The sequence below is a fragment of the Streptomyces sp. NPDC029164 genome (assembly GCF_055563995.1).
Genome location: NZ_JBVHWW010000004.1, coordinates 115,344 through 280,891, shown reverse-complemented (window position 1 = coordinate 280,891; position 165,548 = coordinate 115,344). Strand labels below are relative to the sequence as shown.

General features: G+C 72.1%; 149 protein-coding genes, 1 tRNA gene, 1 pseudogene and 1 riboswitch (1 of these 152 only partly in view). Of the genes and pseudogenes, 62 read left to right on the top strand and 89 right to left on the bottom strand.

From position 1 onward, the window contains the following. Window positions 1-90: 90 nt before the first annotated feature. Window positions 91-1,290 carry an acetyl-CoA C-acetyltransferase gene (locus tag ACZ4VT_RS06635; RefSeq protein WP_467947182.1) on the bottom strand — a complete coding sequence of 400 codons (1,200 nt, stop codon included), beginning with the start codon at window positions 1,288-1,290 and terminating at the stop codon, window positions 91-93. A 135-nt stretch (window positions 1,291-1,425) separates the two neighbouring features. On the opposite strand from ACZ4VT_RS06635, the gene mce reads away from it, so the two are divergent. From mce to ACZ4VT_RS06600, 7 genes are all read left to right on the top strand, one after another. Continuing rightward, window positions 1,426-1,854 carry a methylmalonyl-CoA epimerase gene (mce, locus tag ACZ4VT_RS06630; RefSeq protein WP_467947181.1) on the top strand — a complete coding sequence of 143 codons (429 nt, stop codon included), beginning with the start codon at window positions 1,426-1,428 and terminating at the stop codon, window positions 1,852-1,854. A gap of 193 nt (window positions 1,855-2,047) precedes the next feature. Further along, window positions 2,048-6,604, top strand: coding sequence for a polarized growth protein Scy (scy, locus tag ACZ4VT_RS06625; protein ID WP_467947179.1), 4,557 nt, complete (start codon window positions 2,048-2,050; stop codon window positions 6,602-6,604). A 196-nt stretch (window positions 6,605-6,800) separates the two neighbouring features. Next, entirely contained in the window at window positions 6,801-7,739 is a 939-nt protein-coding gene (locus ACZ4VT_RS06620; RefSeq protein ID WP_030708181.1) for a coiled-coil domain-containing protein, read from the top strand. A gap of 103 nt (window positions 7,740-7,842) precedes the next feature. Beyond that, entirely contained in the window at window positions 7,843-8,865 is a 1,023-nt protein-coding gene (locus ACZ4VT_RS06615) for an ABC transporter ATP-binding protein (RefSeq protein ID WP_467947176.1), read from the top strand. Window positions 8,866-8,867: 2 nt separating this feature from the next. Then, on the top strand, window positions 8,868-9,638 hold the full coding sequence (locus ACZ4VT_RS06610; protein ID WP_467947210.1) for an ABC transporter permease: 771 nt from the start codon (window positions 8,868-8,870) through the stop codon (window positions 9,636-9,638). A gap of 146 nt (window positions 9,639-9,784) precedes the next feature. Next, on the top strand, window positions 9,785-10,900 hold the full coding sequence (locus ACZ4VT_RS06605; protein WP_467947174.1) for an ABC transporter ATP-binding protein: 1,116 nt from the start codon (window positions 9,785-9,787) through the stop codon (window positions 10,898-10,900). Then, window positions 10,897-11,733, top strand: coding sequence for an ABC transporter permease (locus ACZ4VT_RS06600; protein ID WP_467947172.1), 837 nt, complete (start codon window positions 10,897-10,899; stop codon window positions 11,731-11,733). Before ACZ4VT_RS06605 ends, ACZ4VT_RS06600 begins: the two co-directional genes overlap by 4 nt. A gap of 23 nt (window positions 11,734-11,756) precedes the next feature. Here ACZ4VT_RS06600 and ACZ4VT_RS06595 read toward each other — a convergent pair whose 3' ends face one another. Then, window positions 11,757-12,083, bottom strand: a complete 327-nt coding sequence (locus ACZ4VT_RS06595; RefSeq protein ID WP_150259404.1) for an ATP/GTP-binding protein — start codon at window positions 12,081-12,083, stop codon at window positions 11,757-11,759. 230 nt (window positions 12,084-12,313) lie between these two features. Here ACZ4VT_RS06595 and ACZ4VT_RS06590 point away from each other — a divergent pair, with 230 nt between their 5' ends. Then, entirely contained in the window at window positions 12,314-13,345 is a 1,032-nt protein-coding gene (locus tag ACZ4VT_RS06590) for an LLM class flavin-dependent oxidoreductase (protein ID WP_467947170.1), read from the top strand. Between the two features lie 15 nt (window positions 13,346-13,360). On the opposite strand, the gene ACZ4VT_RS06585 is transcribed toward ACZ4VT_RS06590, so the two are convergent. Beyond that, a complete protein-coding gene (locus ACZ4VT_RS06585; protein ID WP_030660337.1) occupies window positions 13,361-13,753 on the bottom strand; it encodes an SCO5389 family protein in 393 nt (130 codons plus the stop codon). A 220-nt stretch (window positions 13,754-13,973) separates the two neighbouring features. Between ACZ4VT_RS06585 and nucS the strand changes: the two genes are divergently transcribed. After that, a complete protein-coding gene (gene nucS / locus ACZ4VT_RS06580; protein ID WP_467947168.1) occupies window positions 13,974-14,645 on the top strand; it encodes an endonuclease NucS in 672 nt (223 codons plus the stop codon). A gap of 95 nt (window positions 14,646-14,740) precedes the next feature. On the opposite strand, the gene ACZ4VT_RS06575 is transcribed toward nucS, so the two are convergent. The 3 genes from ACZ4VT_RS06575 to ACZ4VT_RS06565 all read right to left on the bottom strand — a co-directional run bounded on the left by ACZ4VT_RS06575 (window position 14,741) and on the right by ACZ4VT_RS06565 (window position 18,805). Continuing rightward, window positions 14,741-17,263 carry an ATP-binding protein gene (locus ACZ4VT_RS06575; RefSeq protein ID WP_467947167.1) on the bottom strand — a complete coding sequence of 841 codons (2,523 nt, stop codon included), beginning with the start codon at window positions 17,261-17,263 and terminating at the stop codon, window positions 14,741-14,743. Window positions 17,264-17,455: 192 nt separating this feature from the next. Beyond that, window positions 17,456-17,779, bottom strand: coding sequence for an STAS domain-containing protein (locus tag ACZ4VT_RS06570; protein WP_467947165.1), 324 nt, complete (start codon window positions 17,777-17,779; stop codon window positions 17,456-17,458). A 177-nt stretch (window positions 17,780-17,956) separates the two neighbouring features. Beyond that, window positions 17,957-18,805 (bottom strand): 3-hydroxyacyl-CoA dehydrogenase family protein, encoded by an 849-nt coding sequence (locus ACZ4VT_RS06565; protein WP_030708166.1) that lies wholly within the window; start codon window positions 18,803-18,805, stop codon window positions 17,957-17,959. A gap of 226 nt (window positions 18,806-19,031) precedes the next feature. Here ACZ4VT_RS06565 and ACZ4VT_RS06560 point away from each other — a divergent pair, with 226 nt between their 5' ends. Continuing rightward, on the top strand, window positions 19,032-19,604 hold the full coding sequence (locus ACZ4VT_RS06560; RefSeq protein WP_467947163.1) for a cob(I)yrinic acid a,c-diamide adenosyltransferase: 573 nt from the start codon (window positions 19,032-19,034) through the stop codon (window positions 19,602-19,604). Between the two features lie 4 nt (window positions 19,605-19,608). Here ACZ4VT_RS06560 and ACZ4VT_RS06555 read toward each other — a convergent pair whose 3' ends face one another. Next, the gene (locus ACZ4VT_RS06555) at window positions 19,609-20,181 is read right to left on the bottom strand and encodes a hypothetical protein (protein WP_467947161.1); all 573 of its coding nucleotides are present in this window, start codon (window positions 20,179-20,181) and stop codon (window positions 19,609-19,611) included. A gap of 161 nt (window positions 20,182-20,342) precedes the next feature. On the opposite strand from ACZ4VT_RS06555, the gene ACZ4VT_RS06550 reads away from it, so the two are divergent. From ACZ4VT_RS06550 to ACZ4VT_RS06540, 3 genes are all read left to right on the top strand, one after another. Continuing rightward, a complete protein-coding gene (locus tag ACZ4VT_RS06550; RefSeq protein ID WP_467947159.1) occupies window positions 20,343-21,527 on the top strand; it encodes a sensor histidine kinase in 1,185 nt (394 codons plus the stop codon). Next, the gene (locus tag ACZ4VT_RS06545; RefSeq protein WP_351293219.1) at window positions 21,524-22,177 is read left to right on the top strand and encodes a response regulator transcription factor; all 654 of its coding nucleotides are present in this window, start codon (window positions 21,524-21,526) and stop codon (window positions 22,175-22,177) included. The genes ACZ4VT_RS06550 and ACZ4VT_RS06545 overlap by 4 nt, the downstream gene beginning before the upstream one ends. A 182-nt stretch (window positions 22,178-22,359) precedes the next feature. After that, window positions 22,360-24,213: a glycosyl hydrolase family 18 protein gene (locus tag ACZ4VT_RS06540; protein WP_467947157.1), complete on the top strand. Its 1,854-nt coding sequence runs from the start codon at window positions 22,360-22,362 to the stop codon at window positions 24,211-24,213. A gap of 63 nt (window positions 24,214-24,276) precedes the next feature. Here the strand turns inward: ACZ4VT_RS06540 and ACZ4VT_RS06535 are convergent, their stop codons facing one another. From ACZ4VT_RS06535 to ACZ4VT_RS06415, 25 genes are all read right to left on the bottom strand, one after another. Continuing rightward, on the bottom strand, window positions 24,277-24,723 hold the full coding sequence (locus tag ACZ4VT_RS06535; RefSeq protein WP_362800894.1) for a DUF2550 domain-containing protein: 447 nt from the start codon (window positions 24,721-24,723) through the stop codon (window positions 24,277-24,279). Window positions 24,724-24,887: 164 nt separating this feature from the next. Continuing rightward, entirely contained in the window at window positions 24,888-25,259 is a 372-nt protein-coding gene (locus ACZ4VT_RS06530) for a F0F1 ATP synthase subunit epsilon (RefSeq protein ID WP_030708154.1), read from the bottom strand. Between the two features lie 165 nt (window positions 25,260-25,424). Continuing rightward, window positions 25,425-26,867, bottom strand: coding sequence for a F0F1 ATP synthase subunit beta (gene atpD, locus ACZ4VT_RS06525; RefSeq protein WP_467947155.1), 1,443 nt, complete (start codon window positions 26,865-26,867; stop codon window positions 25,425-25,427). Next, the gene (locus ACZ4VT_RS06520; protein ID WP_467947153.1) at window positions 26,867-27,784 is read right to left on the bottom strand and encodes a F0F1 ATP synthase subunit gamma; all 918 of its coding nucleotides are present in this window, start codon (window positions 27,782-27,784) and stop codon (window positions 26,867-26,869) included. The genes atpD and ACZ4VT_RS06520 overlap by 1 nt, the downstream gene beginning before the upstream one ends. A 20-nt stretch (window positions 27,785-27,804) precedes the next feature. Then, window positions 27,805-29,400 (bottom strand): F0F1 ATP synthase subunit alpha, encoded by a 1,596-nt coding sequence (atpA, locus tag ACZ4VT_RS06515; RefSeq protein ID WP_467947151.1) that lies wholly within the window; start codon window positions 29,398-29,400, stop codon window positions 27,805-27,807. 129 nt (window positions 29,401-29,529) lie between these two features. Further along, on the bottom strand, window positions 29,530-30,345 hold the full coding sequence (locus tag ACZ4VT_RS06510) for a F0F1 ATP synthase subunit delta (protein ID WP_327264467.1): 816 nt from the start codon (window positions 30,343-30,345) through the stop codon (window positions 29,530-29,532). Continuing rightward, window positions 30,342-30,884 carry a F0F1 ATP synthase subunit B gene (locus ACZ4VT_RS06505; RefSeq protein ID WP_053705305.1) on the bottom strand — a complete coding sequence of 181 codons (543 nt, stop codon included), beginning with the start codon at window positions 30,882-30,884 and terminating at the stop codon, window positions 30,342-30,344. Before ACZ4VT_RS06505 ends, ACZ4VT_RS06510 begins: the two co-directional genes overlap by 4 nt. Before the next feature lie 40 nt (window positions 30,885-30,924). Beyond that, on the bottom strand, window positions 30,925-31,152 hold the full coding sequence (gene atpE / locus ACZ4VT_RS06500; RefSeq protein ID WP_030386954.1) for an ATP synthase F0 subunit C: 228 nt from the start codon (window positions 31,150-31,152) through the stop codon (window positions 30,925-30,927). 80 nt (window positions 31,153-31,232) lie between these two features. Next, the gene (atpB, locus tag ACZ4VT_RS06495; RefSeq protein WP_467947208.1) at window positions 31,233-32,039 is read right to left on the bottom strand and encodes a F0F1 ATP synthase subunit A; all 807 of its coding nucleotides are present in this window, start codon (window positions 32,037-32,039) and stop codon (window positions 31,233-31,235) included. Between the two features lie 241 nt (window positions 32,040-32,280). Continuing rightward, window positions 32,281-32,718 (bottom strand): hypothetical protein, encoded by a 438-nt coding sequence (locus ACZ4VT_RS06490; protein WP_467947149.1) that lies wholly within the window; start codon window positions 32,716-32,718, stop codon window positions 32,281-32,283. Window positions 32,719-32,990: 272 nt separating this feature from the next. Then, complete coding sequence (locus ACZ4VT_RS06485; RefSeq protein ID WP_467947206.1) at window positions 32,991-34,337, bottom strand: MraY family glycosyltransferase; 1,347 nt, start codon at window positions 34,335-34,337, stop codon at window positions 32,991-32,993. A gap of 104 nt (window positions 34,338-34,441) precedes the next feature. Beyond that, window positions 34,442-35,671, bottom strand: a complete 1,230-nt coding sequence (locus ACZ4VT_RS06480; RefSeq protein ID WP_467947147.1) for a serine hydroxymethyltransferase — start codon at window positions 35,669-35,671, stop codon at window positions 34,442-34,444. A gap of 222 nt (window positions 35,672-35,893) precedes the next feature. After that, window positions 35,894-36,526, bottom strand: a complete 633-nt coding sequence (locus ACZ4VT_RS06475; RefSeq protein ID WP_351293191.1) for an arsenate reductase/protein-tyrosine-phosphatase family protein — start codon at window positions 36,524-36,526, stop codon at window positions 35,894-35,896. After that, window positions 36,523-37,170, bottom strand: a complete 648-nt coding sequence (locus tag ACZ4VT_RS06470; RefSeq protein ID WP_351293187.1) for an L-threonylcarbamoyladenylate synthase — start codon at window positions 37,168-37,170, stop codon at window positions 36,523-36,525. Before ACZ4VT_RS06470 ends, ACZ4VT_RS06475 begins: the two co-directional genes overlap by 4 nt. 49 nt (window positions 37,171-37,219) lie before the next feature. Then, window positions 37,220-38,065 (bottom strand): peptide chain release factor N(5)-glutamine methyltransferase, encoded by an 846-nt coding sequence (gene prmC / locus ACZ4VT_RS06465; protein ID WP_030295285.1) that lies wholly within the window; start codon window positions 38,063-38,065, stop codon window positions 37,220-37,222. A gap of 49 nt (window positions 38,066-38,114) precedes the next feature. Further along, window positions 38,115-39,194 carry a peptide chain release factor 1 gene (prfA, locus tag ACZ4VT_RS06460; RefSeq protein WP_467947145.1) on the bottom strand — a complete coding sequence of 360 codons (1,080 nt, stop codon included), beginning with the start codon at window positions 39,192-39,194 and terminating at the stop codon, window positions 38,115-38,117. 117 nt (window positions 39,195-39,311) lie between these two features. Continuing rightward, entirely contained in the window at window positions 39,312-39,530 is a 219-nt protein-coding gene (rpmE, locus tag ACZ4VT_RS06455; protein ID WP_030708126.1) for a 50S ribosomal protein L31, read from the bottom strand. Between the two features lie 196 nt (window positions 39,531-39,726). Beyond that, window positions 39,727-40,827: an LCP family protein gene (locus tag ACZ4VT_RS06450; protein ID WP_467947143.1), complete on the bottom strand. Its 1,101-nt coding sequence runs from the start codon at window positions 40,825-40,827 to the stop codon at window positions 39,727-39,729. A gap of 264 nt (window positions 40,828-41,091) precedes the next feature. Next, window positions 41,092-43,194, bottom strand: a complete 2,103-nt coding sequence (rho, locus tag ACZ4VT_RS06445; RefSeq protein WP_467947142.1) for a transcription termination factor Rho — start codon at window positions 43,192-43,194, stop codon at window positions 41,092-41,094. A 434-nt stretch (window positions 43,195-43,628) separates the two neighbouring features. Then, window positions 43,629-44,555, bottom strand: a complete 927-nt coding sequence (gene thrB / locus ACZ4VT_RS06440; protein WP_030708122.1) for a homoserine kinase — start codon at window positions 44,553-44,555, stop codon at window positions 43,629-43,631. A 361-nt stretch (window positions 44,556-44,916) separates the two neighbouring features. Continuing rightward, window positions 44,917-45,987, bottom strand: coding sequence for a threonine synthase (thrC, locus tag ACZ4VT_RS06435; RefSeq protein ID WP_467947140.1), 1,071 nt, complete (start codon window positions 45,985-45,987; stop codon window positions 44,917-44,919). A 6-nt stretch (window positions 45,988-45,993) separates the two neighbouring features. Continuing rightward, window positions 45,994-47,283, bottom strand: coding sequence for a homoserine dehydrogenase (locus ACZ4VT_RS06430; RefSeq protein WP_467947204.1), 1,290 nt, complete (start codon window positions 47,281-47,283; stop codon window positions 45,994-45,996). 126 nt (window positions 47,284-47,409) lie between these two features. Beyond that, window positions 47,410-48,801 (bottom strand): diaminopimelate decarboxylase, encoded by a 1,392-nt coding sequence (lysA, locus tag ACZ4VT_RS06425; RefSeq protein ID WP_467947138.1) that lies wholly within the window; start codon window positions 48,799-48,801, stop codon window positions 47,410-47,412. 19 nt (window positions 48,802-48,820) lie between these two features. Beyond that, a complete protein-coding gene (gene nrtL, locus ACZ4VT_RS06420; protein WP_467947136.1) occupies window positions 48,821-49,855 on the bottom strand; it encodes an ArgS-related anticodon-binding protein NrtL in 1,035 nt (344 codons plus the stop codon). Between the two features lie 70 nt (window positions 49,856-49,925). Next, on the bottom strand, window positions 49,926-50,423 hold the full coding sequence (locus tag ACZ4VT_RS06415) for a response regulator (protein WP_467947202.1): 498 nt from the start codon (window positions 50,421-50,423) through the stop codon (window positions 49,926-49,928). Window positions 50,424-50,506: 83 nt separating this feature from the next. Between ACZ4VT_RS06415 and ACZ4VT_RS06410 the strand changes: the two genes are divergently transcribed. Further along, a tRNA-Arg gene (locus tag ACZ4VT_RS06410) sits at window positions 50,507-50,578 on the top strand. Between the two features lie 741 nt (window positions 50,579-51,319). On the opposite strand, the gene ACZ4VT_RS06405 is transcribed toward ACZ4VT_RS06410, so the two are convergent. After that, the gene (locus tag ACZ4VT_RS06405) at window positions 51,320-51,757 is read right to left on the bottom strand and encodes a winged helix-turn-helix transcriptional regulator (RefSeq protein ID WP_467947200.1); all 438 of its coding nucleotides are present in this window, start codon (window positions 51,755-51,757) and stop codon (window positions 51,320-51,322) included. Between the two features lie 140 nt (window positions 51,758-51,897). Here ACZ4VT_RS06405 and ACZ4VT_RS06400 point away from each other — a divergent pair, with 140 nt between their 5' ends. Continuing rightward, window positions 51,898-52,770 (top strand): aldo/keto reductase family oxidoreductase, encoded by an 873-nt coding sequence (locus ACZ4VT_RS06400; protein WP_467947134.1) that lies wholly within the window; start codon window positions 51,898-51,900, stop codon window positions 52,768-52,770. 168 nt (window positions 52,771-52,938) lie between these two features. Here the strand turns inward: ACZ4VT_RS06400 and ACZ4VT_RS06395 are convergent, their stop codons facing one another. Continuing rightward, the gene (locus ACZ4VT_RS06395) at window positions 52,939-55,422 is read right to left on the bottom strand and encodes a helicase-associated domain-containing protein (RefSeq protein ID WP_467947132.1); all 2,484 of its coding nucleotides are present in this window, start codon (window positions 55,420-55,422) and stop codon (window positions 52,939-52,941) included. A 255-nt stretch (window positions 55,423-55,677) separates the two neighbouring features. Between ACZ4VT_RS06395 and ACZ4VT_RS06390 the strand changes: the two genes are divergently transcribed. Then, window positions 55,678-55,845 carry a hypothetical protein gene (locus ACZ4VT_RS06390; RefSeq protein ID WP_467947131.1) on the top strand — a complete coding sequence of 56 codons (168 nt, stop codon included), beginning with the start codon at window positions 55,678-55,680 and terminating at the stop codon, window positions 55,843-55,845. Window positions 55,846-55,863: 18 nt separating this feature from the next. Here ACZ4VT_RS06390 and ACZ4VT_RS06385 read toward each other — a convergent pair whose 3' ends face one another. The 3 genes from ACZ4VT_RS06385 to ACZ4VT_RS06375 all read right to left on the bottom strand — a co-directional run bounded on the left by ACZ4VT_RS06385 (window position 55,864) and on the right by ACZ4VT_RS06375 (window position 58,706). Further along, window positions 55,864-56,733, bottom strand: coding sequence for a nuclease-related domain-containing protein (locus ACZ4VT_RS06385; protein WP_467947129.1), 870 nt, complete (start codon window positions 56,731-56,733; stop codon window positions 55,864-55,866). Between the two features lie 76 nt (window positions 56,734-56,809). Continuing rightward, complete coding sequence (locus tag ACZ4VT_RS06380) at window positions 56,810-58,447, bottom strand: hypothetical protein (RefSeq protein ID WP_467947127.1); 1,638 nt, start codon at window positions 58,445-58,447, stop codon at window positions 56,810-56,812. Window positions 58,448-58,556: 109 nt separating this feature from the next. Continuing rightward, complete coding sequence (locus ACZ4VT_RS06375; protein WP_467947126.1) at window positions 58,557-58,706, bottom strand: hypothetical protein; 150 nt, start codon at window positions 58,704-58,706, stop codon at window positions 58,557-58,559. Window positions 58,707-59,224: 518 nt separating this feature from the next. On the opposite strand from ACZ4VT_RS06375, the gene ACZ4VT_RS06370 reads away from it, so the two are divergent. Both ACZ4VT_RS06370 and ACZ4VT_RS06365 read left to right on the top strand, forming a co-directional pair. Further along, window positions 59,225-60,208: an XdhC family protein gene (locus tag ACZ4VT_RS06370; RefSeq protein ID WP_467947124.1), complete on the top strand. Its 984-nt coding sequence runs from the start codon at window positions 59,225-59,227 to the stop codon at window positions 60,206-60,208. Window positions 60,209-60,310: 102 nt separating this feature from the next. Next, entirely contained in the window at window positions 60,311-60,706 is a 396-nt protein-coding gene (locus ACZ4VT_RS06365; RefSeq protein WP_467947122.1) for a DUF6479 family protein, read from the top strand. Between the two features lie 49 nt (window positions 60,707-60,755). Here the strand turns inward: ACZ4VT_RS06365 and ACZ4VT_RS06360 are convergent, their stop codons facing one another. Beyond that, window positions 60,756-61,658, bottom strand: a complete 903-nt coding sequence (locus ACZ4VT_RS06360; RefSeq protein WP_467947198.1) for an ATP-dependent DNA ligase — start codon at window positions 61,656-61,658, stop codon at window positions 60,756-60,758. Then, window positions 61,658-62,554, bottom strand: coding sequence for a non-homologous end-joining DNA ligase (gene ligD / locus ACZ4VT_RS06355; protein WP_467947120.1), 897 nt, complete (start codon window positions 62,552-62,554; stop codon window positions 61,658-61,660). Before ligD ends, ACZ4VT_RS06360 begins: the two co-directional genes overlap by 1 nt. A gap of 31 nt (window positions 62,555-62,585) precedes the next feature. Between ligD and ku the strand changes: the two genes are divergently transcribed. After that, the gene (gene ku / locus ACZ4VT_RS06350) at window positions 62,586-63,662 is read left to right on the top strand and encodes a non-homologous end joining protein Ku (protein ID WP_467947118.1); all 1,077 of its coding nucleotides are present in this window, start codon (window positions 62,586-62,588) and stop codon (window positions 63,660-63,662) included. Between the two features lie 86 nt (window positions 63,663-63,748). On the opposite strand, the gene ACZ4VT_RS06345 is transcribed toward ku, so the two are convergent. Next, a complete protein-coding gene (locus ACZ4VT_RS06345; RefSeq protein ID WP_467947116.1) occupies window positions 63,749-64,552 on the bottom strand; it encodes a nuclease-related domain-containing protein in 804 nt (267 codons plus the stop codon). 191 nt (window positions 64,553-64,743) lie between these two features. On the opposite strand from ACZ4VT_RS06345, the gene ACZ4VT_RS06340 reads away from it, so the two are divergent. Both ACZ4VT_RS06340 and ACZ4VT_RS06335 read left to right on the top strand, forming a co-directional pair. Then, entirely contained in the window at window positions 64,744-65,379 is a 636-nt protein-coding gene (locus ACZ4VT_RS06340; RefSeq protein WP_467947115.1) for a hypothetical protein, read from the top strand. A gap of 85 nt (window positions 65,380-65,464) precedes the next feature. Next, window positions 65,465-66,208 carry a hypothetical protein gene (locus ACZ4VT_RS06335; RefSeq protein WP_467947114.1) on the top strand — a complete coding sequence of 248 codons (744 nt, stop codon included), beginning with the start codon at window positions 65,465-65,467 and terminating at the stop codon, window positions 66,206-66,208. Window positions 66,209-66,542: 334 nt separating this feature from the next. On the opposite strand, the gene ACZ4VT_RS06330 is transcribed toward ACZ4VT_RS06335, so the two are convergent. The 3 genes from ACZ4VT_RS06330 to ACZ4VT_RS06320 all read right to left on the bottom strand — a co-directional run bounded on the left by ACZ4VT_RS06330 (window position 66,543) and on the right by ACZ4VT_RS06320 (window position 68,714). Then, window positions 66,543-66,809 carry a hypothetical protein gene (locus ACZ4VT_RS06330; RefSeq protein WP_467947112.1) on the bottom strand — a complete coding sequence of 89 codons (267 nt, stop codon included), beginning with the start codon at window positions 66,807-66,809 and terminating at the stop codon, window positions 66,543-66,545. 10 nt (window positions 66,810-66,819) lie between these two features. Beyond that, window positions 66,820-67,533 (bottom strand): TetR/AcrR family transcriptional regulator, encoded by a 714-nt coding sequence (locus ACZ4VT_RS06325; protein WP_351583520.1) that lies wholly within the window; start codon window positions 67,531-67,533, stop codon window positions 66,820-66,822. Between the two features lie 251 nt (window positions 67,534-67,784). After that, on the bottom strand, window positions 67,785-68,714 hold the full coding sequence (locus tag ACZ4VT_RS06320; protein WP_351303779.1) for an AurF N-oxygenase family protein: 930 nt from the start codon (window positions 68,712-68,714) through the stop codon (window positions 67,785-67,787). A gap of 168 nt (window positions 68,715-68,882) precedes the next feature. On the opposite strand from ACZ4VT_RS06320, the gene ACZ4VT_RS06315 reads away from it, so the two are divergent. Beyond that, window positions 68,883-70,001: a ferritin-like domain-containing protein gene (locus ACZ4VT_RS06315; protein WP_467947110.1), complete on the top strand. Its 1,119-nt coding sequence runs from the start codon at window positions 68,883-68,885 to the stop codon at window positions 69,999-70,001. A 756-nt stretch (window positions 70,002-70,757) separates the two neighbouring features. Here ACZ4VT_RS06315 and ACZ4VT_RS06310 read toward each other — a convergent pair. Both ACZ4VT_RS06310 and ACZ4VT_RS06305 read right to left on the bottom strand, forming a co-directional pair. Next, entirely contained in the window at window positions 70,758-72,215 is a 1,458-nt protein-coding gene (locus ACZ4VT_RS06310; protein ID WP_467947109.1) for a penicillin-binding transpeptidase domain-containing protein, read from the bottom strand. Beyond that, window positions 72,212-73,579 carry an FtsW/RodA/SpoVE family cell cycle protein gene (locus tag ACZ4VT_RS06305; RefSeq protein WP_467947108.1) on the bottom strand — a complete coding sequence of 456 codons (1,368 nt, stop codon included), beginning with the start codon at window positions 73,577-73,579 and terminating at the stop codon, window positions 72,212-72,214. The genes ACZ4VT_RS06310 and ACZ4VT_RS06305 overlap by 4 nt, the downstream gene beginning before the upstream one ends. 96 nt (window positions 73,580-73,675) lie before the next feature. Between ACZ4VT_RS06305 and ACZ4VT_RS06300 the strand changes: the two genes are divergently transcribed. After that, entirely contained in the window at window positions 73,676-74,083 is a 408-nt protein-coding gene (locus ACZ4VT_RS06300) for a DUF6325 family protein (protein ID WP_467947107.1), read from the top strand. Beyond that, the gene (locus tag ACZ4VT_RS06295; RefSeq protein WP_467947106.1) at window positions 74,083-74,508 is read left to right on the top strand and encodes an SHOCT domain-containing protein; all 426 of its coding nucleotides are present in this window, start codon (window positions 74,083-74,085) and stop codon (window positions 74,506-74,508) included. Before ACZ4VT_RS06300 ends, ACZ4VT_RS06295 begins: the two co-directional genes overlap by 1 nt. A gap of 13 nt (window positions 74,509-74,521) precedes the next feature. On the opposite strand, the gene ACZ4VT_RS06290 is transcribed toward ACZ4VT_RS06295, so the two are convergent. The 3 genes from ACZ4VT_RS06290 to ACZ4VT_RS06280 form a co-directional block, all read right to left on the bottom strand. After that, complete coding sequence (locus ACZ4VT_RS06290; protein ID WP_467947105.1) at window positions 74,522-74,974, bottom strand: hypothetical protein; 453 nt, start codon at window positions 74,972-74,974, stop codon at window positions 74,522-74,524. Between the two features lie 69 nt (window positions 74,975-75,043). Next, window positions 75,044-75,790: a hypothetical protein gene (locus ACZ4VT_RS06285; RefSeq protein ID WP_467947104.1), complete on the bottom strand. Its 747-nt coding sequence runs from the start codon at window positions 75,788-75,790 to the stop codon at window positions 75,044-75,046. Between the two features lie 101 nt (window positions 75,791-75,891). Beyond that, window positions 75,892-76,125 (bottom strand): RICIN domain-containing protein, encoded by a 234-nt coding sequence (locus ACZ4VT_RS06280; protein ID WP_467947103.1) that lies wholly within the window; start codon window positions 76,123-76,125, stop codon window positions 75,892-75,894. Between the two features lie 608 nt (window positions 76,126-76,733). Here ACZ4VT_RS06280 and ACZ4VT_RS06275 point away from each other — a divergent pair. The 5 genes and pseudogenes from ACZ4VT_RS06275 to ACZ4VT_RS06255 form a co-directional block, all read left to right on the top strand. Next, a complete protein-coding gene (locus ACZ4VT_RS06275; RefSeq protein WP_467947101.1) occupies window positions 76,734-77,672 on the top strand; it encodes a hypothetical protein in 939 nt (312 codons plus the stop codon). 100 nt (window positions 77,673-77,772) lie between these two features. Beyond that, window positions 77,773-79,434 carry a peptidoglycan-binding protein gene (locus ACZ4VT_RS06270; protein WP_467947099.1) on the top strand — a complete coding sequence of 554 codons (1,662 nt, stop codon included), beginning with the start codon at window positions 77,773-77,775 and terminating at the stop codon, window positions 79,432-79,434. Window positions 79,435-79,553: 119 nt separating this feature from the next. Further along, window positions 79,554-80,228 carry an ABC transporter ATP-binding protein gene (locus ACZ4VT_RS06265; protein WP_467947196.1) on the top strand — a complete coding sequence of 225 codons (675 nt, stop codon included), beginning with the start codon at window positions 79,554-79,556 and terminating at the stop codon, window positions 80,226-80,228. A gap of 11 nt (window positions 80,229-80,239) precedes the next feature. Continuing rightward, on the top strand, window positions 80,240-81,487 hold the full coding sequence (locus ACZ4VT_RS06260) for an ABC transporter permease (protein ID WP_467947097.1): 1,248 nt from the start codon (window positions 80,240-80,242) through the stop codon (window positions 81,485-81,487). Between the two features lie 149 nt (window positions 81,488-81,636). Then, window positions 81,637-82,779, top strand: a pseudogene (locus ACZ4VT_RS06255) (C40 family peptidase); the annotation flags it as partial. Here the strand turns inward: ACZ4VT_RS06255 and ACZ4VT_RS06250 are convergent. From ACZ4VT_RS06250 to ACZ4VT_RS06230, 5 genes are read right to left on the bottom strand one after another with little or no spacing between them, the layout of a single operon-like run. Then, on the bottom strand, window positions 82,752-84,086 hold the full coding sequence (locus ACZ4VT_RS06250) for a styrene monooxygenase/indole monooxygenase family protein (RefSeq protein WP_467947095.1): 1,335 nt from the start codon (window positions 84,084-84,086) through the stop codon (window positions 82,752-82,754). The pseudogene ACZ4VT_RS06255 and the gene ACZ4VT_RS06250 overlap by 28 nt on opposite strands. Before the next feature lie 51 nt (window positions 84,087-84,137). Continuing rightward, window positions 84,138-84,767: a GTP-binding protein gene (locus ACZ4VT_RS06245; protein ID WP_467947093.1), complete on the bottom strand. Its 630-nt coding sequence runs from the start codon at window positions 84,765-84,767 to the stop codon at window positions 84,138-84,140. Continuing rightward, window positions 84,748-85,137: a DUF742 domain-containing protein gene (locus ACZ4VT_RS06240; protein WP_467947091.1), complete on the bottom strand. Its 390-nt coding sequence runs from the start codon at window positions 85,135-85,137 to the stop codon at window positions 84,748-84,750. The genes ACZ4VT_RS06245 and ACZ4VT_RS06240 overlap by 20 nt, the downstream gene beginning before the upstream one ends. Continuing rightward, window positions 85,134-85,622, bottom strand: coding sequence for a roadblock/LC7 domain-containing protein (locus ACZ4VT_RS06235; protein WP_467947090.1), 489 nt, complete (start codon window positions 85,620-85,622; stop codon window positions 85,134-85,136). Before ACZ4VT_RS06235 ends, ACZ4VT_RS06240 begins: the two co-directional genes overlap by 4 nt. Beyond that, on the bottom strand, window positions 85,619-88,654 hold the full coding sequence (locus tag ACZ4VT_RS06230) for a sensor histidine kinase (protein ID WP_467947088.1): 3,036 nt from the start codon (window positions 88,652-88,654) through the stop codon (window positions 85,619-85,621). The genes ACZ4VT_RS06235 and ACZ4VT_RS06230 overlap by 4 nt, the downstream gene beginning before the upstream one ends. A 506-nt stretch (window positions 88,655-89,160) precedes the next feature. Here ACZ4VT_RS06230 and ACZ4VT_RS06225 point away from each other — a divergent pair. Beyond that, window positions 89,161-89,934 (top strand): hypothetical protein, encoded by a 774-nt coding sequence (locus tag ACZ4VT_RS06225; protein WP_467947086.1) that lies wholly within the window; start codon window positions 89,161-89,163, stop codon window positions 89,932-89,934. A gap of 876 nt (window positions 89,935-90,810) precedes the next feature. Here ACZ4VT_RS06225 and ACZ4VT_RS06220 read toward each other — a convergent pair. Both ACZ4VT_RS06220 and lon read right to left on the bottom strand, forming a co-directional pair. Next, entirely contained in the window at window positions 90,811-91,251 is a 441-nt protein-coding gene (locus tag ACZ4VT_RS06220) for a MarR family winged helix-turn-helix transcriptional regulator (RefSeq protein WP_234323486.1), read from the bottom strand. A gap of 163 nt (window positions 91,252-91,414) precedes the next feature. Further along, complete coding sequence (gene lon / locus ACZ4VT_RS06215; protein ID WP_467947084.1) at window positions 91,415-93,811, bottom strand: endopeptidase La; 2,397 nt, start codon at window positions 93,809-93,811, stop codon at window positions 91,415-91,417. Between the two features lie 274 nt (window positions 93,812-94,085). Here lon and ACZ4VT_RS06210 point away from each other — a divergent pair, with 274 nt between their 5' ends. Then, entirely contained in the window at window positions 94,086-94,250 is a 165-nt protein-coding gene (locus ACZ4VT_RS06210; protein ID WP_467947083.1) for a hypothetical protein, read from the top strand. Between the two features lie 17 nt (window positions 94,251-94,267). Here ACZ4VT_RS06210 and ACZ4VT_RS06205 read toward each other — a convergent pair whose 3' ends face one another. The 3 genes from ACZ4VT_RS06205 to ACZ4VT_RS06195 form a co-directional block, all read right to left on the bottom strand. Beyond that, window positions 94,268-95,020, bottom strand: a complete 753-nt coding sequence (locus ACZ4VT_RS06205; protein WP_467947081.1) for a DUF4097 family beta strand repeat-containing protein — start codon at window positions 95,018-95,020, stop codon at window positions 94,268-94,270. A 595-nt stretch (window positions 95,021-95,615) separates the two neighbouring features. Continuing rightward, window positions 95,616-96,446: a sulfurtransferase gene (locus tag ACZ4VT_RS06200; protein ID WP_467947194.1), complete on the bottom strand. Its 831-nt coding sequence runs from the start codon at window positions 96,444-96,446 to the stop codon at window positions 95,616-95,618. Window positions 96,447-96,655: 209 nt separating this feature from the next. Beyond that, window positions 96,656-98,038: a glycosyltransferase family 39 protein gene (locus ACZ4VT_RS06195; protein ID WP_467947079.1), complete on the bottom strand. Its 1,383-nt coding sequence runs from the start codon at window positions 98,036-98,038 to the stop codon at window positions 96,656-96,658. A 36-nt stretch (window positions 98,039-98,074) separates the two neighbouring features. Here ACZ4VT_RS06195 and ACZ4VT_RS06190 point away from each other — a divergent pair, with 36 nt between their 5' ends. Continuing rightward, window positions 98,075-98,623 (top strand): hypothetical protein, encoded by a 549-nt coding sequence (locus ACZ4VT_RS06190; protein ID WP_467947077.1) that lies wholly within the window; start codon window positions 98,075-98,077, stop codon window positions 98,621-98,623. On the opposite strand, the gene ACZ4VT_RS06185 is transcribed toward ACZ4VT_RS06190, so the two are convergent. Further along, the gene (locus tag ACZ4VT_RS06185) at window positions 98,620-99,276 is read right to left on the bottom strand and encodes a TetR/AcrR family transcriptional regulator (protein WP_467947075.1); all 657 of its coding nucleotides are present in this window, start codon (window positions 99,274-99,276) and stop codon (window positions 98,620-98,622) included. The two genes, ACZ4VT_RS06190 and ACZ4VT_RS06185, sit on opposite strands and share 4 nt — an antisense overlap. A gap of 146 nt (window positions 99,277-99,422) precedes the next feature. On the opposite strand from ACZ4VT_RS06185, the gene ACZ4VT_RS06180 reads away from it, so the two are divergent. The 5 genes from ACZ4VT_RS06180 to ACZ4VT_RS06160 all read left to right on the top strand — a co-directional run bounded on the left by ACZ4VT_RS06180 (window position 99,423) and on the right by ACZ4VT_RS06160 (window position 108,029). Further along, window positions 99,423-101,180, top strand: coding sequence for a glycoside hydrolase family 3 protein (locus ACZ4VT_RS06180; protein WP_467947073.1), 1,758 nt, complete (start codon window positions 99,423-99,425; stop codon window positions 101,178-101,180). 192 nt (window positions 101,181-101,372) lie between these two features. Then, window positions 101,373-102,113: a response regulator transcription factor gene (locus tag ACZ4VT_RS06175; protein ID WP_362797126.1), complete on the top strand. Its 741-nt coding sequence runs from the start codon at window positions 101,373-101,375 to the stop codon at window positions 102,111-102,113. Then, window positions 102,110-103,219: a HAMP domain-containing sensor histidine kinase gene (locus tag ACZ4VT_RS06170; RefSeq protein ID WP_467947071.1), complete on the top strand. Its 1,110-nt coding sequence runs from the start codon at window positions 102,110-102,112 to the stop codon at window positions 103,217-103,219. Before ACZ4VT_RS06175 ends, ACZ4VT_RS06170 begins: the two co-directional genes overlap by 4 nt. A 259-nt stretch (window positions 103,220-103,478) precedes the next feature. Next, complete coding sequence (locus ACZ4VT_RS06165) at window positions 103,479-107,354, top strand: multifunctional oxoglutarate decarboxylase/oxoglutarate dehydrogenase thiamine pyrophosphate-binding subunit/dihydrolipoyllysine-residue succinyltransferase subunit (RefSeq protein WP_467947070.1); 3,876 nt, start codon at window positions 103,479-103,481, stop codon at window positions 107,352-107,354. A gap of 195 nt (window positions 107,355-107,549) precedes the next feature. Further along, the gene (locus ACZ4VT_RS06160; protein ID WP_467947068.1) at window positions 107,550-108,029 is read left to right on the top strand and encodes a hypothetical protein; all 480 of its coding nucleotides are present in this window, start codon (window positions 107,550-107,552) and stop codon (window positions 108,027-108,029) included. Window positions 108,030-108,056: 27 nt separating this feature from the next. Here the strand turns inward: ACZ4VT_RS06160 and fxsT are convergent, their stop codons facing one another. The 7 genes from fxsT to ACZ4VT_RS06125 form a co-directional block, all read right to left on the bottom strand. After that, window positions 108,057-111,086: an FxSxx-COOH system tetratricopeptide repeat protein gene (fxsT, locus tag ACZ4VT_RS06155; protein ID WP_467947066.1), complete on the bottom strand. Its 3,030-nt coding sequence runs from the start codon at window positions 111,084-111,086 to the stop codon at window positions 108,057-108,059. Between the two features lie 74 nt (window positions 111,087-111,160). Next, complete coding sequence (locus ACZ4VT_RS06150; RefSeq protein ID WP_467947064.1) at window positions 111,161-112,417, bottom strand: HEXXH motif domain-containing protein; 1,257 nt, start codon at window positions 112,415-112,417, stop codon at window positions 111,161-111,163. Continuing rightward, complete coding sequence (locus ACZ4VT_RS06145) at window positions 112,414-113,907, bottom strand: FxsB family cyclophane-forming radical SAM/SPASM peptide maturase (protein ID WP_467947062.1); 1,494 nt, start codon at window positions 113,905-113,907, stop codon at window positions 112,414-112,416. The genes ACZ4VT_RS06150 and ACZ4VT_RS06145 overlap by 4 nt, the downstream gene beginning before the upstream one ends. Before the next feature lie 135 nt (window positions 113,908-114,042). Further along, a complete protein-coding gene (gene fxsA / locus ACZ4VT_RS06140; RefSeq protein ID WP_467947061.1) occupies window positions 114,043-114,237 on the bottom strand; it encodes an FxSxx-COOH cyclophane-containing RiPP peptide in 195 nt (64 codons plus the stop codon). Between the two features lie 100 nt (window positions 114,238-114,337). Beyond that, window positions 114,338-117,805 (bottom strand): SAV_2336 N-terminal domain-related protein, encoded by a 3,468-nt coding sequence (locus ACZ4VT_RS06135; protein WP_467947059.1) that lies wholly within the window; start codon window positions 117,803-117,805, stop codon window positions 114,338-114,340. 6 nt (window positions 117,806-117,811) lie between these two features. Then, window positions 117,812-118,897, bottom strand: a complete 1,086-nt coding sequence (locus ACZ4VT_RS06130; RefSeq protein ID WP_467947057.1) for an AAA family ATPase — start codon at window positions 118,895-118,897, stop codon at window positions 117,812-117,814. A 38-nt stretch (window positions 118,898-118,935) separates the two neighbouring features. After that, complete coding sequence (locus ACZ4VT_RS06125) at window positions 118,936-121,128, bottom strand: VMAP-C domain-containing protein (protein ID WP_467947055.1); 2,193 nt, start codon at window positions 121,126-121,128, stop codon at window positions 118,936-118,938. A gap of 106 nt (window positions 121,129-121,234) precedes the next feature. Here ACZ4VT_RS06125 and ACZ4VT_RS06120 point away from each other — a divergent pair, with 106 nt between their 5' ends. Beyond that, entirely contained in the window at window positions 121,235-121,423 is a 189-nt protein-coding gene (locus tag ACZ4VT_RS06120; RefSeq protein ID WP_030709801.1) for a DUF6104 family protein, read from the top strand. Window positions 121,424-121,512: 89 nt separating this feature from the next. Continuing rightward, on the top strand, window positions 121,513-122,688 hold the full coding sequence (locus ACZ4VT_RS06115; RefSeq protein ID WP_467947053.1) for an acyltransferase family protein: 1,176 nt from the start codon (window positions 121,513-121,515) through the stop codon (window positions 122,686-122,688). 128 nt (window positions 122,689-122,816) lie between these two features. Here ACZ4VT_RS06115 and sodN read toward each other — a convergent pair whose 3' ends face one another. Beyond that, entirely contained in the window at window positions 122,817-123,212 is a 396-nt protein-coding gene (sodN, locus tag ACZ4VT_RS06110; protein ID WP_030009413.1) for a superoxide dismutase, Ni, read from the bottom strand. Between the two features lie 171 nt (window positions 123,213-123,383). Here sodN and sodX point away from each other — a divergent pair, with 171 nt between their 5' ends. Beyond that, the gene (gene sodX / locus ACZ4VT_RS06105) at window positions 123,384-123,803 is read left to right on the top strand and encodes a nickel-type superoxide dismutase maturation protease (RefSeq protein WP_467947051.1); all 420 of its coding nucleotides are present in this window, start codon (window positions 123,384-123,386) and stop codon (window positions 123,801-123,803) included. Here the strand turns inward: sodX and ACZ4VT_RS06100 are convergent. Continuing rightward, window positions 123,707-124,336 carry a CGNR zinc finger domain-containing protein gene (locus ACZ4VT_RS06100; RefSeq protein ID WP_467947049.1) on the bottom strand — a complete coding sequence of 210 codons (630 nt, stop codon included), beginning with the start codon at window positions 124,334-124,336 and terminating at the stop codon, window positions 123,707-123,709. The genes sodX and ACZ4VT_RS06100 overlap by 97 nt on opposite strands. Before the next feature lie 79 nt (window positions 124,337-124,415). Between ACZ4VT_RS06100 and ACZ4VT_RS06095 the strand changes: the two genes are divergently transcribed. Continuing rightward, window positions 124,416-125,207, top strand: a complete 792-nt coding sequence (locus ACZ4VT_RS06095; RefSeq protein ID WP_467947047.1) for a class I SAM-dependent methyltransferase — start codon at window positions 124,416-124,418, stop codon at window positions 125,205-125,207. 104 nt (window positions 125,208-125,311) lie between these two features. Here ACZ4VT_RS06095 and ACZ4VT_RS06090 read toward each other — a convergent pair whose 3' ends face one another. From ACZ4VT_RS06090 to ACZ4VT_RS06080, 3 genes are read right to left on the bottom strand one after another with little or no spacing between them, the layout of a single operon-like run. Further along, complete coding sequence (locus ACZ4VT_RS06090) at window positions 125,312-126,076, bottom strand: amino acid ABC transporter ATP-binding protein (RefSeq protein ID WP_351583417.1); 765 nt, start codon at window positions 126,074-126,076, stop codon at window positions 125,312-125,314. Beyond that, entirely contained in the window at window positions 126,076-127,017 is a 942-nt protein-coding gene (locus tag ACZ4VT_RS06085) for an amino acid ABC transporter permease (RefSeq protein WP_467947045.1), read from the bottom strand. The genes ACZ4VT_RS06090 and ACZ4VT_RS06085 overlap by 1 nt, the downstream gene beginning before the upstream one ends. Before the next feature lie 39 nt (window positions 127,018-127,056). Beyond that, window positions 127,057-128,019, bottom strand: coding sequence for an ABC transporter substrate-binding protein (locus ACZ4VT_RS06080; protein WP_467947043.1), 963 nt, complete (start codon window positions 128,017-128,019; stop codon window positions 127,057-127,059). Window positions 128,020-128,545: 526 nt separating this feature from the next. Here ACZ4VT_RS06080 and ACZ4VT_RS06075 point away from each other — a divergent pair. The 4 genes from ACZ4VT_RS06075 to ACZ4VT_RS06060 all read left to right on the top strand — a co-directional run bounded on the left by ACZ4VT_RS06075 (window position 128,546) and on the right by ACZ4VT_RS06060 (window position 131,721). Continuing rightward, window positions 128,546-129,748, top strand: a complete 1,203-nt coding sequence (locus tag ACZ4VT_RS06075; RefSeq protein WP_467947041.1) for an NAD(P)-dependent malic enzyme — start codon at window positions 128,546-128,548, stop codon at window positions 129,746-129,748. Window positions 129,749-129,914: 166 nt separating this feature from the next. Continuing rightward, the gene (locus ACZ4VT_RS06070; protein WP_467947039.1) at window positions 129,915-130,877 is read left to right on the top strand and encodes a zinc-binding dehydrogenase; all 963 of its coding nucleotides are present in this window, start codon (window positions 129,915-129,917) and stop codon (window positions 130,875-130,877) included. 62 nt (window positions 130,878-130,939) lie between these two features. Then, complete coding sequence (locus ACZ4VT_RS06065) at window positions 130,940-131,149, top strand: helix-turn-helix domain-containing protein (RefSeq protein ID WP_030013034.1); 210 nt, start codon at window positions 130,940-130,942, stop codon at window positions 131,147-131,149. After that, window positions 131,149-131,721, top strand: a complete 573-nt coding sequence (locus tag ACZ4VT_RS06060; RefSeq protein ID WP_467947037.1) for a Clp protease N-terminal domain-containing protein — start codon at window positions 131,149-131,151, stop codon at window positions 131,719-131,721. The genes ACZ4VT_RS06065 and ACZ4VT_RS06060 overlap by 1 nt, the downstream gene beginning before the upstream one ends. 260 nt (window positions 131,722-131,981) lie before the next feature. On the opposite strand, the gene ACZ4VT_RS06055 is transcribed toward ACZ4VT_RS06060, so the two are convergent. From ACZ4VT_RS06055 to ACZ4VT_RS06045, 3 genes are all read right to left on the bottom strand, one after another. Beyond that, on the bottom strand, window positions 131,982-132,914 hold the full coding sequence (locus ACZ4VT_RS06055) for a PadR family transcriptional regulator (RefSeq protein ID WP_467947035.1): 933 nt from the start codon (window positions 132,912-132,914) through the stop codon (window positions 131,982-131,984). A 1-nt stretch (window position 132,915) separates the two neighbouring features. Next, window positions 132,916-133,905 (bottom strand): DUF4097 family beta strand repeat-containing protein, encoded by a 990-nt coding sequence (locus ACZ4VT_RS06050; protein WP_467947033.1) that lies wholly within the window; start codon window positions 133,903-133,905, stop codon window positions 132,916-132,918. A gap of 190 nt (window positions 133,906-134,095) precedes the next feature. Next, a complete protein-coding gene (locus ACZ4VT_RS06045; protein WP_467947031.1) occupies window positions 134,096-135,028 on the bottom strand; it encodes a LysR family transcriptional regulator in 933 nt (310 codons plus the stop codon). Window positions 135,029-135,238: 210 nt separating this feature from the next. On the opposite strand from ACZ4VT_RS06045, the gene snpA reads away from it, so the two are divergent. After that, the gene (gene snpA / locus ACZ4VT_RS06040) at window positions 135,239-135,907 is read left to right on the top strand and encodes a snapalysin (RefSeq protein ID WP_467947029.1); all 669 of its coding nucleotides are present in this window, start codon (window positions 135,239-135,241) and stop codon (window positions 135,905-135,907) included. Window position 135,908: 1 nt separating this feature from the next. On the opposite strand, the gene ACZ4VT_RS06035 is transcribed toward snpA, so the two are convergent. From ACZ4VT_RS06035 to ACZ4VT_RS06015, 5 genes are all read right to left on the bottom strand, one after another. Beyond that, window positions 135,909-136,112 (bottom strand): hypothetical protein, encoded by a 204-nt coding sequence (locus ACZ4VT_RS06035; protein WP_467947027.1) that lies wholly within the window; start codon window positions 136,110-136,112, stop codon window positions 135,909-135,911. Between the two features lie 52 nt (window positions 136,113-136,164). Next, entirely contained in the window at window positions 136,165-136,749 is a 585-nt protein-coding gene (locus ACZ4VT_RS06030; protein WP_467947025.1) for a dihydrofolate reductase family protein, read from the bottom strand. Window positions 136,750-136,872: 123 nt separating this feature from the next. Then, window positions 136,873-137,466: a GNAT family N-acetyltransferase gene (locus ACZ4VT_RS06025; RefSeq protein WP_362797169.1), complete on the bottom strand. Its 594-nt coding sequence runs from the start codon at window positions 137,464-137,466 to the stop codon at window positions 136,873-136,875. 116 nt (window positions 137,467-137,582) lie between these two features. Continuing rightward, window positions 137,583-138,626 carry a family 2 encapsulin nanocompartment cargo protein polyprenyl transferase gene (locus ACZ4VT_RS06020; RefSeq protein ID WP_467947023.1) on the bottom strand — a complete coding sequence of 348 codons (1,044 nt, stop codon included), beginning with the start codon at window positions 138,624-138,626 and terminating at the stop codon, window positions 137,583-137,585. Window positions 138,627-138,631: 5 nt separating this feature from the next. Then, window positions 138,632-140,038, bottom strand: coding sequence for a family 2B encapsulin nanocompartment shell protein (locus tag ACZ4VT_RS06015; RefSeq protein WP_467947021.1), 1,407 nt, complete (start codon window positions 140,036-140,038; stop codon window positions 138,632-138,634). Window positions 140,039-140,273: 235 nt separating this feature from the next. On the opposite strand from ACZ4VT_RS06015, the gene ACZ4VT_RS06010 reads away from it, so the two are divergent. The 3 genes from ACZ4VT_RS06010 (at window position 140,274) to ACZ4VT_RS06000 (ending at window position 142,817) form a co-directional block, all read left to right on the top strand. Continuing rightward, window positions 140,274-140,729 carry an RrF2 family transcriptional regulator gene (locus ACZ4VT_RS06010; RefSeq protein ID WP_351583385.1) on the top strand — a complete coding sequence of 152 codons (456 nt, stop codon included), beginning with the start codon at window positions 140,274-140,276 and terminating at the stop codon, window positions 140,727-140,729. A gap of 172 nt (window positions 140,730-140,901) precedes the next feature. Continuing rightward, window positions 140,902-142,098 carry a globin domain-containing protein gene (locus ACZ4VT_RS06005; RefSeq protein WP_467947192.1) on the top strand — a complete coding sequence of 399 codons (1,197 nt, stop codon included), beginning with the start codon at window positions 140,902-140,904 and terminating at the stop codon, window positions 142,096-142,098. A 128-nt stretch (window positions 142,099-142,226) separates the two neighbouring features. Then, window positions 142,227-142,817, top strand: coding sequence for an N-acetylmuramoyl-L-alanine amidase (locus tag ACZ4VT_RS06000; RefSeq protein ID WP_467947019.1), 591 nt, complete (start codon window positions 142,227-142,229; stop codon window positions 142,815-142,817). A gap of 48 nt (window positions 142,818-142,865) precedes the next feature. On the opposite strand, the gene ACZ4VT_RS05995 is transcribed toward ACZ4VT_RS06000, so the two are convergent. Further along, complete coding sequence (locus ACZ4VT_RS05995; RefSeq protein ID WP_467947018.1) at window positions 142,866-143,060, bottom strand: superinfection immunity protein; 195 nt, start codon at window positions 143,058-143,060, stop codon at window positions 142,866-142,868. A 130-nt stretch (window positions 143,061-143,190) separates the two neighbouring features. Here ACZ4VT_RS05995 and ACZ4VT_RS05990 point away from each other — a divergent pair, with 130 nt between their 5' ends. Next, entirely contained in the window at window positions 143,191-144,099 is a 909-nt protein-coding gene (locus ACZ4VT_RS05990; protein WP_467947016.1) for a 1-aminocyclopropane-1-carboxylate deaminase/D-cysteine desulfhydrase, read from the top strand. Between the two features lie 127 nt (window positions 144,100-144,226). On the opposite strand, the gene ACZ4VT_RS05985 is transcribed toward ACZ4VT_RS05990, so the two are convergent. Then, window positions 144,227-145,807 (bottom strand): Na+/H+ antiporter, encoded by a 1,581-nt coding sequence (locus ACZ4VT_RS05985; RefSeq protein ID WP_467947014.1) that lies wholly within the window; start codon window positions 145,805-145,807, stop codon window positions 144,227-144,229. Window positions 145,808-145,862: 55 nt separating this feature from the next. Here ACZ4VT_RS05985 and ACZ4VT_RS05980 point away from each other — a divergent pair, with 55 nt between their 5' ends. From ACZ4VT_RS05980 to ACZ4VT_RS05970, 3 genes are all read left to right on the top strand, one after another. Next, window positions 145,863-146,123: a UBP-type zinc finger domain-containing protein gene (locus ACZ4VT_RS05980; protein ID WP_467947012.1), complete on the top strand. Its 261-nt coding sequence runs from the start codon at window positions 145,863-145,865 to the stop codon at window positions 146,121-146,123. A 202-nt stretch (window positions 146,124-146,325) separates the two neighbouring features. Then, window positions 146,326-146,739 carry an ATP-binding protein gene (locus ACZ4VT_RS05975; protein ID WP_030012703.1) on the top strand — a complete coding sequence of 138 codons (414 nt, stop codon included), beginning with the start codon at window positions 146,326-146,328 and terminating at the stop codon, window positions 146,737-146,739. A gap of 17 nt (window positions 146,740-146,756) precedes the next feature. Beyond that, window positions 146,757-147,758 carry an RNA polymerase sigma factor SigF gene (locus ACZ4VT_RS05970; protein ID WP_384345305.1) on the top strand — a complete coding sequence of 334 codons (1,002 nt, stop codon included), beginning with the start codon at window positions 146,757-146,759 and terminating at the stop codon, window positions 147,756-147,758. A 21-nt stretch (window positions 147,759-147,779) separates the two neighbouring features. Here the strand turns inward: ACZ4VT_RS05970 and ACZ4VT_RS05965 are convergent, their stop codons facing one another. Continuing rightward, a complete protein-coding gene (locus tag ACZ4VT_RS05965; protein WP_030709865.1) occupies window positions 147,780-148,229 on the bottom strand; it encodes a hypothetical protein in 450 nt (149 codons plus the stop codon). An 84-nt stretch (window positions 148,230-148,313) separates the two neighbouring features. Here ACZ4VT_RS05965 and ACZ4VT_RS05960 point away from each other — a divergent pair, with 84 nt between their 5' ends. Then, the gene (locus tag ACZ4VT_RS05960; protein ID WP_467947010.1) at window positions 148,314-149,279 is read left to right on the top strand and encodes a diacylglycerol/lipid kinase family protein; all 966 of its coding nucleotides are present in this window, start codon (window positions 148,314-148,316) and stop codon (window positions 149,277-149,279) included. Window positions 149,280-149,603: 324 nt separating this feature from the next. Next, a complete protein-coding gene (locus ACZ4VT_RS05955) occupies window positions 149,604-149,861 on the top strand; it encodes a WhiB family transcriptional regulator (protein ID WP_003953983.1) in 258 nt (85 codons plus the stop codon). Window positions 149,862-150,041: 180 nt separating this feature from the next. Here the strand turns inward: ACZ4VT_RS05955 and ACZ4VT_RS05950 are convergent, their stop codons facing one another. Both ACZ4VT_RS05950 and ACZ4VT_RS05945 read right to left on the bottom strand, forming a co-directional pair. Further along, window positions 150,042-151,511, bottom strand: a complete 1,470-nt coding sequence (locus ACZ4VT_RS05950; RefSeq protein ID WP_467947190.1) for a sensor histidine kinase — start codon at window positions 151,509-151,511, stop codon at window positions 150,042-150,044. 392 nt (window positions 151,512-151,903) lie between these two features. After that, window positions 151,904-152,500, bottom strand: a complete 597-nt coding sequence (locus tag ACZ4VT_RS05945) for a TetR/AcrR family transcriptional regulator (protein ID WP_467947008.1) — start codon at window positions 152,498-152,500, stop codon at window positions 151,904-151,906. An 83-nt stretch (window positions 152,501-152,583) separates the two neighbouring features. Here ACZ4VT_RS05945 and ACZ4VT_RS05940 point away from each other — a divergent pair, with 83 nt between their 5' ends. Together ACZ4VT_RS05940 and nagB are read left to right on the top strand one after the other, a co-directional pair. After that, window positions 152,584-153,345 (top strand): SDR family oxidoreductase, encoded by a 762-nt coding sequence (locus tag ACZ4VT_RS05940; RefSeq protein ID WP_467947006.1) that lies wholly within the window; start codon window positions 152,584-152,586, stop codon window positions 153,343-153,345. Between the two features lie 150 nt (window positions 153,346-153,495). Further along, on the top strand, window positions 153,496-154,281 hold the full coding sequence (gene nagB / locus ACZ4VT_RS05935; RefSeq protein WP_351291635.1) for a glucosamine-6-phosphate deaminase: 786 nt from the start codon (window positions 153,496-153,498) through the stop codon (window positions 154,279-154,281). A 125-nt stretch (window positions 154,282-154,406) separates the two neighbouring features. Here nagB and ACZ4VT_RS05930 read toward each other — a convergent pair whose 3' ends face one another. From ACZ4VT_RS05930 to ACZ4VT_RS05915, 4 genes are all read right to left on the bottom strand, one after another. After that, entirely contained in the window at window positions 154,407-155,888 is a 1,482-nt protein-coding gene (locus ACZ4VT_RS05930; RefSeq protein WP_467947004.1) for a glycoside hydrolase family 3 protein, read from the bottom strand. 8 nt (window positions 155,889-155,896) lie between these two features. Next, window positions 155,897-156,775 (bottom strand): carbohydrate ABC transporter permease, encoded by an 879-nt coding sequence (locus ACZ4VT_RS05925; protein WP_467947002.1) that lies wholly within the window; start codon window positions 156,773-156,775, stop codon window positions 155,897-155,899. Further along, window positions 156,772-157,791 carry a carbohydrate ABC transporter permease gene (locus tag ACZ4VT_RS05920; RefSeq protein WP_351583352.1) on the bottom strand — a complete coding sequence of 340 codons (1,020 nt, stop codon included), beginning with the start codon at window positions 157,789-157,791 and terminating at the stop codon, window positions 156,772-156,774. Before ACZ4VT_RS05920 ends, ACZ4VT_RS05925 begins: the two co-directional genes overlap by 4 nt. A gap of 125 nt (window positions 157,792-157,916) precedes the next feature. Continuing rightward, on the bottom strand, window positions 157,917-159,197 hold the full coding sequence (locus ACZ4VT_RS05915; RefSeq protein ID WP_467946999.1) for an extracellular solute-binding protein: 1,281 nt from the start codon (window positions 159,195-159,197) through the stop codon (window positions 157,917-157,919). Window positions 159,198-159,486: 289 nt separating this feature from the next. Between ACZ4VT_RS05915 and ACZ4VT_RS05910 the strand changes: the two genes are divergently transcribed. From ACZ4VT_RS05910 to ACZ4VT_RS05900, 3 genes are all read left to right on the top strand, one after another. Continuing rightward, window positions 159,487-160,251 (top strand): GntR family transcriptional regulator, encoded by a 765-nt coding sequence (locus ACZ4VT_RS05910; RefSeq protein WP_030709888.1) that lies wholly within the window; start codon window positions 159,487-159,489, stop codon window positions 160,249-160,251. A gap of 199 nt (window positions 160,252-160,450) precedes the next feature. After that, entirely contained in the window at window positions 160,451-162,637 is a 2,187-nt protein-coding gene (locus ACZ4VT_RS05905; protein WP_467946997.1) for a carbon starvation CstA family protein, read from the top strand. Further along, window positions 162,634-162,831: a CstA-like transporter-associated (seleno)protein gene (locus tag ACZ4VT_RS05900; RefSeq protein ID WP_467946995.1), complete on the top strand. Its 198-nt coding sequence runs from the start codon at window positions 162,634-162,636 to the stop codon at window positions 162,829-162,831. The genes ACZ4VT_RS05905 and ACZ4VT_RS05900 overlap by 4 nt, the downstream gene beginning before the upstream one ends. Before the next feature lie 48 nt (window positions 162,832-162,879). Here ACZ4VT_RS05900 and ACZ4VT_RS05895 read toward each other — a convergent pair whose 3' ends face one another. After that, window positions 162,880-163,464, bottom strand: a complete 585-nt coding sequence (locus ACZ4VT_RS05895; RefSeq protein ID WP_467946993.1) for a Uma2 family endonuclease — start codon at window positions 163,462-163,464, stop codon at window positions 162,880-162,882. A gap of 78 nt (window positions 163,465-163,542) precedes the next feature. Here ACZ4VT_RS05895 and ACZ4VT_RS05890 point away from each other — a divergent pair, with 78 nt between their 5' ends. Both ACZ4VT_RS05890 and ACZ4VT_RS05885 read left to right on the top strand, forming a co-directional pair. Continuing rightward, complete coding sequence (locus ACZ4VT_RS05890) at window positions 163,543-164,037, top strand: GNAT family N-acetyltransferase (RefSeq protein WP_467946991.1); 495 nt, start codon at window positions 163,543-163,545, stop codon at window positions 164,035-164,037. 41 nt (window positions 164,038-164,078) lie between these two features. Further along, window positions 164,079-164,210: riboswitch (cobalamin riboswitch) on the top strand. A 145-nt stretch (window positions 164,211-164,355) separates the two neighbouring features. Beyond that, a protein-coding gene (locus ACZ4VT_RS05885) for a ribonucleoside-diphosphate reductase subunit alpha (RefSeq protein ID WP_467946989.1) crosses the window boundary here: on the top strand, window positions 164,356-165,548 show its 5' end (the start). 1,225 nt of this gene lie beyond the right edge of the window; the window shows 1,193 of its 2,418 coding nt (coding positions 1-1,193); the start codon lies at window positions 164,356-164,358; the stop codon falls past the right edge of the window.

The following is a 165,548-nucleotide window of genomic DNA, read 5'->3' as shown; positions in this document are numbered from 1 at the left end:
TTCTCTCTCTTTTTTTCCCGGCGGGCAGAGTGTCCCCCCCCCCCCACCCCCCCCTCCCCCCCCCCCCCCCCCCCCCCCCCCCGGCGGTGCCTACTTGGCGACGCGGAGGATCAGGGCGTCGCCCTGGCCACCGCCACCGCACAGCGCGGCCGCGCCGGTCCCGCCGCCGCGGCGCTTCAGCTCCAGCGCCAGGTGCAGCACCACACGGGCACCGGACATGCCGATCGGGTGGCCCAGGGCGATGGCGCCACCGTTGACGTTCACCTTTTCCGGGGTCACGCCGAGGTCCTTCATTGACTGCACGGCGACCGCGGCGAAGGCCTCGTTGATCTCGATGAGGTCCAGGTCGGAGACCTCCAGGCCCTCCTTCTTCAGGGCGTGCAGGATCGCGTTGGACGGCTGCGACTGGAGAGAGTTGTCGGGACCGGCCACGTTGCCGTGGGCGCCGATCTCGGCGATCCACTCCAGGCCGAGCTCCTCGGCCTTCGCCTTGCTCATCACGACCACGGCGGCCGCGCCGTCGCTGATCTGGGAGGAGGTGCCGGCGGTGATCGTGCCGTCCTTGGCGAAGGCCGGACGCAGCTTGCCGAGGGACTCCACGGTGGTCTCGGGGCGGATGCCCTCGTCCGCCGAGAAGATCACCGGGTCGCCCTTGCGCTGCGGGATCTCCACGGGGACGATCTCGGCCTCGAAGACGCCGTTCTTCTGCGCGGCCGCGGCCCGCTGGTGCGAGGCGGCGGCGAACTCGTCCTGCGGGGCGCGCTCGATGCCGAGGCGGGTGTTGTGCTTCTCCGTCGACTCGCCCATCGCGATGTTCTCGAAGGCGTCGGTGAGGCCGTCGTAGGCCATCGCGTCGAGCATCTCGATGGCGCCGTACTTGAAGCCCTCACGGGACTTGGGCAGCAGGTGCGGGGCGTTGGTCATGGACTCCTGACCGCCCGCGACCACGATGTCGAACTCACCGGCGCGGATCAGCTGGTCGGCCAGCGCGATCGCGTCGAGGCCCGAGAGGCACACCTTGTTGATGGTGAGGGCGGGGACGTTCATCGGGATGCCGGCCTTGACCGCCGCCTGGCGGGCGGGGATCTGGCCCGCGCCGGCCTGCAGCACCTGGCCCATGATCACGTACTGCACCTGGTCGCCGGAGATGCCGGCCCGGTCCAGCGCGGACTTGATGGCGAAGCCGCCGAGGTCGGCACCCGAGAAGGACTTGAGCGAGCCGAGCAGCCGCCCCATGGGCGTGCGGGCCCCGGCGACGATCACAGAAGTGGTGTTGTTCGATCCGGACATGAGGCACAGCCCCTTGGATGAGGAGTGAACGAGGGTTTACGTGAATGTACTGGGCGGTACCGCAGCGGTCACCGGGCTGCCGGTGTGATCGCGCGCACGTTGCGTGACCACCCCCTTCGGCGGTGCACTGTCACCATGCTGACAAGAATCGACCACATCGGGATCGCCTGCTTCGACCTGGACAAAACCGTCGAGTTCTACCGTGCCACGTACGGCTTCGAGGTGTTCCACTCCGAGGTCAACGAGGAGCAGGGTGTCCGCGAGGCCATGCTGAAGATCAACGAGACGTCCGACGGCGGCGCCTCCTACCTCCAGCTCCTGGAGCCCACCCGCGAGGACTCCGCGGTGGGCAAGTGGCTGGCCAAGAACGGCGAGGGGGTCCACCACATCGCCTTCGGCACCGATGACGTCCAGGGCGACTCGGAGGCCATCCGCGGCAAGGGCGTCCGCGTCCTCTACGACCAGCCCCGCACCGGCTCGATGGGCTCCTCGATCACCTTCCTGCACCCCAAGGACTGCCACGGCGTCCTCACCGAACTGGTCACCTCCAACCCCGAGCACTGATGGACCACTGATGGCCCGATTCCCCGGCCGGTAGAGTGGCCATGGCTCGGCCGGGGTTCGGTGCGGAGACGGGGTCGGGGCCTGTGACCCCTGCCCCGGTATCTGACACCATTCCCCCGGGGGCGTCGTTCAGCGGGCGAGCGATGCTCATTTGGGAGTGAGCTTGCGACCAGGGGACGGATGGGACCGCGCTGTGCGGGGCTACGAAAGCCAGGAGAGCCATCAGGCCGGGGCCGACCATCTCTCGCGCTTCGAAGCCGAGATGGAGCGGCTGAAGAAGGAGCGCGGGAAGGCCGTCCAGCACGCTGAGGACCTGGGATACCAGGTCGAGGTGCTGCGCGCCAAGCTCCACGAGGTACGCCGATCTCTGGCGTCCCGCCCCGCCTACGACGGCGCGGACATGGGCTACCAGGCGGAGCAGCTGCTCCGCAATGCCCAGATCCAGGCCGACCAGATGCGCTCCGACGCCGAGCGCGAGCTGCGCGACGCCCGGGCGCAGACCCAGCGCATCCTCCAGGAGCACGCCGAGCACCAGGCGCGCCTGCAGGCCGAGCTGCACGCCGAGGCCGTCAACCGCCGCCAGCGGCTGGACCAGGAGCTCAACGAGCGCCGCCAGACCGTCGAGGCGCACGTCAACGAGAACGTGGCGTGGGCCGAGCAGCTGCGCGCCCGTACGGAGTCCCAGGCGCGCCGGCTCATGGAGGAGTCCCGCGCCGAGGCCGAGCAGTCCCTGAACGCCGCCCGCGCCGAGGCCGCCCGGGTCGCCGAGGAGACCCGGCGCCGGATGGCCGCCGACGCGGAGGCCGCCCGTTCGGAGACCGAGGCGACCCTGCTGCGCGCCCGCAAGGAGGCCGAGCGGCTGCTGACCGCCGCCTCCGCGCAGGCCCAGGAGGCCACCGACCACGCGGAGCGGCTGCGCTCCACCACCTCCGCCGAGGCCGAGCAGACCCGGCAGCAGACCATGGACCTCGGCCGGGTGGCCGAGTCCCGCGCGCAGGAGGCCGAGTCCGCGCTGCGCGAGGCCCGGGCCGAGGCCGAACGGGTCCTCGCCGAGGCCAAGGAGAGCGCGGCCCGCCAGCTCGCGTCGGCGGAATCCGTCAACGAGCAGCGCACCCGCACCGCCAAGGAGCAGGTCGCCCGGCTGGTCGGCGAGGCCACCAAGGAGGCCGAGGCCCTCAAGACGGAGGCCGAGCAGGCCCTGGCGGACGCCCGCGCGGACGCCGAGCGGCAGCGCACCGAGGCCGGCGAGCAGGCCCGTACGGCCGCGGCCGAGGACATGGCGGCGCAGCTGGCGAAGGCCGCCCGCACCGCCGAGGACGTACTGAACAAGGCCTCGGAGGACGCCCGGGCCACCACCCGGGCCGCGTCCGAGGAGGCCGAGCGGATCCGCCGCGAGGCCGAGTCGGAGGCCGACCGGCTGCGCCTGCAGGCCGCGGCCACCGCGGACGAGCTCAAGGGCGCCGCGAAGGACGACACCGAGGAGTACCGGGCCCGCACGGTCGAACTCCAGGAAGAGGCCCGGCGGCTGCGCGGCGAGGCCGAGCAGCTGCGCGCCGAGGCCGTCGCCGAGGGCGAGCGGATCCGCGGCGAGGCGCGCCGCGAGGCCGTCCAGCAGATCGAGGAGGCGGCCCGGACCGCCGAGGAGCTGCTCGGCAAGGCCAAGGCGGACGCGGACGAGCTGCGCGGCGGGGCGACCGCCGAGAGCGAGCGGGTCCGCGCCGAGGCCGTCGAGCGCGCCGGCGCCCTGCGCAAGCAGGCCGAGGAGACCCTGGAGCGGACCCGCGCCGAGGCCGAGCGGCTGCGCGCCGAGGCCGAGGAGCGGGCCGAGGCCGTACGCGCCGAGGCGGACGCGGCCGCCCTCGCGCGGCGCGAGGAGACCGAGCAGGCGGTGGCCGCCCGGCGGGCGGAGGCCGACGAGGAGCTCGTACGGCTGCACACCGACGCCGAAGGCCGGCTGACGACGGCCGAGCAGACGCTGCGCGACGCCCGCGGGGCGGCGGAGAACATCCGCCGGGAGACCGCGGAGGAGCTGGACCGGCTGCGCGCCGAGTCGGCCGAGCGGATCCGCACCCTGCAGTCGCAGTCCGAGGCGGAGGCAGACCAGCTGCGCACCGACGCGGCGCAGGACGCCGGGCGGGTGCGCGCGGAGGCCGAGCAGGTCGCCGTACGGCTGCGCGGCGAGGCCGAGGCCGAGGCGGAGCGGGTGCGCTCGGAGGCACAGGAGACCGCGGACCGGCTGCGCGCCGAGGCGAAGGCGGCGGCCGAGCGGGTCGCCGCGGAGGCCGCGGAGGCCCTCTCCGCCGCGCAGGAGGAGGCCGCCCGGCGCCGCCGGGAGTCCGAGGAGACCCTGGCGTCGGCCCGGACCGACGCGGAGCAGGAGCGGGCGCAGGCCCGCGAGCAGAGCGAGGAGCTGCTGGCCGCGGCCCGCCGCCGCTCGGAGGAGGCGCAGGCCGAGGCGGCCCGCCTGACCGAGGAGGCCGAGCGCCGCGCGTCGGAGCTGGTGTCGGCGGCGGAGGCCACCGCCCAGCAGGTACGGGACTCCGTGGCCGGGCTGCACGAGCAGGCCGAGGAGGAGATCGCCGGGCTGCGCAACGCCGCCGAGCACGCGGCGGAGCGTACGAAGGCGGAGGCCGAGGAAGAGGCCGGCCGGGTCCGTTCCGACGCCTACGCGGAGCGGGAGCGGGCCACCGAGGACGCCAACCGGATCCGCAGCGAGGCGCGCGCCGAGACGGACGCGGCGAAGGCGCTGGCCGAGCGGACGGTCGGCGAGGCGATCGCCGAGGCGGAGCAACTGCGCGGCGACACCGCCGAGTACGCGCAGCGGGTGCGTACGGAGGCCACGGACGCGCTGGCCGCGTCCGAGCGGGACGCGGCGCGCACCCGGGCCGATGCCCGGGACGACGCGAACCGCATCCGCGGCGAGGCGGCGGAGTCCCTGGAGGCCGCGCGCGCCGAGGGCGCCCGGATCACGGCCGAGGCGACGGCGGAGGCCGAGCGGCTCACCGCGGAGACCCTCGCGGCGAACGCGGCCACGGTCACCGAGGCCGAGGCGGAGGCCTCGCGGATCACGACCGAGGCGGCGCGGGCGGCGGAGGCCACCCGCGTCGAGGCCGCGGCGATCCTGGACGAGGCCCGCGCCGAGGGCAACCGGCTGCGGACCGAGGCGGCGGAGCAGGTCGACCGGCTCATCACCGAGGCCTCCGCGGAAGCGGACCGGCTCATCGAGGAGACCCGGGCGGCCAACGAGGTCACCGTGGGCGAGGCGACGGCTCGGGCCGAGCGGCTCGGCAAGGACGCGGCACGGTTCAAGGCGCAGGCGGCCGAGACCCTGGCGAGCGCCGAACGCGACGCCGCGAGGATCATTCTCGACTCGCGTGCCGAGGGCGACCGGCTCATCGAAGAGACCCGTGTGGCCAACGAGGCCACGGTCGGCGAGGCGGCGGCGGAGGCCGAGCGGCTGCGCGCCGAGGCGGCCCGGGTCCTGGACGACGCCCGCGCGGACGGCGGCCGGATCATCGGCGAGGCCACCGCGGAGGCGGACCGCGTCACCGTCGCGGCCAACGAGACGCTGGCGAGCGCGGAGCGGGAGTCCGAGCAGACGCTCGACGAGGCGCGCGCCGAGGCGAACCGGTTGCGCACCGAGGCGGCCGGGCAGGCGGACCGGCTCATCGCCGAGGCCGCGTCCGAGGCGGAGAAGCTCACCGAGCGGACCCGCAAGGACAACGAGCGCACCGTCGGCGAGGCGGCCGGCGAGGCCGAGCGGCTGCGTGCGGACGCGTCGGAGGCGCTGTCGTCGGCGCAGGAGCACGCGACCCGTACCCGCTCGGAGGCCGAGCGGGTCAAGGCGGAGGCGGCGGCCGCGGCGGAGCGCATCCGCACGGAGGCCCGTACGGAGTCGGAGCGGCTGCTCGACGAGGCCCGTGAGGCGGCCAACAAGCGCCGCAGTGAGGCGGCGGAGCAGGTCGACCGGCTCATCACGGAGGCTTCCGCGGAGGCCGACAAGCTCACGGGCGACGCGCGGCAGCAGGCCCTCGCCGCCACCACGGCGGCCGAGGAGCAGGCGGACGCGATGGTCGACGCGGCGCGCAAGGAGGCGGCGCGGATCACCTCGGAGGCGACCGTCGAGGGCAACTCCATGGTGGAGAAGGCCCGGACGGACGCGGACGAGCTGCTGGTCGGCGCGCGCACGGACGCCGCTGCCATAAGGGAGCGGGCGGAGGAGCTGCGCGGCCGCGTCGAGGGCGAGGTCGAGGAGCTGCACGAGCGGGCCCGCCGGGAATCGGCCGAGCAGATGAAGTCGGCCGGCGAGCGCGTGGACAAGCTGGTGCGGGCGGCGACCGAGCAGAGCGTCGAGGCCGAGGCGAAGGCCAAGGCCCTGGTGTCGGACGCGAGCAGCGAGGCGGGCAAGGTGCGCATCGCGGCGGTGCGCAAGGCGGAGGCGCTGCTCAAGGAGGCCGAGCAGAAGAAGGCGGAGTTGACGCGGCAGGCCGAGAGCGCCCTCGCGGAGGCCAAGGCGGAGGCCGAACGCCTCGTCGACGAGGGCCGCCGTGAGCTGGAGGTCCTGGTGCGCCGGCGCGAGGACATTCAGGCGGAGATCTCCCGTGTCCAGGACGTTCTTGAGGCGTTGGAATCATTCGAGGCGCCTTCGGGCGGCGGGAAGCCGACGGTCGGCGGCCAGGGCGCGGGGGGCGTGAAGGCCGGAGTGACCGCAGGATCCACTCGTTCGGGTGGCAAGACGTCAGAGGGCTAGCAAACGGGACGGGGATGTGTCCACCTGATGGAGGTTCAGGCGAACGAGTGACAAGCATTCTGTCGCCTTGCCACTCAAAAGGGGTGTCATTGTCCAGATCAAACGCGGATTGACTCGATGACACGCCGCTTGGGCGCCTAGGATTCCCCTTAACACCTCACGTAGCACCTCATCGGTCTCATTCGACAGGAACCCCATGAGCGACACTTCCTCCCCCTTCGGCTTCGAGCTCGTGCGGCGTGGTTACGACCGTGGTCAGGTGGACGACCGCATTACCAAGCTGGTCTCCGACCGCGACAGCGCCCTTGGACGTATCAACTCTCTGGAAAAGCGGATCGAGGAGTTGCACCTCGAGACGCAGAACGCCCAGGCCCAGGTGAACGACGCCGAGCCGTCGTACGCCGGTCTCGGCGCCCGGGTCGAGAAGATCCTGCGGCTGGCCGAGGAAGAGGCGAAGGACCTGCGCGAGGAGGCCCGTCGCGCGGCCGAGCAGCACCGCGAGCTCGCCGAGTCGGCCGCCCAGCAGGTGCGCAACGACGCCGAGTCGTTCGCCGCCGACCGCAAGTCGAAGGCGGAGGACGAGGGCGTCCGCATCGTCGAGAAGGCGAAGGGCGACGCGTCGACCCTGCGCGCGGAGGCCCAGAAGGACGCGGCCTCCAAGCGCGAGGAGGCCGACGCGCTGTTCGAGGAGACCCGCGCCAAGGCCGCCCAGGCCGCGGCGGACTTCGAGACCAACCTGGCCAAGCGCCGCGAGCAGTCCGAGCGCGACCTGGCCTCGCGTCAGGCCAAGGCCGAGAAGCGCCTCGCCGAGATCGAGCACCGCGCGGAGCAGCTGCGCCTGGAGGCCGAGAAGCTGCGTACGGACGCGGAGCGCCGCGCCCGGCAGACGGTGGAGACCGCGCAGCGCCAGGCCGAGGACATCGTGGCCGACGCCAACGCCAAGGCGGACCGTATCCGCAGCGAGTCCGAGCGCGAGCTGGCGGCGCTCACCAACCGCCGCGACTCGATCAACGCGCAGCTCACCAACGTCCGCGAGATGCTGGCGACGCTCACCGGTGCGGCCGTCGCCGCGGCCAACCCGATCGTGGACGACGAGCCGGTCAGCCGCGGCGTCCCGGCGCAGCAGAGCCGCTGAGGACCGGCGGGTCGAAACCCGTCACACGTGCTTGGCCCGACCGAGGGCCCTGTGTCACCTTTTCGAGGTGGCGTAGGGCCCTCGGGCGTTCTAGCGTGGCCGCATGATCGAGCTAGAGGGACTTACCAAACGATTCGGCGCGAAGACCGCCGTGGACAACCTCAGCTTCCAGGTCCGACCGGGGGTGGTGACCGGCTTCCTCGGCCCCAACGGGGCAGGGAAGTCCACGACCATGCGCATGATGCTCGACCTCGACAATCCGACCAGCGGGACGGTCCGGATCGACGGGAAGCACTACCGCGAGCTGCCGGAACCGCTGAAGCACATCGGGGCGCTGCTGGACGCGAAGGCCATGCACGGCGGCCGCAGCGCGTACAACAACCTTCTCTGTCTGGCCCAGTCGAACGAGATCCCGCAGAACCGGGTCGACGAGGTACTGGACCTGGTCGGACTGACGGCCGTGGCGAAGAAGAAGTCCAAAGGATTTTCGCTGGGCATGGGCCAGCGGCTGGGAATCGCCTCCGCACTGCTGGGCGATCCGGAAATCCTGATGTTCGACGAACCCGTCAATGGTCTGGACCCGGAGGGAATTCTCTGGATCCGCAATCTGATGAAGGGCCTGGCGGCAGAGGGACGGACGATCTTCGTGTCCTCCCATCTGATGAGTGAAATGGCGCTGACCGCAGACCATTTGGTCGTCATCGGTCAAGGGAGGCTTCTGGCCGATCTGTCGATGGCCGAATTCATTCAGCAGAACTCCCGCAGTTACGTCCGGCTGCGCTCCCCGCAGCAGGAACGGCTCAAGGACGTCCTGCACGACGCCGGGATCAACGCCGTCAGCGTCCCCGCCACCGGCACGCTGGAGATCGACGGAGCGAGCGCGGAACAGCTCGGCGAGCTCGCCGCCCGGCACCAGATCGTGCTGCACGAGCTCAGCCCGCAACGGGCCTCACTGGAAGAAGCGTTCATGCGCATGACGGCCGACTCCGTCGAATACCACGCCCACGCACCGGGCGCACCCGGCGCCCCGGTCCCCCCGGGCATGGCCGCCGACAACCCCGCCCGGCCGGCCGACGTCCCCGCCTGGGGCGCCGCCTACGAGGCGACGCGCAAGGGCGGCGAGTGACCATGGCCTTCAACGCCGTCCTCAAGTCCGAGTGGACCAAGATCCGCACGGTCGCCTCCACCAGCTGGACCCTCGCCCTCGTCTTCCTCGTCACCGCGGGTTTCGCCGCGCTGTTCAGCGCCACGTTCGACCAGAACAATCTGGATCCGGCCCAGCAGGCCACCTTCGATCCCACCGCGATGAGCTTCGCCTCGATGCAGTTCGGTCAGCTGGCGATGATCGTCTTCGGTGTGATGGTCGTGAGCACCGAGTACAGCACGGGCATGATCCGCACCTCACTGGCCGCCGTACCGCGCCGCGGGCACTTCCTGCTCGGCAAGATGGCGGTGGCGACGACGCTGGCCCTGGCCGTGGGGCTGCTGACCAGCTTCGTGTCGTTCTTCCTCACCCAGGCGCTCCTCGGTGACCTCGGCATCGGCCTCGGCGAGGAGAACGTGCTGCGCGCCCTGATCGGCGCCGCGCTGTACCTGGCGCTGCTCGCCCTGTTCTGCATGGGCGTGGCGACCATGCTGCGCAGCTCGGTCGCCGCCATCAGCATCCTGATCCCGTTCTTCCTGATCGTCTCGAACCTCCTGAACGGTTTCGAGGCGACCCGTACGGTCGGCCAGTACCTGCCGAGCAACGCCGGGGCGCGGATCATGCAGGTCGTACCCAACGCCTTCGGGTCTCCCGAGACCCCGTACGGCCCGTGGGGCGGCTTCGGGATCATGGTCCTCTGGACGCTGGCCGCGGTACTCGGGGGCTACGCCGTCCTCCGCAAGAGGGATGCCTGACCTCCTGCCGACGTACTACGGGGGATCCCCGGGTCGGTCTCAGGGGCAGCTCAGGGATCCGGCCCGGGACGGAACCAGAGGAAGCTCGTTATCCTCTTAACCCTTACGCGGGCGAAAGTCGTCCCGGCCTGGTAAGGGGCAGCAAGATGATCGAGGCAGTCGGCCTGACCAAGCGCTACGGCGCCAAGACCGCCGTCGACCAGTTGTCCTTCCAGGTCAAGCCGGGTCACGTCACGGGATTCCTGGGGCCCAACGGCTCCGGGAAGTCCACCACCATGCGCATGATCGTGGGCCTGGACCGGCCGACCTCCGGTCATGTCACGATCAACGGCCGGCCCTTCCGGGACCTCCCGAACGCCCAGCGGCACGTCGGGGCCCTGCTCGACGCCAAGGCCGTGCACGGCGGCCGCCGGGCCCGTACGCACCTGCTCTCCATCGCCCAGCTCTCCGGGATCCCGGAGAAGCGGGTGGACGAGGTGCTGGCCGTGGTCGGGCTCCAGGACGCCGCCCGGCAGCGCACGAAGGGCTTCTCGCTCGGCATGGGCCAGCGGCTCGGCATCGCCACCGCCCTGCTCGGCGACCCGCAGGTGCTGCTGTTCGACGAGCCGGTCAACGGGCTCGACCCCGAGGGCATCCTCTGGGTCCGCAACCTCATGCGCCGGCTCGCCTCCGAGGGCCGCACCGTCTTCGTCTCCTCGCACCTGATGAGCGAGATGGCGCTGACCGCCGACCACCTGATCGTGATCGGGCGGGGGCGGCTGCTGGCCGATATGGGCACCCAGGAGTTCATCGCGCACAACTCGGCCGGATTCGCTCGGGTGCGCGCGGCCGACACTGATCCAAATGGCCGGGAGACGCTGGGTACGGCCCTCACCAAGGCGGGCGGCCGGGTGCTCCAGGAGCCCGGCGGAGCACTGCGCGTGACCGGTCTGGAGCTGTCCCGCATCTCGGACCTCGCGCACCGGGCCGGCGTACGGCTGTGGGAGCTGTCACCGCACCACGCCTCGCTGGAGGAGGCGTACATGCGGATGACCCAGTCCGCTGTCGAGTACACCTCCACCGAGGACCCGCGGGCCGAGCTCTGGGAGCCCGAACCGCTGACCCTCCCGGCGTGGGAGGAGGAACCGGCGGCACCGGAGGTACCGCGGACGGGCTTCTTCGCGCCGCCGCCGCCCGGAGCGGGCGGGCAGCCCTTCCTCATGCCCGGCAATCCCGGCGAGCTCGCGAGCACCGCCAAGAAATCCCCCGAGGACACACGATGACCCCGCCGACCACGACGCCGGAGCGGCCGCGGAGCTACAGCTCTTCCCTTCCCACGCCGCGGCCGCACCTGGGGCACGCGGTGGCCTCGGAGTGGACCAAGCTGATCTCCATCCGCTCCACCCTGTGGACGCTGGGCTCGCTCGTGCTCATCGTCGTGGGCGTCGGGCTGCTCTTCGTCTCGCAGACCTCGGACGAGGACTACGCGGGGATCACCTTCACCACGCCCGCCCTCTTCGGCCTCCTGGTCGGCGAGATCGCGGTGATGGTCCTCGGCGTGCTGACCATCACCTCGGAGCACGGCACCGGGCTGGCGCGGACCACGTTCACCGCCGCCCCGGACCGCTACCGGGTGCTCACCGCGAAGTACCTCGTCTTCAGCGCCACGGCCCTCGTCACCACCATGCTGTCCGTCTTCGTGGTCGGGATCGCCGCGTCGCTCGTCCACGACGGTGCCGCGGCCGGCTCCCACGCCGCCCACGAGTGGTTCGGCGCGCTGCTCGGCTGCCTGTACGTCACCCTGCTCGGCGTGCTCGCGCTCGCGATCGGCGCACTGGTGCGGCACTCCGCCGGGGCGATCGCCGTCATGCTCGGCCTGGTCACGCTGCCGCCGGTGATAGGGGCCATGCTCAGCGGCTGGGAAGCCGTGGCGCCCGTCGGGCGGGCCATCCTCCAGCGCAACGTGCCGGTGGCGCTGAGCCAGCTCTTCGGCTTGGAGGAGGGCGGCGACCTGGGCGCGGCGCCCAGCGTCCTGTCGCACGTGCTGCTCATCGTGCTGGTGACGGGCGCGGCGGTGACCGCCTCGTACCTGTCGGTCGGCCGCCGGGACGTCTAGGACGTCCAGGACGTCCGGGGGTTCTAGTACCTCGGCGCGTTACGGGACCGCTGCACCTTCGAGGTGCGGCGGTCCTTCGCGTTCCAGCAGGCCTTGTGCCAGTGCCGCCGGTCGTCCACGCCGCCGTACTCCGGCCAGGCCACCAGGTGCGGGGTGCCGGAGGGGATCTCCTGGTCGCAGCCGGGGCAGCGGTAGCGCTTGCCGGCCGCGCTGGCGCCGGCGACGTGCCGCACCTTCCAGTCCTCGCCCTGATACTCCTCGGTGCGCTCCAGCCCGTAGCGGTCGAGGCCGGTGCCGGGGCGTTCGTCCGGGGTCTCGCCGCCCCTGGGGCGGTTGTTGCGCGGTGACACGTATACCTCACGGAAGGGCGGACGGCAGTGACTTTCTCCCAGACTACGCGCAGCGAGGCCGGGTACCCGCAGGGTGGCTGAGGAAGGCTGCGGTCCGAAGAGGAATGGCCCGACAATCCCAATAACTTTCCTGTCAGCCCGTGCCTTTGGCACGTGTCAGACGTTGTTGCCATAGGAAGAACCGGTCCACCTGGGGGGAGGCCGCGTCAGCCGCGAGGAGGGTAAAGGCGATGCGCGTAGGAGCGTTTGTACTGGCGGCCCAGTTCCCGGGCCAGGGACAGGGAGAGGCACTGCACCGGGCGGTGCGGACCGCCGAGGTGGCCGAGGAGGCCGGGCTCGACTCGGTCTGGCTCGCCGAGCACCACTTCGTCCCGTACGGGGTCTGCCCCTCGGCGGTGACCCTGGCGGCCCTGCTGCTCGGCCGGACCCGGCGGCTTCGGGTGGGCACGGCGGTGAGCGTGCTGCCGAGCACGCACCCGGTGGCCCTCGGCGAGCAGGCGGCGCTGCTGCACGTGACCTCGGGCGGCCGCTTCACCCTGGGGGTCGGCCGCGGCGGGCCGTGGGTCGACCTGGAGGTGTTCGGGGGCGGCCTGGACTCGTACGAGAACGGTTTCCCGGAGGCCCTGGACCTGCTGCGGCGCTGGCTGACGGAGGCGCGGGTGGGAGCCGCCGGCGAGCGGTACGGCTTCCGCGAGGTGGCCGTCGTACCGCGGCCGTCGGAGGCCCTGGACGGGGACGGCCAGGGACCCGAGGTCATCGTGGCGTGCACCTCTCCCGCCTCCGTACGGCTGGCCGCGCAGCGGGGGCTGCCGATGCTCCTCGGCATGCACTGCGGGGACGAGACCAAGGCGGAGATGGTCGCGCTGTGGCGCGCCACGGCGCTGGCGGCGGGCCACTCGCGGGAGCACGTGGCCGGCGCGGGACACGTCTCCGCCGGGGTGTGCCAGCTCGCGGACCGCACGGCGGACGCCCGCGAGACCCTGCTCAAGGCGATGCCGGGCTGGCTCAAGCAGGGCCTGGACGCGCACGTGACCGTGGACGGACGGGTGCGCGCGATGCGGGATCCGGTCGCGTACACGGAACTGCTGTGCGACCTGCACCCGGTGGGCACCGCGGAGGTGGCGGCGGACCGGCTGGCGGCCACGTCCGCACGGACGGGGATCACGCGCTTCGCCCTCCTGACGGAGGGCTCCGGCGATCTCGCCGCGACGGAGGAGAACGTACGACGACTCGGCGTCGAGGTCCTGCCCCGCCTCGGCTGAGATCGACCGGACTGCTTAGCAGTCCCGCAGTTCGGGAGACTGGTTGAGCAGCTGACCGCGGATCGAAGTGAACTTGGCCAGCCGGTCGTCCACCGAGGGGTCGAGCGGGAACACCGCAACCCGGTGACAGTTCTGGAATGCCAGGCGCACTCCGAAGTGCCGCTGCAGGGCACCCCGTATCGCGTCACTCGCGAGGGCACGCAACAGCTGCCCCCGCGCCTGCTCGTCGGGCGGCGGCGTCTGGTTGTCGGCGAACTGTCCGCCGTCCACCTTCAGCTGGGCCACCAGAGAGCTGATCATCTCCCATGCGTAGGGCAGGGAGGTCCGGACGCAGTCGACGAAAGCGGCTTCGTCGACCTCGCCTCGCTCGGCCTGTTCGAGTAGGGCCGGTGAGACGTCGAGCGACATGGGTTCTCCTCTCGCGACCCCGGCTGATTGGGTTGCCGGAGTCTTACGGGCAGGGAAGGAGGTCGCGACGCAGAGTGCACGCTCCGCCACCTCCCGCTCACCACGGTAGGCGCCCCATGGGTGGCGCACCAGGAGAATGCGCATACAACGCGCCATCCGCGAAGGGGGCTTTCAGGGGCGAATCGCGTGGAGGCCTTCTCGTCGAGTAGCGTTGCCGACCATGCGTCTCGTCATTGCCCGCTGCTCCGTCGACTACGCGGGCCGGCTCACCGCCCATCTGCCCTCGGCACCCCGTCTGATCCTCGTGAAGGCCGACGGCAGTGTCTCGATCCACGCGGACGACAGGGCGTACAAACCGCTCAACTGGATGTCGCCCCCGTGCACCCTCAAGGAGGGGAGCGGTGATGACGCCGGGGTGTGGACGGTCATCAACAAGGCGGGCGAGAAGCTCATCATCACCATGGAGGAAGTCCTGCACGACTCCTCCCACGAGCTCGGCACCGACCCGGGACTCATCAAGGACGGCGTCGAGGCACACCTCCAGGAACTCCTGGCGGACCGCATCGAAACGCTGGGCGAGGGCTACAGCCTGATCCGGCGCGAGTACATGACGGCCATCGGTCCGGTGGACATCCTGTGCCGGGACGCCTCCGGCGCGACGGTGGCCGTGGAGATCAAGCGGCGCGGTGAGATCGACGGCGTCGAGCAGCTGACCCGCTACCTGGAGCTGCTCAACCGCGACCCGCACCTGGCGCCGGTCCGGGGCATCTTCGCCGCCCAGGAGATCAAGCCGCAGGCCAAGGTGCTGGCGACGGACCGCGGAATGGACTGCGTGGTGCTGGACTACAACGCGCTGCGCGGCATCGAGGACGACAAGCTCCGCCTGTTCTGATCCCCGGCCGCGCCCGGCTGCCCCACCGACCGACCGCCCACCGACCGACCGCTGACGCAACGGCTCCGTCCCTTCGGGGACGGAGCCGTCGGCGTTCACGGGCCCGCGGGGGGCGAGGCGGCGGTGGCCGTGACCACCTGGGTCGCCGTCGGCGACGGCTCGGTGGTCTCGGTGGGCGTCGGGGACGGCCCCGCGGTGGTCGGCGGGGGCGAAACGGACGACGGCGGCGGGGAGTTCGGCGGCGTCGCGGACGGGCGGCGCGACGGGGTCCGGCCCGGCGTGCGGCCCGGGGTCGGGGCGGCGGCGCTCTGTCCCGGCTGCGCGGCCTCCGACGCGGGGGCCGAGGCCGCCGGCGGCTCTGGAGCAGGATCGTTCCCGCTGGTGCCCCGGGCGGTCGACGGGGCCACGGCCGACGGGGTCGAGGAGACCGCCGGGCCCTGCTCCGCCGGGGTGTCGTCCGAGGAGCCCAGCGCCAGGGCCACGACCGTGCCCAGCGCCACCACCGTCAGGGCTCCCGCCCCGGCCAGCAGCACCAGCCGGCGCCGGTCCGGGCGCCGGTCCGGCGCGGGCGCGGCCTTCGGGGCGGCGGGCGCCTCCGGCTTGGGCGACAGCGGGAAGGCGTCCTCGAACACCTCCGACAGCGTCGTGGGCGGCTCCCCGCTCCGGTTCACCGGCACCACCGGGGTCATCCGCGTCACCGCCTCGGCGGAGACCGGGACCACGGGGGCGACGCGGGTCGAGAGGGCCGGCCGGTTCGCGGCCGGGGCGGCCTTGGCGAGCGGCCCGGTCGGTGCGGACGAGGCCGCCGAGGTTGAGGGGGTGGCGGAGATGGCCGGGGTGGCGGGGGTGGCCGGGGTGGCGGGGGTCGCCACCGTCAGCGCCTCCGAAGCCGCCGCCGGCGCGGCTGGTGCCTCCAGCCTCAGTGGCGGCGACGCCGCCTCCGTCTCCCGGTCCACGACCAGCGCCAGCGCGCGCCGCCCGGCCACCGTGCCCCGCTTGTCGGCCAGCGCGCCGCGCAGCCCGATCGAGGTCTCCAGCTCGGCCCGGGCCCGGTCCAGGCGCCCCTCGCACAGGGCCAGCACGCCGAGCTCGTGGTGGAAGTACGCCTGCTCGGCGACCTCTCCCGCCTTGCGCGCGGCCTCCGCTCCGGAGCGCAGCACCCGTTCCCACGCCTCCCAGTGCAGCGAGCCCGCGAAGGCCGGAGCCGCCGTCCGCGCCAGCAGCACCGCCGCCACCACGTCGGCGCCGGCCAGCGCCGCGAGCACCGCGTCCGCCTCGGCCGCGACCCGCTCCGGGGTCACCGAGGCGTGCCCGGTCCACCAGGCGTAGTGCCGGGCGGCCGTACGGGCCTCCTCCGCGGCGGTGTCCCCGTACGCGGCCTCCTCCAGCTGTCGTGCGACGCCGGCGGCCAGCCGGTAGCGCGTCCCGACGGGCGTCAGCAGCCCGCAGGCCAGCAGCTCCGCCACCGCCGTGTCGGCGTGGGTGTCCCCCACCAGAGCCGGCAGGTGCGCGTGGTGCGGCAGCTCCCCGCCGAGCGCGCAGGCGATCCGCAGGGCCGCCCGCGCCGACTCGCTGACCCGCGAGGCCAGCAGTTCGGCCGGGGCCGCGCCCTCGGCGAGCGTCGGCAGCGGCACCTGCGTGCGGTCGCGGGGGCGCTCGTCGAAGACGCCGGGCTCCTCCTCGTCGTCGTCCTCGGCGGTGTGGTTGAGCTCGTCCCGCTGCCGCAGCAGCGCGGCGGCCTGTACGAAGCGCAGCGGCAGCCCCTCGGAGGCGAACCGCAGGTCCCCCGCCCAGGCGGTCTCCTCGTCCGTCAGCGGCCGTCCGACGCCCGCTTCGAGCAGTTCCACGCAGTCGGCCTTGCCGAGCCCGGTGAGGAAGACCTCCTCGATGTGCGAGTCGTCGGAGGGGGAGCGGGTGTCGGGGGACGTGGCGAGGAGGTAGGCGCATTCGGGGGTGGCGCGCAGCAGTTCGTCGAGGGCGGGACCGCCCATCTCCAGGTCGTCGAGGAGGACGATGGCGCCGATGTCCCGCACGCGGGCGAGGAGCTCGTCCCGCTCGGGCCGCTCCCCCGGGGCCTCGTACACGGTCGCGTAGAGCGTCTGGAGGAGTTCCGAGGGCTGCTGGTGCCCGTACCCGGAGAGCCGTACGACGCCGTCGGGCGCGAGGCCCGCGCACCGGGCGGCGACCGCGTCGAGCAGCACGCTGCGGCCGGATCCGGAAGGCCCGGTCAGCCGTACGGACCGGCCCCGTGCCAGCAGCCGGACGAGGCGCTCCTGCTCCTCTTCGCGGCCGAGCAGGGAGGGTATGAGGCCGCCGGGGCCCGGCAGGGCGGGTACCCGGGCCGCGCTCTCCCGGGCCGCAAGGGCGGCCGCGTCGCGCTTGGCGGGGCGGCCCCGCTCGGTGCCGGGGCGGAGCGGCTCGATCTCACTGCCGTCGACCGGGTTGACGGTGAGGGTGAAATCGCCCGCGGTGAGGGTGACGACCCGCGCGGGTCCGTGGGGCGTGGGCGCGGCGGTCGTGGCGGGCGCGGCCGGAGCCTGCCCGGATCCGGGCACGGGCGGCGCGGAGCCGCCTGCGGACTGCCCGTCCTGTTCGGTCTGCCCCTGTGTACGGTCCATGACCCAGTCCCCCGATCGCGGGCCGCGCGCCTCGCCGTCGTACCGCCCGGCCTCGGCGCACCCGCGGTCGCTCCTGGTCCGGTTTCCGCCCGAACCCTAGACCGTGGCCGGTGGTCCGGGAAACCGCAGGGGGGCGATCACCACCGGACCGTTACGTTTCCGCAGGAAATGCAAAGGTCAGAGGCCTGCCGTTCAGGCGCGGGGCAGGGACTCCGCCTCCAGGCCGCCCTCGATGGCGAGGATCCGGTGCAGGCGCGTCGCGACGAGCAGCCGCTGCATCTGGGGCGGCACCCCGCGCAGGACGAGGCGCCGGCCGGTCCGGCCGGCCCTCCGGTGCGCGCCCATGATCACGCCGAGGCCGGTCGCGTCCCAGGAGTCGAGCCCGGTGAGGTCGAGCACGAGGTCGCCGTGGCCGTCGTCGAGCGCGGTGTGGAGGGCCGTACGGGCGTCCGCCGCGCTGCGCACGTCGAGGCGGCCCCCGACAGCGAGTTCGGCGTGGTCGCCCCTGATGTGCATGTGTACTCCCGGCAGTACTGCGTACGTATGGTCCGACTGGTCCGTGGTCGGCAACTCTCACTTCAACTGACTGCCCCACGGGCAGGGAAGTTGCCGACCGTGAGCGAACCGATACCTAATTCACCCTGAGGGGTGAAGGAGACATTCGAACGGTGGTGCTCAGTGGCTGGCCCGGCCTCAGTGCTTGTAGAAGCCCTGGCCGCTCTTGCGGCCGATGTCGCCCGCGTCCACCATCCGGCGCATGAGCTCCGGCGGCGCGAACTTCTCGTCCTGCGACTCGGTGTAGATGTTGCTGGTGGCGTGCAGCAGGATGTCGACGCCCGTGAGGTCGGCGGTGGCCAGCGGTCCCATCGCGTGGCCGAAGCCCAGCTTGCACGCGATGTCGATGTCCTCGGCGGACGCCACGCCCGATTCGTACAGCTTGGCGGCCTCGACGACCAGCGCGGAGATCAGACGGGTCGTCACGAAGCCGGCGACGTCGCGGTTGACGACGATGCAGGTCTTGCCGACGGACTCGGCGAACGCCCGCGTGGTGGCGAGGGTTTCGTCGCTCGTCTTGTAGCCGCGCACGAGCTCGCACAGCTGCATCATCGGGACGGGCGAGAAGAAGTGCGCGCCGACGACCCGCTCCGGACGCTCCGTCACGGCCGCGATCTTGGTGATCGGGATGGCGGAGGTGTTGGAGGCGAGGATCGCGTCCTCACGGACGATCTTGTCGAGGGCCCGGAAGATCTCGTGCTTGATCTCGATCTTCTCGAAGGCGGCCTCCACGACGATGTCCACGTCGGCCACCGCGTCGAGGTCGGTGGTCGTCGTGATGCGCGCGAGCGCCGCCTCGGCGTCCTCGGCCGTCAGCTTGCCCTTGGAGACGAACTTGTCGTACGAGGCCTTGATCCCGTCCGTGCCACGGGTCAGCGCGGCGTCGGTGACGTCGCGCAACACGACGTCCCAACCCGCCTGAGCGGAGACCTGAGCGATCCCGGAACCCATCAGTCCGGCACCGATGACGGCGAGCTTCCCAGCCACTGCACACCCCACGTTCTTCACATGACCAGTCTCGAATACGGCACGGCCTCGTAGCCACTCCGGCGGAGACTAGCGCCCGGGCGGTGCGGTGTGACCGCGAAGTAACACGCGTCACGTCTCAGATGACGGACATCACACCGGTACGGCCCAGCACCCCTGCCCGGCCCTCCAGTTCACCCGTCCTCCGGCTCGCCGCGGCCGGGGGCGGTCCGTCTACGCTGGCCGCATGGTGAACCTCACGCGCATCTACACCCGTACCGGCGACTCGGGCACGACCGCCCTCGGCGACATGAGCCGCACGGCCAAGACCGACCTGCGGATCTCCGCGTACGCCGACGCCAACGAGGCCAACGCGGCCATCGGGACGGCCATCGCGCTCGGCGGGCTGCCGGCGGAGGTCGTGAAGGTCCTGGTCCGCGTGCAGAACGACCTGTTCGACGTGGGCGCCGACCTGTGCACGCCGGTGGTCGAGAAGCCGGAGTACCCGCCGCTGCGGGTGGAGCAGTTCTACATCGACAAGCTGGAGGCGGACTGCGACCTCTTCCTGGAGCAGGTGGAGAAGCTGCGCAGCTTCATCCTGCCCGGCGGCGCGCCCGGCGCGGCCCTGCTCCACCAGGCCTGCACGGTGGTCCGGCGCGCCGAGCGCTCGACGTGGGCGGCCCTGGAGGTGCACGGCGAGGTGATGAACCCGCTGACCGCCACCTACCTGAACCGCCTCTCCGACCTCCTGTTCATCCTGGCCCGGGTGGCCAACAAGGAGGTCGGCGACGTGCTGTGGGTGCCGGGCGGCGAGCGGTAGGACGCTATCGGCCGGCCTTCGCCAGCGCGGGCCGCTCCTCGACGCCTGCGGGGGCCTTTTTCGGCCAGATCGTGTACGCGACGGCGACCAGGGCGTGGATGCCGGCCGCGCGCAGGGCGCCGAACTGCCACGCCTTGAGCGAGCTGACGTCGCCCGCGTCGCCGACGTACCAGATGGCCACCTGGAGCAGGCCGAGGGCGACGGCGGCCGCGACGACGGTACGGACCCACAGCTTCCACTCGTGCACGGCCCGCGCCTTCCCGTACCCGGCGCCGGCCGGCTTGGGCCCCCCGGCCAGCCGGTGGGCGGCGTGCCCGTCGAGCCACTTGATCGTGTAGTGGCCGTACCCGACGGTGTAGCCGATGTAGAGCGCGGCCAGACCGTGCTTCCAGTCCGGCTCGGCGCCGTTCTTGAGGTCGAGCGTGGTCACCACCAGCAGGACCAGCTCCATCAGCGGCTCGCACAGCAGGACCGCCGCCCCCAGCCGGGGCATCCGCGCGAGGTAGCGCAGGGCCAGTCCGGCCGCCAGCAGCACCCAGAAGCCGACCTCACACGCGATGATCAGGGCGACGATCACGGGACTCTCCGTCCGCTCGGTTCTCCGTTCCCTCCAGACTCCCGTCCGGCCGGGCCCGTTTCGTCGTCGCCATTGACCATGTGGGCCTGCATCCTTCGATGTAGCCGCACCTCGGCCCCTCCGCCGACGTGCGCGGCCCGCGCACCCTGTTGGATGGGACCGTGACCGAGAAGAGCCTGCGCCCCCACCGTGACGACGTCTTCCTCGCGGTGGTCAGCACGGTCGCGGGCCTGGCCTTCTGGTCGCTCGGCGTCTACAGCAGCCCCGGCCGCGACTTCCTGCCGGCCTGGGCGGCCCTGGTCCCGCTCGTGGCCCTCGGCTCGATGGAGCTGCTGCGCCGCACCAAGCCGAATCTGACCCTGGCCGTCGGCACCCTCGGGGTGGTCGCCGACCAGTTCACGGTCGGCAGCCTCGCCACCGTCGTGATCTTCACCGACCTGATGTACGCCGCCGTCGTGTACGGAAAGCCGGCCATGGCCCGGCGGCTCCCGGTCACCACCGGCCTGATCACCATCGTGGTCACCATCGCCTCGGTGGCCTGGCTGCGCACCCCGCAGGCCCTGCTGATCGGCGTGATCACCGGCATCGTGAGCTTCGGCCCGGCCCTGACCGGCGCCACCCTGCGCAACCACCGCGAGGCCGCCGTGGCCGCCCGGCTGCGGGCCGAGCAGACCGCGCTGCTGGCCGAGATGGACCGTAGTCAGGCCGTGGCCGCCGAGCGTGCCCGGATGGCCCGGGAGCTCCACGACATGGTGGCCAACCACCTTTCCGCCATCGCCATCCACTCCACCGCCGCGCTCTCCATCGACACGGCCGCGACCAGCCGCGACGCGCTCGGCGTGATCCGCGAGAACAGCGTGCAGGGGCTGGCCGAAATGCGGCGTCTGATCGGGCTCCTGCGGGATGCCGGCGGTGACCAGGCGCCGGTCGCCGTGCCCTCGCTGCACGGCCTGGACGCCCTGATCGCGCAGGCCCGGACCAACGGCTCGGCGAGCGGGCTGACCTTCGTACTCCACGACGAGCGGCCGTCCGGGGAGTCCGCGGCGGCCCCCGTGGAGCTGGCGGCGTACCGGATCGTGCAGGAATCGCTCACCAACGCGCTCAAGCACGCCGCCCCGGGCACGGTCACGATCCGCGTGGCGCACACGGACGGGCTGCTGACCGTGGGGGTGGACTCTCCCTACGGGGACCGGCCGGGCCCCCGCGCGCCCGGCTCCGGCGCGGGGCTGATCGGCATGCGGGAGCGGACGGAGCTGCTGGGCGGAGCGTTCACGGCGGGCCGGTCCGGCGCGGTGTGGCAGGTGCGGGCGACCTTGCCCGCGGAGGAGAAGGCGGTGGAGGCATGACCATCCGGGTGGTGGTGGCGGAGGACCAGAGCGCGGTGCGGGCCGGGCTGGTGCTCATCCTGCGCAGCGCGGGGGACGTCGAGGTGGTGGGCGAGGCCGGCGACGGGGAGGAGGCGGTGCGCCTGGCCCGGGAGCTGCGGCCGGACCTCGTGCTCATGGACGTGCAGATGCCCCGGCTGGACGGGGTGTCCGCGACGCGTCAGGTGGTCGCGGAGGGGCTGGCCGATGTGCTGGTGCTGACCACCTTCGACCTCGACGAGTACGTCTTCGGGGCGCTGCGGGCGGGAGCCGCGGGCTTCCTCCTGAAGAACGCGGACGCGGCGGAGCTGATCGAGGCGGTACGGACGGTCGCGCGCGGGGAGGGGCTGATCGCCCCGGCGGTGACGAGGCGGCTGATCGCCGAGTTCGCGGCGCCCCGGCCGGCCCGGGCCACCCCGGCGCCGGAGACGGCCGCGGCGGTGGCCTCGCTGACCCCGCGGGAGCGGGAGGTGCTGAGCGCGCTGGGCGAGGGCCTGTCGAACGCGGAGATCGCCCAGCGGCTGGAGATGGCGGAAGCGACGGCGAAGACGCACGTCAGTCGCCTGCTCGGCAAGCTGGAACTGCGCAGCCGACTCCAAGCCGCGGTGCTGGCGCAGGAGTTGGGGATATAGCCCGGGCTCCGGGCGGCCATGCGCGGACCGGTCTGGACCTCTTGACGGTTGGTCCAGACCTTTCTACGCTCGCCGCAACACTGTGGTGAGCGTGCCATGACAAAGCGTGCTCACGGGCGGCGCAGGTCCCACCCCCATGTCGAGGTCCCCCACGACCGAGACGGACCTACGGAGGATCACCCTTGAGCACAGCATCCCCACCCCGCACCAGGCGCACCCGGTTCTTCACCCGCGTCGCGGCGATCGTGGCCGCGCTCGCCCTGCCCGTCACCGGGCTCGTCGTACTCGCCGCCCCGGCCCAGGCGGCCGCCGCGGCGACCGCGACGTACACCAAGGTCTCCGACTGGGGCACCGGCTTCGAGGGCAAGTGGGTGGTGAAGAACACCGGCACCACCACCCTCACCAGCTGGACCGTGGAGTGGGACTACCCGGCCGGCACCTCGGTCACCTCGGCCTGGGACGCCACCGTCACCAGCTCGGGCACCCACTGGACGGCCAAGAACGTCGGCTGGAACGGCACCCTCGCCCCCGGCGCGAGCGCCAGCTTCGGCTTCAACGGCGCCGGCGGCGGCTCCCCCACCGGCTGCAAGATCAACGGCGCCTCCTGTGACGGCTCCACCCAGCCCGGCGACGCTCCCCCCTCGTCCCCGGGCGCCCCGTCCGCCTCCAACATCACCGAGACCTCGCTGACGCTGAGCTGGGGCGCCGCCACCGACGACAAGGGCATCAAGAACTACGACGTCTACCGCGACGGCGCCAAGATCGCCACGGTCACCGGCACCACCTACGCCCAGACGGGCCTGACCAAGGGCACCACGTACGGCTACCACGTGGTCGCGCGCGACACGATCGACCAGACCGGCGCCCCGTCGGTGACCGGGTCGTTCACGACGGCCGGCGGCACCCAGCCCCCGGACGCGGGCGGCAAGGTCAAGCTCGGCTACTTCACCGAGTGGGGCGTCTACGGGCGCAACTACCACGTGAAGAACCTGGTCACCTCGGGTACCGCGAGCAAGATCACCCACATCAACTACGCCTTCGGCAACGTCCAGAACGGCCAGTGCACCATCGGTGACGCCTACGCCGACTACGACAAGGCCTACACCGCCGACCAGAGCGTCGACGGCGTCGCCGACACCTGGGACCAGCCGCTGCGCGGCAACTTCAACCAGCTGCGCAAGCTGAAGAAGGCCTACCCGAACATCAAGATCCTGTGGTCCTTCGGCGGCTGGACCTGGTCCGGCGGATTCCCGCAGGCCGCGGCCAACCCGACCGCCTTCGCCCAGTCCTGCCACAACCTCGTCGAGGACCCGCGCTGGGCCGACGTCTTCGACGGGATCGACCTGGACTGGGAGTACCCGAACGCCTGCGGACTGTCCTGTGACACCAGCGGCGCGGCCGCCTTCAAGAACCTGATGCAGGCGACGCGCGCCAAGTTCGGCGCGAACAACCTGGTCACCGCCGCCATCACCGCCGACGCCTCCAGCGGCGGCAAGATCGACGCGGCCGACTACGGCGGCGCCGCGCAGTACGTCGACTTCTACAACGTCATGACGTACGACTTCTTCGGTGCCTGGGCGGCGCAGGGCCCGACGGCCCCGCACTCCCCGCTCACCTCGTACGCGGGCATCCCGCAGGCCGGCTTCAACTCGGCCGACGCCATCGCCAAGCTGAAGGCCAAGGGCGTCCCCGGCGCCAAGCTCAACCTCGGCATCGGCTTCTACGGCCGCGGCTGGACCGGCGTCACCCAGGCCGCCCCCGGCGGCACCGCCACCGGCCCCGCCCCTGGCACGTACGAGCAGGGCATCGAGGACTACAAGGTGCTCAAGACCAGCTGCCCGGCCACCGGCACGATCGCCGGCACGGCGTACGCGAAGTGCGGCAGCAACTGGTGGAGCTACGACACCCCCGCCACCATCGCCGGGAAGATGACCTGGGCCAAGCAGCAGGGCCTCAAGGGAGCCTTCTTCTGGGAGTTCAGCGGGGACACCACGAACGGTGAGCTCGCGAACGCCATCCACACCGGGCTGCAGTAAAAGACGGAAGCCGGGGAGACGGGTCCGCCCCCGTCTCCCCGGCTTCTTCACGTCCTGAAGGCCTCAGGCCACGTTCACCCTCTGCCCCGGAGGCGCGGCCTCCAGCCAGGCCAGGAACCCGGTCAGCGCGTCCTCGCTCATCGCCAGCTCCAGGCGGGTCCCGCGGTGGACACAGCCGAGCACGACGGCGTCGGAGAGCAGGGCCAGCTCCTCCTCGCCCTCCGGGGCGCGGCGGGCGACGACCTCGATGGAGGACCGCTCCAGCAGCCGGCGCGGCCGGTGCGCGTACGAGAACACCCGGAACCATTCGATCCGGTCACCGCTGTAGCGCGCGACCCCGTACACCCAGCCCTTGCCGGAGACGTCGGGCTTGTCGGCCACGCCCCAGCGCATGCTGCAGTCGAAGGTCCCGCCGGACCGCTGGATGAGCCTGCGGCGCAGCCCGAAGACAAACAGCCCGATCACCACCAGGGCTACAACCAGGCCGCTCACAAGCAGAGCGAGGAGCATCTTCACCGACCTCCTCGCTCATCGAATACCGCATGAGAAAAAACAGACCTGCATCGCCTCAGCCGCGACCCGGTCTGGAAAATTCCAGAACGGACCGCGGCTGAGGTCTGCCGAGTCCCGGCGGTCGCCCCCCGGTACTCAGCGGTTCAAACTCCGACGGGCGTTCAGCCCGTTACGGCGCGCAGCCGGACATCAGCGCGACGCTCGGCGGCGGCGTCCGCCTCCGCCTTCGCGCGCTCCAGTGCCCGCTCCGCACGCTGGACGTCAATCTCGTCCGCGAGCTCGGCGATCTCGGCCAGCAGGGACAGCTTGTTGTCCGCGAACGAGATGAAACCGCCGTGCACCGCGGCGACGACAGTGCCGCCCTCGCTGGTGCGGATGGTCACAGGGCCCGATTCCAGCACACCGAGAAGCGGCTGGTGACCGGGCATGACGCCGATGTCGCCGGACGTGGTGCGGGCGACAACAAGGGTGGCCTCGCCGGACCAGACATTGCGGTCCGCCGCGACCAGCTCGACGTGCAGCTCAGCAGCCAAGGTGGCTCCTCGGGTCACCACCCGGCGGGTCAGCCGGGTGTTGGGTCAAATTCTAATGGGCGTGAGGAGAGGGACGGGACACACCCGCCCCTCTCCGTCTGCAGACACTGTCAGCCTTCGCTGGTGGCCTGCGAACCGGATGCGCCCCTCGCGGAGCGCGCCGGATCAGGAGACGCCCAGCTCCTTGGCGTTGGCCTTCAGGTCCTCGATGCCACCGCACAGGAAGAACGCCTGCTCGGGGAAGTGGTCGTAGTCACCGTCGCAGATCGCGTTGAACGCGGTGATCGACTCCTCGAGCGGAACGTCCGAACCGTCCACGCCGGTGAACTGCTTCGCCACGTGGGTGTTCTGCGACAGGAAGCGCTCGACGCGACGGGCACGGTGGACAACGAGCTTGTCCTCCTCGCCCAGCTCGTCGATACCGAGGATCGCGATGATGTCCTGGAGGTCCTTGTACTTCTGCAGGATCCCCTTGACGCGCATCGCCGTGGCGTAGTGGTCCGCCGCGATGTACCGCGGGTCGAGGATGCGGGACGTCGAGTCCAGCGGGTCCACGGCCGGGTAGATGCCCTTCTCGGAGATCGGACGGGAGAGAACCGTCGTCGCGTCGAGGTGGGCGAAGGTGGTCGCCGGCGCCGGGTCGGTCAGGTCGTCCGCGGGGACGTAGATCGCCTGCATCGAGGTGATCGAGTGACCACGGGTCGAGGTGATGCGCTCCTGGAGGAGACCCATCTCGTCGGCCAGGTTCGGCTGGTAACCCACCGCGGAGGGCATACGGCCGAGCAGGGTCGACACCTCGGAACCCGCCTGGGTGTACCGGAAGATGTTGTCGATGAAGAACAGCACGTCCTGCTTCTGCACATCGCGGAAGTACTCCGCCATGGTCAGACCGGCCAGCGCGACGCGAAGACGCGTGCCCGGGGGCTCGTCCATCTGACCGAAGACAAGCGCCGTCTTGTCGATGACGCCGGACTCGGCCATCTCCTCGATGAGGTCGTTGCCCTCACGGGTACGCTCACCGACACCCGCGAAGACCGACACACCGTCGTGGTTGTTGGCGACGCGGTAGATCATTTCCTGGATCAGAACGGTCTTGCCGACACCGGCACCACCGAACAGACCGATCTTTCCACCCTTGACGTACGGGGTGAGAAGGTCGATGACCTTGACGCCGGTCTCGAACATCTCGGTCTTCGACTCGAGCTCGTCGAAGCGGGGCGCCTTGCGGTGGATCGGCCAGCGCTCGGTGACCTCGGCGTTCGTCTCCGGGTAGTTGAGCACCTCACCCAGGGTGTTGAACACCTTGCCCTTGGTGAAGTCACCGACGGGGACGGTGATGCCCTCGCCCGTGTCGGTCACCGCGGCCTGGCGGACCAGACCGTCGGTCGGCTGCATCGAGATGGTACGGACGAGGCCGTCACCCAGGTGCTGCGCGACCTCGAGGGTCAGGGTCTTCAGCGCGCCGTCCTGGGCCGGGTCGGCGACCTGGACCTTGAGGGCGTTGTAGATCTCGGGCATGGCGTCGACGGGGAACTCCACGTCGACGACCGGGCCGATGACCCGGGCGACGCGGCCCGTGGCGGCGGCCGTCTCAACAGTGGTCGTCATTACTTGTCACTCCCCGCGGTCGCGTCAGCCATGGCGCTCGCGCCACCGACGATCTCGCTGATTTCCTGGGTGATTTCGGCCTGGCGGGCCGCGTTGGCAAGCCGGGAGAGGCTCTTGATGAGGTCTCCGGCGTTGTCGGTCGCCGACTTCATCGCGCGGCGGCGGGCGGCGTGCTCGGAAGCGGCCGACTGCAGCAGTGCGTTGTAGATGCGGCTCTCGACGTAGCGCGGCAGAAGGGCGTCGAGGACGTCCTCCGCCGACGGCTCGAAGTCGAACAGCGGAAGGATCTCGCCCTTCGCGCCGTCCTCCTCCTCTGCCTTGTCGAGGCTGAGCGGCAGCATCCGGCCGTCGACCGCGTTCTGCGTCATCATCGACACGAATTCCGTGTAGACGACGTGCAGCTCGTCGACGCCGCCCTCGGCCGTGTCCAGCTGGATGGCCTCGATCAGCGGTCCGGCGACGCGCTTGGCGTCGGCGTAGGCCGGGCTGTCGGTGAAGCCGGTCCACGAATCCGCGACCTTGCGCTCGCGGAACCCGAAGTAGGCGACACCCTTGCGGCCGACGATGTACGTGTCGACCTCCTTGCCCTCAGCGCGCAGCCGCTCGGTGAGCCGCTCCGCCTGCTTGATGGCGTTCGAGGAGTAGCCGCCGGCCAGACCGCGGTCGCTCGTGACGAGCAGGATCGCGGCACGGGTCGGCTGCTCGACCTCGGTCGTCAGGGCGTGCTTGGTGTTCGAACCGGTTGCCACCGCGGTCACCGCACGGGTGAGCTCGGTCGCGTACGGCATCGACGCCGCCACCTTGCGCTGCGCCTTGACGATGCGCGAGGCGGCGATCATCTCCATCGCCTTGGTGATCTTCTTGGTCGCCGTGATGGCACGGATGCGACGCTTGTAGACCCGGAGCTGCGCTCCCATGAGTCAGGTCCCTTCCGTCGTCACTTGGAGACGTTGACGGCCGGTGCGTCCTCGCCCAGGAGCTTGCCGTCCGAGGTCTCGAACTGCCGCTTGAAGCCGGTGATGGCGTCCGCGATGGAGGACAGGGTGTCGTCCGACATCTTGCCGCCGTCGGCGATGGAGGTGAGGAGGTCCTTGCGCTCGCGGCGCAGGTGCTCCAGCAGCTCCGACTCGAAGCGACGGATGTCGCCCACCGGGACGTCGTCCATCTTGCCGGTGGTGCCGGCCCAGACGGAGACGACCTGCTCCTCGACGGGCATCGGCTGGTACTGGCCCTGCTTCAGCAGCTCGACCAGGCGCTTGCCGCGCTCCAGCGAAGCCTTCGAAGCGGCGTCCAGGTCGGAACCGAAGGCGGCGAACGCCTCCAGCTCGCGGTACTGGGCGAGGTCCAGGCGCAGACGGCCGGAAACCTGCTTCATGGCCTTGTGCTGGGCGGAGCCACCGACGCGGGAGACCGAGATACCGACGTTCAGCGCCGGGCGCTGGCCCGCGTTGAACAGGTCGGACTCAAGGAAGCACTGGCCGTCGGTGATGGAGATGACGTTGGTCGGGATGAACGCCGACACGTCGTTCGCCTTGGTCTCGACGATCGGCAGACCGGTCATCGAACCGGCACCCATGTCGTCGGACAGCTTCGCGCAGCGCTCCAGCAGACGGGAGTGCAAGTAGAAGACGTCACCCGGGTAGGCCTCACGGCCCGGCGGGCGGCGCAGCAGCAGCGACACGGCGCGGTAGGCGTCGGCCTGCTTCGACAGGTCGTCGAAGATGATCAGGACGTGCTTGCCGGCGTACATCCAGTGCTGGCCGATGGCGGAACCGGTGTACGGCGCCAGGTACTTGAAGCCGGCCGGGTCGGACGCCGGGGCGGCGACGATCGTCGTGTACTCGAGCGCGCCGGCGTCTTCCAGGGCGCCGCGAACGGACGCGATGGTCGAGCCCTTCTGGCCGATGGCGACGTAGATGCAGCGAACCTGCTTGTTCACGTCGCCGGAGCGCCAGTTGTCGCGCTGGTTGATGATCGTGTCGACGGCCAGGGCGGTCTTACCCGTCTGACGGTCACCGATGATCAGCTGACGCTGGCCGCGGCCGACGGGGACCATCGCGTCGATGGCCTTGTAGCCGGTCTGCATCGGCTCGTGGACCGACTTGCGGACCATGACGCCGGGGGCCTGCAGCTCGAGGGCGCGGCGGCCTTCGGTCGCGATCTCGCCGAGACCGTCGATCGGGTTGCCGAGCGGGTCGACGACGCGGCCGAGGTAGCCCTCGCCGACGCCGACGGAGAGCACCTCACCGGTGCGCTGCACCGGCTGGCCCTCCTCGATACCGCTGAACTCGCCGAGGACGACCGCACCGATCTCGCGCTCCTCGAGGTTGAGGGCGAGACCGAGGGTGCCGTCCTCGAACTTCAGCAGCTCGTTCGCCATGGCGGAGGGCAGGCCCTCCACCTTCGCGATGCCGTCGCCGGCAACGCTGACCGTTCCGACCTCCTCGCGCGAGGCCGCGTCCGGCTGGTACGACTGGACAAAGTTCTCCAGTGCGTCCCGGATCTCCTCCGGCCGGATCGTGAGCTCCGCCATCTGGGTTCCCTGCTCTCCTTGTTGGGCCTGAAGCTTCTTAGGGGTCTGGGGGCGACCCCCAGGAATCTTCTGCAAGTTCTGCACGGCCCAACCGGGCCGCTAGGAATGCTTTGTTCTTTTGGTGGCTGGTCAGCCGGCCATGCGGCGGGACGCCTCTGCGAGGCGGTCCGCGATGGTGCCGTCGATGACCTCGTCGCCGACTCGCACCGAGATCCCGCCGAGGACCTCGGGGTCCACGTCGAGGTTCAGGTGCATCTGGCGGCCGTACAGCTTGGCCAGCACCGCGCCGAGGCGCGCCTTCTGCACGTCGCTGAGCGGAACCGCGCTGGTCACGGTGGCGACCATGCGGTCACGGCGCTCGGCGGCGAGCTTGGAAAGGGACTCGAGTCCCGCTTCCAGGCTACGTCCACGCGGGTGCGTGACAAGACGGATCACCAGGCGCTCGGTGACGGCGTTCACCTTGCCGCCGAGCAGGCTGCGCAGCAGCTCGCTCTTGGCGGAGGCGGTGGCCGCGCGGTCGGTCAGCGCGGAACGCAGCTCGGTGCTCGAGGAGACGATCCGGCCGAACCGGAACACCTCGTCCTCGACGTTGTCGAGCGCGTCGCCCTGCTGGGCCGCCGTGAGGTCGGCGGTGGCCGCCAGCTCCTCAAGCGAGTCCACCAGGTCGCGGGACTGCGACCAGCGGGACCGGACCATGCCGGACACCAGGTCGAGGGTCTCCCCGCCGACCTGGCCGCCGAGCAGCCGACCGGCCAGCTCGGCCTTGGCCTCGCCGGACTGCGCCGGGTCGGTGAGGACCCGACGCAGCGAGACCTCACGGTCGAGCAGCGCGGTGACGGCAGCCAGCTCACCGGCGAGCTTCGCCGCGTCGACGGACGTGTTGTCCGTCAGCGCGTCGAGACGCTCACGCGCGGAGGCCAGCGCCTCGCGGCTCGCTCCGTTCATCGGGCCGCCTCGGCCTTCTCCTCGAGCTCGCTGAGGAAACGGTCGATGGTGCGGCTCTGCCGGGCGTGGTCCTCAAGGGACTCGCCGACGAGCTTTCCGGCCAGGTCGGTGGCGAGCTTGCCCACGTCCTGACGCAGCGCCTGAGAGGCGGCCTTACGGTCGGCCGCGATCTGGGCGTGGCCGGCAGCGATGATCTCCTCACGCTGCCGCTGGCCCTCTGCGCGCAGTTCTTCCTTGAGCGCAGTGCCCTGCTCCAGCGCTTCCTGGCGCAGGCGCGCGGCCTCGTGCCGGGCTTCGGCGAGCTGGGCCTTGTACTGCTCCAGGACGCTCTGGGCCTCGGTCTGGGCGGATTCCGCCTTCTCGATACCGCCCTCGATGGCCTCGCGGCGCTCTTCCAGAACCTTGTTGATGTTCGGGAGGAGCTTCTTCGCGAGGAAACCGAAGACGATGACGAAGGCGAGCAGACCGATGACGAGCTCGGGGATCGGCGGGACGAGGGGGTTACCCGGCTCCTCGGCCGCGAGAACCAGGAGGTTCACATCAGTGCCTTTCGTCGATTCGGACTAGTCGTGGGGTTCGTCAGCTGTAGACGAACGGCATGACCAGACCGATGAGGGCGAGCGCCTCACAGAAGGCGAAGCCGAGGATCTGGTTGGCGCGGATCAGACCGGCAGCTTCGGGCTGACGGGCGAGCGCCTGGGTGCCGTTACCGAAGATGATGCCGACGCCGACGCCGGGGCCGATGGCCGCGAGGCCGTAGCCCACGGAGCTGAGGGAACCGGTGACGGCAGCAAGGGTCTGGGACATGCCAGTTCTTCCTTCTCTTTCACGGACCGGTGGGGGTTGGCCACCGGACGACTGGGGGGATTGCTTGGAGCGGGTCGCGCTCAGTGGTGCTCGGCGAGCGCGCCCTGCAGGAAGCTGCAAGCCAGGAGCACGAAGACGTAGGCCTGGACAGCCTGGATGAAGAGCTCGAACGCGGTCATCACGATGACCATGACGAACGAGACGCCCGCGTAGGCGATGCCGATCCCGTTCAGCAGGTACCAGCTGGCGATGGTGAACAGCAGCAGCAGGGTGTGACCGGCGAACATGTTCGCGAACAGTCGGACCGCGTGGGTGAAGGGCCGGACCAGGACGTTCGAGAAGAACTCGATCACCATGACCAGCGGCAGGATCCCGCCGAGCGACTTGTCGTAACCGGTGATGTTCTTGAAGCCGCCGACGAAGCCGTGGCGCTTGAAGGTCACCGACATCCACATGACGTAGATGACGGCGGCGAGACCGGCCGGGTACGCGATGACCGCGGTCACCGGGAACTGGGCGAGCGGGACGATCGACCAGAGGTTCATCATCCAGACGAAGAAGAACGTCGCGACCATGAAGGGCACGTACTTCTCGCCCTCCTTCTTGCCCATCGTCTCGTAGACGATGCCGCGGCGCACGAAGTCGTAGCCGGCCTCGGCGACCATCTGCAGCTTGCCCGGGACGACCTTCGGCTTCCGGAACGCGGCCCAGAAGAAGCCGACGATGATGACCGAGCCCAGCAGGGCCAGCAGCATCGTCTTGTTGAAGTACAGGCCGCTGTCGTCACCGAAGATCGGCTTGAACAGGAACGAGTACAGGGTCGGGCCCGGGAAGCCGCAGCCAGTGCCGTCTTCGAAATGACAATTGATCTCGAAGGCGAGCGTCATGTCAGCAGCACTCACCGCAGGGCTCCTTCAGCGTGGCGCATAGGTACGGCAACCTCGTTGTGTCGGCGCGGCGCGCAGCCGCGGTTCGGCACTGGACTGGTGTAACGGATGGTGGGGCGGCAGTCAGGCATCGAGCCTCGCGATGGAACAGGCGTCAGCTCAGATGCCCGCGCCCGCAGTGCCGCAGTTGGCACCGGACGATAGCAGGATCTCGAACGCCCACTTATCCCGGCCCTACCCTTCACGACTTCGGCCCCGGATTTTCGGGCTTGTCGCCCTTCACCGAGTCCGGTTCGACGTAAAGAATCTTGGCCTTCATATGAGCACGGGTCTGCGCGCCGATCCACACCAGGGTGGTGGCGACGAGCGTGATCGCGAACGCCTTGGGGTTGAACAGGGTGGTGTTCTTGAACGCCGCGACAAAGACGAAAAGCAGCAGGATCTGGGCCGTGTAGAGCATGAGCCCCATGGCCTGGAAAAGATGCGGGAGTGACCTCGCCGTGCGCTGCAGAACGACGAATCCGATGCCCATGAAAAGAATCACGACCAGCGTCGCGACGACGGCTCCGACCGCGCCCTTGCCGCCGACGACCAACGCGCTGATCACGGCGGCGATAGCGCCGGCTACAGCGGTGGGTACAGCGGCTTGCAGGAGGAGTCGGACGTCATCTGACCGCATGGCGGTTTGCTCCGCGTGGTGGTGGGGGCACTGGACTCGTACAGGACGAGCGTAAGCCCGGTCCGAGAGAGAACCTCGGGCCAAGGGGCCGTCGCACTACGGTCCTTCGGCTCTGTCGCCGGGTTTAGTGAACGGTATCACAAACTATTTGATGAGAGCTTTACCTGCCCGGTGTGCTGACTGTCACACATGAGAGGGACCCTGCGCGTGTGTGCGACAGACATGCGGGTTGTCTGGTAAAGGGCATCCATGTCCGACATGCGATGCGGCCGTCAGCGGGTGGATTCGGCCTTACGCCGGTCGGGGAAGCGCGAACGGGGGCCCACGGCGGTCGCTCCGTTGACGCCGGAGACGCCCGCCGCGATCGGCCTGGCGGGCTGCGGCTCCGTGCCCGAGGCATCCAGCGCGGCCGCTTCCGCGGCCGCCTCGGCCGCCCGTGCGGCGTGCCGGTAGCGCGGCGGAACCAGACCCTCCGCCCACCGCGGGGTGCGCGGGGTGAAGCGCGGCAGGAGCAGCAGGATCAGACCCACGGCGCTCAGCGCGGCGATCGCCAGCACGATCCACATGGTGGCGGAGTGCACCGAGTACGCCACCGTGCCGAAGGCGATCAGCCCCGACCAGAAGTACATGATCAGGACCGCGCGGCTGTGCGAATGCCCGAGCTCCAGCAGCCGGTGGTGGAGGTGCCCGCGGTCGGCCGTGAAGGGCGACTGGCCATTCCACGTACGCCGCACGATGGCCAGGACCAGGTCCGCCATCGGGATCGCGATGATCGTCAGGGGCAGGATCAGCGGGATGTACGCGGGGAGCATCGCGTGCGTCGCGTTGCGCTCACCGCCCGCGAAGAGGGCCAGGGTGTCCGGGTCCACCTGGCCGGTCAGGGAGATCGCGGAGGCGGCCAGCACCAGCCCGATGAGCATGGAGCCGGAGTCGCCCATGAAGATCCGCGCGGGGTGCATGTTGTGCGGCAGGAAGCCCAGGCACATGCCCATCAGGATGGCGGCGAAGAGGGTCGCGGGCGCGGCCGACTCGATGCCGTAGCCGAACCAGATCCGGTACGCGTAGAGGAAGAGCGCCGCGGCGGCGATGCAGACCATCCCGGCGGCCAGGCCGTCGAGGCCGTCGACGAAGTTCACCGCGTTGATGGTGATCACGACGAGGGCCACGGTGAGCAGGTTGCCCTGCCACTGGGTGAGCGGGACCGTGCCGATGCCCGGGACCGGGATCCACAGGATCGTCAGGCCCTGCATGACCATCACGCCGGCGGAGATCATCTGGGCGCCGAGCTTGATGAGGGCGTCGATCTCGAACTTGTCGTCGAGGACGCCGACGAGCCAGATCAGGGCCGCGCCGGAGAGCAGCGCGCGCGGTTCGTTCGACAGCTCGAAGACGCCGTTGAGGTTCCGCAGGTGGTCGGCGACCAGCAGGCCCGCACACAGACCGCCGAACATGGCGATGCCGCCCAGCCGTGGCGTGGGCTCTCGGTGCACGTCGCGGGCACGGATCTCCGGCATGGCCCCGGCCGCGATCGCGAACTTCCGCACGGGCCCGGTCAGCAGGTAGGTCACCGCGACCGTGACGCAAAGCGTCAGCAGATATTCACGCACGGGCTGCCCCAGATGTATCGCCGGCCATCTCAGCCCCACACATTAGCTGCGATGTCCCCTCCCCCGAGGACGCGAGGGGGCCGTATCCCGGTTGCACTACGCCCCTCTTGTCCCGCTTACTCCCCGTAAGGGGGAAATTCGAGTGCCAGCTCATTGACCTCCGTACGTGTCTTCGCGCCGTCCACGCGCAGCCCCGCGGCGAACAGCGCCGCGATCCGGCGCATCTGCGCCTCCCCCATCCCCTGGGTGGTCACCGCGGCCGTTCCCAGCCGGACGCCGCGCTGGTCCCCGTACGGGAGGGCGCAGGTGTCGAGGACGATCCCGGCGGCGGCCAGCCGGCCGCGGGCGGTCGGGCCGTCCATGCCCAGCGGCGCCGGGTCGGCGGTGATCAGATGCGTGTCGGTGCCGCCGGTGGTGATGGTGAAACCGTGCTCTTCGAGGGCGCCCGCCAGCACCCGGGCATTGGCGACGACCCGGTGGGCGTAGGTGGTGAAGGCCGGCCTGGCCGCCTCGCCGAAGCCCACGGCCTTGGCGGCGATGGTGTGCATCTGGGCGCCGCCCTGGGTGAACGGGAACACCGCCCGGTCGATGCGCTCGGCGAACTCGGCGCCGCACAGGACCATCCCGCCGCGCGGGCCGCGCAGCACCTTGTGCGTGGTCGCGCAGACGACGTCGGCGTAGGGCACGGGACTGGGCGCGGCCCCGCCGGCCACCAGCCCGATCGGATGGGCCGCGTCGGCGATCAGATAGGCCCCGACCTCGTCGGCGATCTCCCGGAAGGCCGAGTACTCGGGGTGGCGGGGGTAGGAGATGGACCCGCACACGATCGCCTTGGGGCGGTGCGCGCGGGCGAGGTCCTGCACCTGCTCGTAGTCGATGAGACCCGTCTCGGCGTCGACCCCGTACCCGACGAAGTCGAACCAGCGCCCGGAGAAGTTGGCGGGCGATCCGTGGGTGAGGTGCCCCCCGTACGGGAGCCCCATCGCCAGCACCGTGTCCCCGGGCCGCAGCAGCGCGGCGTACGCGGCCAGGACGGCGGAGGAGCCGGAGTGCGGCTGCACGTTCGCGTGCTCGGCTCCGAACAGCGCCTTGGCCCGCTCCACGGCGATCTGCTCGGCCAGGTCGGCGTACTCGCAGCCGCCGTGGTACCGGTGGCCGGGGTATCCCTCGGCGTACTTGTTGGCGAGCGGCGACCCGAGCGCGGCGAGCACCGCGGGGGAGGTGAAGTTCTCGGCGGCGATCAGCTGCAGGCTCCCGGCCTGCCGCTGCCGCTCCCCGTCGAGCACGTCGGCCATCTGCGGATCCTGCTGCCGCAGCAGGTCCGTGGGCTGGGTGATGACGCTCATGGCACGACTCCAGGTGGTACCGGGTACCAGCCACTTTAGGCCCGCGCCCCGCACCGCGCCCTGCGGCGACGCCGACCATCCTGGCCGCACCGGATCCAGCCCGCCGCCGTTTGAGGCACTGGGGGTCCCCCCGGACGGAGTCGGGGGACGGTCCGGGGCGGAGCCCGATCTTTCAGCCCGGCCGGCGTTCGAGGCGCGGGGGCTGGGGCGGAGCCCGCAGGGTCAGCGCGAGGCCGTGACGCCCGTCAGGGCCGTGACCACGGGGTCCAGCGCCTGGTTGATCTCGTCGCCGATCGAGCGGAAGAAGGTGATCGGCGCCCCGTACGGGTCGTACACCTCGTCCGCGTCCGGCGAGGGCGCCAGCAGCCATCCCCGCAGCGCCGCGGCGGCCCGCACCAGCGCCCGCGCCCGCTCCGCCATGCCGTCGTCCAGCGGCGGCAGCGTGGCCGGATCTATCGCCCGCACCAGCCGGGTGAACTCCTTCAGCGTGAAGGTCCGCAGCCCGGCGGAGTGGCCCATCGAGATGACCTGCGCCCGGTGGTCACGGGTGGCGGTCAGGACCAGGTCGGCACGTATGACGTGCTCGTCCAGCAGCTCGCGCCCGGTGAAACCGGAGGCGTCGGCCCCGAAGTCCGCCAGCACGGCGGCCGCGTTGGCCTCCATCGGGGCGCCCTCGTGGCCCCAGGTGCCGGCGCTCTCCACGATGAGGTCGCCCGTCACGATCCCGCCCAGCCGGTGCGACAGGGCGTGCCGCGTCAGCCGCTCGGTGATCGGCGAGCGGCACACGTTGCCGGTGCTGACGTGGAGTATGCGGAAAGCGTTTCCCCCAGCTATGCCACGCCCCTCAGGGCTCACGGGGCGACCTCGAGGTCGGGTACGACCTCCCGCAGCTGCTCGGCGCTGAGCGCGCCCTCCCGCAGCAGGACGGGAACCTTCCCGGTGACGTCGACGATCGACGACGGCTGGATGCCGGGCGTCGGGCCGCCGTCCAGGTACACGGACACGGAGTCCCCGAGCATCTCGCGCGCCGCGTCGCAGTCCTCGGGCGCCGGCTGACCGGACAGGTTGGCCGAGGACACCGCCATCGGGCCGACCTCGGTCAGCAGCTCGATCGCGACGGGGTGCAGGGGCATGCGGACGGCGACCGTGCCGTCGGTGTCCCCCAGGTCCCACGCCAGGGACGGCTGGTGCTTGGCGACCAGCGTCAGCGCACCCGGCCAGAACGCGTCGACGAGCTCCCACGCCTGCTCGGAGAAGTCCGTGACGAGGCCGTGCAGGGTGTTCGGGGAGCCGATGAGCACCGGGGTGGGCATACCGCGCCCCCGCCCCTTGGCGGCGAGCAGGTCGTGGACGGCCTCCGGGCTGAAGGCGTCCGCGCCGATCCCGTACAGGGTGTCGGTGGGCAGCACGACGAGCTCGCCGCGGCGCACGGCGGACGCGGCTTCACGCAGACCCGTCTTACGGTCCGTCGCGTCGTTGCAGTCGTATCGCCGGGCCATCAGCGGGCCTCCTCGTGCAGCAGGGGGGTGGCGGGAATCGTCGCGCCGGTCACGGCAGTGCCTTGCGCGCGGTCGCGAAGCGGGGACGGTTGTTGAGGTCCGGATGGTCGGCCGCGTCGGCCCAGCCCCGTTCCTCGGCGAAGATCCACGGGACCTGGCCGCCCTGGGTGTCGGCGTGCTCGATGACGACGATGCCGCCGGGCCGCAGCAGCCGGTGGGCGGTGCGCTCGATGCCGCGGATGGTGTCGAGGCCGTCCTCGCCGGAGAAGAGCGCCATCTCCGGATCGTGGTCGCGGGCCTCGGGGGCGACGTACTCCCACTCGGTGAGCGGGATGTACGGCGGGTTGGAGATGACCAGGTCGACCTGGCCGTCGAGCTCCGGCAGGGCGCTCAGGGCGTCGCCCTGGTGGACGGTGACCCTGGACCCCTCGGCGTTCTTGCGGGTCCACCGCAGGGCGTCCTCGGACAGCTCGACCGCGTGCACGCGCGAGCGCGGCACCTCCTGCGCCATGGCGAGCGCGATGGCGCCGGAGCCGGTGCACAGGTCCACGATCATGGGCTCGACCACGTCCATCGCCCGGACGGCGTGTATGGCCCAGTCGACGACCGACTCGGTCTCGGGCCGGGGCACGAACACCCCGGGCCCGACCTGGAGCTCCAGGTACCGGAAGAAGGCGCGGCCGGTGATGTGCTGGAGCGGCTCGCGCGCCTCGCGGCGGGCGACGGCCTCCCAGTAGCGGGCGTCGAAGTCCGCGTCCTTGACGTGGTGCAGTTCCCCCCGTTTGACGCCGTGCACGAAGGCCGCGAGCTCCTCCGCGTCGAAACGCGGTGAGGGCACGCCGGCGGCGGCCAGCCGCTGGGTGGCCTGGGCCACCTCGGCAAGCAGCAAGTTCACGCTGGTCCTCCGGGCTGCTGTCGAACGGGGGGTGAAGCAGGGATCAGGGTCAGTGCGCGGCCGCGAGCTTGGCTGCGGAGTCGGTGTCCACGCAGGCCTGGATGACCGGGTCGAGGTCACCGTCGAGCACCTGGTCCAAGTTGTACGCCTTGAAACCGGTCCGGTGGTCCGAGATCCGGTTTTCCGGGTAGTTGTACGTACGGATCTTCTCGGACCGGTCCACGCTGCGCACCTGGCTGCGGCGCACGTCGGAGGCCTCCTGCTCGGCGGCTTCCTGGGCGGCGGCCAGCAGGCGCGACCGCAGGATGCGCATGGCCTGCTCCTTGTTCTGGAGCTGGCTCTTCTCGTTCTGGCAGGAGGCGACCACACCGGTCGGGAGGTGCGTGATGCGCACGGCCGAGTCGGTGGTGTTGACGGACTGGCCGCCGGGGCCGGAGGAGCGGTACACGTCGATGCGGAGGTCGTTCATGTTGACCTCGACCTCGACCTCCTCGGCCTCCGGGGTGACGAGCACGCCGGCGGCGGAGGTGTGGATGCGGCCCTGGGACTCGGTGGCCGGAACCCGCTGGACGCGGTGCACGCCGCCCTCGTACTTCAGGCGGGCCCACACGCCCTGGCCGGGCTCGGTGGCGCCGTTGCCGCCCTTGGTGCGGACGGAGACCTGGACGTCCTTGTAGCCGCCGAGCTCGGACTCGGTGGCGTCGATGATCTCGGTCTTCCAGCCCACCCGCTCGGCGTAGCGCAGGTACATGCGCAGCAGGTCGCCGGCGAACAGCGCCGACTCGTCGCCGCCCGCGCCCGCCTTGACCTCCAGGAGCACGTCCTTGTCGTCGCTGGGGTCACGCGGGACCAGCAGCAGGCGGAGCTTCTCGGTGAGCTCCTCGCGCTGCTGGGTCAGCTCCTTGACCTCGGCGGCGAAGTCCGGGTCGTCGGCCGCGAACTCCTTGGCCGTCTCGATGTCCTCGGCCGACTGCTTCCAGGCACGGAAGGTCGCGATGATCGGGGTCAGCTCCGCGTAGCGCTTGTTCAGCTTGCGCGCGTTGGCCTGATCCGAGTGGACCGAAGGGTCGGCGAGCTTCTTCTCAAGATCGGCGTGTTCGCCGACCAATTCCTCGACCGCCTCGAACATCGGGGGCTCCTGTGGTGAAAGTACGAACGGGGTGACTTGGCGAGACGACGACAAAGGCGCCGGTCCGGCCGCCCCCGAGTGGACAGGGGGCGGCCGGTGACCGGCGCCTGGGTCGCGCTACTTCTTGGCCGCACCCTTGCCGAAGCGCGCCTCGAAGCGGGCCACGCGGCCACCGGTGTCGAGGATCTTCTGCTTGCCCGTGTAGAACGGGTGGCACTCGGAGCAGACCTCGGCTCGGATGGAGCCCTCGGTCAGGGTGCTACGGGTGGTGAACGACGCGCCACAGGTGCAGCTGACCTGGGTCTCGACGTACTCGGGGTGAACATCGCGCTTCAAGGTGTCTCCTAGATTCGGGAGGGCGCCGGGTCGCAGGAGCCGAATTGCGCACTGCGTGAACCGGGGCCGACAGACCAGTCTGCCAGGACCGGGCTGCCTGTCAAAATTCTGAGGACGCATCCCTCAACGGAGGGGGGCCGGCATCTATTCCGCGCCCCCGCGGAATCCGTACGGAAGCCGCCTGAGCAGGGGCTCCCTACTGGACGATGCCGCCGACGGTGCCCTTGTCCCCCATGGACTTCTCGGTGGCCTCGGCCGGGATCGGCCGGTCCGCGAGCAGCGCTTCCCAGACGAGCTTCGACTCCTTCGTCAGCGGGGCGACGCGATCGGCGTCACGCGGGTCCACCGTCACCGGCAGGGTGATCATGTGCATGTTCTGGGCCTCGATGCCCTGCAGGCCTTGGGCGAAGCCCATGAGGGACTTCACGTCGCCGAGCGCCTTGTCGGTGGTGATCGCCTTGGTCGCGGAGTCGGCGAGGTCGACCAGCCGCTTGGGGTTGTCGAACACCCCGATGCTCTTGACCTGCTTGATCAGTGCCTTGATGAAGGCCTGCTGGAGCTGTATTCGGCCCAGGTCGCTGCCGTCGCCGACGCTCTTGCGGGTGCGGACGAGGCCGAGGGCCTGTTCGCCGTTGAGGTGGTTCGGGCCGGCCGCGAGTTCGAGGTGGCTGGCGCCGTCCTTGATCGGCTTGGTGGTGGTCACGTCGACGCCGCCGAGGTTGTCGATGATCTTCTTGAAGCCCGTGAAGTCGACCTCGATGTAGTGGTCCATCCGGATCCCCGACATCTTCTCGACGGTCTTGACCGCGCAGGCGGCCCCGCCGATGGTGTACGCCTCGTTGAACTGCTTGCGCGGGCCGCCCGGGTCGCTCTTGCCCTTGCCGGTGGGGCATTCGGGACGGGCCGTCATGGTGTCGCGCGGGATCGATACGACGCTGGCCTGCTTGTGGCCCTCGTAGAGGTGGACGATCATCGCGGTGTCGGAGCGGGCCGAGCCGCCGTCGTCCTGGCCGTACTCGCCGTTGGCGCCGCCGCGGGAGTCGGAGCCGAGCACCAGGATGTCCATCGAGCCGTTGTCGACGTTCTGCGGGCGGTCGGTGCCGAGGGCCTGGTCGATGTCGACGGTCTTCAGATTGCCGTTGAGCTTGAAGTAGAAGTAGCCGAGGCCCGCGCCCCCCAGCAGGACCACCCCCGCCGCGCTCCACGCGGCGATGACGAGAGCCCTGCGGCGCTTCGGCGGTTTGCGCCGGCGCCGGCCCGCGGCACGTCGGCCGCGGCCCATGCTGTCCTCGGTCATGTCTCCTCAGTCCCTGAGTCTGGTCCCCTGGTCCGTTCCGGCCCGCCGTCCACTCCGCGGGCCCCTCTCACACAGACGGGTGAACGTCCCGCAGGGTTCCAGGGGCGGGGTGTGGTGAAGCCCGCACCGGTGCCCGTGGAGCCGTGTGGAGCCCCCTGGAGCCCCCTGGAGCCGCTTAAACGCCCGGCAGCCCCCGCCGCTGGTGCGACGGGGGCTGCTCGGGTCGATGCCACGTGTCAGGCGTCATGCGCCCGACGCCGGACCTCAGTCGTCGTTCTTGCCCGACGGGGTCGTCTTCGCGATCTGCATCAGGAACTCGGCGTTCGACTTCGTCTGCTTCATCTTGTCGAGCAGCAGCTCGATCGCCTGCTGCGAGTCGAGCGCGTGCAGCACCCGGCGCAGCTTCCAGACGATGGCGAGCTCCTCCGCGTTGAGGAGGATCTCCTCCTTGCGGGTGCCCGACGGGTCGACGTCGACGGCCGGGAAGATGCGCTTGTCGGCGAGCTTCCGGTCGAGCTTGAGCTCCATGTTGCCGGTGCCCTTGAACTCCTCGAAGATCACCTCGTCCATGCGCGAGCCGGTGTCGACGAGCGCGGTGGCCAGGATGGTCAGCGAGCCGCCGTCCTCGATGTTGCGCGCGGCACCGAAGAAGCGCTTCGGCGGGTACAGCGCGGTCGAGTCGACACCACCGGACAGGATGCGGCCGGAGGCGGGCGCCGCGAGGTTGTACGCGCGGCCCAGACGGGTGATGGAGTCCAGCAGGACGACCACGTCGTGACCCAGCTCGACGAGACGCTTGGCGCGCTCGATGGCCAGCTCGGCGACGGTGGTGTGGTCCTCGGCCGGGCGGTCGAAGGTCGAGGAGATGACCTCGCCCTTGACCGACCGCTGCATGTCGGTGACCTCTTCCGGACGCTCGTCGACCAGGACGACCATCAGGTGGCACTCGGGGTTGTTCGTGGTGATCGCGTTGGCGATCGCCTGCATGATCATGGTCTTGCCGGTCTTCGGCGGGGCCACGATCAGACCGCGCTGGCCCTTACCGATCGGCGACACGAGGTCGATGATGCGGGTGGTCAGCACGCCCGGGTCGGTCTCCAGACGGAGCCGGTCCTGCGGGTAGAGCGGGGTCAGCTTCTGGAACTCCGGGCGGCCGCGGCCGGATTCGGGCGCCATGCCGTTCACCGAGTCCAGACGCACGAGGGCGTTGAACTTCTCGCGGCGCTCGCCGTCCTTGGGCTGACGGACCGCACCGGTGGTGTGGTCACCCTTGCGCAGGCCGGCCTTGCGGACCTGGGCGAGGGACACGTACACGTCGTTGGGACCGGGCAGGTAGCCCGAGGTCCGGATGAACGCGTAGTTGTCGAGGATGTCGAGGATGCCCGCGACGGGGATCAGCACGTCGTCGTCGGCGACCTGCGGCTCGCTCGGGGCGAACTCGTCACGGCCACGACGGCCACGACGGTCGCGGTAGCGGCCGCGACGGCCACGGCGGCCGTCCTCACCGTCGAAGTCGTCCTGCGGACCGTTGTCCTGGCGGTCCTGACGGCCCTGCTGAGCCTGGCCCTGGCCCTGGCCGCGGCCGCCCTGCTGCTGGCGGTCCTGACGGTCGGCGCGGTCCTGACGGTCGGCGCGGTCCTGACGGCCGCCGCCCTGTCCGCCCTGACCACCCTGCGGGGCCTGACCCTGGCCGCCCTGGCCCTGGTCGTCGCCCTTGGCACCGCGGTCACGGCGGTCGCGCTGGCGGTCGCCGCGCTCGGCGCGGTCACGGCGGTCGCGACGGCCGCGGCCCTCGCCGTCCTGACCCGGCGCCTGGCCGGCGGAGACCGCCGTGGCGTCGGCCTTGACCTCGGACTGCGCCGGGGCGGCCGTCACGGTCTCGGTCTTCTGCTCGACCTGCACGGCGACGGGCGCCGAGCCCTCGGGGCTGCCGGAGGGGGCCGTGGCCCGACGGCGGCGGCGCTCGCCGGCCGGCGCGTCGTCGCTGGCCGGCTGGCCCGGGATCTCGATCTGCGCCTGCGCGGCAGGCTTCTCGGCGGGCGCCTCGGCGGCGGCCTCGCCCGTTCGGGCCTTGCTGGTGGCGCGGCGCTTCGGCTTGGCCTCGGCGGTGTCCCCGGCGGCGGAGGCCGCGGCCTTGGGAGCACCGCTGCCCGCCTGCGCCTCCTTGATGACCTCGATCAGCTGGCTCTTGCGCATCCGCGCGGTGCCCCTGATCCCGAGGCCCGACGCGACCTGCTGCAGCTCGGCGAGGACCATGCCGTCAAGGCCGGTGCCGGTGCGTCGGCGCTTGGGTGCGGCGCCCGCGGCGGGGGCACTGGCGTCGACAGAGGTGTCGGCAGCGCCCATCAGATCGGTGGTGTCGCTCACGAAGGGTCCTTCCCTGGAGCGGACGTCGGCCTGTCTGGCTCGGCGACCGGTTGTGCTGTCCGACAACAGTCCTAGGTGTGGACCGTGCCGGGGCGGTGGTCCGCCGATAGAGATACGGCGGGAGAGAAACGTGCATGGGTGGTTCCGGCGAGAAGCCCCCGAGCTGAAAGCGTGGGAATGTCACGCCGATTCCGGAGCGTGCTCGAAACTGCTGGAAGTGATCAAAGCAGTCGGGGAGGCTCCCGGAAGAAATGTGGTCCCGGATGGGGACACTGAGCACCGAGCCATGGCGGCTTCCGATGCGCACTTGAGACTAACACTACCGGATCCAATAGATATTCCCCCTCTCAATCACCGGCAATCGCGCCCTTCCGCGCGGGCGGCCTGCCCTGGCCGCCCGCCCCTGACCGGCTGCGCATCCCACAAGAACGGCCTTAGCCGCCCTGGGTGCCCAGCGGAAGTACGCTCGCGCCCGCGGCGTCGAGGGCGAGCCGGTTGGCCGCCCATCCCTCGCCCGCGAGCTGCGCGACCTTGTCGGCCGCGCCGTTGTCGACCAGCGCGAGGACCGTGGGGCCCGCGCCGGAGATGACCGCGGGGATCCCGTCCGCCCGCAGTCGGTTCACAAGTGCGACGCTCTCGGGCATCGCCGGGGACCGGTACTCCTGGTGGAGCCGGTCTTCGGTGGCGGGCAGCAGCAGCTCGGGACGCCTGGTCAGGGCTTCCACGAGCAGGCCCGCGCGGCCCGCGTTGACGGCCGCGTCCACGTGCGGGACGCTGCGCGGCAGCAGGCCGCGCGCGGTCTCCGTCAGGACCGGCTTGGACGGCACGAAGACCACCGGAACGATGGATTCGGCAGGCTCCATTCGGATCGCCTTGGCACTGCCGCCGTCCATCCACGCCAGGGTGAATCCGCCGAGCAGACAGGCGGCGACGTTGTCGGGGTGTCCCTCGATCTCGGTGGCGAGCTCCAGCAGCGCCGCGTCGTCGAGCCTGGCCTCGCCGCCTATGGTCACGGCGCGGGCGGCGACGATGCCGGCGCAGATCGCGGCGGAGGAGGAACCGAGGCCGCGGCCGTGCGGGATCCGGTTGGCGCAGACGACCTCAAGGCCGCGCGGCTGTCCGCCCAGCAGGTCGAAGGCGGTGCGCATGGAGCGTACGAGCAGGTGGCTCTCGTCCCGCGGGAGGGTGTCGGCGCCCTCGCCCGCGATGTCGATGTTCAGGCCGGAGTCGGCCACCCGGACGACTACGTCGTCGTAGAGCCCCAGGGCCAGGCCCAGGGCGTCGAAGCCCGGGCCGAGGTTGGCACTGCTGGCGGGGACGCGCACCCGTACGGCGGCGGCGCGGAACGCTGGACCGGCCATCGTCCGATGACACTCCTTGTGACTGTGCGAGATCTTCGCTCTTCGCTGGCTCGCTGCGAATGTACTGGAGAACGTACGACACCCGAAGGCCCTCGGGGCAGCACCGCAGTCATATGCGCGGTGGCGGATGTAAGTACAGCGTATCGAAGGAAGGTTCTCTCGCGACATAGGGCGCACAGGAGGCGCACGATGCGTGTCGCGGACTTCGACGGCTTCAGCCGCACTTTTGTCGTCGTACGGGGTGAGTTGCCGGGTTCCGGAGGGCCTCGGAAGCCCTCCGGAACCGGCTCACACGTGGTGTGCGTTACCACCGGGATCACGCGGGGACCGGCCATCACCGGGTCCCCGCACCGGATCCGGCCTAGACCAGCCCCAGACGGACGGCGGCGGCCTCGGCGTCCACCGGAACGGTGACCGGCTGCGGAGCGCCGGCGATCGCCCAGTCGGGGTCCTTCAGGCCGTTGCCGGTGACGGTGCACACGATCTTCTGACCGGGGTCCACCAAGCCCAGCTCGGCGGCCTTGAGCAGGCCGGCCACCGATGCGGCCGAGGCGGGCTCGACGAAGACGCCCTCCTGCGCGGCCAACAGCCGGTAGGCGGCGAGGATCTGGCGGTCGGTCACCTCGTCGATGAAGCCGCCCGACTCGTCGCGCGCCTGCAGGGCGTAGTCCCAGGAGGCCGGGTTGCCGATGCGGATCGCGGTGGCGATGGTGTGCGGCTCCTTGACGACCTCGCCGCGCACGATCGGCGCGGAGCCGGAGGCCTGGAAACCCCACACGCGGGGCGTACGGGAGGACAGGCCGTCGGCCATGTACTCCTTGAAGCCCTTCCAGTACGCGGTGATGTTGCCGGCGTTGCCGACGGGCAGCACGTGGATGTCGGGGGCGTCGCCGAGCGCGTCGACGATCTCGAACGCGGCCGTCTTCTGACCCTCGATGCGCACCGGGTTGACCGAATTGACCAGCGCGACCGGGTAGTTGTCGGAGAGCGCGCGGGCCAGGTTCAGGCAGTCGTCGAAGTTGCCGTCCACCTGCAGGATCTTGGCGCCGTGCACGAGGGCCTGGCCCATCTTGCCGAGCGCGATCTTGCCGCGCGGCACGAGCACGGCGGAGACCATCCCGGCGCGCACCGCGTACGCGGCGGCGGAGGCCGAAGTGTTGCCGGTGGAGGCGCAGATGACCGCCTTGGCGCCCTCCTCCTTGGCCTTGCTGATCGCCATGGTCATGCCGCGGTCCTTGAAGGACCCGGTGGGGTTGGCCCCCTCGACCTTCAGGTGGACCTCACAGCCGGTGCGCTCGGAGAGCACCTGCGCGGGGACGAGGGGAGTGCCACCCTCGCGGAGCGTCACCACGGGAGTGGCGTCCGTCACCGGCAGGCGGTCCCGGTACTCCTCGATGATGCCGCGCCACTGGTGGGTGCGATTGCTGCTCATGGGTCCTTACTCCCCTTCAACACGCATGATGCTGGCCACACCGCGCACGGTGTCCAGCTTCCGCAGTGCCTCGACGGTCCCGGAGAGGGCGGCGTCGGGCGCGCGGTGAGTGACGACGACGAGGGAGGCCTCGCCGTCCTTGCCCTGCTGGCGGACCGTGTCGATGGAGACACCGTGCTCCGCGAAGGTGGTCGCCACCTGGGCGAGGACGCCCGGCTTGTCCGCCACATCGAGGCTGATGTGGTAGCGCGTGACGACGTCCCCCATGGGGCTGACCGGCAGCTGGGTGTACGCGGACTCGCCGGGCCCCGTTGCCTCGGCGAGCTTGTTGCGGGCGACGGCGACGAGGTCGCCGAGGACCGCGGAGGCGGTCGGCGCGCCGCCCGCGCCGGGCCCGTAGAACATGAGCCGCCCGGCGGCCTCCGCCTCGACGAAGACGGCGTTGTACGCCTCGCGGACGGAGGCGAGCGGGTGGGTGAGCGGGATCATCGCCGGGTGGACGCGGGCGGTGACGGACTCGCCGTCCGCGGCGCGCTCCAGGATGGCGAGGAGCTTGATGGTGCAGCCCATCCGCTTGGCGGAGGCGAAGTCGGCGGCGCTGACCTCGGTCATGCCCTCGCGGGACACGTCGTCCAGGCGGACGCGGGTGTGGAAGGCGATGCCGGCCAGGATCGCGGCCTTGGCGGCGGCGTCGTAGCCCTCGACGTCGGCGGTCGGGTCGGCCTCGGCGTACCCGAGGGCCGTGGCCTCGTCGAGCGCCTCCTGATAGCCGGCGCCTGTCGAGTCCATCTTGTCGAGGATGAAGTTCGTCGTGCCGTTGACGATGCCCATCACCCGGTTGATCTTGTCGCCGGCGAGGGACTCGCGCATCGGGCGCACCAGCGGGATGGCGCCGGCGACGGCGGCCTCGTAGTAGAGGTCCAGCCCGGCAGCCTCGGCCGCGGCGTGCAGCGCGGCGCCGTCCTGGGCGAGCAGCGCCTTGTTCGCGGAGACCACGGAGATGCCGTGCTCGAAGGCGGTGGTGATCAGGCCGCGGGCGGGCTCGATGCCGCCGATGACCTCGATGGCGATGTCGATGTCACCGCGTTTGAGGAGGGCGGTCGCATCGGTGGTGATCAACGCGGGGTCGATGCCCTCGCGCACCTTCGAGGGGCGGCGCACCGCCACGCCGGCAAGCTCCACGGGCGCGCCGATCCTCTGCGTGAGGTCGTCGGCGTGCGTCGTCATGATGCGAGCCACCTCTGAGCCGACCACTCCACAGCCCAGCAGCGCCACCTTCAGCGGACGCGTACGCATCATTCGACCTACGCCTTTCGATCTTCCATCAGTAGCCCGCGCGCGGGTTGCGCGCCGGGTGGAACCAGTCTCACTCAATGGACAGCAGTTTCCATCCTCGGTCCATTGAGTGAGACACCAATTTCATTATCCGAGGTCGAGACGCAGGAGATCTTCCTCCGTCTCGCGGCGGACGATCACTCGGGCCTGTCCGTCACGCACGGCGACGACGGGCGGGCGCAGCGCGTGGTTGTAGTTGCTGGCCATGGAGCGGCAGTACGCACCGGTGGCCGGAACGGCGAGGAGGTCGCCGGGGGCCAGGTCGGCGGGCAGGAAGGCGTCCTTCACGACGATGTCGCCGCTCTCGCAGTGCTTGCCGACGACGCGTACGAGCATGGGCTCGGCGGTGGAGGTGCGGGAGACGAGGGAAATGGAGTACTCGGCGTCGTACAGGGCGGTGCGGATGTTGTCGGACATCCCGCCGTCGACGCTCACGTACGTACGGAGTCCTTCGAGGGGCTTGATCGTCCCGACCTCGTAGAGCGTGAAGGCGGTCGGGCCGACGATGGCGCGGCCGGGCTCGACCGAGATCCGGGGGGCGCGCAGCCCGGCGCTCTCGCACTCCCGGGCCACGATCTCGTGCAGGGCCTTGGCGATCTCGTGGGGCTCGCGCGGGTCGTCGTTCGAGGTGTAGGCGATGCCGAGCCCGCCGCCGAGGTCGATCTCGGGCAGCTCCACGCCGTGCTCGTCGCGCACGGCGGCGAGCAGCCGCACGACGCGCTTGGCGGAGACCTCGAAGCCGGCCATGTCGAAGATCTGCGACCCGATGTGGGAGTGGACGCCGAGCAGCTCCAGGCTGTCGTGCCCGAGCGCGCGCCGCACGGCCTCGGCGGCGGACCCGTCCGCGACGGCGATCCCGAACTTCTGGTCCTCGTGGGCGGTGGCGATGAACTCGTGCGTGTGCGCCTCGACGCCGACCGTCACGCGGATCTGCACGGGCTGGCGCACGCCCAGTTCACGGGCGATGTGCGCGACGCGGGCGATCTCCTGGAAGGAGTCGAGCACGATCCGTCCGACCCCGGCCCCGACGGCCCTGCGGATCTCGCCCTCGGACTTGTTGTTGCCGTGGAAGGCGATGCGGGAGGCGGGCATCCCCGCGGCGAGGGCGGTGGCCAGCTCCCCGCCGGAGCAGACGTCGACGTTCAGCCCCTCCTCCTTCAGCCACTTCACGACGGCCTTGGAGAGGAACGCCTTCCCGGCGTAGAAGACGTCGGCGTCGGCACCGAAGGCGTGCGCCCAGGCCCGGCACCGCGCCCGGAAGTCCTCTTCGTCCAGGAAGTACGCGGGCGTGCCGAACTCCTCGGCGAGCCGGGTCACTTCGATGCCGCCGACGGACACGACACCGTCGCCGTCGCGCGTGACGGTCCGCGCCCAGACCTTCTCGTCCAGCGCGTTCAGGTCGGCGGGCGGCGGCGAGTAGTGCCCCTCGGGCAGGACGTCGGCGTGGCGGGGTCCGGCGGGGTGCGCGGAACGGCTCATCGGTATCTCTCTTCGCGGTTCACAGTCGTGTCGGTGCGTCTATGCCGAGCAGGGCCAGGCCGCCGGCCAGCACCGTCCCGGCGGCTTCGGCAAGAGCCAGCCGGGCGCGGTGGGCGGCCGAGGGTTTCTCGTCGCCCTGGGGCAGGACGCGGTACTGGAAGTCGAGCAGCGCGTCCGCCAGCTCGACGAGGTCGCGGGTGAGCCGCTCGGGCGCACGGTGGTGCGCGGCGGCTTCGAGGGCGAGGGGGTGGTCGGCGAGGGCGCGCAGCAGCGCGGGCGCGTCGGAGACCTCCCCGGTCTCGGGGTGGAAGCCCAGCTGTTCGGCGTTCCTGAGCAGCGCCCGGCTGCGGGCGTGGGCGTAGCGCACCCGGAAGAACTCGTTGCCCTCGCCCTGGAGGAGCAGCAGCTCGGAGAAGGCGGGGGTCTCCCGGGCCGGCACGGAGAGCATCCGCCAGTGCGCGGCCCCGGCCCCGTACCGGGCGACGACGTCGGAGTCCCGCTTGGCGAGGGGGGCGACGGGCAGGCTCGCGGGCAGGTCGCGCTCGGTACCGCCCTGGGCGCACACGAGCCGCAGGACGGCGCGGCGCACGACGCGCTCGCGCAGCCCGAGCCCGGTCTCGTGGGAGGGGGCGGTCTCGCCGGTGAGCCCGGTCTCGTGGGCGGGGGCGGTCCCGTGGGCGGGGGCGGCGAACATGGCCCCGCCGCGCACGTCCCGGATGACGATGTCGCGGATGAGGGCGTCGCGGACGACATCGGGGGCGGAGGGCGCGGTCAGCACGAAATTGAGGAACCCGGCTCCCGTGACCTCGACGCGCTCGACGCCGGGCTCCGCGCCGAGCCGGCGGGCCAGTACGTCCGCCACGGCACGGGGCGGACGGCCGGCCGCCTTGGCGACGTGGAAGGCGACGGGGGTGGCGTACTCCCCCACCCCACCGGGCCGGGTCCGCTCGATCACGACCCGCTCGGGCGCGGCCGCACCGGCGGCCAGCTCCCCGTCCGCGACGGCGCAGCGCACGGCGCGTACGACGCAAGGGGAGAGGTCTGCGGGGGTCACGGGACCAGCCTAGGGGAGACGCCGTGTCATCCCGCGAAGGGTTTCGCCATGTGAACAGGAGGCCGGGGGCTCAGCCCCTCCCGCGCCCGGCGGGCGCTCCTTTCCTCCCGTCGCGCCGGTCCTTGCGCTCGACCAGCCTGCGTACGACGCGCACGAGCTCGGCGGGCTCGAAGGGCTTCGCGAGGAAGGCGTCCACCCCGGCCGCGATCCCGGCCTCCACCTCCTGCTGCGTGCAGGCGCTCACGATGGCCACGGGCACGTCCCGGGTCCGCGGATCGGCCCGCAACTGCGCGGCCGCCCCGAACCCGTCCAGCCGCGGCATGACCACGTCGAGCGTGATCACATCGGGGCACACGCGATGGACCACGTCCAGACACTCGACACCATCGTTCGCGGTCACGACCTCGAAGCCCTCCAGCTCGAGATTGACCTTGATCAGCTGCCGGATGACCTTGTTGTCGTCGACAACAAGCACCCGGCCTGAGACGCCTGGCACAACTCGAGAGTAGGTCGAGCCGAGCCCCCGCGTCCGGGTTTTTGCCACTTCCACCCCCTGCGGGCGACCCACCCCCTCCTCCCCCGGAAACCCGTTCCTGATCACCCCGCGGAAGCTGGTAGTGTTCAACCCGTCGCCGCAACACCAGCGACCGCGCCCCCGTAGCTCAGGGGATAGAGCAACGGCCTCCGGAGCCGTGTGCGCAGGTTCGAATCCTGCCGGGGGCACTCCAGCTGCCAGTGTGTAAGTGTCGCTGACCAGCTGAAGTGCCAAGCATGAAGGCCCGAACTCAGTCCCACTGAGTCCGGGCCTTTGTCGTTGCTCCGCGCTGGTCCCGTGTGAGGGGCGTGGGGGCCGCGCGTCAGCCTGATGCATCGCTGATCACCCGTCGGGCCCGCTCGTACAACTGCTCGCGCGTCCCGTCCAGCCCAGCGGCACCGGGTCGTCTCGTGAGATTCGACAGCGCTTCAGCAGTGCCGGCCACTTAGAAGTGGCGACCACCTGCTCGCGGATGCGCTGCTCGTGCGTCAGCTTGGCCTCGCGCTCGCGCTTCGCAGCCTCCTGGACGTCGGCGTGCTGCTGCCTCCGCTGCTCGGTCCGCCCAGTGAAGTAGTGGGTGATCCAGGCCGCGGCGGCCGAGCTGATGAGAACAGTGCCGGCCGAGATCGCGGCAGTGACTCATTGGCTGTCCTGCACGACCGTTGTGGTGACACCACCGGTCGTGGTGGTGGTTTGCTTCCCACCGCACCCAGCCATGAAGAGCAGAGGCGCGAACAGACCTATGGCTCTTGACACTTGTCGCATGAGCGCAAGGACTAAGGGCTGCCCCGTAGAGACCTCCGTCGGGCCGGTGCGGACGTGCCCGTTCGGTCACTCGCGCCTGCTCACGCGGTCGCCTTTGAGGGCTCTTCGCAGTTGAGGGTGTAGCGCCGAGAATGTAGAGCTGTTGGACGGTTGGATGTGAGTCTTCAGGAGGTGCGAGCGTTGTAGTTCTCGCGGTTTGCGAGGACCTCGGCCATGTGTGTCTGCGCCCAGTTTCTGAGCCCGCGCGTCATGTGGTGGAGCGAGAGGCCGAGGTCGGTCAGCTCGTAGGAGACGGTGACAGGGACGGTTGGCGTCACGGTACGGGTGAGCAGACCATCGTGCTCCAGCGACCGTAGTGTCTGGGTCAGCATCTTCTGGCTGACTCCGGCCAGAAGTCGAGAGATCTCGGAGTAACGCATCGCCTTCGGGGCGTCTGCGTGTGCTGCACCGGGCTGGCCAGGGCTGTTGTCGCCGCCCAGCGCACACAAAATCAGGACGACCCACTTGTCCGAGATTCGGTCGAGCAGTTGCCGGCTGGGGCACCCTGCCAGGAACGCGTTGTACTCCACCTTGGCCTGAGCCCTCTTCTGGGCCGCCTTCATCGTCGTCACTGATCGCACCTCTCACCGATGGGTGGGTTACGCACTCCCAAGTGCCTACTTCCCGACAGGAAGTTTCTCTCCAATGCTGATGCAGGGAGGCAGCAGGCGCCACCCCCAAGTGCACGACGAAAGGCAACAGGATGAGCACACCCTCCCTCTCCCTTCCCGGCGGCACCTGGACTCTGGGTGACTTGACCGTCACCCGGTTCGGCTACGGCGCCATGCAACTGGCCGGCCCGTGGGTCATGGGGCCGCCCGCCGATCGCGAGGGTGCCCTGGCCGTTCTGCGTGAAGCGGTCGACCTCGGTATCACCCACATCGACACCAGCGACGCCTACGGGCCGCGCGTCACCAACGAGTTGATCCGCGAGGCACTGCACCCCTATCCCGAGTCGCTGCACATCGTGACCAAGGTGGGTGCGACCCGCGACGAACAGGGTGGCTGGCCCACGGCCTGGCGACCCGAAGATCTGCGCCGCCAGATCCACGACAACCTCAAGCCCCTCCGGCTCGACGTACTCGACCTGGTCAACCTCCGACTCGGCAACGCCGAAGGTCCCCAGCCCGGCTCGCTCGCCGAGGCGTTCGAGACGCTCGTGGAACTCCAGCAGCAGGGCCTGATCCGCCACCTCGGGGTCAGCAACGCCACCGAGGAGCAGGTCATCGAGGCACAGAGCATCGCACCGATCGTGTGCGTGCAGAACATGTACAACCTCGCCCACCGCCACGACGACAAGCTCATCGACCGGCTCGCCACCGACGGCGTCGCGTACGTGCCCTTCTTCCCCCTCGGGGGCTTTAGCCCGCTTCAGTCCTCGGTGCTCTCGGCGGTCGCCGCTCGACTGGAGGCGACATCGATGTCCGTGGCACTGGCCTGGCTGCTGCAGCGATCACCGAACATCCTGCTCATCCCCGGCACGTCATCGACGGCACACCTGCGCGAGAACATCGCCGGCGCGGGACTCTCCCTTTCTCATGAGGACTTGACCGAGCTGGACGACATCGGCCGCTGAATGCCCTGTAGCTGAACGGCTCACAAGCCACGACCGAAGCCACCGTTCAAGTGTCGGCCCCGGGCACCTTCGCGTGACCGGGGCCGAAGCAGGGCGATTCGCCCTACCTCCAGGCTCACACGCCCCGCTCGCAGCGCCGCCGAGCAACGGGGCCGGCCGGCGGGCCCCTTAGCCGACCGCGGTGATCATCACTGCCAGGTTCCGGGCACTGGAGGGGACGCCCGGAGCGTGTTCGCCGTACGTCCGGTGGGCCTCGTCCAGGGACGGAAGGAGGCTCGGTGCGCGGTCCGCTGGGGCGCGGTCCAGGACCGTGGTGCCGGTCTCGGCTTCCTGGGTGGGGGCGTAGCCGGCCGTGCGGAGGGCTGACAGCGTCTCCTCCGGCGGGGCTGTGGAGATCAGGACCGTGGGGGCGATCCGGCGCAGGCGGAGTTTGGTCAGGCCGCGGGACTGGGCCACCTCGGCGATCAGGGCGGTGTCGTCCGAGCGGATGCAGCAGGCCGAGCGGACGACCTTGAGTTGTCCGTGGGTGCGGGCGGTGTCCTTGATCGTGTAGGCGAGTGGCTGGGGTAGCGGGGTGCCGCGCTCGCTTGCCGCCGTGAGGCGGTCGAGGAGTTCGTCCGCGCTCCAGCCGGCGTCCAGGGCCCAGCGGATGGAGGTTGCCGTGATGCGCCAGACCACCGCGTGGCCCTCGGACTCGATGTCGCCGACCGCGGAGAGCAGGTCGGCGAGGGCGGGCGCGGGCGCGCCGGTGACGGTGGCGGTCAGGTCGCTCTGGAACCGGGCCGTGTCGCTGGCCCGGGGCAGCGCCGCGTACAGCTCCTCGCGAAGGGTGGTCACCGCTTTCGCCAAGGCGGGGCGGAGGGAGAGGTCTTCGCCCAGGCCCTCCGGGCCGCGGGCGGACGGGTCCGCGCCCGCGCCGGGAACTGCCGGGTAGTGGTGGGCGGCTCCCGCCTCCAGCAGTCGGCACAGGGCGCGCCCGACGGGGGTGAGCGCGCCGTGGGCGACCACGCCGAGCAGGGCCGCCTCGGACAGGGTGGCCGCCATGCGGTCGAGCACTCCGTCCAGGCCGGTCAGCTCCCCGGCGCCGTCTGCGGCCAAGTGGCCGCGCAGTGCGGGCTGGAACCACGTGGCCAGGGACAGCAGTTCGGTGTATCCCCGCGCGTTCCCGGTCAGCTCGTGTCCGTCGGGGAGGACGGCGAGCGCTCGTAGGACCCCGGTGCGGAGGGTCACGGCGTCCTCGTCCTGCGGGCTGATGAGCGCGACCGGGGTCTCGTCGGGGTCCGGCCAGTGGCTGAGAATGGCGGGTACCACAGCCCAGGCGGCCAGCAGCGGTAGCAGCTTGCCCGCTGCGGGGGCGGCCGCCCAAGCGTCATAGCGGTCACTCGGCAGCAGCCGGGCGGAGGGCTTGGGGCCCGGGCCCTTGGAGTTCCGGCGGCCGCGGGGAGCGGGGGCCGGTTCGTCGTCCCGGGGCGCGGCCAGTCCGGCGTTCACCGCGAGGTCCAGCCACACCCGGGTGCCGGCCTCATCGGCCCCGGCCGCCTTGGCCAGCCGCCGGGTGTCCCGTACGGCGATCCCGCCCGCCTTGCGGATCGCGACCGGCTCGGCGGCCAGCGCCCGCAGGACCAGTTCGGCGCGCCAGGCGGCCGCCGCGGCGGCCGTGCCACCCTCGCCCTCCCAGCCGGACGGCAGCGGCCCGGTGGCGGTGAACGGCTCCGGTTCCAGCCGGGGGCTGGGAGCCGCGCCGCCATCGCGGAGCGCGCGGGCGACCTCGTAGGGAAGCTCCACCAGGTCGAGTCCGATGGGGACCAGCAGCCCGCGCCCGGCCAGCCAGTCGGTGCCCTCGTCGCCGCTGCCGCCCTCCCGGAAGACGTACTTCGCGTCCGGGCCTGCGTGCTGCTCCCCGTATCGGCCGGCGAAGCAGTGGGTTCGCAGCAGCGGCGGACCGGGTACCAGGTGGTCCAGCAGTTCCAGCGCCCGGACCGGCGCGTCCGCCACCAGTGCCCGCACCCGGGCGGGATCGGCGAGCAGAGCGGTGATCAGCTCCTGGGCTTGGTCGCGGGTACGGGCCGCGCCCTCGCCGAAGAGGTTTGCGGCGATCCGCTTGACCTCCGGGGCGTTGTAGGCGGTGGTCAGCAGCCGGTCGGCCGTACGCCCGTAACCGTCGAACCCGGCGGCCCGGACGTGCAGCAGCGGTGGGAGCGCCAGTTGGCCCTTGGGCGCGGGGAGCAACAGCGCGCGCTCCCGGAGCCGGGCGAGTGTGTGCTCAGCCCGCCGCCGCTTCTCCCCCGGCTCGAACCAGGACAGTACGTCCCGCTCAGGCACCAATCGGTCCGCGGGTTCCACCGGGGGAAGGGGCGTCCGCTGTTGCCAGGGATACCGGGGCCCGTCCTCGGCCTCGCCACCGGCTACGGGGCCGTGCCGCTCCAGAGCAAGGGCGGCGATGGAAGCGAGCAATTCCAGTTCTCCGGCGGTGCCCGCCATCAGGCCCTGGCCCACCGACTCGTCGGTGAGCAGGTGTTCGGCGAGCTCGCGGAGGGTGGTGATCCGTCGGTACCCGGCGGCAAGCGGCAGATCCCGCTCCTCCAGTAACGCGGTGAGCCGCTGCGGATCCAGGGTCCCCAGCCATTTCACAAGGGAGGTACGCGCATTCACCCGGCCAGGCTAGCGCCGTCCGGTCACCCCGCGGGGGTGAACCGGCCCCCCCCACCTCGCCGCCGCGCAATCGGTCTTCGCCGTCCGGAAGGTTCCGGAATGCGGTCGATGTCTCCCGCCGCTGGGCGCCCGAGGCAGGTACATCACCATGACCACCCCGGTGGTTTCCCCTGTCTACCGCCAGGCACGAGAGCGTCGATCCGGCCCTTCTCGACGCCGCGAAGGGGGCCTGGGCCGAGCCGTACTCCCAGGGACGTGGGCCGGTCCCCGGCTCGACGCGGCGTGCCGGCGGGCGGGCCGCTGTCCGACGGCGTGTATCTCCTGCGGCACGACCTCGGCGTCGAGGACGAGGACGAGGACGAGGACGACTTCGGGCAGTCCCGGACGGGGAGGGTCGCCGCGGAGTGGGACCGGGGCGCCTGAGGGGCGCGTCCGGCCCGGTCAGGCGGCGAGCCATGCCCGGCGGTCTCGGGCGACGCCGTAGATCTGCTCGACCTGAGGTGCGCTGAACACCCCCGAGAGGGGGGCCAGAGCGGAGACCTCCCGTTCCCGGTAGACGCGGATCGTGAGCTGTGTGGCGACGACGTCGAGCGTGAGGACGTCGACGAAGACCAGGACCGGTTCGACGGGTACGGGGAAGTCGCAGTGCTCCTCCAGCACCTTCCGCGCGCGTCGGGCCTCGGACCGGCTCTTGATCCCGTACGGCTGGGCCCTGCCGCCGTTGATCTTCACCATGTCGTCCCCGACCCAGACGGTCTTGCGGGGATGCCGCTTCGTATTGACGGTGAAGACCCCGCCGGGGCCGATGAGCAGGTGGTCGATGTCGACCTGGCGCGGCAGGGGCACGGAGTGGAGGACGTGCCACCCCTGACGGGTCAGCCGATCCAGTTCCTCCCCGACCCGGCGCTCGCCGGCCAGACCGGTGCGCCACGCGTCCCCCTCGGTCCCGTGCCGCAGCACCCGGGCGACCGCACGCCCCAGGAAGCCGGGCCCGGGCCGGGACCCGGGCCCCGTCTCGCCGAGCCGCTTCCGCACCTGCTCACCGGGGCGGTTCGGGGCGAGGTCGTACTCCGGTGTCAGCGGAGGCAGGGCCGGCCCGGGGCCGGCATCCGCGGAATCCCGGGCATCCGACGGAACGTAGGCCGCCCGGCGGGCCAGCGCGTCCAGGACGGCGTCGCCGTACCCCGTGCGCAAGAACGTGATCCCTCCGGTCGTGCGGTCCACCCACGCCACCGCCGTCCCGTCCGGCAGGTTCACGTACAGCCGATCGTGCCCGTACCGCTTCCACGAAGTGACCCGCAGCTCGTTCACCCGTCCCCCTGACGCTCACGGCGACCCTCAAGCCATGGCACCAGCGGCCCCCCACCCCCACAAGAGCGCCCGCGTGTCAGGTGAGGGTGTTGGTGAGGTGGGGGCCGATGTAGCCGACGAAGATGCCGTGGGTGGCGCAGGAGGCGTCGTGGTAGTGGAGGCGGGGGGCCACGGTGTTGCCGCCGCCGATTCTGATGTGCGCGCCCATGAAGACCCTGCGGGTGGGATCGACGTGGTCCGGTACGGGGAAGGTGCGTTCCTTGCGCCAGTCGGGCTTGCTCTTCACCGACTTCGACTCGTCCCGGATGATCTTCCGGGGGGAGATGGCGTGCATGCCCTCGGGCACGTCCTCGCACCACTGCTTGAAGTCGCGGGAGGTGTCGCCGCCGGCCGCGGCGTCGGCGTAGTCGCGGAGTGCCAGCAGGGCGTCCCAGGTCATGCGGCCCCAGGAAGAGCCGTACGCCTGGTCGTCGAGTTCGAGGGTGATCTTGCGGGAGCCGGTGAAATGGACGCGGGGCATCTCGGCGATCCGGGCGAGGATCTCCGAGAAGGACGCCGGCTCGGCGGGTCCGGGCTCGACCGGCATGTACGCGGCCTCGCCGGCGTTGAGTACGAGGAGCCGTTTCTGGAGCGCCCGTACCTGGGCCTTGGCGCGCTGCAGGTCCCGGTACTGCTCGTCGTACTCGACCGTCAGCAGCGATTCGCCCTGCCGTGCGCTCTGCAGTTCCTGCTTCAGGTCCCGGATCTCGTCGGCCCGGATCCGCTGCTCGCGCCCCGCCTCCTCCAGGATCTCGAAGAGGGCGTGGTTCTCGTCCCTGAGCCGCTCCAGGTCGGACGTCCCGACGGCTTCCTTGGTGCGGGCGCGCAGGAGGGGAACGGAGTCGAGGGCCGGCGGCAGCGGGGCGTGGGTCGCCAGGCTCTGCGGCAGCTGGGCGAGGAGGCGGCGGGCCCGCACCGGGCTCTCGGTGACGGCCTTGCGGGACATCACCCGGTGGCGCTGCCCGTCGGCCGCCCAGGCCGGGTCCACTCCCGGGAGGTAGGTGCGGATCCCGCCGGCGAAGACCTGGTGGTGCTCCAGGGCCCGGTTGAAGCGCGGCTCGGCCTCGGGCGCGAGGACGTAGAGGACGGCGAGGCCGGCCAGCGGGCGGACCAGCGGGTCCACGGTGCCTTCCAGCCACGCTTCGAAGTCCACGCCGTACGGGGTGCTGGCCACGACGACGGGCAGGCGCCGCCGCTCGTCGCACAGCTCGTCGATGACGGAGTCCACGTCGTCGGCCTCGATGACCTGCGGCATCCGCGTCACGTCGGCGAGCCCGTCGCGCGCCTGGAGTACGTCGAGCAGGTTTCCGGCGAGCCGCGGGGTCTTGGCCGGTACGGGAAGGGCGTGCGGGTCGTCGGGAAGGTGCTCCACGTCGAGCTGGACCCAGGTCGGTCCGGCCCCGGCCTGCCGGATCACGACGGTCGTCTGCCAGGTCCCGTCCGGGGTGGTCTCCCGGAGCCGCCAGCGGCCGTACGTTCCCGACGCACCGGTGGCGGAGTCGTGGTCGAGGGTCACGCCCCGGGCTATCTCGTTGCGCCCCTCGGCGAAGGCGTCGATGTCGTACTGCTTGGGCGGCTCCTTCAGCCAGTTCCGCAGCCGGTCGTCGACCTGGGCTCCGGTTCCGACGTAGTCGAGTCCGCTGGTGACGACCATGCGGTATCGGCGGGTGTCCACGTGGTGCGTTCCTTCCTTCCGTACTGACCGTGTGCTGACTGCCGTCAGGGCCCTGTGGTGGCGGACGGCATGGCGCGCAGGAGTTCCGTGACGTCGGCGTGCCGGGCCTTCACCTCGGCCGGGTGGGGCGCAGTTCGCAGGTGTGGTGGGGGCAGGCGGCGCTGAGCGCGGACCAGACGACGTACCACCGGCGGGCCACCGAGGGGCTCACGTACCAGTCCAGGAAGAGCGCCTTGGTCCGGCCCCTGCTGTGGATCATGCGGGGGCTGACGCTCCGCCAGAAGTCGTCAGCCAGGCGCGCCCGGCCGGGGCCGGCCACGAGGTCGAGCGTCGCGGGGGCCAGCCCGGACCCGCGAGGCGGCCGAGTCCCAGGTCGCGGAGGGAGAGGTGGGGCTGGTCACGCACGGCGGCTCCTTGCGGTGGCACGGGTCCTTGCGGTGGTACGGGTCCCTGCGGTGGCACGGGTCCCTGCGGTGGCACGGGGCGGCCCTGGCGAGCTGTTCGCCCATGGTGCCCGAGTCCACCGCCCCCGCGAGGCGGAACCGTCCAGCGCGCACGCGAAGCCTCCGGCCGGCTCCCGCGTGCCCGGCGCCGCCGTTGCGTGCGGCGGTCGCGTGTCGCGGTTCCGGTGGTCTGTACGAGGGAGGTGGGGCGGGGTCTGTGGGTTTGGGGGGTGGGTAGGGATGGAGGGCGTGCTTAGGGTGGTTCTGAGGCCGCATCGTGCCGTTGACCTGGCGCTTTGCGGGGAGCGAGCTCGAAGTGAATGGGGCGGCACAGATGCGTGAGCTGGTGGACACGGCACGGCAGTGGGTGGCCGAGGGGCGGGCGGGGTATCTGGCCCGGCCCGTGACCGAGCAGGGGTTCGGGCCGCGGGATCCGGCCGGGGCCGTGCTCGTCGACGCGCGGGGGGAGTGCGTCGGCGCCCTGTACCGGGGGGTCTTCGACGCCGAGCTGATCGCCGAGGCCGGGGCCATGCGGCCCGGGGACACCGCGCGGGTGTGCGAGGTGTCGGTGCGGCTGGCCGAGGCCGTGGAGGCGAAGCTGACCTGTGGCGGGCAGGCCGAGGTACTGCTCCAGCCGCTGTCGGCGATCCCGGCCGATTGGTGGGAGCTGCTCGGCGAGGGGGTCGGCGTGGCGTTGGTGACCCGGCTGAACGAGGCCGCCGACCAGGCCTCCAGTGAGGTCGTACGGGCCACGGACGTTCCGCGTGACGACGCCGGGCGGCGGGCCGGCGAGCTGCTGGCCGTCCGACGGCCCGGACGGGACGCGCTCTACGGGGAGTCCGGGCTGGTGCTGGTCGAGGCGCACCCGTCCGCCCCGTACGTGGTCATCGGCGGCAACGGCGAGCTGGCCGAGATCATCGAGCGGCAGGCGCTGCTGCTGGGCTGGGAGGCCGCGCTGGTCACCGGCCGGGAGGAGGCCGCCAAGCTGATCGAGGCGCGCCGGGACGCGGCGTGCGTGGTCATGCTGAGCCACGACGAGGAGTTCGACGTGCCGACGCTACGGGTGGCGCTGGAGGCGGAGGTTCCGTACATCGGGGCGCTCGGGTCGCGGCGCACGACGGCGCGGCGGCGGCAGGGGCTGGTCGCCGCGGGGGTGAGCGAGGCCCGGCTGGCCCTCGTTCACGGCCCGATCGGCCTGGACCTCGGGGCCCGTACGCCGGCGGAGACCGCGCTGGCGATCTGCGCGGAGATCCTGGGGGTGCTGGGGGCCCGCACGGCGGGAGCGCTGCGCGATTCCGAGGGGCCCATCAACTCCTAGGCCCTGTCGTACACCGTCCTCGTCGGCGTTCCGCCCCGGGTGCCGCACGGCCCCCGGGGCGGAAGTGCGCATATCTGGGCGATGTGAGCGAAACTTGGCAGCATGGACACGATCCTGAGCGTGGACGCGATCCTCAGCCACATCGCGTGGTTCCTGTTCGTCGGACTGGTCGTCGTCGCCATGCTGCTCGGCGGATTCAAGCTGGGTCAGCGGGTGCGGGCCAAGGAACCGCCGCCGCCCACCACAGCGGAACAGCCGAACCTGCCGAACGGCGGGGCGGTCCACGAGGTCCGCGAGGAGCGGGATCCGGTGGAGATCCCCGAGGGCGGCCTGAGGCCGCACGAGATGCAGGGCTACGGAAACTTCGGCTCCACGACCTCCACCCATCCGGACGAGGTCAGGAAGGAGCGCGAGTCCGGATACGAGCTGCCCGAAGGCCCGGGCCCGCACCCGCAGCCGGGATCTCCCCCGGACTCGGGACGCGGTGCACACTCCTGACCCGTGGCCGGCACCATCGGCGCCCCCTCTGCCCCGCGCGCCCCGCGGGTCAGAGGTCTGAGCGCAGCCGCAGCACTTCCGGGGGCGGGTGCCGGGTCGAGGTGTGCCGGACCTCCGCCGTGAGCGGCGGGTCGAGCGGCCGGAAGGGGACGTCCCCGAGCCCGATCGCCGTCACCGTGGCCGCGGATGCGGACGTGGCGGTGGGCGTGGCCTTCGTCGTGCGCGAGGTCAGTTCCGCGGCCAACTCCGCGCGCAGCGCCGCCGTCAGCGGGCTCGACACCAGCGGGGTCTCGTCCCCGACCGGCAGGACGAGCACCAGGGCGAGCGGCCGGCGCGGGGTCCCGGTGTAGCCGACCACCGCCGCGTCCCGGACGTCCGTGTGCCGGAGCTTCTGCCAGCCGCGCCGCCCGGCCGGGTAGGCCTGGTCCAGCCGCTTGACGACCAGTCCCTCGATACCGCTGGCGGGCAGGGTCTCGTACCAGGTGGCGGCCAGTTCCGGGTCGGTCGTCATGGGTACGGGCTGCAGCGGCGGCCCGAGCGGCAGGAGCAGGTCGACGAGGAGCGCCCGGCGGCGCTCGTACGGGCGTGCGCGCAGGTCGAGCCCGGCCAGTTCCAGCACGTCGAAGGCGGCGTACGAGGCCGGCAGGCTCTGGGCGAGCACGGCGGCCCGCGCGGCCGTGGCCGCCGCCCGCCGCTGGACGAGGGCGAACTCCGTACGGCCGGCGTGCCAGACCACCACCTCCCCGTCGAGGACCGTCCCGGCGGGCAGGTGCAGCGCGGCCGCGGCCAGGTCGGGGAAGGCGCTGGTCACGATGCGGCCGGACCGCGCCTGGAGGACCACGTCCCCGGCCGTGCGCACGATCACCAGCCGGTGGCCGTCGAACTTCGGCTCGTACGCCAGCCCCGCCGCGCGCGGCAGGGTGCGTACGGCCGCGGCCAGCGCGACGCGGATCACGGCCGGCCCCCGGGCAGTCTGCCGGCCCGGTCCGGGTCGGTCACCGGGGCGAAGAGGTCCCCGTCGCGCTCCAGCCGCGGCACGATGTCGTCGGCGAGGAAGACCAGGGCGGCGGGGGTCCGGCAGGCCTCGACCTCCTCCCAGGACACCGGCGCGGACACGGTCGGCCGGGCCCGCGCACGCAGGGTGTACGGGGCGGCGGTGGTCTTGGCGGCGGCGTTCTGGCTGTGGTCGACGAAGACCTTGCCGGGGCGCAGGGCCTTGGCCATGCGGTGCACCACCAGGTCGGGCAGCTCGCGCTCGGCCTCCTGGGCGAGCTTCTTCGCGTACGCCGACACCTGCGCGGACGGGGTCGGCTCCAGCGGCACGGCCAGGTGCATGCCCTTGGAGCCGGAGGTCTTGGCGTAGGCGTGCAGGCCGTCGGCGGCGAGCCGCTCGCGCAGCCAGAGCGCGGCGGCGCAGCACTCGACGACGGTGGCGGGCGCGCCGGGGTCGAGGTCGAGGACCATCCGGTCGGCGACGGCGGGGCTGCCGGCGGGCCACTGGGGGGTGTGGAGCTCCACGACGAGGTTGGCGGCCCACATCAGGGAGGCCATGTCGGCGATGACCACCTGCTCGGCGGACAGGTCGTCGGAGCGGGGCACGGGGGTGGTCTTCACCCAGTCGGGTGTGCCGGGCGGCGGATTCTTGGTGAAGAAGAGCTGGCCGTCCGGTCCGTCGGGATAGCGCAGGAAGGACACCGGCCGGTCGTGGACGTGGGCGAGGAGCGGGCCCGCGACGGTGGCGTAGTAGTGGAGCACCTCGCCCTTGGTGAAGCCGGTCTCCGGATAGAGAACCTTGTCGAGATTGCTGAGCGCGATGCGACGGCCCTCCACCATGGTGATCGGCGTCATACGATGAGACTGCCACGAAACAGGAGGAACCGTGCGATCCATATGGAACGGGGCGATCTCCTTCGGCCTGGTCAGCATTCCGATCAAGCTCGTGAACGCCACCGAGAGCCACTCGATCTCCTTCCGCCAGATCCACCTCGCCGACGGCGGGCGGATCCGCTACCGCAAGGTGTGCGAGCTGGACGGCGAGGAGGTGCCGAGCGCCGAGATCGGCAAGGGGTACGAGGAGGCCGACGGGTCGGTCATCCCGATCACGGACGAGGACCTGGCGCAGCTGCCGCTGGCGACCGCGAAGACGATCGAGATCATGTCGTTCGTACCCGCCGACGAGATCGATCCGCTGCAGATGGACGCGGCGTACTACCTCGCGGCGAACGGGGCGACGGCGGCCAAGCCGTACACGCTCCTGCGGGAGGCGCTGAAGCGGAGCCGGAAGGTCGCGATCGCCAAGTACGCGCTGCGCGGGCGCGAGCGGCTGGGCATGCTGCGGGTCGTCGACGACGTGATCGCGATGCACGGGCTGTTGTGGCCGGACGAGATCCGGGCGCCGGAAGGGGTGGCGCCGGAGGTCACGGTGTCGGTACGGGAGGCCGAACTCGACCTGGCTGACGCGCTGATGGCGACGCTGGGCGAGGTGGACATGGCCTCGCTGCACGACGACTACCGGGAGGCCGTGGAGGCGATGATCGCGGCGAAGGCGGGGGGCGGGTTCGAGCCGGCGGAGGCCGTGCGGGAGCCGGCCGGGGGCCAGGTGATCGACCTGATGGCGGCGTTGGAGAAGAGCGTGCGGGCGGCGAAGGCGTCTCGCGGGGAGGGGGATGCGGGTGCCGGCGCGAGTGCCGGGGGTGAGGTGACTCCGCTACGGCGCAAGGCGCGGGGTACGGGTACGCGTACGGGTACGGCTGCGCCGAAGGCGGTGGGCGGGAAGAAGTCGACGGCGGCTTCGGCGAAGAAGACGGCGGCGTCGGCGTCGGCCGCGACGAAGAAGAAGTCGACCACGGGCAAGTCGGCGGCCACGAAGTCCACTTCGGCTGCGGCCGCGAAGAAGTCGGGGACGGGGGCGGCTGCGAAGAAGACGGCGACGCCTCGGAAGCGGTCCTCCGCCTGAGGGATCGGGGCGCGGGTGGGGGGCCTGCGGCGCTCTCCCCTACCCGCCGATGTGCGCGGCCGGGTGGGTGGGGCGCGGCCGGCGGCCTACGGGGAGGGGAGCCAGGTTCGCGTGTCGCGGGCCTGGGCGAAGAGGGTTTCTATTTCCGGGGGTTTGAGGGTGGCGGGGGATCCCGTGAGGTCCGAAGTGGCCGTCGGGGGATGGAGGACGCGGATGTCGCGGACCGTGGGGGCCTTGTCGATGCGGGAGGCGTCGACCAGCGCCAGCGCCGGGGTGACGCGGGCGGCGAGGGCCAGGGAAGCCCAGGCTGCCACGCGGCGGAGCCGGCGGGGCTCCGGGCGGGGCTCCGTACGGCCCACCGTGAGCAGGAGGTCGCCGACCACCGCACGCTGACGGCGGCCCGGCACCGTACGCACGCAGAAGATCCCGGCCGGGCCGATGAGCAGGTGGTCGATACGACCCAGACCCGGCAGCGGAACGCAGTGCAGCGTCCGCCAGCCGTCCGGCTCCAGGGCGTCGAAGGCGTCGCCCATCCGCTGCTGCGCGGTGAGGTCCTGGCGCAGCCGGTGCCGGGCACGGGTGCCCGCCGAGCCGTGTTCGAGCTCGCCCAGCAAGGTCTCGCCGGGGCGGTTCGGGGCCAGGTCCGCGTCCGGCGCGAGGGCGAGGCGCCGCAGGTCGGCCGCGGTGGGGACCGGGGGCGGGCCGATCGAGACCGTCCCGCTCAAGTAGGGGCGCAGCACCGCCAGGATCGCCTCGCGGTGGTCGTCCGCGAGGACGCTGATCCGGTTGGCCTGCCGGTCGTACCAGGCGACCGCCTGCCCGTCGGGCAGGTTGACGTACAGCCGGCCGCGGCCGGGCCGGCCGCTCGGCAGTACCTTGAGTCCGCGCATCGCCCTCACCCCCGCCGTCCATGGGAGCAGCCGGAACGCCGCACCACAATCCCTCGGTTGTGTAACGACCCCGACGGGACGTTGCGGCTTCGCTGTTACACGTCCGGGGCTCGGCCGCAACGGCCGGCCCCTAGGTTGGTCCCACCTGGACACGCCAGGGCCTGACCAGCACCAGCACCGAAGGGCTTCCCGTGAGCACCGTCAGCCGCCGCCGCACCCTCGTTCGCGCCGCCGCCGTGACCGCATGTGCCGCGAGCCTGCTGGCGCTGCCCGCCGCCGCCGCGCTGGCCGAAGGGGTGCCGGCGGCCTCGTCCGCGCACTCCGCGGCCCCGCACCGGACCCTGGTCAAGAGCCTCTCCCTCGCGGACGGCGCGTCCACGGCGAAGGTCTACCGCACCGCCCAGGGCGCGTACCAGGCCGAGATCCTCACCGCCGACGGCTCCAAGGCGACCACCCTGACCAGCCGCGACGGCGTCACCGACTTCGGCACGGCCGGGGAACTGCACGCCGCGCTGGACTCCACCGGACAACTGACCTCCTGGGTCGGTGACACCACCGCGCAGGGCGGCGGGCACGTCGTCGCGGGCGACGGGCACAAGACCGGGACCCGCAGCGGCCACGTGGTCCCCGCCTCGGCTCCGCAGCGGCCGGTCGCGGGCGGCCTCCGGGACCTCGCCTCCGGGCCGGCCGACGCGCGGCGCCTGAGCACGCTGGCCGACGGACCGGGCGAGGGCGTCCTGCTGCTCGCGGCCGGCGGCGGGATCGCTGCCATCGGCGCCGCCGGGCTCGGCTTCGCGATGCTGCGCCGGGGGCGCACGGACACCTGACACCCCAAAGGGGACGTACCTCCACATATGGTTTACATCATCCGTCGGCAGTCGTCATGGTGCGGAGAGGGGGACGCGGGGAGCTGTGAACAGGCTTCGCACCTTGGGGCCCTGGCTCTACGCCCTGCCGGTCCTGGCTCTGCTTCCCCTGCTGTCCGGCTGCGGTGACACCGGCGAGCTGGTCGCGGCCGGCGCCACGCCGACCGCGAGCGGGCCCGTCCACCTGTGGCCCGACCGTACGGGGGCGTCCGTACCGCCCGCCGATCCGGGCGGCGCCCCGCCCGAGTACGTCGCGGGGATCCCGCCCGTCCGCGACCAGGACGTGCACGGTGTCGATCCGGTGGCCCTCGTCCAGGCGGAACTGCGGGCCCACCCGAACACCGACGTCGGCGCCGACGGGATGCCGGCCGAGACCGCGGCCGCGATCAGGGCCTGCGCGAAGGACGGGGACGCGGAAGCCGAGGCGTGCCCGGTGCTGACGCCGTACTACCGGGACCTCACGGGCAACGGCGAGGACGAGCTGATCGTCGGCATCGAGTTCCCCGATCAGATGATGTCCGTACGGGTGTACACGGCGGACCCGGACGGACGGCTCAACCGGATCATGGCGACCACACAGACCGTCATCTCGGTGGAACTGGCCGGGCGGGACGTGGTCCTGCGGGTGCCCAGCGGGAACCGCGGCTACGAGCTGATCACCGCCTGGTCCTGGGACGAGAAGCAGCTCACCATGCTGCCGACGCGCGAGCAGATCGTACGGGTGTCCGCGGGGGCGCGGGGCCCGGCGAACCGCGGCCCCGGATCCGATCCCGAGCCGGTCCGGCCCTGAGACCGAGGCCGCCCGCCTTAACTCGACTCCCCTGCCGGGGGCTTGGCGGGGCCGTTCCGTTGCCGGTTCCCGATGCGCCGGAGGGGCACGGGCGGGGTCGGGTGTGTGTCGGGGTGATCCCCGCAGGGCGCCGAACGCACTTCCGCCCAGCACTCCGACCCCCCGACACGTTCGGCGCCCGAGGAGACGCCCCGGCGCGCGCCCGACCCCGACCGTGCCCCGACCCTTGCCCAGCCCGGCCTACACGGCACGCGGCACGCGACCCGCGCCCGACCCCGACCGTGACCCGACCCGCTGCTGACCGGCAGGGCCGGGAAAGGCTCGTCGGGCGGGGTCAGGGGCGCGGGGCCTTGGTCCAGGGCCAGCGGGGTTTCGGCTTTTGGCCCGACGGGCGGAACTCGTACTTCCAGCCCTTCTGGAGGCCCAGCCGCTTCGAGTACCCCGACGGAACGCGTTCGTACAGCAGCACCGTCGCCGGCCCGTCCGGCACCGGGACGGGGATCTCGTACCACTTCGGCGGGTGTCCGGTCAGGCCGAGGATGATCGGGAGGACCCGGCCGTCCATCGGGCCGCCCTCGAACGGGGTCGGTTGGCTTCTCACCCCACCAGTGTCACAGCAGGTGGGCGGCCTCGGAGACCACCGGGATCACGCGCCGGGCCAGCACCCCGACCGGCCCGTCGGCCGATTCCAGCGCGAGCGCGGCCCGCGCGGCCGCCGCGGTCTCCGGGTCGGTGGCCGCGGTGGCCGTCAGCAGGGCGATGAACTGGTCCAGCAGCCAGTCCCGCAGGCGCTCGACCTCCGGCTGCTTGCCCTCGTCGATCCAGATCAGGGAGGCCGCCTCGACCGCCGTGATCCACGTACGGACCATCATGCGCAGCCGGGGACCGGGCGCCGGGACACCCAGGTGGACGAGGATCTGGTCCGCCGCGGCCCGGCGGATGCCGTCCACCGTCGCCGTCGTACGGGAGGTCTCCACGACGCTGCCGCCCTGGAGGAGCGCGGCGAAGCCGGCGTCGTGTTCGTCGACGAAGGCGAGGTAGCGGTCCAGGGCCCGGGCCAGGCGCTGGGTCAGCGGCCCCTGCTGGGGTTCGGCGAAGCAGAGTTCGAGGAGGTCCGCCGCCGAGCGGAGCGCGGCCTCGTAGAGCTGCTGCTTGCCGCCCGGGAAGTAGCGGTAGACGAGCGGGCGCGAGACCCCGGCGGCCTCCGCGACGTCGTCCAGCGAGACCTCCTCCGGCGCCCGGTGCGCGAACAGCGAGAGGGCCGCGTCGAGGAGTTGGGCTCGCCGCTCCTCGACGCTGAGCCTGCGGTAGGCGCGTACGGTCATGACCGCAGGGTAGCCCCACGGGCGCCGCCCGGGCCCGGTCCGACCGATCTCCCCAGGCCGGCCCGCGCCCGATCCGGCCGATCTCCGCAGGCCGGCCCGGATCGGCCTGGGCCCGGCCCAAGTCGCCCCAGGCCCGGCCCAGGCCGGGCCCAGGTCGGCCCAGGCCGGGCCCAGGTCGGCCCAGGCCGGGCCCAGGCCCCGCCAACGCCCGCGCCGCGCCGCGCCCGCCCGCCCGCCCGCCCGGACAGGGCCTACGCCAGCAGCCCCGAGCTCTTCCACAGCCTCCGGCCGACCCCGCGCAGTACGCCGATGTCGTCGAGGAAGTCGGTGAGCCGCTTCGCGCCGGTCTGCATGACCTCACGCCGGTGGCCGCTCGCCCTGACCTGGGCGACGGCCTCGCGGCGGTCCAGGCCGACGTTGTCGTAGACGGCCGGGTTCACGAAGGCCAGCGAGAAGACGCGGGCGGCCTCGCCGCAGCTGATCCGGGTGAGCTCCTGCTCCCAGCGCGGGGCCGTCAGCATCTGGCGGCGCAGCTCCTCGCGCGCGTACCGGACGTGCCGGGCCTCCTCGATGACGTGGATCCGGGTGACCCCCCGGACCAGCGGCTGGACGCGCTCGTCCGGGAAGGTCAGGCGCTGCATCCAGTCGAGTATCTCCTCGCCGAGGAGGGTGCAGGCGAAGGAGCCGGGGGTGGTGGAGACCGTCTTCAGGATCCGCGCGAGGTTGTGGTTGACGCGGGAGACCGGGTACTCGGGGCTGCCGCTCTGCTTGATCATGCGGGCGAACATCATCGAGTGGCGGCACTCGTCGGCGATCTCGGTGAGTGCGTAGCGCACGTGATTGCTGGTCAGCGACTTGTCGTAGATGTGCCGCACCATCAGCTGCATCAGGATGATCTCGAACCAGATGCCGAGCGAGCCGAGCGCCGCCGCCTCGTGGCGGGACAGGTCGATGCGCTGCTCCTCCCCCATCTTCTTCCACAGCGGGGTGTCGTAGAGGGAGAGCAGTTCGGGCGGCCAGTAGTACTTGCCCTCGATGGCGGGGGCGTCCCAGTCGAGTTCCTTGTCGGGGTCGAAGGAGTGCTTGGCCGAGGATTCGAGCAGTCGCTCGGCGATCTGCTCCCGGTCCTTCAGCAGGCCGAGGGCGTCCCTGAGCGCGGCTCGTTCGGTCACGGTCGTCATGGTTTCGGACACCTCGTGGTCGAGTTACCGGCGGTCACTGCTTATGAGACTGCCTGTCAGCAAGGTCGTCAATCCCCCGCGCACGACTTGTTGACCCCGTGTCTACCAACGTGTGACCCTGCCAACTGTCCGGTCCCGCACGGCAGTACGTGAGACGAGGGGGCGTCAGTGTCGACGCACGAGCTCTACACCGAGGACCCGCGCGAGGCCGTCTGGCAGATCCCCGCCTCCGGCTCCGCCCGCTTCAGCTGGGAGTACGAGGACGGCCGCGAGCGGCTCCTCGCGCTCTACCAGAAGGGCAAGGACAAGCAGTGGGACGGCGCCAAGCGCATCGACTGGGGCATCGAGGTGGACCCGTACGATCCGCTCGGCACGCCGGACGAGGCCCTGCCGCTGTACGGGACGCGGCACTGGGCCAAGCTCACCGCGAAGGACAAGGGCGAGCTGCGCCGGCACTTCACCGCCTGGAACTTCAGCCAGTTCCTGCACGGCGAGCAGGGCGCGATGGTGTGCGCGGCGCGGATCGTGGAGTCGGTGCCGGACCTCGACGCGAAGTTCTACTCCGCCACGCAGACCATGGACGAGGCCCGGCACGCCGAGGTGTTCGGGCGCTTCCTGCACGAGAAGGTCGGGATGCTGTACCCGATCAACGACAGCCTCCAGGGACTGCTGGGCGACACCCTGCGCGACTCCCGCTGGGACATGCCGTACCTGGGCATGCAGGTGCTCATCGAGGGGCTGGCGCTGGCCGCCTTCGGCATGATCCGCGACACGACCGCGAAGCCGCTGCCGAAGCAGCTGCTGGCGTACGTGATGCAGGACGAGGCCCGGCACGTGGCCTTCGGGCGGATGGCACTGCGGGACTACTACCGGCAGCTCACGGACGCCGAGCTGCGCGAGCGCGAGGAGTTCGTGATCGAGGGCTGTCATCTGATGCGGGACCGGCTGCTCGGGGTGGAGGTGCTGGAGAACTTCGGCATCCCGGCGAAGGAGGCGGAGCGGCTCAGCGAGCGGTCGGAGTTCGTGCACCTGTTCCGGAGGCTGCTGTTCAGCCGGATCGTGCCGTGCGTGAAGGACATCGGGCTGTGGGGGGAACGGCTCCAGCGGGCCTATCTGGACATGGGGGTCTTCGAGATGGGCGACTCCAACCTGGACCTGCTGATGAGCCAGGACGAGGAGATCGCGGAGATCCTGGACCGGGAGCGGTTCGCGGAGGAGGAGGCCCTGCGGGTGGCGGAGGTCGCGGAGGCGGTACGCGAAGGCGCGGCCGCGGACACCTCCGACTAGGCCTACGAATCCACGGCAAAGCCGGGGCCGACGCCGGGCCGGACTGGGCGGGAGCCGAAGCCGAGGCCCGGGCTGGGCCGGAGCCGGGGCCGGAGCCGAGGCCAGGCCGGAGCCGAGGCTGAGGTCAGGGCCGAGCCGAGGCCAAGGCTGGGCTGGGCTGGGCTGGGTTGAGCCGAGCCAAGGGCTGGGCCGGGGCCCGAGTCGGGCACGAGGTGGGGGCCGGTTGTGCCGGGGCCGGGCGCGCGCCGGGGCGTCTCCTCGGACGCCGAACGTGTCGAGGGGTCGGAGAGCGGAGCCTTGTTGTGTTCGGCGCCCTGCGGGGATCACCCCGACACACACCCGACCCCGGCCCAACCGGCCCGGCTGCTACTCCAGGCCCTGAGACCTTTCGGCTTCGTTGCACCATCCAGCCTGGCCGCACAATTTCCAGCCTCGCCGCACCATATTCAGCCTCCGCCGCACCATTCAGCCCCTCCGGCGTTTGAGGAGCGGGGTTCGGGGCGGAGCCCCGGTCTTTGAGGCGCGCCGTCCAACCCCACCGCACCATATTCAGCCTCCGCCGCACCATTCAGCCCCTCCGGCGTTTGAGGAGCGGGGTTCGGGGCGGAGCACCGGTCGCGCCATCCAACCCCGCTGCACCCATCCAGCCTCCGCCGCACTACTTCAGCCCCGCCGGCGTTTGAGGCGCGGGGTCCCGGTCTTCGAGCCGCACCGGCTGCGGCCTCGCCGGTGTTTGAGGGGCGGAGGCCCGGCGGGTCAGGGGGCCAGTGCGGCCTCCATCACCGCGCGGGCGATCGGCGCGGCCGCGCTGTTGCCGCTGATGTCGCCCCGGTCCGCCGCCGCGTCCTCGACCACCACCGCCACCGCGACCGCCGGCAGCGGCGCGCCCTCCGCCTTGGCCCAGGAGATGAACCAGGCGTACGGGGTCCCCGCGTTGCCGACGCCGTGCTGCGCGGTGCCCGTCTTGCCGCCGACCACCGCGCCCGGGATCGCCGCGTTCCGGCCCGTCCCGTTCTCCACGACCTTCACCATCAGGTCCTGCATCCGCAGCGCGGTGGCCGGGTTCATCGCCCGGCCCAGGCTGCGCTGGTCCCCGCGCCGGACCGGGGAGCCGTCGTCCTGGGTGGTGCGTTCCACCAGGTAGGGCGACTTGAGCTCGCCGCCGTGGGCGACCGCCGCCGCCACCATCGCCATCTGCAGCGGCGTGGCCTTGGTGTTGAACTGGCCGATGGAGGAGAGGGCCAGCTGGTCCTGGCTCATGTCGGTGTCGAAGTTCGACCGGGACACCCACGAGGGCACCCGCAGGCCCTCGCTGTTGAACCCGAAGCGCCGCGCCGCGTCCACCATCGCGCGCAGCCCGACCTGGACGCCGATCTTCGCCATCACCGTGTTGCAGGACCACTGCACCGCGTCCGCCATCGAGGCGTCCTCGCAGCCCGTGGCCGCGTTCGGCAGCAGGGTGCTGGTTCCGGGCAGCGGGTAGGGGTCGGGAGTGCGGGTCGGCGCGTCCACGTCGGTGACCACGCCCGCGTCGAGGGCGGCCGCCGCCGTCACGATCTTGAAGGTGGATCCGGGCGGGTACGTCTCGCGCAGCGCCCGGTTGAGCATCGGCCGGGCGGGGTCCGTGTTCAGCGCCGCCCAGGCCTCCTTGACCTTCGTACCCGTCCCGGAGAACACGGCCGGGTCGTACGAGGGGCTGCTGACCAGCGCGAGGATCCTCCCGGTGGCCGGTTCGACGGCGGCCACCGCCCCGCGCTTGCCCGCGAGCCCGGCGTACGCGGCCAGCTGCATGCCGGAGCGGACGGTGGTGGCGGCGTTCCCGCCGGCCGGGCGGCCGCGGGCCAGGTCGTACCAGAGCGGGAAGGCCGAGAGGCCGGGGTCCGTGCCGGACAGGACCGCGTCCTCGGCGCGCTCCACGAAGCTGGTCCCGTACGTCTGGGAGGAGAAGCCGGTGACGGGCGCGTAGAGCGGGCCGTTCGCGTAGGTCCGCTCGTAGCGCAGCAGCTGGCCGCTGTCGCGGGAGCCGGTGACGGGGCGCCCGTCGACCAGGATGTCGCCGCGCGGCTTCGCGTAGCGCTCGATGGCGGGGCGTTTGTTGGCCGGGTTGGCGCCGTAGGCGGCGGACTCCCAGACCTGCACGCGGGCGAGGTTGACCAGCAGGGCGACGAGGAGCAGCGCGCAGAAGTACGCGCACCAGCGGATGTAGCGGATCACGGGGCCGCCTCCTCGGTGGGGCGTGGCCTGCGGGCGCTGTCGCTCAGCCGGACCAGCAGCGCGACGATGATCCAGTTGGTGACGACGGAGGAGCCGCCCTGGGCGAGGAAGGGCATGGCCATGCCGGTGAGGGGGATCAGCCCGGTGACGCCGCCCGCGATGACGAACACCTGGAGGGCGACGATCGAGGCGAGCCCGGTGGCGAGCAGCCGGCCGAAGGGGTCGCGCAGGGCGAGCCCGGCGCGGAAGCCGCGGGCCACGAGGAGTCCGTAGAGGAGCAGGATCGCGGCGAGGCCGACGAGGCCGAGTTCCTCGCCGGCGGTGGCGAGGACGAAGTCCGACTTGGCGGCGAAGCCGATGAGGAAGGAGTGGCCGTCGCCGAGCCCGGCGCCGAGCAGGCCGCCGGCGGCGAAGGCGAAGAGGGACTGGGCGAGCTGGCCGGGGCCTTCGCCGCGCTCGATGGAGGCGAAAGGATTCAGCCAGTCGTTCACGCGGCTGTGCACGTGCGGTTCGAAGGTCCCGACGGCGTACGCGCCGAGGGCGGCGAGCAGCAGCCCGATCGCGATCCAGCCGATCCGCCCGGTGGCGGTGAACAGCATGATCACGAACAGTCCGAAGAACAGCAGCGAGGTCCCCAGGTCCCGCTCCAGGACGAGCAGACCGACGCTGAGCAGCCAGATCGCGAGGATCGGGCCGAGGACGCGGCCGGGGAGCAGGCGCAGCTTCCAGAAGAGCCGGCGGCCGGTGAGGGCGAGCGCGGTGCGGTTCGCGGCGAGGTAGGAGGCGAAGAACACGGCGAGCAGGATCTTGGCGAACTCCCCCGGCTGGAAGGAGAGTCCGGCGAACCGGATCCAGATGTGCGCGCCGTTGACCGCCGGGAAGAAGACGGGGATCAGCATCAGCACGAGGGCGGCGGTGACCGACAGGTACGCGTAGCGCTGGAGCACGCGGTGGTCGCGCAGCAGCACGACGACGAGGACGAACAGCGCCAGGCCGAGGGCGGACCAGCGGAGCTGGTCCCCGGCGGTGAGGTGGCCTGGGGTGGTCGCGTCGAGGCGCTGGATGAGGACGAGCCCGAGCCCGTTGAGCAGGACGGCGATCGGCAGGACGAGCGGGTCGGCGTACGGGGCCCTGAAGCGGACGGCGAGGTGCGCGAGGAGCGCGGCGGCGGCGAGCCCGCCGGCGTACCGGGCGGCGAGGCGGGGGGCGTGGCCGGTGGTGGCGAGGCCGACGTAGAGGTGGCCGAGGACGGAGACCAGGACGGCGCCGGCGAGGAGCGTCAGCTCGACGCCGCGGCGCTTGGGGGCGCGGGCGTCGGGGGGCGGGGGCGCGGGCTCCGTCACCTTCGCCGTCAGAGCGGTCATACGCGAAACGTAGCAAGCAGACGGATGGTATGTCCGCTTATGTCATAGTGTGCCGAAGAGTCGTCAAAAACGGTCACACGTGAGGAGCCGAGGCGTATGGGACCCGTGGAATTCATCGTCCTCGCCTTCCCGGAGGAGCAGCTGCGGGTCCCGGCGATCGAGGCCGTGATGGGGCTGCGCAAGACCGGGGTGGTCCGGCTGATCGACGGGCTCGTGGCGACGAGGACCGCCTCCGGCGACGTGCTCGCGGCGGAGTTCGACGAGTTCGTGGAACTGCACGGGCTGCTGACGGGGCGGGACGTGGCACGCCTGATCGGACCGGAGGACGTGCAGGAGGCGGCGGGCCTGCTGGAGCGCGGGAGCTGCGCGCTGCTGCTCGTGGTCGAGCACGTGTGGGCCGAGGACGCGGCGGTCGCCGTACGGGCGGCGGGCGGGCGGATCGTCGGCTCGGTCCGCATCCCGCCGGACCGGGTCCCCGCGGATCCCCGGGCCGGGGTGGCCTGATGTTCATCCGGCCGATGGGTGTGAAGGTCCGGCCGGCGCAGCGGCCGGCGGGGCACCCGCTGCTACGGGGCCTGCTGGCGCGGGCGGCCGGGGCGGTGGAGGACACGACGGGCGCGGTCGGCCCGGCCGAAGCGGCGCGCCGGGACCCGTCGGGGCGGGCGGTCTGGGCCGCGGAGGCCCCGGGCGGGGAGGACCCGGGCGGAGAGGCCCCGGGCGAGCGGGAGCCGGGACCGGCGCCCGAGCCCGAGCCCGAGCCGGCGGACGTGACGGAGGAGGCGGAGGGCACCCGGACGGGCTCGCCGCCGGCCGCGCCCCCGCAGACCCCGCTCGTGGCGGAGCTCCGGCAACTGGCCGACCTGGCCCGCGAGGGCCTGCTCACCCCGGAGGAGTTCACGAAGGCCAAGGCCCGCCTGCTGCGCGGCTGATGCCGCGGCCGCGTCAGACGGCGGGGCTCTTCGCCGTGCGGCACCCGGACACCAGGGCGGGGACGACCGCGCAGCCGGCGGCGGCGAGCACGAGGCCCGCCACGGCCGGGTTGACGTAGCCGGGGACGGACTCGGCGGCGTAACTCCCGCCGCCTGTCGTCTCGCAGACGAACCGGAGGGGCAGGTAGTCCACCGAGTAGTCGACAACCCTCGCGGCCCGCTCCTCCTGACCCGGTGTCCGGCAGGGCGGCAGCGGCGACGACGAGGCTCCGCCGTCCTCCGCCTCGACCACCGCACCGGCGACGTGGAGCAGCCCCCACGTGTAGAGCGCGGCCGCGGCGGCACCCAGCAGCGCGGCCGCGTTCCGGTGCCGGCCGCGGCGGCCCAGGGTGCCGAGGCCGTAGCCGAGCAGCCCGAGGGCCACGACCGGTGTGGCCGGGATGAGCAGCAGAAGCAGGAGCGCCATCCGCGGAGTCCATCAGAACAGCCGCGCGAGCACCAGGGTGGACTCCACGGCCGGTCAGCCGCCGGCCGGTCAGCCGCCGGCCGGCGCCGCGAAGGTCTCGAGGGGCCCGAATTCGACGAAGGTGGCCTTGTTGGCGGCCGGTACGCCCCGTACGTCCATGCGCTGCTCGAAGCGCAGGGTGCGGCCCTGGTTGTCGATCCACTGGTCGATGTCGAAGCCGGTGACGCCCTTGGCCTTCATCGAACGATGGGTGCGCGGGTCGACGGAGGCCACCTGGTCGATGCCGAGGTGCCCGCTGAGGTGGTAGGCGGGAGTCCCGGCCTGGTCCTCCATGCCCTTGCGCGCCGCGGGTCCGGTGGCGAGCAGCAGCTTGGCGTAAGCCGCGTAGTCGGCCTCGTTGGCGCCATCCGCACGGGGCGTCTTCACCCAGCCGCTGCCGCTGTGGGTCCGGTTGCGGACGTAGTTGGCGTCCGTCGTCGTGACGGTTTCCATCCAGATGGCCTGGGCGGCCGGGATCGTGCCCGCGGAGCGGACCTCCGCCCGGCCGGTGAACCGGGTGCCGAGGTTGGAACGACCTGTCATGGTCGAGATCTCCCGGCCCGCGGCCTCGGTGACGACCTTCACTGAGGCCGCGTACGGCGTCTTCTCGGCCTGCGCGAGGGCGGCCTCCGGGTCGAACGCCCCCGCGACGGGCGCGGCGGAAGTGGCCGCGGGCGCCGCCGGAGCGGCCGCCCCGCTCGACGCGTCCTTGCATCCGGACAGTGCGGTGAGGGCGACCGCCACGACGGCGGTGGAGATTGCGGTGCTGCGGCGCATGGCAAATGTCATCATCGCCGGTCAGCTTCCCACGACAGCCTCCCCGACCTCGAATCGATTTTCGAGGTCGGGCTCCGGAGGCCGACGTGGGCCGGATTCAACTACTTCCAGCGCTGGTAGTTTCCGCCGTTGCAACCGAGGGTGTAGACGTCGCCCCCGCTGTTGCTGTCGAGGCAGCGCCCGGTCGCCTTGTTCTTCAGGTACCAGCCGCTGGAGTCCTTGAGCTCGTACCAGCGCTGCCAGTTGTTGCGGTTCGGCGCCAGCTCGTACACGTCGCCACTCGCGTTGCTGTCGAGGTTCTTGCCCTGGGTGGCGTTCAATTCATTCCAGGTCACGCCGTCATCGGTGCGCGTGTCAATCCACAGGTGATTGCTCCAGCACTGCCCCGTGTAAGGGTTGTCTCCATTGTGGAGGAGACACTTTCCGGTGGCCACGTTCTCCCACGTTACCTGCCCGACCTCGACAGCCGTAGCGGAGCTTGCCGCTCCGATTATGAGCGTCGACGCGGCCGCCATTGTGCCGACAGCCGACAGAACTCGCTTCGCAATCACCCTAGATACCCCCGCTTGATGTGAATCGATTCGGCCCTCGAAAGAAAGGGCCCTGGAACGCTCCGGGAATTTAGCACGACAACCTCGCGCCAGCAAGATCGTTTTGACGAGGGAGAACGCGCTGCGGACGATATGAATCCGCTTTCCCGGCCTCACGATTGAGGGTGATTTGTCCAGCATCGGCAGCCCTATCCCGCCTGGCATCTTTTTCGCCGGTCTGACGCATTAGCGGCACCGGGGGCCCACCCAACTGCCGCCACCAGCTGGGGAGTCGACATGGCCGCCGAAGGCGCAAACCGCCGCGACGCCCAAGATCACGAGTGCTATCCTCTGGACTCCGGGTGGAAATGGATGTAATTCACGAATGAACTCCCAATGAAAGGCGCTCGACAATGAGGGCGAAGTCCCGTCGTTACGCAATTCCCCTCCTTGTCGCCTCCATCGCAATCGCTGGATGCGGCGGGACCGGGAAGACAAAGAAGGACGAGATCGAGGAGCCCTCCATCCCGTCGGGCGTTGTCGGAGCACCGGGAGATCCCTCCAAGCCGATCAGCTTCGATATCGGAGGAGCCGCCCTTCGTCCCGGCGGAACCCTGTCCATGCCCTTGGACGCATACATTCCGCAGGCCGACCGAGTACAGCTGTTCCGCGCCCTCGATATTTTGGATCGGGAATGCATGAAGGAGCAGGGCGTGGATTGGCCCGGTCAGCCGCGAGAGCAGGGCATCAACCTTCCGGTCGAGGCCGAGTACGGCGTGATCGACCTTGAGTGGGCCAAGCTCCACGGATACGAGGTGCCCCCGTCGGCGGACTCGGCCGGCCAGGCGAACACCCCGCCTCCGGCAGAGCTGTCCAGCGCTGCCGTTGCCGCGTATTTCGGCAACCCGCAGAAAAAGGAACCCGGTTGCGAGGGAAAGAGCCAGCAGCGGCTTTCCACGACGAAGTCCGAGGCGGCCTACCAGTACGTTCTCGGGCTCCAGGACAAGGCCCACAGCAGGTCGATGAACGACAGCCGCGTACGGGCGGTGAATGCTGAGTGGAGCAAGTGCATGAAGGATGCGGGGTTCTCGTATCCCGACCCCATGGCCGCGGCCACCGACAAGGTCCTCCTGGGCAAGGGTGGCGTGCCCTCCTCGACCCAGGAGAAGACCGCGGCGGCGGCGGATGCCACCTGTAAGCGCGTGACGCAGTACGTCCAGATCAGGGCGGTCGTGACGGCCGCCTACCAGAAGGGCCTCATCGAGAGCAACGCCGAGAAGCTCCGCGAAGGCCAGGGAGAGTGGACTCAGGTGCTCGAAAGGGCGAACGAGGTCCTGCGGGGCAAGCAGTAGGCATCCGGCGAGCCGGACCGTGCAACGCGGGCCCTGTCTCCCCTTGCGGGCGGCCAGTCGCCCGACGCGGAAATGAACACTGGTCAGGGAGGGGATCTTGATGGGGCCTGACGACGCCGATGACGTGACGCGACACCGGGCGGACGAGCAGCCGGACGCGATGCCGGAACCGATGCCGATGCCGATGCCCACGGTGGAACGAGCGGATCCGCCGGCCTCGGGGATCGGCCGCCGCCGCAGGGTGCTCGGGGCCGTGGTGGTCGCCGCCGCCCTGTTCTCCGTGGCCGGTGTCGGTGTGGGTTCGTTCATCAAGTCCCCGGCACAGGCCGCCGCGGACAAGGCGGCACCCCCTCCGTCGGTGCTTTCCGCGGCCCTGGAGAAGCGGGTGCTCAAGGACACGGTGACGATCAGGGGGATGGTCACCGCGGACCAGTCGGTGCAGGTGACCGGGGCGGCAGCGGGCGCGGCCGGTGGCGGCGCCAAGCCCGTGGTGACCAAGGTGAACGTGAAGGCCGGGGAGACCGTCGCCCCGGGCAAGGTCCTCGTGGAGACCTCCGGGCGTCCCGTGTTCGCCCTCCAGGGCGCCCTGCCGGTCTACCGGGACCTGAAGCCGGGAGCGACCGGGCAGGACGTGGCGCAGTTGCAGCAGGCGCTGGCCGTGCTCCGGCACAAGACGGGCGCGGACGCCAAGGGCACGTTCGGGCCCGGTACGAAGGCGGCGGTGCAGGCCTTCTACGCCGCGATCGGCTACGACGTCGTTCCCGCCAGCCCCCAGGACAAAGAGCAGGTGGAGGGCGCGCAGACCGCCGTCACGCAGGCGGACCGGGCGTTCACCACGGCGAGGGAATCCTGGGAACGGGCGAAGAGCGGGGCGGCCGGGCAGGCCACCCCCGCGCCGGGCGCCACGGAGGGCTCGGCCGCCGGGCCCGCGGCCGGCAAGTCCCCCGACCCGAAGACCGGTTCGGCCACGGGCGGCACCGCCTCCGGTGGCGGCGGTGCAGGTGGCGGTGGCGCGGATCCGGTGAAGGAGGCCAAGCGGGCGATGGACTACGCGGCGGAGGACCTGACGAAGGCCAGGACCAAGCTGGGCGAAGTACAGGCGGCGGCCGGGCCGATGGTTCCCGCCGGTGAGGTGGTCTTCCTCAAGGGCTTCCCGGCGAGGGTGGACGCGGTGACCGCGGCCGTGGGAGCCACGGTGGGGGAAAAACTGCTCACCGTCTCCGCCGGCGATCTGGTGGTACGCGGCATGCTGGCCCAGCACGAGAAGGGCATGGTCCGGCCGGGCCAGAAGGTGCAGGTCCTGTCCGAGTTGAGCGGTGTGACGGCGACCGGCACGGTGTTGTCGGTGGCGGACGCCCCGGCCCCGCCGCCGGCTCCGGGCGGCGCGCAGGACGGCGCGCAGGGTGGTGCGGCCGCCGGCTCCGCCCAGGGGTACCTGATGATCGTCAAGCCCGACGGCATGCTGGACGTCGCACTGGCGGGCCAGGACGTGCGCGTGACGGTGGAGGCCGCGGCCTCCTCGGGTCCGGTCCTCGCGGCGCCGGTCTCGGCGATATCCGCGGGAGCCGACGGCCGCACGTCGGTGACCGTGCTGGCCGGCGACGGCACGCGGCGCCGGGTGGAGGTCACCCCGGGGATGTCCGCCGACGGGTTCGTGGAGGTCACGGCGGCCGCGGGCGGGCAGTTGGCCGAGGGCGAGAAGGTCCTCGTGGGCGAGAAGTCGGGCGCCGGCGCGGGTGCGGGTGCGAGGTCGAGCCGGTGAGCTTCCTTTCCAAGACCGGCACGGATGCGCCGGCCGGCTCCGAGGAGACCGACGGCACGGAGCCCGGTACGGAGCCCGGCAGGGAGCCCGGTACGGAGCCCGGTGCGGCCCCACCCGTCATCCGTCTGCGGCACGTGGGGCTGACGTACCCGGGGCCGCCCCCGGTCGCCGCGCTCAAGGACTGCGAACTGACGCTCGCCAGGGGCGAGTACGCCACCGTCGTCGGCCCGTCCGGTTCCGGGAAGTCGACCTTCCTGAACGTGGTCGGGATGATCGACGCACCCACCTCGGGCCGCTACCTGCTCGACGGCATCGACACCGGGACCCTGCGGGACGCGGACCGCACCGCGCTGCGCGGGCAGCGGATCGGGTTCGTCTTCCAGGCGTTCCACCTGCTGCCGCACCGCTCGGCGCTGGAGAACGTGATGCTGGCGATGGTCTACAACGGCACCCCGCGCAAGGAGCGCGGCCGCCGCGCCCGTGCGGCCCTGGTCCGCGTGGGCCTGGAGCACCGCATCGACGCGCTGCCCACACGGCTGTCCGGCGGCGAGAGGCAACGGGTCGCGATCGCCCGCGCGCTGGTGGCCGCCCCCTCCCTGCTGCTGTGCGACGAGCCGACGGGGAACCTGGACACCGTCACCGCGGGCTCGATCCTGGAACTCCTGGACGAGCTGCACGCGGACGGGATGACCATCCTCGTCATCACCCATGACCTTCAGGTGGCGCGGCGGGGGCAGCGGACCGTCTCCATTCGCGACGGTGTGCTGAGCGAGACGGTGCGGGTGGGCACATGAGAGGGAGAGCGATGCCCCGCCGCCGCGACCGTCTGGTCCCCCCGTCCCGATTCGCCGCAGCCGACCTGCTGTCCGAGTCCCTCGCCGGGGTGTTGCAGCGACCGGCCCGATCGGCGCTGACCGCTCTGGGCACGATCCTCGGCGTGGGCACCTTCGTGGCCATCCTCGGGCTGACCGCGACCACGTCCTCGCAGATCGACGCCCGGTTCAACGAGCTGACGGCCACCGAGGTCAACGTCGAGGACACCGCGGGAGCGGGCGACGCCACCTCGGGTGTCATCACCCCGAACGCCTTCCCGCCCGATGCCGACCTCCGCGTCGGCGCCCTCAACGGGGTCAAGGCGGCGGGGGTGTACTGGACCGTCTCCCTGCACGGGGCCTCGGTCCGCTCCGCACCCCCGGGGGTCGACGCGCCCGCCCAGCAGATGCAGGTGGTGGCCGCCTCCCCCGGCGTCCTGGAGGCGGCGGGGACCCGGCTGAAGTCCGGCCGCACCTTCGACCGCTTCGCCGGAGACCGCGGTGAACAGGTCGCCGTCATCGGCTCCGGCATGGCCTCCCGTCTCGGCATCACCACCCTGGAGACCGCCCCCGCCGTGTTCATCGAGGGGCAGCCCTTCACCGTCATCGGCATCGTCGACGACGTGGACCGGAAGGCCGACCTCCTGCTTTCCGTGGTCATCCCCTCCAAGGCGGCGGAGAAGATCTGGGGAGGGCCCGGCGCCGGCAACCGCGCCAGGATGCTGGTCTCCACCGAGCTGGGAGCGGCCACCCAGGTCGCCGGAGAAGCGGCCCTCGCCCTGCGCCCCGACCACCCCGAGTACCTCAAGGCGATCCCGCCGCCCGACCCCAGGACACTGCGCGGCAGCGTCACCTCCGACCTCAATCAGCTGTTCCTGCTGCTGGCCACCATCTGTCTGGTGATCGGAGCGGTCGGCATCGCCAACACCACGTTGGTCGCCGTCCTGGAGCGCACGGGCGAGATCGGTCTGCGCCGTGCGCTGGGCGCGCGGGGCCGGCACGTCACGGTCCAGTTCCTCGCCGAGTCCGGCGCCCTGGGCACGCTCGGCGGCCTGGTCGGCACCTCCCTGGGCACCATGACCGTCGTGGGTGTCGCCGTCGCCCGCGACTGGACCCCGGTCATCCACCTGGGAACGGTCGCCGCGGCCCCGGCGATCGGCCTGGTCACGGGTCTCCTCGCCGGGCTCTATCCGGCATGGCGCGCCGCGAGCATCCAGCCGGCCGAGGCGCTCCGCCGTTGACCCCGGGCGGGTGACCCCGCGACGGGAGACCCGCGTGGGCGCGACCGCGGCCGGCTCCCCCAACCGGGTGGCCGGCCCGCGACCGGCCGCTCCGTTGGGCGATTTGTCATACCGGGCGTGGCAGCATCGGCCGCCTCGGAGGTGATCCCATGTCACATCGGCCGTTTCGCGCCGCCTGCATCGCCGCGGTGCTCCTCGTCGCCGGTCCGCTCCCACGGGCCGGCGCCGAGCCCGCCCAGCCCGGGGCGGAGTCCGTCGGGGTCCTGCTCACCCGCCTGCAGGGGCTCTACCAGAAGGCCGAGGAGGCCACCGAGGCGTACAACGCCACCGAAGTCGCCCTCAAGGCGGGCCAGGAGGAGGAGCGGCAGCGCGCCGACGACCTCGGCCGGGCCCGTACCGCCCTCGACTCCGAGCGGAGCCTGGTCGGGAAACTGGCCCGGGAGCAGTACCAGGGCACCCGGGGCCTGTCCCCCTACGCCCGGATGCTGCTCGCCGGCACCCCCCAGGCCGCCCTGGACCAGCGTCGGCTCACCGCCCGCGAGGGCACGCGGCGGGCCGGCGTACTGAACCGGCTCGCGCGGGGCGAGAAGAAGGCCGACGAGCTCGCCGTACGGGCTCGCAAGGCGCTGGACACCCGGCAGGCCCTGGCGGCGCGGCAGAAGCTCCACAAGGACGAGGTCGCGGCGCGGCTCAAGGAGGTCGAGCGGGTGCTCGCCGCACTGACCCCCGAGCAGCTGACCCGGCTCGGGGCGCAGGAGGACAAGAACACCGCGGCCGCGCAGCGCGATCTGCTGGACTCGGGCCGGCTCCCCACGCGTACGGGCACCCCCACGGCGGCCGGCGGGGCCGCCCTCACCTACGCGGCGGCCCAGATCGGCAAACCGTACGTCTGGGGCGCCGAGGGCCCCGCGTCCTTCGACTGCTCCGGGCTCACCTCGCAGGCCTGGGCGCACGCAGGCCGCACCATCCCGCGGACCAGCCAGGAGCAGTGGGCGCAGTTGCCGAAGGTGCCGCTGGACCAGCTCCGCCCGGGGGACCTGGTGGTGTACTTCCCCAAGGCCACGCACGTGGCCCTGTACGTGGGCGGGGGCAAGGTGATCCAGGCGCCGCGGCCGGGGGCGAAGGTGAAGGTCTCGCCCCTCGCCGCGAATCCGCTCCTCGGCGCGGTGCGCCCGGACCCCGGCGGCACCCCGCTCGCGGAGTTCACTCCCCCGGCCCTGCCCGGGGCGGGTGCGACGGGCACGGCGGGGGACGACGACACCGGCTACTCGTCGGAGGAGGCACCCGCGGCTGCGCCCGCGGAGGAGGCCTCGGAGGCGGCCTCGGAGGCGGCCTCGGAGGCGGCCGCCGAAGAGGACGCCACCGACGAGGCGACCTCCGCCAGGTAGTCCGCCGCGTCCTCGGGGTCGTAGAAGTACGCGTCGAAGTCGGCAGGGTTGTCGAAGCCGTTGGCGAATCGATCCGCCACCGGCTGCAGCTGCCCGGCCGCGCCGATCAGGTTGAGCACGTGCTCCGGCGGGACGCCCAGCATGGCGTTGGTCCACTGGGTCACCGGCTTGCCCGTGGTGAACCAGAACTTGTCGAAGGTCGCCTTCATCCACGCCTCGTCGAACGGGTTGTCCCCGTGCATCAGGATCGAGGAGAGGTACGAGGCCGCGCACTTGGCGGCGGAGTTCGAGCCCTGCCCGGTGATCGGATCGTTGGCGACGACCACGTCCGCGACGCCCAGCACCAGCCCGCCGCCGGGCAGCCGCCCGATCGGATTGCGGACCATCGGCGCGTAACGCCCGGCCAGCGTCCCGCCCGCGTCCGTCAGCTCCACCTTCGTCGCCCGCGCGTACTCCCACGGCGTGAACTTCTCCATCAGCTCCAGCGTGAGCGCCAGGTGATCCGCAGGGTCCTTGATGCCGTTGAAGACGTCCAGCGGGCCCCCCGGGAGGCCCTCCCAGAACAGGATGTCCGCCCGGCCCGAGGTGGTCAGGGTCGGCATCACGAACAGCTCGCCCACGCCCGGGACCAGGTTGCAGCGCACGGCCTCCGTCTCCGGGTGCTCGGCGCGCGGCCCGAGCCCGTGCACGTACGAGACGGCCAGCGCGCGCTGCGGGGCGTCGTACGGGGAGCGCGCCGCGTCCCGCCCGAACATCGACACCAGCTCGCCCTTGCCGGCGGCGACCAGCACCAGGTCGTACGTACGGGAGAAGTAGTCGAGGTCGGCGACGGACGCGCCGTGGATGACCAGCTGCCCGCCGCGCTGCGCGAACGTGTCCAGCCAGCCGGCCATCTTCACGCGCTGGTCGACGGACTGCGCGTACCCCTTGAGGCGGCCCAGCCAGTCGACGGCGCGGCCGGCGTCGGGGGCGGCGACGGAGACGCCGAGGCCCTCGATCCTCGGGGCCTGCTGCTCCCAGAAGTTGATCTGGAGGTCGCGTTCGTGCTGGAGCGCGGTGTCGAACATGCACTGCGTCGACATCACCCGGCCGGTGCGGATCTCGTCCGCCGTCCGGTTGGACATGAGGGTGACCTCGTACCCCTTCGACTGGAGGCCGAGGGCGAGCTGGAGACCGGACTGGCCGGCTCCGACGACGAGTATCTTGCGCATCTCACGTTCTCGATTCGGGGTACGGGGCTACGGGCGTGCGGGCCCGCGGGGCTATTCGGGAGTGGTGTCGAGCGCGTGGCCCACCAGGGCCAGCAGGGATTCGACCACGGTGTGCCGGCGCCTCGCGTCCATGATCACGACGGGCACGTGGGGCGGGACGCTCAGCGCCTCGCGCACGTCCTCGGGCTCGTACGACGGCGAGCCCTCGAAGTGGTTGACGGCGACGGCGTACGGGAGCCCGCAGGTCTCGAAGTAGTCGAGGGCCGGGAAGCAGTCGCGCAGCCGGCGGGTGTCGGCGAGCACGAGCCCGCCGATGGCCCCGCGCACCAGGTCGTCCCACATGAACCAGAACCGCTTCTGGCCCGGGGTCCCGTACACGTAGAGGACGAGGTCGTCGTCGAGGGTGACGCGGCCGAAGTCCATCGCGACGGTGGTGGTGTTCTTGTCCGGGGTGCCGGACAGGTCGTCGGTGGCGACGCCGGCCTGGGTCATCACCGCCTCGGTGCGCAGCGGGGTGATCTCGGAGACGGAGGAGACGAAGGTGGTCTTGCCGACACCGAAGCCACCTGCGACCAGCACCTTGACGGCGACGGGGGCGCGGGAACGGTCGTACTGCCAGGGCTGGACGGGCTCGTCGTCCACGGCCGGCGGCAGCGGCTGATCAGAGACGGCGAAGACCACTGAGCACCCTTTCGAGCAGCGCGCGTTCGGGGCGGCCCGTGCCGTGGCCGGTCCCGTAGACCCGGATCCGGCCCTGGTCCGCGAGGTCGCTGACGAGCACGCGGACCACGCCGAGCGGCAGCTTCAGCAGCGCGGCTATCTCGGCGATCGTGCGCATGCGGCGGCAGACCTCGACGATGGCGGGCATCTCGGGCATGCGGTCGGGCTTCTGCGGCTCCGAGGCCTTGGTCTCCAGGGTGGCGACGAAGGTCTCGACGTTCAGGACCTGCGTGAAGCGGGTGCGGCCGCCCGTGAGGGAGTACGGGCGGACGCGGGCGGGGCGGCGGTCGGCGCCGCGTATCGGCAGCCGGTCGGAGGCCGTACTCCTCACGGGGTGTTCTCCATCGACTGGCGCAGCTCACTGCGGACTTCGGGGGTCAGGACGTGGCCGGCGCGGCCGACGAACAGCGCCATGTGGTAGGCGACGACGCTCATGTCGCAGTCGGGGGTGGCGTGCACGCCCAGCAGTGAGCCGTCGCTGATGGACATGACGAAGACGGAGCCGTGCTCCATCGCCACCATGGTCTGCTTGACGGAGCCGCTCTCCATGAGGTCCGCGGCGCCGGAGGTGAGGCTGCCGAGGCCGGACACGATGGTGGCGAGGTCGGCGGACGCGCCGCGCGGGCCCTTCGGCCCGGCTTTGGTCTGTGCATCGGCCGCGCCGCCCGTTGCGGGGTCGGAGGACAGGAGCAGCAGCCCGTCCGAGGAGACGACGGCGACGGAGTTGACGCCGGGGACCTCCTCGACCAGGTTGGTCAGCAGCCATTGCAGATTGCGGGCCTGGGTGCTCGGTCCGTACGTACTGGGCGCGGTCATGTGCGTGCCTCCTGTGCGGTGTCCCCCTGGTCGGTCTTGCTGTGCCCCTGCCCCTGGTCCTGCGCGTTGTCCTGGGCGAGCTCGGCGGCGACGACGCGTCGCCCGTCCTGGGCTCCCTGGTAGAAACCGCCGAGCCGGCGCCGGAGTTCGTCGGCGTCGATCCGGCGTGGTGGCTCGGGCGGCCGTACGTCGTCCGCGCGCCCGGCGGTGACGGTGCGCGGGGTCCGCTTCGGCAGGCCCTTGTCGGTGACGGCGTCGGCGGGGCCGGGGCCGGGGTCGGGGTCGGCGGGGTGACTGCCCTGCCGGGGAACCCAGTTGCCTTCGGCGGGGGCGTGGGAGTGGGAGTGGGGGTCGGAGACGGCCTCGGGCGCCGGGTCCCCTGCCGAATCCCCTGCGGGGGGCTCGGCGGTGACGACCTGGTCCGCGGGCACGTGCCCTGCCGGGTCCGCGGCGGGGAGCTCGGCCGTGAAGACCTGGTCCGCGGGCACCTGCCCTGCCGGGTCCCTCGCGGGGGGCTCGGCCGTGAAGTCCGGCTCCGCGGAGGCATCCCCTGCCGGGGGCTCGGCGGTGAAGACCTGGTCCGCGGGCACCTGCTCTGCCGGGGGCTCGGCCGTGAAGTCCGGCTCCGCGGAGGCATCCCCTGCCGGGGGCTCGGCGGTGAAGACCTGGTCCGCGGGCACCTGGTCCGCGGGCACCTGGCCCGCGGGGGGCTCCTCCGTGAGGTCCGGCTCCGCGGAGGTGTCGCCTGACGGGGGTGCGGCCGTGAAGATCTGGTCGGCGGGGGGCAGGTCAGCCTCGGCCGTGGCCGGGAGGGCGGGGCCCGCGAGGGCCTCGGCCAGGGTCACCGGGGCCACCGTGGTGGCGGGCACGCGGAAGGCCGGCTCCGGCTCCGTGTCGGCCGAGGCCACGGCGGCGTCGGAAGCGTCGACTTCCGGCTCCGCGGCAGCGGTGGTGGCGTCGGCGGTGGGGTCCGGGGCGGCGTGGGTGCCTCGGCGGCGGGGCGGGAGGGTGTTCTCGTTGGCCTCCGCGATCACGCCCGGAAGGCGCAGCGCGGGTGCGCCCGGCGTGGCCAGGGTGTGGACCGGGGAGACCGGCGGGGTGGCGGGCAGCAGCGCCGCCGGGACGACCACCAGGGCCTCGGTCCCGCCGTGCCGCCCGGCGCGCAGTTCCGCGGTGACCCCGTGCCGCGCCGCGAGGCGTCCGGCCACGTACAGGCCGAGGCCCAGGCCGTGTTCGGCCTCGGGCTCCTCGTCGTACGCCTCGGGCGTGGACAGCCGGGAGTTCAGCGATTCCAGCCGGTCCCCCGTGACCCCGATGCCCTCGTCCACGACGGACAGCACCACGTCACCGGAGTCCAGCGTCCAGCCGGACACCTTCACCTTGACGTCCGGCGGCGAGAACGTCGTCGCGTTCTCCAGCAGCTCGGCCAGCACGTGCGAGAGGTCGTCGGCCGCGTGCCCCGCGACCTGGGTGTACGAGGGCAGCGCGGCGAGGTCGACCCGCTCGTAGCGCTCGATCTCGCTGACGGCGGCCCGCATCACGTCGACCAGCGGTACCGGCAGCACCTGCCCGTGGCCGTGCTCCTGGCCCGCGAGGACCAGCAGGTTCTCGTTGTGGCGGCGCATCACGGTCGCCAGGTGGTCGAGCTTGAACAGGGTCGCGAGCCGGTCCGGGTCCTGTTCCTTGGACTCCAGTTCCTCGATGACCACGAGCTGGCGCTCGACCAGGCCCAGGGTCCGCAGCGACAGCGAGACGGAGGTCGTCGACATGACGCGGCGGTGCTCCTCCAGCCCCGCCCGCAGCTTCCCGAGCTCCTCCTCCAGCACGTCCCGGCCGGCGGTCAGCGCCTCGTTGCGGCCGATGATCCGGCGGCGGTCGGCGTCGAGCCCGGCGATCCGGGTGTGCAGGGAGACCGTCTGGTCGCGGACCGCGTTCAGGTGCCGTACGACCTCGGCGAACTCGTCGTTGCGGCCGGTGAAGCGCACCGGTTCCACCGAGCCCTCCGGCGTCGCCAGGCGTGCCGCGCCGCGCCGCAGCACGGACAGCGGCCGGGTCAGCGAGCGCGCGACGGCGGTCGAGACGCCGACGGCGACCAGGAACAGCAGGCCCAGCAGGGCGACCAGGGTTTCCAGCCGGGTCACGTCGTCGTCGCGCAGGGAGGTCAGGGCGGAGGCCCGCTGGCCCGCGAGGGTCGCCTCGACGGTCCGCATCCGGTCGATGCGTGCGGTGAGCGCGCTGCCGACGGCGGCCCCGTCGGTCTTGCGGTCGGCCGGGGTCAGGGTGGGCCGGTCGGTGAGCCGCTTGAGGAAGTCGTCGGCCGTCTTGACCTCGGGGCCGGTGACGGTGGCGGTGAGGGTCTGGCGCACGTCGGGCCGCGCGGCCCGCGCGAAGTCGTCCAGTGCGGCCAGTTCCCGTACGCGCGAACGCTGGGCGGCGGTGGTGAGTTCGTCGACCGCGGCCGAGCCCGGGGGCTGGTCGCCGCGGGGGACGGCCAGCGCGGCGAGCAGCAGTCCACGGGTGGCCGAGGCCTGTTCGACGGCCTGCCCCAGCGGGGCGAGCGGGCGGGTGGTGGTGAGGGCGGCCTCGGCGCGCGGCGGCGTCTGCTCGGCGAGCCGGTCGCCCGGGGCGAGGAGTTCCGTGAGGACGCCGGTGTAGGCCTGGTGGGCGGCGAGGGCGGTGCCCTTGCCGTCGATGGCCTCGGTGCGGACGGCCGCGACGCGGGCGAGGGCCGTGCCGAGGGTCTCGTCGACCTCGGTCGCGGCCTCGGCGATCTGCCGGTCGGTGCGCAGGATGCGTTCCTGGAGGGCGCCCTTGGCGGCGCCGGGGCGGCCCTTGGCGGCGTACTCGACCACGGCGTCACGCTCGTCGGCGAGGACGTGCGCGACGGTGAGGATCTGCCCGGTCTGCTCCGCGAGGGTGACCAGCCGCTGGGAGTCGTTCAGCTCCCTCGCGGCGGTGACGACGGAGGGTGTGCCTGCCGCGAGGACGGTGAGGCCGGCGACGGCGACGCCGATGACCAGCCTGCGGCGCACGCGGACGCGGCGTCCTGCGGGGGCCGGGCCGTCGGCGGCGGTGCCTCCCCCGGCTACCGCCGGGAGGTGCCCCCATTTTCGAGACCGCTTCTTCTGCACCGGTGCTCGCAATCCTGTACGTGTGCTTGTGCTCGTCTACTCGTGTGGCCGAGGTAACGGCCGGTCAACAAGTAAACGCCCCCTGCCCCCTCGTACCGCCTCAGACCTTTGCAGCGTGTTGGGGAGAGAGCCGCACATCGCCCACCCGGCCACTCGAACGAGTGAACATCACGGATGAGTTGGCAACCAACTCGGGCAGCCTGCCCCAGAGCGCTGCCGTGGACAGGTGGTTGAAAGATCGATACGGCCTTTGGCAGGATGCCCGCCCACATGTCCGCCCGCGTGCCGGCGCCCCGCCCGGGCCCTTGCGGCCCGCCGCCGGAGGGCCGCGTACGGGCCCGCCCGCCCCGTTCCGTTTTGGTACGGACCTGCGCGTGCGCGGGGCTGTCGCGCGGCAGAATGGTGGCATGCGCATCGATCTCGCCTCGGTCCCCGGCAACGAAGAACGCCCCAATGAGGACTGGGTGTCGGCCGCGATCCCCGCCTCGGGCGGCGGTGTCCTGGTGGCCCTGGACGGGGTCACGCCGCCGAGCGGAGAGGACGGTTGCGTGCACGGGGTTCCGTGGTTCGCGGCCCGGCTCGGCGGCCGATTGACCGAACTGTCCGGATCGCGGCGGGACATGCCGCTGGACCGGATCCTGGCCGAGTCCGTCCGCGCCACGGCCGACGCCCACCGCGACACGTGTGACCTTTCTCACGTGCGGACGCCGCAGGCGGCGGTCGTCGTGGTCCGCTGGGACGAGGCGTACGTGGAACACCTCGTGCTCTCGGATTCCGTACTGCTCCTCCAGGCGCCCGGGGGCGGGGTGACGGCGGTGCTCGACGACCGGCTGGACCGGGTGCCGCGGGAGGTGCTGCGCTCGGTGGCGTCGACGGACGGGCTGCGCAACGCGGAGGGCGGCTTCTTCACCGCCGCCGCGGACCCCGCGGTGGCGGCCCGGGCGGTGACCGGGCGCACCCCGCGCGGGCAGGTGCGGGCGGTGGCCGCGCTCACGGACGGGGCGAGCCGGTGGACGGACACGTTCGGGGAGGGCGACTGGGCCGAGTGCCTGGCGGTGCTGCGCAAGGAGGGCGCGGAGGGCCTGATCGGCCGGGTCCGCGCCATCGAGTCCGACCCGTCCCGGCCGCCGGCCCGCTACAAGCGGCACGACGACGCCTCGGCGGTGTACGCGGAGCTCTAGGCCTGTCGCCTGCGGGTTGGCTGCGCCGCTTGGGCCGGTTGTGCAGGGGCCGGACGCCGGTCGGCTGCGCCGCTTGGGCGGGGGCCGGGGTGGGGTGGGGTGGGGTGGGGTGGGGTGGGGGCCGGTTGTGCCGGGGCCGGGCGCCGGGTGGCTGCGCCGCTCGGGCCGGGTGCGGTGGGGGCCGGTTGTGCCGGGGCCGGGCGCGCGCCGGGGTGTCTCCTCGGACGCCGAACGTGACGAGGGGTCGGAGAGATCGGCCTTGTTGCGTTCGGCGCCCTGCGGGGACACCCCGACACACACCCGACCCCGTCCCAACCGGCCCGGCTGCTACCCCAACCCCTGCGACCCTCGGCACCATCCAGCTCGCCGCACCAAACTCAGCCTCCGCCGCACAAATTCAGCCCCTCCGGCGTTTGAGGAGCGGGGTCCGGGGCGGAGCCCCGATCTTTGAGCCGCACCCTTCGGCCTTGCCGCACCACCCAGCCTCGCCGCACCAAAATTCAGCCTCGCCGGCGATTGAGGCGCGGGGTCCGGGGCGGAGCCCCGATCTTTGAGCCGCACCCTTCGGCCTTGCCGCACCACCCAGCCTCGCCGCACCACCCAGCCTCGCCGCACCAAAATTCAGCCTCGCCGGCGATTGAGGCGCGGGGTGCGGGGCTGAGCCCCGGCGGCGGAGCCGCACCATCCAAGGCCCCGCGCACCACTCCAGGCCCGCCGCACCACTCCAGCCCCGCCGGCGATTGAGGCGCGGGGTGCGGGGCGGAGCCCCGGCGGGCATCGGCTCCGGGGCCGCTGCGTTCCGGCCGGCCAGGCCAAGGGCGTCCTGCGGGGTCGCCCCGGCACGGCCCCGTCCCAATCGGCGGGGCGGAGCCCGTTTTACTCGGCGCCCGCGTTCAACTGGTTGAGCAGCCGGGCCAGTTCCGCCACCTCGCCGCGGTCCCAGTCGGCGAGCTTGCGCATGTACTGCTCGCGCCGTGCGCCCCGTACCCGCAGGAACCGCTCGCGGCCCTCCTCGGTGAGCCCGACCAGGAAGGCCCGGCCGTCGGCGGGGTCCGGCTCGCGTGCCACCAGGCCCAGGACCTCCAGGGCCCGCAGCTGCCGGCTCATGGTGGCCTTGCCGACGCCGAAGTAGGCGGCGAGCTCGGTGGCCCGCTGCCGGCCGGCTGCCTCCAGGCGTACGAGGAGTCCGTACGCGGCGGGCTCCAGCTCGGGGTGGAGCTCGCGGGCCATCTCGCCTGAGGAGGCGCGGGCGCGCCGGAGGAAGACGGACAGCTCCCGCTCCAGGGCAAGGAACTCCTGGTCTTCGCTCCCGTGCACGTCCCGCTCCTTCGATGGTGTGTGGCACCCCGGTGGGTGAGGGGCCAGTATTTCGCAGCGGGTGTGCCGACGGCCCGGGACCCCGCCGGAGCGGGGAGCCGGGCCGTGCGAGGGCATGAGACAGGCGGGCGGTGGGGTGGCCGGCGGGCCGTGCGGCCCCCGGTCAGGCCGCGGCGGTGACCTCCAGCTCCGCCTGTGCCAGAGCGAGCTCCAGCACCTGGCGCACGTCCGTCACCGGGTGCACCTCCAGCCCCTCCAGCACCTCCGCCGGGACGTCGTCCAGGTCGGCCTCGTTCCGCTTCGGGATGATCACGGTGGTCAGCCCGGCCCGGTGCGCGGCCAGCAGCTTCTGCTTGACCCCGCCGATCGGCAGGACCCGCCCGGTCAGCGAGACCTCGCCGGTCATGGCCACGTCGGTGCGCACCTGCCGTCCGGAGAGCAGCGAGGCGAGCGCGGTCGTCATCGTGATGCCGGCGCTCGGGCCGTCCTTGGGCACGGCGCCCGCCGGGAAGTGGATGTGCACGCTCCTGTCCTTCAGGTCGGCGACCGGGAGTTCCAGTTCCGCGCCGTGCGAGCGCAGGAAGCTCAGCGCGATCTGCGCCGACTCCTTCATGACGTCGCCGAGCTGGCCGGTGAGGGTCAGGCCGGCCGCGCCCGTCTCAGGGTCGGCCAGCGAGGCCTCGACGAACAGCACGTCGCCGCCCGCACCGGTCACCGCGAGGCCGGTGGCCACGCCGGGGACGGCGGTGCGCCGCTCGGCCGGGTCCTGGGCGGACTCCGGCACGTGGTGCGGGCGACCGATCAGCCCCCGCAGGTCGTCCGCGCCGATGCTGAAGGGCAGTTCCCGCTCCCCCAGCTCGTGCTGGGAGGCCACCTTGCGCAGCAGGCGGGCGAGGGACCGCTCCAGGGTGCGGACGCCCGCCTCGCGGGTGTACTCCCCGGCCAGCCTGCGCAGGGCGTCCTCCTCCAGGACCACCTCGTCGGCGCCGAGGCCGGCGCGCTCCAGCTGACGGGGCAGCAGGTGGTCGCGGGCGATGACGACCTTCTCGTCCTCGGTGTAGCCGTCGAGGCGGACGAGCTCCATCCGGTCGGCGAGTGCCTCCGGGATGGCCTCCAGGACGTTGGCGGTGGCCAGGAAGACGACGTCGCTCAGGTCGAGCTCCACCTCCAGGTAGTGGTCCCGGAAGGTGTGGTTCTGCGCCGGGTCCAGGACCTCCAGGAGGGCGGCCGCCGGGTCGCCGCGGAAGTCGGAGCCCACCTTGTCGATCTCGTCGAGGAGGACCACCGGGTTCATCGAACCGGCTTCCTTGATGGCCCGGACGATGCGGCCGGGCAGGGCGCCGACGTAGGTCCGGCGGTGGCCGCGGACCTCGGCCTCGTCCCGTACGCCGCCGAGGGCGACGCGCACGAACTTGCGGCCCATGGCGTGGGCGACGGACTCCCCGAGGGAGGTCTTGCCGACGCCGGGCGGCCCGACGAGCGCGAGCACGGCCCCGCCGCGGCGGCCGCCGATGACGCCCATGCCGCGCTCGGAACGCCGCTTGCGCACGGCGAGGTACTCGGTGATGCGGTCCTTCACGTCGCTCAGGCCGGCGTGCTCGGCGTCCAGCACCGCCCGGGCGCCCCGGATGTCGTACCGGTCCTCGGTGCGCTCGTTCCAGGGAAGTTCCAGCACGGTGTCCAGCCAGGTGCGGATCCAGGAGCCCTCGGGGCTCTGGTCGCTGGCCCGCTCCAGCTTCTCGACCTCCTTGAGGGCGGCCTCCCGTACCTTCTCGGGCAGGTCGGCGGCCTCGACGCGGGCCCGGTAGTCGTCGGACTCCTCGCCGTCCTTCTCCCCGTTCAGCTCGCGCAGTTCCTTGCGCACGGCCTCCAGCTGCCGCCGGAGCAGGAACTCCCGCTGCTGCTTGTCGACGCCGTCCTGGACGTCCTTGGCGATGGACTCGGCCACGTCCTGCTCGGCGAGGTGGCCGCTGAGTGCCTTGATCGCGAGCCTGAGGCGGGCGACGGGATCGGCGGTCTCCAGCAGTTCGACCTTCTGGTCGAGGGTCAGGAACGGCGAGTACCCGGAGTTGTCCGCGAGCGCGGACACGCCCTCGATCTGCTGGACCCGGTCCACGACCTGCCAGGCGCCGCGCTTCTTGAGCCAGCTGGTGGCGAGGGCCTTGTACTCCTTGACGAGCTCGGCCACGGATCCCGGCAGCGGGTCCGGCACGTGCTCGTCCACGGTCTCGCCCTCGACCCAGAGCGCGGCCCCGGGTCCGGTGGTCCCGGCGCCGATACGGACCCGCCCGCGGCCGCGGATGAGCGCCCCGGGGTCCCCGTCGGAGAGCCGCCCCACCTGCTCGACCGTCCCGAGCACACCCGTCGCGGCGTACTTCCCGTCGATCCTCGGCACGAGCAGCACCCGCGGCTTCCCGGTGCCCGCCGCGGCCTGGGCCGCCTCCACGGCACCGCGCACCTCGGCGTCGGACAGGTCCAGCGGCACGACCATTCCGGGCAGCACGACCTCGTCGTCGAGCGGCAGCACGGGCAGAGTGAGTGTGGCGGACGTCGAAGCCATGATCTTCCCTCCGGCAGTGAAGTTGAGCTATGCCGACTCAATGCATGTGCGCCGCCCAATGTTCCCCAACCCTCGTTCGCCGACGGCGAACAGACGCGGGGTCGCCCGCGAAGGCGAGCCCGGCCTGCGACCGGGCGGGTGTCAAAGCCACCCGCTTGGATGAACGTGCATGACGGTCCACGACGTTGCCCAGAGGCTTCCCGATGTCCCCGTCGTCGGGATGCCCCTATGTCGACGACGGTCCTTGGCCGGGCGTCGTGGACTCGTCCCCGCAGTGTTCGGGCATACGTCGAGGCACGCCATCCGCCACGTCTACGCACGGCAGCCGCTCACCAGCGGGCTCATCACCAGCTTGAACTCCGGAGCGGACATGGCGCAGGTCGCCCGGGAGGCAGCAGCCATCGGCTACGCCGACGCAACGGACCTGACGCCCGGCTGAAGCCCTCGCGGCCCGCGTCACACGGCGGAGATGCGGACGTCGCCCGAGGTGGTCTTCGCGGAGAGGCGGGAGGTGGCGGTGGGGTCCTCGGTCATGCCGATGTCGCGGGCGCCGGAGGTGCTGGAGACCGCGAACCGGTACGGGGCGTGCGGGACCTTCAGCGTGACGTCGCCCGATGAGGTCTCGGCGAGCACCGAGGAGGGGGCCGCCGTGAAGTCCACGCGGGCGTCGCCGGAGTCCGAGCGGACGTCCGCGCTCGGGCCGGACAGGCCGGCCGCGGTGATGTCGCCCGAGGAGGTACGGATCTTCAGCGGGCCCGCGATGCGCTCGGCCCGGACGTCGCCGGAGTCAGCCTCGACCTCGGCGGCGGCCACGCCCGTGACGGTGATGCGGCCGCTGCTGCTCTCCAGCTTGACCTTGGCGGAGGCCGGGACCTCCAGGCGGTAGTCGACGTAGCAGCTGCCGGAGCAGCCGTGGGAGAAGGTGAGCACGCCCGCGCTGACCCGCTGGCCGGGGGTGGGGGCGGTGTCGCCCCGGTAGTGGACGGTACGGCGGACCGTGACGCCGGGCCCTGTCCCCGGGGTGACCTCGATCGAGCCGGCCCGGGTGTCCGTGACCTCGACCGCCGCGACCGCCTCGGTGACCGTGGTGTCGGCGGTCGCCGTCTTCTTCGGTCCGTCCGAGAAGGAGCAGCCGGCCAGCAGGAATCCGGTTCCGAGGACGGCAACCGCGCTGCGGGCGAGACGGCGTGACGTGGCGTGAGAAGTCATGGAACGATCCTGGCGCGCCGGCGCCGCCGGGCCGATGGTGCCGGTACCCGGACCCGGGTGGGGTTAACCCCCGCCCCGGGACCAGCCGTGCGGCCCCACTGCCGGGGCTCCGCCCCGCCCCCCGCTCCTCAAACGCCGGAGGGGCTGGATGGTGCGGCGAGGCTGGAGAGGGTGCGGCGGAGTTGGACGGTGCGGCTCAAAGACCGGGCTCCGCCCCGGGCCCCGCGCCTCAAACGCCGGCGGGGCTGGAGTAGTGCGGCGGGGCTGGATGGTGCAACAGGGCGGAAGGGTCGCAGGTGTTGGGGTAGCAGCCGGGCCGGTTGGGCCGGGGTCGGGTGTGTGTCGGGGTGATCCCCGCAGGGCGCCGAACGCTACGGGGCTCCGCTCTCCGACCCCTCGTCACGTTCGGCGCCCGAGGAGACGCCCCGGCGCGCGCCCGGCCCCGGCACAACCAGCCCCCCTCGTACCTCCCGGCCCGAGCGGCGCAGCCACCCGGCGCCCGGCCCCGCACAACCGGCCAACCCGAAGCCCACCCGAGCGGCGCAGCCAACCGGCGGCGCAGCCACCCGGCCCCCGCCCGAAGCCCGGCCAGGGCCTAGGCCGGGCCGGTGGCGACCGGGCGCAGGGGCGACGGCACGCCCCACTCGCTCCAGGAGCCGTCGTACACGGCCGTGTCCTCGTACCCGGCGAGCTCGGCGGCGAGGGCCAGTACGCATGCGGTCACCCCCGAGCCGCAGCTGAAGTAGAGGCGCCGGCGTCCGCCCGCGACCTCCTCGAAGGCCGTGCGGAGCTCCCCGGCCGACCGCATCAGGCCGTCGGGGTCTTGCAGTTCGCCGAACGGGAGGTTGACCGCGCCGGGCATGTGCCCGCCGCGCAGGCCCGGGCGGGGCTCGGGGGCGGTACCGGCGAAGCGGCCGCGGGTGCGGGCGTCGACGACGGCCGCGGCCGGGTCGGCCAGGGCCGCGGCGACGGCCCCGTTGCCGACCAGCAGTCCGGGGCGGGGCCGGGCGGTGAAGGAGCCGCGCGGGCCGTCGTACGCCGGGCCGGCGGCCTCGACGGGCAGGCCGGCGGCGGTCCAGGCGGGCAGTCCCCCGTCGAGGACGGCCACCCGGTCGAAGCCCATGGCGCGCAGCATCCACCAGGCGCGGGCGCTGGAGTAGATCCCGGCGCCGTCGTAGACGACGACGGTGTCCGCGTCGTCCACGCCGAGCTCCCGCACGGCCTCGGTGAACGCCCGCGCCCCGGGCATGGTGTGCGGGGCGGGCGCGTCGTGGTCGGACAGGGCCCCGTCGAGGTCGAAGGGACGCGCCCCCGGAATCCGACGCTCCGCACCCCGGTGGGCGCCGACGGAAGCGTCGAGGACCACGAGCCCTCCCCTCCCCAGCCGCGCGCCCAGCCACTCCGCCCCGACGAGCGGCCCAGGCAGCGGCCCAGGCAGCGCCCCGGGCAGCGGCCCAGGCAGCGGCCCGGCCTCCGGCCCGGACGGCGCTCCAAGCCCGGGCTCGTGGGGCACGGGCCCTTGGGGCGCGGCGTTCTGGGGCGCGGCGTTCTGGGGCGTGGGCATTCGGCACCTCCGGCTGTGCGACGCGGGTCGCCCCATCCTCCTCGACCGGCCCCGGCGCCCGGCCGGGCGGGTCAGGGGCAGGTGCCCGGCCGGGCGTACACCGCGATCCGGGCGCCGCGGACTCCGGTCAGCGAGCACAGTTCGAAGCGGGCGGCCAGCGCGTCCCGCTTGGCCGCCTCCCGCGGGTACGGGTCCAGCGGCTGCCCGGCCGGGTCCAGCAGGGCGATCACCCGCGGCGAGGCGAGCAGCGCCGCCCGGATCCGGTCCGGGGGCAGCTCGGTGCCCTGGAGGCTGTGCGAGGCCGCCGGGCTCCGTTCCAGGGCCACGTCGCGCAGGGGCGCGTAGACCTCGGGCGAGGAGAGCAGCCACTCGCGCCGGCGCGCGGGCATGAACACCACCGCGTCCCCCGGCCGGGCCCGTTCCCGGACCGCGGCGGCCACCGCGAGGACGTCGTCCTTGCGGCTCTCCGGCGTACGCAGCCACACCGACCAGATGCCGAACGGCACGAGCAGCGCCCCGGCCAGCACCCACGGCCACCACCCACGGGCCGCCGCCAGCCGGGCCCCGGCCAGCAGGGCGGGTCCGGCCAGCGCGTAGAGCACGTACCGGTCGACGTACCAGGGGTGCACGAGGGAGATCACCATCAGCAGCCCGGGCGGCAGCAGGGTGAGCGGAAGCGCCACCCGTACGAGGTCCTTCGCGGCTCCCCGGGCGAGCAGCAGGGCCGCGCCGCCCACCGCCCCGTACGCCGCCCAGTCCTGCCAGCTCGGCCGGCCGAGCCAGCCGAGCTGCTGTTCGGCCTGCCGGGCGCTCACCAGGGCCAGCGGCAGCAGCAGGGCCGCCACGATCCCGGCGCTCCACCGCCAGCCGCGCGAACGCCACGCGGTGAAGGCGTGGGCGAGCAGGGCCAGCACGGCGAACTCGTGCAGCCAGCAGCCGAGCAGCAGCACCACCGTGTACGCGGTCCACCGCTCGCGCAGCATCAGGTACGTCGCCCAGACCACGGCGGCCGCGACCAGGGCGTACGAGCGCCCCTCCTGGGCGTACATCTGCACGGGCGGCAGGACGGCGTACACGCATCCGGCGATCAGCGCGGCCCGTTCCCCCGCGAGCCGGTGGGCGACGGCGGCCACCCCGGCGGCCGCGAGCGCGGTGGCGGCGACGGAGGGCAGCCGCAGCGCCCACAGGCCGCCGTCCCAGAGCTGGAAAACCCCGTGCGTGAGCAGGTAGTACAGGCCGTGCACGGCGTCGACACCGTGCAGCAGTTCCCGGATCCCGCCGAGCGGCCGGTGGGCCACCTGCCAGGTGACGGACTCGTCGCGCCACATGCTGCCGCTCCGCTCCAGGCCCCAGAGGCCGAGGACCACGGCGAGCAGCGGCGGCAGCAGTCGCCAGGGGGCGATCCGGCTGATGTCGGCCTCCGGGAGCTGTCGGAACGGGTGTGCGGACTCCATACTCGGGGTTGGACCGGAGTGACTGCGGAGGTGGGTGTGCGCGCGTTACGAGCGGTGGCGGGCCTGGCGCTGAGTGCGGCGTTGCTCGCGGGGTGCGGACCGGCGGCCTCCACAGGCGGCGACGACGCGCCACCGAAGACCTCGACGGCGGCCGCCCCGAGCCCGGCCGGGACCACCTCCGGCTCCGATACGGGCCCCGCCGCCAGCCCCACGGCGAGCCCCGCCGCGAGCCGCGTGCCCGCCCCCGGCGAGACCCTGGTCCGCGTCACCCGCAGCGGCGGTTTCGCCGGCCAGACCCACACCCTCGTCGTCAAGGGCGACGGCTCCTGGACCCGGCTGGACGCCAAGGCGAAGACGGAAAGCACCGGCACGATGCCGGAGGCCGGGCTCGCCGCGCTGCGCACCGCCCTCCAGGAGGCGGACTTCGCCCACCTGCCCAGGATCGCCACGGGCGGCCCCACGGTCTACGACGGGTACTTCTACGCCTTCGTGTACGGCGGCTACGAGGTGGCGGGCGACCAGGGCTCGCTGCCGCCGGCCCTGAACAAGGTGGTGGACGCGCTGCCCTCCTTCACGGCGGGCTAGACCGGCCCGCCGCCGGCCGGGGCGGCCGAGAGCTCCCGCAGCAGCCGGTCCAGGAACCCGCGCAGCCGGGCCGGCATGTCCACGTTGGCGGGCGCCAGGACCCACTGGATCTGCAGGCCGTCCATGACGGCGAGGATCTCCCGCCCGGCGGCCTCGCAGTCGGCGTCCGGGCGCAGTTCGCCGCGCGCGACGCCCGCCTCCAGCACGTCGAGGGTGTGGCCGAGCACCCGGGCGTAGCGCTGCTCGAAGTACTCGTGTGCGGGATGGCCGGGGTCGGCGGCCTCGCCGACCAGGGTGTTGAACATCCGGACGATCCCGGGCCGCCGTTCGTTGTCGGCGGCGAGGTCCACGAGGGTGGTGAAGTACGCGGCGACCGATGCGGCGGGTTCGCCGAACCGCCGCTCCACGTCGTGCCGCTCGCTCTGGGCGAGCACCGACAGCAGCAGGTCCTCCTTGCCCCGGAAGTGGTGCAGCAGCCCGCCCTGGGTGATCCCGCAGCCGGCTGAGATCCGGGCCAGCGAGGAGGCGTGGAAGCCCCACTGCGCGAAGTGTTCGACGGCGGTGTCGAGGATCTTCTGCCGGCGGGCGTCGCCCACCGCGTAGGTCCCGCGTCCGGCGCCCGCCGAAGCCGCCCGCCCCGTGTCCCGTGCCATGCGCACCACCCTAGACGCCGCCTTTCCCCACCCTCGCCAAGGGTGATCCAGGTCACTTTTCAAAAACCTAGCGGGTACAAGGTTTTCACCTCTACCGTGACGCCACGCCGTCGATCCGCCCGGTCACGCAGTCCAGGAGCCCCACCGTGAACGCAATCCCCGAGTACCAGGACGCCTCCCTCCCCGTCGAGCGGCGCGTGGCCGACCTGCTCTCCCGGATGACACTGGAGGAGAAGGCCGGCCAGCTCTTCCACTCGATGCTGATGATGAACGCGGACGGCAGCCCGGTCACCGAGACCGACGGCTCGATGCTCCCGTTCACCACGCCCGAGCTGGTCGAGGACCGCTTCCTGTCGCACTTCAACCTGCTCGGCACCTACGGGGCCCGCGAGATGGCCCGGTGGCAGAACGGCGTCCAGGAGATGGCCGCGGCCACCCGCCTCGGCATTCCGGTCACCCTCTCGACCGACCCGCGCCACGCCTTCACCGACAACGTCGGCGCCTCCTTCAACGCCGGCGCCTTCTCCGCCTGGCCGGAGGCCCTGGGCCTGGCCGCGATCGGCGATCCCGAGCTCGTCCACCGGTTCGCCGACACCGTCCGCCGCGAGTACCTCGCCGTCGGCTTCCGCGTCGCCCTGCACCCGCAGATCGACCTGGCGACCGAGCCGCGCTGGGCCCGCCAGACCGGAACCTTCGGTTCCGACGCCGATCTGACCGGCCGGCTCGTCCAGGCGTACGTACGCGGCCTCCAGGGCCCGGCCCTCGGCCCCGGGTCGGTGTCCGCCATGGTCAAGCACTTCCCCGGCGGCGGCCCGCAGAAGGACGGCGAGGACCCGCACTTCGCGCACGGCAAGGAGCAGGTCTACCCGGGCGGCATGCGCGAGCACCACCTGGAGCCGTTCAAGGCCGCGATAGCCGCCGGGTGCGCGCAGATGATGCCGTACTACGGCCAGCCGACGGGCACGGACTGGGAGGAGGTCGGCTTCGGCTTCAGCAAGGGCGTGGTCACCGGGCTGCTCCGGGAGGAGCTCGGCTTCGACGGCATCGTCTGCACCGACTGGGGGCTGCTCAACGACGCGACGATCTTCGGGCAGGTGCATCCGGCGCGCGCCTGGGGCCTGGAGCACCTGGGCGTGGCCGAGCGGGCGGCCCGCGCCCTGGACGCCGGCTGCGACCAGTTCGGCGGCGAGCAGTGCCCCGAGGTCATCGTGGAGCTGGTCCGCTCGGGCCGTGTCGCCGAGTCCCGGATCGACGCGTCCGTACGCCGGCTGCTGCGCGAGAAGTTCACGCTCGGCCTGTTCGAGAACCCGTACGTGGACCCGGACGTGGCGGCGGAGACCGTGGGCCGGGCCGACTTCACGGCGCTGGGCGCCGCCGCCCAGCGCCGCTCCCTGACCGTGCTGACCAATCCGGACGGGCTGCTGCCGCTGGGCGGGCGGCCGAGGCTGTACGTGCGGGGCGTGGACGAGACGGTCGCCGCCGGGTACGGCGAGGTGGTCGCCGGAGCGGCCGACGCGGACCTGGCCGTCCTGCGGCTGCGGACCCCGTACGAGCCCCGGGAGAACACCTTCGAGTCGTTCTTCCACTCGGGCTCGCTGGCCTTCCCCGAGCCGGAGCTGGCCGGGATCCTGGCCCTCCTGGACCGGGTCCCGACCCTGGTCTGCATCAACCTGGAGCGGGCCGCCGTCATCCCGGAGATCGCCGAGCGCGCGGCCGCCCTGATCGCCGACTACGGCGCCTCCGACGCCGCCCTGCTGGACGTGGCCTTCGGCCGCGCGGTGCCCGAGGGCCGCCTCCCCTTCGAGCTCCCGCGCTCGATGGAAGCGGTCGCCGCCTCCCGCCCCGATGTGCCGAACGACACCCACGACCCGGTCTTCCCGCACGGGCACGGACTGGCCCTCTGAAGGGCCGCGGACGGCGGGGCACCTGACCGGTCCCGCCCGCCGGGTGCCGGTCCCGTGGGGGGTCCGGCACCCGGTACATACCATTCCGCTTACGCCGCTCCAGCACATATGCCATGTCCGAACCCCACGTAGCCGCAGGCCGGTGCCTCCTCTACGCTGCACCCCATTCACGCGGGATCTTCAGGGGCGGACATGGAACAGACACACACCACACACAACGGCGCCGCGGCGACACCCGGCGCCCAGCGGCGTGTGCTCGTCGTCGAGGACGACCACACCATCGCCGAGGCCATCGCGGCCCGCCTGCGCGCCGAGGGCTTCCAGGTGCAGACGGCGGCTGACGGCCCTGCCGCCGTCGCCGCGGCCGAGAGCTGGCTGCCGGAGCTGCTGGTCCTGGACGTCATGCTGCCCGGCTTCGACGGGCTGGAGGTCTGCCGCCGGGTCCAGGCACAGCGGCCGGTCCCGGTGCTGATGCTCACCGCGCGGGACGACGAGACCGACCTGCTGGTGGGGCTCGGGGTCGGCGCGGACGACTACATGACGAAGCCGTTCTCGATGCGCGAGCTGGCCGCACGGGTCCACGTGCTGCTGCGGCGCGTGGAGCGGGCCACGATCGCCGCGCACACCCCGCGCGGGGCCACCCTGCGCCTGGGCGATCTGGAGATCGACCACGCGCAGCGCCGGGTCCGGGTCCAGACCGAGGACGTGCACCTGACGCCGACCGAGTTCGACCTGCTGGTGTGCCTGGCCGGGACCCCGCGGGCGGTGCTCTCGCGGGAGCAGCTGCTGGCCGAGGTGTGGGACTGGGCCGACGCGTCCGGGACCCGTACGGTCGACAGCCACATCAAGGCCCTGCGGCGCAAGATCGGCGCGGAGCGGATCCGTACGGTCCACGGCGTCGGGTACGCCCTGGAGACCCCGGCCCAGGCATGAGCGGCCCGCCGAGCGGACAGTGGCAGCGGCCCGGGCAGCGGCCCACCGCGAGCCTGCGGCCCTTCTCGCCGTTCTCGATCAAGACCAAGCTGGGCACGCTCGTGGTGGTCTCGGTCTTCATCACGACCGGCCTGCTGCTGGTGGCCCTGCGCACCGACACCGAGCTGCGCTTCATCACGGTCTTCTCGGTGATCGCCTCGATGCTGATCACGCAGTTCGTGGCGCACAGTCTGACGGCCCCGCTCGACGACATGACGACGGTGGCCCGGGCGATATCCCACGGTGACTACACCCGGCGGGTGCGCGGGGCCGGGCGCCGCGACGAGCTGGGCGACCTGGCCTCCACCATCAACCTGATGGCGGACGACCTGGAGGCCGTGGACCGGCACCGCAAGGAGCTGGTCGCCAACGTCTCGCACGAGCTGCGCACGCCGATCGCCGCGCTGCGGGCGGTGCTGGAGAACGTGGTGGACGGGGTGTCGGCGGCCGATCCCGAGACCATGCGCACGATGCTGAAGCAGACCGAGCGCCTCGGCGGGCTCGTGGAGACCCTGCTGGACCTGTCCCGGGTGGACAACGGCGTGGTCCCGCTGCGCGCCCGCCGCTTCGAGGTGTGGCCGTACCTGTCGGGGGTGCTGAAGGAGTCGCGGCTGGCGGCCGCCGGCCGGCCGGGCCTGCTCTCCGGTTCGGGCGGGCACGCCCGCAACGACGTGCACCTGCACCTGGACGTCTTCCCGCCCGAGCTGTGGGCGTACGCGGACAACGAGCGCCTGCACCAGGTGGTCGCGAACCTGATCGACAACGCGGTCAAGCACAGTCCCCCGCACGGCCGGGTCACGGTCCGCGCCCGGGGCGGCGACGCGCCCGGCGCCCTGGTGCTTGAGGTACGGGACGAGGGTCCCGGCATCCCGGAGGCGGAGCGCCACCGGGTCTTCGAGCGGTTCAACCGGGGCAGCGCCCGCGGGGGCGACGGCGGCACCGGACTGGGGCTGGCGATCGCCCGCTGGGCCGTGGAGCTGCACGGCGGGCGGATCGGAGTGGCCGAATCGTCACGCGGCTGCCGCATCCTCGTCACGCTTCCGGGCAGCTCGCAGGCTCCGGGTTGACGTAGGGTTCGAGTGGGAAGGACATGATCTCGGCCACACGTACCCGGGGTCCGTCAGGGGTGCGAAGCCATGGGGGCCGCAACCTCGGTGCCCCCTACCCGAACCACACTTGTTTCCCGCCATTCCAGGCGGTGAAACCCGCCGTTCGATGTGACCTGCGCGACGGAAGTCCCGCCCGGCCTGCGTGCAGCGGCCGAGGAGGCGTAGCCTTTATTCCCGCTGTCCATACCTTGTGAAGCGGAAGAGGGCGGTTGCCGCCGTGTCGCCACAGTCCCCCAGTAACTCGAGCACCACGACCGAAGCAGCAGAGGGCGGGAAGAACCCTGCCTCAGGCTTCGGTGCCAATGAGTGGCTCGTCGACGAGATCTATCAGCAGTACCTCCAGGACCCGAACTCGGTCGACCGGGCCTGGTGGGACTTCTTCGCCGACTACAAGCCGGGGGGCGTCGCCGCTCCGGTGAAGTCCGCCGGTACGGAGAAGCCCACGACGACGACGGACGGCGCCTCCGCACAGGCCGCCACCACCGTCGCCCAGGCCCCGCGGGTCGCCGACGCCGCCACGGGGGCGGCGAGCGCCGCGCCCGCGCCCGCCACGGCTCCCGCGCCCACGCCTGTGTCAGCTCCTGCCCCTGCTCCTGCCACCCCCTCTGGTGCCCCTGCTGTGACTGTCACCTCCCAGGCCCCGGCCGCCGCACCGGCCGCGCCCGCCCCCTCCGCCGTAGCCCCCCAGAAGGCCGCGCCCGCCACCGAGGCCCCCGCGGGCCCCGAGCTGGTGACGCTCCGCGGCCCGGCGGCTGCCGTAGCCAAGAACATGAACGCCTCCCTCGAGGTGCCGACGGCCACGTCCGTCCGCGCCGTCCCGGTGAAGCTGCTGTTCGACAACCGCATCGTCATCAACAACCACCTCAAGCGCGCCCGGGGCGGGAAGATCTCCTTCACGCACCTGATCGGCTACGCGATGGTGCAGGCGATCAAGGCCATGCCGGCCATGAACTACTCCTTCGCGGAGAAGGACGGCAAGCCGACCCTGGTCAAGCCGGAGCACATCAACTTCGGCCTCGCGATCGACCTGGTGAAGCCCAACGGCGACCGCCAGCTCGTCGTCGCCGGCATCAAGAAGGCCGAGACCCTCAACTTCTTCGAGTTCTGGCAGGCCTACGAGGACATCGTCCGCCGCGCCCGCGTCGGCAAGCTGACGATGGACGACTTCACCGGTGTGACGGTCTCCCTCACCAACCCCGGCGGCCTGGGCACCGTCCACTCCGTGCCCCGCCTGATGCCCGGACAGTCGGTCATCATGGGCGTCGGCTCCATGGACTACCCCGCCGAGTTCCAGGGCACCTCGCAGGACACCCTGAACAAGCTGGGCATCTCCAAGGTCATGACCCTGACCTCGACCTACGACCACCGGGTCATCCAGGGCGCGGCCTCCGGCGAGTTCCTGCGCATCGTCGCGAACCTGCTGCTCGGCGAGGACGGCTTCTACGACGCCGTCTTCGAGTCGCTGCGCATCCCGTACGAGCCCGTCCGCTGGAACCGGGACATCGACGCCTCGCACGACGACGACGTCACGAAGGCCGCCCGCGTCTTCGAGCTGATCCACTCCTACCGGGTCCGCGGCCACGTCATGGCCGACACCGACCCGCTGGAGTACAAGCAGCGCAAGCACCCCGACCTCGACATCACCGAGCACGGCCTCACCCTGTGGGACCTGGAGCGCGAGTTCGCGGTCGGCGGCTTCTCCGGCAAGTCGATGATGAAGCTCCGCGACATCCTCGGCGTGCTGCGCGACTCGTACTGCCGCACCACCGGCGTCGAGTTCATGCACATCCAGGACCCGAAGCAGCGCCGCTGGATCCAGGACCGCATCGAGCGCCCGCACTCCAAGCCGGAGCGCGAGGAGCAGCTGCGCATCCTGCGCCGCCTGAACGCGGCGGAGGCCTTCGAGACCTTCCTGCAGACGAAGTACGTCGGGCAGAAGCGGTTCTCCCTGGAGGGCGGCGAGTCCGTCATCCCGCTGCTCGACGCCGTCATCGACTCGGCCGCCGAGGCCCGCCTCGAAGAGGTCGTCATCGGCATGGCCCACCGCGGCCGCCTGAACGTCCTGGCGAACATCGTCGGCAAGTCGTACGCGCAGATCTTCCGCGAGTTCGAGGGCAACCTCGACCCGAAGTCCATGCACGGCTCCGGCGACGTCAAGTACCACCTGGGCGCCGAGGGCACCTTCACCGGCCTGGACGGCGAGCAGATCAAGGTCTCGCTCGTCGCGAACCCCTCGCACCTGGAGGCGGTCGACCCGGTCCTGGAGGGTGTCGCCCGCGCCAAGCAGGACGTCATCAACAAGGGCGGCACGGACTTCACGGTCCTCCCGCTCGCGCTCCACGGCGACGCGGCCTTCGCGGGCCAGGGCGTCGTCGCCGAGACGCTGAACATGTCGCAGCTGCGCGGCTACCGCACCGGCGGCACCGTGCACGTGGTCATCAACAACCAGGTCGGCTTCACCGCCGCCCCGGAGTCCTCGCGTTCGTCCATGTACGCGACCGACGTGGCCCGCATGATCGAGGCGCCGATCTTCCACGTGAACGGCGACGACCCGGAGGCCGTCGTCCGCATCGCGCGCCTCGCCTTCGAGTTCCGCCAGGCGTTCAACAAGGACGTGGTCATCGACCTCATCTGCTACCGCCGCCGCGGCCACAACGAGTCCGACAACCCGGCGTTCACCCAGCCGCTGATGTACGACCTGATCGACAAGAAGCGCTCGGTGCGCAAGCTGTACACCGAGTCCCTCATCGGTCGCGGCGACATCACCCTGGAAGAGGCCGAGCAGGCGCTCCAGGACTTCCAGGGCCAGCTGGAGAAGGTCTTCGCGGAGGTCCGCGAGGCCTCGGCGGCTCCGGCCGCCGGCGCCCCGGTGACGCCCGCGCAGACCGCGCAGGAGTTCCCGGTCGCCGTGAACACCGCGATCTCGCAGGACGTCGTCAAGCGGATCGCCGAGTCCCAGGTCACCATCCCCGAGGGCGTCACCGTCCACCCGCGTCTGCTGCCGCAGCTGCAGCGCCGCGCGGCGATGATCGACGAGGGCACCATCGACTGGGGCATGGGCGAGACCCTGGCCTTCGGTTCGCTGCTGATGGAGGGCACCCCGGTCCGGCTGTCCGGCCAGGACTCCCGCCGCGGCACGTTCGGCCAGCGCCACGCGGTCCTCATCGACCGGGAGACGGGCGAGGACTACACCCCGCTGCTCTACCTGTCGGACGACCAGGCCCGCTACAACGTCTACGACTCGCTGCTCTCCGAGTACGCGGCCATGGGCTTCGAGTACGGCTACTCGCTGGCCCGCCCGGACGCGCTGGTCCTCTGGGAGGCCCAGTTCGGTGACTTCGTCAACGGCGCGCAGACCGTCGTCGACGAGTTCATCTCCTCGGCCGAGCAGAAGTGGGGCCAGACCTCCGGCGTCACGCTGCTCCTCCCGCACGGCTACGAGGGCCAGGGCCCGGACCACTCGTCCGCGCGTCCCGAGCGCTTCCTCCAGATGTGCGCGCAGGACAACATGACGGTGGCCATGCCGACCCTGCCGTCGAACTACTTCCACCTGCTGCGCTGGCAGGTCCACAACCCGCACCACAAGCCGCTCATCGTCTTCACCCCGAAGTCGATGCTGCGTCTGAAGGCGGCGGCGTCGAAGGCGGAGGAGTTCACGACCGGCTCGTTCCGTCCGGTCATCGGTGACACCACGGTGGACGCGAACGCGGTCCGCAAGGTCGTCTTCTGCGCCGGCAAGGTCTACTACGACCTGGAGGCCGAGCGCGAGAAGCGCGGCATCACCGACACCGCCATCATCCGCATCGAGCGGCTGTACCCGCTGGCGGGTGCGGAGCTCCAGGCGGAGATCGCCAAGTTCCCGAACGCGGCGAAGTACATCTGGGCCCAGGAGGAGCCGGCGAACCAGGGTGCGTGGCCGTTCATCGCGCTGAACCTGATCGACCACCTCGACCTGGCGGTCGGCGCGGACGTCCCGGCCGGCGAGCGCCTGCGCCGGATCTCCCGCCCGCACGGCTCGTCGCCGGCGGTCGGTTCCGCGAAGCGCCACCAGGCGGAGCAGCAGCTCCTGCTGAACGAGGTCTTCGAGGCGTAGTCGCCGCGCGGCCCGGCAGTGGAAGGCCCGGCTCCCCCACGGGGGCCGGGCCTTCCGGCGTGCCGGGCCCGGTCTCCGGCCGTCCCGTCAAGTCACGTCCTTCCGGGACATGACCGGGACCGCTGCCGCGGCGCGTACTGGAGGCAGATCCGGCGGCGGCCCTCGCCGCCTGCCCCACGCCTTCGAGGAGCCACCATGTCCCACGTCGTCCCCACCCCGACCGCCACCCCGCCCCGGCGCCGGACCGCCCGCTTCCTGCTGCCCGTCGCCTCGGCCGCCGTCATCTGCGGAGCCGTCGCGCTGCCGGCGTCGGCGGCGGTCGCCCAGCCGCCGCAGTCGGCGGCCGGCGTCCGCTCCGACGTCTACCCGAACCCCCACCAGGAGCCCGACGGCGGCGCCTACGGGCCGTACACCTGTCTGCCCGGCTACGTCTGGCGTGACAGCTTCGACGGGGACTCCCTCTGCGTCACGCCGCAGATCCGCGACCGGGCCCACGCGCAGAACCCCCACCGCCAGCCCGGCGGCGGCGCCTACGGGCCGTCCACCTGCATGCCCGGCTACGTATGGCGGGAGATGTGGGACGGCGACGTCAAGTGCGTCACGCCGGAGGAACGCGCCAGGTTCAAGGACCAGGTGTTCGACAACGGCCCCAACCTCATCCCGGTGCCGGACTAGTGGGCCCCGGAGGCGTTACCGGACCCGCTACGGCTGTGGTTCGAAGTCCCAGTACGGGCGGGTCTGTTGTTTGGCCGAGACCGTGTGGACGTGTTGCGCGCCCAGGGTGCGGGTCAGGCCCTTGATGCCCGCGTCCTCGTGCTTCGCCGCCTCAGCGTGTTCCCGTACGGAGCGGAGGTCGGCCGCGAGCGCGATCTGCGCGCTCAGCGTCATCGGGTGGTCCGGGCCCAGCACCTGTTCCGCGGTGCGCAGGGTGACCCGGCTCAGGTCCAGCGCGTCCTCCAGCCGGCCGGTGATGTTGCGGTGGCCGGTGGCGTTCAGGGCGCAGCCCAGGGTCCACGGGTGGCGGTCGCCGAGCGCGCCCCGCATGCCGACGAGGGCCTGCTCCGCCAGGGAGAGGGCCTCCGCGCGTTCGCCCTGGGCGCGGAGCACCAGCCCGAGGTTGCCGACGGTGCCGATGCTGTACGGGTGGGCGAGGCCGAGCTGCGTCTGGTAGCCGCGGACCACGTCCTCGGAGATCCGGCGGGCCTCGCCGATGTCCCCGTACTCCCTGAGGTAGGTGGCGTAGTCGGAGGCGACCATCAGGGTCCACGGGTAGTCGACCCCGAAGACCCGCGTCGCGCGCTCCCACACGGTCCGCAGCCGCAGGCCCGCGCCGGGGATGTCCCCGGAACGGCGCAGGCACATCCCGAGGTTGTGCTCGGCGCGCAGGGTCTGCGGGTGGCCCAGCCCCAGCACCTGCGTGTTCAGTTTGACCCCCTGTTCCTGCCGGGTCTGCGCCTCCCGGTAGCGGCCCATCAGCCGCAGTCCCATCGCGCAGGCGATGCCGGAGGCGAGGGTGGAGATGTGCAGGGGCTTCAGGACCCGCTCGCGGCGGCGCAGGGTGTCCAGGTCGAGGTCGTAGGCGTCCTGGTAGCGGCCGAGCAGCCGGTAGGTGGCGGCGAGGTTGTTCTGGGCGTCCAGGGTGACGGAGTCGTCCTCGCCGAGCAGCTCCCGGTAGGTGCTCAGGCAGTGCTCGAAGATCTCCCGGGCCGGTTCGAACTTCGCGATGCACAGCAGGACGCCGCCGTACGCGCTGGTGGCGCGCAGGGTTTCCAGGTCCCGGTCGCCGCGCTCCGCGGTGAGCCGGCCGGACACGGCCTTGGTGAGGGTCTCGGCGCGCCGGAACAGGCCGAGGTTGCGCAGGGCGTTGCCGTACTGGTAGCTGAGCTCGCGCACCTTGGGGTGGTCCTCGCCGAGCACGGCCCGCCAGATCAGGTCGGTCTCCTCGCAGAGCCGCAGGCAGGTGCGGTACTCCCCGGCGAGGATCAGGTAGCGCAGGCAGCGCAGCAGGAAGTTCTGGATGCGCGGGTTGCCGCTGGTGAGCACCCCGGAGGTGGCCAGGTGCGGGACGAGTTCGGCGTAGCGGGGCCACAGCCGGGAGTCGGAGGGCCCGCCCGGGTCGGCGGCCGCGAGGACCTGCCGTACGGCGCGGGCGAGGGGTTCGGCCTCCTCCTCGGAGAGGTTCTCGCGGACGATGCCGTGGACCATGCGGTGCAGTTGTACGGTCTCCAGCCCGCCGCCGCCCTCCTCCAGGGGCAGGTCGGAGTACTCCAGCCGGACGACGGAGAACTGGACGAGTTTGTTGAGGGCGGCGTTCCACCGGATCTGGTCGTTGATCAGCCCGGCGAGCTGTTCGGGGACGTCATCGGCGGGGAATTCGCGGAGCAGCCGCAGCGGTACCGGTCCGGGGGCGAAGAAGACGAACAGCCGCAGGAGGGCGAGGGCGTCGGGGAAGTTCTCCCGGACGTTGTTGAGGAGTATGGCGAGGGCCGTGGGGAAGGGCAGCGGGTAGTCGTCGGAGACGGTGACGGCTTCGTGGGAGTCCATCCGGCGCTGGAGCAGGGCGAGGTAGTCGCCGACCGCGAGCGGGGAGTCGGCGAGCCAGCCGGCGGTCTGGTCGAGGGCGAGCGGGTAGTCCTCCAGGGCCTCGGCGAGCTGGTCGGCCTCTCCGGCGGTGAGGCGCAGGGCGCGGCGGCGGATGAAGGTGATCGACTCGGGGCGGGCGTAGAGCGGGACTTCGACGAGGCTGGTGTGCCGGGTGGCCCATTCGCGGTTGCGGGAGGTGATGATCACGTCGCCGGCGCCGGAGGGCAGCAGGTCGATGAGGTCGTCGGGGTTGTCGCAGCCGTCGAAGACCATCAGCCAGCGGCCGTACGGGGATCCGCGCCGCAGCGCTTCGAGGACGGCCCGGATCTGCTCGCCGTAGCTGCCCGCGCCGCGGGGCAGGCCGAGGGCGGGGGCCAGGTCGGCGAGGCGTTCGCGCAGGGTGGGCCGGTCCTCGGCGGGCACCCACCACACCACGTCGTACTCGGAGGCGAAACGGTAGGCGTACTCGGTGGCGACCTGGGTCTTGCCGACGCCGGAGAGGCCGAGCAGGGTGACGGTGGAGGCGCCGGCCGGTGCCTCGGTCAGGGCTTCGCGCAGGGTGCCGATGACGTCGTTGCGGCCGGTGAAGCGCGGGTTGCGGCGCGGGACCCGGCCCCAGATCTCGGGCGGGTCGTTGGGGAAGCGGGGGCCGCGCCGGCCGGTCTCGGTGCCGATCCGGTCGGTGGGCAGCTCCAGGCGGCGCAGCACGCGGTACTCCGCCTCGTACGCGTCCAGGCCCCACAGGTCGGTCTTCTCCAGTACGGCGACGGCGCTGGGCAGCGGGGCGTCGGTGAGGCAGACGGCGGCGAACCGGTCGGGGTGGCGGTCGGTGACGGCGCGCAGGGCGGTGTTCCACTCCTCGTCCTGCAAGTCGGCCCGGGTGCCCGCGGAGAAGTAGCGCTCGCTGAGGACGAGGAGGACCCGGCTGCCGGAGCGGGCGAGGTCGTCGAGGGCCTGCGCGATGCCGGGGCTGTTCTGCGGGTCCCAGCGCTGGAGGGCGACGCGGTGGCCGTGTTCCTCCAGGCGGTGGCCGATCCACACGGCCCAGGGGCGGTTGAACCCGGCGAAGCTGATGACGAAGCGCTGCGGCTGGGCGTGCGGGTACGGGTGCGCGGTGTTGCCCTGGTCCTGCCGACTACCGGTGGTCATGCGCCGTCTCCCTGGGCTCCGGGCAGTGGACGGGACTGAAAAGGTACCGCAGGGGTGCCGGTGGGCACGGCCCCTCAACCGTGGGCGAACGGGGCGAGTTCGGGGTGTGCCTCGCACCAGGCGCGGCGCTCCCTGTCGACGGCCCGGCGGGCCGCGGCGTGCTGGTCGCCGGGCGGCGGCAGCTCGTCCATGGCCCGTTCGGCGGCGGCCATCGCCTCGGTGAACTCCCGCCCCGCCGCGGTCAGTCGGTCGTGGGCCAGCAGGGCGGGCAGGACGGCGGCCACCTGGGCGCGGATGCGGGCGTGCTGGGCCCAGGCGCCGCGGGCCCCGTAGAGGGCGGCCCGCTGCCAGTACCCGGCCAGGGCCAGGTGGGCGTAGGCGCCGTGCAGGAGTCCCTCCAGCGGGCGGGGGTCGCCGCGCCAGGGGGCCCAGTGGCGGGGCGTGCGGTCCGCGGTGTGCAGGGTCAGGACGTCGGCGAGGGCGGCGAGTTTGCCGTGCTGGACCTCGTGGACGAGGGTGGCGGCCAGGGCGGGCGGGGCCTGGGCGCGGGCCAGGACGGAGCCGGCGGCCGCGGGCAGGGTGGCGCCGTTGGAGCGGGAGCCGCCGGACAGCGGTACGACGGAGCGCAGCAGTTGCGCGGTCTCCTCGGCGCGGACGGTGTCGTAGCGCAGGAGCAGGGTGAGCGCGCCGGACCACTGGGTGTCCCAGCGCTTGTGCCCCTTCGGCGTGAGCCGGCGGGCGGGGCGGACGGGCGCGGGCTGCGCGGGTCCGGGCGCCCGGTAGGGGTCGAGGTCGTCGAGGGCGGTCCGGCCCCCGGGGAGGGCGTGCAGGGGCAGGGTGGCGGGGTCGTCGGGGTCCCAGGAGCGTTCGGTGAGGGCGAGGGGGCCGGGGCGCTCCGGGCGCAGCAGTCCGAGGGTGGGCAGGACGAGCCGGCCGTGCTGGGGCCGCAGGGTGTGGGTGAAGGCGATCCCGGCGCGCAGGGCGGCGGCGACGGCGAGGGCCCCGAGGTGGCCGAGGTCGGGCGGGGGTCCGCAGGAGGCGTGCAGCCGGCGCAGGGTCTCCTCGGCCCAGACCCCGGTGGCCGGGTAGTGCAGTACGTCGCGCACGGCGCCCGCGTCGCGGCGCTCGGCCTCCTCCAGCAGGGCCCAGTGGTCGGCGGCCTCCCCGGACGCGCCGCCGGGGGCGGCGTCGAGGACCGCGCGGAGCAGGACCAGGCGTTTGGAGCGGCGCACGTCGCGGACCAGGCGGGTGCCGTCCGGGGAGGGTTCGGTGGAGGCGAGCTCGCGCAGGGTGCGGGAGGAGACGGTGAAGGCGGTGAGCGCGGTGGTCATGAGGCGACCGCCGGCGGGTGGGCGGCGGCGGCACGGGCGGCTCGCGGGGGCACGGCCTGGGCGGCCTGCCCCGCCGGGGCGGTGCGCCGGCCGGCGCCCGGTGCGGTTCGCTCGGTGACGGGCTGGGCCGTGCGTCGGGCGGCCGTCCCGGGGGCCTGCGCGGCCCGGTGGACGGCGGCGGCGATGTGCCGGATGAGCACCTGGAGGTCGGCGCAGTACACCGACGGCTGTCGGAAGCCCTCGCCGGCGCGGTAGCGGTGCGGGTAGTGCCCGCCGCCGCAGACCTCGACCAGCTCGCAGGCGCGGCAGCCGGCGGCGAGCGCGTCCCGTCCGAGCTGGCGGGCGGCGAGGCCGGGGTGGTCGAGGAGCTGGTCGAAGCTGTGGCTGTCCAGGCTCATGCCGGTCGCGGCGGCGCCCTCGTACGCGGATTTCAGTGAATCGGCCTGTTCGATGGAGCCGTCGGTCTCGATCACGGCGGTGGCGGCGGGCGCGAGCCCGAGGGTCTCGGTGGCGGCGGGCAGGCCGAGCAGCAGCGCGATGATCTCCTCGAAGAGCCGGATCCGGGTGCGCCGGACCCCGTCGTGCCACCAGCGCTCGAAGACGGCGAGCAGCCAGTCGGCGTACGGGGTCAGGCCCGGGTGGTGGCCGGGGGGCGGGGCGCTCCAGTTGGCGAGCGGCAGCAGCAGCCCGACGCTGGGCGGGGCGAAGGCGAGCAGGGACTCGTAGGTCTCCACCGGGTCCTGGTCGAGGTCGACGACGCACAGCACCCCGGCGTAGCTGTCCGGGTGCCGGGCCAGCAGCCGTAAGCCCCGGGCGGCCGCGCCGAAGCCGGGCCGCCCGGCGTGGTCCACGCGCCGGGCGTTGTGCGCGGGCAGGCCGCCGTCGAGGCTGACGCCGACGCGGATCCCGGCGGTGGCGAGCGCGGCGAGGCGGCCGCGGGTGAGCAGGGTGCCGTTGGTCTGGACGGTGGCGGTGACCCGGGTGCGCGGGGCGGCCCGGGCCACGGCGCCCCGAACGGCGTCGACCGGCCCGGCCAGCGCGGCGGGGGCGGTGAGCAGCGGTTCGCCGCCGTGCAGCACCAGGTCGACGCGGGGCAGGCCGTGGGCGGCGGCGTGCTCGGCGATCCGTTCGGCGGCGCGGGCGGCGGTGGCGGGGGTCATCGCGGGCGGCTGGCCGCGCCAGCCCTGGTCGGCCATCTCGTAGACGTAGCAGTAGGTGCAGGCGAGGTTGCAGCGGCTGCGCGTCTTGAGGACGAACTGGCGTATCGGGTGCGGCCGGTGTCCGGCGGCGCGCGCGGCGGCCACGTCGAGCCGGGCGTAGGGCCAGGGCGCGTACCGGGCGTGGTGCAGCCGGTGCCCCGCCGCGGGGTCCTGTGGGGGCCGGGCGGTGTCCTGTAGGGGCCGGGCGGGGTCCTGGTGCGGGGCGGAGCCGGCGCCGCCGGGCGCGGGCGGCGCGGGCAGCACGGAGTCGCTCGTGACCGCTCGCCTCATCGCCCCACCTCCCTCCCCCTCGCCTCCGGGGGGCGACCCCCGGCGGACGGTCCATCCCTGCCCTTCGGACGGACCCGGCTAACGGCGGAAAGTGGTCAACTCGCTTTCAGGTGGGGCGGATCAGGCACGCGCCGGTCAGGCCACTCCGGAGTCGAAGGCGTTGAGGATCTCGGCCGGATGCGTCACCCGCTCGACCATGCCCTCGATCACCTGGGCCAGCACGGGATGGTCGATCCCGCGCAGCGCGGCCAGGTCCAGCCCGGAGAGATCCGGCAGGCGCCCGGGGCACGCCGAGGTCACCGCCTCCACTTCCTGCCGCTTCGTCACCATGTGCCGCTGCTCCCCTTGTCACGTAGCGGACCGGACGGTCCACTGCCCTTTCCCTCCGGCCGGTCCCCGGAAACAGCGCGCTCCGCTCGCCGCTCCGCGTTCAGAGCCCGGCTTCCAGGACCCGCACGCGGGCGCGGATCGCCTCCGTCCGGCCTTCGGCCTCGGCGTCGGTGCCCGCGTCGGGCCGCGTCCACAGCTCCAGCGCGGAGCGGTAGGCGTCCAGGGCGGCCCGGGGGCGGGCGAGGCGCTCCAGCACCTCCCCGCGCGACTCCTGTACGCGGGCGGCCAGGCGGACGGCGGAACCCGCCGTGCCCGCCGTGCCCGCCGTGCCCGCCGTGCCCGCCGTGCCCGCCGTGCCCGCCGTGCCCGCCGTGCCGGCGGGGGCCTCGCGGCCTGCGCGGCGGTCGAGGTCCGCGCGGGTCTCGGGCCCGGAGTGCCCGTCCGGCCCGGCGTGGCCTTCACGGCCTTCGCGGCCTTCGCGGCCTTCGCGGCCTCCGCGGACCTCGCGGCCTTCGTCGCCTTCGCGGTCGGCCTCCAGCGCGGCCCGCCAGGCCCGCCGGTAGGAGTCCGCCGCCCGGTCGAGGCGTTCCACCGCCCGGGTGTGACCGTGGATCTCCTGCTGCACGTCGCCGTGGTCCCGCCAGGCCCGGGCCCGCTCCAGCGGGCTGCGGCTGTGCCGGACGGCCAGTTCCAGCAGGTACTCCGCCTCCCGCAGGTCCACCGGGTCGCCCTCGTACGCGTGCCGCAGCCGTAGCCCGGTGGCCAGCCGCATCAGCCGGTGCGCGGCTCCCGGGTCCGACTGCGGGACCGCCGCCCGGCTGTCGCGCAGGACGCGTACGGCGGCCCCGGTGAACCGCCGTCCGTCGGCGGCCCGGGCCCGCTCCAGGAGCACCTCGCCCCACTCGGGCAGCAGCTCCCCGAAGGCCTCCCCGTCACGGGGGATCAGCCGCCGGGCCCGGCCGTACGCCTCGGCCGCGTCCTCCAGTGCCGCGGGGTCGGCGTCGCGCGCGTACCGCTCGCGGTGCACCCGGGCCAGGCACACCAGGGCGGCCACCCGCAGCTCCGGGTCCCCGCCGGCCTCCTCCAGGGCCGTGGTGAGCTGGCCGGCCGCCTCCTCCAGCCGCGCGGGCAGGTAGCGCAGTGCGCCGGCCAGGTCCACCCGCACGCGGGCCTCGGCGGCCGTGGCCCGGGCCGCGCCCGCGGCCGGCACGGCCAGCCGGGCGGCGGCCTGTTCGGCCAGGGCCGTCCGCTCGGCCGGGTCCGGGGTGCGGGGCAGGAGGGCCAGGAGCACCCGGCCCAGGGCCCGTTGCAGTGCCGGGTCCGGCCCGGGCTCCGCGTCGGGGTGCGCGTCCGGGTCCCCGTCGAGGGGCCCGTCGGAGGCCCGGCCGGGGGCGGCCGGGGGTCCCGCCAGGGGTTCCAGCGCCGCGCGGGCCGCGCGGAGCGCGTCCGCGTCCGGGCGCAGCCCGCTCAGCCGGATCAGGGTCTCGGCCCGCCGCACCGCGCAGTCCCGCCGCAGCTCCGGGTCGGCCGCGGCGCCCGCCGCCGCGAACTCCCGGTCCGCCTCGGCCAGCAGCTCCGCGTCGGGGCCGTGGGCCAGCGCCCGCTCGTACAGCACCCGGCCGAGGACCGCCCGCGCCGGCGGGGTCCGCAGCCCGGTCACGGCCCGTTCCGCCTCGGCCAGGAGTTCCGGGTCCCGCTGGGCCGCCCACAGCCGCAGCAGCGCTCCCGCCAGTTCGGTCTCCGCCTCCTCCGGCGGGTCGCCGGGTACCACCGGGGCCGCCACCGCCCGCCGCAGGACCGCGACGGCCTCGTGCAGGGCCCGCGCGCCGCCGTCCGCGGCCGCGTCCGCGAGCCGGGCCCGCGCGGCGCGCACCGCTCCGGCCCGCCCGAGCGGGCGGACGGCGGGAGGCTCGCGGCGGGCCGGGCCCTCCTCCGGCATGCCGGGTACGTAGCGCCGTACGACTTTGGCCGAAACGTGCGCGAAGGCCTGCGGGAGCCGCCCCTCGGGCACCCGCTCGGCGTCCTGCGGCCCAGGGCCGGCCGGCGCGGGCGGCACCCCGGTGAGCTGCGAGACCGCGAGCGCGGGGAAGTTCCGTGCGCCCCGCCCGAAGTGCGCGAGCACGTACTCCGAGCAGTGCTTGAGCACCAGCGCGGCCTCGTCCCGCCCCAGTGGCCCCAGCAGCACGTCCTGCACCCCGGGGGCGAACTCGTACCAGTGCCCCGGCCCGGGCCCGCTGCGCCGCAGCAGCCCGCTCAGCAGCACCTCCGCGAGGTCGGAGGGCTCCGAGTCCGGCAGCATCGTGCGCTGCACCAGCCGCATCACGGGCAGCGTCAGCGGCGCCGCCGACAGGTACACCGCCAGCTGTACGGCCCGGGGCGCGGCCGAGGACCGGAACCGGGCCACCAGCTCGCGCGGCGGCCGGACGGCGCGCGGCGGCGGTACGGGCACGGCCGGATGGTCGGCCAGCACCCGGCCGACCTCGGCCGGTACCGGCCCGGTGCCGAGTCCGGCGACGAGCCGGGCCCAGGCCCCGAGGGCGGTCGGGCTCGGCGGCAGTACGGGCACGGTCAGCCCGCCCGTGGGCCGTCCGGGCAGCGGCGGCCGGTCCGGGCGGAACCTCAGCTGCTGCCCGCCGCCCTCCAGCCGGGTGAGCGTGCCCCGTTCGGTCGGCAGCCAGCTGCGGCCCCACAGCCGCTGCGGCAGCGGCTGGACGACCATGCACGGGGTGCATTCGGCCCACCGGTACAGCAGCCGCTGCGCGGCGCCCTCGCGCCACAGCGGCCCGGCGCAGTCGGAGACCACCATGGTCAGGGCCCGGCCGGTGGGGTCCCGCAACTGGTCGCCGGAGCGCAGCCCGGAGCCGGGTACGGGGCTGCGGCCGAGGACCGCCCTACCGTCCCCGAGGCGGTGCAGGTAGTGCACCTGGACGTCCCGGAAGGCGCCCAACCGCTCGCACACGGACCGCAGTTCGTCGAACATGTCCTGCCAGACGGCCATCGAGGGGGAGGCGTCCATCACCAGCCGTACGGTCGCCTCGCGCCGGCTCTCCGGCCGGAGCACCGGGATGACCAGCCCGAGGGCCCGGGCGCTGGCCTCGGCGGTGGCCGGTTCGTCGATCACCAGCCGGGTGGGCGGGACGGGCGGGCGGTGCCGCTGGAGGGCGCGCAGAGCCCGCTGGACGTCCAGGATGCGCGGCAGTGCGGCGGCCCGGGGCACCCGTACGGGCACTCCGTACTCCTCGGGCGACTCCTCGGGCCGGTCGCCCTCGGCCCCGCCGGCGCGGCGCGCGCCGGGTGCGTAGAGCCTGACCGGATCGTCGGCGTCCGGCTGGGCCCGTTCGGCCTCGACGGGTTTGCCGGCCGGATCCTCGGCGTCCTCCTCGGGGTCCGGCCCCGGCGGCCCGGGCGCGGCCGGCCCCGGCCCGCGGATGTGCCCGGCGAGCCAGAGGGCGTCGGCGAGCTCCTCGGCGCTCGGGTCGAGCCCGGCGGCGCGCAGCAGCCCGGCCAGTTCGCGGACGCCGTGCCGGGGCTCGGGAGCGGTGGGAGGCACGGCGGGAGTCGGCGGCACGGCCCGTCACCTCGGGCGGTCGAGGCGCTGGATGAGCAGGTCCGCGAGGTCCTCCCGGGTGGGCGGGGCGGCGTAGTGGGTCAGGTACACGGCGTTGAGCAGCTGGTCGGCGGCGACCAGTTCGGTCTGGGAGCGGCTGAGGAACTCCCGGATCAGGTCCGCCCCGAGCCGGGCGGCCTCCTCGCCGAGGTGGGCGCGGACCATGGTGGCGAGCCGCTTCTCGCCGGGCTGGCCGAGCTTGAGCTGGATGCAGCGCCGCAGCAGGGCGGCCGGGAAGTCCCGCTCGCCGTTGCTGGTCAGGATGATGAAGGGGAACTCCCGGCAGCGGATCCGGCCGCCGCGGACGGTGACCTTGGTCCCGTCGTCGGTGAGCACCTGCACCTCGGGCTCGGTGTCGGCGACCCGCTCCAGCTCGGGAAGGGCGAACTCCCCTTCCTCCAGCACGTTCAGCAGGTCGTTGGGCAGGTCGATGTCGCTCTTGTCGAGCTCGTCGATGAGGAGCACCCGGGGCCGCGCGGTGGGCAGCAGGGCGGTGCCGAGCGGCCCGAGCCGGATGTACTTCCCGATGCCGGGGGCCGTTGCGGCGCCGTGCCCCCGGGCCTCGCCCCCGCCCGCGCCCGCTCCCCCGCCCCTGCCTCCGCATCCGCCCCCGCCTGCGCCTGCGCCTCCGCTCGCCGCGAGCTGTACGTCCTGCAGCCGGGCGAGCGCGTCGTAGCGGTACAGCCCGTCCTGCAGCACGGTCCGCGAGACCACCGGCCAGCGCAGCACCCGCCCGAGCTTCAACTCGTGGGCGACCGCGTGCGCGAGGGTGGACTTCCCCGTGCCGGGGAAGCCGGTCACGAGCAGCGGCCGGCGCAGGTACAGCGCCGCGTTGACGGCCTCCAGCTCCTCGCGCTCCGGCCGGTGCAGCTCGGCGGCCTGCCGGTGCGCCCCGAGCCGCCGGGCGACGTTGCCGTCGGCGGCCGCGGCCGGCCCGCCCGGCTCCGCCACGGGTCCGCCGTCGAAGTCCCGCCAGGGCGGCGGGTCGGGCAGGGCGTCGATCCCGTCATGGGGCTCGCCGACCCCCCGGTATATGAGCCACTCGTCGTTCATTGCCCCTCCCTCACTCGAATCCGCCGGGCCCGGCGCCGTCACAGGTCGCCCTGGAGCGGTTCGTCGTCCGGGAGCGGCCGTGCCGGGTCCTCCCACACGAGCCCGGTCCCGGCCGCCCAGTACGCGTCGGGGTCCGCCCCGTACGCCCTCCCCCGCAGCGTCTGCAGGCGCACCGGCAGCACCTCGGCCCGCCCGGCGTCCGCCAGTTCCTCCCGCAGCCCGCGGTGGAACGGCGCGCACGACTCCCTCGGATCCGGCGGCGGCCGCCGGGTCACCACCACCCCGTACCCGGCGTCCCGCACCGCGTGCAACGACCCCAGCGTGGGCTCCGCGTCCGCGGCCCGGCAGTGCACCGGCACGGTGTTGTCCGGCAGTCCCGACAGCCACTCGGCCGCCGGGCTGCGCGGGCGTCCCCGTACGCAGTCGGCCCGTTCGTCCTGCACGGGGCCCGCCTGCACCCGCGCCCACCGGGCGGCGGCCTCGGGGTGCCCGCGGCCCGCGGGGCTCCCCGGATCGGCGGGGTGCGCGCGGCCCGACGGGTCCCCGGGATTCGCTGGGTGACCGGGGTCCGCCGGGTGCCCGGCCCCGGTCCGGCCGCCGGGGTGGCGCAGCACCACCGGCCGCTGGACCCCGAGCGGTACGCCGCCCGTCACCACCCACTCGTCCACGGGCAGCCCGAACAGCTCCGGGGCCACGGCCACTTCGAGCAGGGCCGCCGCCTCGTGGGTGTCGCAGCGCCGGAAGGCCTCGGCGAGCGGGGCCCGTAACACCTCCCGCAGACCCGCCGGGGTGGCCCGTACGCCCGAGTCCACGGGGGTCACCCGTCCGGGCTGCGCCGGGCCCGCCAGGACGGAGACCCGCCAGTCGTAGACGTCCTCCCAGCCGTGCGCCCACACCTCCAGCAGCGCCGAGGCCCCGGGCGGCAGCCCGCCGGCCCGCCGGGCCGGGCCGTTCACCGCGCGCCCCGCCGAAGCCCGCCGGCGCCGTTCGCGCTCCGCGAGACCCCGCTCGTGGCGCTCGCCGAGCTCGCGCCGCAGCGGGCGCCACAACCGCTCGGCCGTGGCCCGGATCCAGTCCCAGAGCTCCTCGTCCGCGCCGGGGGTCGGCGGCTCCCGGTAGTCGGCCACGCTCACGTCCGTCGCGTACCGGAGCATGGCCGCGGCCTCCCCCGCCCCGCCGGGCGGGTCGTGCAGCAGCCCCAGCCCGTCGCGCCAGCTGAGCGGGGCCGGCGGCTGCGGGTCGGGCTCCTCGCCGCGGGCCGCCTCGACGAGGGCCCGTACGACCTCGGAGGAGCCCGGCGGGGGCAGTTCGGCCAGCAGCCCGCACAGGGTGGTGCGCTCCCCGGGGGTGAGCCGGCCGCGGCCGCCGTACGGGGCCCCCTCCTCCGCCGGGAGCTCGCCGTGCACGTCGGTCCAGGTGCGGCGGTTGTCGAGGTCGCTGAGGTGCTGGTCGTAGTGGTGCAGGTCGTGGGCCTGCATGACGCGGCGGTAGAGCCCGACCTGGCCGCGCGCGGGCATCGGCAGCGTGCGCAGTTGCACGACGGAGACGGCGAGCCCGCCGCCCGCCCCGTGCCGCCGGGCCTTGACCACTCCGACGACCTCCCCGCGGGCCAGGTCCACCACGGGGCCGCCGGACATTCCGGGGTCGATCTCGTCGTCGCCGCCGAGCCGGATGGCCGCGCCGTTCCCGGCGCTGCCGCGCAGCCGGGTGGTGCGGCCGGTGATCTCGGGCGTGCCGAGGTCTTCGGTGCAGCCGAAGTAGGCGACCTCGTCGAAACGGGGTCTGGACCGGTCCGTCAGCCAGACGCAGGCGTGCGACACGGGGGCCAGGACCCTGAGCAGCGCCAGGTCGGGCAGGTCCCACAGGGCGCCCCGGCGCGGGCGCCGCTCCTCCAGCCGCTCGGGCAGTACGCACTCCACGCGCCCGGTGACCGTCCCGGTCGCCCCGTGGGTCCCGGAGGAGAAGGTGATGCCGACCTCGCGTCCCGTCAGACGCACCGCAGCACCCCCTTCGCCGACCACGTGCGCGCACGTCAGGACCCAGCCGGGGGCGATGAAGAAGCCGCTCCCCCACGTGGGACCGGTCCGATGGCTGCCGGGGTTGTCATACCCGCCCAGCGGGGCGTGAACGCGTACGGTCGCGGCCTGGACGAGGGGCTCGAGGAGCTCGAAGGCGCGCGCCGAGCCGGTCGTGCGCCCGTCCGTCATCCGCACCCCCCGCTCGTTGGGCATCCAGGCTAGCCCCGGGGGCACCACGGGCGGGAGGCCTCTTCACCCGCGCGGATTATCCTGGCGGGAAACACCCCCTGCACACCCCCATCACGGCACGGAGCCCGACTTGTACTTCACCGATCGCGGCATCGAGGAGCTGGAGAAGCGGCGCGGCGAGGAGGAGGTCACCTTCGAGTGGCTCGCCGAGCAGCTGCGCACCTTCGTCGACCTGAACCCGGACTTCGAGGTCCCGGTGGAACGCCTGGCCACCTGGCTGGCCCGCCTGGACGACGAGGACGACGACGCCGACGAGTGAGCGGCCTGGTGAAACCCGTGGCAGCGGGCCACGGGCTCACCGCTCATCTCATTAACTGCATGGGGCACGGTCCTAGTAGCATCCGCCCAATGCTGAACGACCTCGCGCCGAGACCGAGCAAAGAGGCTGCCCCGGCTCGCATCACGGCCGGCCGGCCCCGCCCCAGGCTGGCGGCTCTCGACGGGCTGCGTCTCGTCGCCGCGCTCATGGTGGTCTTCCACCATTACGTCGGCTATGGCGGCAACGCGGACGCGTCCAAGAACGCCTGGACCAAGCCCGTCGACGTGGTCTTTCCCACGGCCTCCTGGCTGGCCTCCTACACCTGGACCGGCGTGGAGCTCTTCTTCATCATCAGCGGCTTCGTCATCTGCATGAGCAGCTGGGGCCGCAGCCTGGGGGACTTCTTCACGTCCCGGGTGGTCCGGCTCTACCCTGCCTACTGGCTCGGGGTCCTGCTCACCACCGTCGTGATCACGCTCTGGCCGCTGGTGGTGCAGCCACTTGGCCTGAAGGACGTGCTCCTCAACCTCACCATGCTGCAGGAGCCGTTCCGGGTGGGATCGGTCGACGCCGTCTACTGGACTCTCTGGGTCGAGCTGCGCTTCTACCTGCTGTTCGCCCTGGTCGTCTGGAAGGGCGTGACCTACCGCCGCGTCATTCTCTTCTGCGCGTTGTGGACCGTCGCCTCGGTCCTGGTGACCGCCGGGCGGGCGCCCTTCCTCAACTACATCGTCATGCCGGAGTACTCGCCGTACTTCATCGCCGGTGTGGCCATGTACTTGATGCACCGGTTCGGACCGACCCTCCTGCTGTGGGGCATCGTCCTGGTCTCGTGGGTCTTCTCGGTCCGACAGGTCACCCTCTACAGCGACGGCCTGGCCGTGAGCCTCGGCCGAGCACTCGACGCGAAGCCGGCGATCGCGCTGATGACCCTCGGATATCTGGTGATGATCGTCCTCGCGCTCGGCGGGCTCTCCTGGGTCCGGGGCAAGTGGCTGACCGTGGCCGGCGCGACCACGTACCCGCTCTACCTGCTCCACGAGCACATCGGCTGGACGGGCATCCGGCTGCTGCGCTTCCACCTCTCGCCGTGGGCGCTGGTGGCCGTGATGACGCTCGGCATGCTCGCCGCGGCGTGGCTGATCCACCGCTTCGTCGAACGGCCGCTCTCCGCCCTCCTGAAACGCGGCGTCACACGCGCCCTCGAACCCGTGCGCAGGCGCTCCGAACCGGCCCCGACGGTGCCGCCCGCCGCGTCCTCTTGACGCCGCACAGGCTGCCGCGGGCTTCCGCGGCGGAGAACGAGAACGGCCCGGCTGCCACGAGGCAGTCGGGCCGTTCTCGTGTTCGTGCCGGCCGCTCGGGCAGGCGCGAGCCGGGGCAGGGCGCCGGATCAGGCGGCCTTGGTCTCCCAGAAGATGCGGTCGATCTCGGCGATGAGCTCGAGGGCCTTGGCGCCGGTCGCCGGGTCGTTGGACGCCTTGGCGGCCGAGAGGGCCTTCAGGGTGTCGTTGACCAGGGTGTGCAGCTGGGGGTACTTCTCGAAGTGCGGCGGCTTGAAGTAGTCGCTCCACAGCACCGAGACGTGGTGCTTGGCGAGCTCGGCGCGCTGCTCCTTGATGGTGATGGCGCGCGCGCGGAAGTCGGCGTCTTCGTTGGCCTGGTACTTCTCCTGCACGGCCTTGACGGACTCGGCCTCGATGCGGGCCTGGGCAGGGTCGTACACGCCGCACGGAAGATCGCAGTGGGCGGAGACCTTCGCCTTGGGGGCGAAGAGGCGGGAAAGCATGGAGTGGGTCCTCCTCGTGATCGTCTTCTCAAGGGGGAGATTACTCGCTGAACAACCGGATTTCGCGGGCGCCCCCATGGGCTTAGGACAAAAGTCCAGGGGCGCGGCGGGACCGGTGAGCGAATGTACGGACCCGTGCGGCAGCATGCGGGGGTGACGAGGAGGACACGCATGGTGGAGAACGGGCGCCCGCGGAAGCGGTTCGGGGTGGTGGAGGTGACGGGGGCGTCGATGGTGCCCACGTTGACCAACGGGGACCAGGTGGTGGTCCGCTACGGGGCGGCCGTCCGCCCGGGTGACGTGGTGGTGCTGCGCCATCCCTTCCAGCAGGACCTGCTGGTGATCAAGCGGGCGGTGGAGCGGCGGCCGGGCGGCTGGTGGGTGCTGGGCGACAACCCGTACAACGAGACCGGCGACAGCACCGTCTACGGGCCGGTGCCCGCAGAGCTGGTGCTGGCGACGGCGGTGCTGCGCTTGCGGCCGCGCGAGGAGGATCAGCGCTCGCTGAGGGCCCGGCTGTCCTGGGCGGTCTCGGCGGTGCGCCCGCTGCTGGCGGACGCCTCGGCCTCCAGGCGCTTGCGGGCGCGGTAGGCGGCCACGTTGGCCCGGGTCGCGCAGCGGTCGGAGCAGTAGCGCCGGGAGCGGTTGGTGGAGGTGTCGAGGTAGGCGTTGCGGCAGGGCGCGGCCTGGCACAGGCCGAGGCGGTCGGGGCCGTGCTCGGTGAGGGCGAAGGCCAGCCCCATGGCCGCCATGGCGGCGTAGCCCGCCGATGCGTTCGAGGGGTGCTCGGCGAGGTGGATGTGCCAGTCGGGGCGGCCGTCGTCGCCGATGGTCTTGTGCCCGGAGACCTGGGGGCTGACCGGGAACTCCATGAGCAGCGAGTTCAGCAGGTCGACCGCGAGGACGTCGTCGCCGCTGTCGGCCGCCTCGAAGACGGCGCGCAGCCGGGCCCGTACGTTGCGGAAGCGGGTGACGTCGGTGTCGGTGACGCGGCGGGCCATCTGCACGCTTGCGCCGAACAGGGCACGGACGGCGTCCACGGAGGTGAGCTCGTCCTTGTTGCGGGCCGGCTCCTCGGTGTTGACCAGGCGCACGGCGAAGTCCGAGTAATGGGCCAGTTCCACTTGTAGTCCTTACGGCTGCGGATTAGTGTCTCCGGTAACGGCTGAGGCGTCTTCGAGGGTATTACGTACGGAGGGGTTCGTGGTGGCGAATACGACGAATGCGACAGATACAGATACGGCTACCGGCACGGGGTACTGGCAGGCCTGGCAGGACAGCTGGGACCGGCAGCAGGAGTGGTACATGCCCGACCGCGAGGAGCGGTTCCGGGTGATGCTGGACATGGTCGAGGCCCTGGTCGGACCCACCCCCCGGGTGCTGGATCTCGCGTGCGGTACGGGAAGTATCACGGACCGCGTCCTCAAGAGGTTCCCGGGAGCCACCAGTACGGGCGTCGACCTCGACCCCGCGCTGCTGACCATCGCCGGGGGCCACTTCGCCGGGGACCCGCGGGTCACCTTCGTGACCGCCGACCTCAAGGACCCGGACTGGCGGGCCGCCCTCCCCCACGACTCGTACGACGCGGTCCTGACCGCCACCGCCCTGCACTGGCTGCACAGCGACGATCTGTCCGTCCTGTACGGGCAGCTCGCGCCGCTGGTCGCCCCGGGCGGGGTGTTCATGAACGCCGACCACATGCCCGACCCGGCCACCCCGCGCATCGACGCCGCCGAGCACGCCCACCGGCACGCCGGCATGGACCGGGCGAGGAGGGCCGGCGCGGTGGACTGGCGCGAGTGGTGGGAGCTGGCCGCCGCGGACCCGCTCCTCGCGGAGCCGGTGAAGGAGCGCTTCGCGATCTACGGGGAGCACGCTGACGGCGACACCCCGCCCGAGGCCTGGCACACCGCCGCCCTGCTGGGAGCGGGCTTCGCGGAGGCCCGTACCGTCTGGCGCTCCCCCTCGGACGCGCTGGTCCTGGGTCTGAAGTAGGGACGTGACCGGGCACGTGTGAGGGGCGGTACGGGAATCCCGTACCGCCCCTCACCTGTCCGCCGGTGCCGGCCGGGCCACCAGAGCGCCGGAGCGCCGGAGCCCTAGAGCACCTTGGACAGGAACGCCTTCGTGCGGTCGTGCTGCGGGTTGCCCAGCACGTCGCGCGGGTTGCCCGACTCCACGACCACGCCGCCGTCCATGAAGACGAGGTTGTCGCCGACCTCGCGGGCGAAGCCCATCTCGTGGGTGACCACGATCATGGTCATGCCCGATTCGGCGAGGTCGCGCATGACGTCGAGGACGTCGCCGACCAGCTCCGGGTCGAGGGCCGAGGTGGGCTCGTCGAAGAGCATCAGCTTCGGCTCCATGGCGAGCGCGCGGGCGATCGCGACGCGCTGCTGCTGACCGCCGGAGAGCTGGCTGGGGTAGTTCCCGCCCTTGTCGCCGAGGCCCACGCGGTCCAGCAGCTTGATGGCGCGCTCGCGCGCCACCGCCTTGGACTCGCCCTTGACCATGACCGGGGCTTCCATGACGTTCTCTATGGCCGTCATGTGCGGGAACAGGTTGAAGCGCTGGAAGACCATGCCGATGTCCCGGCGCTGGGCCGCGACCTCGCTGTCCTTCAGCTCGTAGAGCTTGTCGCCCTTCTGGCGGTAGCCGACGAGCTGCCCGTCGACGTACAGCCGTCCGGCGTTGACCTGCTCCAGGTGGTTGATGCACCGCAGGAAGGTCGACTTGCCGGAGCCGGACGGGCCGACCAGACAGAAGACCTCACGCGGGGCGACCTCCAGGTCGATGCCCTTGAGGATGTGCGCCGCACCGTAGGACTTGTGGACGCCCTCGGCCTTCACCATGGCAGTCGTCATCAGGCCACCGCCTTGCGGTTCGAGAAGCTGGAGAGTTTCGCCTTGATCTTCTGCAGCGGCGTGGGCGGCAGCGAGCGGAGCGCACCGCGGGCGTAGCGGCGTTCCAGGTAGTACTGGCCGACGCTGAACACGCTGGTCAGGGCGAGGTACCAGATCGAGGCGACGAAGAACATCTCCATCACCGCGAACGACGTGGACGCGATGTCCTGGGCCGCGCGCAGCAGGTCGAAGTACTGCACGGCGACGACGAGCGACGAGGTCTTGAGCATGTTGATGAACTCGTTGCCCGACGGCGGCACGATCACCCGCATGGCCTGCGGCAGAACGACGCGGCGCATGGTCTGCAGGCGGGTCATGCCGAGCGCGTGCGAGGCCTCGGTCTGGCCCTCGTCGACCGACTGGATGCCGGCCCGGACGATCTCCGCCATGTACGCGCCCTCGTTGAGGCCGAGGCCCAGCAGGGCGGCCAGGAAGGGCGTCATGACCTGGGTCATCTCGTCCTTGTAGAACCCGAGGTTCAGGATCGGGAAGATCAGGGCGAGGTTGAACCAGATGAGGAGCTGGACGTAGACCGGGGTGCCGCGGAACAGCCAGATGTAGAACCAGGCGATGGTGCTCGTCACCGGGTTCTTCGAGAGGCGCATGACGGCGAAGAGGACACCGAGCACCAGGCCCAGGGCCATCGAGGCGACGCTGATCCAGATCGTGTTGCCGACGCCACGGAGGATGGTGGGGTCGAACAGCTTCTCCGGCACGGTCGCCCAGCGCACGTTGCCCTGCGAGAAGGCCATCGCGAGCGCCACGACCAGGCCGATGACGACCACGGCGCTGATCCAGCGGCCGTAGTGGCGAACCGGAATGGCGCGGATCGCCTCGGGGGGTACGGCCCCGGCCGGCGGGGTGTCCGCCGGGTCCGGGACCTTGTCGAGCTTGTCAGTCACAGTGACTGCCCTTCAGTGTGCTGCGGTGGTACGCGGAGGTCAGGAACCGGCGTTGATCTTGGCCTCGGTCACGGCGCCGGAGCCCGCGTTCCACTTGTCGAGGGCGGCCTTGTACGTGCCGTCCTTGATGACCGCGTCGAGGGCTTCCTTGAGCGCGTCGCGCAGCTCGGTGTTCTTCTTGTCCACCGCGATGCCGAAGAGGCCCGCGTCGGTCGGGTTGGCGATGGCCTCGAAGTCGTTGCCGCCGCCCGCGGTCTGCGCGATGTACGCGGCGACCGGGGAGTCGTTCAGGTCCGCGGCGGCGCCGCCGGCCTTCACTCGGGTCTGGGCCTCGGCGTCGGTCGGGAAGGACTCGATCTTGAGCTCGCCCTTGCCGTCCGTCTTGCACTTCTCGGCCTGGGTCTTGGCCGACTCCTCGTACGTGGTGCCGCGCTGCACGGCGACCGTCTTGCCGCACAGGTCGTCGAGGGTCTTGATGCCCTGCGGGTTGCCCTTCTTGACCAGGATGCCGGTCGAGGCGGAGAAGTAGTCGACGAAGTCGACACCGGCACCGGTCTTGGCGCCCTTGTCGTCCAGGCCCTCCTGACGGGCCTTGGTGTCGGTCAGCGAGGACATGACCAGATCGCTGCGACCCGTCTGCATGCTGCCGATCAGGGTGTCGAAGGTGCCGGACTCGAACTTGAACTGCACGCCGAGCTGCTTGCTCAGGGCCGCCGCGATGTCGGGGTCGACACCGACGATCTTGCCGCCCTCGGTGAACTCCATCGGCGCGTAGGTGGCGTCCGTGCCGACCTTGATGACACCGGCGTCCTGGATCTTCTTCGGGAGCTTGGAGAAGAGCGGGGCGCTGGTGTTGTTCGCCGCACCCGACGGGCTGGTGGAGGCCTTGTCGGTCTGGTCACCACAGCCGGTGAGGATCAGGGCGCCCGCGACCGCGATCGCGCCGACCGCGGCGATCCGGGACCGTGCGGCGGTCGTACGACGGGTGGTGCTAGCGGTCATGGCTTGGTTCCTCCGGCAGTGGTGGAAAAGCATCGAAAAACGGTCGGGCACGCACCATCGAGTGTCGCGACCTCGTGTGATTACGGCATCTTGCCATTCGGACTGAGACATTCAGGGTGCCCGTCAGGTCAAAATCGCATAACGGGCGGTGGGGGTAGCCCAACAGGACTGCGGACAACGGCGCTCGAGACCGCAGAACCTGCCGTGACCTGGCCTTTTCACCGCAGTTTCTACGGAGCGTCTCGCCTGCCGGACAACAAGGTTTGGACTTTTCGCCAAAAGTGGGGCAACCGACCTACGATTGAGCGGGAATCGACTCGTCTGGGCGAGCGTTCTTCGGGTAGAACAGATCCTTACACCCCTCATCCGGGGCTCAGGGCGCGCGTGCGGCGCGCCCGCGCGTACGAACCTCCCCTCCGCGGAGACGGGCCAACCGTCGATGCGGAGTACGGACGCGGTGCCCGCCCACCCCTTAACCAGGAGTGGTCACCCTCAACGATTCAAAGGACTTAAGGGGTCACACACAGTGGCAGCGGAGATCATCAACCCTCGCAGCGACAGCGTCACGGACAACAACCCGGACGCGGTGTTCGCGCTGCACCGGGGCGGCAAGATGGCCATCCAGGCCACGGTGCCGGTCAACGACAAGGACGACCTGTCCCTCGCGTACACGCCCGGCGTGGCGAAGGTGTGCAGCGCCATCGCCGAGCAGCCGGAGCTGGTGAACGAGTACACCTGGAAGTCCAACGTGGTCGCCGTCGTCACCGACGGCACGGCCGTGCTCGGACTCGGTGACATCGGCCCCGAGGCCTCCCTCCCCGTCATGGAGGGCAAAGCCATTCTCTTCAAGCAGTTCGGTGGTGTGGACGCGGTTCCGATCGCGCTCGCCACCAAGGACACGGACGAGATCATCGAGACGGTCATCCGCCTCGCTCCGTCCTTCGGCGGGGTCAACCTGGAGGACATCTCGGCCCCCCGCTGCTTCGAGATCGAGCGGCGCCTCCAGGAGGCGCTGGACATCCCGATCTTCCACGACGACCAGCACGGCACGGCCATCGTGACGCTGGCCGCGCTGCGCAACGCCGCCAAGCTCACGGGTCGCACCCTCGGCGACCTGCGCGCCGTCATCTCGGGCGCGGGCGCGGCGGGCATCGCCATCGCCAAGATCCTGGTGGACGCGGGCATCGGCGACGTCTGCGTCACCGACCGCAAGGGCGTCGTGTCGGCGGACCGCTCCGACCTGACGGACGTCAAGGCGGAGATCGCGGGCCTGACCAACACGACCGGCCAGACCGGTTCGCTGGAGCAGGCCCTCGCCGGCGCGGACGTCTTCATCGGCGTCTCCGGCGGTACGGTCCCGGAGGAGGCGGTGGCCTCGATGGCGAAGGACGCCTTCGTCTTCGCCATGGCCAACCCGAACCCGGAGGTCCACCCGGACGTCGCGCACAAGTACGCGGCGGTCGTGGCCACGGGCCGCTCGGACTTCCCGAACCAGATCAACAACGTGCTGGCGTTCCCGGGCATCTTCGCGGGCGCCCTCAAGGTGCGCGCCACCCGGATCACCGAGGGCATGAAGATCGCCGCCGCCGACGCCATCGCCGGTGTCGTGGGTGACGAGCTCGCCGCCGACTACGTGATCCCGTCGCCGTTCGACGAGCGCGTCGCGGAGGCCGTCGCCACGGCGGTGGCCGCCGCCGCGAAGGCCGACGGCGTGGCCCGCCTGGCCTGACCGCCGCGCGAGCAGTTGTACGGGCAGAGGCCCGGCCGGATCCCTCCGGCCGGGCCTTCGCTTTTCTGACGCGGCACTCGCGTGGCGGGGCGGCTGAGACGAAGACCTCAGGCGGGCGGTTCCCGAGGGGCTGGAACCCGGCCCTACCGAGCGGTAGCGTCGCGGCATGTTCGCTGCCTACGCCGCCCGAATCGACCGTGACCAGCCGCTGAACGGCCTTGTGCTGGGCGACCGCCCGGCACCGGAGGCCCGGCCCGGCTGGGTGACCGTGAACGTCAAGGCCGCCTCCCTCAACCACCACGACCTGTGGTCGCTGCGCGGGGTGGGTCTCGGCGAGGAAAGACTGCCGATGATCCTCGGCTGCGACGCCGCCGGGATCGACCAGGACGGCAACGAGGTCGTCCTGCACTCCGTGATCGGCCAGAGCGGCCACGGGGTCGGCCCCGACGAGCCGCGCTCGATCCTGACCGAGCGCTACCAGGGGACCTTCGCCGAGCAGGTGACCGTCCCCGCGTGGAACGTCCTGCGCAAGCCCGCCGAGCTGACCTTCGAGGAGGCCGCCTGCCTGCCGACGGCCTGGCTGACGGCGTACCGGATGCTGTTCACCAACGCCGGGGTCCGCCCCGGGGACTCCGTACTCGTCCAGGGCGCCGGCGGCGGGGTCGCGACCGCCGCGATCGCCCTCGGCAAGGCGGCGGGCCTGCGGGTCTTCGCCACCAGCCGGGACGAGGCCAAGCGCAAGCGGGCCGTGAAGCTGGGCGCGGTGGAGGCGTACGAGCCGGGCGCGCGGCTGCCGCAGCGGGTGGACGCGGTGATCGAGACGGTGGGCGCGGCCACCTGGTCCCACTCGGTGAAGTCCCTGCGCCCCGGCGGCACCCTGGTGATCTCCGGCGCCACGAGCGGCGACCGCCCGGCGCACGCCGAGCTGACCCGGATCTTCTTCCTGGAGCTGAAGGTGGTCGGCTCGACGATGGGCTCGAAGGACGAGCTGGAGGACCTGCTGTCCTTCTGCGCGACGACCGGGCTCCGGCCGGTCATCGACGAGGTGCTGCCGCTGGACCGGGCGCGCGAGGGCTTCGAGAAGCTGGAGGCGGGCGACCTCTTCGGGAAGATCGTCCTCAAGCCGTAGGCACGGCACCGATCCGTCAATGAAGGTTGACAACACCTCCCGCGTCAACCTAAATTGACACCATGACGGAAGCAACCGATCTCGCCGAGCGGGCCGGTGACCGCGATCCGCGTGTGGGCCTGCGTGCCGTGGCCGCCCTCCGCAGGCTGCTGGAGCAGCTGGAGGCCGTACAGGTACGCAGTGCCCGCGCGCAGGGGTGGTCCTGGCAGGAGATCGCGGCCGAGCTGGGCGTCAGCCGGCAGGCCGTGCACAAGAAGTACGGGAGGCTTTGATGTTCGAACGCTTCACGACCGACGCCCGGAACACGGTGACGGGGGCGGTGACCGAGGCCCGGCGGGCCGGGGCCGCCACCGTCACCGAGGAGCACCTGCTGCTCTCCCTGCTGGAGCTGGGGGCCCTGGACCGGCTGGGAGTGGACCGCGCGGCGGTGGCCGCCGATCTGACGGCGGCCCGCCGCCGGGGCGGCATGTCCCGGGCGGACGAGGAGGCACTGGCCGGGCTCGGCATCGACCTCACGGAGATCGTCTCCCGCATCGAGGAGACCCACGGCGAGGGCGCGCTCGCGGCCCCCGCACCGCGCAGGCGCACCCTGCGCGCCTCGCTCCGCTCGGCCCTGGGCCGCGCCGAGCCGGACGACCGCGCCGGCAGCTACCACGTCCCCTTCACCGAGGGGTCGAAGAAGGTCCTGGAACAGTCCCTGCGCATCGCCCTGGGCCGCAAGGACAACCACATCGGCGCCCTGCACCTCCTGTTGGCCCTGCTCTCCCGCCCCGGCACCGTGTCCGAGGTCCTGACGGACCACGGCATCACCTACACCACAGCCGAAACAACCCTGGCCGCCTGACCCTCCAGCCCCGCCACATCCAGCCCCACCGGCATTTGAGCGCGGGCCCAGGGCGGGGCCCCGACCTTCCACCTCCGCCGCACCATCCAGCCCCGCCGGCGTTTGAGGCGCGGGGCCCGGGGCGGAGCCCCGATCATTCAGCCCCGCCGGCGTTTGAACCGCGGCGCCCGGGGCCGAGCCCCGATCATTCAGCCCCGCCGGCGTTTGAGGCGCGGGGGCTCGGGGGCGGAGCCCCCGCAGCCGCGCGGCAGCCGAGCCTCCTACCCCGCCCGCAGCGTCGCCCGCAGCCGGGCCACCGCCGCCGCGAGCCCCGCACGGACCTCGGCCACCTGCGCCGCACTCACCCCGTGGTCCCGCGCAGCATCCCGCACCTCGTCGCGGAAGCGGTCCAGCAGCCGGTCCAGATCCCGCGCCGGGTCAGCGCCGGGCGCCAGATCCTCGGCCCAGCCCGCATCGGCTTCGGCTTCGGCCTCGGCCTCGGCCGCCGAAGCCGGAGCCGGAGCAGTCGGCGCGGCCGCAGGCCCCGGCCCCGGCGCCGGCCCCGCACCGCCACCGAGCCACGCCCCCGCCAGGCTGCCCAGCACGCCACCGGACCTGGCGAACTGTTCCTGCAGCTGGACCGCTATGCGCTGGACCTCCTCGCGGGCCCGCTCCTGCGCCTCCTTGGCCTGGCGGCGGGCCTGCTGCGCCTCCTCGCGGGCCCGCCGGCTCTCGTCCTTCGCCCGGCGCGCCTGTTCCTTCCACTCCTGCCTCGCCTTGCGCAGTTCCTCCTTGGCAGCCTTCCACGACTCGTCCTCGACCTGGGTCGCGGACGCGGAGGCCGCTTCCCGCAGCTCGCGCCGCAGGTCACCCGCCGCACCGCGGACGTCGTTGCGGATCTCCGCGGCCAGTTCGGTGACCGAGTCGCGGATCTCCAGCTCCAGGTCGGCGAGTTCACCGCTGCGGTCGGCCAGCTCGGCGCGCCCCGCCTCGGTGATGGAGTACACCTTGCGCCCGCCCTCGGTGGCGTACGTGACGAGGCCCTCGGCCTCCAGCTTGGCCAGCCGCGGGTACACGGTGCCCGCGGAGGGGGCGTACAGGCCCTGGAAGCGCTCCTCCAGCAGGCGGATCACCTCGTACCCGTGGCGCGGGGCCTCGTCCAGCAGCTTGAGGAGGTAGAGGCGGAGGCGGCCGTGGGCGAAGACGGGCGGCATGTCAGAGCACCTTCTTGTCGAGCGCGAGCGGAGCGGCGGCGGCGGCGGGCGCGGGGCCATCGGTGGCGTCGGTGGCATTGGCGGCATCGACGTCGGACGGCGGGCGGCGCAGCAGCGCGATGCCGCCGGAGACGGTGGTGGCCCGCAGGGTGCCGGTGCCGGAACCGAGCGTGCCGGTGATCCGCTTGGCTCCGAGCTGGCCGGAGACCCGCAGGTCCTCGAAGGCGTTGGAGACGCCGCCGGTGGCGGTGTTGGCCTCCACACGGGCGTCGGCGGGGTGCGGGAGGCGGATCGCGACCTGTCCGGAGACGGAGTTCAACGCGATGTCCACGGGGCGCGCGGACGCCGGGCCGAGGTCCAGGTCGAGGAGCATGTCGCCGCTGACCGAGTCGGCCCGCACGCTCACGCCCTCGCCGTCGACGACGGTCAGGCCGCCGGACACCGAGTGGAAGCGGAGGTCGCCGGTGACCGACTGGGCCTCGACGCTGCCGGAGACGGTGTGCGCCTTGACCCGTCCGGCGAGCCCGACGAGCGTGGCGTCGCCGGAGACCTCGTTGACCTCGGTGCCGCCGGAGATGCCGGAGACGAAGGCGGTGGCGTCGACCGCGGCCACCTGGACGCGGGTCGCGGCGGGGACGGTGAGGGTGATCGCGGCGCTGCGCTCCCAGGCCTTGCGGCCGGCGGCGGAACCGGACCACGCCTTCCACGGCTTGGACTCGAACCACTGCTTCAGGCCCTGGGCACCGTTCCAGGGCACGTCCTCGTAGGAGACGGTGAGGGTGCCGCCGTCCTGCACCACGTACAGCGGCGGTCCGTCGACCTCGGTGACCTCCAGGCGGGCCGGGCCCTCCTCGGCGGCGACCACGTTCACCGTGCCGCTCACGACGCGTACGCGGAGGTCGGTCACCGGCGCCTCGAAGGTGACTTTCTGCGGTTCGGCGACGTGCCAGGTCGACTGCGAAGGCGACGGCCGGGACGACTGCTCTGCCATGGTGCTGATCCTCCTCGTGCGTTCACGGACCGGACTCGACGCACGCAACATATCGCGTCTTCTGAGTAACACGATATATCGCGGTTGGGGGAAGTCAAGCCTGTGCGCAGGCATGCCGAAAACGCCGGCGAGGCCGGGAAATCCGGTCTCGCCGGCGTTCGGCGCGGGTCAGGTCGCGGGCCCGGGCGCGTCAGGCCGCCAGCAGGGGGCTCGCGTGGTGGTGGAGCCAGGCGCGGTACGGGGGCGTGCGCAGGGCCGCCTCGCGATAGGCGGCGCGGAGGTCCTCGTAGACCTCCGCGTGCGCGCCGGGCCGGGTCGCCAGCAGCAGGCGTACGGCGAGGGGGTCCCCCGACAGCGGCCGGATCGCCATGTCGTCGCGCGGCCCGGACGTCGGCTGGCAGGGCGCGACCGCCTCGCCGGAGATGATCAGCGAGGTCGCCGTGTGGTAGTCGGCGTGCAGCACCGGCGGGTCGAGTCCGGCCCCGGCGAAGACCCGCCGCAGCCCGTCCCACTCGCCGTCGACCGACGGGTCGACCATCCAGCGGTCGGCCGCCAGGTCATGTAAGGAGACCACCGCCTGCCCGGCGGCCGGATGGTCCCGGGACATCGACACGAACTGCGGCTCCCGCTCCATCAGCACGTGCAGCTGCAGCCCGGCCGGCACCCGCAGCGGGCTGCCCTCCACCTCGTGGACGAACGCCACGTCCAGCCGGCCCGAGGCCACCATCCGCAGCAGCGCGTTGGCGGAGACGTCCACGACGAGGGAGGTCTCGGTGTCCGGCATCCGCCGGTGCAGCCGCCGCAGCCATCCCGGCAGCGCCCGGCTGGCCGTGGAGCCGATGCTCAGCCGCGGACCGCGGGCCTGCGCCCGGGCCTCGGCGACCAGCGCGGCCATCTCGGCGAGCAGCGGGCGGGCCCGGCCCAGTACGGTCCGGCCGAAGGGGGTGGGCCGGCAGCCGGTCCGCTCGCGCAGGAACAGCTCGCCGTCCAGGGCCCGTTCGATGCGGCGCAGCTGGGTCGTCAACGAGGGCTGGCTCACGCCGAGTTGCCGGGCGGCCTTGTGCAGGCTGCCGGCGTCGGCGATGGCGCACAGTGCGCGCAGGTGCCTGACCTCAAGCTCCATGACCCGAGAGTAGGCCGGTCCCGGTGGACCGCACCAGCCACTGATAGCCCCCCGAATCCCGCCATTCTCACGCTAGTTGGGCTGTCGAAATCTTCCCGATAGGCCGGCGCTATCGGGCAGTGACATCATCCGCCGGACCACGGCGCTCCCGCAGACTCCGGTACCGAACGACCCACCCCCCACGCACCGGACGAGTAGGAGCTCCCCCACATGCGCCACTCCCGTAAGGCCGTTCTGGCCACGACCGTCGGCCTCGGCCTCGCCGCCGCCCTCGGCGTCACCCCCACCGCCAGCGCCGCGCCCGCCCCCGTAGGCAATGCCGCCGGTTACGCCGCGTACGCGGGCTCGCAGGAGAACGAGGCCGCCAACCGCGCCTTCTTCGAGGCCGTGCAGCGCTCGGTCGCCGAGCAGCGTGCCGCGAACCCCGGCGTCCTGGCCGTGACCGTCACGTACAACACGCGCAGCGCGCCCAGCTTCCGCAGCCAGATAGCCCGCTCCACGCAGATCTGGAACAGCTCGGTGAGCAACGTCAGGCTGCAGGAGGTGTCCTCCGGCGGGAACTTCTCGTACCGCGAGGGCAACGACTCACGCGGCTCGTACGCGAGCACGGACGGGCACGGCCGCGGCTACATCTTCCTGGACTACCGGCAGAACCAGCAGTACAACTCCACCCGCGTGACCGCGCACGAGACCGGCCACGTGCTGGGTCTTCCGGACCACTACTCGGGTCCGTGCTCCGAGCTGATGTCGGGCGGCGGACCGGGCACCTCGTGCCAGAACGCCAACCCGAACTCCGCCGAGCGGGCGCGCGTCAACCAGCTCTGGGCCAACGGCTTCGCCTCCGGCCTGGGCGCGAAGGAACTCGCGGTCAAGGGCTGAGTCACCGTCCCTCGGGGTCCAGGTACTCGGGGCATCCCGGGTTCCGGCAGGGGCCCCGGCCCCACACCGGAATGAAGATCCCGAGGGACTTGCGCCGTCTGACCACCGTGTCGACGAGGCTCCCGCACGCCGGGCACGTCTGCTGTTCGTGCCCGGCCTGCGGGGCGACCGTCTCGTGTGCGCGCTGCTGCTGTTCACCGGCCATACCTCCACGGTAGGCCGGTTCGGCGCGTTACGGGGCCCTGGGGCCGGCCGGGTCAGCGCTTGACGGCGTACGAGGCGACCGTCTGGCCGCCGCCGAGGATCTTGACCCCGGTCAGCTCCAGGGGGCGCACCCCGAATCCGGCCCGCGACATCGGCATGCCGGCCCCCAGGAAGAGGGGGTAGGTCTTGACGATGAACTCGTCGATCTCGTCGATCAGCTGGGTGGCGAGGTCGGCCCCGCCACAGAGCCAGATGTCGAGCCCGTCCCGGGCCTTGAGCTCGCGGACCCTGGCCACGACGTCTCCGGAGATCAGCTCGACCTCGGGGTCCGGCGAGGTGGCCAGGGAGCGCGAGACGACGTACTGCCCGGGCAGGTGGCCGTAGGGGCTGGTCATGCCCGCCTTGAGGCCCGGCTCGTACGTGTTCCGGCCCATGAGCACCGCGTCGAAGCGCTTCGGCTCGGCGTCGGCGATTCCGAGGGCGGCGCGTCCCTGGGAGGCGATGGTCTCCGGGTACTCGGCCTTGAGGAATTCGGTGAACTCCGCGTCGAGGTGGGCGTAGAAGAAATCGCCGTCGCCGTCCGGGGCCCCGATGAAGCCGTCGACCGACGTGGCGATGAAGTACGTGAGCTTGCGCAAGCGATTCTCTTCCGTTCGACCGTGCCACCGCATCGGAGGCACGTCGGAGAAAGTACTTCACCTGAAGTGGTTACGCAAGCCCTCATTCGCCCCCGTGCGTCCGCCCGCTCCGCCCCGGCCCGCCTACCCGCGCGGCTTGCGCCACATCGGCCACATCAGCGGGCCCTCCGGCAGTCGCACCGCCTCACCCGTGAAATCCCACCCGAGCCGCTCGTACAGCCCCTTGCTGCGCTCGCTGCTCGCCTCCAGGTACGCCGGCACGCCCTCGCGGTCGCAGCGCTCCAGCACCGGCCGGATCAGCTCGCTGCCGAGCCCCTGCCCCTGCCGGTCCGGGGCGACCGCGATCATCAGCAGGTACTCGTGCTCCTCCGCCGTCGGGTGCACCGCGCCCGTCAGCCGGCCCACCAGTTCGCACCGCTCGTTGTCCGGATCGGCCACCGCGCGCATCCGCGCCGGGATCTCGTCCTCCCCCTCGGGCTCGCCCGCCGGGATCCGCAGCCACAGCGCCGCCGCCGAGCCGTCCACCGCGTAGTCGATCCGGCCTTCGGCCAGCGCCACGTCCACGAAGACGCCGAGGAACTTCCCGTGCACCGCGGCCCGGTGCTCCGGGTCGGGGAAGACCCAGCTGCTCACCGGGTCCGTGCGGAAGGCCTCGTCGAGCAGCCGCGCCACCGCGTCCCGGTCCGACTGATCCGCCTGACGTATCTCCAGCACCACTGGTCACACCCTTCGCTCACGCGTCAACAACCGTGAGCGATCCTAGAGTTGGCGCGGACCCGCGGTAAGGCCCGTTCCGGCACCGTGCCGTGCCGGAACAGGCCTCGGTCGTGCCCTCACCGCGTGCGGCGCGTCACGAACTCCGCGAGTGCCAGCAGCCCGCCCGCCGCCGCGAGGTCCGGCACGGCGCGCGACAGCTGCTGGACCGCCCGCCCCATCCGGTCCGCGGCATGGGCCTGCGCCCAGTCGCGTCCGCCCGCCCGGTCGACCGCGTCCGCCGCGTCGCGCACGTCGTCCCCGGTCATGGGGCCCGCGTACAGCGCGGCCAGTTCCTCCCCCGCCGCGGTGCCCGAGGTGAGGGCGGCCACGACCGGAAGGGACTTCTTGCGGGCGATCAGATCGGCGCCCGCGGGCTTGCCGGTGTGCCCCGGGTCCCCCCAGATGCCGATCAGGTCGTCGATCAGCTGGAAGGCCAGCCCGGCCTCCCGCCCGAAGGCGTCCATGGCGTCCACCTCGTCCGGCCCGGCCCCCGCGTACAGCGCGCCGAGCGCGCACGCACAGCCCAGCAGGGCCCCGGTCTTGGCCGTCGCCATGGTCAGGCACTCGTCGAGGGATACGTTCGGACGCTGCTCGAAGGCGCAGTCCGCCTGCTGGCCGGCGCACAGCTCGATGACGCACGCGGCGAGCCGGGACGAGGCCGCCGCCGAGGCCGGATGCGGATCCTCCGCGAGCAGGCGCAGCGCGAGCGCCATCATGGCGTCCCCGGTGATGATCGCGTCCGGTATCCCGAAGACGGTCCAGGCGGTGGCGCGGCCGCGCCGCCGGACGTCCTTGTCGATGACGTCGTCGTGCAGCAGCGTGAAGTTGTGCGCCAGCTCCACGGCCACCGCCGCCCGTACGGCCTCGTCGGCCCGGCTCGTCCCCGGCCCCGCGAGGGCCTGGGCCGCGGCCAGGACCAGGGCCGGCCGGATGGCCTTGCCGGCGTTGCCCGCGGCCGGGGTGCCGTCCTCGTGCTCCCAGCCGAAGTGGTACATCGCCACGCGGCGCATCCCGCCGGGCAGGCTCTCGACGGTCCGGCGCAGCTCCGGGTTGACCGTGTGCCTCGTCCGTTCCAGGAGGGCGGCGGCCTCCTGGCCCTCACCGGTCGCGGTGGCGTTCACCGTACTCAGCGCCAGCGGCCGATCTCGACGTTCTCCAGCACGCCGAGCGCGTCCGGCACCAGGACGGCGGCGGAGAAGTAGGCGGTGACCAGGTACGAGATGATCGCCTGCTCACTGATCCCCATGAAGCGGACCGACAGGCTCGGCTCGATCTCGTCCGGGATGCCCGGCTGGTGCAGGCCGATGACGCCCTGCTCGTCCTCGCCGGTGCGCATGCACAGGATGGACGTGGTCCGGGCGTCGCTGATCGGGATCTTGTTGCTGGGGAAGATCGGCACGCCGCGCCAGGACGGCACCCGGTTGCCGTTGATCTCCACCGACTCCGGGTAGAGCCCGCGCTTGTTGCACTCGCGGCCGAAGGCGGCGATCGCCTTGGGGTGGGCCAGGAAGAGCTTGGAGCCGCGCCGCATGCTGAGCAGCTGGTCCATGTCGTCCGGGCTGGGCGCGCCGTCGTGCGGCTGGATGCGCTGGTCGTAGTCGGCGTTGTGGAGCAGGCCGAACTCGCGGTTGTTGAGCATCTCGTGCTCCTGGCGCTCGCGCAGCGCCTCGACCGTGAGCCGCAACTGCTGCTCGGTCTGGTTCATCGGGTGGTTGTAGAGGTCCGCGACGCGGCTGTGCACCCGCAGGACCGTTTGTGCAATGGACAGTTCGTACTCGCGCGGGCGCGCCTCGTAGTCCACGAAGGTGCCGGGGAGGACGGCCTCGCCCTGGTGGCCGGCGGAGAGGTCGATCGCGGCCTCGCCGTACTTGTTGGTGCGCTGGGCGGGCAGCGTCCGTACGGTGTCCAGGTGCTCGCGCAGCGAGTCGACCCGGTCGGCGAGCAGCTGGAAGTCCTGGCGGGTCAGGACCAGGGCGGTGCCGGCGGTGGCGGCGCGGGCCGTGTACTCCCAAATCGATTCTTCATCGACCAGGGAGTCCTCGCCGAAGTACGCGCCGTCGGCGACGGTCTGCAGGACCGCGTCGTCCCCGTACGGGCCCGGGCCGATCTGGTCGACGCGGCCGTGGGCGAGCAGGAACACCTGGTCGGCGGGGCTGCCGAAGGCGGTCAGTTCCTGGCCGGCCTCGAAGTCGATCTGCCGGCACCGCTGGGCCAGCTCGCCGAGGACGTCGAGGTCCTCGTAGTCGCGCAGCAGCGGGAGCTCGCCGAGCTCGGCGGGGATCACCTGGACCTGGGTGCCGGTCTTGATGAACTCGACGACGCCGTTGCCGACCGAGTAGCTCAGCCGGCGGTTGACGCGGTACGTGCCGCCCTGAACCGAGACCCACGGCAGCATCCTCAGGAGCCACCGGGAGGTGATCTCCTGCATCTGCGGCGCGGACTTGGTCGTGGTTGCCAAGTTCCGCGCGGCCGTCGTCCCAAGACTGCGCTGCGGCGCCTGGGCCTCGGGTTCGGAACCTGCCTGGACCGACATGTATTTCCCTTTCGATCACTCCATGGATCTGCGGGATCAGCCTTTCAGTACAGAACGTGATGGGACCATTACACAAAAGGGTGGGACTACTCCGTCCGGGTGCGGGGCACCCTTTCGGCCCCCCTCCTCCCCCAGGCGCCTCGCGAGCCCCTCGCATCCCACCGTTTTCGGCCAAGCCGCTCCCGCTCACTCGGCTTAATTTGCAGACAAGATGCAAGTTTTCTACGGTGGGCCCATGCGGCTGACCCGATTCACCGACCTGGCACTGCGCGTCCTCATGCGCCTGGCGGTCGAGGAGAGCGAACTCCCGACCACCCGCGACGTGGCGGCGACGATGGAGGTCCCGTACACCCATACGGCCAAGGTGGTCGCCAGGCTGCAGCACCTCGGGCTGGTCGAGGCCCGGCGCGGCCGCGGCGGCGGGCTGACCCTGACCTCCGCCGGGCGGGCCGCCTCGGTGGGCGGGGTGGTGCGCGAGCTGGAGGGCGCGGGCGACGTCGTGGACTGCGACGGCACCACCCCCTGCCCGCTGCGCGGCGCCTGCCTGCTGCGCGGGGCCCTGCGCAGGGCCCAGGAGGCCTTTTTCGCCACACTGGACCCGCTGACGGTGAACGACTTGGTGGCGGCCCCCACGGGACCGCTCCTGCTGGGCATTTCCGGCCGGGCGCCGACGGGGGCCGACGGGCCCTGACCACCCCGGCCGGATGGCCGGTTCCCGCCGTCCGGCCGCCCGCGAGGACCGGCCCCGCCGGGATCTCGAACAGAAGTCCGCACGGCCGACACCCCCCACCGGCCCCCATCTTTCCGTCACCATAAATGCGCATCTCACATACCAATTCATGCAGCGCACGCGAGGAGTCACGATGCTGTCCGAGAAGTCGGCCGCGACCGTACGAGCCACCCTGCCCGCCGTGGGGGCGGCCCTCGGCGAGATCACCGAGCTCTTCTACTCGAAGCTCTTCGCGGCCCATCCCGAGCTGATCCGGGACCTCTTCAACCGGGGCAACCAGAACGCCGGCCTCCAGAAGCAGGCGCTCGCCGGGTCCATCGCCGCCTTCGCGGTCCACCTCGTCGAGCACCCGGACACCCGCCCCGACGTGATGCTCGGCCGCATCGCCCACAAGCACGCCAGCCTGGGCGTCACCCGGGAGCAGTACGCGGTCGTCCACGAGCACCTCTTCGCGGCCATCGCGGAGACCCTCGGCGAGGCGGTCACCCCCGAGGTCGCCCAGGCCTGGGACGAGGTCTACTGGCTGATGGCCGGCGCCCTCCTCGCCATCGAGGAGCGCCTGTACGCCGAGCGGCAGGTGACCGCCGGGGACGTGTGGCGGGAGTGGACGGTCGCCGACCGGACGCAGGAGACGGCCGACTGCGTCACCTTCCGGCTGGCCCCCGCGGACGGCGCCCCCGCGCCCGCGTTCAAGCCCGGCCAGTACGTCTCGGTCCAGGTCGAACTCCCGGACGGCGCCCGCCAGATCCGCCAGTACAGCCTGTCCACCTCGCCGGGCTCGCCGGTCCGCGCGATCACCGTCAAGCGGGTCCACGGCCCGGCCGCCGCGGGCCCCGACGGCGAGGTCTCCCACCACCTGCACGCCCGCGTCCGCACCGGCGACACCCTGCGCGTCTCGGCCCCGTACGGCGACCTCGTCCTGCGGGACTCCACGGCCCCGGTCCTGCTCGCCTCGGCCGGGATCGGATGCACCCCGATGCTCTCGATGCTGGAGCACCTGGCCGACACCGGGCACGCCGCCCCGGTGACGGTGCTGCACGCCGACCGCTCCCCCGCCGACCACGCGCTGCGCGCCGACCACCGGGCCCTGACGCACAAGCTGGCCGAGGCCTCGGCCCGGTTCTGGTACGAGGAGGCGGCGGAGCCGGGTGACGGCGAGGGCCGCATGGACCTGTCCGCCGTCCCCGTCGCCCCCGGCACCCACGCCTACCTGTGCGGGCCGCTGCCCTTCATGCGGGCCGTGCGCGAACAGCTGATCGCCCAGGGCGTGCCGGCCCGCGACATCCACTACGAGGTGTTCGGCCCGGACCTCTGGCTCGCTTACCCGTGAGCCGTGTCCGGATCGGCTCGCTCGCCGTACGAAAACACTAGCCGCGGAAGGCCTGCCTCCACTAAACCGTAGCGTGATGAGACGAACACACAGGGTGTCCGTCCCGCACCGCAACGAAGGAGGCGGCCATGGCCGCACCCATGTCCGCGGACCGGTTCATCGACGCACTCCGGCACGAAGGCCTGACCGTCGTCGAGGTCGGCGCCTGGCGCACCCACAACCGCAACCACAAGGGGCCGTGGGGCCCGGTGCACGGGGTGATGATCCACCACACCGTCACCCGTGGCACCCCGTACACCGTCCAGCTCTGCCGGGAGGGCCACAGCGCCCTGCCGGGCCCGCTCTGCCACGGCGTGATCGCCAAGGACGGCCGGGTCCACCTGGTCGGCTACGGCCGCGCCAACCACGCCGGCCTCGGCGACTCCGACGTCCTCGCGGCGGTGATCGCGGAGAAGCGGCTCCCCGCGGACCACCAGGCCGACACCGACGGCAACCGCCACTTCTACGGCTTCGAGTGCGAGAACCTCGGCGACGGCGAGGACCCCTGGCCCGCCGTCCAGCTCGACGCCGTCACCCGCGCGGCGGCGGCCCTCTGCCGGGTCCACGGCTGGACCGCCCGCTCGGTGATCGGCCACCTCGAATGGCAGCCGGGCAAGGTCGACCCCCGGGGCTTCACGATGGACTCGCTGCGCGCACGCGTCGGCGAGCGCCTGAAGTAGCCGGGCCGCCGTCCCCGGCGCCGCGCCGGGGACGACGGCGCAGCCTCGCTACCTGCTGCGCGCCGCCATGGCGAGCGCGATCACCCAGCCCACGACGGACCACCCGAAGAACAGGTTGACCACCAGCACGGAGCCCTTGTTCGGCACTCCCCGGCCGAAGGCGACAGCAGTCGGAATGAAATAGGCGAGGACGATGAACAACAGCCCCACCACGCCGAACGGAATCGCATCACTGCTGCCCATGAATCCCCCACCGACAACGGAATATGACGCCTCATCATCACCGATTCCCCCCGGCACGTGAAGAACCTCTCGTCCCCCGACGGGCTCCTCTCCTCCCGCGCCACGGAGCCGACCGGCCCACAATGGACGGGTGAACCAGCCCGCGCACCGTGATGTGCTCCTGCAGCCGCGACCGCCGTCCCCGCTCGTCGAGGCGCCGGACGAGCGGTTCGGGGCGTACGGCGTACGGCTGGTGCTGAAGCGGGACGACCTCGTCCATCCGGAGCTGCCGGGCAACAAGTGGCGCAAGCTCGCGCCGAACCTGCGGGCCGCGGTGGAGGCGGGGCACGACACGCTCGTCACCTTCGGCGGGGCGTACTCGAACCACCTGCGGGCCACCGCGGCCGCCGGGCGGCTGCTGGGCCTGCGGACGGTGGGCATCGTGCGCGGCGACGAGCTCGCCCGGCGGCCCCTGAACGACTCCCTCGCCCGCTGCGCGGCCGACGGCATGCGGCTGCACTTCGTCTCCCGTGCGGAGTACCGCGGCAAGGCGGAGCCGCGGGCACTGGCGCGGCTGGTGGACGGGGCGGGCGCGGGCGACGCGTACGTGGTCCCCGAGGGCGGCAGCAACGCCCTGGCCCTGCACGGCTGCGCCGGGCTCGGCCGCGAGCTGCGGGGCGCGGCCGACGTGGTGGCCGTGGCCTGCGGCACCGGCGGGACCCTGGCGGGCCTGGCGGCCGGTCTGGCCCCGGGGCAGCGGGCGCTCGGCGTACCGGTCCTGGCGGGCGGCTTCCTGGACGCGGAGATACGTTCCCTCCAGCGGGCCGCCTTCGGTGGCCGGGCCGGCGACTGGTCCCTGGCCGAAGGGTTCCACCACGGCGGCTACGCCCGTGTCCCGGCCGCCCTGGAGTCCTTCGCCGCCGACTTCGAGTCCCGTCACGGGCTCGCGGTGGAGCGGACCTACGTGGCCAAGCTGCTCTGGGCCCTGGCCGGCCTCACGGCCTCCGGCGCCTTCCCCCGCGGCACCACCCTCGCCGCGGTGATCACCGGCCGGCCGTAGCCGCTCCGCCGTACCGGCGGCGCCTGACCCGCAGGCGGGGCCGGAGGGGCTCCCGCCCCGCCTGGCTCCGGTTCGGCCGCCCCCTGGCCTCGCCGGGCAATCCGGCACGGGAGCGGCACGGGGCACGTCACGTCGCCTCGCGGTACGCCGCCGCCTCCTCCAGGTCCAGCCGGCGCAGCAGGACCCGCAGCATCTCGTCGTCGATCCGCCGCTGGTCCCGCAGCGTGACGAAGACCTCCCGCTCCGCCTCGATCATCTCCCGCGCGAGCCGCCGGTAGATGTCGTCCGCGGATTCCCCCGTCAGCGGGTTGACCTCGCCCAGCCGTTCCCACACCGCGTTGCGCCGACGCTCCAGCACCGTCCGCAGCCGCTCCGCCAGCGGCGGCGGCAGGGTGCTGTTCTCCGGCTCCTCCAGCAGCTCCGCCAGCCGCTCCTCCGCCGCGCGCGAGGCCTCGCTCTGCGCCTGCGCCTCCGCGAGCGTCTCGGCCTGCACGTCTCTCGGCGGCAGCTTCAGCGCCCTGATCAGCGGCGGCAGCGTCAGCCCCTGCACCACCAGCGTCCCGATGACCGTCGTGAAGGTCAGGAAGAGGATGAGGTTCCGGTGCGGCACCGAGTTCGGCACCGAGAAGGCGATGGCCAGCGAGACCACTCCGCGCATCCCGGCCCAGCCCACGATCACCGGGGACTTCCAGTCGGTGTCCGTCTCCCTCGCCCGGATCCGGTCGGAGACCCAGCGCGGCACGAAGGTCGCCGGGAACACCCACAGGAACCGGGCCACCACCACCACGAGGAACACGGCGATCGCGTACCAGGCCGCGTGCAGGCCCTCGTACTCGTCCAGCCCCTTCAGGACCACCGGCAGCTGGAGACCGATCAGCGCGAAGACCACCGACTCCAGCACGAAGGCGACCACCTTCCACACCGCCTCCTCCTGGAGCCGGGTGGCGAAGTCGACCTGCCAGTTCCGGTGCCCGAGGTACAGCGCGACCACGACCACCGCCAGCACTCCGGAGGCGTGCACGCGTTCGGCCGCCGCGTAGGCCACGAAGGGGATCAGCAGCGAGAGCGTGTTCTGGAGCAGCGGCTCCTTGAGCCGCTTGCGCAGGTGGTGGATCGGCACCATCAGCACCAGGCCGACGCCCACGCCGCCCACCGAGGCGAGCAGGAACTCCGCGATCCCGCCCGCCCAGCCGGCGCTCACCCCGACCGCGGCGGCCAGCGCCACCTTGTAGGCGGTGATCGCGGTGGCGTCGTTGACGAGGGACTCGCCCTGCAGGATGGTCGTCATCCGGTTCGGCAGCCCGAGCTTGCGGGCGATCGCGGTGGCGGCGACCGCGTCGGGCGGCGCGATCACCGCGCCCAGCACCAGGGCCACCGGCACGGACAGGCCCGGCACCAGCAGGTACGCCGCGTACCCGACGGCGAGCGTCGCGAAGAGCACGTAGCCCACCGACAGCAGCGCGATCGGCCGGATGTTGGCCCGCAGGTCCAGGTACGAGCTGTCCACGGCGGCCGTGTAGAGCAGGGGCGGCAGCAGCAGCGGCAGCACGATGTGCGGGTCGAGGGTGTACGAGGGCACGCCCGGGAGGTATCCGGCCAGCAGGCCCACGGCGACGAGCATCAGCGGCGCGGGCACGGGCGTCCGGCGGGCCAGCCCCGCGACGGCCGCGCTGCCCGCGACGAGCCCGACCAGCGGCAATACCTCCATCGAAGATCCACCCTCATTCGTCGCGTGTCCGCACCGCGGCCCTACGCTGGTCATCATGAGCGAGTGCACCCACGTTGCCGAACTGCCGCGCCCCGAGCCGATCCCGTCTGCACAGACCTGTCCCGAATGTCTGGCCCTCGGCAGTCATCCCGTGCAACTGCGGATGTGCCTCGGGTGCGGGTACGTGGCCTGCTGCGACTCCTCCCCCTACCGGCACGCCACCGCACACCACCGGGAGACCGGTCATCCGGTCATGCGGAGCTTCGAACCGGGCGAGACCTGGCGATGGTGTTTTGTCGACGGTTCGATCGTCTGAGGCGGGGTAGGTCAACCCTCCGCCGGTTCCCCCGATTTGAGCCCCGCAGACCCCTAGCCACTGTGCGTACCCATGGGCTTACCATCAGTCACTGGCCGCAGGCGGGTGTCCAAGCGGGCGCCACGAGGGGTGCCGCGACACGATCACCCGGATCGCGATAGCGTCACCGGCGAACAGAGCTCGTACCACCTTGGAGGTGAGGGTGTCCCAGATCGCAGGCGAGCCCGGGACTCAGGACTTCGTGGAAGTCCGGCTGCCCGCTGCGGGTGCCTACCTGTCGGTGTTGCGCACGGCCACGGCCGGTCTCGCAGCACGTTTGGACTTCACCCTCGACGAGATCGAGGACCTCCGCATCGCGGTGGACGAGGCCTGCGCGATCCTGCTCCAGCAGGCCGTGCCCGGCTCCGTCCTCAGTTGCGTGTTCCGGCTGATCGACGATTCGCTGGAGGTGACCGTCTCGGCGCCCACCACCGACGGACGCGCACCGGAGCGTGACACGTTCGCGTGGACGGTCCTGTCGGCACTGGCCGGCAAGGTCGAGGCCACGGTCGAGGAGAACCGGACGGTGAGCATCAGCCTCTACAAACAGCGCGGCGCGGGACCAGGCCCGGCGTGAGCGGCGGGGAGATCCCGGTGCGGGGCGGGGATCGGCCCCGGGTACGGCACGAGGTCGACGGCGGCATCCCGGAGCAGCAGCACGCCCGGCCGCACCCGGCTGACGCGGATGCGGAAGACGGCTTTTTGGACTCGGCGGAGCGACGGGCGGGCCCTATGAGCGAGAACCAGCACGACCAACCACAGCCACCGGAGGCCGCGGCCCCCGTGGCGCCGGCGGCGCCGGCGGCGCCGGTGTTCCCGGTGACCCCGGCGCTGCCGGATCCGCGCGACCGCAGCGGCGCGCGGGCCCTCTTCATCGAGCTGCGGGCGCTGCCCGACGGGTCGGCGGAGAAGGCAGAGCTGCGCAACCGGCTCGTACGGATGCACCTGCCGCTGGTCGAGCACCTGGCCAGGCGCTTTCGCAACCGGGGTGAGCCGCTGGACGACCTGACCCAGGTCGCCACCATCGGCCTCATCAAATCGGTGGACCGGTTCGACCCCGACCGCGGGGTCGAGTTCTCCACGTACGCCACGCCCACGGTGGTCGGCGAGATCAAGCGCCACTTCCGCGACAAGGGCTGGGCGGTTCGGGTGCCCCGGCGGCTGCAGGAGCTGCGGCTCTCGCTGACGACGGCCACGGCCGAGCTCTCCCAGCAGCACGGCCGCTCCCCGACGGTGCACGAACTGGCCGAACGGCTGGGGATCTCCGAGGAGGAGGTGCTGGAGGGGCTGGAATCGGCCAATGCCTACAGCACGCTCTCACTGGACGTCCCGGACACCGACGACGAGTCGCCGGCGGTCGCGGACACCCTGGGCGCGGAGGACGAGGCGCTGGAGGGCGTCGAGTACCGCGAGTCCCTCAAGCCGCTGCTGGAGGGCCTGCCTCCGCGGGAGAAGCGGATCCTGCTGCTTCGCTTCTTCGGCAACATGACCCAGTCGCAGATCGCCCAGGAGGTCGGCATCTCCCAGATGCACGTCTCCCGGCTGCTGGCCCGCACCCTGGCCCAGCTCCGCGAGAAGCTGCTGGTGGAGGAGTAGGACCAGGCGCCGGACGTCCGGTTATCGGGCCTGCTCGCCGGGCCCGATACCGAGTGCCTCGGTGGCCGTCGGGTTCACCAGGAGGGCCACGACGGCCACCGCCGCCACGGCCAGGGCCACCGCGGCGGCGATCATCGCGCCGCCGGTGCTGTAGAGGGTCCAGGCCACCGGCAGCGCCATCAGCTGGGTGATCAGCGCCGGGCCGCGGCTCCAGCGGCGGCCCAGGCGCAGCCCGCGGGCCGCGATCAGCGGCAGCGCGGCGAGGGCGAGCAGGGTGATCCCGCCCGTCTCGGCCTGCTGCGGGGAGTCGGGGTCGCCGGCGATGCCGACGAACAGCATGTAGACGCCGAGGCCGGCCAGTGCCAGACCTTCCAGCGCGGTGAGCGCGGCGGCGGCGGTCAGCCGGCCGGGCAGCCCGGCGGGCGGTGCGACGGTGGGGGCGGGGGCCTGCGCAGGCTGCTTCTTACTCACTCCAGCAGGGTAGCGGCGGGCCCCGGACCCCGGAGGGGACGGGCAGTAGGGTCGGCGGGAGAAGGGGTGGGTAGTCTGGCGCTCATGCGTGCACTTCTCGTGGCCAACCCAGCAGCGACGACCACCAGTGCGCGCACGCGCGATGTCCTGACCCATGCCCTGGCCAGCGAGATGAAGCTGGAGGCGGTGAGCACCGAGTACCGGGGGCACGCCCGGGACCTGGGGCGCAAGGCCGCGCACGAGGGGCTCGATCTCGTCGTCGCGCTCGGCGGCGACGGCACGGTCAACGAGGTGGTCAACGGGCTCCTGCACGACGGGCCCGATCCGGACCGGCTGCCCCGGCTCGCGGTGGTGCCCGGCGGATCCACGAATGTGTTCGCGCGCGCCCTGGGGCTGCCCAACGACGCGGTCGAGGCGACCGGCGCCCTGCTGGACGCGCTGCGCGAGCAGCGGGAGCGGACGGTGGGGCTGGGCCTGGCGGCCGGCACCCCGGGCACGGAGGACGAGTCGGTCCCCGCGCGCTGGTTCACCTTCTGCGCGGGCTTCGGCTTCGACGCGGGCGTGGTGGGGCGGGTCGAGCAGCAGCGGGAGCGCGGCAAGCGTTCGACGCACGCTCTGTATGTACGACAGCTGATGCGCCAGTTCTGGGAGGAGCCGAACCGGCGGCACGGCACGGTCACGCTGGAGCGCCCGGGAGCGGATCCGGTGACGGATCTGGTGCTGTCGATAGTGTGCAACACCTCACCGTGGACGTATCTGGGTAATCGTCCGCTTTATGCCTCTCCGGAGGCGTCGTTCGATACCGCGCTTGACGTATTGGCGCTCGACCGTTTGTCAACTCCGGCCGTCGCGCGCTACGCGACACAGCTCCTGACCTCCACTCCTGAGCGGGGTCCGCACGGCAAGCACGCGGTGTCTCTGCACGATCTGACCGACTTCACCTTGCATTCGAAGGTGCCCCTTCCGTTCCAGATGGACGGAGACCACCTCGGACTGCGGACCAGCGTTCGGTTCACAGGCGTACGCCGTGCACTGCGTGTGATTGTGTGAGTGGAAGGGCCGGAAGGCCTTTCACTCGAACGTTTACACGCCGGTCCACCCTCACGATGTAGGGCTGTGACCTAGTAGACACCGACGAATCAAAAAAAACTTTCCGGAAGGGGTTGTATCCCCGTCCGAGGTTTGCGAATCTCTTCATGGCGATCGGGACAGCCCGCACAACCCGGCACCCACACAGATCGCCAGAACCCCTCCACGAATCTCTGACTGATCACCCGCGTGAAACCGGGCGGTCGACCTTCCCTCACGGGGGGATTCGTGAAAGCGTTCACATTCACAAGCAAAGTGCCCGCAATACAAGGAGATGGAGCAGCCATGGACTGGCGTCACAACGCCGTTTGCCGCGAGGAAGACCCGGAACTCTTCTTCCCCATCGGCAACACCGGTCCTGCGCTGCTGCAGATCGAGGAAGCCAAGGCCGTCTGCCGCCGCTGCCCCGTCATGGAGCAGTGCCTGCAGTGGGCGCTCGAGTCCGGTCAGGACTCCGGCGTCTGGGGCGGTCTCAGCGAGGACGAGCGCCGCGCGATGAAGCGCCGCGCCGCTCGCAACCGGGCGCGCAACGCCAGCGCCTGACAACGACTTTCGAGCCTCGACGCGCAGCGCGTAGTACCCGAACAAGCGCTCAGCAACGTGCTCTTGGGCCCCGGACCGATCACCATTCGGTCCGGGGCTCAGTGCTTTTCCGGTCACACCGAGTGATCTTCCCCGGCTCCGCCGCACGTCACCCCTGGTGACGGAGCGTTACCGCTGCGGCTACTTCTGGGGGCTCGACGGCAGGTCGAGGACGACCTTGGTACCGCGCGGCTGCGCCGGGACCATGTCGAACGTTCCGCCGAGCTCCCCCTCCACGAGGGTCCGTACGATCTGCAGCCCGAGGTTGCCGGCCCGCTGGGGATCGAATCCCTCGGGCAGACCGCTGCCGTCGTCGAGCACGGTGATCAGCAGCCGTCCGTCGGTGCGGCCGGTCCCGGTGCGGGTCGCGGCCACCTCCACGGTGCCCCCCTCGCCCTGGGTGAAGGCGTGCTCCAGGGCGTTCTGCAGGATCTCGGTCAGCACCATCGACAGCGGAGTGGCGACCTCCGCGTCCAGGATCCCGAACCGGCCGGTGCGCCGGCAGTCGACCTTGCCGGGCGAGATCTCCGAGACCATCGCGATCACGCGGTCGGCGATCTCGTCGAACTCGACCCGCTCGTCAAGGTTCTGAGACAGCGTCTCGTGCACGATCGCGATCGAACCGACGCGGCGCACGGCCTCGTTGAGCGCCTCGCGGCCCTGTGGAGAATCCATTCGGCGGGCCTGGAGCCGCAGGAGCGCGGCCACCGTCTGGAGGTTGTTCTTCACCCGGTGGTGGATCTCCCGGATGGTCGCGTCCTTGGTGATGAGTTCACGTTCGCGACGGCGCAGTTCGGTGACGTCGCGGCAGAGCACCAGGGAGCCGATCCGGGTCCCCTTCGGCTTGAGCGGGATCGTGCGCAACTGGATGACCCCGCCGTTCCCCTCGACCTCGGTCTCCCTGGGGGCCCAGCCACTGGCGAGTTTGACCAGGGCCTCGTCCACCGGGCCGCGGGAGGGGGCGAGTTCGGCGGTGGTGTTGCCCAGGTGCTGGCCGACGAGGTCGGAGGCGAGGCCGAGCCGGTGGTAGGCGGAGAGCGCGTTGGGGGACGCGTAGGTGACCACGCCGTCGGCGTCGAGCCGGATCAGGCCGTCCCCGACGCGCGGGGAGGCGTCCATGTCGACCTGCTGGCCGGGGAACGGGAAGGAGCCCGCGGCGATCATCTGGGCCAGGTCGGAGGCGGACTGGAGGTAGGTCAGCTCCAGCCGGCTCGGTGTACGCACGGTGAGCAGGTTCGTGTTGCGAGCGATCACTCCCAGTACCCGTCCCTCGCGGCGGACGGGGATCGACTCGACGCGGACCGGCACCTCCTCGCGCCACTCCGGGTCGCCCTCGCGCACGATCCGGCCCTCGTCGAGCGCGGCGTCCAGGAGCGGGCGGCGGCCGCGCGGGACCAAGTGACCGACCATGTCGTCCTGGTACGAGGTGGGGCCGGTGTTCGGGCGCATCTGGGCGACCGAGACGTACCGCGTGCCGTCGAGGGTGGGCACCCACAGCACGAGGTCGGCGAAGGAAAGATCGGAGAGCAGTTGCCACTCCGAGACCAGCAGGTGGAGCCACTCCAGGTCGGTTTCACTGAGAGCGGTGTGCTGGCGTACGAGGTCGTTCATGGAGGGCACGTTGCGAGCGTACCCCGGGTACGCGTGATGACTTTCCCCACGACGGTACTCAGGAGTATCCAGGAAGGCCGCGGGCCGCGTACTGTTGGAGGAAGCGACGGGTTTCCACGTCCCGTCATTGGATGGACAGAACAGAATGGTCTAGTCCACAATTGGGTAAGCTTCCGCCCTCCCCGCACAGGAGGACGGATCGAGGTAAGCCGCGCGCTCTGCCCTGACCGCGCAGGCACCTCCCACCGGCCGTCGGGAACCGCACACCTGTCGGCCGTAAGTACTCCGGGCTACGGTGCCGGACGGGTTGAGGGTCCCGTCCTGCACCGTGGCCCAGAGGAATTTCCGGGCCCGATTTCCGGGCCGGACCCGCGCCGGACCCGCACCGGCGACTACGCCGGCGGCCAGGCCAGCAGGGCCCGCTCCGCGACCGCCTCCAGCTCTTCCCGGCTCGCCCCGTCGCGCGCCTGCTGGGACATCCCCTGAACCACCGCCCCGGTGTACCGGGCCAGCGCCCGCGCGTCCGTGTCCGCGGGCAGTACACCGGTGGCCACGTCGGCCCGGATCCGGCTCTCGAACATCTCCAGGCCGGCGTTGCGCCGCTCGCGCAGGGCCGCCGCCACCTCGTCCGAGGTGGTGTTGACCGCGGCGCTGATGACCAGGCAGCCGCGCGGGTGGGCCGGGTCGGTGTACACCTCGGCCGCCTCGCGCAGGATGCGTCCGACCGCGGCCCGGGCGGTGGGCTCCTCGGCCAGCGCCACGCTCGCGAAGTCCCCGTACCGGCCGCCGTACACGGTCACGACCTCGTCGAAGAGCCTGCGCTTGTCACCGAAGGCCGCGTAGAGGCTGGGCGCGCTGATGCCGAGCAGGGCGGTCAGGTCGGAGATGGAGGTCGCCTCGTAACCGCGCTCCCAGAAGGCGGTCATCGCCTTGTCGAGGGCGGCGTCGCGGTCGAAGGAACGGGGTCTGCCGCGTTGTCCGGTCACCATGCCCGCATTCTATAGCGGGCACTAAGGAATCTGATACGGTCCTTTCTGTAGCGACCGTTATCGATTACGGAGGGGGGCGCGTCATGGGCGTGCTCACGGGGAAGACGGCACTGGTCACGGGCGGCAGCCGGGGCATCGGACGGGCCGTGGCCGAACGGCTGGCCAGGGACGGGGCGCTGGTCGCCGTGCACTACGGGCGCAACGAGGCCGCGGCGAAGGAGGCGGTGGCGGGCATCGAGGCGGCCGGCGGGCACGCCTTCGCCATCGGGGCCGAGCTGGGGGTCCCCGGGGACGCACAGGCGCTCTGGGCGGCGTACGAGGCCCATCCCGCGCACACCCCGGGTGTGGACATCCTGGTCAACAACGCGGGAGGGGCGACCTTCGCGGGGATCGAGGGGACGGACGAGGAGACGTACGACCGGGCGCACGCCCTGAACGCCAAGGCGCCGTTCTTCGTGATCAAGCACGGGCTGGCGCGGCTGCGCGACGGGGGCCGGATCGTGAACGTGACCGGCACCCCGGAGATCGCGCTGCCGGCGATCCTGGCGACGGTCATGGCGAAGGGTGCGGCGAACGCGATGACCCGCTCGCTCGCCGCCGAGCTGGCCCCGCGCGGGATCACCGTGAACTCGGTGGGCCCCGGAATCATCGAGACGGACCTGAACGCGGGCCTGCTCGCGGACGCGGCGACCCGGGCCCACCTGGCCGCCCGCTCGGTCTTCCACCGGGTGGGCACGGCGCAGGAGGTCGCGGACGTGGTGGCGTTCCTGGCCTCGGCGGACTCCCGCTGGGTCACGGGCCAGCACCTGGACGCGACGGGCGGGCTCCAGCTCGCGCTGATCTAGGGGCGTCTCGGGGGCGTCTCGGGGGCTTGCCGACGGGCCCGGCGCCGGGATCCGGATCACCATGGATAACGACGAGACCCCCGCCACGGGCGCCGGCCTCTGCTAGATTGGTCTATACCACACCACCCACTCCAGATCGGCAGGCCCCGCGTGGAAGTTGTCATCGTCCCGGACGCCAAGGCAGGCGGCGAGCTCATCGCGGAGGCCATGGCCGCCCTGGTGCGCCGCAAGCCCGACGCCCTGCTCGGCGTGGCGACCGGCTCTACCCCGCTGCCCATCTACGAAGCCCTCGCCGCCAAGGTCAAGGCCGGTCAGGTCGACGCCTCCCGGGCCCGCATCTGCCAGCTCGACGAGTACGTCGGCCTGCCGGCCGGGCACCCCGAGTCCTACCGCGCGGTCGTGCTCCGCGAGGTCGTCGAGCCGCTCGGTCTGTCCGAGGCCTCCTTCATGGGCCCCGACGGCTCGGCGCAGGACATAGTCGGCGCGTGCGAGGCGTACGACCGCGCCCTCGCCGAGGCCGGAGGCGTCGACCTCCAGCTGCTCGGCATCGGCACGGACGGCCACATCGGCTTCAACGAGCCGTGCTCCTCGCTCGCCTCCCGCACCCGCATCAAGACGCTGACGGAACAGACCCGCGTGGACAACGCGCGGTTCTTCGACAACGACCTGGACCAGGTGCCGCACCACGTCATCACCCAGGGCATCGGCACCATCCTCGACGCCCGCCACCTGGTCCTGCTGGCCACGGGCGAGGGCAAGGCCGAGGCGGTCGCGCAGACCGTCGAGGGCCCGCTGTCCGCGCTGGTCCCGGCGTCCGCGCTGCAGCTGCACCGGCACGCGACCGTCGTCGTGGACGAGGCCGCCGCGTCGAAGCTGAAGCTGGCGGACTACTTCCGGCACACGTACGCCAACAAGCCCGCCTGGCAGGGCCTGTAGCCGCACCGGCACGACACGAAGGGCCTGCACTCCCCCGGGGAGTGCAGGCCCTTCGCCGTGCGCCGGCGATCAAGGCGCGGGGCCGGGCGGCGCGCGGAAGGCTCCGCGCAGCGGCAACCGCGGGGCTACGCCCCCGCGATGACTTCCGCCGCGGCTCGGCCGCAGACACGGGACGCGCCGTGCGTCGCGATGTGGAGCGCTCCGCGAGGCTCCGCCCGGGGGAGGCCCATCTCGACCACGACCGTGTCCGGCCGCGCGGCGACCAGCGCGTCCAGGGCCCGCGTCATCCACGGGTGCCGGTGCGCGTCGCGGACCACCGCGACGACCGTACGGTCCCCCGCCGCCGCGAGGATGTCCGCGGCCCGGGCCCCCTCCGGGTAGCGGCCCGAGGCGGTCGCGGGTACCAGTGCGGCCAGCTCGTCGGCCACGCCCCACGGCGTCTCGTCGCCCACCGCGATGTTCGCGACCGGGGTCAGCGTCGCCACGTACGGGGCGCAGAGCGGCCGCGGCGAGCCGGTGACGGCGAGGGCGCGGCGGGCCGCGGTCAGCCCGATGCCGGACGCGCGGCTCCCCTCCGGCCGCGCGTCCGGCCGGGCCCGGAGGGTCCACGCGGCGAGCTCGCGGACGCGGGCGGCGGCGTCGGCGAGGCGCTCCTCGGGGAGCGTGCCCTCGCGTACGGCCGCGACCAGCGCGTCGCGCAGCCGCAGGACCGTGGCCTCGTCGGCGAGTCCGCCGCCGACGCAGATGGCGTCGGCGCCCGCCCCGATGGCGAGGACCGAGCCGCGCTCGATCCCGTACGTCCCGGCGATGGCGTTCATCTCCATGCCGTCGGTGACGATGAGGCCCTCGTAGCCGAGCTCCTTGCGCAGCAGGCCGGTCAGGATCTGCGGGCTGAGCGTGGCCGGGCGGGTCGGGTCGAGGGCGGGCACCAGGATGTGCGCGCTCATCACGGCCTTGGTGCCGGCCTCGATGGCCGCCTTGAAGGGGATCAGCTCGCGGGCCTGGAGGGTGTCCAGGTCCACGTCGATGCGCGGCAGGGCGTGGTGCGAGTCGACGCTCGTGTCGCCGTGGCCCGGGAAGTGCTTGGTGCACGCGGCGACGCCGGCGGCCTGGAGGCCCTCGACATAGGCGGCGGTGTGCCGGGCGGCGAGGTGGGTGTCGGCGCCGAAGGACCGTACGCCGATGACGGGGTTGTCCGGGTTGGAGTTGACGTCCGCGGACGGGGCCCAGTTGAGGTTGACCCCGCACTCGGCGAGGCGGCGGCCCAGCTCGCGGGCGACGTCCCGGGTGAGGCCGGTGTCGTCGACGGCGCCGAGGGCCAGGTTGCCCGGGAAGGACGAGCCGCCGCGGACCTCCAGGCGGGTGACGTCACCGCCCTCCTCGTCGATGGCGACCAGGACGTCGTCCCGCTCGGCGCGCAGCTGTGCGGTCAGCGCGGCGAGCTGCTCGGGCGAGGCGATGTTGCGGCCGAACAGGCCGACGGCGGTGAGGCCTTCGCCGACCCGGCGGAGCAGCCAGGCGGGGGCGGTGGTGCCCTCGAAGCCGGGCTGGAGTACCGCGAGGGCGTCCCGGGTGAGCGTGTCGGTCTGGTGCGCAAGGACAGTCATGGCGGCCGTTATCCCTTCACGGCGCCGGCGGTCATCCCGCCGACGGCCTTGCGCTGGAGGAAGATGAAGATGAGCAGGACCGGGACCGCGAAGAGGGAGGACGCGGCCATGGTGGCGCCCCAGTCGTTGCCGAAGGCCGACATGAACTCGGTCAGCCACAGCGGCAGGGTCTGCGCGCTCTTGTCCTTGTTGAGGATCAGGACCATGGCGAACTCGTTCCAGGCCGTGATGAAGCCGAAGAGCGAGGTGGACATCAGGCCGGGGGCCAGCAGCGGGAAGATCACCTTGCGGAAGGCCTGGCCGCGGGTGCAGCCGTCGATCTGGGCCGCCTCCTCCAGGGTCACCGGGACGGCGGCGATGAAGCCGCGCAGGGTCCAGATGGTGAAGGGGAGGATCATCACGAAGTAGATCGCGGTGAGCAGCGGGAGGCTGTTCAGCATCTCGCCGTCGCGGGCGATCATGTACATCGCGATGACCATGACCTCCCAGGGGGCCATCTGGGCCATCATCACGGTGAGGACGAGGCCCTTGCGGCCCTTGAACCTCATCCGGGCGATGGCGAAGCTCGCGGCGAGGGCGACGAGCAGGGCCAGCGCGACGGCGCCGACGGTCACCAGGACGCTGTTGGTGACGTACGTCCAGAAGTTGGAGACCCCGGTGGCCTTGCTGAAGTTGTCGAGCGTCGGGGTGAAGACGAAGACCGGGTCCTTCGTGAGCATCTGACTCGACGGCTTGAGGGCCGAGGAGAACATCCAGTACACGGGGAACACGAAGACCAGGGCGAGGAGGAGCGCGCCGAGGTTCTTGGCCACGGTGGCGGGGCGGACCGGCCGGCGCTTGCGGAGCTGCTGCGCGGGCTTCGGCGCGGTGGTGGTGGGGCTGCTCACTGCTCCTCCTCCTGCTTCAGGATCAGGCGGAAGTAGAAGGACATGACGACCACGAGGATCAGGATCGTCAGGACGGAGATCGCGGCGGCGAGGCCGTAGTGGGCCTGGCTCTGGCCCTCGACGTAGGCGAAGACCGGGAGGATCTCGGAGCCGCGGTCGGGGCCGCCCTTGTTCATCGCGTAGACCTGGGTGAAGGCCTTGAACACCCAGATCACCTCGAGGAACGTGGTGATGAGGAAGAACGGCTTGAGGTTCGGGAAGACGATCTTCCAGAAGGTCTGCCAGCCGTTGGCGCCGTCCATCCGGGCGGCCTCGTACAGCTCGGCCCCGACCGTGGTCAGTCCGGCGTACATGTTGAGGGCGACGAAGGGGATGGAGCCCCAGACCACCAGGACGGTGACGATCGTCAGGGTCGAGAGGCCCGTCTGCATCCAGTTGTGCTGCTCGTAGCCGGCGAAACCGGCGGTGCGCATCACCCAGTTCATGACGCCGAACTGCTCGTCGAACAGCCACTTGAAGACCTGCACCGAGGCCACGATGGGCATGGCCCAGGCCATCACCAGCGCCATCGACAGGACCAGGCGCATCTTCTTGCCGAGCCGGTTCAGCAGGATGCCGATGAGGCTGCCGAGCACCATGATCAGCGCGACGTTGGCGGCGGTGAAGGCGAAGCTGCGGACGACCACGGTCCAGAAGTCCGCGTCACCGATCAGCTCGGTGTAGTTGGAGAATCCCGCGAAGGGGTACTTCCGCTGGATGAACTCGATCTTGTTGATGTCCTGGAAGGACAGGATCACGTTCTTGATCAGCGGGTACAGCAGCAGTGTCGCGAGGGCGAGCACCGCGGGCCCGACCAGCAGGTAGGGCAGCCACCCCGAGGGGAGCGACTTTCTGCCCCCGCGAGGAGACGTGGGACCGGAACCGGTCGGGGACGCGGACTTCTCGGGCCGTCCGGCGGACTTCTGTGGTGCGTCCTGTGGAGCGGCGGTCATCGCTCCCTGGGAGTGCACGGTCATGGCGTGGCTTCCTCGCGGTTGACTGTGGAGTCAAATGCGCGACGGGGGGCACGGCGGCGGCCTGGCGCCTGCCGTGCCCCCAGTGCGCTCACACTGCTGGGTGGTGCGGGAACTGCGGGGTGGGACTACTTGTTGATGCGGTTCGCGATTTCCTTGTCCGCGTCCGCGCCCGCCTTGGCGGCGTCCTCACCGTTCAGGACCTTGGTCATGAACTCCTTGATGGGGTTCGGCTCGGTCTCGACGTTCGCCCAGCCCGCGGTGACCGGAGTGATCTTGCCGTTGGCGCCGGCCTTGCCCATGGCCTCGGCGAAGGAGCCGGCGGCCGGGGTGAAGTTCGCACCGGCCTGGTTCGGCAGCAGCGCGCCCTTGGTCTCGGCGGCGTACTTGGTCATCTGGTCCTTGCCTGCGGCGAGGGCCAGCCACTCCTTGGCGAGCTCCTTGTTCTTGGAGCGCTCGGCGATGGCGAGGTTCGAGCCGCCGAGGAAGACGGTGCTGGTCTTGTCCGCGGTCTTGCCCGGGATCGGGAAGTAGCCGAAGTCGGCCTCCTTGCCCGCGTCCTTCAGGGCCTTCTCGGCGCCGCCGGCCTCCCAGCCGAGACCGATCCAGGAGGCGACGCCACCCTTGGGAACGATGTCGGTGGACTGCTGCGGGTTGGCCTCGTCCTTGTCCTTGGGGGCGGTGGAGAAGGACTGGAGCTTCTTGTAGAACTCCACGGCGGAAGCGGCCTGCGGGGTGCCGAGTCCGCCCTTCCACTTGGCGCCGTCCTTGACGGCGAGCTCGCCGCCCTCGTCCCAGACGAAGCCCGCGAGGACGTACCAGCTCTGGCCGGGCAGGTAGATCGGCTGCGAGGCCGGGTCGGCCGCCTTCAGCTTCTCCAGACCGGCGATCCACTCGTCGCGGGTCTTCGGCGGGGTGACGCCGGCCTTCTCGTAGGCCTTCTTGTCGTAGATGACGACGCGGTTGGCGGCGTACCACGGGGCGGAGTAGAGCTTGCCGTCGATCTCGGCCGAGGCGAGCATGCTCTTCTGCCAGGCGTCGGCGCCGAGCTTGGCCTTGTCCTTCGTCAGGTCGGCGAGGCCGCCGGTGACCGCGTAGCCGGCGGTCTGGGTGTTGCCGAGCTCCAGGACGTCCGGCGGGTTGTTCTCGGAGAGGGCGGTGGTGACCTTCTCCTGGATACCGGTCCACTTCTGCTCTTCGACCTTGACCGTGACACCGGGGTGCTTGGCCGAGAACTCCTTGTTGACCTCGTCGATCCAGGCCTTCGGCGCGGAGCCGTCCATCACCCAGACGGTGATCTCCTTGGGGCCCGCGTCGGCCTTGGCCTTGTCGTCGCCGCCGTTGCCGCACGCCGCGACTCCGGCCATCATGCCCGCGACACTGACCGCCACGATGAGCTTGCGCTTCACGCCACCCTCCTCAGGGATGCCTGCCTGCACTTCCCTCGCCCGCCGCGGTGACATACGCGAAGTACTGCCGTGGGGCCGGGATCTGATCCATATTGGTTTAGACCAGTAGCTGGAGCTTGGCCTAGACCTTTAGGGGTGTCAAGGGTCTAATGAGCGGGTGCCCGGTCCGTTATCGGACCGACACCTGGGGAGAGAGAAGGCCTGTCCCCCCTTACGTGTCACCATGTGACCGCACATATCGGAGGAGCCGGTGACGGCAGCGAAACTGGAGTCGGGAAGGCGGGCGGCGATGGCCACCGAAGGGGCGACCACGGAGCCGGACGGCGGGGCAGCGACCCGCACGGCACGTGTTCCCAAGTACTACCGACTCAAGCGGCACTTGCTCGACATGACCGAGACACTGCCACCCGGCACCCCGGTCCCGCCGGAGCGCACGCTCGCGGCCGAATTCGACACCTCGCGGACCACCGTCCGGCAGGCCCTCCAGGAACTGGTCGTAGAGGGACGACTGGAGCGGATCCAGGGCAAAGGCACCTTCGTCGCCAAGCCCAAGGTCTCCCAGGCACTGCAACTCACCTCGTACACCGAGGACATGCGGGCCCAGGGTCTCGAACCGACCTCCCAGCTCCTCGACATCGGCTACGTGACGGCCGACGACACCCTCGCCGGGCTGCTCAAGATCACCACCGGCGGACGGGTGCTGCGCATCGAACGGCTGCGCCTGGCCAGCGGCGAGCCGATGGCCATCGAGACCACGCACCTGTCGGCCAAGCGCTTCCCCGCGCTGCGCCGTTCGCTCGCCAAGTACACCTCCCTGTACACCGCCCTCGCCGAGGTGTACGACGTCCACCTGGCCGAGGCCGAGGAGACGATCGAGACCTCGCTGGCCACCCCGCGCGAGGCCGGCCTGCTCGGCACCGACGTCGGCCTGCCGATGCTGATGCTGTCGCGGCACTCGCTGGACGCCGACGGGGAACCGGTGGAGTGGGTGCGGTCCGTCTACCGCGGGGACCGGTACAAGTTCGTCGCCCGGCTCAAGCGCCCAGCCGTCTGACCTCGAACGTTCGGTCCCGTCCGAGCCCGTCCGGCCCCGCCCGCCGGATCCCGGCCTACCGAATTCCTTCACATACCGGAATGCGGACGGACCCTTACGCTGACCGGGCAATCCCCCGTAGATTCCCTGCCCTTACGCAGATGATCGACGAGGGGACGAGGTCATGCCTGAACCGGAAGCAACAGGGACAGAACGGGACATGGCGAGTCCGGGCACCACGCCCGGCTCGCCCTCTCCCAGGTCCATCGCCGTGTGGGTGCTCGTCGGACTCGTCGGCGCCATCGGCTGGGGGGTGCTCGCGCTCTCCCGCGGCGAGGAGATCTCCGCCGCCTGGCTGCTCGCCGCCGCACTGGGCTCGTACGCCATCGGCTACCGCTTCTACGCACGCTTCATCTCGGACCGCGTGCTCAAGGTGGACAAGACGCGGGCCACCCCCGCCGAACGCCTCGACAACGGTGTCGACTTCCATCCCACCGACCGCCGGGTGCTCTTCGGCCACCACTTCGCCGCCGTCGCCGGTGCCGGCCCGCTGGTCGGACCGGTGCTCGCCGCGCAGATGGGCTACCTGCCCGGGACCATCTGGATCGTCGCGGGCGTCATCTTCGCCGGGGCCGTCCAGGACATGGTCACCCTGTTCTTCTCCACCCGCCGCGACGGGCGCTCGCTGGGCCAGATGGCCCGGGACGAGATCGGCCCCGTCGGCGGGGCCGCCGCACTGGTCGCCGTGTTCGCCATCATGATCATCCTGCTGGCGGTGCTGGCCCTGGTCATCGTCAACGCCCTGGCGCACTCCCCCTGGGGCGTGTTCTCCATCGGCATGACCATCCCGATCGCCGTCTTCATGGGCTTCTACCTGCGCGTGCTGCGGCCGGGCCGGGTCACCGAGGTCTCCGTCATCGGCGTCGCACTGCTGCTGCTCGCCATCGTCGCGGGCGGCTGGGTCGCCGAGTCCTCCTTCGCCGGCACCTTCACTTTGGAGAAGGAGACGCTGGTCATCTGGATGGTCGTGTACGGCTTCCTGGCATCGGTCCTGCCGGTGTGGATGCTGCTCGCGCCCCGCGACTACCTCTCCACCTTCATGAAGGTCGGCACCATCGCGCTCCTCGCGCTCGGCGTGGTCATCGCGATGCCCACCCTGAAGATGCCCTCGGTCACCGACTTCGCGGCGAGCGGCGACGGCCCGGTCTTCGCCGGGTCGATGTTCCCCTTCGTCTTCATCACCATCGCCTGCGGCGCGCTCTCCGGCTTCCACGCCCTGGTCTCCTCGGGAACCACCCCGAAGATGATCCAGAAGGAGACCCAGGTCCGCATGATCGGCTACGGCGCGATGCTGACCGAGTCCTTCGTCGCCGTCATGGCGATCATCGCGGCCTGCATCATCGAGCCCGGCCTCTTCTTCGCCGTCAACTCCCCCGGCGGCGTCATCGGCCCCACCGTCGAGTCCGCCTCCCAGGCGGTGACGAACTTCGGCTTCGCCATCTCCCCCGAGGCGCTCACTCAGGCCGCCAAGGACGTCGAGGAAGCCAGCCTGCTCTCCCGCACCGGCGGCGCCCCGACCTTCGCACTCGGAATGTCGGAGATCTTCTCCGCCGTGATCGGCGGCGCGGGCATGAAGGCGTTCTGGTACCACTTCGCGATCATGTTCGAGGCGCTCTTCATCCTGACGACGCTCGACGCGGGCACCCGCGTGGGCCGGTTCATGCTCCAGGACACCCTCGGCAACGTGCACAAGTCCTTCAAGGACGTCAGCTGGAAGCCCGGCGTATGGTTCGCGAGCGCGATCGTCGTCGGCGGCTGGGGCTACTTCCTGTGGGTCGGCATCAAGGACCCGCTGGGCGGCATCAACCAGCTCTTCCCGCTCTTCGGCATCGCCAACCAGCTGCTCGCCGCGGTCGCGCTGGCCGTCTGCACCACGCTGCTGGTCAAGTCCGGGCGGCTCAAGTGGGCCTGGGTGACGGGCGTCCCGCTGGTCTGGGACGCCACGGTGACCCTCACCGCGAGCTACCAGAAGATCTTCTCCGAGGACGTGAAGGTCGGCTTCTTCGCCCAGCGCGACAAGTACCAGGCGGGAATCGACGCCGACAAGGTGCTGGCGCCGGCCAAGAACATGGACGACATGCACACCGTGGTCACCAACGCCACGGTCGACGGCGTGCTCTGCGCCTTCTTCGCCGTCCTGATCATCGTGGTCCTCGCGGATGCCGCCCGGACCTGCCTGAAGGCCGTCCGCGACCCGGGATCGGCGACCCTCTCCGAGGTCCCGTGGACCGAGTCGAAGATCGTCGCCCCGGCCGGACTGATCGCGACCGCCGAGGAGCGGGCGGAGCTCGCCGCGGCCGGCCCGGAGGCGGGCGGCGGCGGGCACGTCAAGGAGCCGGTGGCGTGAGCACCGTACGGAGCGCGCTGGCGAAGGCGCGGTTCTACGTACGGGAGTTCTCGGGGGAGGCGGCGTACGACCGGTACGTCGCCCACGCCCGCTCCCACGACCCGGACGCGGAGGTCCTCACCCGCCGCGCCTTCGAACGCGCCCGCACGGACGCCCGCGAGGCGGACCCCCGCGAGGGCTTCGGCTGCTGCTGAGACCGTACGCACGAAGGGCCCCGCCATCGGCGGGGCCCTTCGGCGTGCTCAGCGCACCCAGTCCTTGAGGACCTCGGTCTGGAGGGTGATGCCGACGGGGTCGGGGAGGTGGATGTCCTTGCCGAAGGGGACAGTGCGGACATTCTCGTAACGGCTGCCGTCCGGCTCGCTGTGGACGGTGATCTCACAGGTGTCCCGGTCGATGAGCAGGTACACCGGAATGCCAGTCTCCGCATAGCCGCGGGGCTTCTCATGTCGGTCGCGGGCGTCCGTGTCGGTGTCGTACGACGTGACCTCCACGACCATCAGTACGGGGTCGGGCTCGGCCCATTCCCCATGCCCTGCGAGAGCGGCGGTCGACACCAGGACGGCGTCGGCACGAGCACGGCCATTGCGGCACCGCTGGATCTTGATCCCTTGCTCGCCGTAGAACCACAGGTCCGGCCGCGACTGCATGCAGATACGCGACAACCACACGATGATCGTCCCGTGGTCCCCATCCGGCACTGCCTTGACCCCCAGCTTCCCGTTGATGAATTCAAACCGCAGCCCCTCGACCTCTCTGGCGGCTATCCGCGCCACGGTCTCGAACTCTTCGGTCAGCATCTGGGGCCGGTCGGTCATCACGGTCATGCCTTGCTCACCTTCCTCGACGGTGCTGCATCCGACGATAACGCCGGGCGCCGACACCCGTCCTGCACACTCGACCGCATGGACATCGTGATCAGGGCGGCGCTGCCCGCCGAGTACGAGCAGTTGGGTGAGATCACCGCGCAGGCCTACGTGGGCGACGGGCTGCTGGGCTCCGGCGAGGCGTTCTACGCGGGCGTGCTGCGCGACGTCGCCGGCCGGGCCGCCGACGGGGAGGTGCTCGTGGCCGTCTACGAGGGCGCCGTGCTCGGCGGCGTGACCTTCGCACCGCCCGGGAGCCCGCTGGCCGACATCGCCGGGCCCGGCGAGGCAGAGTTCCGGATGCTGGCCGTCTCCCGCGAGGCGCGCGGACGCGGCGTCGGCGAGGCCCTGGTGCGGGCCTGCATGGCCAGGGCGCGGGAGCTGGCGGGGGTCACGCACCTGGTGCTGTCGACCCAGCGCGGCATGACCGGGGCCCAGCGGATCTACGAGCGGCTCGGCTTCATCCGCACGCCGGAGCGGGACTGGGCACCCGTTCCCGGGCTGAAATTGCTCACGTTCCGGCTGGAGCTGTAGCCGCACCGACACAACATGTGGGGGGTCGCACAACAGCGCCCCCCCACATGTATGCTCATGGCTGCTGTCGCCGCAGGGGAATCCGGTGCGAATCCGGAACTGTCCCGCAACGGTATGAAGTGTCCGCCTACCGGACACCAAGTCCGAGGACCTGCCGACAGCGCGCCCGGCTCGACCGAACCGGGTGCCGACACGTCCGGGCCTCGCGGTTGGGCCGGTGGACGCCATGCGGTGCGTACGCGTTCCTGCCACGCCCGCATGCGCCCGCTCGCGCCCCGCTCCGCCGATGACCGGGCCGAGCGAGGGAGAGCTCCCGCCGTGACCATCGCGCCTTCCGCACCGCGCGCCGAGTCCGTTTCTGGCGACAACACCGAGGGCCCGGGGGCCACGCTGCTGCGTACCCTCACCGAACTGACGGCGGACCTCCCCGACACCGACCCCGGCCGCGTCGCCGCCGCCGCGCTCCGCGGCCGCAGCTCCGCCGCCGACGACGCCGAACTGCGCGGGCTGGCCACGGAGGCCGCCGCAGGTCTGATCTCCGAGGACCCCGCGTACTCGAAGCTCGCCGCCCGGCTGCTGACGCTGGCCGTGCGCGACGAGGCCGCGAGCCAGGGCTCCACCTCCTTCTCGGCCTCCGTCGAGGTCGGCCACCGCGAGGGCCTCATCGCCGACCGCACGGCCGAGTTCGTGCGCACCCACGCGAGCCGCCTGGACTCCCTCGTCGAGCTCACCCTCGCCGAGGGCGCCGACGACCGCTTCGGCTTCTTCGGCCTGCGCACCCTGCACAGCCGCTACCTGCTGCGCCACCCGATCACCCGTCAGGTCATCGAGACCCCGCAGTACTTCATGCTGCGCGTGGCCTGTGGCCTCGCCGCGGACGAGAGCGTCCAGGCCGTCGAGGAAGTGGCCTCGCTGTACCGGCTGATGAGCCGCCTCGACTACCTGCCCTCCTCCCCCACCCTCTTCAACTCCGGCACCCGGCACCCGCAGATGTCCTCCTGCTACCTGCTGGACTCCCCGCTGGACGAGCTCGACTCGATCTACGACCGCTACCACCAGGTGGCGCGCCTGTCGAAGCACGCGGGCGGCATCGGTTTGTCGTACTCCCGCATCCGCGCCCGCGGTTCCCTGATCCGCGGCACCAACGGCCACTCCAACGGCATCGTGCCGTTCCTGAAGACCCTCGACGCCTCCGTCGCCGCCGTGAACCAGGGCGGCCGCCGCAAGGGTGCCGCCGCCGTCTACCTGGAGACCTGGCACGCGGACATCGAGGAGTTCCTGGAGCTCCGCGACAACACCGGTGAGGACCAGCGCCGTACGCACAACCTGAACCTCGCCCACTGGGTCCCGGACGAGTTCATGCGCCGCGTGAACGCCGACGCCGAGTGGTCGCTGTTCTCCCCGGCCGACGTGCCCGAGCTGGTCGACCTGTGGGGCGACGAGTTCGACGCCGCCTACCGCAAGGCCGAGGCGGAGGGCCTGGCCCGCAAGACCATGCCCGCCCGCGACCT

Bases quoted from the DNA above. Each gene is read 5' to 3' on its own strand.
- ACZ4VT_RS06635 (WP_467947182.1), bottom strand. From the start codon at position 1,290: ATGTCCGGATCGAACAACACCACTTCTGTGATCGTCGCCGGGGCCCGC.
- mce (WP_467947181.1), top strand. From the start codon at position 1,426: ATGCTGACAAGAATCGACCACATCGGGATCGCCTGCTTCGACCTGGAC.
- ACZ4VT_RS06620 (WP_030708181.1), top strand. From the start codon at position 6,801: ATGAGCGACACTTCCTCCCCCTTCGGCTTCGAGCTCGTGCGGCGTGGT.
- ACZ4VT_RS06615 (WP_467947176.1), top strand. From the start codon at position 7,843: ATGATCGAGCTAGAGGGACTTACCAAACGATTCGGCGCGAAGACCGCC.
- ACZ4VT_RS06610 (WP_467947210.1), top strand. From the start codon at position 8,868: ATGGCCTTCAACGCCGTCCTCAAGTCCGAGTGGACCAAGATCCGCACG.
- ACZ4VT_RS06605 (WP_467947174.1), top strand. From the start codon at position 9,785: ATGATCGAGGCAGTCGGCCTGACCAAGCGCTACGGCGCCAAGACCGCC.
- ACZ4VT_RS06600 (WP_467947172.1), top strand. From the start codon at position 10,897: ATGACCCCGCCGACCACGACGCCGGAGCGGCCGCGGAGCTACAGCTCT.
- ACZ4VT_RS06590 (WP_467947170.1), top strand. From the start codon at position 12,314: ATGCGCGTAGGAGCGTTTGTACTGGCGGCCCAGTTCCCGGGCCAGGGA.
- ACZ4VT_RS06585 (WP_030660337.1), bottom strand. From the start codon at position 13,753: ATGTCGCTCGACGTCTCACCGGCCCTACTCGAACAGGCCGAGCGAGGC.
- nucS (WP_467947168.1), top strand. From the start codon at position 13,974: ATGCGTCTCGTCATTGCCCGCTGCTCCGTCGACTACGCGGGCCGGCTC.
- ACZ4VT_RS06575 (WP_467947167.1), bottom strand. From the start codon at position 17,263: ATGGACCGTACACAGGGGCAGACCGAACAGGACGGGCAGTCCGCAGGC.
- ACZ4VT_RS06570 (WP_467947165.1), bottom strand. From the start codon at position 17,779: ATGCACATCAGGGGCGACCACGCCGAACTCGCTGTCGGGGGCCGCCTC.
- ACZ4VT_RS06560 (WP_467947163.1), top strand. From the start codon at position 19,032: ATGGTGAACCTCACGCGCATCTACACCCGTACCGGCGACTCGGGCACG.
- ACZ4VT_RS06545 (WP_351293219.1), top strand. From the start codon at position 21,524: ATGACCATCCGGGTGGTGGTGGCGGAGGACCAGAGCGCGGTGCGGGCC.
- ACZ4VT_RS06535 (WP_362800894.1), bottom strand. From the start codon at position 24,723: ATGCTCCTCGCTCTGCTTGTGAGCGGCCTGGTTGTAGCCCTGGTGGTG.
- atpD (WP_467947155.1), bottom strand. From the start codon at position 26,867: ATGACGACCACTGTTGAGACGGCCGCCGCCACGGGCCGCGTCGCCCGG.
- ACZ4VT_RS06520 (WP_467947153.1), bottom strand. From the start codon at position 27,784: ATGGGAGCGCAGCTCCGGGTCTACAAGCGTCGCATCCGTGCCATCACG.
- atpA (WP_467947151.1), bottom strand. From the start codon at position 29,400: ATGGCGGAGCTCACGATCCGGCCGGAGGAGATCCGGGACGCACTGGAG.
- ACZ4VT_RS06510 (WP_327264467.1), bottom strand. From the start codon at position 30,345: ATGAACGGAGCGAGCCGCGAGGCGCTGGCCTCCGCGCGTGAGCGTCTC.
- atpE (WP_030386954.1), bottom strand. From the start codon at position 31,152: ATGTCCCAGACCCTTGCTGCCGTCACCGGTTCCCTCAGCTCCGTGGGC.
- atpB (WP_467947208.1), bottom strand. From the start codon at position 32,039: ATGACGCTCGCCTTCGAGATCAATTGTCATTTCGAAGACGGCACTGGC.
- ACZ4VT_RS06490 (WP_467947149.1), bottom strand. From the start codon at position 32,718: ATGCGGTCAGATGACGTCCGACTCCTCCTGCAAGCCGCTGTACCCACC.
- ACZ4VT_RS06480 (WP_467947147.1), bottom strand. From the start codon at position 35,671: ATGAGCGTCATCACCCAGCCCACGGACCTGCTGCGGCAGCAGGATCCG.
- ACZ4VT_RS06470 (WP_351293187.1), bottom strand. From the start codon at position 37,170: ATGGCCCGGCGATACGACTGCAACGACGCGACGGACCGTAAGACGGGT.
- prfA (WP_467947145.1), bottom strand. From the start codon at position 39,194: ATGTTCGAGGCGGTCGAGGAATTGGTCGGCGAACACGCCGATCTTGAG.
- ACZ4VT_RS06450 (WP_467947143.1), bottom strand. From the start codon at position 40,827: ATGACCGAGGACAGCATGGGCCGCGGCCGACGTGCCGCGGGCCGGCGC.
- thrB (WP_030708122.1), bottom strand. From the start codon at position 44,555: ATGGCCGGTCCAGCGTTCCGCGCCGCCGCCGTACGGGTGCGCGTCCCC.
- thrC (WP_467947140.1), bottom strand. From the start codon at position 45,987: ATGAGCAGCAATCGCACCCACCAGTGGCGCGGCATCATCGAGGAGTAC.
- ACZ4VT_RS06430 (WP_467947204.1), bottom strand. From the start codon at position 47,283: ATGCGTACGCGTCCGCTGAAGGTGGCGCTGCTGGGCTGTGGAGTGGTC.
- lysA (WP_467947138.1), bottom strand. From the start codon at position 48,801: ATGAGCCGTTCCGCGCACCCCGCCGGACCCCGCCACGCCGACGTCCTG.
- ACZ4VT_RS06405 (WP_467947200.1), bottom strand. From the start codon at position 51,757: ATGAAGGCGGCCCAGAAGAGGGCTCAGGCCAAGGTGGAGTACAACGCG.
- ACZ4VT_RS06400 (WP_467947134.1), top strand. From the start codon at position 51,898: ATGAGCACACCCTCCCTCTCCCTTCCCGGCGGCACCTGGACTCTGGGT.
- ACZ4VT_RS06375 (WP_467947126.1), bottom strand. From the start codon at position 58,706: ATGATCCACAGCAGGGGCCGGACCAAGGCGCTCTTCCTGGACTGGTAC.
- ACZ4VT_RS06370 (WP_467947124.1), top strand. From the start codon at position 59,225: ATGCGTGAGCTGGTGGACACGGCACGGCAGTGGGTGGCCGAGGGGCGG.
- ACZ4VT_RS06365 (WP_467947122.1), top strand. From the start codon at position 60,311: ATGGACACGATCCTGAGCGTGGACGCGATCCTCAGCCACATCGCGTGG.
- ligD (WP_467947120.1), bottom strand. From the start codon at position 62,554: ATGACGCCGATCACCATGGTGGAGGGCCGTCGCATCGCGCTCAGCAAT.
- ACZ4VT_RS06345 (WP_467947116.1), bottom strand. From the start codon at position 64,552: ATGCGCGGACTCAAGGTACTGCCGAGCGGCCGGCCCGGCCGCGGCCGG.
- ACZ4VT_RS06325 (WP_351583520.1), bottom strand. From the start codon at position 67,533: ATGACCGTACGCGCCTACCGCAGGCTCAGCGTCGAGGAGCGGCGAGCC.
- ACZ4VT_RS06320 (WP_351303779.1), bottom strand. From the start codon at position 68,714: ATGACGACCGTGACCGAACGAGCCGCGCTCAGGGACGCCCTCGGCCTG.
- ACZ4VT_RS06305 (WP_467947108.1), bottom strand. From the start codon at position 73,579: ATGACCGCTCTGACGGCGAAGGTGACGGAGCCCGCGCCCCCGCCCCCC.
- ACZ4VT_RS06300 (WP_467947107.1), top strand. From the start codon at position 73,676: ATGGGACCCGTGGAATTCATCGTCCTCGCCTTCCCGGAGGAGCAGCTG.
- ACZ4VT_RS06295 (WP_467947106.1), top strand. From the start codon at position 74,083: ATGTTCATCCGGCCGATGGGTGTGAAGGTCCGGCCGGCGCAGCGGCCG.
- ACZ4VT_RS06290 (WP_467947105.1), bottom strand. From the start codon at position 74,974: ATGGCGCTCCTGCTTCTGCTGCTCATCCCGGCCACACCGGTCGTGGCC.
- ACZ4VT_RS06285 (WP_467947104.1), bottom strand. From the start codon at position 75,790: ATGCGCCGCAGCACCGCAATCTCCACCGCCGTCGTGGCGGTCGCCCTC.
- ACZ4VT_RS06275 (WP_467947101.1), top strand. From the start codon at position 76,734: ATGAGGGCGAAGTCCCGTCGTTACGCAATTCCCCTCCTTGTCGCCTCC.
- ACZ4VT_RS06270 (WP_467947099.1), top strand. From the start codon at position 77,773: ATGGGGCCTGACGACGCCGATGACGTGACGCGACACCGGGCGGACGAG.
- ACZ4VT_RS06260 (WP_467947097.1), top strand. From the start codon at position 80,240: ATGCCCCGCCGCCGCGACCGTCTGGTCCCCCCGTCCCGATTCGCCGCA.
- ACZ4VT_RS06250 (WP_467947095.1), bottom strand. From the start codon at position 84,086: ATGCGCAAGATACTCGTCGTCGGAGCCGGCCAGTCCGGTCTCCAGCTC.
- ACZ4VT_RS06235 (WP_467947090.1), bottom strand. From the start codon at position 85,622: ATGACCGCGCCCAGTACGTACGGACCGAGCACCCAGGCCCGCAATCTG.
- ACZ4VT_RS06225 (WP_467947086.1), top strand. From the start codon at position 89,161: ATGCGCATCGATCTCGCCTCGGTCCCCGGCAACGAAGAACGCCCCAAT.
- lon (WP_467947084.1), bottom strand. From the start codon at position 93,811: ATGGCTTCGACGTCCGCCACACTCACTCTGCCCGTGCTGCCGCTCGAC.
- ACZ4VT_RS06205 (WP_467947081.1), bottom strand. From the start codon at position 95,020: ATGACTTCTCACGCCACGTCACGCCGTCTCGCCCGCAGCGCGGTTGCC.
- ACZ4VT_RS06195 (WP_467947079.1), bottom strand. From the start codon at position 98,038: ATGGAGTCCGCACACCCGTTCCGACAGCTCCCGGAGGCCGACATCAGC.
- ACZ4VT_RS06185 (WP_467947075.1), bottom strand. From the start codon at position 99,276: ATGGCACGGGACACGGGGCGGGCGGCTTCGGCGGGCGCCGGACGCGGG.
- ACZ4VT_RS06175 (WP_362797126.1), top strand. From the start codon at position 101,373: ATGGAACAGACACACACCACACACAACGGCGCCGCGGCGACACCCGGC.
- ACZ4VT_RS06170 (WP_467947071.1), top strand. From the start codon at position 102,110: ATGAGCGGCCCGCCGAGCGGACAGTGGCAGCGGCCCGGGCAGCGGCCC.
- ACZ4VT_RS06160 (WP_467947068.1), top strand. From the start codon at position 107,550: ATGTCCCACGTCGTCCCCACCCCGACCGCCACCCCGCCCCGGCGCCGG.
- fxsT (WP_467947066.1), bottom strand. From the start codon at position 111,086: ATGACCACCGGTAGTCGGCAGGACCAGGGCAACACCGCGCACCCGTAC.
- ACZ4VT_RS06150 (WP_467947064.1), bottom strand. From the start codon at position 112,417: ATGACCACCGCGCTCACCGCCTTCACCGTCTCCTCCCGCACCCTGCGC.
- ACZ4VT_RS06145 (WP_467947062.1), bottom strand. From the start codon at position 113,907: ATGAGGCGAGCGGTCACGAGCGACTCCGTGCTGCCCGCGCCGCCCGCG.
- fxsA (WP_467947061.1), bottom strand. From the start codon at position 114,237: ATGGTGACGAAGCGGCAGGAAGTGGAGGCGGTGACCTCGGCGTGCCCC.
- ACZ4VT_RS06130 (WP_467947057.1), bottom strand. From the start codon at position 118,897: ATGAACGACGAGTGGCTCATATACCGGGGGGTCGGCGAGCCCCATGAC.
- ACZ4VT_RS06125 (WP_467947055.1), bottom strand. From the start codon at position 121,128: ATGCCCAACGAGCGGGGGGTGCGGATGACGGACGGGCGCACGACCGGC.
- ACZ4VT_RS06115 (WP_467947053.1), top strand. From the start codon at position 121,513: ATGCTGAACGACCTCGCGCCGAGACCGAGCAAAGAGGCTGCCCCGGCT.
- sodN (WP_030009413.1), bottom strand. From the start codon at position 123,212: ATGCTTTCCCGCCTCTTCGCCCCCAAGGCGAAGGTCTCCGCCCACTGC.
- sodX (WP_467947051.1), top strand. From the start codon at position 123,384: ATGGTGGAGAACGGGCGCCCGCGGAAGCGGTTCGGGGTGGTGGAGGTG.
- ACZ4VT_RS06090 (WP_351583417.1), bottom strand. From the start codon at position 126,076: ATGACGACTGCCATGGTGAAGGCCGAGGGCGTCCACAAGTCCTACGGT.
- ACZ4VT_RS06080 (WP_467947043.1), bottom strand. From the start codon at position 128,019: ATGACCGCTAGCACCACCCGTCGTACGACCGCCGCACGGTCCCGGATC.
- ACZ4VT_RS06070 (WP_467947039.1), top strand. From the start codon at position 129,915: ATGTTCGCTGCCTACGCCGCCCGAATCGACCGTGACCAGCCGCTGAAC.
- ACZ4VT_RS06065 (WP_030013034.1), top strand. From the start codon at position 130,940: ATGACGGAAGCAACCGATCTCGCCGAGCGGGCCGGTGACCGCGATCCG.
- ACZ4VT_RS06060 (WP_467947037.1), top strand. From the start codon at position 131,149: ATGTTCGAACGCTTCACGACCGACGCCCGGAACACGGTGACGGGGGCG.
- ACZ4VT_RS06055 (WP_467947035.1), bottom strand. From the start codon at position 132,914: ATGCCGCCCGTCTTCGCCCACGGCCGCCTCCGCCTCTACCTCCTCAAG.
- ACZ4VT_RS06050 (WP_467947033.1), bottom strand. From the start codon at position 133,905: ATGGCAGAGCAGTCGTCCCGGCCGTCGCCTTCGCAGTCGACCTGGCAC.
- ACZ4VT_RS06045 (WP_467947031.1), bottom strand. From the start codon at position 135,028: ATGGAGCTTGAGGTCAGGCACCTGCGCGCACTGTGCGCCATCGCCGAC.
- snpA (WP_467947029.1), top strand. From the start codon at position 135,239: ATGCGCCACTCCCGTAAGGCCGTTCTGGCCACGACCGTCGGCCTCGGC.
- ACZ4VT_RS06035 (WP_467947027.1), bottom strand. From the start codon at position 136,112: ATGGCCGGTGAACAGCAGCAGCGCGCACACGAGACGGTCGCCCCGCAG.
- ACZ4VT_RS06015 (WP_467947021.1), bottom strand. From the start codon at position 140,038: ATGTCGGTCCAGGCAGGTTCCGAACCCGAGGCCCAGGCGCCGCAGCGC.
- ACZ4VT_RS06010 (WP_351583385.1), top strand. From the start codon at position 140,274: ATGCGGCTGACCCGATTCACCGACCTGGCACTGCGCGTCCTCATGCGC.
- ACZ4VT_RS06005 (WP_467947192.1), top strand. From the start codon at position 140,902: ATGCTGTCCGAGAAGTCGGCCGCGACCGTACGAGCCACCCTGCCCGCC.
- ACZ4VT_RS06000 (WP_467947019.1), top strand. From the start codon at position 142,227: ATGGCCGCACCCATGTCCGCGGACCGGTTCATCGACGCACTCCGGCAC.
- ACZ4VT_RS05995 (WP_467947018.1), bottom strand. From the start codon at position 143,060: ATGGGCAGCAGTGATGCGATTCCGTTCGGCGTGGTGGGGCTGTTGTTC.
- ACZ4VT_RS05985 (WP_467947014.1), bottom strand. From the start codon at position 145,807: ATGGAGGTATTGCCGCTGGTCGGGCTCGTCGCGGGCAGCGCGGCCGTC.
- ACZ4VT_RS05980 (WP_467947012.1), top strand. From the start codon at position 145,863: ATGAGCGAGTGCACCCACGTTGCCGAACTGCCGCGCCCCGAGCCGATC.
- ACZ4VT_RS05960 (WP_467947010.1), top strand. From the start codon at position 148,314: ATGCGTGCACTTCTCGTGGCCAACCCAGCAGCGACGACCACCAGTGCG.
- ACZ4VT_RS05955 (WP_003953983.1), top strand. From the start codon at position 149,604: ATGGACTGGCGTCACAACGCCGTTTGCCGCGAGGAAGACCCGGAACTC.
- ACZ4VT_RS05950 (WP_467947190.1), bottom strand. From the start codon at position 151,511: ATGAACGACCTCGTACGCCAGCACACCGCTCTCAGTGAAACCGACCTG.
- ACZ4VT_RS05945 (WP_467947008.1), bottom strand. From the start codon at position 152,500: ATGGTGACCGGACAACGCGGCAGACCCCGTTCCTTCGACCGCGACGCC.
- ACZ4VT_RS05940 (WP_467947006.1), top strand. From the start codon at position 152,584: ATGGGCGTGCTCACGGGGAAGACGGCACTGGTCACGGGCGGCAGCCGG.
- ACZ4VT_RS05930 (WP_467947004.1), bottom strand. From the start codon at position 155,888: ATGACTGTCCTTGCGCACCAGACCGACACGCTCACCCGGGACGCCCTC.
- ACZ4VT_RS05920 (WP_351583352.1), bottom strand. From the start codon at position 157,791: ATGACCGTGCACTCCCAGGGAGCGATGACCGCCGCTCCACAGGACGCA.
- ACZ4VT_RS05910 (WP_030709888.1), top strand. From the start codon at position 159,487: ATGGCCACCGAAGGGGCGACCACGGAGCCGGACGGCGGGGCAGCGACC.
- ACZ4VT_RS05905 (WP_467946997.1), top strand. From the start codon at position 160,451: ATGGCGAGTCCGGGCACCACGCCCGGCTCGCCCTCTCCCAGGTCCATC.
- ACZ4VT_RS05895 (WP_467946993.1), bottom strand. From the start codon at position 163,464: ATGACCGTGATGACCGACCGGCCCCAGATGCTGACCGAAGAGTTCGAG.
- ACZ4VT_RS05890 (WP_467946991.1), top strand. From the start codon at position 163,543: ATGGACATCGTGATCAGGGCGGCGCTGCCCGCCGAGTACGAGCAGTTG.